This window comes from Cupriavidus pauculus (assembly GCF_008801835.1).
GTDB classification, from domain to species: domain Bacteria; phylum Pseudomonadota; class Gammaproteobacteria; order Burkholderiales; family Burkholderiaceae; genus Cupriavidus; species Cupriavidus pauculus.
Genome location: NZ_VZOW01000001.1, coordinates 288,358 through 519,043, shown reverse-complemented (window position 1 = coordinate 519,043; position 230,686 = coordinate 288,358). Strand labels below are relative to the sequence as shown.

The window sequence follows — 230,686 nt, the reverse complement described above, 5'->3', positions numbered from 1 at the left end:
AGCACCAGATAGGCCGCTTCGTCGTAGGCATTGGCGCTGCCGTGGCCAAACGACAGCTTGGCGGCGATAAAGCGCGACACCGCCAGGCGAAGCAGGTCGCGGACGGTTCGCAGAGGGGATGGGGTAGGCATGGCGGGTGTCGCTCCAACGATCAGGCGATCAGGCGTTCGAGCACGCCACGATAGACATTCTTAAGCGGCTCGATGAAACGCACTTCCACGTGTTCGTCGATCTTGTGGATGCTGGCGTTGGGCGGGCCGAACTCGATCACCTGCGGGCAGATCCTGGCAATGAAACGGCCGTCGGACGTGCCGCCCGTGGTCGACAGCTCGGTGGTGACGCCGGTTTCCGCCGCGATGGCAGCGGCCATCGCTTCGGAGAGATCGCCGCGCGGCGTCAGGAACGGTTCTCCGCCGAGCGTCCAGTCCAGCGTGTACTGCAGGCCGTGCTGGTCGAGAATCGCATGCACGCGTGACTTCAGGCCGTCGGGCGTGCTGGCCGTCGAGAAGCGGAAATTGAAATCGATCGTGACGTGGCCCGGGATCACGTTGGTGGCGCCGGTGCCGGCGTGGATGTTCGACATCTGCCAGGTGGTCGGCGGGAAATACTCGTTGCCCTGGTCCCAGGTTTCGTTCACGAGCGCGGTCAGCGCGGGCGCGGCCAGATGGATCGGGTTGCGCGCCAGGTGCGGGTAGGCAATGTGGCCTTGCACGCCCTGGATCGTCAGCTTGCCCGACAGCGAGCCGCGCCGACCGTTCTTGACCATGTCGCCCAGCGTGTCGACCGACGTGGGCTCGCCCACCACGCAGTAGTCGAGACGTTCTCCGCGCGCCTGCAGCGCCTCCACCACCTTGACCGTGCCGTCATGCGCAGGACCTTCCTCGTCGCTGGTGATCAGGAAAGCGATCGAGCCGGCGTGGTCGGGATGGCTGGCGATGAACTCCTCGCACGCCACCACGAAGCCGGCAATCGACGTCTTCATGTCGGCGGCGCCGCGGCCGTAGAGCTTGCCGTCGCGGTGCGTCGGCTCGAACGGATCGGACGACCATTGCTCGATCGGGCCGGTGGGCACCACGTCGGTGTGTCCGGCGAACGCCAGCAGCTTGCCGGCGGCGCCTTGCGTGCCGCGCTTGACCGCCCAAAGGTTGGTCACACGGAAGCTGTCAGGGCCGCTGACGATGTTTTCGCAGGTAAAGCCAAGCGCGGACAGGCGCGCCTGCAGCACGGCCTGGCAGCCTTCGTCGGCGGGGGTGACCGAGCGGCGGCGCATCAGGTCTTCGGTCAGGGCAAGGGTCGGATTCATGGGGCAGGGTGGAGCAAGAAACGTCAGAACAGCGCGGCGTAGGCGTCGGCGGAGAACCCGACGCTGACCTGGCCGTCGTGGTCCAGCACGGGACGCTTGATCAGCGAAGGGCTGGCCTGCATCAGCGCGATCGCGCCGGCCTCGCTTTCGGCCTTTGCCTTGTCGGCATCGGACAGCGCGCGATAGGTGGTGCCCTTCCTGTTGAGCAGCATGGCCAGCGGTACGTGCCTGAGCCACGCGCGCAGCATCTTTTCGTCGACGCCTTGCTTCTTGAAATCGTGGAACGTGAATGCCACGCCGTTCGCATCCAGCCACGTGCGGGCCTTCTTGACGGTGTCGCAATTGGGAATGCCGTAAAGCAGGACGGTCATGATGGTGGTGCGGGTCGGCGGCCTGGCGAGGGGCCGGGTTAGCGGAAAAGCAGGTTGAGGGCGATCACCAGCCCGCCCAGGCCGAGCGCCACGCCAGCCATGGCCACGGCGGTCATCAGCCGCAGGCGCCGGTCCAGGCGCGCGGCCTCGCGGCGCAGCGCCTCGATCGTGATGGCATGCTGTTCGGCCAGCATCTTGACCGACTCGGCCTGCTGCACGGCCGCCGCCTCCAGCTCCGCGATGCGGACGGCCGGGTCGCGCGGCTCCGTTGCGTCAGGCTGCGCGCCATCGTCCCGGCGCTTGCCTTTCTTGAGCTTCTCGATGGTCTTGTTGGCCTGTTCGAGAATGGTCGGCAGCAGGGAGAGCACGGTACTGACAGTGGCGGGATCGAGGGCCATGAGTCGCTTGCGAAGGGATGGCATCGGCGGGACTTCCAGCCGCCGGGAATGGCCCGGCGGCGATTGCGTCAACCGGCTGGCGGGATCAGTCGCCGCGCAGCAGGTCGTTCAGGCTGGTCTTGGCGCGGGTTTGCGCGTCGACCTTCTTCACGATCACGGCGCAGTACAGGCTGTACTTGCCATCCTTGGACGGCAGGTTGCCCGCCACCACCACCGAGCCAGCCGGCACGCGGCCATAGTGGATCTCGCCGGTTTCGCGGTCGTAGATCTTGGTCGACTGGCCAAGGTACACGCCCATCGAGATCACCGAGTTTTCTTCGATGATCACGCCTTCCACCACCTCCGAACGCGCGCCGATGAAGCAGTTGTCCTCGATGATGACCGGGTTGGCCTGCAGCGGCTCCAGCACGCCGCCGATGCCGACGCCGCCGGACAGGTGCACGTTCTTGCCGATCTGCGCGCACGAACCGACCGTGGCCCAGGTGTCGACCATGGTGCCTTCATCGACATAGGCGCCGATGTTCACGTACGACGGCATCAGCACCGCATTGCGCGCGATGAACGAACCGCGGCGCGCCACGGCGGGCGGCACCACGCGGAAGCCCGCGCGTGCAAAGTCTTCCTGGCTCCAGTTGGCAAACTTGGTCGGCACCTTGTCGTAGAACTGGGCGAAACCGCCGGCGCTCATCGGCGCGTTGTCTTCCAGGCGGAACGACAGCAGCACGGCCTTCTTGACCCACTGGTTGACGATCCAGTCGGCGCCTTGCTTCTCGGCCACGCGCAGCGTGCCGGCATCCAGCTGCGAAATCACGTTGGCGACGGCTTCGCGGATATCGTTCGGGGCGGACTTCGGCGACAGGCTGGTGCGGTCTTCCCAGGCCTGGTCGATCAGGGCTTGCAGAGCTTGCGTCATGGCGAGTTTCTCAGTGTTGATTTGTGTAGGAGATGCGGCGTCGAGACATGCGCCCCGGCGCCTGGGCGTTCAGTAAAGCAATCGGTGCGCGGGCGAAAGATCAGCCCAGCGACTTGCAGAATTCGACAATCCGGCGCGCGCCTTCCAGGCATTCGTCGGGCGTGGCCACCAGCGCCATGCGTACGCGCTGTGTGCCGGGATTCACGCCGTGCGCGTCGCGTGCCAGGTAGCTGCCCGGCAGCACCGCGACGTTCTGTTCGGCCAGCAGCCGCACCGCGAACTCGGTGTCGCTCAGGCCGGTACGCGAGACGTCGGCCCAGAGATAGAAGGCGGCATCGGGCATTTGCACGTCGAGCACTTCGGCCAGCATCGGCGTGACCTGGGCGAACTTGCGCACGTACGCCGCGCGGTTTTCGCGCACATGCGCCTCGTCGTTCCACGCCGCCACGCTAGCCGCCTGCACCGCGGGATTGAGCGCCGCGCCGTGATAGGTACGGTATAGCAGGAATTTCTTGAGGATCGCCGCGTCGCCGGCGACAAAGCCGGAGCGCAGGCCCGGCACGTTCGAGCGCTTGGACAGGCTCGAGAACATCACCAGTCGCTCGAACCCGCGGCCCAGACGGTGGGCGGCTTCGAGCGCGCCCAGCGGCGGCGTGGCCTCGTCGAAATAGATTTCCGAATAGCACTCGTCGGAGGCGATCACGAAACCATAGCGGTCCGACAGCTCGAACAGTTGCTTCCAGTCTTCGAGCGACAGCACTGCGCCGGTCGGATTGCCCGGCGAGCACACATAGAGCAATTGCACGTTGGGCCAGACATCGGCGCCGATCTGGTCGAACGCCGGCGCGAAATTGCGCGCCGGATCGCTGTTGGCGAACACCGGGCGTGCGCCAGCCAGCAGGGCCGCGCCTTCGTAGATCTGGTAGAACGGATTGGGGCAAAGCACCAGCGGATCGGGCTTGCTGGCGTCGATCACGGTCTGGGCGAATGCGAACAGCGCTTCGCGCGAGCCGCTGACCGGCAGTACCTCGGTGGCCGCATCGACTTTCGGCAGGCGATAGCGGCGCTCCAGCCAGCCCGCGATGGTCTGGCGCAGCGCATCGGTGCCGGCGGTGGCCGGATACACGGCCAGGCCCGACAGCGACGCGGTCATGGCGTCCTTGATGAACTGGGGCGTCGGATGCTTGGGCTCGCCGATGCCAAAGCTGATCGCAGGCTTGTCGGCGGGTTTCACGTCGGCCACCAGCACGCGCAGTTTCTCGAAGGGATAGGTCTGGAGCAGGTCGAGGCGCGGATTCACGGTGGCTGGCGGCGGGGCGGTTGAAACGCAGCATTATAAAGGAATGCCGCGTATCGCCCCCACCTGCGGAATCGGCGCAAATAGGCACGCCCCGTGCGGGGCGCGGCGGATGTCAATACAACATCACGCGCGACACCATGGCGACGATCGGCCGCCGTACAAAACTTTCGAATCGGGCGTGCAGGTGCAGCGGCCGCAGCAGCATCTTGACCGTCATTTCGAGCGGAAGATGGCGGCGCACCACGGCGCTGCAGCGCGAATTGAGCGCGCGGACCTCGTGCTCGGATACGTCCTCGCGGTCCTGCTCGATGCGCAGCACGTTGCGCAACGCAATCTCGGCGTCTTCGTTCTTGATTTCCAGCAGGCGCCGCGCCAGCGCCGCCAGCACCCGCGTGCGCCCCAGCCGCTCGCGGTCGGCGAGCGTATTGAAATGGCGGAAGAAATGCTTGTAGTGGCGGACTTCGTCATTGGCGATGCGGCGTGTCAGGTCGCGCAGCACCGGCTCGTCGGTGGCCTGCTCGAGTGCGCGGTAATACGTCGCGGTGCCGGTTTCCACCACGCAGCGCGCCGCCATTTCCAACGCCTGCGAGCGCTCGAAATTGTCGATCGAACAGGTCTTGCTGTATTCCTCGAAGAAGCGCTGGTAGCCGCGCTCCCAATCGAATTCGGGCCAGACGTGCGCGACGTAGTGGCGCAGGGCGCGTCCGTGCTGCAGTTCCTCGCTTTCCCAATGGTCAGACAGCCATTCGGCGGCGTCGGGCACATCGGCGTAGTACTGGGCGAGATTGCCTGCGTAGGTGTCGGAGCCGCTTTCGATGAACGACGCCGCGGTCAGCAGGTAGAACAGGGTGCGATCGTCCCGCACCTTGGCGATATCAATGGACGAGTAGTCGATGTCCGAAATCGACCACGGGAGATCAGCGGAAACTGGCGCCGATGATGGTGCGGTCATGCTGGGTCCTCCAGGCTGCTGTACCGATTGCAATCAGGCTTCAGACTGGCCGCTCGGGTTGGCGGACAGTGTTTGTCGAGGCCGAGCGGCGGGGAGAGCGCTTCCCGTAGAGGGCCTCCGGGATCACGCAGGCATTTGCAGAGACTAGCACTAACCCTAGGAAGTTTCCGTTGGATTTAGTGCGATGACGTTTTCATGAAACAGTTTTACGGACTAGAAAATACTTGCAGCAACTCATGCAAGTTGCGAATGTAAAAAGGTTTTTCGTAGCGCCAGGCAGCGTGTTCATGATGCGCGCAACGGTCGAGAAAGCGTCCGGAGGGGCGATTGGCGATGGTATGATTACCGCCAATCTCACGGGCTCCGGGAGTGATTTGCGGCGCTGGCGTCACGTCCGGCCGCGGACTCTGGCATCGGCCCGGCCTTTCCATTTCTCGTATCGCCCAAACCACACGACAACCGTGCGACTGTCCTCGATCAAGCTGGCGGGCTTCAAGTCCTTCGTCGATCCCACCAATTTTCAAGTGCCCGGCCAATTGGTCGGCATCGTAGGTCCCAACGGCTGCGGTAAATCCAACATTATCGATGCGGTGCGTTGGGTGCTTGGTGAGTCACGCGCGTCTGAGTTGCGTGGCGAATCCATGCAGGATGTGATTTTCAACGGCTCCACCGCGCGCAAGCCCGCGGGGCGCGCCAGCGTGGAGCTGGTGTTCGACAACGCCGAAGGCCGCGCGGCTGGCCAGTGGAGCCAGTACGCCGAAGTGGCCGTCAAGCGCGTGCTCACGCGCGACGGCACGTCCTCGTACTACATCAACAATCAGGCGGTGCGACGCAAGGACATCCAGGACATCTTCCTGGGCACGGGCCTTGGGCCACGCGCCTACGCGATCATCGGGCAGGGCATGATCTCGCGGATCATCGAGGCCAAGCCCGACGACATGCGGATCTTCCTCGAAGAAGCCGCCGGCGTGTCGAAGTACAAGGAACGCCGCCGCGAAACCGAAAACCGTCTCGGCGACACGCGCGAAAACCTGACCCGCGTGGAAGACATCCTGCGCGAACTGGGCAACAACCTCGAAAAGCTCGAAGGCCAGGCCGAAGTGGCGCAGCGCTTCAAGCAGTTGCAAGCCGAAGGCGAAGAAAAGCAGCACCTGCTGTGGCTGTTGCGCAAGCGCGAGGCGCAGGCCGAGCAGGAACGCCATGCACGCGCCATCGAGCAGGCCCAGATCGACCTCGAAGCCCAGACCGCGCAGCTGCGCCATGTCGAAGCGGAGCTCGAAACGATGCGCGCGGCGCACTACGCGGCGTCCGATGGCATGCACGCGGCGCAGGGCGCGCTGTACGAGGCCAACGCCGAAGTCAGCAAGCTCGAGGCCGAAATCCGCTACGTGGTGGAGTCGCGCAACCGTCTGCAGGCGCAGATCGCGGCCCTGAGCGCGCAGCGCGAACAGTGGCAGGGCAAGGCCGACCAGGCCAGCGAAGAGCTGGCGCAGGCCGAGGAAAACCTGGCGCTGGCCGAGGCCCGCACCATCGAGGCGCAGGAAACCGTGGCACAGAAGAGCGATGAGCTGCCGACGCTGGAAGCGCAGTGGCGCGATGCGCAGACCATGCTCAACGACCAGCGCGGCGGCATCATGCAGGCCGAGCAGGCGCTCAAGCTGGAAGCCGCGCAGCAACGCAACGCCAATCAGCTGCTGCAGCAGCTGGAGCAGCGCAAGGAACGTCTGCAGGGCGAGGAAAAGAGCCTGGACCGCCCGGACGAAGTGCGCCTGGAAGAATTGCGCGTCGACCTGGCCGAGCAGGAGGCCATGCTCGAGGAAGCGCAGGCCGTGCTGATGGATTGCGAGGAAGCGGTGCCGCGCCTGGACGCCGAGCGCCGCGCCGCGCAGGAGCGCGTGCAAAGCGAAGCCGGCGCGATCGCAGCGCTGGACGCACGCCTCGCCGCGCTGCGTCAGCTTCAGGAAAACGTGCAGACCGATGGCAAGGTGCAGCCGTGGCTCGAGCGCCATGGTCTGGCCGAACTGCCGCGGCTCTGGAAAAAGGTACACATCGAACCGGGCTGGGAAAACGCGCTCGAATCGGTGCTGCGCGAAAAACTCGCCGCGCTGGAAGTTTCCAACCTGGACTGGGTCAAGGCGTTCCTGTCGGATGCGCCGCCGGCCAAGCTCGCTTTCTACACGCCGCCGGCCGCCGCGCGTCCGATGGAGGTCCCGGCGGGCTTGCGTCCGCTGATGTCGCTGCTGCAGATCACCGAGCCCGGCATCCGCGCCGTCATGCAGGACTGGCTGGCCGATGTCTACACGGCCACCGACATGGCGCAGGCGCTGGCCGCGCGCCAGTCGCTGCCCGAAGGCGCGCAGTTCGTGGTCGCCGAGGGCCATCTGATCGGCCGCAATGCGATCCAGATCTATGCCGCCGATTCCGAGCAGGCCGGCATGCTGGCGCGCGAGCAGGAGATCGAGAACCTGCAGAAGCAGTCGCGCGCGCAGACCCTGCTGGCCGATGAGGCCAAGTCGGCATCGGTGCGCGCCGAAGCGGCGTACACGCATGCGGCCACGGCGCTGATCGATGCGCGTGCGCGCGCCGAACAGGCGACGCGCCGCGTGCATGCGCTGCAGATGGATGTGCTCAAGCTGTCGCAGGCGATGGAGCGTTTTTCCGCGCGCAGCGGACAGATCCGCGAGGAACTGGCCGAAATCGATGCGCAGATCGATGAGCAGCGCGCCATCCGCGCCGAGTCCGAGGCCGCGTTCGAGCAGCACGACGCGCAACTGGCCGAGCTGCAGGCGTCGCATGAAGACCAGCAGATGGCCTTCGATGCGATGGATGCCAAGCTGGCCGGCGCCCGTCAGCAATTGCGCGATCTGGAGCGCGCCGCGCAGGAAGCGCTGTTTGCCGAGCGCAACCTGGCCGGACGCATCGACGAATTGCGCCGCAATATCCAGATGGCCGGCGATCAGAGCGAACGCATCGCGGAATCGCTCGAAAACGCGCGCGCGGAACTCGAGACCATCAACGAGCAGACCGCCAATACCGGGCTGCAGGAAGCGCTCGAGATCCGCGCCGAAAAGGAGCAGAAGCTGTCCGCCGCGCGCATCGAACTCGATGCGCTGTCCGCGCAACTGCGCCAGTTCGATGAGCAGCGCCTGGCCGCCGAGCGAAGCCTGCAGCCGCTGCGCGATCGCATCACCGAATGCCAGCTCAAGGAACAGGCGGCGCGCCTGAACCAGGAGCAATTCACCGAGCAACTGGCCACGGCCGAAGTGGACGAGGCCGCGCTGGCCGAAAAACTGACGGCGGACCTCAAGCCGTCGTACCTGCAGGGCGAAGTCACGCGCCTGAACAACGCCATCAACGCCTTGGGACCGGTCAACATGGCCGCGCTGGACGAACTCGCCGCCGCGCGCGAGCGCAAGACTTTCCTCGACGCGCAGTCGGCCGACCTGACGGACGCCATCAATACGCTGGAAGACGCCATCGCCAAGATCGACCAGGAAACGCGCGCGCTGCTGCAAGGCACGTTCGATCAGGTCAATCATCACTTTGGCGAGTTGTTCCCATCGCTGTTCGGCGGCGGGCAGGCGCGCCTGATCATGACTGGCGAGGAAATTCTCGATGCCGGCGTGCAGGTCATGGCGCAGCCGCCGGGCAAGAAGAATTCGACGATCCACCTGCTGTCCGGCGGCGAAAAGGCGCTGACGGCAATTGCACTGGTGTTTGCGATGTTCCAGCTCAATCCGGCGCCGTTCTGCTTGCTCGACGAGGTCGATGCGCCGCTGGACGACGCCAATACCGAGCGCTACGCCAATATGGTGGCGCGCATGTCGGACAAGACCCAGTTCGTATTTATTTCCCATAACAAGATTGCGATGGAGATGGCCCATCAACTGATTGGCGTGACGATGCAGGAACAGGGTGTTTCGCGCATCGTGGCGGTGGACATGGATGCAGCCGTATCGATGGCGGAGGCCGCTTAAGATGGAACTGCAAAACGCACTGATCATCGCGGGGGTTGTATTGCTGCTGTTGCTGGTGGCCTATAACCGCTGGCAGATTCACAAGGCGCGCCGCGTGCGCCCGCTGATGCCCGAGGATGACCTGCCGCCGATGCGCGAGCCGGTGGTCGGCAAGACCACGCAGCCCGAGACGCAGGCCAGGCTCAAGGAAGCGCCGCCCGAACACGTATCGCGCCGCGAGCCCACGCTGGGTCAGGCCGGCAAGGGTTTGCAGCCGGAACGCGACGATCCGGCCGATGTCGCCACGGCGACCGTGGCCGCGCACGCCGCCGCTGGTTCGGCCGATGCCGACGAGATCGTGGCCGACGAGGTGGCGGTAGCCGCCGGGCACGCCGAAGCCGGTGCAGCCGCGCAATCGGATGCGCATGCGGACACACGTCAGGACGCCCATTCCGAGGCCCATTCGGAAACTCACGCGGACAGCCGCACCGAAGCGCACGCGCACGCCAGCGCACAGCCAACCGCCAAGGCCGAGCCCGCGGTGCCGGACGGCCAGCCCACGCCCGCCTTGATCGATCCGCTGATCGACTGCATCGTGCCGATGCACCTCGAACGCAAGGCCTCGGGGGACCGGATCCTGCCGTTGACGGGCCGCCTGCGCCGCGCCGGAACCAAGCAGGTGCACATCGAAGGCCTGCGCGCGGAAACCAACGCCTGGGAAGCCGTGACGGCCGGCCATCAATATGAAGACCTGCAAGTGGCGGTGCAACTGGCCAATCGCAGCGGTCCGCTCAACGCGCTGGAATTCTCCGAGTTCGTCAACGCCGTGGAGGCGCTCGCCGAATCGCTTGATGCGTCGGCCGATCTGCCCGACATGACCGAAACCGTGGCCAACGCGCGCGAGCTGGACGGCTTTGCCGCAGGGGCCGATGTGCAGCTTGGCGTCAATGTCATCTCGGACGGCGCGCCGTGGTCCGCCGCCTATGTGCAGACTGTGGCCACGCAGGACGGCCTGGTGCTGTCGCGCGACGGCACGCGCTTCATCCGCTACGAACCCGATGCCGACGGCGTGCAGAAGCCGCTGTTTACGCTGCAGTTCGGCGACACCAATTTCCTGCGCGATGACCTGACGCTCAACGCGGGCCGCCAGATCACGCTGTTGCTGGACGTGCCGCAGGCGCCGCAGGAAATCAAGCCGTTCAAGACGGTTTGCGAATACGGCTACAGCCTCGCGCAACGCATGGGCGCGCAACTGGTCGACGACAATATGCGTCCGCTCACCGAGGCGTCGTTCGTGGCGATCTTCACCCAGCTCGAAAAGCTCTACGACAAGCTGGAAGCCCGTGGCATGCCGGCCGGATCCCCGGTGGCCGTTCGCCTGTTCAGCCTGTAGCAGGAGTCCGTCCCATGACTGCCAAGACCCCAGGCGCGCCGGCTCCGGCCGTGGCGCCCGCCGGCGCTTTGCCCGCCGATGCGACGCCGGCGCAGCGCGTGCAATGGCTGCGCGCTGAAATCGAGCGCCATAGCCATCAGTATTACGTGCTCGATGCGCCGACGATTCCCGATGCCGAATACGACGCGATGTTCAGCGAGCTGCAGGCACTGGAGACCGAACACCCCGATCTGCTGACCGACGATTCACCTACGCAACGGGTGGGCGGGGCGCCGTTGTCGGCATTCGACACCGTGCGTCACCGTGTGCCGATGCTGTCGCTGAACAACGGCTTCGAAGACGAGGACGTAATCAATTTCGACCGGCGCTGTGCGCAGGGGCTGGGCCGCGCGCCCGCCGCCGCAGCACCCGCGGACGATCTGTTCGGCGCGGCCGATGCCGCCGACAACGCGGTCGAGTATTCGTGCGAACTGAAGTTCGACGGCCTGGCGATGTCGTTGCGCTACGAGGACGGCAAGCTGGTGCAGGCCGCGACGCGCGGCGATGGCGAGACCGGCGAGGACGTGACCGCCAATGTGCGCACGATCAAGGCCATTCCGCTGAAGCTGCGCGGCAAGGCGCCAGCGGTGCTGGAAGTCCGCGGCGAAGTGTTCATGTATCGCGCCGAATTCGACAAGCTCAACGCGCGCCAGGCCGACGCGGACGAGAAAACGTTCGTCAACCCACGCAATGCCGCGGCGGGCAGTCTGCGCCAGCTCGATCCGCGCATCACGGCCAAGCGTCCGCTGTCGTTCTTTGCCTATGGGCTCGGTGAACTGCAGGGCGCCGACCGGCCGCCGACGCACAGCGTAATGCTCGACGGGTTTGCCGCAATGGGTCTACCCGTTTGCGACGAGCGCCGCGTGGTGCGGGGCGCGCAAGGATTGTTGTCGTTTTACCGCGATATCGGTCAGCGGCGCGATCAGTTGCCCTACGACATCGACGGCGTGGTCTACAAGGTCAACGCGATTTCGGAGCAGGAGCAACTGGGCTTTGTCTCGCGCGCGCCGCGGTTTGCGCTGGCGCACAAGTTTCCAGCCCAGGAAATGACCACCACAGTCGAGGATATCGAGGTGCAGGTGGGCCGCACCGGCGCAATCACGCCGGTCGCGCGGCTGGCGCCGGTGTTTGTCGGCGGCGTGACGGTGACCAACGCCACGCTGCACAACGAAGACGAAATCCGCCGCAAGGGCGTGCATATCGGCGATACCGTCATCGTTCGTCGCGCGGGCGATGTGATCCCCGAAGTTGTGGCGGTGGTGCTGGAGCGGCGTCCCGCCGACGCGCGGGCGTTTGTCATGCCCACGGCGTGCCCGGTATGCGGATCGCATGTCGAAAAGCTCGAAGGCGAGGCCGTGGCGCGCTGCACGGGCGGACTGATCTGCGCGGCGCAACGCAAGCAGGCGCTGCTGCATTTTGCGCAGCGCCGCGCCATGGATATCGAAGGCCTGGGCGACAAGGTGGTGGAACAACTGGTTGACCAGGGCATCGTGCGCACGCCGGCCGACCTATACAAACTCGGCGTGGCCAAGCTGGCGGCGCTCGATCGTATGGCCGACAAGTCGGCCGCCAACCTCGTGCAGGCGATCGACGCTTCGCGCGAAACCACGCTGAATCGCTTTATTTTTGCGCTCGGCATCCGACACGTGGGCGAAGCCACGGCGAAGGATCTGGCCAAGCATTTCGGCAAGCTCGACAACCTGCTGGCCGCCGACGAAGCCGCCTTGCTGGAAGTCAACGATGTGGGGCCCGTGGTGGCGCAGTCGATCGCGAACTTCCTGGCCGAGGCCCACAACGTCGAGGTGATCGAACAGCTGCGCGCCGCCGGCGTACACTGGCCGGAATCCGAGCCCGCCGCGCGCGCGCCGCTGCCATTGGCGGGTAAGACAATCGTCCTGACCGGCACCTTGCCGACGATGTCGCGCGAGGACGCCAAGGAAAAGCTCGAAGCGGCCGGCGCCAAGGTGGCCGGATCGGTCTCGAAGAAAACCGACTATGTCGTGGCAGGCGCCGAGGCCGGCAGCAAGCTCGAGCGGGCGCAGGCGCTTGGCGTGCCGGTACTCGACGAGGACGGCATGTTGAAACTGCTGGCCGATTCCGCTGCAGTGCAAACCGGAGACGCGCAATGATTCGCGAGATTCTCAAGATGGGCGATCCGCGGCTGCTGCAGAAGGCGCGGCCCGTGACGCACTTCAATACGCCCGAGCTGCGGGTGCTGATCGACGACATGTTCGACACGATGGAACATGCCAACGGCGCCGGGCTTGCCGCGCCGCAGATCGGTGTGGACCTGCAGGTGGTGATTTTCGGCTTCGACCGCAATCCGCGTTATCCGGACGCGCCCACCGTGCCGAAGACGGTACTGATCAACCCGGTGCTCGAACCGCTGTCCGACGACATGGAGGAGGGCTGGGAAGGGTGCCTGTCGGTGCCCGGCATGCGCGGCGTGGTGCCGCGCCATGCCAGCCTGCGCTATTCGGGATTCGACCTGCTGGGCAATCCGATCGACCGCGTGGCCGAGGGGTTCCACGCGCGCGTGGTACAGCACGAGTGCGACCATTTGATCGGCGTGCTGTATCCGATGCGGATCCAGGACTTCACGCGCTTTGGCTTTACGGAAGTGCTGTTCCCGGAGTTGCCGGCCAACTACGACGACTGAGCCGGGGCGGCGGCGCAGCGCGCCTGCACCGGTTGGCCGTGGCGCGTGTGATAAACCAGCGCCGCGGCCACCAGGATCGTCATCACGCACAGTTCCGCGCCCAGGCTGGCCAACGTGGCGTCGAGATAGCCGCCGCCATGATGGAGCGACTGGGCGAATACCGAGCCCAACAGCGCGGAGCCCAATCCCAGCGCAGCCTGCTGCACCGTTGCCAGTGCGGCACTGCCCGCACCGGCGTGTTCGGGCGGAATATCCGCCAGACCGATGCGGTAGAAGCAGCCCACCACCATCGCATTGCCCACGCCAATCAGCATGGTCGGCGCCGCCAGGTTCAGCAGGTCCGGATGCGGCCAGACATGGCGCAGTGTCCAGGCCAGCGCCGCCATGCCGGCCATCTGGATCAGGCAACCGCACACCAGCACGCGCGTGCGGCCCAGCCAATTCACGATGCGCGGACTCTGCAAGGCGGTGACCGAAAACGCCAAGCCCAGCGGAATGAACGCGTTGCCAGCCATGGTCGGCGTCATGCCGCCGCCGCCCTGCAACGCCAGTGCCAGCACGAACATAAAGCCGCTCCAGCACGCATAGAACAGGATCGCCACGATAAAGCCGAAGCGCACACTCGGCAGCCGTACCAGCGAAGGCGGCATCAGGGGCCGGGCGCCGCGCCGCTCCTGGCGCAGTTCAACGCGCCACAGCCATAGCGTAAGCGGTGCGGCGGACATCAGCACCGTCAGCAACGGCCACGACCAGTGGAACATCGGCCCCATCGAAATGGGCAGCAGGATCGCCAGGATGATGATGGCCAGCAGCGTCGTGCCGGGAACGTCGACGCCGGCTGCATTGTCGCGGCGCGTTTCCGGAATGACGCGCGGCGAAAGCGCAAGGATCGCCGCGCAGACGGGCAGGTTGATCAGGAAGGCGTTGCGCCAGCCGAGCCCGCCAATGTCGGCGTCGACCAGGAAACCGCCCAGCACCTGTCCGATGATGAACGCGATGCCGCCCACCGACGCAAACAGAGCAAGCGCACGCGCGTGCGACGCACCACGCAGGCCGACGTGGATCGTCGCCAGGATTTGTGGCACCAACAGCGCGGCCGCCGCGCCTTGCAGCAGCCGCGCACCGAGCAGCATCGGCATCGATCCGGCCACGCCGCATAGCAGCGAGGCGATGCCAAACAGCAGCACGCCCAGATTGAAGATCCGTCGCCTGCCGAAGTTGTCGCCAAGCCGACCGCCCATCGCCAGACAGACGGCGAAGGCCACGCCATAGACGGCCACCAGCAGTTCCAGCTCGGTCGCACTGGCATGCAGGCCGTGCTCGATGGGATGCAGTGCGACGTTGACGATGGAGAAATCGATCTGCGGCAGCAATTGCCCGGCCAGCAGCACGTAGAGACCGCCGGGGCCAAGCGTCGGCGTGGCGGCAGTCGATGCTGGCGTGGCAGCCGGCGTTGCAGTGGAAACGGTAGCGGGTGGGGTGCGCATGGAGGACCTCGACAAAGCTTGAGGTCCGGAGTATGGTCACCCATCCAGACTGGTACAAGAGTCCAGTTAGACTGGTATAAAAAGTGTCAGGCTATGCAGGAGTGAAGCATCGTGAACGCCCGCCAGGACCCTTCATCGTTATTGGATTCGGATCTCGACTCACACGAGGCCATTGCGGCGACGGGCCGTGAGGCTGAACTTGGCGCGTTCCTGCGCGCACGCCGCGAAAGCCTCGATCCGGCGCGGCTTGGCTTGTCGCGGATCGGACGCCGCCGCACGCCGGGCTTGCGGCGAGAGGAAGTGGCAGCGATGGCCGACATCGGCATCACCTGGTACACCAAGCTCGAACAGGGTCGCCCCATTCGCGTTTCGCCAAAGGTGCTGAACGCGGTGGCGGCGGCGCTGCAGTGCTCGGCATCGGAAACCGATCATCTGTTCACGTTGGCTGGTCTGCAACGTCCGTCGGCCCTGGCGGGCACGGCTGCTTGCGAAACGGTATCGATCACCGTGCAGCGTCTGCTCGACCAGCTCGATCCGATTCCGGCGCTGGTGCAGAACGCGCGATTCGACATCGTGGCGCACAACGACGCGTATTGCCGGCTGCTGGGCGTCGATATTCCGCGCCTGCCGCCCGAAGACCGCAATTGCATTTACCTGGCGCTGACGCACCCGGGCTGGCGCAGCGCGGTGATCGATTGGGAAGGCATGATCTGCCATATGGTCGCGCTGTATCGCGCGGCGATGGCCGAGCACGTGCAGGATCCGCTGTGGGAGGCACAGCTTGCGCGCTACATGGCGGCGTCGGATCGTTTTCGCGGGTTATGGCAGCGCTATCAGGTGCGGGGCATTCAGAACCACGTAAAAGGCTTTACGCATCCCGCGACTGGGCCGTTCAACCTGACCCAGACGAATTTCTGGACCGCGCCGCGTAATGGAGCACGGCTGCTGGTCTATGTGCCGGCCAACGAGCACGCCGAGGCGGCGTTGCGCAAGCTGCCGGCGCTGCGCGACATCGCACAGCCGGCCTGAGCATTCGAAGCGTCGCGCCGTGCGCCGCGGGCGGCGGTGCACGGCGGTCGGCAAGGCGTCAGAATTTTTCGAACGCGCCCAGGAAGCGCCATTGGCCCGGCGGCAGATCGCCCAGCACGATGCGGCCCATGCGCACACGCTTCAAGCCGACTACCTTCAGTCCCACCTGTTCGCACATGCGGCGGATTTGGCGTTTACGTCCTTCGCGCAGCACAAAACGCAGCTGTTCCTCGTTCTGCCAGCTCACCTTGGCCGGCTTCAACGGCACGCCATCGAGCGACAGGCCAAAACGCAGCCGTTCGAGCAGGTCCTCAGGAAATACCGCGCTGATATTGCGCTCGACCGGGCCCTGCGGCGATTCCCACTCCACGCGCACCAAGTATTCCTTTTCGACATTGGAATCGTCGCCGATCAGGGCGCGCGCGATGCGGCCGTCCTGCGTCAGCACGAGCAGGCCCGTGGAGTCGATATCGAGCCGGCCTGCCGGGGCCAGATTCTTGCGCTGCCACGGCGCAAAGCGCTTGCGCGTGGGATCGTTTTCCCACTGGTTTTCAGGCGCGAACAGCACGGCGGCGGGCTCGTAGCCGTCCTCGGCCTGGCCCGACACGTAGCCGATCGGCTTGTTCAGCAGCACGGTCACGCGCTCGCCTTGTTCCGAACGCGCTTCCTGCAGGATTTCGATTTCCGCATCGGGGCGCACGCGCGTGCCGAGCTCGGTGATCGGCTTGCCATCGACGAGCACCCAGCCGCGCGGAATCCACTCGTCGGCTTCGCGCCGCGAGCACAGGCCCATTTCGGACATGCGCTTGGAAAGACGGACGAGACCGTCGTCGCGCGGCTCTGCTGGCGCCTGCGCAGCGGCGGGACGCGGCGCCGGGCGATCGTCGCGCTCGGTGCGCACCGGGCGGGCGCGGTCTGCGGTGTCGCTGAAGCGACGCGCCGGCGCAGCACCACGGCGCGGGCCGTTGTCATCGCGACGCGGACGGTCGGTCTGATTCTGGTCGTCGAAGCGACGCGGACGCTCGGCGCGATTGTCATCGCCATAACGGCGCGGGCGATCGGTTGCGCCTTCGTTGCCGGCAAATCGGCGCGGCCGGTCGGCCTGGTTCTGGTCGTCGAAGCGACGCGGACGTTCGGCGCGATTGTCATCGCCGTAACGACGCGGGCGATCGGTTGCGCCTTCGTTGCCGGCAAATCGGCGCGGACGGTCGGTCTGGTTCTGGTCGTCGAAGCGACGCGGACGTTCGGCGCGATTGTCATCGCCGTAACGGCGCGGGCGATCGGTTGCGCCTTCGTTGCCTGCGAATCGGCGCGGACGCTCCGCGTGATTGTCATCGCCGTAACGACGCGGGCGATCGGTTGCGCCTTCGCTGCCTGCGAAGCGGCGCGGACGATCGGTTGCGCCTTCGTTGCCTGCGAATCGGCGCGGCCGGTCGGACTGGTTCTGGTCGTCGAAGCGACGCGGACGTTCGGCGCGATTGTCATCGCCGTAGCGGCGCGGACGATCGGTTGCGCCTTCGTTGCCGGCAAATCGGCGCGGCCGGTCGGCCTGATTCTGGTCGTCGAAGCGGCGCGGACGTTCGGCGCGATTGTCATCGCCGTAACGACGCGGGCGATCGGTTGCGCCTTCGTTGCCTGCGAAGCGGCGTGGACGGTCGGTCTGATTCTGGTCGTCGAAGCGACGCGGACGTTCGGCGCGATTTTCATCGCTGTAACGACGTGGCGCGCGTTCCCCTTCGGCCGGACGTGGGCGCGCTGGGCGGGCCTGGCGTTCCGGGCGCGGCGCGCCTTCCGCGGGCTTGCGCTTTTCCTTTTCGGATGCGCGCTCCTTGGCTTGCTTGATGCCCGTGACCACGTCCTGGACGCGCTTGCGGTTCAAGTCCGATACGCGTACAGGCCGCTTCGCCTTGCGCGGTGCGTCGGAGGTGGAGGTGGTCTTGATGCCCAGCGTCTTGCGGCCGGGAGGGGTGCTATCGGTCATATCGTTCCAAGCGCTCATGCGCTGGCCATCGGAAGAGTCAGATGGCCAGCGCGTCGAGCAAATCCTGTTCAAGCTGAATCTGCAATCGGTTGTCGGCGGTCAGGCGCGAGCCGTCGACCAGGAACACGTCTTCCACGCGTTCACCGAGCGTATTGATGCGCGCCGAATGCACGGACACGCGATGTTTGGCCAGCACCCGCGCGATGGCGTAGAGCAGGCCGGTGCGGTCGTTGGCGGACACCGACAGCAGGTAATACTGGCCACGTTCGTCGGGACGCAAGTCCACGCGCGGCTTGATGGGGAAGCTGCGCGACTGGCGCGACAGCCGGCCCTGGGTGGGGTCGGGCAGTGGGCTTTCCTGGCGCACGTGCTGGGCCAGTTCGTGCTCGACCAGCGCGAGGATGTCGCGATAGTCGCCGTCCAGGCCGGGATCGGTGATCTGGAAGGTGTCGAGCGCGTAACCATCGCGCGTGGTCTCGATCTTGGCGTCCTGGATCGAAAAGGCCTTGCGTTCGAAATATCCGCAGATCCGCGCGAACAGGTCGGGCTGGTCCTTGACGTAGACCACGACTTGCAGCCCTTCGCCGGCCGGCGAGATGCGCGCCTTGACCACCGGCTCGACCGCATCGACCTGGTTGAAAAGGTGCCGCGTCAGCCAGGCGATGTCGCGCGCATCGTGGCGCATGAAGAACGACATGTCGAGCTTGTTCCACAGCGGCTTGGCCAGTTCGGGGTCGAACGCCTTCAGGCGCAACTGCGCGATCGTGTCATCGCGCTTCTGCGCCCACAACGAATGCGGATCGAGCTGCGCGCCGCCCAGCACGCGCAGCGTGATGCGGTACAGGTCTTCCAGCAGTTTGCCTTTCCACGCATTCCAGACCTTCGGGCTGGTGCCGCGGATATCGGCGACCGTGAGCAGGTACAAGGCCGTCAGGTAGCGCTCGTTGCCGACCACCTGCGCAAACGCCTTGACCACCTCGGGATCGGTCATGTCCTGCTTTTGCGCCACGTGGCTCATCGTCAGATGATTTTCCACCAGCCACGCAATGAGGTCGGTGTCCTGGCGCGAAATGCCATGCTGCTTGCAGAAGCGCCGCGCATCGACGGTGCCGAGCTTGGAGTGATCGCCGCCGCGGCCCTTGGCGATGTCATGGAACAGCGCCGCCACCCAGAGCACCCACGGCCGGTCGAAGCTGGCCATCAACTGGCTGCAGAACGGAAATTCGTGCGTGTGCTCGACGATGGCAAAGCGGCGCATGTTGCGCACCACCATCAGGATGTGCTGATCCACGGTGTAGACGTGGAACAGATCGTGCTGCATCTGGCCGACGATGCGGCGGAAGTTGATCAGATAGCGGCCCAGCACGCTGGTCTGGTTCATCAGGCGCAGCGCATGCGTGATGCCTTGCGGTTCCTGCACGATGGCCAGAAAAAGCTTGCGGTTGACCGGGTCGTTGCGCCAACTGGCGTCCATCACCGTGCGCGCGTTGTACAGCCCGCGCAGGGTGCGCGGCGACAGCCCCTTCACGCCCGGCGTGCGCTCGTACAGCAGGAACGTTTCCAGGATCGCGTGCGGATTCTGTTCGTACAGATCGTCGCTGGTGATTTCCAGCATGCCCTGGCGTTCGACGAAGCGTTCGTTGATGACGCGCGTCACCTTCGATTCGCTCGGGAACAGCATCGCCTCGATGTTCAGCAGCAGCACGCTGTTGAGCTGCGTCACCGCCTTGGCGGCCCAGTAATAGCGCCGCATCAACTGTTCGCTGGCGCGCTTGTGCGTGGTCTGACGATAGCCGAACGCTTCGGCCAGCGCAGTCTGCAAGTCGAACACGAGCACGTCCTGGCGCCGCCCGGCCAGCAGGTGCAGGCGCGCGCGGATCGTGCGCAACAGACGTTCGTTGCGCGCCAGTTCCTGCGATTCGCGCTCGGTCAGCAGGCCGCGCTCGAAAAGCTCTTTCCAGCTGTCGCCGAGGCCCGCTGCCTTGGTCATCCACAGGATGACCTGGAGATCGCGCAATCCGCCCGGGCTTTCCTTGCAGTTCGGTTCCAGCGCGTAGGGCGTGTCCTGATACTTGGCGTGGCGCTGCCGCAGTTCCAACAGCTTGGCCTGGAAGAAATCGGCGGCGTCCATATCGGCCAGGTAGCGCGTCTGCATGGCCTGGAACAGCGGCTTGTTGCCGGTCAGCAGCCGGGCTTCGAGCAAGGACGTGCGGATGGTGATGTCCGCCGCCGACTCGCGGATGCAGTCGTCGACCGTACGCACCGACGAGCCGATTTCCAGGCCCAGATCCCAGCACAGGCCGATGAAGCGCTCGAGCCGGGCGGCCGTGTCGGCGTCAGGCTCGGCTTGCAGCAACAGCAGCACATCGACGTCAGAATACGGGAACAGCTCGCCGCGGCCATAGCCACCCACGGCCACCAGCGCGGCGCTGGCCGGCAATTCCAGGCTCGTCCACGCTTCCACCAGTGCGGCGTCGACGGCGCGGCGCAGCCTGGTCACCAGCGGCGTGACCTGATTGGTGACGTCGAAATCAGCGAACAGGGCCTGCTTGTCGGCCTTGAGCTTGTCGCGAATGCGCTGGCAGAGCAGCAATTCCGGCGTGGTGTCCATGGGGTAGGCGGGCGAGTTCGTGGGCACGGCTGGAAGAAGAAAGGGCGCCTTGGTGGGCGCCCTGGCGTGGATGCGGGATCAGGCCGCGACGGTGTCTGTGATAAAGGCCGGCGGCACGGGCGAGCCCGCCGACAGCGTGAGCACCTCGTAGCCGGTTTCGGTCACCAGCACCGTGTGTTCCCACTGCGCCGACAGGCTGCGGTCGCGCGTTTTTACCGTCCATTGGTCCGGCATCGTGCGGATGTCGCGCTTGCCGGCGTTGATCATCGGCTCGACCGTGAAGATCATGCCGGTCTTGATTTCCATGCCGGTGTTGGGACGGCCATAGTGCAGGATCTGCGGATCGGAATGGAATACCTTGCCGATGCCGTGGCCGCAGTACTCGCGCACCACACTGTAGCCCGCGCCTTCCGCGTGAACCTGGATGGCATGCCCGATATCGCCCAGGCGCGCGCCGTTGCGCACCTGCTGGATACCCTTCCACATGCATTCATAGGTGATCTGCGACAGGCGCTTGGCCAGGATCGAGGCTTCGCCGACCACGAACATACGGCTGGTGTCGCCGTAGTAGCCTTCCTTGGTGATTACCGTGATGTCCAGGTTCACCACGTCGCCGCTCTTGAGCACGCGGTCGCCTGGGATGCCGTGGCAGATCACGTCGTTGACGGAAGTGCAGATGGCGCCCGGGAAGGGCGGGTATCCGGGCGGCGCGTAGTTCAGCGGCGCCGGCACGGTGCCCTGTACGTCACGCATATAGGCGTGGCAGAGCTTGTCGAGTTCGCCGGTGGTGACACCGGGCTTCACGTGGGGCGTGATGTAGTCGAGGACTTCGGAGGCAAGGCGGCAAGCCACGCGCATTTGGGCGATGTCTTCGGCGGTGTTGATATGGATACTCATGCTGCGTTGCCTGGAAATGTGATGGCGCAGCCACAAGCTGTGCCGAAATCTGTTCGCAAAGCGGGATTATCTCACCTTCGTGACGACAAAGCAGGGAAATACGGGGATTCGTCGATTGACTAAAGCTCGCAGGGTGTTCTTCGGGTTGCAAGCAGGGCTTGAGCAGACCATGGCTTTGTTGCTACAATCGTCGGCTTGCTTGGTGGCGGTCCCGAATTGATTGGGCAGTTCGCCGGCAAATGTTGTTGATTGGTCGTTTTTTGTAAATCGCTGGTCCGCCCATCCGGGGTGTTCCTTTTCAGGAATGTCGGGGCGGACTTCAGACACAACCCTATTGGAGTCCCTCACATGTCCGTCACTATGCGCGAAATGCTGGAAGCCGGTTGCCACTTTGGCCACCAAACCCGCTTCTGGAACCCGAAGATGGCCCCTTACATCTTCGGTCATCGCAACAAGATCCACATTATCAACCTCGAAAAGACCCTGCCGATGTTCCAGGACGCGCTGAAGTACGTGCGTCAACTGGCTGCAAACCGCGGCACCGTGCTTTTCGTGGGCACCAAGCGTCAATCGCGCGAAATCCTGGCTGAGGAAGCTGGCCGCGCCGGCATGCCTTACGTCGACGCCCGCTGGCTCGGCGGCATGCTGACGAACTTCAAGACCGTCAAGATCTCGATCAAGCGCCTGAAGGACATGGAAGCCGCCAAGGAAGCCGGCGCGCTGGAAACCATGAGCAAGAAGGAAGCGCTGATGTTCGAGCGCGAAATGGACAAGCTGCAAAAGTCCATCGGCGGCATCAAGGACATGGGCGGCGTTCCGGACGCCATCTTCGTGGTTGACGTCGGCTACCACAAGATTGCCGTGACCGAAGCCAACAAGCTGGGCATTCCCGTGATCGGCGTGGTCGATACGAACCACACCCCGGAAGGCATCGACTACGTGATCCCGGGCAACGACGACTCGAGCAAGGCTGTGGCCCTGTACGTGCGCGGCGTGGCTGACGCCATCCTGGAAGGCCGTGCCAACGCGGTGCAGGAAGTGGTGGAAGCCGTGCGCGGCGACGACGAATTCGTCGAAGTTCAGGAAGGCTGATTGCCCGCCTGCGCCTGAGGCCGGGGCACACCGGTCACGGGCGCTCGCCTTGCGGCATCCAAGAAAGGGGGCACTTCTGGCGCCCCCTTTTTGCAAACAGATTCAGTGTCATCCGTGGCGGATAAGCTTTGCCGCGGATGAGGCCAACCACACAAGGAGTGACAAATGGCGGCAATTACCGCAAGCATGGTTGCAGAACTGCGCGCGAAGACCGACGCGCCGATGATGGAATGCAAGAAGGCCCTGACCGAAGCCGATGGCGATCTGGGCAAGGCTGAAGAGCTGCTGCGCGTCAAGCTGGGCAACAAGGCCAGCAAGGCCGCTTCGCGCGTGACCGCCGAAGGCATTGTCGTCACCTACATCGACGGCACCACCGGCGCGCTGGTCGAGCTGAACTGCGAAACCGACTTCGTTTCGAAGAACGACGACTTCCTGGGCTTCGGCGCCAAGGTTGCCGAACTGGTCGCCAAGCAGGCCCCGGCCGACGTGGCCGCGCTGTCGGCGCTGGAAATGGACGGTTCGACTGTCGATGCAGTGCGTTCGGCGCTGATCGGCAAGATCGGCGAAAACATGACGATCCGCCGCTTCGTGCGTTATGCCAACGGCGGCAAGCTGGCGTCGTACCTGCACGGCACCCGCATCGGCGTAATGGTCGAGTTCGAAGGCGATGACGTGGCCGCCAAGGATGTGGCGATGCACGTCGCCGCCATGAAGCCGGTGTCGCTGTCGTCGGACCAGGTGCCGGCCGAGCTGATCGCCAAGGAGCGCAGCATCGCCGAGCAAAAGGCTGCTGAATCGGGCAAGCCGGCCGAGATCGCCGCCAAGATGGTGGAAGGTTCGGTTCAGAAGTATCTGAAGGAAGTGTCGCTGCTGAACCAGCCGTTCGTGAAGAACGACAAGCAGACCGTCGAGCAGATGCTCAAGGCCGCCAACACCGTCGTGAAGGGCTTCACGCTGTACGTGGTGGGTGAAGGCATCGAGAAGAAGCAGGACGACTTCGCCGCCGAAGTGGCCGCCCAAGTGGCAGCCGCCCAGAAGGCCTGATGTCCGGGTGGCGGGCCAGTTTGCCGAGGAGCACTGATCCCGCCACCGTATAATGCCGAGGGGCGCCGCGAGGTGCCCCTCTGCACAAGTACGGCACGCGCCTGGCGCGATGCCAGTCAGTTTTCGCAGTCACCGGCAGTTTGCGGGATTTTAGTCGCGCGATACCTGCAGATGACGGCGAAAACCGGCTAATCAGCTGTCAAGCATTCCATATTCATGCGCGGCCGGTGCGCAGATGCTTCGTGCCGCCCGCGCCCATCCATCCGTTCAAACGAACGATCAAGAACCAGCCCGAGGGTGAACATGCCAGCCTACAAGCGCGTCCTTCTGAAACTGTCCGGTGAAGCCCTGATGGGTGACGATGCCTTCGGCATCAACCGGGCCACTATCGAAGGCATGGTCAATGACATTGCCGAAATCGTGAAGCTGGGCGTCCAGGTTGCCGTCGTGATCGGCGGCGGCAATATTTTCCGCGGCGTGGCCGGCGGTGCGGCCGGCATGGACCGCGCCACTGCCGATTACATGGGCATGCTGGCCACCATGATGAACGCGCTGGCGCTTCAGGATGCCATGCGTCACGCCAACATCGAGGGCCGCGTCCAGTCCGCGCTGCGCATGGACCAGGTGGTGGAGCCGTACATCCGTCCTCGCGCCATCCGTCAACTGGAAGAGGGCAAGGTGGTGATCTTTGCGGCCGGCACCGGCAATCCGTTCTTCACGACCGATACGGCCGCCGCGCTGCGCGGCTCGGAAATCGGTGCCGAAATCGTCCTCAAGGCCACCAAGGTGGACGGCGTCTACACGGCCGATCCCAAGAAGGACCCCAGCGCAACGCGCTACACCACGATTTCCTTCGACGAAGCCATTTCGCGCAACCTTCAGGTCATGGACGCCACCGCGTTCGCGCTGTGCCGCGACCAGAAGCTGCCGATCAAGGTGTTTTCGATCGTCAAGCCCGGCGCGCTCAAGCGCGTGATCCTGGGTGAGGACGAAGGTACGCTGGTGCACGTTTAAGTGCTTTTGGCCGCGGCAGAATGAAGATTCTGTCCGGCCTGAGGGTAGAATGTTCCATTTTCGATCCCGCCCGGCGGGATCCTGTCAGGCAGTTTTCCGGAGGTAAACATGACCGTCGCCGACACAAAGAAGAGCGCCGAGCAGAAGATGCAGAAGTCGATCGAAGCCTTCAGGGCCGATCTGGCGAAAATCCGTACCGGCCGTGCGCACACCGGCTTGCTCGACCATGTGCAAGTGGATTATTACGGTTCGCCTGTGCCGATCAGCCAGGTGGCCAACGTTGGCCTGGGCGATGCGCGCACGATCACCGTGCAGCCGTGGGAAAAGAAGATGGTGCAGGCCGTGGAAAAGGCCATCCGTGATGCGGACCTGGGTCTGAATCCCGCCACCATGGGCGACGTGATCCGCGTGCCGATGCCCGCGCTGACCGAAGAGCGCCGCAAGGAACTGATCAAGGTGGTCAAGAGCGAGGCGGAAGGTGCGAAGGTCGCCGTCCGCAACCTGCGTCGCGACGCCAACGAACAGTTCAAGAAGCTGGTCAAGGACAAGACCATTTCCGAGGACGACGAGCGTCGCGGTGTCGATGACGTTCAGAAGCTGACGGACAAATACGTGGCCGAGATCGACAGGCTGGTCGGCGAGAAAGAGAAGGAGATCATGACGGTGTAAGGCCGTCCCGGCGGCTTGCCGCCGGGTTGCCCGATACCGTCCGCACATCCATGCAGCACATCAGTTCGACGCTCGGCGTTCCAGATACCACTTATGTGCCCAGACACGTCGCCATCATCATGGATGGCAACGGTCGCTGGGCGACGCAGCGTCACTTGCCGCGCGTGGCCGGTCATACGCGCGGCCTCGACACAGTGCGCGAGATCGTGCAGGCATGCGCCGCGCGCGGCGTGCAGTATTTGACGTTATTTGCGTTCAGTTCCGAAAACTGGCGCCGCCCGGTGGACGAAGTGTCCTTTCTGATGCGGCTGTTCATGACCGCGTTGCGTCGCGAAGTGGTCAAGATGCACGCAAATAACATCCGCTTGCGAGTGGTGGGCGATCTCAGCCGCTTCAGCCCGCGCATCCAGCAACTGATCAAGGATGCGGAGGCTCGCACTGCGGCCAACACCGGACTGACCGTGACCATCGCCGCCAATTACGGCGGGCGTTGGGATCTGCTGCAGGCCATGCGCAAGATGCTGGCCCGGTCGCCCATGCTCGACAGCGAGTCGATCGACGAATCGGTGCTGGCGCCGCATCTGGCGATGGCCTATGCGCCGGAGCCAGACCTGTTCATTCGCACCGGTGGCGAGCAGCGCATCAGCAATTTCCTGCTCTGGCAGCTCGCCTATACCGAGTTGTATTTCACGGAGACGTTCTGGCCAGATTTCGACGCTGCCGAACTGGACAAGGCGTTTGCGTCGTACCGTCAGCGCGAACGCCGCTTTGGACGGACCAGCGCGCAACTGGTGGCTCCCGGCCTGTCCGGAACGGCCTGAGCCATCGTCGCCGTACCCTTCACACCATCACGGGACCCGCAGCCGCATGCTACTTACCCGCGTCATCACCGCCGTATGCCTGTTGCTGTTGATCCTGCCCATTCTGTTTCTGGCGCCGCCCACCGCGCTTGCCGTGCTGGTGGCAGTCATCGTGTTGCTGGCCGGCTGGGAATTCGGGCGCCTGATCAAGCTGCCGCATCCATGGCCCTACGTCTATGCGGTGCTTTGCCTGCTGGCGATGATCGGCTGGCATCTGGCTCCCGCCGGCGATGCCATCAACTGGCTGCTTGAACTGTCGCTGGTGGCGTGGGGTGTGGCAGTCATGCTGCTGGCGCGCGGCGTGCGCCAGCCGACGCCCGCTTTCACGGTGCTGGGCGCCGTGCTCGGCCTCATCATGCTCCCCGCGTTCGGCCATGCCGTCATGGCGTTGCGCGTGGCCGGCATCGGCGTGCTGCTGACGGCCGCCGTGCTGGTCTGGGCGGCTGATATCGGCGCATATTTCGTTGGCAAGGCGATCGGCCGCCGCAAGCTGGCGCCGACCATCAGCCCGGGCAAATCATGGGAAGGCGCGATTGGCGGCTGGCTGCTGGCAACGTCGCTCGCGCTGGGGCTTGCCGCCACTCATGCGTTTGCACCGACCTGGTATTCGCTCATGGCGGACCACGGGGGACTGCTCTTCCTGGTTGCGCTCACCACCCTGCTGGTGGCTGCCAGCGTTGTTGGCGACCTGTTCGAATCGCTGCTCAAGCGGCAGGCCGGCATGAAGGACAGCAGCCGGCTGCTGCCCGGTCATGGCGGGGTTCTGGATCGCATCGACGCGCTGATTCCGGTATTTCCCCTGGCCGCATTGCTGCTGGCCTGGGTCTGATCACAACTGAATTCATCTGGTTCTATGCAACGTATTACGATCCTGGGCGCCACGGGCTCCATCGGCGAAAGCACGCTCGACGTCGTTCGGCGCCACCCGGACCGCTATACCGTGCACGCGCTCAGCGCGCACCGGCAGGTTGAAAAGCTGGCCGCCGCTTGCGTCGAGTTCCGTCCGGCCCGCGCCGTGGTCGGATCGGCCGATGCCGCGGCCGACCTCGCGTCCAGACTGCGCGCCGCTGGCCTCGACACGCAAGTCGAATACGGCCCCGAGGCGCTCGAATCGATTTCCGCGGATCCGCAAACCGATGCCGTGATGGCCGCCATCGTCGGCGCCGCCGGCCTGCGTTCCTCGCTGGCCGCCGCACGCGCGGGCAAACGGGTGCTGCTGGCCAACAAGGAATCGTTGGTGATGTCGGGTGCCATCTTCATGGATGCGGTGCGTGAACATGGTGCGACACTGCTGCCCATCGACAGCGAACACAACGCGATTTTCCAGTGCTTGCCGACCTCCGACCCGCGTTACGGTGCCGGCGTGTCGAAAGTGCTGCTGACCGCGTCCGGAGGGCCGTTCCGCACGCGCGACCCGTCCACGCTGCACGACATCACGCCCGATCAGGCGTGCGCGCATCCCAAGTGGGTGATGGGACGCAAGATTTCGGTCGATTCGGCCACCATGATGAACAAAGGGCTGGAAGTGATCGAGGCTCACTGGTTGTTCGGCGCGCCGGCCGACCGGATCGAGGTGCTGATCCATCCGCAGAGCATCGTCCACTCCATGGTTGCCTATGCGGACGGTTCGGTGCTGGCGCAGTTGGGTAACCCGGATATGCGTACGCCGATCGCGTATGGCATGGCGTACCCTGAGCGCATCGATTCGGGCGTGACTCCGCTGGATCTGACGGTGGCCGGCGGTCTTCATTTTGAGATTCCTGACCTTGAACGCTTCCCGTGTCTCGGATTAGCCTTTGATGCACTGCGCGCAGGCGGTCTGGCGCCGGCGGTGCTGAACGCGGCCAACGAGATCGCGGTGGACGCTTTTCTGGCGGGACGGATTCGTTTCACCGATATCGCGCGCGTGGTGGCCGATGTACTGGAGGAGCCCGTGCAAGGCTCGGCAGATTCGCTCGAAGGCGTCCTGGCGGCAGATGGTGAAGCACGCCGCTCCGCGCAGGCCATGCTGCAACAATTGGCTGGCCGTTGACCGCTGCGCGGCGCGGCCGGATCTGGAAAGGGTGAATTGCCATGCAAACCGTTATCGCGTTCGTCGTCGCCCTCTGCATCCTGATCTTCGTGCACGAGATGGGGCACTACCTGGCCGCGCGCGCGTGCGGCGTCAAGGTGCTCCGCTTTTCGATCGGTTTTGGCCGGCCCCTGGCGCGCTGGGTCAGCAAGGGGCGTGACCGCACGGAATGGACGCTGGCCGCGATTCCGCTCGGCGGCTACGTCAAGATGCTCGACGAGCGCGAGCGGGACCCCGAAACCGATCCGCCCATCGACGCCGCTGAGCTGCCACGCGCGTTCAACCGGCAACCGGTCGGCAAGCGTTTTGCGATCGTGGCGGCCGGCCCGCTGGCGAATTTCGCGCTGGCCATCGCGCTGTATATGGTGTTGTTCGCCGGTGGGGTGCGGGAGCCCGTGCCCGTGCTTGCCGCGCCGGCGGCGGGCACCGTGGCCGCCGCCGGCGGCGTGCGCGACGGCGACACCGTGCTGTCCTTGGCAGCCAATGGCCAGGAAGAAGCCGTGCGGTCCTGGAATGACCTGCGCATGGCGATTTTTTCGCGCGGATTCGGCGATACCAGCGCCACCTTGCGCGTGCGCGGCAATGATGGTGGAGAGCGCGATGTCGCTCTGGGCCGCCTGCCGGACACGGGAAGCAATCCGGAGATCGATCCGCTCGCCACGCTGGGCCTGGCGCTCAAGGGCGGCCCGGTCACCATTACCGAAATCGTGCCCGATTCCGCGGCCCAGCGGGCCGGGCTGAAAGCCGGCGATACGATCGTCGCCTGGCAGGGCCAGCCCTTGACCCAGGCAGGTGAACTGATTCGCGGCGTGCGCGCCCGGCCAGGCCAGGACGTCGTACTGGGCATCGAGCGCGCGGGGCAACGGTTGAATGTCACGGTTAAGCTGGACGCCTCCGCCGGCGGCAAGCCTGACCAGAGCGGCGCGCCGGCAGCCACGGTGGGCAAGCTCGGCGCCGCGCTGAATCAGGCCGTGCGGACCGAGATCGTGCGATATCCGCTGGTACAGGCACTGGCGCGCGCGACGGACCAGGTCTGGAGCACCAGCGTGCTGTCGTTGAAACTGCTCGGCAAGATGCTGGTGGGGCAGGCGTCCCTGCAGAATCTCAGCGGTCCGCTGACCGTCGCCGACTACGCTGGACGCGCCGCCCATATGGGCTGGCAGCCTTTCATCAGCTTTCTTGCGCTGGTCAGTGTCAGCCTCGGTGTACTGAATTTGTTACCCATTCCGGTGCTGGATGGGGGGCATTTGCTGTATTATTGCGTGGAATTTTTGACTGGCAGGCCTGTACCAGACCACTGGCAAGCGATGCTGCAGAAGGTCGGCATCGCGTGCATCTTGCTCCTGACTTCACTCGCTTTGTTCAATGACGTCAGCCGACTGTTTCTTGCGCGCGGCTAGTTTCGCGCAGCCAGAAGCGTAAGTCGGCCGGGGGCAGTCGTATTCCGATGGGCATGTATCCATCGGAGCAGATCGGTACTGCCGGCATTATCAGGCGTAGCTGCAAATGGCATTGGAGCCATTACCCTGCATGAAATCGATGAGGAAGAGGGGATCGACTTTGATCAGAAATAAGCGCATCTCGCTGGGCTTGCTGACGAGTGCCATTATCGCGGCGTGGAGCCCGGCGGGCTGGGCCGCGGATCCGTTTGTGGTCAAGGACATTCGCGTTGAAGGCCTGCAGCGCGTGGAACCGGGTACCGTGTTCGGTTATCTCCCGGTTCGCGTCGGCGAAACCTTCACCGACGACAAGGGCGCCGACGCGATTCGCGCCCTCTACAATACCGGCTTCTTCAAGGACGTGCAGATCCGCGCAGAGGACGGCGTGCTGGTGGTGCAGGTGGAGGAACGCCCGGGCATCTCGCAGCTCGAGTTCGTCGGCATCAAGGAATTCGACAAGGACACGCTGCGCCGTTCCCTGCGGGCCGTCGGCGTGGCCGAGGCGCGTTACTACGACAAGGCGCTGATCGACAAGGCCGAGCAAGAGCTGAAGCGCCAGTATGTGGCGCGCGGCTACTATGCCGCCGAAGTGCAGACCACGGTGACGCCGGTCGACCGCAATCGCGTCTCGGTCGTCTTCAATGTGGAAGAGGGTCCGGTCGCCAAGATCCGCCAGATCAATATCGTCGGCAACAAGGCTTTCAAGGAAAGCACGCTGCGCGACGAAATGCAGCTGTCCACGCCCAACTGGCTGTCGTGGTACACCAAGAACGATCTTTACTCAAAGCAGAAGCTCACGGCCGACCTGGAAGCGCTGCGTTCGTACTACCTCAATCGCGGTTATCTGGAATTCCAGATCGAGTCGACTCAAGTCTCGATCACGCCGGACAAGAAGGATATCTACCTGACGTTGAATATCAACGAAGGCGAGCAGTTCAAGGTATCCGACATCCGTCTGGCGGGCGAACTGCTGGGCAAGCAGGAGGAAATGGAGAAACTGCTGCAGTTGAAGAAGGGCGATATTTTCTCGTCCGAGAAACTCACTGCCAGCACGAAATCGATCACCGACCTGCTTGGCACCTACGGCTACGCTTTCACGACGATCAACCCGCAGCCGCAAATCGACAAGGAAAAGCGCGAGGTTGCGCTAACGCTGATGGTCGATCCGGGACGCCGCGTGTATGTGCGCCGCGTAAACGTGGTCGGCAACAGCAAGACGCGCGACGAGGTGGTGCGTCGGGAAATGCGCCAGATGGAAAGCTCCTGGTTCGATAGCGAGAAGCTCACGCAATCGCAGGCGCGTATCAATCGTACCGGCTATTTCACGGACACCAACATCACGACCGAGGACGTGCCCGGCGCGCCCGATCAGGTCGACGTGAACGTGAACGTTACCGAAAAGCCGACCGGCCAGATCAGCTTGGGTCTCGGTTTTTCGTCGACCGACAAGCTCGTGCTGCAGGCGGGTCTGCGTCAGGACAACGTGTTCGGTTCGGGCACGAGCCTGGGCCTCGATGTCAACACGGCCAAGTCGTTCCGTACGATTGCGCTAACCCAGTACGATCCGTATTTCACCGTGGATGGCATTAGCCGTTCGACGGATATCTACTACCGTACGTCGCGCCCGTTGTATTACACCGGCGACGAAGACTACAAGATCGTTTCGGCCGGCGGCGGCTTCAAGTTTGGTGTGCCGTTCTCTGAAAACGACACGGTGTTCTTCGGCATCGGTTACGAGCGTACGCAGGTGTACACCTCGACCAATACGCCGAGCCAGTACACGGCGTGGCTGCAGAAGGTGGGCAAGGCCAGCGGCGATCCGATCAACAACTTCCCGTTCACGATCGGCTGGGCGCGTGACCGTCGCGACAGCGCACTGATCCCGACCAAGGGCCCCTACACCCAGGCCAACCTGGAAATCGGCGTGCCCGGCGGCGATACGCAGTACTATCGCGCCAGCTTCCAGCAGCAGTATTTCTATCCGCTCTCGAAAGCCTTCACGCTGGCGTTCAACGGCGAAGTGGCCTACGGTCATGGCTACGGCAACACGCCGTTCCCGGTGTTCAAGTACTTCTACGCCGGCGGTATCGGGTCGGTGCGCGGTTACCAGACCAGCACGCTGGGACCGAAGGACCAGAATGGCAACCCGGTGGGCGGTGCCTCGAAGATGATCGGTAACGTGGAATTCGTGTTCCCGCTGCCGGGCTCGGGTGTCGATCGCACGCTGCGCCTCTTTACATTCTTCGATTTCGGTAACGTCTATCAGGAAGGTGCGCCGCTTTCGTTCAGCGATTTGAAGTACTCGACTGGTTTCGGTATGTCGTGGCTGTCGCCAATCGGCCCGCTCAAGGTCAGCATGGGTTTCCCGCTGAAGAAGGACGAGAACGACAAGGTTCAACGCTTCCAGTTCCAGATCGGTACCGCGTTCTGATCCCCAAAAAGGATTTGTTTGATGAAACTCCATACTCCATTGATGAAATCCCTGAGCGCGGCCGCGCTGGCCGCTGCGGCCTTTTGCGTGGCAGCCCCGGCGATGGCGCAGGAGGCTCGTATTGCCGCGGTGAACTCGGAACGTATTCTGCGTGACTCGCAACCCGCCAAGGCGGCACAGGTCAAGCTTGAGCAGGAGTTTTCCAAGCGTGACCGCGAGTTGCAGGACATGGCGCAGAAGATCAAGGCCATGGCGGACAAGCTGGACAAGGACACTGCCGTACTGGCGGATTCCGATCGGCAGCGCCGTCAGCGCGAGGTGGCCGATCTCGACCGCGAATTCCAGCGCAAGCAGCGCGAATTCCGCGAGGACCTGAACCAGCGCCGCAACGAAGAACTGGCGCAGGTTCTGGAACGCGCCAACCGCGTGATCCGCCAACTGGCCGAGCAGCGCAAGTACGACCTGATTGTGCAGGAAGCCGTTTATGTGAACCCTCGCATCGACATCACGGACGACGTGATGAAGGCGCTCAATAGCGGCTCGGGCAAGTAAGCGGCGACGCACTGGTCTCTCGCTTACGTTTTTCAAGGAAGTACTGCCATGAAGACACCCACACTGGGTCAGCTCGCCACCGAGAACGGCGCGCAGGTTGTGGGTGATCCCGACCTGGCTGTGAGCGGCCTGGCGCCGCTCGACCAGGCTGGTCCGGGCGATCTTTCGTTTCTTTCGAATCCCCTGTACCTGACACAGGCGCTGGCATCGAAGGCTGGCGCTATTATCGTGTCGCCTTCGGATCTCGACCGCATTCGTGCCGAAGGGACGTCCGACGGCCGCAACTGGCTGATCGCGCGTAATCCGTACGTGTGTTTCGCGCGTGTCGCGCAGCGTTTCGATCGTGAGGCGAATACCGACCCGCGTGTGGGCATCGACCCGCGCGCCAGCGTAGCCGCCGATGCATTGGTGCCCGCATCCTGCTTTGTCGGCCCCAATGTCGTCATTGAAGCCGGCGCCAAGCTGGGCGAACGTGTGCGGATCCTGGCAAATGCCTTTATCGGCGCAGGCGCGGAGATCGGCGACGATACGCTCATCTACGCAAACGTTTCTGTTTATCATCGTTGCGTGGTCGGTGCGCGCAACATCCTGCACAGCGGGGCGGTGATCGGTGCGGACGGCTTTGGTTTTGCGCCCGATATCGGTCCGACTGGAGTCGAGTACGTCAAGATCCCGCAAGTCGGCCGGGCCGTGCTGGGCAACGACGTCGAAATCGGGGCGAACACCTGCGTGGACCGTGGGGCGATGGCAGACACCGTGATCGAGGACGGGTGCAAGATCGATAACCAGGTGCAGATTGCGCACAACGTGCACGTCGGCGCGCATACGGTCATCGCGGGTACGGCGGCAGTTTCGGGCAGCACGAAGATCGGCAAGTTCTGTGTGATCGGCGGCGCCGCCAATTTTTCCGGCCATTTGAATATCGCCGACCGAACCACGGTTTCGGGCGGCACGTCGATTACCAAATCGATTACAAAGCCCGGTGGGCATTTCACAAGCGTCTTTCCATTCACGTCTCACGGCGAATGGGAGCGCAATGCCGCCATCGTGCGCGGCTTGTCGAAGTTACGCGAGCGAGTCGTTCAACTGGAGCGTCGGCTACGCGGCGCATCCACCGGGGCCAATAGCAAACAAGACGAAGAGAAATCATCATGACAGCCTCCGACATCGACATCCGCAAGATCCTTAAGCTGCTACCGCATCGGTATCCGATCCTGCTGGTTGACCGCGTGCTGGAATTTGAACCGCAGAAGCGGATCAAGACCCTGAAGAACGTGACGATCAACGAGCCGTACTTCATGGGGCATTTTCCGGAACAACCGGTAATGCCCGGCGTCATGATTCTGGAAGCGCTGGCCCAGTCGGCAGGACTGCTGACGTTCGGTGCCGACATGGAGCGCAAGGAAGGCGCGCTGTATTACTTCGTCGGTATCGACGGCGCGCGTTTCAAGCGTGTCGTTTATCCCGGCGATCAGCTGCATTTGAACGTGACCGTCGAGCGCTATATTCGCGGCATCTGGAAATTCAAGGCCAGCGCCACCGTGGACGGCGAGGTGGCGTGCGAAGCCGAACTGATGTGCACGGTCAAGCAAGCCGAAGCCTGATGCGCTGCATCGAGCAGAACCGAGACACCACAGGACACGACGTATGACGCAAATCCATCCCACCGCACTGGTCGATCCGAAGGCTGAACTCGCTTCCGATGTGGAAGTCGGTCCGTTTTCGATCGTCGGCCCCAATGTGCGGATTGGCAGCGGCACGCGAATCGGCTCGCACTCCACGATCGAAGGCCACACCACGATTGGGGAAGGGAACCGCATCGGCCCGTACGCGTCGGTGGGCGGCGTTCCGCAGGACATGAAATACGCCAACGAGCCCACCCGGCTCGAGATTGGCGATCGCAATACGATCCGGGAATTCACGACCATTCATACCGGCACGGTCCAGGACCGCGGCGTCACCAGCCTGGGCCATGACAACTGGATCATGGCCTACGTGCATATTGCGCACGACTGCCGCGTGGGAAATCACACGGTCTTTTCGAGCAATGCGCAGATTGCCGGTCACGTCGAGGTTGGCGACTGGGCGATCCTTGGTGGCATGAGCGGCGTGCATCAGTTTGTGCGGATCGGCGCGCACGCCATGCTGGGCGGCGCGTCGGCGCTGGTCCAGGATGTGCCGCCGTTCGTGATCGCGGCGAGCGACAAGAGCGGTAACAAGGCCACGCCCCATGGCATCAATGTCGAAGGTCTGCGTCGGCGCGGTTTCGATGCGGCGCAGATCGCCGCGCTGCGGCAGGCTTACAAGCTGCTGTACAAATCGGATTTGAGCTTCGACGATGCGCGCCAGGAAATTTCGGCGCTGCTGGGCCAGTCGGACGCCGTCACCGCTGCGCCGCTGCAGTCGTTCGTGGAATTCCTGTCCGCGACGCAGCGCGGCATCGTTCGCTGATCCGCGCCGGACATGATTGACGCCGCCGTCCAGGCCGCGCTTCCCGCGGAAGTGGAAGCCAACGTGAACAAGCGCGGCACGATTGCCATGGTGGCCGGCGAGGCCTCCGGCGATCTGCTGGCTTCGCTACTTTTGGAAGGGCTGCACGCGCGACTCGGCGATTCGGTGGAGTTCGCCGGTATTGGCGGACGTCGCATGCAGGCGCAGGGCTTTGTCTCGCATTGGCCGATGGAAACGCTGTCGGTCAATGGTTATGTCGAAGTGCTCGGGTCGCTGCGCGAAATTCTTGCCACGCGCCGCGCGATTCGAGAGCAATTGCTGGCGCAGCCGCCATTGTGTTTCATCGGTGTCGACGCGCCCGATTTCAATTTCGGGCTGGAAGTGCCGCTGCGGCGCGCGGGGATCCCGGTCGTGCATTTTGTCAGCCCTTCGATTTGGGCTTGGCGGGCCGGTCGTATTCGCACCATTGCGCGCGCCGTCGACCATATTCTTTGTCTGTTTCCGTTTGAGCCGGAAATCTATGCCAAGGCTGGAATTCCGGCTACTTATGTCGGTCATCCGCTGGCTGACGTAATTCCAATGGTGCCCGACGTGGCCGGCGCCCGTGCAAAACTGGGATTGCCGGAAGGCAAGCGAATCGTCGCGGTATTACCCGGTAGCCGCCAGTCCGAAGTCCGCAATCTTGGCGCCACGTTTTTCGATGCCATGGCGCGCATGCAGCGCATGGACGGCAATCTGGCATTCGTGTTGCCCGCTGCCAATGCTGCATTGCGCGAAATCGTGCAAGAGCTGCACGCGCGCTATCCCGAGATCGCGCTGACGATTGTGGATGGACAGTCGCACCTGGCGATGGAATCTTCGGATGTCGTGCTGCTCGCAAGCGGCACCGCAACGCTGGAAGCCGCGCTGTACAAAAAGCCCATGGTCATTTCGTACAAGGTGCCCTGGCTGACTGCGCAGATCATGAAGCGGCAGGGTTACCTTCCTTACGTCGGACTGCCTAATATCCTTTCAGGGCGTTTTGTCGTCCCGGAGCTGTTGCAGGATGACGCAACGCCGGAGGCACTGGCGCGCGAAACGCTTTTGCAACTGAATGACGAAGGGAATATCGCCTTTCTGCGCGAACATTTCACCGCGATGCATGAAACGCTGAAACGGGACACCGCTAATCTGGCTGCGGGCGTGGTCGTCGATCTAATGCGTGCCCGGGGAGTGCGCTGATGCCGCGTGCAAAATCCGATGAATCGCCACAAATGGGGTTGGAACTGACGCAGACGGTCGCCGTCATTCAACACCTGTGCGGCGTGGACGAAGCGGGGCGCGGACCGCTTGCCGGTCCCGTTTATGCGGCAGCGGTCGTATTGAATCCCAAACGGCAGATTCGCGGTCTGGCCGATTCGAAAATCCTGACGGCGGCCAAGCGCGAGAGCCTGTTCGATCGGATTTGCGAACATGCGCTCGGGTGGCATATTGCCTTCGCCACGGTCGAGGAAATCGATTCGATCAATATTCTTCACGCCTCGATGCTGGCCATGCAGCGTGCGGTGCAGGGTCTTGCCGCCAGCGGTGTTATTCCCGATCTGGTACAGGTGGATGGCAATCGCTGCCCGCAAGTGGCATATCCGGTCGAGGCAATTGTCAAAGGCGACGCCAAGGTGCGGGCGATTTCCGCGGCGTCGATCCTGGCCAAGGTGGCGCGGGACCGTAATCTGCTCGCGCTGCACGAGGAATATCCGCAGTACGGATTCGATTCCCATTTTGGTTATCCCACGCCGCAGCATTTTGCCGCGCTCGAGGAGCACGGCGCGACCCCGCATCACCGCCGCTCGTTTGCACCGGTGCGCATGGCGCTCGAAAGGGAACGCCTGTCGGGCATTCCGCAAGAAGCGCCGCCTTTTTGAGCACGTCCTTGAAGCACGTCACGTCGCGCGATAACGCGCTATTCAAGCATCTGAAGGCCCTGACGGGCTCCACGCATCAACGCCGCAAGGCGGGGCAGTCTGTGCTCGACGGCGTGCATCTTGCGCAGGCCTACATCACGGCGCTGGGCCAGCCGGTGAGCTGTATCGTTGGCGAACGTCACTATGATCATGCCGAGGTGCGCCCGCTGCTGGACCGGATCGATCCGGACAAGGTGGTCGTACTGGCCGATGCCCTGTTCGCGCAGATCAGCCCCGTCGCCAATGGTGTGGAGCTGATGCTTGTCATCGATACGCCCAGCGGGCACCTGCCGGCAACGATCGACACGGATTGCATCATCCTTGATGGCGTTCAGGATGCGGGCAACGTCGGGTCGATTTTGCGCAGCGCGGCCGCGGCTGGGATACCGCACGCATTCCTGACCACGGGCTGCGCTTTCGCCTGGTCTGTCAAGACGCTGCGCGCTGGCATGGGTGCAAATTTCCATTTGAACATCGTCGAGCACTGCACGCTGGACATGCTGGAAAGCCGCCTGCGCGTGCCGCTTCTGGCCACGTCGTCACATGCCGACGCAGCTGTCTTCGATACCGACCTGCGCCAACCGCTGGGCTGGGTGGTCGGCAACGAAGGGTCCGGTGTGAGCGAGGAATGGATGGCCCGCGTTGCGCGCACCGTCGGCATTCCTCAGCCAGGCGGCCTGGAATCGCTGAACGTTGCCGCCGCAACGGCGGTGTGCCTGTTCGAAACAGTGCGCCAGCGCCGGGCAGGATAATCGCGCGCTTTTGGCGCAGGCGCGCTGCCGGCCTCCGTCGCAATCATCTGTCGGTGCCACCGTAAGACGATTCGGATAATACGGTGGACAGGCCGGTCAGTAATTGTCGCGGTCGACCTTGATTTCCTGGAGGATCGTGGTGGCGATCTCCTCGATCGACTTATGTGTCGAGGATAACCATTTGATGCCCTCGCGACGCATCATTGCCTCGGCTTCATTCACTTCGTAGCGGCAGTTTTCCAGCGCAGCATATTTGCTGCCGGGACGCCGCTCGTTACGGATTTCCGTCAGCCGTTGCGGATCGATCGACAAGCCGAAAATCTTGGGCTTGAACGCATAGAGCGCCGAGGGCAGGCGGCCGCGTTCGAAATCGTCGGGAATCAGCGGATAGTTGGCTGCCTTGAGGCCGTATTGCATGGCCAGATACAAACTCGTCGGCGTCTTGCCGCTGCGCGACACGCCTACCAAAATGACATCGGCTTCCTGCAGGTTCTTGTGCGATTGCCCGTCGTCGTGCGCCAGCGAGAAATTGATCGCTTCGATCCGGTTCTTGTAGGCCTCGGTATCCGCATTTTGGTGGAAGCGGCCAATCGCGTGGGTCGACTTCAGCCCCAGTTCCTTTTCGAGCGGTTCGATAAAGGTCTGGAACATGTCGAGAATCATGCCTTTGGCGCGCCGCATCGCCTTGTTCGATTCGGCATTGACCAGCGTGGTGAACACGATGGGCGGCACGCCTTCGTTATAGAACGCCTCGTTGATCTTGCCGACCGCCACATGTGCCTTATCCGGGGTGTCCACAAACGGCATGCGGACCTTGCGAAAGCGCATTTCGAACTGCGCCAGGATCGAATGGCTAAATGTCTCGGCGGTAATGCCCGTGCCATCGGAAACGATAAAGACCGTACGCACAGCAGGGCGATCGGCGCTCGCAATGGCCGGCGCAGGCGCGGCCGCTGGATTGCCGCTCACGTCCGGCGCAGTCTGGGATGGCGGGGTGGAAGCCGGTGGCAGTGCGTCGGGCGCGTCGGGCAGGGACATGTCTTAACAATAATTTGGAGCCGCCGCTGCGCGAAAGTGCGATGCGGCACGGTAGAATAGCGGCGATCTTTTGGCTAAGCAATTCCGCCAACGCCGGCCAGCCAACGATTTTCGGCCGGATTGTCGACAATGTGCATTGCAGCATCGGAGCTTTCCGATGGCAGTCGGAATTGCTCAGCCAAGCGATCCGCCGGGGGCAGAACTCCAACAACATACCGGTCGGTGCAAAAGATTTCTTACTTTGCTTTGAGGCTTTTATGACCAACCAGGTAGACAACGGCGCTTATGTGCTTCCGTTCGAAGAATTGCGCATGCAGGACGTGGAAACCGTCGGCGGCAAGAATTCTTCGCTGGGTGAAATGATCTCGCAACTGGCCGGCGCCGGCGTACGCGTGCCCGGCGGCTTTGCTACCACCGCGCTCGCTTTCCGCGATTTTCTTGCGCACAACAACCTGACCGCACGCATTTCGGATCGCCTCAAGGCGCTCGACGTGGACGACGTGAAGGCGCTTGCCGAAGCCGGTGCGGAAATCCGCCGCTGGGTCGTCGAGGCTCCGCTGCAGCCGCGTCTGGATGCGGAAATCCGCGAACACTACGCCCGGGTTTCGGCACGCGAGGGCGCCGAGGCGTCGTTCGCGGTGCGCTCGTCGGCCACTGCCGAGGACCTGCCCGATGCGTCGTTTGCGGGCCAGCAGGAGTCGTACCTGAATGTGAGCGGTATCGATGACGTGCTGGACAAGATCAAGCACGTATTCGCCTCGCTCTACAACGATCGTGCCATTTCGTACCGCGTGCACAAGGGTTTTGCCCACGACGTGGTGGCGCTGTCTGCCGGTGTGCAGCGCATGGTCCGTTCGGACCTGGCCGCCTCGGGCGTGATGTTCACGATCGACACCGAGTCGGGCTTCCCGGACGTGGTCTTCATCACCTCCAGCTACGGCCTCGGTGAAACGGTGGTGCAGGGCGCGGTCAATCCGGACGAGTTTTACGTCTTCAAGCCGACGCTGGAAGCCGGCAAGTATCCGGTTATCCGCCGCTCGATCGGCTCCAAGCTGATCAAGATGGAATTCACCAAGCCTGGCGAAGCCGGCCGCGTGAAGACCGTCGACGTGCCGCCCGAACTGCGCAACCGTTATTCGATTTCCGATGACGATGTCAGCGAGCTGGCGCGCTACGCGATGATCATCGAGAAGCATTATGGCCGCCCGATGGATATCGAATGGGGCAAGGACGGCAAGGACGGCAAGATCTACATCCTGCAGGCCCGTCCCGAGACCGTGAAGAGTCAGGCGGCCGGCAAGGCCGAGCAGCGCTTCAAGCTCAAGGGCACGTCCGCGGTGCTGACCAGCGGCCGCGCCATCGGCCAGAAGATCGGTACGGGCCCGGTGCGCGTCATCAACGACCCGTCGGAAATGGAACGCGTGCAGCCGGGCGATGTCCTGGTGGCCGACATGACCGATCCGAACTGGGAGCCGGTGATGAAGCGCGCGGCGGCGATCGTCACCAATCGCGGCGGCCGTACCTGTCACGCGGCGATCATTGCGCGCGAACTGGGCGTGCCTGCCGTGGTGGGCTGCGGCGACGCGACCGATCTGCTCAAGGACGGCACGCTGGTGACCGTGTCCTGCGCGGAAGGCGACGAAGGTCGGATTTACGACGGTCTGCTCGAGACCGAAGTGACGGAAGTCCAGCGCGGCGAGATGCCGGCGATTTCCACCAAGATCATGATGAACGTCGGCAATCCACAGCTCGCTTTCGATTTTGCGCAGATTCCCAACGACGGCGTCGGCCTCGCGCGTCTCGAATTCATTATCAACAACAACATTGGCGTCCACCCGAAGGCCATTCTCGATTATCCGCAGGTCGACGCCGACCTGAAGAAGGCGGTCGAATCGGTGGCGCGCGGCCACGCCAGCCCGCGTGCGTTCTATGTCGACAAGCTCGCCGAAGGGATCGCCACGATCGGTGCGGCGTTCTATCCGAAGCCGGTGATCGTGCGCCTGTCGGACTTCAAGTCGAACGAGTACAAGAAGCTGATCGGCGGTTCGCGCTATGAGCCGGACGAAGAAAACCCGATGCTGGGTTTCCGCGGCGCGTCGCGTTATATCGCTGACGATTTCGCCGAGGCCTTCGAAATGGAATGCAAGGCCATGAAGCGCGTGCGCGACGAAATGGGCCTGACCAACGTCGAAATCATGGTGCCGTTCGTGCGCACGCTTGGCCAGGCCGAGCGCGTGATCGAACTGCTGGCGAAGCACGGCCTGAAGCGTGGCGAAAACGGCCTGCGCATCATCATGATGTGCGAAGTGCCCTCCAACGCGATTCTGGCCGAGGAATTCCTGCAGTTCTTCGATGGTTTCTCGATCGGCTCTAACGACCTGACGCAGCTCACGCTGGGTCTGGATCGCGATTCGGGCATGGAACTGCTGGCAAAGGACTTCGACGAGCGCGATCCTGCGGTTCGCTTCATGCTGCAGCGCGCCATTTCCACGGCGCTGCGCCTGGACAAGTATGTCGGCATCTGCGGCCAGGGTCCTTCGGACCACCCCGACTTTGCCGCCTGGCTTGCCAAGGAGGGCATCAAGTCGATCTCGCTGAATCCCGATTCCGTGGTGGAAACCTGGCAGCAGCTGGCTTCCTAAGGCATTCCGCGTCACAATAGCAAGACACCACACCTGAGCGGCGCGCGGTCGAAAGACCAGCGCGCCGGCTGGCACCGGCCTCGTGGCAGGTGTTACCACTGCCCCCGCAGCGCCGTCGGCGTTACGCGGGGGTTTTTGTTTTTGCTGCTTGTTTCCAGGAAGGAAGCGAGATGACGTCGTACTATCTTTGGTTCGCTGCTGCAGTCGTGTTGGTCATCGCCGAGATGGCCACCGGAACCTTCTATTTACTGATGATCGCCTGCGGCGTCGTGGCAGGAGGCTTGGCCGCGATCCTGGGGCTCGATGTCCCGCTGCAGACCGTTGTGGCGGCGCTGGTTGCGGTGATTGCCATCGTTGCGCTGCGCCGCACGCGCTTCGGTAAGGTACGCCGGCGCGATGCGGCCACCGACCCTGGTGTCAACCTCAATATCGGTCAGGAAGTCGATGTTTCGGATTGGGATGACTATCGTCGTGCCCGCGTTCCTTACCGTGGGGCAGAATGGACGGTCGAGTTGGCACCCGATGCTGATCCGGCCGCCGGGCGCTACCGGATCGTCGAGGTTCGTGGCGCTACGTTGATCGTTTCGCCGCTCTAGTGTGCATTCTCAACCCGCTGCTTTGGGCAGCGGGTTTTCAATTGCCATGCATGGCCGTTTGGGCCATTTTTCGACGGAGTCCCACATGCTTGCCTTTCAGCTCGGTCTGTTTCCGCTGATTCTGCTTATCGCCGCGATCGTGCTGATCGCCAAGTCGATCAAGATCGTTCCGCAACAGCATGCCTGGGTGCTCGAACGTCTCGGTCGCTACCACGCGACGCTGACGCCCGGACTTTCCATTGTCGTGCCATTTATCGACCGGGTGGCATACAAGCATATTCTCAAGGAAATTCCGCTCGATGTGCCCAGCCAGGTATGTATCACGAAAGACAACACGCAATTGCAGGTCGATGGCGTGCTGTATTTCCAGGTAACCGATCCGATGAAGGCGTCGTATGGATCGAGCAATTTTGTGGTGGCCATCACGCAGCTCTCGCAAACCACGCTGCGCTCGGTGATCGGCAAGCTCGAGTTGGACAAGACTTTCGAGGAGCGCGAATTCATCAATCACAGCGTAGTGAACGCGCTCGACGAAGCAGCGGCAAATTGGGGCGTAAAAGTCCTGCGCTATGAGATTAAGGACCTGACGCCGCCGAAGGAAATCCTGCACGCGATGCAGGCGCAAATCACCGCAGAACGTGAAAAGCGCGCCTTGATTGCCGCATCGGAGGGCAAGCGCCAGGAGCAGATCAACCTCGCTTCGGGTGCGCGTGAAGCGGCCATTCAGAAATCCGAGGGCGAACGGCAGGCGGCGATCAACAAGGCGCAGGGCGAGGCGTCGGCTATTCTCGCAGTGGCCGAGGCAAATGCCCAGGCGATCGCAAAAATCGGTCACGCCATCCGCGGCGAAGGCGGTGCGGAAGCCGTCAACCTCAAGGTGGCCGAGGAATATGTGGCAGCCTTCGGCAATCTTGCCAAGCAGGGCAACACATTGATTGTGCCCGGCAATCTCGGGGAAATGAGTTCGATGATTGCGTCGGCCCTGCAGATTGCAAAGGGTCAGAAAGCGGACAAGGTGCTGTAGTCCCTTATCGTGTTTGCCAGAGCGCCCCGGCACTCAATGTATTGATCATGACAAGTCGCCCCCTTCATTGCAGGACATTTGAAGTTGAGACGTTTTCTTGATAGGTGCAGCGGTCGTACGTTGACGCTGCATGTAGAACCGGAAATGGTATATGGCAAGAATCGGATGGGCAGCTTTATGCTGGTCGACGAGCAGCGCGACGAAGCCATAGGGGAGGTCAGTTTTAGAATCTGTCAGGCCGATTCGGAATTGTCCATCCAAAGAATCGACGTGTTTGGCCATAGCAATGCGGCTGACGCCCACAATCCTTTTCCCGGTGTGGGCCGATTACTGATGTACCTGGCTTGTCGCCACGCGTCGACGATGGGGCTTTCCACGCTCCGTCTGGTGGCCAAGGATTCGGCGATCGGTTTTTACACGCGCATGGGATTGCGAGCCGATGTTCATCGCCCGCCGCCGCGTATGCCGGCAATTCAATTTGTGGGTAACAAGCTAAATCGCGCTTGGCTGGACGCGTTCGACGATCATTTCAGTATGTCGAGGGATATCGACGAAATGACCAGCGAGATTTTCGCAGTGCTGTCGAATATTGAGGGGCTCGTCGCCGCGCAGTGGCAGGAAATCACGGCCTAGGCACCACGGCCAACCGGCGGCCGCGCTGCCAGCTTTACACCAGGCGGCCCACCTTATTCCTTCTCGCCGCCTTTCATGATCCGCGCCTTTTCCCGCTGCCAGTCTCGATTCTTCTCCGTTTCGCGCTTGTCGAATTGCTTCTTGCCCTTGCCCAGGCCGATCTCACATTTGACGCGTCCGCGCGTGTAATGCAGGTTCAGCGGCACCAGGGTGTAGCCGCGCTGTTCCACTTTCCCAATGAGTTTCTTGATCTCATCGGCCTTCAGCAGAAGCTTGCGGGTCCGAACGGGGTCCGGTTTTACGTGCGTCGATGCGCTTTGCAACGGGCTGATGTGGGCGCCGATCAGGTACATCTCGGCATTTCGCACGACGACGTAGCCTTCCTTGATCTGCACGCGGCCGGCGCGGATTGCCTTGACTTCCCAGCCCTCCAGAACGATCCCGGCCTCGTAGCGTTCTTCGATGAAGTAGTCGAAAAAGGCCTTCTTGTTGTCAGCGATCGTCATGCGGGAGGTGAGTTCCTAGGCAAGGTTGCCGCTCGTGGTCGAGCGGCCGGTGGTTCAGTGGCGTGATGCCGTGGTTGCCGCCCAGCGTGCCGCATCGGCCGCCGTCGGCTAAAATCATGATTTTAGCAAACCGCTCCGCCTCGGCCCAGACCGGACGGGGCCAGTTTCCCGAATACATGGCAGACGTCCATAAATCCGTCCTGCTCGGTTTCTCGGCCGAACAGATGTACGACCTGGTCACGCGCGTTGAAGACTATCCCAAGTTCCTGCCCTGGTGTGGCGGGGTGGAGATCTTCGAGCAGACCGACACGCTGCTCGACGCCAAGATTCACATTCATTTCAACGGCATCAAGCAGTATTTCCACACGCGCAACACGCAGGAACGGCCAACCCGTATCGATATGACGTTTGCTGACGGCCCTTTCAAGGCCTTCAACGGGACGTGGCGTTTCACGCCGCTGCGCGCGGATGCGTGCAAGATCGAATTCCACCTGCACTACGAGTTTTCCAGCGTCATTCTGGAGAAGATCATTGGCCCCGTGTTCAGCATGATCGCCAATACCTTTGTCGACGCCTTCGTGAAGCGAGCCGAGGTGGTCTATGCCAGCCAGTCCTGAAAGCGCCGACATTCGGCTATCGGTCTGCTACGCGCTGCCGGATGCGGTGTTCCTGCGCGAGATCGCGGTCGCGGCCGGTACGACGATCCTTGATGCCATCCAACTGAGCGGCTTGACGACAGCGCATCCGGAAGTCGATCCCACGACGGCGCGGGTCGGCATATACGGCAAGCTCAAGACGCTCGACACCATCGTGCGTGAGGGCGACCGGGTGGAGGTCTACCGGGCGCTCACTGCGGACCCAAAAACCGCGCGCCGCAAGCGTGTGCAGAAGGTGCGGCAGTCCGGTGTGCGCGAAGGCCAGAAGTGGCTGCGCCGCCGGGACGGAACCGGCGGACAGGGCGCCTGACACGCTTTTCCTGACGCCATTCCTGTTGGCACGATCCAGTTGAAAAGTTGCGTCAGCCGCTGCAGGCCTGGTTCAGCGATTCATTGGCGCGGGCAAGTTCCGCTTCGCGTTCGGCGCCATCGAGACGTACCGGCGAACCATCCGGAGCGACACGCGACACCCGCAGGCCCTGGCTCAGACCCGTGGCGTAGTTGCGCATTTCCTCGCACTTTTGCTGCCGTGCCAATTGTTCGCGTTCCTTGGTTGCCGCTTCAAGATCGGCCTTGATACGCGCGTCGCGGCGTTCCCGGAACGCTTCGTCGGGATCGCTCGATTTCTCGGATTTTGGCTTTGCGCTGACGGGCTGCATGCGCGGCGCGTTGCCGGTCATCCTTGCGTCCGGTTTTGCGTTGGCATCCGCTTTGGCGTCGGTCCTGCCCGCTTCGTCCTCCAGCGGACGATATGCGCCCGCAAGCCGGCCCGGTGCGGAAATCACGGCGCGCTCGGGCACCGATGGCGGCGGCGGGACGTCACTGTAGACCGTCCGGCCGTTGGCGTCTTTCCATTGCCATTGCGCGAACGCGGCGGCCGGTGTGGCCAGGCTTGCGGCGATCAGCAGGTACAGCGCGGACGATCGTGTCATGGCGGGTGCAGGTGCAGTCGAGCGGGTTGTATGGTCCATCTGGCGCCAGTGGGGGGGTGGACTTCGATGTGATCCCGCCAGCATCGCCTGCCAGTCTACTGAGACTTGTCGGTGGCGTGCAAGCGGACCGACCATGCCACGCCGACCATCAGCAACACAATGGCGGCGAGTTCCAGCGGCCGGGGCCAGCGGTGGTCGAACACAAAGCCGTATGCCAGCGCGAATAGCGTCTCGAACACGATCATCTGGCCGGAAAGCGTCAGGGGAAGGCGACGGCTCGAGATGTTCCAGAGATTGTTGCCAATAAGCGACGCTCCGAGCGCAACGGCCGCGTTGACCATCCAGAACCAGCGCCAGTCGCGCCCGCTGTCAGCCGCGGTCAGCGCGTCGCCAAATAAGGCCCAGCCGATTGCGGCCAGCACCAGCGACACCAGTCCCGTCGACAGCCCGTACAGCGCGGACCATTCGTTGCCGCTGAAGTGCGGGTTGCGCTGCAGATATCGTGCGTTGTCCACCGCGTAGAGCGTCCAGCAAATCAGCGCGCCGACCGCGCACAGCACGCCCGCAATCTTCTGCCACACTGGGCGCGCGATTTCGCCGGCCGCGGCGCCGTGCGCAGCGCCTGCGCCGCCGAACAGGTCGATGTTGATGCAGGCGATGCCCGCGCCCACCACGAGCAGTGGTAGCGCAAGTCGTTGCAGCGGCACCGCGCCGTGGTCGCGCCGTCCCATCAGCGTTACGGAAATCGGCAGGATGCCGATGATCAGCGATGTCGGCCCCACACCCGCCAGCTGCACGCCGAATGCCAGCAGCACGTAGTAAAGCAGGTTGCCGGTAAAGGCCTGGCGCAGCAGGGCAGCGCAATCGGCGCGCGTCAGCTTGCGCGCGATCCGGCGCATCAGCGGCAGCGCCGCGACGAACGCCACCACCCCGTACGCCAGGTAGCGGCCGATCGCCAGTTCCCACGGCGAAAACACCGGCAGCAGCTTCGGTGCGATAAACACCATGCCCCAGAACGCGCCGGCCAGCAGGCCGCACAACACGCCAATTCCCATGCTCCGCCGATCCCGTTTGAAAAGGTGGCCGAGAATAGCAAAGGCCTTGCAGGAACGCATCAGCAAATCCTGCATTCCTGTATAATCTGCTTTTGCGCCTAGAGGATTCGCTATGCGTCTTGTCCAGAAAGCACTCACGTTTGATGATGTGCTGCTCGTCCCGGCCTATTCGGCCGTCCTGCCTCGGGATGTTTCCCTCCGCACCCGCCTGACCCGTTCGATCGAACTCAACATTCCGCTGCTGTCCGCCGCCATGGATACGGTGACGGAAGCGCGCCTGGCGATTGCCATGGCGCAGGCCGGCGGTATCGGTATCGTCCACAAGAACCTCAAGCCCGCCGATCAGGCCCGCGAAGTCGCGCGCGTAAAGCGTTACGAATCCGGCGTCCTGCGTGATCCGATCACCATTTCGCCCGACATGAAAGTGCGCGATGTGATCGCACTGTCGCAGCAGCATGGCATTTCGGGCTTTCCGGTGCTGGAAGGCAAGACCGTCGTCGGCATTATCACCAACCGCGATCTGCGCTTCGAAGAAGAACTGGATGCGCCAGTGCGCGCCAAGATGACGCCGCGCGAAAAGCTCGTGACCGTGGCCGAAGGCGCGCCGCTGGACGAGGCCAAGCGGCTGATGAACCGCCACCGCCTGGAGCGCGTGCTGGTCGTCAACAGCGCGTTCGAACTGCGCGGCCTGATCACCGTGAAGGACATCCAGAAAGCCGTGGACAACCCGCTGGCCAGCAAGGATGCGCATGGTCAGTTGCGCGTGGGCGCCGCGGTCGGTGTGGGCCCGGACAACGACGAACGCGTCGAATTGCTGGTCAAGGCCGGCGTGGACGTGATCGTGGTCGACACGGCGCACGGACATAGCCAGGGCGTGCTGGACCGCGTGCGCTGGGTCAAGCAGAACTTCCCGCAGGTCGAGGTGGTCGGCGGCAATATCGCCACCGGCGCCGCGGCACTGGCCCTGGTCGAGCATGGCGCCGACGGCGTCAAGGTCGGCATCGGCCCGGGCTCGATCTGCACCACGCGTATCGTGGCAGGCGTCGGCGTGCCCCAGATCACCGCGGTGTCAAACGTTGCCGAGGCGCTGAAGGGCACGGGCGTGCCGCTGATCGCCGATGGCGGTATCCGCTATTCGGGCGACGTGGCGAAGGCACTGGCGGCAGGCGCCCACACGGTGATGATGGGCGGCATGTTCTCGGGCACCGAGGAAGCGCCGGGCGAAGTGTTCCTGTTCCAGGGCCGTTCGTTCAAGAGCTACCGCGGCATGGGTTCGGTCGGCGCGATGAAGGACGGCGCAGCGGACCGCTACTTCCAGGAAGACAACACTGCCAACGTCGACAAGCTGGTGCCGGAAGGCATCGAAGGCCGCGTGGCCTACAAGGGTCCGGTGCAGGCGATCATCCACCAGCTGACCGGCGGCATTCGCGCGTCGATGGGCTACTGCGGCGCAAGCTCGATTCCGCAATGGCACGAAACTTCCGAGTTCGTGCAGATCACTGCGGCCGGCATGCGCGAATCGCACGTGCATGACGTGCAGATCACCAAGGAAGCGCCGAACTACCATATCGATTGATTCGATCTGGCCCCGCCCGACAGGGCATCACGGCCGCGCTGGTTTCGTTGAAGTCGACGGGGCCGCGCGGCCGCGCCGCAATAAGGAGCGCCCATGAAGGTATTGCTGCGAGCCGTGCTGTTTTTCGATGCGCTGCTTCACTTGCTGCTCGGCATCCTGCTGCTGATGTCGCCTTTTTCCACGCTGTACGCCGCGCTGCAATTGCCCCCGGCCCAACCGGCCCTGTTCGGGCAGTTGCTGGGCGTGGCAACGATCGGCCTGTCATGGCTGCTGTTCCTGGCCACCATCAATGGGCAGTTGACGGTGCCCGTGGCCCGCACGGTGGGCTATACCAATCTGGTCAGCGCCATCATGATCGCTGTCTGGACGCTGTTCCTCGATATGCCCGTGCAGGGCGCCGGCAAGGTCTGGCTGCTCACGCTGGCCGCGATGATGCTGTTCTTCGCCATCGTGCAGATTCCATCTGCCAAGAAGGTGCGGCTGCGCGAGCGCGTGCTGGCCGACCAGGCCAAGGCCGAGCGCGACGCACGCGCAACTGCTGTCTACCATCCGAACGATGTCCGTGACGTCACCGACGTCGCCGATGTTGGCGCGGCCCGTCCGGCGCGCGCCAACGCATCCACCGTATCTCCCGAATACCGGCGCGAGCCGGTCATCACGCCGCCGCCCGGCTATGGTCCGGGCACCGAGGTGATGCCCGAACCCGATCCGGACGCACTGCCAACGGCTCATCATGCACGACAAAATCCTCATTCTTGATTTCGGCTCGCAAGTCACGCAGCTGATCGCGCGCCGCGTTCGCGAAGCACACGTCTACTGCGAGATCCACCCCAACGACGTCAGCGACGAGTTCGTCCGCGAGTTCGCGCCCAAGGGCGTGATCCTGTCCGGCAGCCACGCCAGCACGTACGAAGACCATCAGCTGCGCGCGCCGCAGGCGGTGTGGGATCTCGGCGTGCCCGTCCTGGGCATCTGCTATGGCATGCAGACCATGGCCGTGCAGTTGGGCGGCAAGGTGGAATGGAGCGATTCGCGCGAGTTCGGCTACGCGGAAGTGCGCGCCCATGGCCATACCAATCTGCTCAAGGGCATCGAGGATTTCAGCACGCCGGAAGGTCACGGCATGCTCAAGGTCTGGATGAGCCACGGCGACAAGGTCACGGCGCTGCCCGATGGCTTCAAGCTGATGGCATCGACGCCGAGCTGCCCGATCGCCGGCATGGCCGACGAGGCGCGCGGTTATTATGCGGTGCAGTTCCACCCCGAAGTCACGCACACGTCGAAGGGCCGCGAGATGCTCGAGCGCTTCGTACTGCAGATCGCCGGTGCGAAGGCCGACTGGGTGATGCGCGACCACATCACCGAAGCCGTGCAAAAGATCCGCGAGCAGGTGGGCGATGAGGAAGTGATCCTGGGCCTGTCCGGCGGCGTCGATTCGTCGGTGGCGGCGGCGCTGATCCACCGCGCGATCGGCGACCAACTGACCTGCGTGTTCGTCGACCACGGCTTGCTGCGGCTCGACGAGGGCAAGATGGTGATGGACATGTTCGCGGGCCGCCTGCACGCGAAGGTCGTCCACATCGATGCTTCGGAACAGTTCCTGGGCCATCTGGCCGGCGTGACCGACCCCGAGCAGAAGCGCAAGATCATCGGCCGCGAATTCGTGGAAGTGTTCCAGGCCGAAGCCAAAAAGCTCAGCAATGCCAAATGGCTGGCGCAGGGCACGATCTACCCGGACGTGGTGGAATCGGGCGGCACCAAGACCAAGAAAGCCACCACCATCAAGAGCCACCACAACGTGGGCGGCCTGCCGGAGACCCTCGGCCTGAAGCTGCTGGAGCCGCTGCGCGACCTGTTCAAGGACGAAGTGCGCGAACTCGGCGTGGCGCTGGGCCTGCCGCCCGAGATGGTCTACCGCCATCCGTTCCCGGGCCCGGGCCTTGGCGTGCGGATCCTGGGCGAGGTCAAGCGCGATTACGCGGAACTGCTGCGCCGCGCGGACGCCATCTTCATCGAGGAACTGCGCAAGACCATCGCGACCGAGCAGGATGCAGCCGCTGGTCTGTGCGAGCCGCATCAGGTAGGCAAGAGCTGGTATGACCTGACCAGCCAGGCATTCGCCGTGTTCCTGCCGGTCAAGTCGGTAGGCGTGATGGGCGATGGCCGCACGTACGATTACGTCGTGGCACTGCGCGCCGTGCAGACCACCGATTTCATGACCGCACACTGGGCGCACCTGCCGTATGCGCTGCTCGGCCGCTGCTCGAACCGCATCATCAACGAAGTCCGCGGCCTGAACCGCGTCGTCTACGACGTATCGGGCAAGCCGCCTGCGACAATCGAGTGGGAGTGAAATCAGGTACTTCCGGGGCTATCGCCGGCTAGCGAAACAAGTCGGCGAGAAAGCCTGCCGTAAGAACCGGAGGCTGGGCTCAAAGAATTCCCGTCCACCGATTCCGAAGCGATTGCGGCACCGGCCGGAGGTTTGCCATTCCAAAAAAGGTCACTGTTTAGTGATCTTTTTTGTTTTCAAAGAAACCGGACGTCGTCACTGCGACCGTGGCCAATCACCGCTGGCCACGCGCGGCACCAGGCCGTGCAGACGTGACAGCACCAAACGGGCCGCTCGCGACAGCGGATGATGCTGGGTCAGCGCCAAGCTGATCGAGCGTGTCAGCCGCGGCTCGACGATTTCGGCCGCAGCCAGCTGTCCGGTGCCGATTTCACGATCCACGGCCAGTTCGGGCAGGATGGTCAGGGCGTGACCCGATAGCGCCACCTCCTTCATCGTATTGAGCGATTCCACTTCCAGTGCCACGTCCAGCGTCACGCCTTGCTGCCGGGCATGCTGGTCCAGGATCGAGCGCAAGCCATTGGGGGCGGGCGGCAATACCAGCGGCACGCCATCGAGCTGTCTGAAATCGACGGTGCGCCGGCTTGCCAGCGGATGGTCGGGTTTGCCGATCAGATAGGTGGTCACGTTGGCGAGCACGTCTTCGTTCTGGCGCGGACTGGGTCCGTAGCGGTTGATGACGGCCAGGTCGAGATGGCCGGAATCGAGCTGTTCGTCGAGCTGGCCGCTAAATCCCTCACTGACGCGCAGCCGCACACCCGGCGCGGTGATCGTCAGATCCTCAAATAGCGCCGGAATCAGCCGTCGGGTCATCGAAGGCAACACCCCGATCCGTACGATGCCAGTCGGCACGCCGGCCGCATTGCGCACCTCGTCATGCAAGCGTGCCGACTGCACCAGCAGCAGCTCGATTTCCGGCAAGACGCGCTTGCCGAACTCGGACAGGACCACGCCCCGTCCGGTCCGCTCGAACAGTCGGTCGCCCCATTCGGACTCGATCTGCGCAATCGCGCGGCTGACCAGCGATTGGGCGGTCCCCATCGCCCGCGCCGCGCGCGAGAGCGACCCAAGTTCCGCCACCAGCGCCACGGTTTCCAGCTGTTTTAGATTCATTTTCTGCAGCCATCCAAAAAATGGATATCAGGTATCGCAGACTATACGCTTTTGCGTCGGCTGAAGTCTCCCTACACTGCGGTCATCCCTCCATGCAGAGAGGGGCGACCAACGATATGGAGACAAGATGCGAACCTTTCCGAAGATATGGGGGGCGCTGCGCCGGCCGTTATGCGCGTTGGCGCTGGCCATGGCGCCGCTGGCGTTCGGCGCCATGGCGCACGCGGCCGCCGGCTATCCCACCAAGCCGGTCCGACTGATTGTGCCGTTTCCGGCGGGCGGCCCAACCGACGCCATGGCACGGCTGATCGGGCAGCATCTTTCGCAGCAGCTTGGCCAGCCGGTGATCGTCGACAACCGCGGCGGCGCGGGCGGCACGATCGCCACCGAAGCGGCGGCTGGCGCAGCGCCCGATGGCTATACGCTGTTCTTCGCCACCACAGGCACCATGGCCATCAACCCGTCGCTCTATCGGTCGATGAAGGTCGACCCGGTCAAAGCGTTCGATGCGGTGGGCTCGGTGGCGTCTACGGTGAACGTGCTGGTGGTGCCCAACAGCCTGCCGGTCGCCAGCGTCAAGGAACTCGTGGCGCTGGCAAAACAGAAGCCGGGCTCCCTGACCTTTGGCTCCGCCGGCAACGGCAGCTCCAATCACCTGTCTGGCGAACTGTTCAAGTCGATGGCTGGCATCGATATCGTCCACGTGCCTTACAAGGGCTCGGCCGCTGCATTTACAGACCTGCTGGGCGGGCGTATCTCGATGATGTTCGATACGGTCTCGAGCCAGGTGCAGTACATCGGCAGCGGCAAGGTCAAGGCACTGGGCGTGAGCGGCCCGACGCGCTCGGAAACGCTGCCCAAGGTGCCGACGATCGCCGAGTCCGGGCTGCCGGGGTTTGACGTCACCATTTGGTTCGGACTCTCAGCGCCCAAAGGCACGCCGCCGGAAGTGATCCACCAACTCAACGGCGAGCTGCAGAAAGTACTGGCGCAAGCCGACGTGCAGCGCCAACTGGCCGCCCTGGGAGCGCGGCCACTGCCGGGCACGCCTGCCGATTTCGCAAAGCTGGTCCAGCATGACGCAGCCAAGTGGTCGCCCGTGGTCAAGGCATCGGGAGCGACCCTTGACTGAGACCTTCAACGCGCTGTTTGCGCCGGCCTCGGTGGCCGTCATCGGCGCCTCGGACAATCCCAACAAGGTGGGCGGCCGGCCGATCCACTACCTACGCCAGTTCGGCTACCAGGGTGAGGTGTTTCCGGTAAATCCAGGGCGCGACACGATCCAGGGCTATCGCGCGTATCCCACGCTCGACGCCATCGGAAAAACGCCAGACGCGGTGGTCATCGCGGTATCGGGTGATGCCACCTTGGAGCAGGTACGGGTCTGCGCCGAGGCCGGGGTCAAGGCGGCGGTCATCATGGCGTCGGGGTTTGCCGAAACCGGCGAGGCCGGGCGGCAGCGCCAGCAACAACTGGTGGACGTGGCGAATGCGGGCGGCATGCGGCTGGTGGGCCCGAATGCGCAGGGCACGGCCAATTTCGCGAGCGGCGCCGTGCTGAATTTCTCGACGATGTTCATGGAGGTGGCGCCCCAGGATGGACCCATCGCCATCATCAGCCAGAGCGGCGCGGCCAGCGTCATGCCCTATGCGTTGCTGCGTCAGGCCGGATTTGGCGTGCGCTATCTGGTTGCGACCGGCAACGACGCAGACCTGGACGCCTGTGCCATGACCTGTGCCGTCGCCGAAGACCCGGAGGTGCGGTTGATCCTGGTCTACCTGGAATCGATCTCGGACCCGGCTGCACTGGCCCGTGCCGCCGCGCTGGCGCGTAGCCGTGGCGTCAGTATCGTGGCGATCAAGGCCGGCAACAGCCAGCGCGGCGCGCGCGCGGCGGCATCGCATACCGGCGCGCTGGTTGGCAACGATGCGGCCATCGACGCCTTTCTGGCGCGTCACGGTATCTGGCGGGCCGGCGACATCGGCGAACTGGTGCGTGCCGTGCCGCTCTACCTGCAAAACCGCACACCGGGGCAAGGCCGCACCGTGGTGATGAGCCATAGCGGCGCCGTCGGCGTGATGGCGGCGGACTTGGCGGAGCGCCACGACTTGCCGCTGACGGAGTTGCAGCCGGAAACGCTGGACCGGCTTGGCGCCATCCTGCCTGAATTCGGTACCGCGAATAATCCGCTGGACATGACGGCGGCACTGATGGGCCACGGTGACATGTTCCCGCGTGTGCTCGATGCGCTGGGCGCTGATCCGCAGGCCGATATGGTCATGGTCGGCATCCCCGTGGCGGGCCCGGGCTACGACGTGGAGGCGCTGGCCCGCGATGCGGCCGCTTTTAGCGAGCGGCTGGGCAAGCCGCTGGTGGCCAGCGCGCCGCAAGGGTCGGTGCGCGAGGTCTTCGTGCGCCATGGCGTGCCCACCTTTGTGACCGAGGCCGATGCGATTGCCGCGTTGGCCCAGTACGCCGCCCATGCACGGCTGGAGGCCGCTGCCGAGGATTGCGTGCCTCCGGCCGCGCAGCCACTGCCGGGCCACGGCCTGCAGGATGAGGCTCGCAGCCTGTCGCTGTTGGCCGAAGCCGGCGTCCCGGTAGTGCCGTATCGCTTCTGCGCAAGCGCCAGCGAAGCGGTGGCCGCGTTTGCTGCGCTCGGTGGCGGGCCGGTCGTGGTCAAGGGCTGCGCTGCCGAGGTCCCGCATAAGAGCGAGCACGGACTGGTGCGCCTGCGGCTGTCCGATGTACCCGCCGTGGCGCAGGCCGCCGAAGACTGCCTGGCCACGCTGGGTGTCCTGGGCGTGGACGCCCCGCGCGTGGTGGTGGCGCCGATGGTCAAGGGGCGCCATGAGTTTGCGCTGGGGGTATCGGTCGATCCCGTGTTCGGGCCGCTCGTGATGATCGGCGAGGGCGGCACGCTGCTCGAGTTGCGCAAGGACATTGTCACGTTGCTGGCGCCGTTCAACGTGGCGCAGGCGAAGGCGGCTTGCGCGCGGCTGCGGCTGGCGCCGCTGTTCGATGGCTACCGCGACATCCCCGCGCTGGACCTCGATGCGCTGGCCTCGGCAGCCGTGGCGCTCGGCAACTGGGCGCTGCGCCATCGCGGCGCGCTGAAGTCGGTCGACATCAATCCCATGATGGTGATGGCCGCGGGCGAGGGCGTCCTGGCCGTCGACGCCGTGGTGGAACTTCATGGAGCCTGATATGGAACCTGTGCTTGTGGAGCGCGATGGCAGCCTGGCCGTCGTCACACTAAACCGGCCGGCGCGCATGAATGCCGTCAACGATGCGCTGCGCGGCGAATTGATCGCCGCGCTGGGCCGCCTCAATGCCGATACGTCCGTGCGGGCGGTGGTGCTGACCGGGGCGGGTGGGCGCGCGTTCTGCGCTGGCCAGGACCTGGACGAAGCCGCCGCGGTGACATGGCAGCAGATCGTGCCGTGGCTCAATCGCCAGCGGGCGATGTACCAGGCCGTGCGCGATCTCGACAAGCCTTGCGTAGCTGCAGTGCAGGGCGTGGCCGCAGGCGCCGGGTTCCAGCTGGCGCTGTGCGCGGACTGGCGGCTGACCACGCCGGACAGCCGCTGGGGACAGCCCGAGGTAAAGGCGGGCTTGGCCAGCATCGTCGGCTCGTACCTGATGACGTTGCACGTGGGACACACGCATAACGTGCAGATGTCGCTGTCTGGCGAACTGGTGTCCGGGCAGCGTGCCTACGAAATCGGCCTGGTAACGGCATTGCATGCCGAGGCCGAATTGATGGATGCCGCGCTGGCGCGCGCGCGTTCGCTCGCGTCGTTGCCTCCGACGTCGGTACGCTTGTCGAAGCAGCGCTTGCGCGCCATGACCCAGCCAGGCTTTGACGACGCCTGCGTGGCGGGCATCCGCGCGCAGCTTGAATGCTATGCCGATGGCGAACCACAGCGCGTAATGGCCGAATTTCTCAGCCAACGCAATGCGAAGGAAAAACAATGATCGAGTGGAACCAACACTTCATCGATGGCCAGCGATGTGCGGTTTCCGATGGCAGGACCGTGCGCATTCATGACGCCGCGACAGAAGCCCCATTGGGCGACGTGCATCTTGGCAACGCCCGCGACGTCGACCAGGCAGTCAAGGCCGCCGCGCGCGCGCTGGCCGCATGGCAACGGCTAGGCGTGCATGCCCGTGCGGCGGTGCTGCGCGCCGTTGCCGATGCGCTGGAGCTTACCGGCCAGGCGCTGGCACAACAGATCTCGCGGGAAGTTGGCATGCCGCTGAAGCTGGCACAGCGCATCCAGGTGGATGCACCTGTCGCCGCCTGGCGTGCCACGGCGGCTCTGGCGGGCACCTTCGCCTTCGTGCGCGAAGTCGGTCACTCGCGGGTCACGATGATGCCCGTGGGCGTGGTGGCCGCCATCACACCCTGGAACTATCCGCTGCACCAGATCACCGGCAAGCTCGCGCCCGCCCTGCTGGCGGGGTGCACGGTGGTGCTGAAACCCTCGGAACTGGCGCCGGCAGCCGCGGCGCACCTGATGTCGGCGTGCGAGCAGGCTGGCATGCCGCCGGGCGTGTTGAACATCGTCTGGGGCGACGGCGAAGTGGGCGAGGCACTGGTGACGCATCCCGGTGTGCAGATGGTGTCGTTCACCGGCTCGACGCAGGTCGGCCGCAAGGTGGCAGCGCTGGCAGCGGGCGACATGAAGCGCGTGTCGATGGAACTGGGCGGCAAGTCGCCAGCCATCGTGCTGCCCGGCGCCGACCTCGCCCGCGCGGTCAAGGCAACTGTCGCTTCGTGCTTTCTCAATGCCGGACAGACCTGCAGCGCGACCACGCGCCTGATCGTTCCCCGGGCCGACTATCCGCAATGCCGCACGTTATTGGCGGACGCCGTCGCCGGCATGGTGTTGGGCGATCCGGCTGATGGCGCGACTCGCGTGGGCCCGCTGCTGTCCGCCTTGCAGCGCCAGCGCGTGCTGGCCCATATCGCCGAGGCGGAGCGGGCCGGCTTCGAGCGCATCGCCGGTGGCCCCGATGCCGCCGTCCCGGGGCGCGGCTACTTCGTGGCCCCGACCGTCTACGGCAACGTATCGCCGGACAGCCGCCTGGCCACCGAGGAGATCTTTGGCCCGGTGCTGGCCGTGCTCTGCTATGACACCGTCAACGAAGCGATTGCGCAGGCAAACGGCACTCGCTACGGGCTGGCCGCCACCGTCTGGGCAGCCGATGACGCGAGCGCCGAGGCGGTGGCCGATCAACTGCGCGCGGGGCAGGTGGATATCAACGGTGCGCGGTTCAACGCCGCCGCGCCATTCGGTGGATTCGGCATGTCCGGCGTCGGGCGTGAAGGCGGCGTCTACGGACTCGAAGAGTTCCTGGAGCCACGCGCGGTCCAGTTTCCACAGTAAGCCAATTCCAGGAATTCCAGCATGTACCAGGAAATCACGGTGACCCGTTCCGAGCGGAACGATCATGTCGCCATCATCACCATGAACCGGCCGGACAAGCTCAATGCCTTGACCAAGGTGATGGAGGCCGAACTGCGCGACGCCATGGAAGCGGCGGACCGCGACGACACCATCCGCGTGGTGGTGTTGACCGGCGCCGGCAAGGGCTTTTGCGCGGGCATGGACATCAACGAACTTGAGATACTGCCGCCAGGCGATATCCGCGCGGCGCAATGGATGCGGCCGTACGACATGAACCGGCGCGCCGACTACCAGTCCCGCTACGGATACTTTCCGGCGATGCGAAAACCGGTGATCGCGGCGATCAATGGCGCGGCGGCGGGGCTGGGACTCGTCTTCGCGCTGTACAGCGACATGCGCTTCGCCAGTAGCCGGGCGGCATTCAACACAGCCTTCGCACGGCGTGGCCTGATTGCCGAGCACGGCATCGCGTGGCTGCTGCCGCGCGTGGTGGGGCCAGGCCATGCGGCGGACCTGCTGTACTCCGCTCGCAAAGTCACCGCGCAGGAGGCGCTGCAGATGGGGCTGGTGGACCGCCTATACGAGTCCGACAGCCTGATGGCCAGTACGCTGGCCTATGCGGACGATCTGGCCGAAAACGTTTCGCCACGCTCGATCGGCGTAATGAAGCGCCAACTCTGGGAGCAACCGTTCCAGACGCTGGCGGAAGCCACGCAACTGGCCAACGCCGAAATGTTCGAGAGCATCCAGAGCGAGGATTTCACGGAAGGTGTGTCGCACTTCATCGAACGGCGTCCGGCGAGGTTTACCGGAAGGTGAGGCGACTATTTACGTGGCCGTATCGGCAAAGGCGGCAATCGTGACTGCCTCGGTCTCAGCAATCTCGTGCGGCGTTGCGATTTGGAACTGGAAGATCATGGGCTTGGCGTCGTTCCAGAAAATATGGAACAGCCTGGACCTGTCGTCGCGCCACGCGGCCGGGCATTCGGCGACGGATGTGGTGCCGGTTGCCGGGGCAGCCGGCAACCGATCGCTGAGGCCGGCAGTTATGCCGATCGTTACTCCGAGGCAGGCGGCTCGCTCGCCGGCGCTGCGGCGGCGGCTTCGGGCGCGGGTTTGGGGCGTCGGTTCTGCAGATACTGAGCGCGTCGCGCGTCGGCCTGCGTGACGCTGCCTTGCGGCTGCCCCGTCAGATCCAGGCGCGGGGCGCCTTCCACAAGAGCGATCCAGTAGCGGGCGCCGCGGCACCACGTGCGGATCGCATCGCGTAATTCGGCCTCGCTCAGGCCCAGTTCCTGCGCGTGTTGCAGGATGTCCTCGAGGATGCCGATCTTGAGCGGCACCTTGGGCGCCGGCTTTTTCGGAAATGCCTGAGGGAATCGCTTCTGCAGCCGGCCGATGGTCTGGACCACTGGATCGACAGGTTTGGTCGGGCCGGCTTTTGCTGCGCCAGCCTTTGCAGCGCCGTCCTTCGCTCCGCCGGCCTTGGCCGCACCGGCCCCTGGCTTGCGTTGCGGGCGTGCCGGCTTGGCCGTCGATTCGCGCGACGGCTGCGCTTCGCGTTTGGCTTGCGCCGCCTGCTTTGCCTTTGCTGCCAGTTCTTTCTTCAGTGCTGCAAGTTGTTCGAAACCCATCGCCTTAAGCCAAATAAAAGTTTGCGCCGATTATAGCCGCGCGCGCTTCGCCGTGGATTGTGCGTGTACCCGACTCGCGGCAGCAACCCAGCAGGCGCCGCGCAGGCAACCGGGGCGGTCGCCGATCGGCGGACGCTGCCGATGCCATCGATGTCGCTATCGGGGCGCCGCGGCCGGGCGCTGCGCCTTCACGCGGCTGCGGGCGCCGAAACCCCGGCGGGGACCTTGAACCGGTTGTATCCCCACAAATATTGCAGAGGGAATCGTCTGATCATCTCTTCCAGCTCCGCATTGATCCATGCGGCTTGCGCCTCGACCGTCTCGGGCAGCGGCCCGGTCAGCCGCTTCACGTGCATGCGCCATCCCTTTCCATCCGGCAGACGTTCGCCCGCGGCCACGATCAGTGGCGCGCCGGTCTGCGCAGCGAGCTTGCCGGGCAGCGTGATCGTGTAGGCCATGCGGCCGAAGAAGGGCGCCCAGACGCCATCCCCCTTGGGCGCCTGATCCGGCAGCAATCCAATCGCTTCGCCGTGCCGCAAGGCGCGCACGAATGAACGAACCCCCTGGGCCGTGGCGGGCACCGCCTTCAGCTTTGACGTATCGCGCACGAATTGCAGCAGCCCGCGCAGTTTTGCCTTGCGATGCGGACGGAACATGATCGTCAGCGAGATCCTTTCTGCGGCATAGCGCGCGGCCAGTTCGAAACAGCCAAGGTGCGGGGTCAGCATGATCAGCCCGCGGCCTTCGGCCAGCGCCTCTTCGATCACGGCCCAGTCGTCGCAGATCACCTGGTCCAGACTGACCTTGCTGCGGAACCATACGCGCGACAGTTCGGTCATCATCGCGCCTGTTTCGCCAGCGGCCTGCCGGGCAAAATCCGGATCGCTGAATCCGGCCTGGGAAGCATTGCTGCGCAGATGCCGCCGATAACCGCCCGGCAGCGCGTACACCAGACGCCCCAGCAAGCGGCCGGCGATATGCACTGCCGATAACGGCAACGCCGAAAACAGGCGCAGCGACGTGCAGAGCACATCATTCGAAGACTGAGGACGAGGATCCATAAGCAGCACGCGCATGAGAAAGGTGAAAAACCCACGCGGTGCTCGATGTGGGGGCGGGCGACAAGAAGCGAGCGATCGGCGGCGGCAAGCGGATTCCCGATCCATCAGCCGGGCTCGATTAGTCGTCGATATAAATTCAAGCCCAGGCACGTCGAATTCGGGGCGGTTTGCGCCACGCGGCATGCCAGCCGTAGACGTAAGGGCGCTAACTGTAGCACGCGTGTTGGATTTACCCGGTTTTTGTCGCTTTGCCCGAATCTGCTATCGCCGGATATCGGCAAAGCCGCCCGTCGCCCAGCGCGTGGCGCTTTCCCGAGTCAGGCGGAAATCCGGCGGCACGGTCGCGGTTGCAAGGACGTCACCGAAGGCGCCGACGGCCGTCAGGGTCGCAAACGGTTCGAACTCGTCGGGCGTGATCGCCAGCTTTACCGTCACCGTGTCCGATTCGATCTCGATGGTCACCTGCTTGTTGAGCTGCGCATGCAGTTGCTGCTCGTGGCGGCGGATGACCTCCGAGGCGGTCTTCACCAGCGTCTGGTGCGCCGTCGTATCGAGCGGCTTGGGATCGACCTTGTTGCGACCCATGGTCCACGGACCGACCAACGCGGGTTCCGCACTGCCATCGCGGATCATTTCGACGGCCCAGCCTTCGCCATCTTCGTTCTTGATGACGCGCGCGGTCCAGCCGCGGTCGCGCCATAGCCTGGGTTCATGGATCGGCGGAGATTCGGTCTCCGGCGCGCTGTCGTGGTTTTGATTCATAACGGCGGGTGTTCAATGAGTGAGGGACGACACAGCGCGCTGCATGCACAGGCATGAGGCGACGGGCCGATTGCCGGACGCGCGGCCGGGCCGTCCGGGCATTGGATCAAGCGACCCAGTTGACCTTGGGAAAACGCGCGGCAAAGCCTTGCGGCATCGGTACGACGCGCTTGCTGGCGTAGTCGAAGAACACAAAGCCGGATTTGGCCATGGCGATCAGGGCGCCATCCTGCGGCCGCGTGATGCGGAAGATGATGTCGCCGCCGTACTTGTTGAAGTCCATCACGCCGACTTCGAACAACAGCTGGTCGCGCGCGTGGGCCTCGTTGCGGTACATCGTCGCCAGATCGGTGACGATGATGCCGGCGCCTTCCACCCGGTCGCCTTCGCTGCCGTACTCAAACAGGAAGCGGGCCCGCGCCTCCGAAATCATGGAAATCATCGAATCGTTGGCCAGATGATTGGCCGCGTTGATATCGGTGACACGTACCGTGAGATGGGTGGAAAAGCACAACTGGTCGGCGGGCAGATCGAGTTTGAGGCGGGCCATGGCAAGCGTTGCGGGAACAGCGGAAATCGAAAAGGGCATACATCTTAGTCGATACGCGCCACGATTCCCGGGTTGCTGACCGAATGGCGGCCCATTGGCAGACTCCCGGCAAAGAGCCGATAACACATGGCTGGCTCGTGGTTGAGGCGGAAAGTGCGTCCCCGAGCCGCGCGAGACTTTGGATTGTTCGTGACATGGGGATGAAGCGACGGACGAAACAGGAGCGGCTCGGCGCGGCGGCAATGCAGGGGCTACCAGTACATCTGCCACACGAGAGGCGATTTTTACCTGCCCGACGTCGGCATGGGCCACGGCTATGGCCCGGCGTGGCGCATGCCGCGGGATGGATACCCATGGCACGTATCCTGCACGTGGATGCGATGTCGAGCCGTCGGGCTCATCGCCATGGAGATACAACATGCTTCACAACGATGTGCAGGATCGCAACCAGAAAATGCAGCAGTTGCGCGGCACGCGCCGCTACACCTGGACGCATCCGATCTTCCTGATCGGCATCGCGCTGATCGTGGTCGGCTTTGTCGCCACGCTCTGGTAAGCATGACGAGATTGCCGATCAGGCGCATCTGATTGCCTGCAGACGACGCCTGCGATGGCGCAATGCCACGCAGGCCGTACCGGGCAACGCGGAGGACGTCGAAGTGGCGGTACTCGTGGGATTCATCGCGCCGCACCCCCTGAACCGCATCGCACGCCATCACGCCGGCGCATCCAGCGCGCCGGCGTGATGCCGCCAATCAGACCGGAATCTTTTCGGCGTCGGGACGTTGCCACCAGCGATGCTGCCCGACGGCGTCCAGGAAGGCTTGATGCTGCTTGGCATTGTCGGCTTTCGCCACGATCAGCCCTGGGCCCGCAAAACCGCCGTCGATGCCCGTGCGCCGCGCAGCCTCTGCCACCAGCATCGCGCCGCTGCCGCCCGCGCCAACCGCCTTGTAGTGCTTGTACGACTCGCTGATGAACAACAGCGCTGCGGGATCGGGATCGGCCGGCGGCGCCTTGCCGTCGGGCACATAGACGGCGTCGAACAGCACGGACCCCACCGACGACAGCGCATGGTCGACCGGCAGCGACGCGCCGCTTGCGGTGGTGACGCTGTTGGCGCGCGGACCGACGATGCGGATATTGGCGCGGGCCGCGCTGGCCAGCTTCTGCAGCGAGGCGATCGCGCCATCATCGACGCCATCATTGACCAGCACGGCGATATTGCGGCCCGTGATATCCCCCTTGGGCTGCGCGTCGAGACTCAGTGCCGGCGAAGCGTCGATGCCGTAATCGTTGATCTGGATGTCGGCGCCGACAGGTTCCACTTCGATGCCAAGGTTTTGCGCTACGCCTTCCGCCAGTTCCGGCGCGATATGGACGATTTGCCCGACCACGCGCGCCCGGATCGCCGGGTCTGACACTTTGGACAGCTCGAAGGTATAGGCGGCGATGATCTGCTGGCGTTCGACATCGGACTGGCTGCGCCAGAACAGGTTGGCCTGCGAGAAGTGATCGGCAAAGGTTTGGCTGCGGATTCGCGCCTTGATCGCGCCATCCTCGGCGGGTGCGGGGAAATGCCGGTAGGCGTCGGCGTCGCCAGCCAGGAAAGGACAGCCGCCGCTGACCGAATTGGGCTGGTAGCTTTCCTTGCCCTGCACGATGGTTTGACGCATAAAGCCGTCGCGCTGGTTGTTGTGCACCGGGCACAGCGGCCGGTTGATCGGCAGTTCGTGGAAGTTGGGGCCGCCAAGCCGCGTGATCTGCGTGTCGATATACGAGAACAGCCGCGCATGCAGCAGCGGATCGTTGGTGAAATCCATGCCGGGCAGGATGTGGCCCGGATGGAAGGCCACCTGTTCGGTCTCGGCGAAGAAATTGTCGGGGTTGCGATCGAGCACCATCCGGCCGATGCGGCGCACCGGCACCAGTTCCTCGGGAATCAGCTTGGTGGGATCCTGGAGGTCGAAGCCGAGCTTGAGCATGTCGGTTTCGGGCACCAGTTGCACGCCCAGTTCGTACTCGGGATACTGGCCCGCCTCGATCGAATCCCACAGGTCGCGCCGATGAAAATCGGGGTCCTTGCCGTTGATCTTGAGCGCCTCGTCCCAGATCAGCGAATGCGCGCCGCCCACCGGCTTCCAGTGATATTTGACCAGCGTGGCTTCGCCTTTCGCGTTGATCAGCCGGAACGTATGCACGCCAAAACCTTCCATGGTGCGGAAGCTGCGGGGAATCGCGCGCCCGGACATGGTCCAGAGGACCATATGCATCGATTCCGGCTGCAGCGAGACGAAATCCCAGAACGTATCGTGCGCCGAGGCGGCCTGCGGAATTTCATTGTGCGGTTCCGGCTTCACCGAATGCACGAAGTCCGGAAACTTGATGCCGTCCTGGATGAAGAACACCGGGATGTTGTTGCCCACCAGATCGAAATTGCCTTGCCGCGTGTAGAACTTGGTGGCAAAACCGCGCACGTCGCGCGCCAGATCGGCCGACCCGCGCGAGCCGGCAACGGTCGAAAAGCGGACGAAGACCGGCGTCTTCTCATTGACGCGCGTGAATAGGTCAGCGGTTGTGTAGTCTTCGAGCGATTCGGTCAACTCGAAGTAACCATGCGCCGCAGCACCGCGCGCATGCACCACGCGCTCGGGAATGCGCTCGTGGTCGAAGTGCGTAATCTTTTCACGAAGATGGAAATCTTCCAGCAGGGTCGGGCCGCGCAATCCCAGCTTGAGCGAATCGTCGTCCTGCGGAATCTGCAGCCCCTGGTTGGTGGTCAGCGTCCTGCCGGCGTTCGACACCAGGTTGCCGACACTTGGCGACCCGAGCCGTGCGGGCCGCTTGGCGAGCCGATCCGCCACCGCGCTTTCGTAGGAGCCGTCGTTGTTGTTGCCGGCGGCGGTGTTCTGGCTGGGATTCGGATCGTGCTGCGCGATTCCCTGCTGCGTTGCGGCATCGCCTTGCGAGGCGGATTTCCGTGGCGTCTGCTTGTTCGGCGGTTGCTTCGGCATGGCGTTATCTCCGTTGTCGTGCGTGAAAAAGGACCGTTCTGGCCGCTCGCGCGTCCAGCGCAAACGCGTACCTCCGCAGAATGCGTGCCATGCCTGCATCGACGACCAACAGGTCGCGCACCACACTTGGAAAATCCCGTGGATTTGTCAGACCGCCACCGATAGCGTTATGGCTCGCGTGCGCGTAACACTGCTGTCATCGAAGGATTCGAGGGAGAACCAAAATGGCGTCCAACATCCATGTCGTGCCGGCGGGCGAGGGCTGGGCCGTAGAAGCTGCCGGCAGCGGCCACAGAACGCTCTACGCGACGCAGGACGAGGCGATCGAGGCCGGCACGGCCCGAGCGCAGCGCGACAACGTGGAATTGCTGATCCATGGTCGCGACGGGCAAGTGCGCGCGCGCAGCTCGTTTGAGCACGATCCACGGCGCTACGTCGGCTAGAGCGCCACGTACGCACGCAGGTCATCGGCGTATGTCGAGCGCGCTGATGCAGTTCTCCGACTGGTTTGGCCGCGGCAACGACCTGACGTGGTATCAGATGGCGCTGCGCGCGGCGGTGATCTTTTTCGCCGCATGGGTCATGCTGCGCGGCGCGGGGCGGCGCGCGTTTTCGCAGCAGACCGCATTCGATCTCTGCATCATCCTGTTGCTCGGCGCGGTGCTGTCGCGCGCGATTGTTGGCGCGAGCCCGATGGGTGCCACGCTGGCCGCCGCGCTGATGCTGGTCTCGCTGCATCGTCTGCTTGGATGGCTGGCCAGCCGCCATCCCTGGCTCGATCGCGCGATGGGCGGCACGGCCATCGATCTGCTCAAGCACGGCAACCTCGACCGGAGCGCGATGCAGCGGTCCATGCTCAGCGAGGAGGATCTCGCCGCGAACATCCGTGCGTCGCTGCAATCGGATTCGCTTGCCGATGTCGAGCGCATCGTGGTCGAGCGCAATGGCAAGGTCACGTTCGTGAAACGAGGCAAGGAGAAGTCGGAGGACAAAGCGGCTTGAGTCGGGCGCGCAATGAAGCGGGCGTCGCAAGTCGCCTCGCCCGGTTCAATCCGTCGGCATCGCCTCGGCCGATAGGGCGGCCAGCATCGCCAGATGATCGGCAAAGCCGCCGCGCGCGCGGCCCTGCGCACGTGCGCTGGTGATGACGCGCGGCTGCGTGCTCCAGGCAATCTGTGCGTCGATGGCGATCAGGCGCTGAACCAGTGCCACGTCCTCGCTAGTCGCATGCGGCGGAAAGCCGCCCGCGCGACGATAGGCGTGCGAACACACGCCCAGGTTGGCGCCGTGAACATGGCGGTGGTTGTCTTCCGGGCGATAGCGCGCCGCAAAGCGCGCCGGCACGTGTGCGGGCTGTTCGCTCCAGTCGTCCACGGTGACCAGCCCGCATACGGCGTCTGCACGCAACGCCAGCTGCGCAACCAGCCAGTCCGGCGCCACGCGGCTGTCCGCATCGGTAAACGCCAACCAGCGCGCATCGCGCGCCAGCAAATATTCGGCGCCAGTGTGGCGCGCCATGCCGACGTTGCGCGCCGAGATCGACAGGCAGATAAGCGGCGTAGTGGCGTGGCGTTGGGCGATCGCATGCGAATCGTCATCGCATTCGTCCAGCACCACCACCACCAGCACCGGTTCGCTGTTGAGATCGGGATGCAGCGCGGCCGCGCTCAGCGCCATCAGGCAGCCTTCGAGGCAAGCCTCCTCGTTATGCACGGGCACCACGACGCCGATCATCGCGCGGCCTCCCGCTGGCGCAGAGGCGTGGCGTTGCGCGACCACACCTCCAGCAGAAAGTCGGGCTCAAGATGGCGCACATGGCGATGCAATCCCGGCTGCCGCGCGATCTCCGCATGGATCTGGCGGGTCGGCATGCGGCGCTCCGCGAACGGACGCAACCAGTGGCAGGCCACGATGGTGCCGTTTTCAGCCAGCGCCGCTGCGGCGCGTTGCACAGTGTCGGCCCAGTCCTGCGGCGAGAAGAAGTAGCCGAGTTCGCTCAGTACGATCAGATCGAACCGGCCTGCCGGAAAGTCGCGCGGCAACTCGGCAACGCGCACGTCGACGTGAGGCTGGTCAGCAAGTCGCGCCCGCGTGCGTTCGATGGCACGTGGTGCCACGTCGACTGCCAGCAGCGCATCGCAGCGCGCCGCCAACCGCTCGGTCTGCATGCCCGTGGCGCACCCGGCTTCGAACGCGCGCGCATAGCGCTGTTCGGGCAGGCACGCGATCAGCACATCGCGTTTGCGGGCTTCGTACCAGAGTGACTCGAATCCCCATGGATCCGCTTGCGCGAGGATCGCGTCGAAATCGGACGTGGGCGTCGTCGTCGCGGGCGTCATAACGTGATGTCCGTATCGATTTCGCGCAGCGCCATGCCGAGCGCAGCAAGGTCCCGCTCGGCATGGCTCTGGCGCAGGAAAACCGGCAGGTCGGCGAACAGCGCGGCCAGGCGCGCATCGCGACAAAGCGGGCCGGCGCCGAGCACGCTGCCGGCGCGGTGCAGCACGCGCTGCACTACGGCCTCTACCGTGGTGCGCGCCCGCATAGCTGGAACGAATGCATCGGCGTCGGGATGGGCGTCGATCCACGCGGCGGTTTCACGCAGCAATGCCGCGGCCGCATGCAGATCGCCGTGGATAGCGCCGAGGTGGGCGGCCGCATGCGCATCGCCACGCCGCTGCACGGCCTGTCGCACGGCGTGCGCCATCGGCAGCACCGCGCCATACCAGCACGCGGCGATGCCCGCGCCACCGTGCCAGAAGCCCGGGCGCTCCACATAGCCACGCGGCGGCCCGATCAGCAGCGCCGGACAGTTGTCGAGCAGGACGTCGCCGCTGCCGGTATCGGCCATGCCGACGGCATGCCAGCCTTCGTCGGTAATCGTGACGCCCGCGCCGTTCAGGTCTATCGCGGCCAGCCACGCGCCGTGGTCGCGATCCTCGCAAGTGATCAAGGCGTGCGATACCCCGCGCGCGCCGGAACACCATGCCTTGCGGCCATCGAGCACGACGGGACGGACGTCCGTGACCCCAATGGCGGCGGCGAGTTCGTGCGCGGCGGCGCGTGCTGCGGCTGTGTCCGCGCAGGCGCTTGCGCGCACACGCGCGTCGGGCGGCTCGGCCGCCCACACTGCCCATCGCGTGTCGCGCGGCGGGGTCGCATCGGCCAGCTCCGCGAGAATCGCCAGCGCATCGGCATGGGCCTCGAACAGCTTGATGGCGACCGCGCCATGCTCGGCGGCGATCCGCGCGAACAGCGACCAGCGCTGCGCCGTACTGCCGCGGCCGGGCAGGGGAACATCCTCGCGCCCCATATGGGCGCCGATCAGCGCGGCAAGGGTTTCGCGAACGTCCATGGAACCGGTGAGAAGTTTCAATGGAACGGGAAATCGCAAGATCCCTGCCAGCCAGATGTGCAGACCCTGCCGCAGAGGTTGCGGCGTGGCGGGCGAGTCGTGAAACAAGGGAAATGGGCCGTTGCCGCCGTCTGGCGATCACGATCGGCGCCTCGTTGTGCGCCGCGCTACGGCCCTGCTTGAAAGACGTGCCTGTAAGCTCGTCGTCGATGGTAGAACTGCCCGCGCGGACGCGGTATTTCATGCGATCAAAGCGGGCCGCCCGGTTCCGTCCAATACGGGGTGCGTTCGTAGTAGCTGTAGAGATCGGTGGCCCACTGCGGGTCAGCCATTCTGGGCCAGCTGTCCTTGTTGAAGCCCGGGGCGTCCTTGATGCGCTCGGCGGTCAGTCCAAGCCGGAAGCATTTGGCATCGGTGTCCATCACCAGCGCGCTCCACGGGATGGCGTGAAGCGTATCGCCGATGCCGAGAAATCCGCCGGTAGTGAGCACGGCGTACGCAACCCGTCCGCCCTGCACATCGATCATGATTTCCTTGATCTCGCCGACATGCTCGTTGTCGGACGAATAGACCTTCGTGCCATCGAGACTCGACGCGGCCATCACTTCCGGACCCGGGCCGGCGCCCACGCCGGCGCCGACGATTGTTGCGCCCGAATGCGATCCGAGATTGGGATTGGTAGGTTCCATCGCTGTCTCCTTTGAGGTTGCGTTTTGGAGCCCGTACCTGTGCAACAAGCATGCCGGAGAACCGGCGGCGCGGTGGGGTGCTGCCCGACTGTTATTCGAGCTCCACGCCGTTCAGTTCGGGGATCAGGAAGAACGTGGCCAGCATGTCCAGCACATAGAGGCTTGCCAGCAGCGCAATGGCAATCTGGAATGACCATGTGGCGGCAATGGCGCCCACCACGATCGGCCCGAGTCCGCCCACGGCGCGGCCGATATTGAACAGCACGTTCTGCGCGGTGGCGCGCGCCGCGGTGGGATACGCCTCAGAGATCAGCGCGCCGTAGCCGCCGATCATGCCGTTGACGAACATGCCCATCAGCGCACCGGCCCACAGCATCGTGAACGGGTCGGACAGCCGCGAATAGGTCAGCACCATCGCCACCGCGCCAGCCTGGAACAACAGGAAGGTGGGCTTGCGGCCGATGCGGTCAGCGAGAAACCGAGCGTCTTCGACAGGTAGGTCGGCAACCAGATCATGATGCCGTAGTAGCCGAAGTTCTGGACCGCGCACAGAATGACGATGCCGATGCTGGTACGCGTGGTACGCGCGTCGGCCACCAGCAAGCGGAAGGCGTTAGCGTGGCTTGCGGTCTGCGCGCTGCGCACGAACACTTCGGGCTCGTGCAACCGATTGCGGACATACCACGCCACGAATGCCGGAATCACGCCGACCAGGAACATGCCGCGCCAGCCGATCAGCGGCAGCAGCAGCGGCGTGAGCAGGGCGGCCATCAGTACGCCGCTTTGCCAGCCCAGCGCCACGTAGGACGACACGCGGCCGCGCTTGCTGGCGGGCCAGGCCTCGGCGGCCAGTGCCATGCCGATGCCGAATTCGCCGCCCAACCCGATCCCGGCGATGGTGCGATAGACCAGCAAATCCCAGAAGCCCTGTGCAAACGCGCAGAGACCGGTAAACACCGCGAACAGCACGATGGTCCACGTCAGCACGCGCACGCGCCCGTAGCGGTCGCTCAGCGCGCCGAAAATGATGCCGCCGGCCACCGCGCCCACCAGCGTCCACGTCACCAGCGCGCCGGACTGGCCAGTCGATAGCGCCAGACCGGCCGTGATCGCGGGCAGCATGAAGCCCAGGATCAGCAGGTCGAAGCCATCCATGGCATAGCCGAGCGTGGAGCCGGCCAGCGCCTTCCAGGCGTAGGACGAAGTGGGGGCCTTGGTGGCAGGAACGGAATCGAGGGCCGGTTGACTGTGCATGCGGGGCGAACTTGGAAAATGGGGGATGGCGGCGCAGCGGCGCGGGCCGAAGTGTAGCGCATCGATCGCGCCGCGATGGCCGGGATCCGTATGCGCTGCGGCGCGTCCCGTGCAGCGCCAGCATGCCGCGCCAATCCGGTCTATGCTCTGGCCTGCGGCCGGACGCGTTCCCTCAAGCCCCCGCTGGCGGGTTCCCAGACGCGGCCGGAAAACACGCACACCAGACACATCCCACGACCCATCCAAGGAGCGCCCATGGCCCTCTCGATGTACGAAGTATCGATACCGGTATTTATCCGCGCACTTACCAACCTGTCTGCAATCCTCGACAAGGGCGCCGCCCACGCCCAGGCGCAGGGCATGGACGCCGCCGATTTGATCCAGACCCGGCTGGTGGCCGACATGGATCCGCTGCCCGCCCAGGTGCAGCGCGCCAGTGACGCGGCCAAGGGCTGCGCGGCGCGTCTGGCCGGGATCGAGGTGCCGTCGTATGCCGACGACGAGAGCACCTTTCCCGCGTTGCAGGAGCGTATCGCCAAGACGATCGGCTTCCTGAAATCGAGCCGCCCGGAACAGCTCGACGGTAGCGAGACGCGCGTGATCGAACTGAAGCTGCGCGCCAACGCTGTGACGTTCGATGGCAAGAGCTATCTGCTCGGTTTCGTCCTGCCGAATTTCTTTTTCCACGTGACGACCGCCTACGACATCCTGCGTCACAAGGGCGTGCAGATCGGCAAGATGGACTATCTGGGCCCACGCTGAAGCGATCTGCCGTGCGCAGCATGACAAACGGGCCCGCAGGCCCGTTTTTTTCTGGTTGATGTCAGCGCGCTGCGGTCAATCCCACTTTGGCGCAAAGCCCGGATTTGCCAGCCGTTCGCCGCGATCGAGTCCGCCGATCGCGGCCATTTCCGCGTCCGTGAGCGTCACCTGTCTGGCGGCTAGATTGCTTTGCAGATTGGCCCGCTTCGTCGACGAGGGAATCGCCGCGTAACCCTGCTGCATCAGCCACGCCAGCGCGATCTGCGCGGGCGAGACGTCGTGCGTGGCGGCGATATCGCGCAGCACCGGATCGTCCATGACCTTGCCATAGGCCAGCGGCATGTAGGCGGTCACGGCGATGCCGTGTTCGGCCATGAATGCGGTGACCTTGCGATTCTGCAGAAACGGATGCACTTCGATCTGATTGGTGGCGATCGTCCCGGCACCCACCACGTCGATGGCCTGCTTGAGGTGCGCGATCGTGAAATTCGATACGCCGATGGCCGTTGTGAGTCCGTCTGCCTGGGTTTGCGCCAGCGCTTGCAGGGATTCGTGCAGGGGCACGGCGTCCTTTGGAGACGGCCAGTGGATCAAGGTCAGATCCACGCGATCGAGCTTCAGTTTCTGCAGGCTGGTTTCGAGGCTGGCGCGCAGCGCGTCGCGGCCCAGGTTCTCGGTCCAGATCTTGGTCGTGACGAACAACTCGTCGCGCGGCACGCCGCTGGCGGCGATGGCCTGGCCGACCTCGGCTTCATTGCCGTAGATCTGCGCGGTGTCGATATGCCGATAGCCAAGTTCGAGGCCCATCGTCACGGAATCGATGACCTGCTGATCCTTGAGTCGGAAGGTTCCAAGGCCGAGTTGAGGCATTTGCATGAGAGGCTCCAGCGAAAAAGGTCGAAATGAATGAATGCGATGGCAGCCATCAGTGCTGCACGGCGCCGGCGGGCAAGCCGCCGGACCGCACGTCGATGCCCGCGGCGCGGTCCAGACGGCCGCTCAGTTCGGTCAGGCCCAACGCCACCAGCACCACCAGCGCGCCGACCCAGGGCGTGTGCATCAGCCCCAGGTGTTCCACGATCAATCCGCCAGCCCATGCCGCGCCGGCAATGCCCAGGTTGAACGCCGCGATATTCAGACCCGAGGCCACGTCGACGGCCTGCGGCGTGTGGTGCTCCGCCTGCTTGACGACATAGACCTGCAGTCCCGGCACATTGCCGAAGGCGACGGCGCCCCAAGCCAGCACGGTGGCCACCACCAGCCAGCGATGCGGCGCGGTGAATGTCAGCACGAAAAGCACCGCGGCCAGCAGCACGAACACGATACGCAATGCGGCGATGGGCCCGTGACGGTCCGCCAGGCGTCCGCCCCAGATATTGCCAAAGGCCACCGACACACCATAGACCAGCATCACAAGTCCGACCGCGCTCGCGCTGAATCCGGACACGTCTTGAAGGATCGGCGCGAGGAACGTGAACGGAATGAACGAGCCACCGTAACCGATCGCGGTTTTGGCATAGACCAGCAGCAAACGCGGTTCGGCGAGCACGCGCGCCTGCTGCAGCAGCGACGCGGGCGGCGTATGCCGGATCGACGACGGCACGAACAGCAGACTGCCGACAAACGCGATCACGCCCAGCGCCGAAACGGCCAGGAAGGTCTCGCGCCAGCCGAAATGCTGACCGATGAAGGTGCCGAGCGGCACACCGGTGACCAGCGCCACGGTCAGGCCCGTAAACATGATGGCGATGGCGCCGGCCGCCTTCTCGCGCGGAACCAGGCTCGTGGCGATGGTCGATCCGATCGAAAAGAATACGCCATGCGCCAGCCCGGTAAGGATGCGGGCCATCACCAGCGATTCGTAGCTGGGCGCGCGCCACGCCAGCAGGTTGCCGGCCGTGAACAGCGCCATCAACGACAGCAGCAGTGCCTTGCGCGGCAGCCGGCCAGTCAGCGCGGTCAGCACGGGCGCGCCCACGGCCACGCCCAGCGCATAGAGACTGACCAGCAGCCCCGCCGACGGCACGCTGATGTGCAGATCGGCGGCAATCGTCGGGATCAGTCCGACGATTACGAATTCGGTGGTTCCGATGGCGAAGGCGCTGATGGTCAGCGCCAATAAGGCAATAGGCATGATGCGCTCCGGTTTTTCAGGTTGGAGCGCAGTGTGCCGGCGACTTTCTTGCAGAAAAAGCCGGTGATCGACAGAACATATTTGACTAGAATTCAAGAATGACGCTGACACTTGAAGAACTCCTGGCCTTTGTCACCGTGGTCGACAGTGGGTCGATCACCGCCGCCGCCGAGCAGCTAGACCTTACCGTGTCGGGTATCAGCCGCGCGCTGTCGCGGCTTGAAGACAAGCTCGACACCACGCTGCTGCGGCGGACCACGCGCCGGCTGGAATTGACCGAGGAGGGCGCGGTGATGCTGGCGCATGCGCGGCAGATCCTGGCCGCCGCCGACCAGGCCGAAGAGCAGATGCGGCTGCGGCGGCAAAAGCCGTCGGGACGCCTGCGCGTCAATGCCGCGTCGCCATTCATGTTTCATGTGGTGGTGCCGCTGGTCGGCGCGTTTCGGCAGGCGTATCCCGAAATCACGCTCGAACTCAACACCAACGACCAGATCATCGATCTGCTGGAACACCGTACCGATGTCGCGATCCGCATCGGCCCGCTGCGCGATTCCACGCTGCACGCGCGACCGCTGGGCACCAGCCGGATCCGCGTGGTGGCCAGCCCCGCGTATCTGAAGGCCAATGGCCGGCCCCAGACGACGCAGGATCTGGACAATCACACGCTGATTGGCTTTACTCAGCCCGAAACCCTGAACCGCTGGCCGCTGCGGGACGCCGCCGGCAACGAACTGCAGATCCGCCCCGCGCTGACGGCTTCGAGCGGCGAAACGCTGCGGCAACTGGCGCTGGCCGGGCAGGGCATCGCGTGTCTTGCCGATTACATGACCGACGCCGACCGTCGGGCCGGCGATCTGGTGCAGGTACTGACGCAGGAAACCATCGAGGTGCGGCAGCCCATCCACGCCGTGTACTACCTGAATACGCAGTTGTCGGCGCGGATCGCCGTATTTCTCGATTTCCTGTCGGAGCGGTTGCGGGCGCTGCCATAGCCGCGGCCCCGATCGGCCGAACGCTGCCGCGGCGGCCGAGGGCGGTCGAGGGCGGTCGAGGGCGGTCGAGGGCGGTCGAGGGCGGTCGAGGGCGGCTGTCTGCGGCAGGCTTGATGCGGATCACGTCGAACTTAGCGGAAACCCTAGGTTCTTGATACAATTACCGGTTACCCGCGTCGCGGCCTTTGCCTAGTTTTTAAGCAATCCGCGCGGATCCGTCCCGCCAGGGCGAGGCGCAGCAGAACAGCGCAAATCGCAAACTCAGCCACCATCACCGCCATAACTACCGCATCCCGCAATCGCATGACCTACGCCGTCAAGGAAATCTTCTACACGCTGCAAGGCGAGGGCGCCAACGCCGGCCGCGCCGCGGTGTTCTGCCGTTTTGCCGGATGCAACCTGTGGACCGGCCGCGAGGAAGATCGGGCGCGCGCGGTGTGTCAGTTCTGCGATACCGATTTCGTCGGCACCGACGGCACGCGCGGCGGCAAGTACCGCAGCGCCGAAGAACTGGCCGCGGTAGTCGCGTCGGAATGGCCGGCGAGCGCGGGCGGCAGCCCGCTGGTGGTGTGCACCGGCGGCGAGCCGCTGCTGCAGCTTGACGCGCCGCTGATCGACGCGTTGCATGCGCAGGGCTTCGAGATCGCGATCGAGACCAATGGCACGATCGCCGTGCCCGACGGCATCGACTGGGTTTGCGTGAGTCCCAAAATGGGCGCGGAATTGGTGGTGAAGAAGGGCGACGAACTCAAGGTCGTGATTCCGCAGGACGGCCAGGACTTCGCGGCATACGAGCAACTGGATTTCCGCTATTTCATGGTGCAGGCCATGGACGGCCCGCTGGCGCGGCAAAATACGGCCGCTGCCGTCGATTTCTGCCAGCGTCATCCGCGCTGGCGCCTGTCGCTGCAGACCCACAAGCTGCTGGGCATTCGCTGACACATGAGCAAACAAGTTTCCATCACGCGCCGGCTCGAATTCGATGCCGGCCACCGCATTCCGAGCCACGGCGGCCAGTGCCGCAACATCCACGGCCATCGATATCGACTGGACTTGACGCTGTCCGGCGAAGTCCTGCATCAGGAAGGCGCGCCCGACGACGGCATGATCCTCGATTTCGGCGATATCAAGACGCTGGCCAACGAACACCTGGTATCGAAGTGGGATCACGCGTTCCTGATCTATCGCGGCGACACCGCGCTGCTGAATTTCCTGCAATCGATGGATAACCACAAGACCGTGGTGATCGATAGCATCCCGACGGTCGAGAATCTGGCTCAGGCGGCGTTCGACATCCTCGCGCCGGTGTTCAAGGACTGCTTCAACCATCATCTGCAACTGACCCGGCTGGTACTGTTCGAAACGCCGAACTGCTGGGCCGAAGTCAGCGCGCCGCTGCGCTTGCCGGCGCAGGACTGAAAGCCCGATAACGCCATGCCCGACGCGCCCGTATTTGCCGACGAAGCCGCGCGCGACCGCTTCTATATGGCGGCGGCGCTGGAAGAGGCGCGGCTGGCGGAAGCCGCCGGCGAAGTTCCGGTGGGCGCGGTAGTGGTGTGGAACGATCAGATCATCGCGCGCGGGCATAACCTGCCGATCCGCTCGGTCGATCCTTCGGCGCACGCCGAGATGCAGGCGCTGCGCGCCGCCGCCAAGGTGCTGGACAACTACCGGCTGCCCGAGTGCGAGCTCTATGTCACGCTGGAACCGTGCCCGATGTGCAGCGGCGCGATCCTGCATGCGCGGCTGCGGCATGTCGTGTTCGGCGCCACCGATCCTAAGACCGGCGCGGCAGGCAGCGTGGTGGACCTGTTCGCGCAGGCCACGCTCAATCATCAGACCACGCTTGCGCGCGGCGTGATGGCCGACGAATGCGGCCAGTTGCTGCGCGATTTCTTCGGCGCCCGCCGCCGCGCGCAGAAGGCTGCCCAACAGGCCACGCGCGCCGCGGCACTGCCCGCCTTGGATGACGCGCTGGACGCGTCGCCCTCGCAATCGCCGGCCGATTCGGACAGAATTCATGCTTCCGATCCAGAATCCGAAGCATGAGCCACAGCACCGAAGTCCGACTGATCGCCTCGTCCGGCTATCCGCATGACGTTGCCATTGCCGCGCGCGGCTGCGCCTGGCTCAGGCATCACGGCTACCACGTCAGCAATCCCGATGTACTGGCGCGCCGCTACCTGCGGTTTGGCGGCACCGACGCGGAGCGGCTGGCCGACCTGCACGCGATCGGCACCGGCCCCACGCGCGAACTGACGCTTGCCGTGCGCGGCGGCTACGGGCTGGGGCGCCTGCTCGGCCAGATCGACTTCGCCCGCATTGCCGACCAGGCGCGCGCCAGCGGCACGCCGATCGTCGGTCATAGCGATTTCACCGCGTTCCAACTGGCCTATCTGGCGGCCACCGGCGGCGTGACGTTTGCCGGCCCGATGCTGCTGGCCGATTTCGGCGAAGAGCACGTCGATCCGTTCATGTGGGAGCATTTCGAGGCGATCCTGCGCAACCGGACGCATCACATCGAAATCGAGGCGCCGCAGGCCATCCGCGCGCCGGCTACCGTGCAAGGCACGCTGTGGGGCGGCAATCTGGCGATGCTGTGCACGCTGCTGGGCACGCCATTCATGCCGCGCATCGACGGCGGCATCCTGTTTCTCGAAGACGTCAACGAACCGCCTTACCGCATCGAACGCATGCTGCTGCAGTTGCTGCAGGCCGGCGTGCTGGCGTCGCAGCAGGCCATCGTGCTGGGCGATTTCTCAAATTACCGCACCGCCGACTACGACAACGGCTACAACATGGACGCCGTCTTCGATTATCTACGTGCGCAGTTGGGCATCCCGCTGCTGACCGGCCTGCCGTTCGGCCATTGCCCGCGCAAGTTGACACTGCCGGTGGGCGGCCAGGCGCGGTTGGTGGTCCGGGCCGACGGCTTTGCGCTGTCGCTGTCCGAATATCCGACGCTGTAGGCGCCGCGCGCCGCGTGTCTTACGGGATGCGCGCGCGAGTGGTAAAATTCCGGGTTCCGCATTTTCGCTGCGCCGGGCCCGCCAATCGGGGCGAGCCAGGGTCGACCGACCGGCAGCAGCAGCCATATCCGGCGTGCCCAGGCGGCGCGCCCACATTCCAGACAAGGTTCAGACGTGCTTTCTACCGCAAACATCACCATGCAGTTCGGCCCCAAGCCGTTGTTCGAGAACATCTCGGTCAAGTTCGGCGAGGGCAACCGCTACGGCCTGATCGGCGCGAACGGCTGCGGCAAGTCCACCTTCATGAAGATCCTCGGCGGCGATCTCGAACAGTCGGCCGGCACCGTCATGCTGGAGCCGGGCGTGCGCCTGGGCAAGCTGCGCCAGGACCAGTTCGCCTATGAAGACAACCGCGTGCTCGACGTGGTGATGATGGGCCACACGGAAATGTGGGCCGCCGCCAGCGAACGCGACGCGATCTACGCCAACCCCGAGGCGACCGACGAAGACTACATGCGCGCGGCCGAACTCGAGGCCAAGTACGCCGAGTACGACGGCTATACCGCCGAGGCGCGCGCCGGCGAGCTGCTGCTTGGCGTGGGCATCCCCACCGACCAGCACCAGGGCCCGATGAGCGACATCGCACCGGGCTGGAAGCTGCGCGTGCTGCTGGCGCAGGCGCTGTTCTCGAACCCGGACGTCCTGCTGCTGGACGAGCCGACCAACAACCTGGACATCAACACGATCCGCTGGCTGGAAGACGTGCTCAACGAGCGCAATTCCACCATGATCATCATCTCCCACGATCGCCACTTCCTCAATTCGGTGTGCACGCACATGGCCGACATGGATTACGGCACGCTGAAGGTCTATCCGGGCAATTACGACGACTACATGCAGGCGTCGATGCAGGCGCGCGAGCGCCAGGTGGCCGCCAACGCGCGCGCCAAGGAACGTATCACCGAACTGCAGGATTTCGTGCGCCGCTTCTCGGCCAACAAGTCCAAGGCGCGCCAGGCCACGTCGCGTCTGAAACAGATCGACAAGATCAAGGTCGAGGACATCAAGCCGTCGTCGCGCCAGAACCCGTTCGTGCGCTTCGAATTCGAGAAGAAGCTGCATAACCTGGCCGTGGAAGTCGAGGGCATTACCAAGACCTACGACCGCAAGATCATCAACAACCTGTCGATGGCCATCCAGGCAGGCGAGCGCGTGGCGATCGTCGGCGAAAACGGCGCGGGCAAGACCACGCTGCTGCGCAGCCTGCTGAACAACATCGTTCAGACCGGCGTGCAGCGCGGCGTCGAAGTCGACCGCGGCACGGTCAAGTGGGCTGAAAACGCCAACGTCGGCTATATGCCGCAGGACACGTACGAGGAATTCCCCAACGACGTGAACGTGATGGACTGGATGAGCCAGTGGACGCAGGCCGGCGACGACGACCAGTCGCTGCGCGGCACGCTGGGTCGCCTGCTGTTCTCGGCCGACGACATCAAGAAGAACGTCAAGGTGCTGTCCGGTGGCGAAAAGGGCCGCATGATCTGGGGCAAGCTGATGCTGGGCCGCCATAACGTGCTGGCGATGGACGAGCCGACCAACCACATGGACATGGAGTCGATCGAATCGCTGCAGATCGCGCTGGACAAGTATCCCGGCACGCTGATCTTCGTCTCGCATGACCGGGAGCTGATCAACGGCCTGGCCACGCGCGTGATCGAAGTGCGCACCGACGGCACCATCACCGACTATCTGGGCACGTACGACGAGTATCTGCAGTCGCAGGGCATCGAGGCGTAACCGTCAACGACTGCCGCCCGGCCGGGCTCGCGCACGGCCTGACGCGCGGCGTCGCATGACAAAGAAATCCGGCCCGCCGTCACAGGCGTGCCGGTTTTTTTACGCCTGGCGCGCGGGCGCGACGCCCATTTCCGCCAGCAGCGCGTCCAGTTCGCCGATGATCGCGTGCGCGGTGATCTCGCCTTTCGATTTCTGCAGCGCGGTCCCCAGCGCATCGCGCAGGGCGGCTAGTTCCACCACGGTCGCGGCCTTTTCCACCTTGACCTGCAGGACGTAGCCGCGCAAGCCAAGATGATGGCCGATCACATCGGTAAAGAAGTGGTAGAGCCGCTTGTACCCGTCGGCGCCACTGGACACCGGGGCCAGCGGGCCGGCCGTGACGGGCGTGGAAGGGGCCAGCGCCGGGGCGATCGTGGTGTCTGCCAGTACGTCTACGCGGTCGTCGATGCCTTTGCCAGCCGCCGAATTGAAGCCCGAATAGGCCGCGAACAGGTTGGTCTCGCCGCGCGCCTGGCGCGCGCCGCTCTGGGCGGACGCCGCCGCCGGCTGCGCCGAGGCCGCCGAAGTCGCTGACACTGAGGTCGGCGCGGCCTTGCCGGGATCGCGTACCGCCTCGATCAGCCCCAGCGCCAGCAGCGTGTCCATGGCGTCGGGCGTCACACCCATGCCGCTGACCTGCGCCAACAGCTCGGATCTGGCGCGTTCCCCGTTGACCATCAGCAGCAACGCCCGCAGTTTCTGGTCCAGCTTGCGCGCGCGCGTGCGGATTTCCTCCTGACCAGCCTCCGTCTTGTGATAGATCGGGTCGACCATGTCTCGCTCCTTTTGTTATCGATCGGCCGCCCGCGGAGTGAGTCCCTTCGGAAAGATACTGCGCGGCCGATTATCGCCATCTTGTTGTCAGAGCCGGTTGCCAGGGAAAGAAAAGTGAATCGGCAAACCGCTCTACAATGTGGTGCACCATAAAAGTAACAAAAAAATTGCAATCGCCGATCCACTAATGAGGGCTTGTGGCCATGCAACAACGAGACAAACTTTTTATTAACGGCAAATGGGTGGCGCCCCACGGCTCGGGCAGCATCGATGTCGTGCATTCCGCCACCGAGGCGATCATGGGCAAGATCCCCGAGGGGCACGCCCGTGACGCCGAGGATGCCATCGCGGCCGCGCGCGCGGCCTTTGATGGCTGGGCCAGTACGCCGCCGGCCGAGCGCGCCCGGTATATCCGCAAGATCGCCGAAGGGCTGAAGGACCGCGCCGAGGAACTGGCGCAACTGATCGCGGGCGAGGTCGGCATGCCGATCAAGCTGGCGCGCGCGATCCAGGTGGGCGGACCGGTGTACAACTGGGGCCAGGCCGCCACGCTGCTCGAGTCATTCGAATTCGAGGAGCAGGTGGGCAATTCGCTGGTCGTGCGCGAGCCGGTGGGCGTTGTGGCCGCCATCACGCCGTGGAACTATCCGCTCAACCAGATCACGCTGAAGGTCGCGCCTGCGCTTGCGGCGGGCTGCACGGTCGTGCTCAAGCCGTCCGAGGTGGCGCCGCTGAACTCGTTCGTGCTGGCGGAGGTGATCGAGGCCGCTGGCCTGCCGCCGGGCGTGTTCAATCTGGTGACCGGCTATGGCCCGGTGGTCGGCGAGGTGCTGGCCAGCCATCCCGAAGTCGACATGGTGTCGTTTACCGGATCGACGCGTGCGGGCAAGCGCGTGTCCGAGCTGGCCGCGCAGTCGGTCAAGCGCGTGGCGCTGGAGTTGGGCGGCAAATCGGCATCGGTGATCCTCGACGACGCCGACCTGCCGGCCGCGGTCAAGGGCACCATCAGCGCGTGTTTCCTGAATTCCGGCCAGACCTGCTCGGCGCACACGCGCATGCTGGTGCCGCGCAGCCGTTACGACGAAGTGAAGGCGATTGCCGCCAAGGTGGTGGAAGGCTTCACCGTCGGCGATCCGCATTCGGACGCCACGCGCCTCGGGCCGCTGATCTCGGCGGTGCAGAAGGACCGCGTGACCGGCTACATCCGGCGCGGGCTGGAAGAGGGCGCCGAACTGGTGGCTGGCGGCCCGGACAGCCCGGCCGGCTTCGACCGCGGCTTCTTCGTCAAGCCCACGGTGCTCGGCAATGTCGATCCGAAGGCCACCGTGGCCCAGGAGGAGATCTTCGGCCCGGTATTGTCGGTGATTTGCTACGACACCGAAGACGACGCGATCCGCATTGCCAATGACAGCATCTACGGCCTGGGCGGCGGCGTCTGGTCCGGTGACGAGGCGCGCGCCATCCGCGTGGCGCGCCGCATCCGCACCGGCCAGGTCGACATCAATGGCGGCCCGTTCAATATGAACGCGCCGTTCGGCGGCTTCAAGCAGTCCGGTAACGGGCGCGAAGGCGGCAAGTTCGGCCTCGAGGAATTCCTCGAATACAAGTCGCTGCAATTGAAGAAGCCGGCCTGACCGGCGGATTTTGTCGCTTTCATCGATGCCCGGCCAGTCCGGGCATTTTTGTTCGCGCGGAAATCTGCGATGCTTGCGTCTTTCCATCGGGAGGAAATGCGATGCGCTGGTTCAAACGGCTGGGGTGGATCCTGCTGGGCACGCTGCTGCTGTCCGTGACCGGCGCGATCGGCGGCTATATCTGGTATCGGCAGGCCTCGCAGCCCGATACGGCCGGCACGATGCGCTTGCCCGGGCTGCGCGATCGCGTGGTGGTGGTGCGCGATCGCAACGCCGTGCCGCATATCCAGGCCGCCAATGCGCTCGACGCCTATTACGCGCTCGGATACGTGCACGCGCAGGATCGGCTTTGGCAGATGCAGATGAACAAGCGCATCGTGGCGGGCCGGCTCGCGGAAATCCTCGGCCCCAGCGCGCTCGATACGGACCGTTTCCTGCGTACGCTCGGGGTACGGCGCAATGCCGAGGCGATCCTCGCGCAGTCCTCGCCCGAGACCCGCGCGGTGCTGCAGGCCTATGCCGACGGCGTCAATGCGTTCATCGACACGCGCAAGGCCGCGCTGCCGCCCGAATTCCTGATCCTCGGCACCCGGCCGGAACACTGGGAGCCGGCCGATACGCTGGGCTGGCAAACCATGATGGCGTGGGATCTCGGTGCGAACTGGACGCAGGAGGTGCTGCGGATGGGGCTGTCGCAGCAATTGCCGACCTCGCGCATCGCCGAAATCCTGGCGCCCTATCCAGGCGACAAGCCGATGCGCACGATGGACTACGCAAGCTTCTACCGCCAACTGGCGGCGGTGGCCACCGCCATGGCGCGCGTGGCGGACGCGGCGCCGGGCGGCTACGTGGAGGGCATGGGCTCGAACAACTGGGTCGTCTCCGGCGCGCACACGCGCAGCGGCAAGCCGTTGCTGGCCAACGATCCCCACCTGGGATTGCAGGCACCCGCGCTGTGGTATTTCGCGCATCTGCAGGCGCCTGGCCTGGATATCACCGGCGCCACCCTGCCTGGGGCGCCGCTGGTGGTGCTGGGCCACAACAAGCGCATCGCGTGGGGCTTCACCAATACCGCGCCCGATGTGCAGGACCTTTACATCGAGCGGATCGATCCGGCCAATCCCGATCGCTATCAGACGCCGGACGGCTGGGCCAATTTCGATACGCGCACCGAGACCATCCGCGTCAAGGGCGCGGACGACGTGACGCTCAAGGTGCGCGCCACGCGCCACGGGCCGGTGATGTCGGATGTGGCCGAGCCGATCGGCGCCGCCGCCAAGCCGCTGGGCGCCCAGTACGTGATGGCTTTCCAGTGGACCGCGCTGCGGCCGGACGACCGCACCTTCCAGGCCGGCCTGAAGATCGGCACCGCGGGCGACTGGCAGGGCTTTGTCGCGGCGCTGCGGGATTTCCATGCGCCGCAGCAGAACATCGTCTATGCCGACGTGGACGGCAATATCGGCTACATCGCGCCGGGCCGCGTGCCGATCCGGCGCGCGGACAATGACCTGATGGGCCTCGCGCCAGCGCCGGGCTGGGACGCGCGCTACGACTGGCAGGGTTTCATTCCGTTCGAGCAGTTGCCGCAGCGTTTCAATCCGCCCACCGGCATGATCGTGACGGCCAACCAGAAGATTGTCGACGACCAGTACCCGTTCTTCATCACCAGCGAATGGAGCGTGCCGTACCGCGCGCAGCGCATCCAGACCCTGCTTGAAGCGGAGCCGCATCACACGCCCGACAGTTTCGGCGCGATTCAGAAGGACGTGGTGTCGCTGGCCGTGCGCGACGCACTGCCGCTGCTGCTGGCCGCGCCGGTGGCCAGCGACGCCGCGCGCGCAGCGCGCGAGCGCGCGTTGTTCGACGCCTTGCGCAAATGGGATGGCACGATGGCGGCCGATCGCGCCGAGCCGCTGGTGGTCACCGCATGGCTGCGCGAACTGTCACGCCTGCTGTTCGAGGACAAGGTCGGCGATCCGATGTTTGCGAAGTTATGGGAGCAACGCAACGTACAGCTGCCGATGCTTAACGCGATCCGCGATCCGCAAGGCGTCGGCGCGTTCTGGTGCGACAACTCGCGCACGACCGCGCGCGAAAGCTGCGCGCAGACCATCGGGCTGGCGTGGCAGCGCGCCATCGCGGACCTCGACCAGCGCTATGGCGACGATCCGGCCAAATGGCGCTGGGGCAAGGCCCACACCGCGCGCTCGGAGCAAAAGCCGTTCGGCAAGGTGCCGTATCTGGCGGGGCTGTTCAACGTGCGCGTGCGCACCGGCGGCGATACCTATACAGTCGACGTGGGACGTCACAATCTCCGCGACGAGAAGGCGCCGTTTGAAAGCGTGCACGCGGCCAGCCTGCGCGCCATCTACGATCTTTCAGATCTGTCTGATTCCCGATTCATGTCCTCGACCGGACAATCCGGCAATGCCCTGTCGCCGCACTATCGCGACTGGACGGACAAGTGGGCCGGCGTGCAGTACATCACCATCGGGTCCCACCGACGCAATCCCGGCGGAGACAGTTTCGAGACGCTGGTGTTGCGCCCCGATTCCGAAGCGCGCGACGGCCAGCGCTGATTCGCTGATTAGCTAATTGTTCGTGCAACCTTTTGAAGCTGTGGTGCCATCGAGTTCGACGTGCAGTGCGATCTTTCCTGTTCGCCCCAATTGATCCAAGACCGACCGACGTAATTGATGCAGGAGTTATCTGATGAGTGAACACCGTCAACGGCGTACCGACGTGATCCAGCATGTCGCATTCGAGCATGCCGGCGTCATCGCCGATGTGGTGCGCGACCGCGGCCACGAGATCCGCCTGTTCCAGGCCGGGGTCGACGACCTGACACTCGTGGCGAGCGATCCCGCCGACCTGCTGGTCGTGCTGGGCGGGCCGATCGGCGTCTACGAAACTGAGGCCTATCCGTGGCTGGAAGTCGAGATCAACGTGATTCGCCAGCGGCTGGAGGCCGAACTGCCGATGCTCGGCGCGTGCCTGGGTGCGCAGTTGATCGCCGCCGCGGCCGGCGCGCGGGTCTACCCCGGCACGCGCGAAATTGGCTGGGCGCCCATCACGCCGACGCCGGCCGGCCTGGGCTCACCGCTTGCGGCGCTGGCCAGCGCCGATTGGGAGGTGCTGCACTGGCACGGCGACACCTTCGACCTGCCGGCTGGCGCCGAACTGCTGGCGTCCACCGACGCCACGCCGCATCAGGCCTACGCCATCGGCAAACAGGTGCTGGCGCTGCAATTCCATCCCGAGGTCAAGCCCGGTGACATCGAGACCTGGCTGATCGGCCATACGGTGGAGCTGTCCAAGGCGGGCATCGATCCGCGTACGATCCGCCGCCGTACCGCCGAGATCGGCGCAACGGTGGCCAGCGCCGGCGAACTGATGTTCGCGCGATGGATGGAGGAAGCCGGGCTGTGAGCATGGTCGAGATCGACATTCCGATCGATACGGTATTGGCCGGCGCGATCCGGCCGTTCGGTCCGAAGGGCGTGCCGAGCGCCATCGACAAGAAGCCGGTGGACGGCCCTGTGCGCGTGATGCGCACGGGCCTGGCAATCGACGAACAGGGCGATCCGAAACACCACGGCGGCCAGGAGAAGGCGCTCCATCATTACCCGCGCGATCACTACGCCGCGTGGCGCGACAATCTTGCCGCGCATGGCGCGAACCTCGCCATGCTTGATCGCGCGGGCGCGTTCGGTGAAAACTTCAGCACGTCGGGTCTGATCGAGGCCCACGTGTGTGTGGGAGACCGTTTCCGGCTTGGGTCGGCGCTGGTCGAGGTATCGCAGGCGCGCCAGCCGTGCTGGAAACTCAATCACCGTTTCGGGTTTGCGGGCATGTCGCGCGCGGTGCAGGGCAGCGGGCGGACGGGCTGGTATTACCGCGTACTCGAAGACGGCGAGGTTGCGGCCGGCAGCCGGCTGGTGCCGCTCGATCGGCCTTTTTCGCAATGGACCCTGCAGCGCCTGCTTCGCGTGCTGTACGTGGACCGGCTTGACTACGCGGCGCTTGAAGAGATGGCGCAGTTAGCGCCGCTGGCGGAAAGCTGGCGCAAGCTGGCGCGCCAACGCGTGGCAAATCGCGAGGTCGAGAATATGGAAAGGCGCCTGGCCGGAGGATGATGCGCCGGTGGGCCGCTTCCCGGCTTGGTGACTAGCCGCGCTGGAAGCGGCGCGCCGTACCTTCACGAGTGATGCGCTCCCAGATCACCTGCTTTTCGGCGTCGCTATAAAACACCCAGTTGCTGACTTCGGCCGCCGTTCGGCCGCATCCCTGGCATACGTCGTCGAACAACGTGGAACAGATGCCGACGCACGGGCTGTCCGGCCGGTCGTCCAGGCCCTGGTCCGGGCGATGCTCCAGCCGCGTCTGCGCCGGGTCGGGGTCGACAGAGTCGACAGCGGCGGTGGGGACGGGCATTTCGGAAGGATCGGCGGGCATCAAGAGGGACGGGGGCAGCAATTAGCCGCACATTATAAACGGGCCGGGTGGTCGCCCCCGACGGTGGGGGATTACCCCGGAAGTCATTGTGGTCGGCGTGCATGGCGACTAGGCTGAACCGTGCCTTCGATTTCGTTTTTCCCCTTTTTCCCTTTTTCCATTTTTCCCGTTTGCCATCACCGGAGCCCGCTGATGTCCAACCCTGAATCCGTCCCGACCGTCGATCCCCGCAACGCCGCGATGCTGGAAGCCGTGCTGATGGGCTCGCCGGTGGCGCGCATGCTCGGTATGCGATTCGATGTGGTGGCGCTCGATCACGTCGAGGTGCTGCTGCCGTTCAGCATGCAACACATCACGGTGGGCGATATGGTCCACGGTGGCGTGATCGCGACGCTAATCGACGTGGCCGGCGCGGCCGCGGCATTTACCGGCGTCGACCTGGAAGTGGTGAAGGGCGGTGCAACTGGGTCTTTGTCGATCCAGTACCTTGCGGCGGCACGGTCCGCAACGCTGCGCGGCGTGGCCGATGTGGTGCGGCGCGGCAAGCGCCAGGTGGTGACGGAGGTGTCGGTCTACGCGCAGCGCGATGCCGAGGCGGCCGTGCTCGCGGCCAAGGCGCTGACGAGCACGGCCCTGCTGTAGCGGCGGGCGGAGGCGTTCTGCGCGTGGTGTTGCCCTATGGCACTTTTCCGGGCGCGGTAGGCCGCATCGGCGGCCCGCGGTGTCGATCGTCGGGCCGCCTCGCCAGCTATCGCGTCAGTACTTCCAGAAGATTTCCTGCAGCGCCTTCGGGTCGTTGGTCTTGGTCAGCGCCAGTGCGGTCAGGATACGGGCCTTCTGCGGCAACTGGTCATCGGTGACCACCCAGCCGTACTTGTCGTCGGGCTGTTCCGCGTTGCGCACCACCACGCCGCTGCCGGTGCGCGATGCCCGCACGATCTGCACGCCCTTGGCCTGCGCGGCCTTGAGCGGCTCGACCATGTAATCGCCCACGCTGCCGTTGCCGGTGGCTGCATAAACGATCGCCTTCGCGCCGTTCTTCACCGCGGCATCGATGCTGGCCGGATTGACGTTGCCGTAGGCGTACACCACTGCAACTTCCGGCAGCTTGTCGATCTTGTCGATGTCCCATTCGGTCTGCAGCGTGTGCGGACGCGCCGGAATGCGGTAGAACAGCGTGCGGCCTTCCACCACGTAGCCCAGCGGGCCAAACGGCGAACGGAACGTCTCGGTCTTGAACGTGTTGGTCTTGGTGACGTCGCGGCCGGTGTGGATTTCATCGTTGAGCACCACCAGCGTGCCCTTGCCCTTGGACACCGGGTTCGACGCCACCAGCACGGCGTCATACAGGTTCAGCGCACCGTCCGCGCCCAGCGCGGTACCCGGCCGCATCGAGCCGACCACCACCACGGGCTTGTCGCTCTTGAGCGTCAGGTTCAGGAAATACGCGGTCTCCTCGATGGTGTCGGTGCCGTGCGTAATGACGATGCCGTCCACATCGGGCTGCTTGAGCAGTTCCGATACGCGCTTGCCCAGTTTGAGCAGTCGCTCGTTGTTGAAGCTCTCCGAGCCGATCTGGAAGATCTGTTCGCCCTTGACGTTGGCAACCTTCGAGATTTCCGGGACGGACGCGATGATCTTGTCGACCGGCACCACGGCGGACTGGTAGGCCGCGGTGTTGGTGGCCGATGCACCGGCGCCGGCGATGGTGCCGCCGGTGCCGATGATCACGATGTTGGCCTTGCGCGCTTCGGCCGGGGCGCTCGCGGGCGCCCCGGGGCTCGCGGCCGGTGCCGGGGAAAGCTGGGCGTGGGCGGCGCCGGACAGCAGGCTGGCGGCGAGCAGCAGGGCGGCCAAAGGCTTGAGATGGGCAGTGCGTTGCATGGTTCTCCTCTTGTCGGCGTGGCGCGGGTCTTGTGGATACGCGCGGGCCGCTTGTCATCGTTTCACGGATTTTCGCCGGCACGGCATGCCTGGGTTCTGCCTGGCATGTCTTGCCAACGGAGCGGCAACTATACCGACGCATGTGCGTTGCGTCGACAACCTGGCGCAATGCGCGCCCTCGCAAACGTATGCCCGTTAAGACAAAGCGGCATCTACCCTCCCGGGCAGATGCCGCCGCCAACCGTGCGCGAAGACTTGCGAGGATGGATTAGAACGCGTCCGCCGGCACGCGCACCCAGCCTTCCATCAGCACGCGGGCGCTGCGGCTCATGATGGCTTTCGTCACGGTCCATTGGCCGTCGGCGAAGGTGGCCTGCGCACCCACGCGCAGCGTGCCCGACGGATGGCCGAAGCGCACGGCCTGACGCTCGCCGCCGCCGGCCGCAAGATTGACCAGCGTGCCGGGGATCGCGGCGGCGGTGCCGATGGCGACGGCCGCGGTGCCCATCATCGCGTGGTGCAGCTTGCCCATCGACAGCGCGCGGACCAGCAGGTCCACGTCTTCTGCCTTGACCGTCTTGCCGCTGGACGCGGTGTAGGCGGCCGGCTTAGCGACAAACGCCACCTTGGGGGTGTGCTGACGCCGCGCGGCTTCGTCGATGTTCCGGATCAGACCCATGCGCAACGCACCGTGGGCACGAATGGTCTCGAACATCGCCAGCGCCTTGGGATCGCCGTTGATGGCGTCCTGCAGTTCGGTGCCGGTGTAGCCGATGGATTCGGCGTTGACGAAGATCGTCGGAATCCCGGCGTTGATCATCGTCGCCTTGAGCGTGCCGACGCCGGGCACTTCGAGGTCGTCGACCACGTTGCCGGTCGGGAACATCGCGCCGCCGCCGTCATCGCCTTCCTCGGCGGCCGGATCCATGAATTCGAGCTGGACTTCCGCGGCCGGGAACGTGACGCCATCGAGTTCGAAGTCGCCGGTTTCCTGCACCGCGCCGTCGGTGATCGGCACATGCGCGACGATGGTCTTGCCGATGTTGGCCTGCCAGATTTTCACGACCACGGTGCCGTTGCGCGGAATGCGTGAAGCATCGAGAAAGCCGTTGCTGACCGCGAACGGGCCGACAGCCGCCGACAGATTGCCGCAGTTGCCGCTCCAGTCGACAAACGGCTGGTCGATCGACACCTGGCCGAACAAGTAATCGACATCGTGATCAGGGTGCGTGCTCTTCGAGATGATCACCGCCTTGCTGGTGCTCGACGTGGCCGCGCCCATGCCGTCGATCTGCTTGCCGTACGGATCGGGGCTGCCGATCACGCGCAACAGCAGTTTGTCGCGCGCCGGTCCGGGCCTCTGCGCCGCTTCGGGCAGGTCCTGCAGGCGGAAGAACACGCCCTTGCTGGTGCCGCCACGCAGATACGTGGCGGGGATCTTGATTTGAGGTGCGTGAGACATGGTGATGTTTCCCGTTCGTTCCCGTTCAGGCCGCCGCGCGCGACGATTCGAGGAAGTCTTGCGCAAAGCGCTGCAGCACGCCGCCGGCTTCGTAGATCGACACTTCCTCGTCGCTGTCGAGACGGCACAGCACCGGCACTTCCACTTTTTCGCCGGTACGGCGATGGATGACCAGCGTCAGTTCCGCACGCGGCCTGCGCGCGCCGACGATATCGAAGGTTTCGGTGCCGTCGATGCCTAGCGTGATGCGGTTGGTGCCCGGGAAGAACTCCACCGGCAGCACGCCCATGCCGATCAGGTTGGTGCGGTGGATGCGCTCGAAGCCTTCGGCCACGATGGCTTCCACGCCCGCTAGCCGCACGCCCTTGGCAGCCCAGTCGCGCGACGATCCCTGGCCGTAGTCCGCGCCGGCCACCACGATCAGCGGCTGCTTGCGCGCCATGTAGGTCTCGATCGCCTCCCACATGCGCACGACCTTGCCTTCGGGTTCGATACGCGCCAGCGATCCCTTCTTCACGGCGCCATCCACCACGGCCATCTCGTTGGTCAGGGTCGGGTTGGCAAAGGTCGCGCGCTGCGCGGTCAGGTGATCGCCGCGGTGCGTGGCGTACGAATTGAAATCCTCTTCGGGCAGGCCCATCTTGGCCAGGTATTCGCCGGCCGCGCTGTCCGGCAGGATGGCATTCGACGGCGACAGGTGGTCGGTCGTGATGTTGTCGCCCAGCACCGCCAGCGCGCGCATGCCGCGCAGCGTGCGCTCGCCAGCCAGCGCGCCTTCCCAGTACGGCGGACGGCGGATGTACGTGCTCTGCGGACGCCAGTCATAGAGCGGGTCCACGCGCTCGCCGCTGTCGGCGTGAATCGCGAACATCGGTTCGTAGACCTTGCGGAACTGCTCGGGCTTCACGCTCTGCTTGACGATGGCGTCGATTTCCTCGTCGCTGGGCCACAGGTCCTTCAGGTATACCGGCTGGCCGCTCGCGTCCGTGCCCAGCGCATCGCGTTCGATATCGAAGCGGATCGTGCCGGCAATCGCGTAGGCCACCACCAGCGGCGGCGACGCCAGGAACGCCTGCTTCGCGTAGGGATGGATACGCCCGTCGAAATTGCGGTTGCCCGACAGCACGGCGGTGGCATAGAGGTCGCGGTCGATGATCTCCTGCTGGATCTTTGGGTCCAGCGCGCCCGACATGCCGTTGCAGGTGGTGCAGGCAAATGCCACGATGCCGAAGCCGAGCTTTTCCAGATCGGGCAGCAGTCCCGATTCTTGCAGATAGAGTTCGACCGCCTTCGATCCCGGCGCCAGCGACGACTTGACCCACGGCTTGCGCGTCAGGCCGCGCGCATTGGCGTTGCGCGCCAGCAGTGCGGCGGCAATCACGTTGCGCGGGTTACTGGTATTGGTGCAACTGGTGATGGCGGCGATGATGACCGCGCCGTCGGGCATCAGGCCCGGCGTTTCTTCCCACTTGCCCGCGATGCCGCGCGCTGCCAGATCGGAGGTCGGCAGGCGCTTGTGCGGGTTGGACGGGCCGGCCATGTTGCGCACCACGCTGGACAGGTCGAAATGCAATACGCGCTCGTATTCGGCGGTCGCCAGGGCATCGGCCCAGAGACCCGCGGTGCGGGCATAGGTTTCCACCAGTTGCACCTGCGCGTCGTCGCGGCCGGTCAGGCGCAGGTATTCGGTGGTCTGCGCATCGATGAAGAACATCGCCGCCGTGGCGCCGTACTCGGGCGCCATGTTCGAAATGGTGGCGCGGTCGCCCAGCGTCAGGCTGGCAGCGCCTTCGCCGCGGAACTCCAGATAGGCGCCGACCACTTTTTCCTTGCGCAGGAACTCGGTCAGCGCCAGCACGATGTCGGTGGCGGTGATGCCGGGCTGGCGGCGGCCGGTCAGCTCCACGCCGACGATATCGGGCAGGCGCATCCACGACGCGCGGCCCAGCATCACGTTTTCGGCTTCCAGGCCGCCCACGCCGATAGCGATCACGCCCAGCGCATCGACGTGCGGCGTGTGGCTGTCGGTGCCGACGCAGGTATCGGGATAGGCAACGCCCTGGTCGGCGTGGATCACCGGCGACATCTTTTCCAGGTTGATCTGGTGCATGATGCCGTTGCCCGGCGGGATCACGTCGACATTGCGGAACGCCTTCTTGGTCCAGTTGATGAAGTCGAAGCGGTCCTCGTTGCGGCGATCCTCGATGGCGCGATTCTTCGCGAACGCATCGGGATCGAAACCGCCGCATTCCACCGCCAGCGAGTGGTCGACGATCAACTGCACCGGCACCACCGGGTTGACCTTGGCCGGATCGCCGCCCTGATCGGCAATCGCGTCGCGCAGGCCGGCCAGGTCGACCAGCGCGGTCTGGCCCAGGATGTCATGGCACACCACGCGCGCCGGATACCACGGAAAGTCCAGGTCGCGCTTGCGTTCGATCAGTTGCTTGAGCGACGCGGTCAGCGTGGCGGGGTCGCAGCGGCGCACCAGATTCTCGGCCAGTACGCGCGATGTGTACGGCAGCTTGTCCCAGGCGCCCGGGGAAATGTCGTTGACTGCGGCACGGGCGTCGAAGTAATCGAGCGCGGTGCCGGGCAGCGGTTTGCGGTATGCAGTGTTCATGGCGTCGTGGAGACTGTCGTGCCGGCCGCCCGGCAGGTGCGCGGGCGCGGGCGGCGGCACTGTTCTTGTTGCGGGTGACGATCAGGCGCGCTTGTCGATCGGCAGGAACTTCAGGTTCTCGGGGCCGGTGTAGTTGGCCGTCGGGCGGATGATCTTGTTGTCGATGCGCTGCTCGATCACGTGCGCGGCCCAGCCAGAGGTGCGGGCGATCACGAACAGCGGCGTGAACATCGCGGTCGGCACGCTCATCATGTGATAGCTCACGGCGCTGAACCAGTCCAGGTTCGGGAACATCTTCTTGGCGTCGGCCATCACGGTTTCCAGGCGCTCGGCGATATCGAACATCTTCATCGAACCGGCGTCCTTCGACAGCTTGCGCGCCACTTCCTTGATCACCACGTTGCGCGGATCGCTGATCGTGTAGACCGGGTGGCCGAAGCCGATCACCACTTCCTTGTTTTCCACGCGGCGGCGGATATCGGCCTCGGCCTCGTCCGGCGTGTCGTAGCGCTTCTGGATCTCGAACGCCACCTCGTTGGCGCCGCCATGCTTGGGACCGCGCAGCGCGCCGATGCCGCCGCAGATCGCCGAATACATGTCGGAGCCGGTGCCGGCCACCACGCGGCAGGCAAACGTCGAGGCGTTGAACTCGTGCTCCGCGTACAGGATCAGCGACGTCTGCATCGCGCGTTCCCAAAGCTTGGACGGCGCCTCGCCGTGCAGCAGGTGCAGGAAGTGCGCGGCGATCGAATCGTCGTCGGTTTCCACCTCGATGCGGCGGCCGTTATGGCTGTAGTGGTACCAGTACAGCAGCATCGAGCCCAGGCTTGCCATCAGGCGGTCGGCAATATCGCGCGCGCCCGGCGTGTTGTGGTCGTCCTTTTCCGGCAGCACGGTGCCCAGCACGGACACGCCGGTGCGCATCACATCCATCGGATGCGCGCTGGCCGGCACCCATTCGAGTGCCGCCTTGACGTTGGCGGGCAGGCCGCGCAGCGATTTCAGCTTGGTCTTGTAGGCCGCCAGTTCAGAGCGGGTGGGCAGTTTGCCGTGCACCAGCAGGTGGGCGATTTCCTCGAATTCGCAGGTATCGGCGATGTCCAGGATGTCGTAGCCGCGATAGTGGAGATCGTTGCCGCTGCGGCCAACGGTGCACAGCGCGGTATTGCCGGCGGCAATCCCGGACAGGGCAACGGACTTCTTGGGTTTTGGCGTGGCCAGCGGTTGGGCTTCGGACATTGGGGTCTCCTTGCTTCTTGTGGATGGTTTGCGAGCTGCCATGGTGTGTGGCGCGACTTGCGTCTCGTCTCGGTTGTCTTCTGGATGATTGGAGGCCGCTTACTTGGCCTTGCCTTGGGCGAACAGCGCGTCCAGCTTCTGCTCGTAGGCATGGTAGTCGATGCGCTCGTAAAGTTCGGCGCGGGTTTGCATCGTGTCGACCACGTTGCGCTGGGTGCCGTCGCGGCGGATCGCCGTATAGACGTTCTCGGCGGCCTTGTTGGCGGCGCGGAAGGCGGACAGCGGATAAAGTGCCATGGCGACGCCCACGCCGCGCAGGTCGTCCAGCGTGAAATACGGCGTGGCCCCAAATTCGGTCAGATTGGCCAGCACCGGCACCTTCACCGCATCGACAAACCGCGCGTACATGTCCAGGTCGGTCATGGCTTCCGGGAAGATGGCGTCGGCGCCGGCTTCCGCGCAGGCCACGGCGCGCTCGATGGCGCGGTCCAGGCCTTCCACGGCCAGCGCGTCGGTGCGCGCCATGATCACGAAGTTCTCGTCCGTGCGCGCATCGACTGCCGCTTTGATGCGGTCGACCATCTCATCCTGGCCGACGATTTCCTTGTTGGGACGATGCCCGCAGCGCTTGGCGCCGACCTGATCCTCGATGTGCATGGCTGCCGCGCCAAACTTGATCAGCGACCGCGTGGTGCGCGCCACATTGAAGGCCGACGAACCGAATCCGGTGTCGACGTCGACCAGCAGCGGGGTGTCGCAGACGTCGGTGATGCGGCGGATATCGGTCAGCACGTCGTCGAGGTTCGAGATGCCCAGGTCGGGCAGGCCCAGCGATCCAGCCGCCACGCCGCCGCCCGACAGATAGATTGCGCGGTAGCCGGCGCGCTTGGCCAGCAGCGCGTGATTGGCATTGATCGCGCCAGGAATCTGCAGCGGTGTTTCGTCGATCAGGGCTTGGCGGAAGCGTGCGCCGGCAGAGCGCGCGAGGTCGTTGGCGGAAAAAGTCATGGGTGTGGATCTGTGAGTCTGATGTTCGTGAGCCTGTCGAAACAGGGGCGGCGCAGGTAAGCGCAAGGGGTGTGCCAGCGGCGGTGTGCGTTTCCAAAAGGTGGGCCATACGCCATTTTTCGGCTAAAAAGTGCTTACGAATCAGCGGCTTGGCGGGATGTCTCGGGGCGCCGCGCAGTGTGCTTCATGCGGCGTAAAGTTGAGTTGAATTTCATTTGTGAAATTCATGGATTTCAAAGTTGAAAATCGGCGCGCGTGGGAAGACAATGGCAGGACTTTCGCGCTCCCGGCAGACCTCGGCGTGGGCTTGCGCGATTTACCGCAGGATTGCCATGTCATCGCTTCCATCCCCCATCCCCCTCAATCCCGCCCCCGCGCTGGCGGCCGGCGCCCGGCCACGCATCTGGGCGATGGGCATCAGCCGCCTGTCGCGCGCCTTTGCCGACCTGATCCCGGCCTATGCCGCGCGGGCCGAATTCCGCATCGTCGGACGCGCATTCGAAGCCGCTGCAAGCGCGATCAACCGTGAGGCACGCGAGAACCGCGTCGATGTGGTGGTGGCCGGCGGATCCAACGGCGCCTATCTGCGCCAGCATGTCGATGTGCCGGTGGTGCTGGTCAAGGTGACGGGCTTCGACGTGATGAATGCGCTGGCGACCGCCCGGCGCATTTCGCCGAAGGTCGCGCTGGTCACGCACGCATCGACCTACGCGGAAGTCGACGAATTCGTGCGCGCCTTCGGGCTCGATATTCCGCGCTACACCTATCTGACCGAAGACGACGCCACGGCGCGCGTGCGAGCCTTGAAGGAAGAGGGCATCCGTGTGGTGGTCGGGCCTGGCATGGTCACTGATCTGGCCGACAAGTACGGTCTGGTTGGCGTGTTCCTGTACTCCGGAAACGCCGTGCGGCTGGCGCTGGAAGACGCGATCGAGGCCGCGCGCCTGCGGCGCATCGAATCGACGCGCCGCGACTATGTCAACGCCATCCTGGCCCATCTGAACGAGGGCGTGGCGGCAGTCGACGCGGAAGGCCGCGTGCAGGCGTTCAATCCGGCCATGGAGCGCTTTCTGGGCACGCCGGCTGGCGTTGCCGTCGGCCGCAAGCTGGCGACGCTGGCGCCGGGTTTGTCGCTCGACGGCGTGATGCACAGCGGCACGCGCGAGCTCGAGGCGATTCATCGGCTCGGCGACAAAATGGTGGTGGTCAACCGGATTCCCATCGTCGGCGATACAGGCACGTCGGGCGCGGTGCTCACGATCCAGGACGCCAACGCGATCCATCGCGCCGACCGCAATCTGCGCTCGCGCACGCGCACCCGCGCGGCCGGCGTGCGCTACAGCCTCGACGATCTGGCCGGCGATTCCGCGGCGATGCGCGATCTGCGCGGACTGGCGCGGCGTTACGCGATGGTCGATTCGACCGTGCTGGTGAGCGGCGAAAGCGGCACCGGCAAGGAAGTGCTGGCGCAGGGCATGCACGATGCCAGCCCGCGCCGCGCGTTTCCGTTCGTCGCCGTCAACTGCGCGGCGTTTCCGGAGACGCTGCTCGAATCGGAGCTGTTTGGCTACGAGGAGGGGGCCTTCACAGGGGCTCGGCGCGGCGGCAAGGCCGGCCTGTTCGAATCGGCGCACAACGGCACGCTGTTCCTGGACGAGGTGGGCGACATGCCGCCGGCGCTGCAAACGCGGCTACTGCGCGTGCTGCAGGAAAAGCAGGTGTTGCCGATCGGTGGCATCGAAGCCGTGCCCGTCAACGTGCGCGTGATCGCCGCCACGCATCGGGATCTGAGCGCGCTGGTGCGCGAAGGATCGTTCCGGCAAGACTTGTATTACCGGCTCAATATCCTGCGCATCGAAATGCCGCCGCTGCGGGAGCGCTCCGCCGATCTGCCGGCGCTGGCGGCGCTACTGTATCGCCGCGCGCAGGAGCGGCTCGGGCTCGACGCGCCGCAGCCGTTGCCGGAACTGGTGCGGGCGAGGCTGGCGCACTACGCATGGCCGGGCAATATCCGCGAACTGGAAAACGTGACCGAGCGCGTGGCCGTGCTGGTGGCCGGCGCGCAGCTCGATGCCGCGGCGTTGCGGCGCGAAGTGCAGGCCGCCGTTCCGGAATTGTTCGCCGGTATGCCGGCCGTCGCGCCAGCGGACACCGCCCATGCCACCGGCGACGCCCCACGCTCATTGGCGGGAGTGGGGCGCGCCACCGAGGCAGAGCATGTCAGGCGTGTGCTGGCCGAATGCGACGGCAACCGTGCCGCGGCCTGCGCGCAACTTGGCATCAGCGCGACGACGCTGTGGCGTCGCCTGCGCGACGGCTGATTTTCCGCTGTGCTTGCGTAGCTACTGTCGCGCACCCACATCCCAATCCTTTTTTTTGATTCTTTGGTTTGCAATTAACTGCCATACGAGGCGATCGAAAGACTTGAGCCTCTTCCGCCTGCGGAAGAGGCTCAAAATGCCTGGCTTTCAGAGAGAGAAAGGATTTGTCCGGGGAATTTGGGAATCCGGGACTCGCAGCGCAGCCGGCTTGCTGTTGCCGCGTCACGCGTCGTCGGCCAATCTGAGGCCGGTGAACTGCCAGCGCTGATGGGGATAGAAGAAATTGCGATAGCTGGCGCGGATGTGCGATTCGGGCGTCACGCAGGAGCCGCCGCGCAATACCATCTGGCTGCTCATGAACTTGCCGTTGTATTCGCCCACGGCGCCGGCGCTGGGTCGAAATCCGGGATACGGCAGGTAGGCGCTGCCCGTCCATTCCCATACGTCGCCGAACATCTGGCGCAGGACGCCCGATGTGTTCTGGCGATCGGGCAGCGGTCGCAGTGCGCGCCCTTCGATGAAATTGCCGGTGGCCGACAGATCCTGCGCCGCGTGCTCCCATTCGGCCTCGCTCGGCAGGCGCCGTTCGGCCCAACGCGCGAACGCATCGGCTTCATAGAAGCTGATGTGCGTCACAGGGCTGTCCGGGTCCACCGGATGCATGCCGCGCAGGCTCATCTGCCACCACGTTCCGTCGCGCGCTTCCCAGTAGAGCGGCGCATCGATCTGGTTGTCGCACACCCATCGCCAGCCGTCGGAAAGCCAGAGCCCGGCCGACTGATAGCCGCCATCTTCGATAAATTCAAACCATTGCCGGTTGCTGACCGGATGCGTGCACAGCGTGTACGGCCGCAACAGCACCTGGTGGCGCGGGCCTTCGCAGTCGAAGGCAAAACCGTCGCCGTCGTGCCCGATGGCGACGATGCCGCCCGCAAACGACACCCACTCGGGCGCCGGGCGTGGGTCGGCAACTACCGGCACGGTCAGCGCCGGGGCGTAGGCGGGCCGCAGCGGATTCTGGGCGAACAGGTGGAGGATGTCGGTCAGCAGCAATTCCTGATGCTGCTGCTCGTGATGCAGGCCCAGCGTGATCAGGGCGGCTTCGTCGTCGGTCTGGGCAGTCATCAGCAATGACAGCATGCTGTCGTCCACGGCCTCGCGATAGGCCAGGATTTCGTCGAGCGACGGGCGCGTCAGCAGACCCCGCCGCGGCCGCGGATGTCGCGCGCCGACCGCCTCGTAATACGAATTGAACAGATAGCGGTATTGCGGATCGACAGGCTCGTAATCGGGCAGTCGGGCGCCGAGCACGAATTCCTCGAAAAACCACGTCGTATGGGCCAGATGCCATTTGGCGGGGCTCGCGTCGTCCATCGACTGCACGGTTGCGTCGGCATCGGACAAGTCCGTCACCAGCGCTTCCGTCGCCGCACGCACGTGCCGATACTGGCTTAGCAGCGCGGGCTCGTGGGGTGGATGGCTGACGGCGGCAGGCAACAGTGCTGAGGCTGTGGTCATGCAGGCTCCCGGAAGACGGATGGAGATTTGGCGGGTAGGCGCGGGCCCGTCGGCCCCGACGGGCGATCGGTCGAACCATCATAGACCCATACGCCGGACGCGGCGAGCGGGGTGCAGTCCGGCGCGCTTGTAGGCGGTCCCCTACAGCTTGACCGCGGGCCGCCAACCCGTCGCTGGCCATGGTGCGGTTTCCGGCTGTGGTCGAAAAAAAAACAGGCACCCCGTAACGGGATGCCTGTCTGGAACAGCACCGGCGCCGAAGGGGCAGCGCCGGGTACTTCACGGAGACGGGCGCGCCTGCGCGGTGGCAGGCGCGGGGGACTGCATAGGACGGCGCTTAGGCGGCGGCGCGGCCGGCGTCATTGAGCGCGGCGATCTGAGTGCGGGCCGTGGTCAGACCGGCGTCGCGCGCTTCGGGACCCATCGCCAGGCCATGGGCGCGCACGAAGGTGATGTCCGTGATGCCGAGGAAGCGCAGCACCGTGTCGATGGTGATCTCATGCAGATCCAGCGCGTTGGCGTCCTGGCGCACGCCGCCGCGCGACGACACCACGATCGCGCGCTTGCCGGTGGCCAGACCTTCCGGGCCGTTGGCGGTGTAGCGGAACGTACGGCCGGCCTGCGCGATACGGTCGATCCAGGCCTTCAGTTGGCTGGGGATGCCGAAGTTGTATTGCGGCGCGCCAATTACCAGCACGTCGGCGGCCAGAAACTCGGCCAGGAACTGCTCGGTACGTTCCAGTTCGGCCTGCTGCACATCGTTCAGGCCGTCCTTCGGGCCGCCCAGCACGGGCAGCAGATGGTTGACCAGGTGAGCGGGGGCTTCGCGGTCCAGGTCTCGCACGGTGACCTTGGCGTCGGGATTCTTCGCGACGATATCGGCCACGATGCTGGCGGTCAGGTTGCGCGATACGGAGTTGTCGCCCAGTACGCTCGAATCGATCTGCAGGATGTTCATGTTTGGCTCCACGGGGGTTCGGTTGGGATGAGTGAAAGATAGAGATTCCCCATTGATGCCGGTAGTGAGGCAAAATGCAAATGATTGTTCTATCGGTGCAACGAGACTCCAAGGAGCGGGCCCATGCAGGATCTCAACGATTTATCGCTGTTCGCGCAGGTGGTGCAGCACGGCAGTTTTTCCGCCGCCAGCCGCGCTACGGGCGTGCCCAAGTCGCGCCTGTCGCGTCGCATTGCACAGCTGGAGCGCGATCTGGGCGTGCAGCTGCTGCGTCGGACCACGCGCCAAGTGCGCGTTACACCGCTTGGCGAGGCCTATTACGCGCGCTGTCGCGACATGCTGCAGGCCGCGGAAGCCGCCCGCGAAGTAATCGACAACGCGCGCGAGCAACCAGGCGGCATCCTCAAGATCAGTTGTCCGGTGGCGATCGTTCAGGTGCTGCTGGCGCCCAACATCGGCAGTTTCATGCGCGCCAATCCGGGCATCCAGCTGGAAGTCGATGCGACCAACCGGCGCGTCGACGTGATTGGCGAAGGCTATGACCTTGCGCTGCGCGTGCGCAACGTGCTCGACGATTCCAGCCTGGCGGTTCGTACATTCGGCAAGAGCGACCTCAAGCTGGTGGCCAGCCCGGCGCTGCTGGACAGCATCGGCCGGCCGCGAACGCCGCAGGCGCTGGAGGGCATGCCGGGGCTTGCCCAGAAGCCGCATGAAGGCCGGCATATCTGGACGCTGTTCGACAAGGCCGGCGATCCGGTCCACATCGGCTACGACCCGCGCCTGATTTCGGATGAATTCGCGCTGCTGCGCGAGGCCGCGGTGGCGGGCGTGGGCGTGGCGATGTTGCCGCGCATGTATTGCCGCGACGAAATCGAGCGTGGCGAGCTCGAAGTGCTGCTGCCGCAGTGGGATTTGCCGTTGGGCGTGTTGCATGCGGTGTTTCCCTCGCGGCATGGCGTCACGCCCGCGTTGCGGCGCTTCCTCGATTTCCTGGCCGAGGTGTTGCCCGAGCACGGGCGCAAGGTCGGGATGATGACCGCCACCACGCCGATGCATGCCGCGCCGCCGATGGCGCCGATGGCGCCGGCGCTGGACCACAACGATTCGGAAGCGCCGCGCTAGGCAGACCCGCGCCGCATCGACGTTTGCCGATGCGCGGGCGCCACGCGGGCCGGACGCTGCGCCTTTACCTTCACGCCAGCACGATCTAAGGTAGTTGTGCAGGTCACATGCTGCGCACGCAAACAACCGCAAGGAGCCAACGCAATGAGCCGCACGCAAGGAACGCAGGATCTGGGCAAAGCCATTCTCCGCATCGTACTGGGCGTGCTGATCCTGTTGCACGGCATCGCCAAGGTGATGGCCGGTCCCGGCTTCGTCGTCCAGGTGGTCACGCAGGCCGGGCTTCCCGCGCCGGTGGCCTATCTGGTCTATATCGGCGAAGTGGTCGCGCCGATCCTGCTGATCATCGGACTCTGGACGCGCCTCGGCGCAGTGATCATCGCGGTCAACATGCTGTTTGCCTTCGCATTGGTCCATGCCAAGCAGATTGGCGAGATGGCGCCAACGGGCGGCTGGGCGCTGGAGTTGCAGGGGATGTACCTGGGCGCCGCCCTCGCCGTGGCGCTGCTTGGCGCGGGGCGCCTCAGCGTGGGCGGGTACGACGGCAAATGGAATTGACCGAGCCGGCCATGCGCCACCGATCCTTCCCGGGCGCCTCGTGGCAGCCCGCGGCGCTGGCGCTTGTGGCGATGATGCTGGCAGGCTGCGCCATCGGCCCCGAGATTCGTACGGACTACAACCGGGCCAACGACTTTTCGCATTACCGTACGTTCGCATTCGTGCCGCGCGTCGGCACCGACCGCCAGGGCTACGAGAGCCTGACCACGCAATACCTGAAAGCCGCCGCGCAGCGCGAGATGACCGCGCGCGGCTACACCTACGCGCCGCGCAACCCCGATCTGCTGCTCAATTTCAACATGCAACTGCAGCAGAAAATCGTCAGCAGCCCCGCGCCGCTGCCGCCGCCCGGCTACATGGGCTACTACGCCTATCGCGGCGGCATGTACGCGCCGTGGCCCGGCTATGGCTTGTACAGCGATACCTATACGTATACCGAGGGCACGCTGAACATCGACATCGTCGATGCCGCAAAGAACCAGCTGGTCTGGGAGGGCGTGGCCCAGGGCGAAGCGGGCCAGACCGATCCGCAGAACAATCAGGCGGCGATCGACAAGGTGGTTGGCCTGATCTTCGCGAAGTATCCGTTTCGCGCCGGGCAATAAAGCGTAAGTTTCCGTGCATGCTTGGCGTTGCGCGCAGCCAGACCCGCTACAATCGCTGCCCGTGGTTTTCATCGTGTCATATCAAAAATGGGTCTGGGCTGGTTCGGATTGTCGACCTTGTGGCTGCTGCCGCTCGTCTGGCGAACGGTAGGCCGCGCGCTTGCCGGCGATCGCCGTGTATTTGGCCGCGGCTCGCTGCGCGTGTGGATGGGGACGGTGCTGGTGCTGGGCGCCAGCGCCACGCTGGAGGCGCTGACCGGCGGCGAGGGCGGCACGGCCGGCGGCGCTGCCGGGCATGCATTGGCAGGCGTGGCATCCGGCCTGCTCGGCTGGACCGGCGCGCTGCTGATGATGCTGGCGCTGCTTGGGCTGGCGGCGCCAATGGTATTTGGAGAGACGTGGCGCAGCCTGTTCCTGCTGCGTCGTCCGCGCGCCGTGTCCGACGACGAGCCCATCGCGCCGCGTGCCGAGCCGCGCACCGACATCCGCACCGACCGCACCGACCGCACGGACTTTGGGCCGCAAGCGTCTGCCGCCCGCGAGGCGCCGCAACGCTGGGAAACCACGTCGCTGCCTGCGCAGTCGGCTGCCGCGCGGCAGCCGGCGCGCCACAAGGGCATCGAAGCCGTATCGGCACGGCGTCAACCGGCATGGCAGCCGCCGCCGCGCACGCGCCAGTCGCCTCCGCAACCCGGTGAGATCTGGCTCCATCATGCTCCCGCGCCGGGCGCGACCCGGCGCGATCCGGCCACCGCCACAGCCACCGCATCGACTTCTGCGGCAGCCATCAAGCCCGCGCCAGCACAGCCGGCCGGCAGGGCTGAAACCGTCGCGCAGAAGCCGCAGCCCAGGACGGCGGCCAGGCCCGAAGCGCGTCCCGCTGCGCGCGCGGAGACCCGCGCCGAGCCAAAGGCCGCCCCGCAGGCCACCATCGTGAGCAGCCCGTTCCGCAATCCGCAGCTCGGTTTGCGCTCGGCCATCACGACGCTGCCCGAAGCGATGAGGAAGCCGGCACCGGCTGGGGACGCCTCAGCGGCCACGGCAGTCGTGGCGGAAGTGGCAGTGGAAAGCAGCGCCGTCGTGGCGACCTCGGCGAGCCCGTCGCCGTCCGCCGAAGTTGCGACGGCAGCGGCGGGGGCGTCCCAGGTTGCTCCCGCATCGGTCGATCCTCATACCGCAACCATTTCGGACGTTGGTGCGACAGCCACGCCTGCACCCACATCGCCTGAAGCGGACACGTCCGCGTCGCCGCCGGTCACATTCGATGCGCTCCGTGACGAGGCGCTGGCGCTGCTGGCCGAACTGCGCGAGCTGGCCGGTCGGCCGATGGGCATGGCGACGCCCGCAGCGATGACTGCCCTCAGCGCGCCGGAAATCTCTCAAATGGCGGCGCAGGCCGACACGCCCTCGCAAGACCAAACGTTATTGGTGGCCAAGCCGATTGCCGCAGCCGTCGAGGAACACATGACCGCGCCGGCACCCGAAAGCGATGCGCCGTTCGACATCGGCCCGCTCGAACCGACGGTCGACGACTTGCCGGCCGAGCCGACGGTCGTGCAGGCCATTGAGCAGGCCGTCGCGGCGTCGATCTCGGAAGCCGAGGCAGAAGAGGCCGCTGCCGACGCCAGGGCACGCGCTGAAGCCGTTGTTTCAGGCGAAGCCGGATCGATGGCTGCCGCCGGCGTGAGCCCGAGCGTGGCATTCGACGAGGCTGAGACGGCCGATGCATCGTCGCCCGCGGATGACACGGAAAGCGGGGATGCGTCATCGGCCGACGATGCTGCGGCGGTCGAGGATGCCAACGCGTTCGTGCAGCCGGCGCCGAAACCCCGCATCGTGTTGCCGGCCGTGGTCGGCCGGACCGTGCCGCTGTCGTCGATTGCGCCGGCCGTCGCCGCGTCGCCGACGCCCGCCGTGGCAGCAGCTCCGGTGATTCCGCCCGCGCCGCCCGCGCCGCGCATGGTGGTCGACTATCGCCTGCCGGGCGCCGATCTGCTGGAGCCGGCCGACGAACATGCCGAACAGGTCTCGGAAGAACGGCTGCAGCAAACCGGCGAACTGATTTCCCAGCGACTGGCCGAGTTCAAGGTGCCCGTGTCGGTGGTTGGTGCCAGCGCCGGTCCTGTTATTACACGATTTGAAGTCGATCCCGCGGTTGGCGTGCGCGGCGCGCAGGTGGTCGGCCTGGTGAAGGACCTGGCGCGCGCGCTGGGCGTGACTTCGATTCGCGTGGTCGAGACCATTCCGGGCAAGACCTGCATGGGGTTGGAACTGCCCAACCCGAAGCGCCAGATGATCCGCCTGTCCGAGATCGTCAGCGGCAGCGCCTTCCACGCGCATGCATCGAAGCTGGTGCTGGCGATGGGCAAGGACATTACCGGCAATCCGGTGGTGACCGACCTGGCGCGCGCGCCGCACTTGCTGGTGGCCGGCACCACTGGCTCGGGCAAGTCCGTGGCGGTCAACGCCATGATTCTGTCGATGCTCTACAAGGCGACGCCGGAAGACGTGCGCCTGATCATGATCGACCCGAAGATGCTGGAGCTGTCCGTCTACGAAGGCATCCCGCACCTGCTGGCGCCGGTCGTGACCGATATGAAGCTGGCCGCGCACGCGCTGAACTGGTGCGTGGGCGAGATGGAAAAGCGCTACCGCCTGATGTCCGCGCTGGGGGTGCGCAATCTGGCTGGCTACAACCAGAAGATCCGCGCGGCGCAGGCGGCCGGGCAGAAGGTGCCGAATCCGTTCTCGCTGACGCCCGATGCGCCCGAGCCGCTTTCCACGCTGCCGCTGATCGTGGTGGTGATCGATGAACTGGCCGACCTGATGATGGTGGCTGGCAAGAAGATCGAAGAATTGATTGCGCGGCTGGCGCAAAAAGCGCGTGCGGCTGGCATTCACCTGATCCTGGCGACGCAGCGTCCATCGGTCGACGTGATCACCGGGCTGATCAAGGCCAATATCCCGACGCGCGTGGCGTTTCAGGTGTCATCGAAGATCGATTCACGCACGATTCTGGACCAGATGGGCGCGGAAAGCCTGCTGGGGCAGGGCGACATGCTGTTCCTGCCGCCGGGCACCGGTTATCCGCAGCGCGTGCACGGTGCGTTCGTCGCCGACGAGGAAGTGCACCGCGTGGTGGAGCACTGGAAGCAGTTTGGCGAGCCCGACTATGAAGAAGCGATCCTGGCCGGCGACGTGCCCGAAGGCGCTGCCGGCGACCTGCTGGGCGACAGCGGCGAGGGCGAAGCGGATCCGCTCTATGATGAAGCCGCGCAGATTGTGCTGACATCGCGCCGGGCCTCGATTTCCGCGGTTCAGCGGCAATTGCGCATCGGCTACAACCGCGCCGCGCGACTGATCGAACAGATGGAGGCGGCGGGACTGGTCTCGCCGATGGGCCGCAACGGCACGCGCGAAGTCCTCGCGCCCGGCGGGCCCGACTAGATCTGCACGCCAGCACGGCTGGCGGACCGGACAACGCAAGATCGCATCCACAGGAGCATTCGGCGATGGCATCCGTTCAGGGCAATCTGCTGCACGACGTACCTGTGCATGCCGAAGGCGAGGTCTTTACCGATCTGCTGACGTGGCAGGCCACGGGCCGCGTGCGCATCGAACGGATCGTGTCGAACGGCCAGGCGAGCCCGCCCGGCTTCTGGTATGACAGCGCCGACGACGAGTGGGTGCTGGTCATCAGCGGCAGCGCCGAGGTGGAAATCGACGACGGCACCATGCATACGCTGGGCGCTGGCGACTGGCTGCAACTTCCGGCGCACTGCAGGCATCGCGTGGCGCGCACCGACGCCGCGCAGCCGACGATCTGGCTCGCCGTTCATGTGACGCCAACCGCCTGACACCTGACACCTGAGGCCTGACGCCGGACACGCCGCGCTTGTATGGCCGTCGTATGGCTTTATGATGACGGGACGATCCCTCCGGAGGTTCCGGCTTGCCCCATATCGCCCGGTCGCACCGCGCCTGGCCGTCGCCTTTCTGGCCAGTGCCCGCTCGGATACTGCATTGGCCTCGCATGTACCGCCAGGCCCGCTCCCGGTCGCACCGCGCCTGGCTTAACGCGGCGCTGGCCGTGCTGTGCCTGCTGCTTGCGCCGAGCCTGGCCGCGCAGGCCGACACCCTGCGCATCGGCTCGAAACGCTTCACCGAGTCATACATCCTTGGCGAAATCCTGACGCAGACCGCGGCGCGCCATGTCGACACGCGCCATCTGCCGGGGCTGGGCAATACCGCCATCGTCTTCGAGGCCCTCAAGGCGGGCAGCATCGACGCTTATCCCGACTACACCGGCACGCTGGCCAGCGAGATACTGAAGCTGCCGGGCAAGGTGTCGCTCGAACAGATCAACAGCGCGTTGGCGCCGATGGGGCTGGGCGCCGCGGTGCCGCTGGGCTTCGAGAACACCTATGCGATTGCCGTGTCCGATGCGCGCGCCGGCAATCTGCGCACACTCGACGATCTGGCGCGCCAGCCGACGCTGCGGCTGGGCCTGTCGCACGAATTCATCGGCCGCGCCGATGGCTGGCCAGCGCTGGCGCAACGCTACGGCCTGCCGCAACGGCCGGTCGGGATCGACCACGGCATCGCCTATGACGCGCTGGCCAGCGGGCAGATCGACGCGATCGACATCTATTCCACCGATGCCAAGATCCGCCGGTTCCAGCTGCGCGTGCTCGAAGACACGCGCCATGTATTTCCGCGCTACGACGCGGTGATCGTCTACCGGCTAGACGTGCCGCAGCGCTTTCCTGCCGCGTGGCAAGCGCTGCAACAGTTGTCCGGGCGCATCGGCGTGGCGGCCATGATCGACATGAATGCGTCGGCCGAGATCGACGGTGCGTCGTTCGCGGATATTGCGAGCCGTTTTCTCGCGGGCCACGACGCCGCGCCGGGCCAGGACGCGCATCGTCAAGGCCTGTTGCGCGTGCTGACGGGCGCCGAGACATGGCGGTTGACCGCGCGGCATCTGGCGCTGGTCGGCGGCGCGGTCGGGGCTGCCACGCTACTCGGCGTGCCGCTGGGAATCGTGGCGGCCCGCCGCCGACGTATCGGACAGATGATGCTGGCGGCCGTGGGCGTGCTGCAGACCGTGCCGTCGCTGGCGTTGCTGGCGATGCTGATCCCGCTGCTAGGCCGGATCGGCGTGTGGCCGGCGATGATCGCGCTGTTTCTCTATGCGCTGCTGCCGATCGTGCGCAATGCCTGCACGGGCCTGCAGGGAATTTCCCAGGGCATGCGCGACGCGGGGCGGGCGCTGGGGTTGCGCCCGATGCAGGTGCTGCGGTACGTGGAGATGCCTCTGGCGATGCCCGTGGTGCTGGCCGGCATCAAGACCGCGGCCATCATCAGTGTCGGCACCGCGACCATTGCCGCATTCGTCGGCGCAGGCGGCTACGGTGAGCGCATCGTCGCCGGCCTGGCGCTCAACGATTCCACCCAACTGCTGGCCGGAGCCATTCCGGCAGCGGTGCTGGCGCTGGCGGTGCAGGGCGCATTTGGCGCGATGGAATGGTGGAGCCAGCGCAATCGTGCACAGTAACTTCGGACCGACCACGCCCATGCGACACGTCATTGCTATTCGCCTGCTTGCGCCGCTGACCATCTGCATCGCGATGTCGGCCGGCATGGCCCGGGCTGCGCCCCCTTCGGCACCTGCTTCGGTGCTCCCGGCCGCTTCCCCCGCATCGGCCGAGCAGATCGAACGCGGCCGCTACCTGGCGCGCATCGCCAACTGCGCGGCGTGCCACACCGCCGAGGGCGGCGCGCCGATGGCGGGCGGCCTGGCCTTGCGGACCGATGTCGGCGACGTTTATTCCACCAACATCACGCCCGATCCGGACAGTGGCATCGGACGATATACGTTCGGCGATTTCGATCGCGCGGTCAGGCGCGGCGTGGCGCGCGATGGCAAGCGGCTGTATCCGGCCATGCCCTACGTGTCGTACGCCAGGATGACCCGCGACGATGTCGCCGCCATTTATGCCTGGATGCGCAGCGAAGTGAAGCCGGTGCGGCAAGCCAATCGCGAAACCGTGTTGCGCTGGCCGTATCGCATGCGCTGGCTGCTGGTGCCGTGGAACTGGCTGAACCTCGATGAAGGCGCGATGCGCACCGATGCAGCGCGTGACCCCGTGTGGAACCGCGGCGCTTATCTGGTGAAGGCCGTGGCGCATTGCGGCGCGTGCCATACGCCGCGGGGCATGCTCTATGGCGAAAAGGCCGGCGACGAACGCAGCCGGCATTTCCTGTCCGGCGCGACCGTGGAGGGATGGTCCGCCACCAACCTGACCGGCGACGTGCTGACCGGCCTTGGCGCGTGGTCGCAGGCCGATATCGTCGAATACCTGCACACGGGCCGCAATGCCCACGCCACCTCGTTCGGACCGATGTCGACCGTGATTGCCGCGTCGACGCAATATCTGAGCGCGGGCGACCTCGTCGCCGTGGCCACCTACCTGAAGTCGATCCCGGGCGCACGCGGCGAGACGCAACCGTATCGGCACGACCCTGCGACCGCCATGCGGCTCGCGCAGGGCCGCTTCGACACGCCCGGTGCACGCCAGTACGCCACCTATTGCATGCCGTGCCACAACGCCGACGGCAAGGGCTTCGCGCGGGTATTCCCGCCGCTGGCGGGCAATCCTACCGTGGTAGATCCCAATCCCGCCTCGCTGATCAACCTGCTGCTCGATGGCGCGGTGACCGCACGTGTGAATACCGCGCCTAGCGACTACCACATGCCCGGCTATGGCTGGACCATGGAAGACCAGGAACTGGCCAATCTGCTGACCTTTATCCGTGGCGGCTGGGGCAATCGCGCGGGACCGGTGTCGCCCGAGGCCGTCGCCGCACGCCGGCAGGCGCTTGGACCGCGCGCCCGCATTTCGGACACACCATGACGATCACCCGCAGAGATTTTCTGAACGGTACTGCGCTGACGATTGCTGCCGGCATTGCGCCCGCCGGGCTGGCGCGCGCGGCGGCATCGCAAGCGGCAATGGCTGCGGCGGCGTCATCGGCAGCTTATCCGCCGGCGCTGACGGGCCTGCGCGGCAATCACGCCGGCACCTTCACGCTGGCGCACAGCCTGGCGCGCGAGGGCGCCACCTATCCTGGCGTACTGGCGCGTGAATCGTACGATCTGGTAGTAGTGGGCGGCGGTATTAGCGGACTGGCCGCCGCGTGGTTTTATCAGCAGAAATTCGGCATGAATCGGCGCATTCTGATACTCGATAATCATGACGATTTCGGCGGCCACGCCAAACGCAATGAATTTACCGTGCGCGGGCGCACATTGCTGACTTATGGCGGCAGCGCCGAAATGCCGCCCTCGGTGAACGATAATGCCGCTGTGCGTACGCTGCTGGCAGACCTTGGGATCGATCCGGCAGCCCGCACCCGGCCAATGCCCGGCGACGAGTACGAAAAACGTGGACTTGGCCGCGCCGTATTTTTCAATGCCGAGCATTTCGGCCGCGATCAATGGCTGACCGGCGATCCCTTCGCGGCATGGGTCGATGCGCGCAATCGCCGCACCACGTCGAATATCGAGCCGCTGCGTGATTTTCTCGGCAAGGCGCCAGTCTCTGCGGCGGATCGCCAGGCATTGCTACGCCTGCTGCAGGGCGAAACGGATTACCTCGCGGGCACGACGGCGGAGAATCGCGCGCGCTTTATCGAAACCACGCGGTATGCCGTGTTCCTGCGCGACAAGGCGGGGCTGGGCCTGTCGGCCTTGCGTTTCCTGCGCAGTCGCAGCCTTGACGCATTCGCGCTCGATGCCGACGGCATTTCCGTGGCGCAGGCCATCTCGATTGGATTGCCCGCGGGTGCGGGAATGCCGGCTCCGGCCATCGATCCGCGGCTCGGTAAATCGCCTGCATCCAGACTTTGGTTTCCGGACGGTAATGCGACGCTGGCCCGCGCCCTGGTTCAGCGGCTGGTGCCCGATATTGCGTCGCCCGGTCCTGGAGGACTGAGCGGGGCAAGGTTTGATTATGGGAAGCTCGATCGGGACGGCAGGCCGGTGAGAATCCGGCTCAACAGTACGGCTATCGCCATCGAACCCGATGTCCGGATTACTCGCGTCACGTATGGCTGGCAAGGCAATCTGCAGCGCGTGGAGGCGCAACACGTGATCGTGGCCGGTTACAACATGATGGTGCCGTTTCTGCTGCCGTCCTTACCGGCGGCGACAAAAACGGCGTTGCGGGGATGCGTCAAGGCGCCGCTGATTTATAGCAAAGTGGCATTGGACAACTGGCGCGCATTCGAAGCGCTGAAAGCCTGGCGCATTCATGCGCCGACCATGCCGTATGCCGATTTCTGGCTGGAGTCGCCCAGCGGCGGCAGCGGCGACCCGGTTGTACTGCATATGCTTTATGTGCCCGTCGTGCCCGATAGCGGCATGCCGGCGCGCGACCGGTTTCGCGCGGGAAGGGCATTCCTGCTGGGCACGCCGTTCGATGTGCTCGAGCGCGATATTCGTACGCAACTCGATCGGGTGCTGGGTGCGGGCGGATTCCGCTCGGCGCGCGATATCAAGGCCATTACGGTGAATCGCTGGGCGCACGGTTATAGCTATATGGGATCGACGCTGTCGTCCGATGATGGCCAGTGGCAGGCTGCGCTGCAAATGGCGGAGCACGGCGTCGGCAATATTCGCATTGCCGGCGCCGATACAGCGGGAAGCCCGTCAGTCACTGCCGCTATCGACCAGGCGCAGCGCGCCGTCGCGTCGCTGGACGCAGCGAATTGAATGACCACGCGGCAGTATTGAGGGGAATCTGGGCAGTGCGATGGACGCGCCGGAATCGACACGGGCCTGCCCATTGCGGCATCAGCTGCCAGTGACGAATTTCTGCAACAGCCGGCGAAATTCTTCGAATTCCTCGACTGAAAATTCCCTCAGCCGGTGATTCAGTACTTCCGGCGCAATGGTCGGGAGTTCCTCGGAAACGTGTTTGCCCTTGGGCGTCAGGGTCAGATTCACTACGCGACGGTCATCAATACTGCGACTGCGCTCAAGCAGGCCTTTCTCTTCCAGTTTGTCCAGCATGCGCGTCATCAGGCCGCTGTCGATGCCGAGCAGCTTGCTGATTTCAAATGGCGTGCTGGCCATGCCGCGCGTCAGGGAAAGCAGAATACCCATCTGCTGGGCATTGATATCCAACGATCGTAATGCGGCGTCCATATCCATCAACAAACTATTGCGCGCCTTGTTCAAATGAAAGGCAATGCTTTGGGTTAGTTGAAAATTTTCCGGCGTGTAGTGCTTCACGGTCGCTCCTCTGGTCTTGCAGCTAGGGGAATATACCCATTCGGGTGATCGATTTCAGCAATGATGAATGCACCGGCTGGGGCATTCAGTGGGTCCTAGTCTGGCAAATGACGATCCCGATGGGAATTCAATTTTGTGATTTTTCGATATAGAAGAAATGAATCTCGCGAGACCTGTTCAATAGCTAACTGATAATGCAAACAAGGTACTGAGATAATCACCCGTATGGGTTAATCAAATAAGCAGACATTTAAATGTCAAGGCGCCAAGCGGCGCCAATACAGGGCGGCGCGGCATCCGACCTGTCTGGGTGATATAGGAAAATACTTAACGAGTGGCGCAAGAAAGTTCATGACGTCAAGGCACGCCATGGCCGGCGCGCTCCAGTACATTGCTCCAGACCTGCTGGCCCACCATTCCATGGCGGCGTCATCGTGCTTCAGCCCGGGAGTCGAGCAATGCCGTTGGATCTTGCTGTCAGAGTCATGCGCAATCTGGCCGTTTTGTGCGCCGTCTGTCTGTTTGCGCACGCGCACGCCCAGGGGAGCGCCGATGCCGCCAACAAGACCAATAATCCGTTGAATCCGGCGCCGTCCTTCAATATCCATAGCTATTATTCGCCGCGCCTGTCCGACAGCAACGCGCACACCGCGGACTTTCTGTTGCGTCCGACCCTTCCGCTGGCGCCCGGCAAATGGATCGGCGTACCGCAGATCGTTCGCGGCACGCTGCCGGTCAGCATTCGGCCCACATTGGACGGCTCTTATCAGAGCGGCATTGGCGATATCAGCCTGTTCGATATATTCCTGTTGCGCAGCCGTGGCGTACAGATTGGCGCCGGGCCGTTATTGACCATTCCCACCGCAACCGATCGCAGTCTCGGCACCGGTAAATGGCAGGCCGGCGCAGCCGCCGTAGTGGTCGACGCCAAGCAGGCGCGGCTGTTGGGCATGCTGCTGCAGTGGCAGCATTCATTTGCCGGACAAAGCAGCCGGCCAGATGTTCAGACACTTACCGCGCAGCCCTTTGTTATTTTCAATCTGCCGCAGGGCTGGTACTTGCGATCGACCGGCGTGTGGACATTCGACCTGCAGCACGGCAATTACTATGTGCCGGTCGGATTCGGCGCCGGCAAGGCATGGAAGGACGGCAAGACCATTTTCAACGCGTTTATCGAGCCCCAGTATTCCGTGTTGCACGCGGGATCGGGGGTTCCGCAGTGGACGATTTTTGCAGGATTGAATATGAACTTCGGACGATGACATTGACACGCCCCATATTGATTTGCACGACGCTGACGCTGCTTGCAGCCGCAGCGTCGTTGTCGTTGGCGCACGCACAATCGGTGCCGCCGCCCACCAGCCCGCCTTCGCCCGCCAGCGCCGGCGCACCGCCAGTCGCCAGCCCGGCCGCTGCCGACGCTCCGGCCGCTTCTGGATCCCCACCGTCGGCCGCAATCTCGCCATCCGCCGCGCCAAAAAAGCTGTCTTTCTTCGATCCGGAAGACGGCATGCTCGATCTGAGCGATTTTCTGTTGCATCACAAAGGTGCATTGCCGGTACCGACGATCATTACCGAACCGGCCGTGGGATACGGATTCGGATTGGGTCTGATGTTCTTTTCGGAATCCATGGCGGAAGCCGCGCAGCGCGCAAAGGAAAGCGGCAAGGGACCGGCGCCGCCAAATATCACCGTGATCGGCGGCGCGTATACGGAAAACGGTACGTGGGCCGCGGGCGCCGCGCATTTCCACAGCTGGGACGGCGATCGCTATCGCTATCTCGGTGCGGTCGGCAAGGTCGACGCCAATCTCGAATACTTCGGCGTGGCAAACCAGGCGCGTTCGTATGAACTGCAAGGTTTCGCGTTGGTGCAGCAACTGCTGGTGCGCGTCGGTGATTCGCGTTGGTATATCGGTCCGCGTTATGTTTTTGCCGATACCACCGCGACCTTCAAGTTCGGCAATACGGTCAATGAACTCGCATCGATCGACAAGTCTCAGCGTATCGGCAAGGGCGGTTTCGTGATCGACTATGATTCGCGCGACAATATCTTCTATCCGCGCAAGGGCATCTACGCCGAACTGGAGGCGCAATTCGCACGGGGCGGTTTTGGCAGTACGCAGACGTTCAATATGTATAACGCACGGGGCTTCACCTGGCTGCCGCTTTCCAACAAATGGATTCTCGGATTACGTGCCGATACCAAATTCTCGTCGGGCGATGTGCCGTTCTACGCGCAGCCCTATGTCGATTTGCGCGGCGTCCAGCGCGGCCGTTTTCAGGACCGTAATGCGCTGGCCGTGGAAGCGGAAGTGCGTTACGACCTGACGCCACGCTGGTCGCTGCTGGCGTTTTCGGGCGCGGGCAGGGCGTATGGGCGCTGGCACGATTTTTCCGATGCCAGCAACGTGGTCAGCGTCGGCGGCGGATTCCGCTACATGATTGCGCGCAAGCTGGGGCTGTCGATGGGTATCGACGTCGCCCACAGCAAGGATCAGAACGCGTTCTATATCCAGGTGGGAAGCGCCTGGCACTGACCACGTGCGGCCCCGCACATCCTGCGTGCCGGGGCCGGACCGCGCGTCATGCCACGGCGGGAAAATCGAGCGTGGTGTCGTTGACCCGATTGATCATGTTGGTGAAAAGGATCGCGCTGATTGCCTGGATCGCCTCGACGATTTGCGCGTCGGTATATCCTGCCGCGCGCACCGCTTCCACAGCGCTTGCCGGCACCGTTCCGCTGGTGCTCACCAGTTCCACGGCGAAGCGTGTCAACGAGTCGATCTTTGCATCCTCCGGGAAGCTGCCGCGACGCAATTGTTGCGTCTGTTCGATGCTGTAGCCAGCCTGCTTGGTCGCGGACAACGTATGTGCGGCCAGACAGTAGTCACATCCGCTGTGCTCGCTCACGGCCAGGTTGATGGCTTCCAGTTCCTTGGCCGACAGGCTCCCTTGCTTGAGCACCGCGTTGGTCTGCAGCGCCTGCGCCAGGACCGCAGGCGAGTTGCTGCCGATCGTGGCATAGGCGTTCGGCACCTTGCCGACGGCCTTGCGGATGGCGCCGAACAGTTCAGCGGTTTGTCCCGTGGCGTCTTGTGTGGCGATGGTATGCAGGCGCGTGGTCATGACGTTTCTCCTTCGAGTCTGAGTGGGCCGCTAGGTCGGCCAGTGGTTGCGTTTCGATCGTTGCGTTCGGGCGTTGCTTGGTACAGCGCTGCCTTGGACTCAATGGTAGGTGCGCCAGCGATCCGTATCGATTAGAATCGGCTCAAATTTTTGCTCGATCGTCTCAAGCCGATATGGATAGTCTTAGCGAACTGGTGCGCCTGCTGGCGCCTTCGGGCACCGTGGACTTGCATTGCCGGGTGGCCGGGGCGTGGTCCGCCCATCACGAGCAGGCGCCGCCGGGGCATGTGCCGTATCACGTGATCCTCGACGGGCAGGCCGACCTGGCGGTCGGCGAGCAGCGCCTGCAGGTCAAGGCCGGCGATGTGCTGCTGTTTCCGCACGGCGCGGCGCATACGTTGTCGGCGCAATCGATGCAGTCACGCCAATCGCCCCAGGCGGGGCAGCCGGACGGCAGGCGCAGGTTCACCGAATCGCGTCATTTCAACGGCGTGGTGACCGAAGTGTCGGTGCCGGGCGCGCTGGCGCCGCTCGATATCCTGTGCGGCACGTTCGTGCTGGGCAGCTCGGCGGCGATCCTGCTGCGGGCCATGCCGGAAATGCTGTGCGTCGGCACGGATAGCGGCGATGCCTCGCGCGGCGACGATGCGGGCTGGCTGCGCGGGCTGATCGGCATGATGCATACCGAAGCCAGCGCCGCGGGGCCGGGCAGTGCAGCGATCATCGCCAATCTTTCGACCGCGCTGTTCACGGTGCTGTTGCGCACGCTGCTGGTCCAGGGCGCTGTGTCGCACGGCGTGATGGCGTTGCTGGCCGACGCGCGTATGGCGCGGGCCGTCGACGCCGTGGTGCGTCATCCGGAAAAACCGTGGACCATCGATGCCTTGGCCTCGGTGTGCAACGTGTCGCGCGCCACGCTGGCGCGGCGCTTTGCGCAGCTTGGCATGACGCCGCTGGAACTGGTGACGACGTTGCGCATGGAACGCGCCGCGCGTCTGCTCCGTCAGGACGGAATGTCCGCGACGGCCGTTGCCGAGCAATGCGGATACGCATCCCAGGCCGCTTTCGGCCGGGTTTTCACACAGCATTTCGGCGTCGGTCCCGGCGCGTATCGCCGGGCGCATCGCGATCGGCGCCATGCGTCGACGGCCAGCGTTTAACGGGATCGTTTCCTATGGTTGCCAAACAAACCGCCAGCCCTGGCGTCAATCGCGGTGCGGCGCGCACCCAGGACAACTGGGACGATTATCGATATTTCCTGGCGGTGGCGCGTGGCGGCACGTTATCGGCCGCGGCCCAGCAGTTGGACACCGAGCACACCACGGTGGCGCGACACATTCACGCGCTGGAACGCGCGCTCAACACGCGGCTGTTCCATAAGAGCCACGTCGGCTACGCGCTGACGGCGGCGGGCGAGCGCCTGCTGGCTACTGCCGAAACCATCGAAAGCGCGCTGCTGGCATCGAAGGCCGCCGCTGCTGGCGAGCAGGACATCGCCGGGATCGTGCGTGTCGGCGCGCCTGATGGGTTCGGCAGCATGTTTCTGGCGCCGCGCATCCATGCGTTGACGGCGCAGCATCCTCGGCTCGAAGTGGAAATCTTTGCGGCGGCCCGCCTGTTCAGCCTGACCCGGCGCGAAGCCGATATCGCGATCGGCCTGTCCGGCACCGAGCATCTGCGCGTGGCGTCGCGCCGGCTGACTGACTACCGGATGTTCGTGTACGGCACCAAGTCATATCTGAAGCAGGCGGAGCGGATTCGCACCAAGGAGGATCTGGCCCGGCATCCGTTCGTCGGCTACGTCGAGGAACATCTGTTCTCGCCGGAACTGAGCTTTCCCAGCGCCATCGGTGTCAACTATCACGCGCGCGTGCGCAGCACCAACCTGCTGACGCAGGTGCATTCGACCTTGTCGGGTCAGTGCCTGTGCATTATTCCGGCGTATGTTGCGGCGGCATTTCCGACGCTAATGCCAGTGCTGCCCGATCAGGTGGAAGTCACGCGCACGTTCCATATGCATGTGCATGAAGACCACTGGAAGGCCGCGCACGTGCGCGCCGTGGCCAATTTCATCGCCGAACAGGTGGATGCCAGTACGTCGTTGTTCATGAACGGATAAAGCCAGCCGGCACGATAGCCTGGACGGCGCCAGGTTGTGCATCGATGCACAACCGATGCGGATTTTCGGGCTGTCGCTGTGCGTAAATCGGGCGAATAATTATCGGCATCGTCGTTTCCTGACGCCGCGCCCCACGCGGCGCATCGTGCCGTGACTGCCCCCGCCGCTTCCGCTCGCTCACCATTCCTTCTCCGTTACCACGCATGGCGCCAGTTGGCCCGGACCGTCGCACAAGTGGGCGCACTGCTGGGCGTCTGGTTCTGCGCCGACTGGCTGACCCGCAGTCTGGGCTGGTCGATTTCCCCCGGCGTGCTTGGCATGCTGGCGGTGCTCGGCCTGTTGTTGTCGGGCAAGGCTGACATCGGCTGGGTCAAGTCGGGATCGGACTGGCTGCTCGGTGAACTGGTGCTGTTCTTCATCCCCTGTGTGGTGGCGGTGGTCAACTATCTGCCGCTGTTTCGCGCCGAAGGCGTGCAACTGACCATCGCCGTTGGCGTGGGCACGATTCTCGTCATGGCCGCCACCGCGTTGGCCGTGCATGCGGGCTGCCGCCTGGAGCGCCGCATCACGCAATGGCGGGACGCCGCAGACGAGCAGGGGCAGTCATGATCGCGCATCCAGGAACGCCGCTGGCGTCGCTCTTCTGTCTGGCCTGGACGGTCGCGCTGTATTTCGCGATCAAGCCGTTCTATCTGCGCCGGCCGCGCATCTGGCTTTCGCCCGCCATCGTCGTGCCGGCGCTGACGATAGCCTTGCTGCTGGCGGCCGATATTCCCTATGCGGCCTATGTGGCCGATACGCGCTGGATGGTCTGGCTGCTGGGGCCTGCCACTATCGCGTTTGCGGTACCGATCTACGAGCATCGCGCGATCGTGCGCCGGCACTGGCTGGCGCTGGCGCTTGGCGTGGTGGCTGGCACGCTGGTGGCGATGGTCAGCGCGCGACTGCTGGCGCAAGCGTTTCATTTCAATACCGAGATCACGCGCAGCCTGATGGCGCGTTCGGTCTCCACGCCGTTTGCCGTGGCCGTGGTCTCCCGCACTGGCGGATCGGCCGATCTGGTCTCGTTGTTTACGGTGATGACGGGTCTGGTCGGCATGATCGTGGGCGACACAGTGCTGGCACTGCTAAGGCTGCGCTCGCCGGTGGCGCAGGGCGCATCGCTCGGCGCCGCGGCGCACGGCTTCGGCACGGCCCGCGCGCGCCAGCGCCACACCGAGGAGGGCGTCGTGGCCAGCCTCACGATGGTGCTGGCCGGCATCCTGATGGTCATCGCGGGCCCGGCGCTGACCAACTGGATCACGGCGCTGATCGGTTGAGCACGCGCGCCACGCCTGGCGTGGCGGCCCCGGCACAGGACGTGGCGTGGGGTGTCGCGTGCGGCGCATTCCCTCGACTTTGCTGGCGGAGGACGCGTCTCGCGGACTAGACTTTTCTGACATCGACCGTCGCCTTTGCGGAGGATGCCGTCATGGTCGCACGTTCCATTGCCTCGCTATCGATCAGTTTCGGGCTCGTATCGATCCCGGTGAAGGTGTTTTCCGCCACGGAAAGCAAGTCTTCGATCAGCTTCAACCTGCTGCACAAAGGCTGCGGGTCGCGGCTGCGCCAGCAGTACGTGTGTCTGAAGGAAGACGTGGTGGTGGAGCGCGCCGACATGGTCAAGGGCTACGAGTTCGAGAAAGACCGCTACGTGACCTTCACGCCCGAAGAACTGAAGGCGCTGGAAGACGCCGCCGCGCAGACCATCGACATCCTGTCGTTCATGCCGGTGGGCGCGATCGATCCGATCTACTTCGACAAGGCTTATTACCTGGGCCCGGACAAGCGCGGCGCCAAGCCCTACAACCTGCTGGCCGAGGCGATGCGGGAAACGGGCACGTGCGCGCTGGCTAAGTGGGCATGGAAGGGCAAGCAGTACATGGTGCAGATCCGCGTCGGCGACGATGGCCTGATCCTGCAGCAATTGCTCTATGCCGATGAGGTGCGGGACATGGCCGATCTTCACGTCGAACGCACCGACGTGCAGCCCGCCGAATTGAAGCTGGCCCAGCAACTGATCGAGCAGAACTCGGTGGACGGCTACGATGCATCGGCCTACACCGATGAGGAAAAGCAACGCATTCTCGAGCAGATCGACAAGAAGATCGCCGGCAAGAAGATCACGGTGGCCGCCGAAGCGCCACCCGCGACCGGCGGTGAGGTGATCGACCTGATGGAGGCGTTGCGCAAGAGCATCGGCGCCAACAAGCGGCAGCCCGCGGCCAAGAGCGCGGGCAAGGCGACACCGAAGGTGGCCGCGGAAGCCCCGGCGCGCAAGACCGCGCGACGCGCCGCGTCGGCGCCCACCGAAGCCCCGAAGCGCGCGGCGCGCAAGTAGGAGGCCGGCGCGACAATGCAAGCCTATTCGATGCGGGAAGTCCAGGCGCTGCTGGGCATCTCGCGTACGGTGATCACCGCCCTGATTGCGGCGGGCGTGATTTCGCCGCGCCGTGGCGCGCGGCGCGAATATCGTTTCAGTTTCCAGGATGTGGTGCTGTTGCGCACCGCGCAGTCGCTGCGCGAGGCGCGCATTCCCACGCGCCATATCACGCGCTCGCTACGCCGCCTGCAAGGCCTGGGCGACGGGCGTCCGCCGACCGGCATGCGCGTCACGGCAGTAGGCGGCGACGTCGCGGTGCAGGACCGGCACGGTCGCTGGCAGATCGATTCCGGGCAGTTCATGCTCGATCTGGACGACGCCGCGCCGGCCCGCGCACCGGGCGACGTGGTGACGCTGCGCCACGCGGGCAGACCCAATGCTTCAGTCGATGCCGGCGAGTGGTTCACGCGCGGCGTTGCGCTGGAGCACGATCGGCCCGATCACGCGGAAGCTGCCTATCGCCATGCGGTGTCGCAGGCGCCGGATTTTCTCGACGCATGGCTCAACCTGGGCTGCCTGCTGTGCGACCACGGCAGAATCGCCGAGGCCATCGACGCGTATCGGGCCGCGCTCAGCTATCTGCCCGCGCAGCCGCTGCTCCATTTCAACCTCGGTGTTGCGCTGGAAGACGCCGGAGCCGACCGCGAGGCGCTCGATAGCTATCACGCCTGCATCGCGCTGGCGCCGGATTTTGCCGATGCGCACTACAACGCCGCACGTCTGCACGAAGCGCTTGGCGATCCGCATCGGGCCATCCGGCATTACAACCAGTACCGCAAGCTCGAACCGGTGATCTGACACGCGACATGGCCGTCGTTTGGCGCCAGTTGATCCTGCGCGATCGCACGACGCCCCGCGAGAGCCCCGGACATCACCCAGCCGCGAGCTGCCACAGCAGTGCGCCGTTCAACAGGATGATGATCACGGCGGACGCGCCCGCCAGCAGCAACGGCGCGCCGCGCACCCGCCAGACGCCCATCAACTTGCGATCGGCGCCAAACATGATCAGCGGTACCACGGCCAGCGGCAGCGTGAGGCTGAGTACCACCTGACTGGCAACGAGCAGGCTGGCCGATCCATGTTCGCCAAAGGCCCACACGGCGGCCAACGCTGGCACGATGGCGACGGCGCGCGTCAGCAGGGCGCGCCGCATGCGCGAGATACGCAGGGCAAGAAATCCCTCCATGACTGCCTGCCCGGCCAGCGTGCCGGTCAGCGTCGAATTGAGTCCGCACGCCAGCAGCGCCACGGCAAACAGCACGCTTGCCAGATCGGAATGCAGCAGCGGCGCCAGCAGCCGATGCGCGTCGGCCAGATCTTCCACGTCGGTGAATCCGTTGGCGTGAAACGCGGAAGCCGCGAGGATCAGCAGCGCGGCGTTGATGAGGAAGGCAAAGCCGAGCGAGCCGAAAGTGTCCAGGTTCATGCCGCGCAGCGTCTCGCCGAGCGAATGGCGGCGTGCCACGCGGCTGCCCGGAGGCGGTGTGAAGCGGCGCACCAGCGACGAATGCAGGTACAGGTTGTGCGGCATGACCGTGGCGCCGACGATACCGGCCGCCAGCCACAGCATGCCGGCGTTGCGCACCAGTTCCGGCGAGGGCGCGAAGCCGCCCACCACATCGGACCATTGCGGCTGGGCCATCGCCAACTGGGCGACAAAGCACAGCGCCACCAGCAGGATCAATCCGGCAACCATCGCTTCCATCTTGCGCTGGCCGTAGCGCTGCACCGCCAGCATCACGATAGTCACCACTGCCGCAATCAGCACGCCAACCCACAGCTTGACGTGGAACAGCAACTGCAAAGCCACGGCGCTGCCGACGATTTCCGCGACGTCGCACGCAATGATCGCGATTTCGCTGGCGATCCAGAGCGCCAACGCCGTGCGCCGGGAAAAGCGCTCGCGGCAAAGCTGCGCCAGATCGCGCCCGGTGACCACGCCGACGCGCGCCGCGATCCATTGCAGCAGCATCGCCACCAGGCTGGACAGGGCAATCACGCTCAGCAAGCTGTAGCCAAATTTGGCCCCGCCAGCGATTGCCGTCGCCCAGTTGCCGGGATCCATGTAGCCCACGGCGACCAGCGCCCCCGCTCCAAGAAAGGCGAGACGCGATCGACGCGCGGGCGGCGCGGCGGGGAGGGTGGCTGATTCGATCGGCGGCGGCATGGTTGGCGGGTCGGTGGATGAGGCAAGGCAGCCTGTCTGCTGGATTCTAGATCGTTGTTGAGAATAATTCCCAATTAGATTTATTTACCGCCTCCATTTGCCGTCATCGTACTCGGGCGCCGACTATTTCGCATTCGGACACAAAAGTTATGAAATTAGGCACAGATGGAATCACTTTATGGACCGTTATGCACATAGACTGGATGGCCCGTTGCGACCTGCCGAGGTCGCAACTACACCAAACCACCTCAGTCCCTTTTCAAAGGGTACGTAACGAACGTACACTATGCATGCCGTGTTTATTGAGCTGCCGCCGTTCGAGCGGCATCGGGAAACGTTTCTGGATGACGACGCATTTCGGCGTCTGCAGGCGATGCTGGTGATGCATCCGGAGGCGGGTGACGTGATACCGGGCGCCGGCGGGCTGCGCAAACTGCGCTACGTCGATGAGCGGCGGCACAAGGGAAAGCGTGGCGGGCTGCGCGTGATCTATTACTACTGGCTGGGCGGCGCCCAGTTCTGGCTCTTCACGCTCTATGACAAGGACAAGCAGGATGACCTCACTGGCGCGCAGCGGCGGCAGCTGGGGCAACTCCTGGCGTTCGAATTGAAAGCGAGGCAATCAAATGACGCGGGATGTATTCGGTGAACTGGTAGAAGGATTCGAGGCGCTTGCAGACGAGCGCCAGCGCAAGGTCACGCTGCGGTCGCACAAGGTGAAGGTGGCCGATCTGGAAGCGGTGGCCGCCCAGGAACTGGTGGATTTGCGGGACAAACTCAACATGTCGCGGCCGGTGTTTGCGATGTACCTGCGCATCAATCCGAGGACGCTGGAGAACTGGGAGCAGGGCAGGGCAAAACCGAATGCGCAGGCGACCCTGCTGATACGGCTGGTGCAGAAATATCCGGAGACGATTCAGCGCCTGGCTTCGCTGGCATGATCGGGCCGTTGGGCGCTTTGGTCGCGGCGGGTCGTGCTGGAAAGGCGGCTTCAGCGATTGCCCCAGCCGGGGCTGCTGGCGCGGCCGGCCAGTTTGACCGGGCCGCAGCAGGCGCAGGCCGAGCCATGGCTGGCGGTGTCGCCGGCGGCGCTTGTGCCCGCAAGCCCAGGGGCCGCCACCAGCGCACGCGCGGCCGTGCCGCCACAGGTCGGGCAGGCAGCCGGCTCGTCGCGTCGGGCCATCGGTCGCAATTCAGAAAAGTCGCCGCAGCTAGCGCAGCGATAGTCGTAGGTCGGCATCGCCGCTCCAGAGACAAATCGATGTTGCCGGCAAGCTTAGCTCAATCCATCGCGGCGTGCGCCAGCGTATCGTCACCGTCGTGCCGCGGCGCCGGCCGGATCAGCAGGATCAGCGGCACCACCACCAGCGTGGCGATGAACATCGCCTTGAAGTCGTTCAGGTACGCGATCATTGCCGCCTGCTGGTCAATGGTGCGTCCGAGCAGCGCAAGGTCGAGGCGCGATCCCTGCGCGAGCATCGATTGCAGTGCATGATTGTAGGGATTGACGTGGGTGACCAGATCGCTGTGCGCCACTTGCGTGTTGCGCGTCATCATGGTCTGGATCAGCGAAATGCCGATGCTGCTGCCGATATTGCGCATCAGGCTGTAGGTGGCGGTGCCATCGGCGCGCAACGCCGGTTGCAGCGTGGAAAACGTCAGCGCCGAAAGCGGCACGAACACCAGCCCCAGCCCAAAGCCCTGGATCACGCCGGGCCAGACGATGTCCGAGACCGACAGCACGATCGTGTAACCCATCATCTGCCACAGCGCGAAGGCCGATATCAGAAATCCTGACAACAGCAGCAACCGGGCGTCCACGTGCCGCAGCAGCCGGCCGGCCAGCATCATCGAGATCATGGTGCCGATGCCGCTGGGCGCGGTCACGAGCCCGGTGGTGGCGACGGGATAGCCCATCAGGTTCTGCAGCATCGGCGGCAGCAGCGCGCGCGTGGCGTACATCACCGCGCCGATCACGAAAATAAAGCACGCACCGGTGACGAAATTGCGGTCCTTCAGCAACGCCGAGCGAAAGAACGAACGTTCGCCGGCCGTGGCCGTATGCACGACAAAATAAGCGAACGCGATCACGCAAAGCAGCGCTTCGATGCGGATTTCGAGCGACCCGAACCAGTCGAGTTGCTCGCCGCGATCGAGCATGGCCTGCAGCGCGCCGATCGCCAGGCTCAGCGTGGCAAAGCCGAAAGCGTCGAACTTCATGCTCCGTGCCGGGGCGCGGTTGGGCAGCGTCGCCAGCACCCCAAACAATGCAAACGCGCCGATCGGCACGTTGATGAAAAAGACCCAGCGCCAGTTGTAGCTGTCAGTCAGCCACCCGCCGAGCGTCGGCCCCAGGATCGGCCCGACCATCACGCCCATGCCCCAGACGGCCATCGCCTGCCCCTGTCGCGAAGGCGGATTGATATCGAGCAGGATCGATTGCGACAACGGCACCAGCGCCGCGCCGAAAATCCCCTGCAACAGCCGCGCGGCCACGATCTGCGTCAGCGAGTCCGCCATGCCGCACAACGCCGATGCAATCGTGAAGCCGCCAATCGAGATCGCCAGCAGCTTCTTCACGCCCAACTGGTCCGACAGCCAGCCGGTGAGCGGCGTGGCAATGGCCGCGGCGACGATATATGAGGTCAGGACCCAGGTGATTTCATCCTGCGAGGCCGACAGCGCGCCTTGCATATGCGGCAACGCCACATTGGCGATGGTGCTGTCGAGCGTCTGGATCAAGGTGGCCAGCATGATCGAAAGCGTGATCATCGGGCGATTGAGCGGCTTGCCAGCGGTCTGGGCGGGCGCGGGGACCACGGAGGACATGGAGCGGTTCGGACGAATTGCCGACTAATTGATAAGCGTGCTTATTATATGCGCGACAGGCGATGTGCGGTGTTTCGATAATTTCCGGGGATCCGAAGGTATGCGAACGCCGCCAATCCCTATAATCGCGCGCATGGAAAAGGATCTTGAAAAGCGATTTGGCTTTCTGGTGGCGGACGTTGGACGCCTGTCAGGCAAGCGTTTCGACGAACTCTCGCGTGCAAAGCTGGACCTGACCCGGGCGCAGTACCGGGCGCTCGCCTATTTGTCGTATCACGGCGAGATGAATCAGGTTTGCCTGGCCGATCTGATGGAAGTAGCGCCGATTTCCGCAGGCCGGCTGCTGGACCGCATGGAAGAGGGCGGATGGATCGCCCGTCGCCCCAATCCGCTGGATCGGCGCGAACGGATGGTGCGCATGACCGACAAGGCCGACCAGGCGCTGGACGCCGCGCGCGAGGTTGGCGACGAAGTCACGCTCCAGGCGCTCAACGGCTTCGGCGCCGCGGAGACCGATCAGTTCCTGGATTTCCTGCAGCGCGCCCGCGCCAACCTGTCGAAGGGCGCCGGCAGTTGAACGTCGCCCGAAGCCCGGTGCGGTCTCGGGCTGCCCCGCGCCGAGGCATGCGGCAGCGTCCGATATCAGGCTTGTATCAGCCGACCGCGTCCCGCTTCGAGTCAAAGTCGATCTCGACCGTCAGCCCGCCGCCGCGCGTCTCGTGTAGCGACACCGCGGCCCCATGCAGCCGCGCGATCTCGCGCACAATCGACAGGCCCAGTCCGCTGCCGGCGCGATTGGCGCTGGCAGCGCCGCGATAGAAGCGTTTGAAAACCGATTCGCGTTCGGAGGCCGCCACGCCAGGGCCATTGTCTTCAACCAGCAGGCGATGACCGTCGACGCGCACGGTGACGACGGCGCCGCGGCCGGCATAGCGGATGGCGTTGTCGATCAGGTTGCCGAGCATTTCCTGCAGCAATTCGGCCTGACCGTCGATCTCAAGCGGCGCACCGCCTTCGAAACCCAGGTCGACGCCATCGCGCCGCGCAAGCGGCGCCCAATCGAGCGTGATCGACGACGCAAGCTGGTCGATCCGCAGTGGCCTCATGGCGGGCGCGTAGCCGCTGTCCGGCTCCAGCCGCGACAGCGACAACAACTGCGCCACTTCCCGGGCGGCAAGCTGAACCGAATCGTGCAGCCTGTGCAGATGGACGCGAACGCCGGGCAGATCCTTCTCACGCAGCGCCAGTTCCGACTCGGCCTGGATGATCGCCAGCGGCGTTTTCAACTGGTGCGCGGCGTCGGCAAAGAATCGCTTGCGGCCTTGCACCATCCGATGCAGCCGCCCGACGTACTGGTTCACCGCCGATACCAGCGGCTTGGTTTCCACGGGCAACGTCATGTCTTCCAGCGGATCGAGATCGTCGGGGCCGCGCGCGGCTACTGCGTCGGACAACTTGTGCAGCGGCCGCAGGCCGCGCCGCACGCCAAACCAGACGATTGCCAGCGCCAGGGTCACCAGTATCAGCTCCTGCTGCAGCGAGCCAATCAGAATCTCATACGCGAGACGCTCGCGCGGCTCGGTCGATTCGGCAATCAGCACCCATACCATTTGCGTGCGCGCGGATCGCACATCGTGCAGCGGCAGCGCCATCGACGCCATGCGCACGGGCATGCCCTGGTAGTCGGCGTCGTAGAACTGCGTGCGGTACAGCGCGCGCACTTGCCGCGGCGGCATCGGCAGATTTTCGTAGCCGGTGATGGTCGCGCCATGCTCGTCGCGAATCTGGTAGAAGATGCGCGAGCCGGCTTCGGCATCGAAGACTTCCAACGCCAGATAGGGCACTTCCACTTCAACCCGCCCATCGCGCAGGCTGATGCCCTCGCGCATGGCTTTGAGCGACGCGGCCAGCGTGCGGTCGAATGCCTGGTGCGCGGCGGCCATCGCACGGCGGTCGGTCAACCAAGCGTCCAGCGCCAGCAGCCCCAGCAGCGGCAGCAGCAACCATAGCGTCAGTTGCAGCCGCAGGCTGCCGGACTTCATGGATGCGGATCCACCGTGGCCGCGTCGCGTGCTTCGAGCAGATAGCCAAGGCCGCGCAGCGTGACGATGCCCACGCCGCTGCCTTCCAGCTTCTTGCGCAGCCGATACACATAGATTTCGATGGCATCCGCGTTGACCGATTCGTCGATGCCGAAGATCTTTTCCGACAGGGCCGCCTTGTTCACCGCGCGGCCGTCGCGCAGCAGCAGTACCTCCAGCACGGCGCGCTCGCGGCCGGTGAGCTGCAGCAATTCCCCATGCAACGTGAAAGCGCGACTCACCGTGTCGTAGTGCAGCGGGCCGCAGTGCAGGCCCGTGCGATCGTGGCCGTGGCTGCGGCGAATCAACGCCCGCGCGCGCGCTTCGAGCTCGCTCAGCGCGAAAGGCTTGGCCAGATAGTCGTCAGCGCCCAGGTCGAGTCCCCGCACGCGGTCTTCGACCGATCCATGCGCGGTCAGGATCAACACCGGCAACGGATTGCGACGCTGGCGCAGTCTGCGCAGCACTTCCAGCCCGTCCAGGCGCGGCATGCCGATGTCGAGGATCGCCAGCGCATAGTCCTGCGTGGTCAGTAGGTGGTCGGCACTGGCGCCGTCGTGCATGCAATCGACCGTGAAGCCGCTCTGGCTCAGCGATTCCTTGAGGGATTCGGCCAGTCTGAGATTGTCTTCGGCAAGGAGGATACGCATGGGGGCTACTGCAAGGCAGGTCTGCAAATGTCGCGCGAGGAGTGATACCTGCAACGGGCAGGGCGTGCCTAGCTAGGGAAACTCCCAATCGTGGTGCATGCCCCACGCCCGAAATGAAGGACGCTTCGAAAGCGAACTGAAAGTGCGCGCCCCATACCATCCGCCCCATTCACAACTAGAACCAATCAAGGAGACTGGGATGAATCGCAAGGCAGTGGCTGTGGCGGTGTTGGGATGCGCGGTATCTGGCGGCGCGGCGGCGCAATCGAGCGTGACGCTGTACGGCCTGGTGGACGCGGGTGTCGAATATGTGAGCCATGCCGGCCCGAACGGCAACTCGCAGGTCAAGATGACCTCGGGCGGCAAGAACACTTCGCGCTGGGGCCTGCGCGGCACGGAAGACCTCGGCGGCGGCCGGCAGGCGATCTTCGCGCTCGAATCGGGCATCGCCATCGACACCGGCAAGCTCGATACCGACAACACGTTGTTCGACCGCCGCGCCTGGGTGGGCCTGCAGGACAAGACGCTGGGCAGCATCCGCATGGGCCGCGATTTCACCACCACCTATGACTTCATGCTGCCTTTCGATCCGATGGGCTATGCGCCGAATTATTCGTGGGCGACGTCTGCCACCGCCACGGGCGGTCGCAAGGACGGCATGTTCTCGCGCTCGGCCAATGTCGTGCGATACGACGGCCAGTTCGGACCGGTCAAGCTGGGCGGCACGATGTCGTTCGGCGAAGTGCCGGGCAGCTTCAAGAGTTCTTCCAAGTACGACCTGGGCCTGGGCTACAACGCCGGCAAATTTGCCGCGGCGCTGACGTGGGATCGCCAGATGGGCGCGGGCACCAGCACCACCCCGGCTGATTCGGTCGATTACGTGCAGGGCATCCACGCTGGCGCAAGCTACGATTTCGGCGCGCTGTCGGTCTACGCTGGCTACCGCAACTATCGCAAGACGTTCACCACGGCAGCGGCCAAGCAATTGAGCGATCTGTACTGGGTGGGCGCAGCGTACGACTTTACGCCCGCCTTCACGTTGTATGGCGCGGTCTACAAGCAGAACATCAAGGGCGACACCGATGCGGATCCGATCCTGTTCTCGGTGCGCGCTCAATACAATCTTTCCAAACGCTCCATGGCCTATCTGTCCGCAGGTTACGCCAAGGCGCGCAATGGTCAGAACGTGAGTGTCTCGCGGGATTTCGTTGGCTATGCCAACAATCAGGTCGGCGTGACGGCAGGCTTGCAGCACCGCTTCTGACCATTGTTTCGGGCCGCCGTGGTGGGCGGTCTTGCGGCGGCGCGAGGGGCTCGCGCCGCCGCTTTTTGCTTTCGACGCCCCATCGGTATCCGTCCTGGATCGCCGTCGCGCTCGATGCCGATTCAGTTGGCGCCCGTGACGCGCCAGACCATATTGCCGACATCGTCGGCCACCAGCAGGCCGCCGCGCTTGTCGACGGCCACGCCGACGGGACGACCCTGCGCGTTGCCCTCGTCATCGAGAAATCCGTCAAGCACGTCGAACGGCGCGCCCTTGGGCTTGCCTTGGTCGAACGGCACGAATATCACCTTGTAGCCCGCGCGTGGCTTGCGATTCCACGAGCCATGCTGGCTCACGAACATGCCGTCGTGAAAGCGCGCGGGCAGGCTGTTGCCGGACGCACCGGTCATGCCGATCGAGGCGGTGTGCGATCCCACCGCGTAGTCGGGCACGATGGCCTTGGCAACCATGTCGGGCGCGGGCGGTTTCACGCGCTCGTCGACGTGTTGCCCGTAGTAACTGAAAGGCCAGCCGTAGAAGCCGCCGTCCCGCACCGACGTGATGTAGTCGGGCACCAGATCGCTGCCGATCTCGTCGCGCTCGTTCACCGACGTCCACAGCATGCGCGTGGTCGGCTCCCAGGCCATGCCGTTTGGATTACGCAGGCCGCTGGCATACACGCGGTGCTGCCCGGTCTGCCTGTCTACTTCCCATATCGCGGCCCGGCCCGCTTCCTTGTCGAGGCCGTTTTCGCCAGCGTTGCTGTTCGATCCGACCGTCACGTACAGCTTGCTGCCGTCTGGGCTGGCGATGATGTTCTTGGTCCAGTGATGATTCAGCGGCCCGGCCGGCAGATCCACAAGTTTCTGGCCGGGCTCGGTGATGCTGGCCTGTCCCGGTGTGTAGCGGTAGCGCACCACTGCGTCGGTATTCGCCACGTAGAAATCGTTGTCGACCAGCACCATGCCGAATGGCGAGTTCAGGTCTTTCAGGAACACCGAGCGCTGATCTGCGACGCCGTCGCCGTCGGTATCGCGCAGCAGCGTGATGCGGTTGGCGCTGGGCGTACCCGCGCCAGCGCGGCTCATCACCTTCTTCATGACCCAGCCTCGAATGCCCTTGCTGTCCTCGGGCTTGGGCGGGGCGTTGGTTTCCGCCACCAGCACGTCGCCGTTGGGCAGCACGTAGAGCCAGCGCGGATGATCGAGCTTGTCGGCGAAAGCGGCCACCCGCATGCCTTCGCCAGCCACCGGCGTCTTGCCGTTGTCCCAACCCTTGGCCGGCGCAATATGCACGGTGGGAATCATTGTTTTGTTGGGCGCCGGCAACTGGGGCGTCGGGCCGAAACCAGCCGTCTCGGGCAGTTTCGCGGAGTCGCCGCAACCGACCAGCAGCGTCACCGCCGCGATCGAAAACAGCGTTGCCAGGGGATAGATCAGGTATTGGCGCATCGCGGGCTCCAGATGCCGGTTCGAGTGGTTCGAGTTGTGTGACTGGAGCATAGAAATCCGCACGTGCCCTGTCTGTCGGCGCGCAGGCAAGGCGATGTCGGCGGCTGTCCGACGATGTCTGTCACGACAGCAGGCCGTGACGTTCATGCCATTCGTGCAGCGACTCCTCGGGCCACGTATCGGTATGGACGTGCCCTTTGCCGCGCGGCACGTCGACCCAGGGCGCGACCCAGTTCAGCGCCGCTTCCACTACCTCCGGCGGCTTGGGCAGCGGTGTATCGATGGCGCTCGCATTGGGATGCACCAGCTCGGGCCAGCGCGCGTCCCACAGCCACAGCGGGCTGCCGCATTGCCGGCAGAAATGCCGCAGCGCCTTCGATCGCACCGGCCGCTTTCCGGGCTCGCGGATCACGGCGTGGAACTGCGCGACGTGCTTCTGGCCTCTGACGCGCAACGTCTTGGCGTCGCCGCCCAGATTGATGCCATAGCCGCCGCTGCCCCCGGTCTTGCGGCAGATCGAGCAATGACAGTGCATGTACGGGTAGGGCGAATCGGATTCCAGACTGAAATGCACCGCACCGCATTGGCACGAACCTTCGAGATGCATAACGACTCCTGAATCGGGTTGTCGATGCGATCCAGTGTGGGCGACGCAATGGGCGCAATCAAGCGCGTTGTGGCTTCATGGGCGGCCAAAACTGTGGCGTTGTCAGGCGTTGTCTGTCAGCGCGCGCGAGTTTTTGTAAGGAGATGTGTGAATGCGGCACGCGGGGCCCGACAACGCTACTAAACTCGGGAACACGGTGTGCGGATGACGCATGCGATGCTTTGTTTCCTGGCCGTTGAACGCCAGTGCATCGCGCGGCTGGGGCCGACGACACGGCCGAGCCCACCCGCACCGGTTCTCTCCATAACAACAGCTGAGAGGTCTCATATGTCCACAAATCGAATCATTCGCACCACTTCGCTGATCGGCGCGCTGACCGCTGGCCTGATCTCCGCCACGGCCTTTGCGCAGACGCCGGCCACCGCGCCGGCCGATTCGACCGCGGTGCCGCCGGGCACCACGCAGATCCAGCCGCCGAAGGATCCGCTGGTGGAACGTCGCGAGGCACGCAAGGCCGCCAGCGACCAGTACAAGGCCGAGAAGGCCGCCGCAAAGGGCCAGTACAAGCAGGAAGTGGGCGCCGCAAAGCAGGAGCGCAAGGACGCCAACAAGGCAGCCAACGAGGCGGCAAAGGTCGAATTGCAGCAAGGCACGACCAAGCAGTAACCAGTAATCGGCATCGACACGGCCGATTACGGTCCGCCGTCGCCTCTCTGGCATCACGCCGGGAGGGCGTCGACGTATCGCTTAAGGTCGGCCGGGTAGACCAGGCCCGCATGAAGCCTGGTCGCGCTGAAACGGGCGCGCCGCGCATCTCGATGCGGCGCGCCCGTTTCGTTTGCGTGGGATGTCAGACCAGACGCGCACCGGGCCACGCGCCAGACATCACCGTGTTGCGCACCGACTGCCGCACCGTTTGCATGATGTCCCACAGCTCCGGCACCACGGGCCGGTTGCGCGCCGTGGTGAGCGCCACCTGTCGCGTGACCACGGGTTCGACCACACGCGCCGATAACAGCCGTCCCTGCGCAACGCGGTCGGCCACCGCGGCAAACGGCAGCAGCGTCGCGCCGCAACCGTCTTCCACCAGCCGCATCGCCACCGTATTCGACGCATCGCATTCCATCGCCATGTTGAGCGTGATGCCGACGCGCGCGGCCAGCGATTCAGTCAGCACGCGCAGCCCGTTGGACGTGCTCGGCAGGATCAGCGGCACTTCGCCGAGCCGGCGCGCGGGGAAGGTCGGACCCAGATGGGTCCACGACGTGGGTGCGACGAGCGTGAGATCTTCTTCGAGCAGCACGTCCACCTTGAGCGCGCCTTGTTGCTCGGGCAGATAGAGCAGCGCCACATCGATGTCGCCAGCCGCCAGCCACGCCAGCACCGGGCTGGCCAGGCCCTCGACAAAGCGCAGTTTGGTCGCCGGAAAGCGCTGCTTGAGCGCCGTGCCGATGGCGGCGAACGCGGTATTGGCGATGGTCGGCTGCGCGGCGATCACCAGTTGCGCAGGGCCCTGCGCGGTCGATGCCCGCACCGCGGCGCGCGCCTCCGACAGCGTGGCGGCTACCTGACGCGCGTAGCCGAGCAGCGTGGTGCCAGCTTCCGTCAGCACCACACCGCGTCCACTGCGATGAAACAGCCGCGTATCGAGCGCCGCCTCCAGCCGGGCGATTTGCCTGCTGACGGTGGACTGGTCGGCGCCTAGTTCGAGCGCCGCGCGCGAAATGCTCTGCGTACTGGCGACGCAGACAAAGCACGCGAGATCGTCGGAATTCAGCGCGGACATCAGGCCTTCGGCGTATCGCCGATGGCAAAGGCCGACATATGCTCGATGGCCTTGACCAGCCCGGAATGATCCCAACCAGCGCCGCCCTGCGCGACGCACACGTTGAACAGCTGCTGCGTGGATGCGGTATTCGGCAAACCCAGACCGAGCGACTTCGCGGTGGACAACGCCAGGTTCAGGTCCTTCTGGTGCAGTTCGATGCGGAATCCCGGATTGAAGGTGCGCTTGATCATCCGTTCGCCGTGCACTTCAAGGATCTTCGAACTGGCAAAGCCACCCATCAGCGCCTGGCGCACGCGCGCGGGGTCGGCGCCGGCCTTGGCGGCCAGCACCAGCGCCTCGCTGACGGCTTCGATGTTCAGGGCCACGATGATCTGGTTGGCCACCTTCGCCACCTGTCCGTCGCCCACGTTGCCCACCAGCGTGATGTTCTTGCCCATCAGTTGCAGCAGCGGCAGCACCTTGTCGAACACGTCCTGCTTGCCGCCGGCCATGATCGACAGCGTCGCGGCCTTGGCGCCCACTTCGCCGCCCGACACGGGCGCATCGACATAGTCGCAGCCGAGCTGCTCGATCTTGACGGCAAACTCGCGCGTGTCGATCGGCGAGATCGAACTCATGTCGACCACGATCTTGCCCGGGCTCAGGCCCGCCGCCACACCGTCGTCACCGAAAAGCACGCGCGCCACGTCGGGCGTATCGGGCAGCATCAGGAACACCACGTCCGCTTGCCTGGCCACTTCCGTGGCGCTGCTGCACGACTGCATGCCGGCGTCGAGCAGGTCCTGCGGCACGCCGCTGCGCGTATGGGCGAACACGGTATGACCGCCGGCCTGAAGATGTTGCGCCATGGGCTTGCCCATCACGCCCAGTCCGATAAATCCGATTTTGCTCATGGTTGTTTCCGGTTACTGCGGGGTTCAGGATGCGAAGCGCTCGCGCAACGCGCGCGCGGCATCGCGCAATAGCAACTGGTCGATGCCGACCGCCACGAAGTGCGCGCCCATGTCGAGGTAGCGCCGGGCGTCGGCCTCGACGGGCGTCAGCGTGCCGATGGCCTTGCCGGCGCGATTAGCGGCGTCGTAGATCTGCCGGACCGCGGCCTGCACATCGGGATGATTGGGATTGCCGAGATGGCCATATGCCGCGGCCAGATCGTTCGGCCCGATGAACACGCCATCGACGCCGGGCTCGGCGCAGATCTCGTCCGCCGCTTCCACGCCCTTGCGGCTTTCGATCTGCACCAGCACGCAGATGTTGTCGTTGATCGTCTTGAAGAAATCGGGCAGCGTGCCAAAGCGGTTTTGCCGCTGCGCACCTGATACGCCGCGCGTGCCGTCGGGCGGATAGCGGGTGGCCCGCACCGCGCGGCGCGCTTCTTCGGCCGATTCCACAAACGGAATCAGGAAGTTGTAGAAGCCGATGTCGAGCAGGCGCTTGAGCATCACCGCGTCGTTCCACGGCGGACGCACTACCGGCGCGCTGGTGCTGTCCTTCAGCGCCATCAGCTGCGGCGCGAACGTCAGCACGTCGTTGGGCGAATGTTCGCCATCGAGCAGCAGCCAGTCGAAACCGGCCAGCCCGACGATCTCGCTGGTCACCGGCTGGCCGAGTGAACTCCACAGGCCGATCAGGCGTTTGCGCGCCAGTACGTCGGCGCGAAACTTGTTGGGCAGCGGCGTGATCTGCGGCAGGTGAGGGGTAGGGGAGATGGTCATGTAAGCGTTCCTTTTCAATCGACGGCCAGCGCGGACAGCGGCCCCGGCGATGCGCCGCGCGATTGCAGCACGCGCGCGGCGGCATCGTCGAGCTGCGCCAGCGTGCCGCTGTCGACCGGGATGAATTCCGCGCGGGCGCGGCGCCACGCGCGTTCGGGATCGCCCGGCAGGCGGATGGCGTCGTTGCCCGGCTGCAGGCGCGACGCCTTCATCCATTCGACAAACGCCTCGACCTCGTGGCCGAACGTGGTGCTGGTGCCCATCCGGGCCGGATCGAAAATGATCGCCAGCATGTTGTTCCACACGGCGTGCTCGTGCGTAAGCGTTTCCGGGCGGATCGTGTGGCCGCCGGTGACGGCCGCGCCCAGCAGTTCGCACATGACGGCCAGCACATAACCCTTGTGTTCGCCGAACGTGCGCAGCGCGCCTTGCGGCGTGCCCGGATGCGGGAACATCACGGACGGGTCGTCAGTCGGGTGTCCGTGCGGGTCCATCAGGCAACCGGGCGGCACATCGACGCCCTTGTTGTGGGCCACCCGTACCTTGCCCAGCGCGATCGCACTGGTGGCAAAGTCGAGCACCAGCGGCGGCTGGTCCGCCAGCGGCACGGCGATCGTGAACGGATTGGTGCCGAAGCGCGGATCGTAGCCGCCGTGCGGCGCGACGATCGGTTTTGACAGCACGTTGACGAAGTGGATCGAGATCATGCCCGCCGCGGCCGCCTGCTCGGCCCAATGGCCGACCCGCCCCAGATGGTGCGAGCGGCGCAGCCCCAGCACGCACACGCCGTGTTCGCGTGCCCGTTCGATACCGATGCGCATGGCCTGCTCGGTCACCGCCTGGCCCATGCCGCGGTTGCCGTCGAGACTGACGATGCCGCCCGATTCATGCACTACGCTGACCTGCTGGTTGAGCTGCAACTGGTCGGCCTGCCACGACAGCACGTATTTCGGGATCATCCCCACACCATGCGAATCGTGGCCGGACAGGTTGGCGCCCACCAGATGGTCGGCGGTCAGCCCGGCCTCGCGCGCGTCGGAGCCCGCGGCCAGCCAGAGATCGACCACCCAGCGATGCAGCGCGGCGGTCGGAATACGATGTTCACTCATGCTCACTCCAGATGAATATTGGCCACCTTGATCAGGTTTGCCCATTTGGCCACTTCGCTTTTCTGGAAACTGGCCAGTTCGGCCGGCCCGATGCCCGACGGCTCGACTCCCATCGACGCCAACTTGGCGCGCACGTCGGGCTGGCGGATGATCTTGCCGATTTCGGTGGAGAGCCGGTTGACGATCGGCGCGGGCGTGCCGGCCGGCGCGAAGATGGCCTGCCAAGACACGATCTCGTAACCGTTCAGGCCCGATTCCGCCATGGTGGGCACGTCGGGCAATTCGGCGGCGCGCTTGGCGCCCGTGGTGGCCAGCGCGCGGAACTTGCCGGACTGAATCATCGGCATGGCCGCCACGCTGTTTTCGAACACCAGATCCACCTGATTGCCCAGCAGCGCCTGCACGGCCTGGCTGCTGCCCTTGTACGGCACATGGGTCATGCGCAGGCCGGCCATGTTGGCAAACAGTTCGGCGGCCAGATGCTGCGACGTGCCATTGCCCGACGATCCGAAGTTGATGGACCCAGGCTTGGCCTTGGCGGCGGCAATCACGTCCTGCACGCTTTTCCACGGACTGCTGGCGTTGACTACCAGCACGTTGGGCAGCGTGCCGATCAGCGCGATCGGCTGGAAATTCTTGATCGGGTCATACGGCATCTTGGGATACAGGCTCACATTGATGGCATGCGAGCTGATGGTGCCGCCCAGGATCGTGTAGCCGTCCGGGGCAGCCTTGGCCACGTAGTCGGATCCGATATTGCCGCCGGCCCCGGCACGGTTTTCCACCACCACCGACTGTCCCAGCGTTTGCGACAGGCGCTGTCCGATCAGGCGGCCGAGCAGGTCGGTGGTGCCCCCCGCGGCGAATGGCACCACATAGGTAATCGGCTTGCTTGGATAGGAATCGCCCTGGGCCTGCGCGTGCGGCGCGAGCGCCATGCATCCAGTACAAAGCACGGCCAGCATTGGCCGCATCAGGCGTTGGTGAACAAGCATGCAATGTCTCCGGTTGCGCAGACGCGCCGCTGGTTGCCGGGATGGCGCCAGCACGCGGCGTTGCGCTTGGGTTATGGTTCTGCCTGTCGGGCTCGTGCGCGATCTGCGGCAGACTCGGGGCGTCTTTTGTCGCGCCCTGGCGTGCAAATCTACACGGACAGCCGCCGCGCCGACTTGCGGAAATTGCATAACAGAAATGCACGATAGACCGCGCAGCCATGCGCGTCAAACGGAACAATCGCAGACATTGCTTGCCGACCCGCCGCATCCAACTTCCCGGACATCGCCATGACTGACCCTGTTGCATCTTCTGCCCGCACTGGCGGGCGCGTGCTTGTCGACCAACTGCGCATCCATGGCGCCGAGCGCATCTTCTGCGTGCCGGGCGAAAGCTTTCTCGATGTCCTGGACGCGCTGCACGATCAGCCCGCCATCGACCTCGTCGTCTGCAAACACGAAGGCGCAGCGGCCAACATGGCCGAGGCCGACGGCAAGCTTACCGGCCGCCCGGGCATCTGCTTCGTCACGCGCGGACCGGGCGCCACGCACGGCAGCATCGGCGTGCATATCGCGCAGCAGGACTCCACGCCAATGATCCTGTTCGTGGGACAGATCGCACGCGGCCACAAGGGCCGGGAGGCGTTCCAGGAAGTCGATTACGCCGCGGTGTTCGGATCGATGGCCAAATGGGCGGCCGAGATCGACGATCCTGCGCGCATCCCGGAGATGGTCGCGCGCGCGTTCCAGGTCGCCACGTCGGGCCGGCCCGGGCCGGTGGTGCTCTCGCTGCCCGAGGATGTGCTCGACGGCCTCGTCGCGTGCGCAGATGCCGCGCCGTATCGCGCCGTAGCCGCCGCGCCGCGCGCCGAAGATGCGCAGTCGCTGGCCGACGCGCTGGCTGCTGCGCAGCGCCCACTGGTGATCGCCGGTGGCGCCAACTGGACCGACCAGGCGGTCCGCGATTTCGCCGCGTTCGTGAAGGCCTGGGATTTGCCCGTGGCTTGCGCCTTCCGTCGCCAGGACGTGATCGACAACCGCGATCCGCATTACGTCGGCCATCTGAGTCTGGGCGTCAGCCCCAAGCTGGCGGCGCGGGTCAAGGGGGCGGATCTGATCGTGGCCTTCGGCACGCGGCTGGGCGACATCGCCACCGATGGCTACACGCTGCTGGATGCGCCGTTGCCGCAGCAGAAGCTCGTGCATATTCATGCGGACAGCGCGGAACTAGGGCGCGTCTACCAGGCCGCATTGCCGATTCACGCCGGGATTGCGCCGGGTGCGGCGATGCTGGCGTCGCTGCCCGCGCCCGCGTCGTTGCCATGGCGCGAATGGACTGCCGGCGCGCGCGCCGAGCACGAGGCGTTTGTGACGCCGCCGAAGCCGCATGCGGAACTGACCGGCGTCGACATGGCGGCTGCCATGGCGCATCTGAACCAGACGCTGCCCGACGACGCGATGCTGACCAATGGCGCGGGTAACTACACGGTCTGGCTGCATCGTTTCTACGCGTACCGTCGGCCGCGCACGGAACTGGCGCCCACCTGCGGCGCAATGGGGTACGGCCTGCCGGCGGCCATCGCCGCCAAGCTGCGTCATCCCGAGAAGACCGTGGTGTGTTTTGCGGGCGATGGTTGCTTCCTGATGTACCCGCAGGAAATCGCCACGGCCGCCGCGCATGGCGCCAACCTGATCGTGATCCTGGTGAACAATCGCATGTACGGCACGATCCGCATGCATCAGGAGCGCCGTTATCCAGGGCGCCAGAGCGGCACGGCGATCGTCAACCCGGATTTCGTCGCGATGGCACAGTCGTGCGGTGCATGGGCGGAACGGGTCGAGAAAACCGACGATTTCGCCGCAGCGTTCGAGCGCGCCCAGCGCGCAGGCAAGCCCGCCGTACTCGAATTGATGACCGATCCGCTACAAATCACGCCCGCAATGCGTGTGACGGATCTGCCGCATTGAATGGTCGTCGGCCGGGTTTAGGGCGAATTATGGAATTTCAATAATTCGCCCTAAACCCGACGAGGAGCCCCGTCGGCGGCAGCAGACGGCCCACCAGCGGCGGGATGTGGCCACTAGTGGTCAGCCTGGAATAACGATCCCTGCCTCAGGGTGTCTTGAGGCGTGGTCCGGCGCGCCGCATCGGGCGGATTCAGGATCTGGCGGATCTGGGCCAGATAGCGCTCGCCCACCGCGCGATGGGTCTTGCGCGCTTCCTCGGCAAACATCCGGCGCGTTGGCGGTCGGATCTTCAGTAGCCGGCAAATCGTTGACAGATAAGGCTTTTTTCCTTCGGCGGCGGCCCGGCGCGCGGCCGATGCCAGCGCGGCGTCGCCAATGCGGCCGCGCAGCCAGACCAGGATCTGGCGGTCATATTCGTTTTGCACACGGATCAGGTGTTCCATCAGAAAACTCCCAATACTGTTCATGCATACAGTACCTGTAAATATATACAGTAATCGGGATTTTTCAAGGGCGAAAGACGGGCAAGCCGCGCGCGTCGGTGCCACAATGCCAGCCGTTTCCGATCCACGACGCCGTGCCATGCCTGCCAGTACGACCGATTCGCGCCACATATTCGACCCGCTTCGCCCGCGCACTGAACGTACTGAATTGCGCTGATTTATGCGACTCCCCAGTCTGATAGCCCTCCAGATGCTGGAATGCGCCGCGCGCCTTGGCAGCTTCACGCGCGCCGCGGCCGAACTCAATGTCACCGAGAGCGCCATTTCGCGCCAGATCCAGGCGTTGGAAGCGCGCCTTGGCGTGCGATTTTTCGAGCGCGTCCGGCAGCGCGTCGTGCTGACATCGGAAGGCGACCGTTATGTGCGCGAAATTCGCGCCGAACTGAAGGCCATCGAACGCGCCACCAAGGATCTGGCGTCGCGCGCGGGCGGCATGGAAGTGATCGAGCTGGCCGTGGTGCCCACCTTTGCCACGCAATGGCTGATCCCGCGGCTGGCCGGCTTCCGCATCGACAGCCCGCGTATCGTGGTCAATATCCACGCGCGGCCCGAGCCATTCCACTTTGGCGATTCCGTCTACGATGCGGCGATCTATTTCGGGGATCGACCTTGGGATGGCCATCCGAGCGCCGCGTTGATCGACGAAGGCCCGTCGATTCCGGTGTGCAGTCCCACGCTGCTGGCCAACGCCAAGCTGCGCCGCCGCGAGGATTTGCTGCGCCTGCCGTTGTTGCACCTCGCCAGCCGGCCCGACGCCTGGCCCGACTGGTTCAGCGGCGACGACGAAGCCGTGCGTCGGCGCGCGCGGCTGGGCCCGCGCTACGACCTGTTCACGATGGTGACGCGCGGCGCCATTGCCGGACTCGGTGTGGCAGTGCTGCCGGAAATGATGGTTCGTTCCGAAATGGAAAGTGGGCAGTTGGTGACGCTGCCATTTCCCGCCGCGCACGATGCCGGGCGCAGCGGTTCGTATTTCCTCAGCTATCGACAGGAAAAGCCCGGTGAAACCAAGCTCGCACGATTTGCTGCGTGGCTGGTCGGGCAATGTCGGGACGTTGCGCCGGCATCCTGATGAGATGACGACAATCCCGGCTTGATGCCAGAACTGCATCAAGTCGGGAAAAAATATCAATTGCGCACCCGAGCGGGCAAGGCGAAACTTGGCGCCGTTCGTTTTTGCCGCTGTCCGCGATCGCGGCGCGCCGATTCCCTGCAGTCAGTCAACACAATGTCTTCGACCCATACGCCCCAAAGCCAGATCCGCGCGCAGTTTTCACGCGCCATGTCCGACATGTATCGCGCCGAAGTGCCGCAGTACGGCACGCTGATGTCGCTCGTTGCCGACGTCAATGCTGACGTGATTGCCCGCGTAGGCGCGGCGGCCGCGGGAGCGGCGGGGCAGGAAGCGCGCCTTGAAGTGGAACGGCACGGCGCCATCCGCGTCGGCACGCCGGCCGAGCTGTCCACCATCCGCCGCCTGTTCGCCGTGATGGGCATGTTTCCGGTCGGCTACTACGATTTGTCCGTCGCGGGCGTGCCGGTGCATTCCACCGCGTTCCGACCGCGTGACACCGCCGGGCTTGCCGACAACCCGTTCCGCGTCTTTACATCGCTGCTGCGCCTCGATCTGATTCAAGACGTGGCATTGCGCGAAGCCGCCGCGCAGGTGCTGAGCCAGCGCTCGATCTTCACGCCCGGCTGCATCGCGCTGATCGAACGTGCGGAACAGCAGGGCGGGCTCGATCAGGCGGACGCGGCGCAATTCGTCGCCGAAGCGTTGGAAACCTTCCGCTGGCACGGCAAGTCGACGGTCACCGCCGATCTCTACTGGAAACTGCGCAAGACCCATCCGCTGATTGCCGACATCGTTTGCTTTCCGGGGCCGCATATCAACCACCTCACGCCGCGCACGCTCGATATCGACCTGGTGCAGGCGCAGATGCCCGCGCGCGGTATCCGGCCAAAGGCTGTGGTGGAAGGGCCGCCCACGCGCAAGTGCCCGATTCTGCTGCGCCAGACCAGCTTCCTGGCGCTCAGCGAGCCGGTCAGTTTTGTCGACGGCGGCGAAGCCGGCACGCACACCGCGCGCTTTGGCGAGATCGAGCAGCGCGGCGTGGCGCTGACGCCAAAGGGCCGGCAACTGTACGACAGCCTGCTGGCCGAGGTGCGCAAGCGGATCGAGCCGGCCGGTGACGGGTCCAATGCCGATGCCTACCGCCAGGTGCTGGGCGACGTGTTCCGCGATTTCCCCGACACTCATGACGCGCTGCGGCAGCAGGGGCTGGCGTATTACCGCTACACGGCAGGCAATGCCGCCGCGCCGGGCGAGCACGATGTCGAGGCGCTGATCGCCGCCGGCGCACTGGTGGCCGAGCCGATCACGTACGAGGATTTCCTGCCGGTCAGCGCGGCAGGTATTTTCCAGTCGAACCTGGGCAATGAACGGCGCGACGACCTGCAGGCGTCGCCAAATCGCGCCGCGTTTGAAAGCGCACTGGGCGCCACCGTCAGCGACGAACTCGCGCTGTACGCCGCCGCGCAACAGGCATCGCTCGACGCCGCGCTGCAGGCGCTTGGGATTACCGCACGCGCCTGATTGGCGCCGCCCGCCGCCCGCCGCGCATCTCGCGCAGAACATGCGCAGGAAAAGAAAGAGGCCCGCCGGGAAAGACTCCCGCGCGGGCCCATGAAAAGACGAAGGGAAAGTCTTCGTCGTGGAGCCGTGCGGCGGCGTTCGATACGCCGCGCTGCGCGCACGATCACCGGTCGCCGTGGCGCCGCTGTGCGACGCCGTTGAAAACCGTCAGACGCGCTTAGAAACGATGGCGCACGCCGATGATCGCGCCAAACTGGCTTTGACCCGCGCCCACCTGTTCGGAGGTAGCCGTCAGCGTGCTGGCGCTGCGGTTCAACGACGGGCCAAAGCCGGACAGGCCCATCGCCGAGCCGTTGCGATTCTGCGCGTAGGCGGCAATCGCATAGACATCGGTGCGCTTCGAGAAGGCATAGGTGCCCGACAACACGAAGCTGTACGGATCGCCGTTGCTGTTGCGCACATCGGTGTAGTAGGCCGCGCCGGTGACGGCGATGGCCGGCGTCACCTGGTAGGTCGCGCCGACCCAGTACAGGTTGGTGCGCAGCGAACTGCTGGCGAAGTCGCCGTAATACCAGCGATAGCCCGCGAAGGCGCGGCCCCGGCCAAAGTCGTAGCTCGCGCCCAGCGTGGCGCGGCGCTCGCGGTTGTCATCGGTGGCGATGGTGCTGCCGCGCACTTCGTCATACACCACGCGCGCCGACAGCGGGCCCGAGTCGTAACCGCCAGCGACCGACCAGTTGCGGCCGGCCTTGTAGTCGCCCGGCACTTCGCCACCGGCGCTGCTGTCGTAGCCGGTGCTGTAGAACAGGCCGTAATAGAACGCGCCGGTGCGGCCGGTGAGTTTTAGCGAGTTATCGGCGCGGCCCGACATCCACTTGTCGTGCATCAGCACCGAATAGCGCGTGGCGATCGCCATCGGATCATAGGTCACCGAGAAGTCATACAGCACGGTCTGGTGGCGGCCCAGCGACAGCGTGCCGTACTGGTTCTGCAGGCCGACAAACGCCTGGCGGCCGAACAGGCGGCCACCCTGGTTCAGGCTGCCGGTATCGAGATCGAAACCGCTTTCCAGCGTGAAGACCGCCTTCAGCCCTTGGCCAAGGTCTTCCGCGCCGCGCAGGCCCCAGCGCGAGGTGGACAGATTACCTGCCGACATGCGCACGACGTTGTTGCTGCCGCCAGTAGCGGTGTTCGGCGCGTGGGTCAGGAATTCCACACCGGCGTCCACCACGCCATAGAGCGTGATGTTGCTTTGGGCCTGCGCCACTGCGGGCAGGGCAGGCAATACAAAGGTGGCGGCGGTGGTAGCCAGGCAGGCGAGACGGGTCTTCATGCTTCGTTATCCTTATGTTGAGACGCGCGCACGCGCGCCTCCAACGGGCTCGGGCGCAGTGCGGCGCCTGAAATGTAACGACTGGCCTCGAAGCAAAGAAGAGCGATTCGCCTGACAGTTTGTTTGTCGGTGTGGACAATGTCCTAGCTTGCAACCTCCATCAACGCATCGACCACCACCGCGCCCGATTCGCCGAGCATGACCGGGTTGAGATCGACCGAGCGGATCTTGCCGTGCGCGTGGTGCACCAGGTCGCCGACACGGGCGGCCAGCGCGCAGAGTGCAGGCACGTCGAGCGGCGCTTCGCCGCGCACGCCGTCGAGCAGCGGCGCCATGCGCAGGCGTCGCACCGCGCGTTCGATGGCGGCGGGCGTGGCGGGCGCCAGCAGCACTGCCGTGTCACGCACGGTTTCCACATACTTGCCGCCATCGCCCACCAGCAGCACCGCGCCGAACACAGGGTCCCAGTGCGCGCCGACCATGCATTCGCGCCGCCCGCGCGTCATGCGCGCGACGATCACGCCTTCGCATGGCGCATGCATCGACTGCAGCGTTTGCGTCTGTCGCGCAAAGGCCTCGACGATGGTTGCGCGATCGTCGCAGTGCAACGCCACGAGCCCGAATTCGCTCTTGTGCGGCACCGCCGCAGAACTGGCTTTGACGGCCACTGGGGCGCCGATACGCTGCCAGGCGGCCACTGCTTCGTCGGCGGTCTTGCAAAGATAATGTTCGACAACCGGCACGCCGGCCTCTGCCAGATGCGCCAGGCTGGCCGCTTCGCTGAGCGTGAGCGCGGCCGCCGGCAACGAGGGAGACGAAGCCGACGATGCGGGCCGCGCAGGCATCGCAGGCTCGCTGGCGTTATCGCGTAGCAACTGCTGGTGTGCGGTCAACTGGTCGAATGCTGCCAGTGCATCGGCGGCGTGGAAGAACGTCGGCACATTGGCGGCGCGAAGCACGCTGGCCACCGATTCCTGCCACGCGGCCACCGCAACCGGCTTGCCAGCCTGATCGGCAAACTGCGCGGCGTCGCGCGCAAAGCGGGGCACGTCATAGCCCATGCCCGCCACGGGAATATCGAGCAGCACCAGATCGGCCGAGTCGTCGGCGCCCACCACCGGCAGCACGTCGCCAAACAAGCCGCTGTTGGTCAGCAGCGCGGCGGTGACGTCCACCGGATTGGCCGTGGCGGCAAAGCCGGGCAGGCGCTCGGCCAGCGCCGATTGCGTGGCGGCCGATAGCGGCGCCATGGCGATGCCTAGCGTGTCGGCGGTGTCGGTCGCCATCACGCAACTTGCGCCCGAATTGCTGACCACCACCAGCCGCCGCCCGGATGGCTGCCAGCCGCGCAGGTAAAGCGGCGCGCAGCGCGCGAGCGCATGCGCGTCTTCCACGCGCCAGATGCCATGACGCGCCAGAAAGGCGTCCACCGCGCGATCCTCGTTGGCCATGGCGCCCGTGTGGGACGCGGCGGCGCGTGCGCCGGCCTGCGAGCGTCCCGACTTGACGGCGACCACCGGCACGCCGCGCGCACGCGCCACGGCGGCGGCTTCGGCCAGCACGTCGGGATCGTTCAATGTTTCCAGATAGAGCAGCAGCAATCGCACATCGGGATCATGTGCGACGGCCAGCGCCAGTTCACTGACGGTGACATCGGCCTGGTTGCCGGTGGCGTGCACGTGGCGCACGCCAATGCCCTGGTGTCGCAGCAGCCCATATACCAGCGCCGCGGTGCCGCCACTCTGGCTGACCACCGCGACCGGGCCGTCCTGCGGCGCAATCTCGATAAACATGGTCGAGAAGCTCGCGATGGCACCATTGCCGAAGTTGGCCAGCCCCTGGCTGTTCGGCCCGACGATGCGCAGGTTTGCGTCGCGCGCAATGCGCACCATCTCGTCCTGCTGACGCTTGCCGGCTTCGCCGGCCTCGCCGAATCCGGACGCAATCACGATCGCCGCATTCACGCCAAGTCGCGCGCAATCGGCCACCGCCTGCACCGCCGCGTCGCCGGCCACGACAATCACCGCCAGATCGGGCGCCTCGGGCAGTGCGTCCAGCGATGGATACGAGCGCAGGCCCTGCAGCGTGTCGCGCTGCGGATTCACGGGATAGATCGTGCCGGCGTAGCCCATCTGCTGCATGTAGTGGATCGGCCGGCCGCCGATCTTGTGGATATTGTCGGAAGCGCCGACGATGGCGACGGAACGCGGCGAGAGCAGGGCGGAGAGCGTGGAAGTCATTGCGTCAGGTTGGAAAGTGGGGATGTGTCAGGAGCGCGTGAACCGCAGCAGCATTTGTCCGTCGACATCGAAAAATCCGGCGCGTACGCGCTGGCCGATGACGATGCCGGGCTCGGCATGGCCCATCACGCGCGGGCCTTCATCGAGCGTGGCCAGCACCAGCGTGTATGGCGCCAGCGCCTGGAATGCCTCGGTAGGCGCGCGGAACACTTCGGTCACGGCATAGACAGTGGCCATGCCTGCGGCATCGCGCCAGATCAGCCGCGTGTTGCCGCATGCCCGGCAGGCATGGCGCTGCAGGGGCTGCCACGCGCCGCACGACTCGCAGCACTGGAAACGCAGCGCGCCTGCGGCAAGTCCTTCGGAAAATGGGCAGCTCATGGCGTCTCCAGTACCAGGCTGACGTGCGACGACAGCACGCCGCCATCTGCGTGAAACAGTGCGCGCCGACGCGCCGCGATCTGGCGCGAGCCGGCCCGTCCAGCCAGTTGGCGCGCCGCTTCGGCCAGATGCATAAGCCCGCCGGCTACGCCGGAATGGCCGAATGCCAACAGGCCGCCGTGTGTGTTCAGCGGCAGCAGTCCATCGGCCGCAAAGTCGCCCTTGCGCAGCCGTGCCACCGCTTGACCGCGCGGCGCCACGCCAAGTTCTTCGAGCAGCATCACCAGCGTGATCGTGAATGAGTCGTAGATCGCCAGATAGTCGATATCGTCGAGCGTGCGCCGTGCCTCGGACAGCGCGCGCGCGGCGGCATCTGCCGCGCCGCTGCGCATCACATCGTCGATCGCACCGAGATGCTGATGGCGATGCGCCTGTCCGGCGCCGGCGATGCGCACCGGCACGCCCGGGCCCGCTTCGGCGGACACCACCATCGCCACGGCGCCGTCGGAAATCGGGCAGCAATCGGACAGGCGCAGCGGGCTGGCGATGGGCCGCGCGGCGCGCGCCGCGTCAATGTCGAGCGGCTCGCGCAGGTGCGCATCGGGATGCCCGGCCGCATGCGCACGCATCAACACCGCAAAGTCGGAAAGATCGTCGGCCGCCATGCCCGCTTCGTGCAGATAGCGCGACGCCAGCAGCGCGTAATAGGCCGGCACGGAAGCGCCGTTCGGCACCTCGATCTCGGGCTCGCCGACTTGCGCCAGCGTCTGCATCGACTGGTCGCGGCTTTGGCCGCTCAGCCGGTTTTCGCCGGCCACGACCAGCACATGGCGGCAGCGTCCCGCGCGCACCAGATCGTGCGCGAGCATCGCCATCAGCCCGCCCGTGGCGCCGCCGCCCGCCATGCCGTGCGCATATGCCGGCTGCAGCGACGCGAACTCGCAGAAGCGGTCGGCCAGCATCAGGTGCGGCAACGTGGTTGCGTAGCCGCACAGCACGCCGTCGATGTCGCGGCGGCCCAGTTGCGCGTCATCGAGCGCCGCATCACTGGCCTGCGCCATCAGCGTGAGCGGAGTGCTGCCCGGCAGCCGGCCAAAGCGCGTGTTGCCGACGCCGCGCACGTAGCTGACGCCGTCGCTCATTTCTTCAGCAGCGGGCATTGCGATTTGGCCGCGGGCATGAAGGCCTGATCGCCGGGCACGGTGGCCAGCAGCTTGTAGTAGTCCCACGGATACTTCGATTCTTCGGGCTTTTTCACTTCGAACAGGTACATGTCGTGCACCATCCGCCCGTCTTCGCGGATGCGGCCATTCTTGGCGAAGAAATCGTTGATCGGCATCGACTTCATCTGCTTCATTACGGCCGCGGTGTCGTCGGTGCCGGCCGCCTGTACGGCCTTCAGGTAATGCGTGACCGACGAATAGACGCCCGCCTGGCTCATGTTGGGCATCTTCTTGACCTTGTCGAAGTACTTGCGCGACCACGCACGCGTGGCGTCGTTCATGTCCCAGTAGAACGCTTCGGTCAGTACCAGCCCCTGCGCGGTTTTCAGGCCGATGGCGTGGATATCGTTGATGTACAGCAGCAGGCCCGCCAGCTTTTGCGTGCCGTTGCGGGTCAGGCCGAATTCGGAAGCGGCCTTGATGGCGTTGACCGTATCGCCACCGGCGTTGGCCAGTCCCACCACTTGCGCGCGGCTGGCCTGCGCCTGCAGCAGATAGGACGCGAAATCGCTGGTGTTGATCGGATGGCGCGCGGCCCCGAGCACCTGGCCGCCCGCCTCGGTCACGACCGTCGTGGCGGATTGCTGCAGCGTGTGGCCGAACGCATAGTCGGCGGTCAGGAAGAACCAGCTCTTGCCGCCGCGCTGCACCATCGCCTTGGCCGTGGTGTTGGCCAGCGCGTAGGTGTCGTAGGCGTAGTGAACCGATACCGGCGTGCACAGGTCGTTGGTGATGCGCTCGGTGCCGGGGCCCGAGAACACCACGATCTTGTTCTTCTGTTTTGCCACGTCCAGCACGGCCAGCGCGGGCGCCGACGCGGCCACGTCGAGGATCGCGTCGACCTTGTCCTGATCGAACCATTCGCGCGCCTTGTTTGCGGCGATATCGGCCTTGTTCTGGTGATCGACGACCACCAGTTCGATTTTCTTGCCCAGCACCTTGCCGCCGAAATCATCGATCGCCATCTGGGCGGCGGCTGCGCTGCCGCGGCCCGTGACATCGGCGTAGAGTCCGCTCATGTCGAGCAGCAGGCCGATCTTGACGATATCGTCGGAGATGCCGCCCTTCGGCTGCGCGCTGGCCGGTGCCGCTGCGCAGAGCGACGCCGCAACCGCGATGGCGCCCAAAACGTGCTGGATGACGCTGTTTTTCATGGTGTCTCCTCCATGGTGGCTCGAATGTGTGGCCCGTTTCGATCCGCCGTGCATGCCGCGGCGGCGACGGGCCTCGGTATGGTCAAACGGTGGCGATCGGCGTGGTCGGAGACCCCACCGCGCCCGGCAGACGCAGCGGCGGGGCGGTCAGCATGAAGCGCGTGCGGCCGTGCGCGCGCAGCCAGTCAGCCAGTTCGCGCAGATACCAGAGCTCGCCCAGCGGCAGCCCCAGCTTGAACAGGCAGTGATGGTGCAGCGGCAGCAGCGGATGCGTTTTCGCATCGTCGGCGGGCGGCAGCGCCGGATAACGCTCGACGGCATAGTTGTCGGCGATCAGCGCGGCGATTCCCGCGTCGGTGATCCAGTTCAGCAGCCGGTCATCGCGTCCGTTCAGCGCGCAGCAGCTGTGATGCAGCACGTGTTCGTCGGGATTGCGCTGCATCGACAGCACCACCTCGGCAAAGCCGGTGCGCAGCAGCAGCATGTCGCCGCGCTCGACTTCCACGCGATGCGTTTGCATCGCGCGCATCAGGTCGTCGTAGCCGACGTTGCGGAAATCGTTGCCGTAAACATCGGCCAGATCCACCAGCACGCCGCGGCCCTGCATGCCTTTCACGGCGAAATTCTCGATGCCGAGTGCATCGGCGTGGCTGGCATGGCCATGGCCGCAGTCGTGCGCCTCGAAGTGATCGTCCTCGGCGTAGTCCACCGGGCCCACCACATCGGTATTGGCGCGAAAGCCGTTGTAATAGACGCGCTCGGCGCGCCCATCGCCATCGGCATCGAACAGCGCGCCCACATGCGCCAGCGAATCCCATTGCGTCGAATACTGCAGGCACAGCAACACCTGATCGTCGCTGATCACGTCGGTGGCGGCTGGATTGACCTTGGCCAGCGGGAAGTTCAGGTAGGGGATGTCGTCGCGAAAGGTGGGGCGGAGCTGCGGCGGATGCCGGCGCGGATTGAGCTTGTTGCCGCCGGGGTAGTCGAGCGGCATCGACAGGCAGAAGCTGATGCCGGCCTGAATTTCTCGCGCGCCCTTGACCACCTGTTCCGGGCCGATCAGGTTGACGCGCCCGAGTTGATCGTCAGGGCCGAAATCGCCCCAGTTGGAGCCTTCCGGACGTTGCTTCCAGCGCATGCTTCATGCCTCCTCGGGTGGTTGGGAATGTCTTTGGGGCCGGCCGGGCGCGGCTGCAGGCGTGCGCCATGCCGCGCTGACCGCGTCGGCCTCGCGGCGCAGGGCGCGCGCCAGCGCCGGCTCGCGCTCGGCAATGCGCTCGTTGAGTGCGGCGATGCTGATGGCGCCCAGCGGATAGCCATCGGGGCCGGGCAGCGCGATGCCGATGCCGCCCATGCGCTCGACCACCACGTCGAGCAGCACCGCATAGCCACGTTCGCGCGTGGCGTCGACATGGCGGCGCAGCATCGCCACGTCGATCAGCGGATAGCGCTTCAGCGACGGCTCGATGCACGCCAGCACCGCGTCGATCTCGTCGTCGGGGAGCGCCGCCAGCAGCGCGAGGCTGCCGGCGCCTACGCCGAGCGGGCGTCGGCTGCCGATATCGAGATAGTTGGCGCGGATCGGGAAGCTGCCGAGCCGCAGCTCCAGGCATACCGATTCCCATCCGCTCGGCACCGACAGAATCGCCGTGTCCTCGAAGGTATTGGCCAGACGGATCAGGGCGGGGCGCACCAGCGGGCGCATGTCCAGCCGTCGCTGCGATGCGGCCTGCAGCGTGAGCCATTCGCGTCCGGGAGAAAACGCCTTGGTTTCGGGGTCGCGTTCGACCATGCCTTCGGCCATCAGCGTGTCGAGCAGACGCAGCGCCGAAGCCTTGTCCACGCGCGCGGCGGCGGCCAGATCGGTGAGCCGCGCGTGGCGCGTATCGGACAGCGCACGCAGCAGCCGGCAGGCTTTCTGCAGCGATGTGCTCTGGACGGTCACGGATACGTCTCCCCCTGTTCGAATTTCATCGCATGAAATACTTGGGTGCGCGGCAACGGTTGGTTTATAGGCGATATGCCGCGCGCGGTCATTCTGCGATGCATCAAAGTTTTGCGGGATGAAATCCGTGCGGCCGGTTTGACACGCACGCGCGTATGGCACACGCGGAAGTCAGGCGCGCGGCCTGTTCGGCGCGATGAGGAGGAGAGGACGGGAAGGGTGAATGAGGTGGCGCCGCCGGTCGACGCCTATTGCGGCGATTACTCGCCAAGAAATTCTGCGAGCACTTCCAGACCTTCGACGTGGTCTGCCACCACTTTGATGATGACCGCCAGCGGGATGGCCAGCAGCATTCCCGCCACCCCCCATAGCCATGTGAACACCAGCAGCGCAACAAAGACGGCGACTGCATTCATGCGGGCCATGCGGCCCGTCATCCAGGTCGTCATGCCATTGCCGATCAGCGTGGCAACTAGCAGCGATCCACCGGCCGCGGCCGCGGCAATCGCCAGCGTGCCGAATTGCATGAACGCGGCAACGCCCAGGCAGATGGCAATCAGCACCGCGCCGAAATACGGCACCAGGTGCAGCGCTCCAGCGGCCAGAGCCCACGCGCCGGCGTTGTCGATGGACAGGAATTTGAGCAGCACATAGGTGCAGATGGCCAACGCGCTGTTGGTGATCAGGAGCATCAGCATGTAGCGCTGGATCGACCGGTTGATCTCCTCAAGCATATGCACGTTGATCTTCTTCTGGCTGATCGTCTTGCCCGCCATCTTGATGAACTTGCGCTTGAAGATGTCGCCCGCCAGCAGCAGGAACCATGTCAGGAACAGCACTACCACGGCCTGCGCCATCATCGCGAATACGCCGATCGATCCGGCCCACAGCATCGTGTTGAGGCTGTCGGCCGGGCGCTCGACCACAATCGGGCCGCCACGCACGGGCGCCTGCCCGGTGCCGCCAAGGATTGTTGCGGCCCGCCGCACTTTCTGCAGCATCGAGTCGTCGCCGCTGAGCAGCGCGCCCACTGAACGCGACAGCTTGCTGGCGATCTCGGGAAGGCGGTCGACTATCGACGCAACCTGACCTTGCAGCAGATAGATGGCGCACAGCATCAGCGCCAGTCCGCCCAACATGACCACTGTTGCGCCCACCGCGCGCGGCACGTGCTGGCGCTGCAACAGGTTCACCATCGGCGACAACAGATAGGCGATGACGACGGACAGCACGATCGGCACGATGACGGGACGCGCCAGATGCAGCATGAAGACGGTGCCGAGTGTGGCCAGTATCACCAACGCGATGCTGGCGCGGCGCATCGACCCGGTCCAGGCGGGCGGTGTGTAGTCGGGCATGGTGACCGGCGCGGCGGCCGAGGCGATCGATCGTTCCGCAGGCGCCGCGCTGGTTTCGAGAGCTGCTTTTACCGCTGCGCCTGAAATGCCGGCGGGATTGTCCTGTGCCGCCAATGGCGGTTCAGCGCTGGGCATGCCGCCCGGAGATGGCGTTGCAGGGTGCGGCGCGGCGGAAGAGGGTGGGACGATCGACATGGCTCGCGGCGCAGTTAACAACGCTGGTTTGGGGGCTCGATGAAGGGATAGACCTGCTCCGAGCATAGCGGGCAGCGGCGGCGCCAAGTGTCGGCGCGCAACGGGTCGGCGTGTAGGACAGACGCGCAACGCGCGCAGCCTGCGGCGTGGCGGGCGCTTGAATGCAAAACGCCGGTCTTGTGAACCGGCGTTTTGGGAAAGCTGAAAAAACCTGAGCTGGCGGGTGATTCAACGCGTCAGCGTGGGCGGATCGTCCGCGCATGGGCCTGAAGACGCATCGAGCAGCTGGTGCTGTTTGAGCAGGGGGTCGTTCTTGAGCATCCACCGTGCACCGAAAGCCAGTGCCACGATGCAGGCCAGCATATACGCAACGATCGCAGTGAGAGTCAGCATGGTTCTGTCACAGGAGAGGGTTGCGACCGCAGGGACCGACGTTTGCAAAAAATCGAAGCAAGAACCACAAACGCGGTGGGCCGGATGGGATCGGATTGTATGTGACAGCAGACGTTGATCCCAACCTATCGCGCCTGAAATTTTCTGTATGCCGATCTAAGCGTCACTAATATCGGCAGGATCTGCGATATGCCGGTGGCCAATATCGGGCCAGTGCTGGGGATGACTGGATGCGGCGGCCGAGCCGTTGATACGTATCAAGCGGCAGGCCGGCAAGGTGGGAGTATGGTCTTGCCTCTTTCAACTTGCCGAAGACAAGAGGACCTGCCCATGTATCCGAACCTGATCGTCCGCTGCGGATCGGGCCCGCAACGGTTTCTGCCGCTTCCGCGTAATCACCTCGAACTGATCCTGGAATGTCCGTCATCGGCCGCACAGGCGCCAGCGACCGCCAACCTTGGCGACAATCTCGCGCTGTTTGTCCGCAGCCCATTCCAGGAGATCTACTTCGAGAACCTTCCCTCCATCACCTGGCGGACAGCCTACGACGTGCGCGAATTGCTGGCGCCGGACGGATCGGTGTTCTACGTGGGGGACTTCACCAACGTCAGCGTCGCCATCTCGACGCTGACCGGTACTTACCAACGATTTGGCCAACAAGCTGTGTCGGCCGATATCGCGGTCCAGGACCGCGTCGAGCGACAGCTCAAGTCGCGCTTGTTGCTGATCGATGCTGCAGCGCACTGGCGTGTGCTCACGCTGCGCGACGTCGACCGGTGGCGCACGTGACCGCCGCAGGCATCGGCATCGGCATGGCATGGGCATCGGCATCGGCATCAGGCGTCCCGACGGCCGGGGCCGGTCTGCGCCCTCAGTCTCAGTAGAAGCAGCCAAGTTCGTACTGTTCCGCACGCAACGCGCGCACATTGTCGCGATAGCGGTCGGCGCGGCTCCAGTATTCGGTCTGCTGCATCGCACGTTCCGACGCCCGCGCCTGATACTCGAGTGCCCGGCACTGGTTCCAGAAGGCGTTCTGCGCGCGCCATGCCACTTCCTCGTCGCGCGTGTCCCAGTTCTGGATCTGTCGGGACATCTGCGCGCGGTTTTCCAGATACGCCTGTTCGTCCTTCTTTACCCTGGCCGATTTGGTGACTGTGGTGACGTTGCCGCGCATAGTAGACGTCACGTCCCGATAGCCGGCCGGGCAGGACGCCGCCGTATAGAGCGTGTCGCCCGCGCCCTGGCATTTGGTGACGGCGTGCGCGGCGCCGGCGGCGGTCAGCATCAGCAGCAACAGCGGGGCGACGAGCGGTCGGCACATGATGGCGCTCCGGGGAGTCGGGATGCCATCACTGTAGGCAGCCGCGCGCGTCGTTGCCAGCGGATCAAGGTATCCAGATATTTCCGCGCGCATGGCGGCATTGGCGGCATGTCGGCCAGTCGATAGCACTCAGGGCGCACGCCGGATTCCCTTCCCTTCGATCATCCGGCGCCGGTGTCCGTCCGCACCGTCAGACCAGCGCCCAGATTCCGTCGACGTCCCGCGCCGCGCCATCGGCTTCCAGCTTGCGCAGATGCGCCAGCAGCGAGCGCTGCGCCACGGGATGCATGCGCGGCGGCACATCGTCATAGACGCTGGCCAGCAGCGTGGCGATATCGGCGGGGGCCAGCGCGCGCAGCGCGTTCATGACCTTGGCCTCGCGTTGCTGGCGATGACGGATCAACAGCCGGATCGCATCGTGAGGCCGCGGCATCAGGAAGCCATGCCCGGGCGCGATCCACTCCAGATCTTCCGACAGCAGCGCCTGCAGCGAGGCCAGATAGGCGCGCATGTCGCCATCGGGCGGATTGATGACGACGGTCGAGCCCTGCATGACGTGGTCGCCGGTGAACAGCGTTTTCTCTTCTTCGAGCAGGTAGCACAGATGGTTGGACGCATGCCCGGGCGTGTGGATCACGCGCAGCGTGGTGTGCGGACCGAGCGCGATGCGATCGCCATGTGCGGGCATGTGATCGGGCCGGAACGTCTGGTCCTGCCGATCGAGGACTGCGGTGGTGCGGCCCCATACCGGCGCCGCAGTGGCCTCGCGCAGGCGGACCGATCCGGGCGAATGATCGAGATGGGTATGCGTGACCAGGATCCATTTCACCGGCCCCGGCGCAGCAGCCATCACGGCGTCGAAATGCGCGGTGTCGTCGGGGCCGGGGTCGATCACGGCCCACTGGTTGTCCGCGCCCGCTACGAAATACGTGTTGGTTCCTGGGCCGGTCATGGCATTGCCATTGTTGGCCGTAACGCGCCAGACGCGCTCAGAAAGCCGGACCGCCAACCCAGGTTCCAGCGTGTAGCGCGCATGGCCGGCACCATCGGGATCGATGCGAGCGATCTCGGCGTAGGGCGCTTCCTCGGGCATCACCGGCCGCTGTCCCTGGGGGCCGTCGGCAAGCCGCGGCATCACCAGCGGGATATGGCGCTGCTGGCGCGCGTAGTCGATACAGGCCTGCGCCGTTTCGAAATGCGCAATCGACTGCAGGATCTTGCGCGTGGCGTTGACCAGAGTGAGACGATTGGCCGGATCGATCGCGTCCACCGGACGCATCCAGCGGTGTTCCACGGCTTCCACGCCGTCATGGATCGCCGTCTGCCCGGCGGGCAGCAACGCCATGAAGAAGCGCGTATCAAAGCGCTTGGCCAGCCCCGGCGGCGTCAGCCAGTAAGCGCAGTAGGCAAGCTGGTCCGCCGCCACTTTCAAGCCGAGCATCTCGCACACATGGGCCAGCCCCTTGCCGCCGTAGCCCGCCGCCTCGCGCAGTTGCTCGCGCACCTGCGCATCGAGTTCGTCGAGCCGGACGATGCGCCCGTCAGCATCGTACGCAAATAACAGATTGGCTTCCTCGAACGCTTCGCGGACCGCGCATAGGTAGTAATCGAGCCCATTCGACGCCACGCCGAGCCGGGCGCTGGCCTGCGCGTCGTCGAGTCCCGCGCACAGCGGATGCAGTGCCGTGTCCTGCGGATCGAGCACGCCGCCGGGAAACACGAAGGCGCCCGCGCTGCGATCGTCCTCGCGCTGCGGCCGGCGCATCATGAGGATTTCCATGCCTTGCGGGCCGTCGCGCAGCACCAGCATGCTGGCGGCGTGACGCATCGCTTTGGAGCGGACCGGAGCGGCGAAACTGTCGGACGGCGCGGCGGACGGGGTGGTGGAGGAAGCAGAAGCGGCAGATGACATGGGGCGGGACGAAGTCTCTTCGGATTCTTTATCGGCGAATGTCGGCGATTGTAGCGGGTTGCCGCATTGCCGCATCGCAGCAAAAATCCGCCAGACCGTCCTATTGCGGAAACAGCGCCATCTGCCCGGTCAGCAAGGTCTCGAAATCGTCGTCCAGGAACGGCAGGATCGCGTCGGCGATGGGCTGCAATTGGCGTGTGACGTAGTGTTCATAGTCGATCGGCGCGGCGCGTGTTTCCAGTGGCTGCGGGCCGGCTACGGTCATCAGGTAGCTGATCCAGCCGCCGTTCTGGTACTGGCGCGGACGCCCCTGGCTGTCGTTGAAGGCATCGGCGATGCGGGCGGCGCGCACATGGGGCGGCACGTTGCGCTGATACTCGTCGAGCTGGCGTCGCAGACGCTTGCGGTACACCAGCAGGTCGTCCAACTCGCCGGCCAGCGTGCGGCGCACCGTGTCGCGCACGTAATCGCGATACGGTTCGCGATTGAAGATCTTTTCGTACAGCGTCTGCTGGAACTGCTGCGCCAGGGGCGACCAGTCCGTGCGCACGGTTTCCAGCCCCTTGAAGACCATGTCCACGGTGCCGTCGGCGCGCATCACCTGGCCCGCATAGCGCTTTTTGCTGCCGAGTTCGGCGCCGCGAATGGTCGGCATCAGGAAGCGCCGGAAGTGCGTTTCGAACTGCAACTCCAGCGCGCTCTCCAGCCCGTACGTCTGCCACAAATGATCGCGCCACCAGTCGTTGACATACGCCACCAGGCTGCGACCGATGCTGGCGGCGTCGCCTTCGTCGCGCGCCCGGCGCAGCCAGACGAAGGTGGAATCGGTGTCGCCGTAGATCACTTCATAGCCGCGCGCTTCGATCAGTTGGCGCGTCTGGCGCATGATTTCGTGTCCACGCATGGTGATCGACGAGGCCAGCCTTGCGTCGAAGAAGCGGCATCCGCTTGACCCGAGCACGCCGTAGAAGGCGTTCATGATGATCTTGAGGGCCTGCGACAGCGGCTTGTTGCCGTCGCGTTTGGCGGACTCGCGGCCCTGCCATACGCGCGCCACGATCGACGGCAGGCAATGTTTGGTGCGCGAGAAGCGGGCGCCGCGAAACCCCGGCACCGAATCGGCGTCGTCGGGATGCGCGAGCCCTTCCACCAGACCGATCGGGTCGATCAGGAAGGTGCGAATGATCGACGGATACAGGCTCTTGTAGTCGAGCACCAGCACCGATTCGTACAGCCCGGGGCGCGAGTCCATCACGAAGCCGCCCGGGCTGGCCTCGGGTGTCTTGTCGCCAAGATTGGGCGCCACATAGCCCTGCCGATGCATCAGCGGCATGTACAGGTGCGTAAATGCGGCCACCGATCCGCCGTTGCGGTCGGCCGGCAAGCCCGTCACGGTGGCGCGTTCCAGCAGGAACGGCAGCAGCTCGGTTTTCTCGAAGATGCGCGTCACCAGTTCGCAGTCGCGCAGGTTATAGCGCGCCAGCGCGGGCTTGTCTTCGGCAAACATGCGATCGATCTCGTCCATGCGGTCATAGGGGTTGTCGATCGCCTTGCCTTCGCCCAGCAGCGTACGCGCCACCGATTCCAGGCTGAAGGACGGAAAGCTCCAGGTCGCCGAGCGCAACGCTTCGATGCCGTCGATGATCCAGCGGCCCGGCGCCCCAGCGAAGTAGTGCTGCTGGCGATTGTGCTCGCGCCATTCCATCTCCGCGCCGCCGCGGCCAAGCTTCAGCGGGATTTGATATTGACGCGCATGCTCGCGCAGCACACGCAGGTCGAACTGGATCAGATTCCAGCCGATTACCGCGTCCGGATCGTGCAACGCCATCCAGTCATTGAGTCGCTCGATCAGTTCCTGGCGCGATGCGCAGTATGCGAGCGCGAAATCGGTGTCGGACGCGGCCGCAGCCGGATCCCGCTGTGGGGCAGGGCCGAGCATATAGACCTGACGCTGCCCACAGCCTTCCAGCGCAATCGAATACAGGTCGCCGAATGCGTTTGTCTCGATGTCGAGCGACGCCAGACGCAGCGGTGGCCGATAGTCCGCCGCCGGTTTCAGTTGCGCGTTGCGCAGCACGCCGTCCGCACCGGCATCGCCGTCGAACCAGACCGGCGCGGTAATGAAGCGCTCCATCAGATAGCGCTCGGGTGGGCGGATGTCGGCCTCGTAGACATCCACGCCCGCCTCGCGCAGCGTCTTTTCCAACTGGATCAGTTGCCGATGCTGCTGACAGTAGAGGCCGAGCACGGGACGGCGCTGGAAATCCTGCAGTTGCAGCGGCCGAAGCGCCGCATTGCGTTCGCCGCGCAACAGCGCCTCCGCCACTTCGCGCTGGCTTTCGGGAATGAAGGCGGTCGACGTCTGGGCCGGCAGGCGCACCCGGCGCGAGCCATCATCGGTAGCGAGCCAGAACTCGACCTCCGTGCCGGCGGGCGTATCGCGCCAATGTCGGGTCAGGATAAAACCCTGCTGAAGTGCCACGCTGCAAGACCTCGGGATGTGTTTCTGGCGTGGATTCTAGCGGATCGGCCATGGCGCGGCCGGTTAGGCGCGCGCCGCTACCGGCAGCCGTGCCAAAGTCGCCGAGGGCTGATTTGGATACCGACAGACACGTGTGATCGTCAGTATTTCGCCGCGCATAGTTTGATGTTTCTCTATCTAATTTCCGAAAATATCGCATATGCGCGACACATCAAAGCAAGGCGAAATCCATGGATAATCAAACTCAACATTCCGTCGATCGCGTGCCAATTGCAGAATTCTTGATGTAGACGGACAGGGGCGGCATTTGACAATGCTAACTTCTGACTTTGCCACGTTCCGAATGCTGGACGTACCACGCCACACGCGCCACCACCTTCCTCACAGCCCAATCGGTGAAATCCATGAACGAAACGCAAGCCGCTATTTCCATTCAAAAAGCCTGGCGCTCATTTGCGAGCGATCGAAGAAATGTTGTCAGCGAAAGTCGCGGCATTGCGCTGCGGATCGGCCATCGCATCCGTGGCTGGCATGATTTCTACCGCTATCAGAGGCAAAACAGAATCGTTTTGGTCTTCAATGGAAATGCCGAGAATCCAATGGTCGGTCATTCCTACTTTGCGCTTCAGAACGTCTTGTGGAGCCTTGTTTTGGGGCCCCGGCGCGATATTGCCGCGCGGGTTGCCGGCGCTTTTTCGCGTTATCCGGTCGGCGCCGACCGCCCGCATGCGGGAGAATTTGCGGGTATCGTATCCGGCCGCGAAGGCGTGCCTGACATGACCATTTTCAGGGAAAAGATCGAATACCTGGGAACGAAAGGCAATCTCTTCGTGCTCGATGCGATCTACACGCGATTCTTTCGGCAAGCATTCTATGCTGAGGTCGGGCAATTCACCGCAATGCCTTATTCGTATGGCCTGCACTACAACTGCAATACGCTCGTTAGAAACGTGCTCAGGCGGCTGGTGCAACTTGCCGCCGAAAGCCCCGCGCCCCGAGCTCAGCAGCCGCGCGTATATACCGATGCGGACGCGCTGTCCGTACTGATGGGGTGAGATGGCGCGGGCCAACCATGGTCAGTTAGGCGCGCCGATTCGTTGCTGACTTGAACCATCTCAATGCGGGAATACAGCAAAGGCATGCAGAGTAACGCTTTTATTCTTTTGCTACGACATAATGATTCCATCGGAAGCCGCAATGCGCATCCAGCGGGCCTGGCGCGTCTTTGCAAGAGAAAGCCGCCATGTGGTTGAAGAATGCATGGCAATTGCCGGGCGACTAGGAACTCCGGTGCATGATTGGGATGACTTCCAAAGGTATCAGGCAAATGGACGCATCGTCGTGCAGATCAATGGCGATGCCGCCAGCCCCTTCCTTGGCCACTCCCGCTTTATCGTCAACGGCATGTTCTGGGAGCTTCTGCTGAACACGCGGTCGATTCTGGAACCTCTGGTCGGCGACAATTTCGCTCGTTATGAAAGTAGGCGGGACACAAATTCAGTCACATACGCAGGCATTTCCTGTGGCCGGGAGCACATGCTTCGCTGCGTCAACTTCAAACGCAAGATTGCGCGTCTCATGGCTGCCGATCGGGTTCTGGTTCTCGACGACGCACACACGCCGTATTTCAAGCCGTTTTTTCTCGCAGAAGTGACGCGTTTTACCTCGGGACCATATTCTTACGGACTGCACTACAACTGCCATACCCTCATCCGCAACGTGCTGTTGCGCATGGAAAAGGTGGCAATGTCGAATCTGTAAAAATGGCCCGCCATTTTTAACCTCACGGTCGATTTTCCTATCTCTTGATGAATCCCTCGATAGACATCGTCCGGACGGAATCGGCCAGACGCATCCAGCGATGTTGGCACGCGTTTGCAACCGGTCGGCGATATGCGCCAGATGATGCCAGGGCACTTGCCCGGCGTCTTGGCAATCCGGTTGTCGACGAAAGCGATTACTACGCGTCGCTGTCGAAGAAACGCGTTCTCTTTTACATCAATGGCGCATCTGGAGACCCAACTAATGGGCATTCGGCCTTTATATTCGACGATGCGTTCTGGCATCTCGTGATTGGTGTCAGGTCGTTGATGACGGCTCGCGGGCAGTCCAACTTTTCGCGATACCCAATCGCTCATCGACCGCGCAATGACCTGTACTCGGTGATTTGCTGCCATGACACCTGGTCGGTGGATACCGATCCCCATTACGCGGCGAAGGTCAGGTACCTGGTCGGCAAAGGCGTCTTCTTCACGCTGCGGGAACAATATGCGCCGCTTTTTCTTCCCGCGTTTCATGCCGAGCGTGAACAATTCATCGCCTCACCGTTTTCGTACGGTTTTCATTACAACTGCAATACCCTCGTTCGAAATGTTCTCATGCGGATTCTCCAAATGGCCATTCGCAAGCCGGTGTAATGCATCGATGTAAGGGAAAAGGGGCTCAGAGAAATCGGTTGGCCATTTGTTGATGCATGTGGTCATCGCTGGCAGGGAAGTCTGCTCGGGTGTGAGGCCGCAGGCGGCTTCAGATGGCTCCCATTGGAACTCGACCGATATTTGCGACCCGGGCGCATTCTGGTCCAGCGCTTATCACGTCGGACTATCCCACGCATATAGAAAATATCCGAATCAATCGAATTGACGATCTTTGAGATTCATTAACCCTTGATCGATACCTTCTCGGTTAACGTGCGCCACCCAGTCCCCTGCACCTGACCGAGACTATGAATCGCTGTTGCTATCGAGTCGTTTTCAACCGGCGCCGCCGCATGTTCATGGCGGTCCAGGAGTCGGCGACTCGCCAGGGCAAGGGCCGCGACGGCGGCAGCCCGGCCGCGACGACCACCGGCGAAGCGCACACCGTGCGCTTCGCGCGGCCGGCGATGGGGCTTGCGGTCTGGATGGCTTTGGGCCTGCCAACAAGTGGCTGGGCGCAGGTGGTGGCGGACCCCAACGCGGGCGCAAATCGGCCCACGATTGGCCAAACGGGAAACGGCCTGCCGCAGGTCGATATCACGCGGCCGTCGGCCGCCGGCGTATCGACCAACGCCTACACGCAGTTCGACGTGCCCAGGGCGGGCGTTATCCTCAATAACTCGCCGACCGTCACCGCGACGCAACAGGCTGGGTACATCAACGGCAATCCGAACCTGCTGCCCGGCGGCTCCGCACGGATCATCGTCAACCAGGTGACGAGCACGCTGCCGAGTCAGTTGCGGGGATATCTGGAGGTGGCGGGGCCACGCAGCGAAGTGATCGTGGCCAACCCCAACGGGATTCTGGTGGACGGCGCTGGCTTCATCAACACCAGCCGCGCCACGCTTACCACCGGTGTGCCCGCATTTGGGGGCAGCGGCAGCCTGGACGCGTTTCGCGTCACCGGTGGCCAGATCACGGTCCAGGGCGACGGCCTGAATGCCGCGCGCGTCGATCAGGTCGATCTGATTGCGCGGGCGGTGCAGGCGAATGGCGCACTGTATGCGGACCAGCTCAATGTCATTGCGGGCGCCAACCAGGTCAGCCATGACAGCTTGAGCGCGACGCCGATTGCGGGCGCGGCTGCCACGCCCACTGTGGGGATCGATGTCGCGCAGCTTGGCGGGATGTATGCCAACAAGATCCTGCTGGCCTCGACCGAGCATGGCGTGGGCGTCGCGCTGCGTGGCGTCGCTGCGGCACAGGCCGGAGACCTGACGCTCACCACCCAAGGCAAGCTGGTGCTGGCCGGGCAGGCCAACGCGAGCGGCCAACTGGCCGCCTACGCGCGCGGCGGGATCGACAACACGGGCACGACGTACGGCACGCAGGGCGTTTCGGTCAGCACCGATGGCGCACTGTCGAACAGCGGCACGCTAGCCGCGCAGCAGTGGCTCAACGTCATGGGCGACAGTGTGTTCTCGACCGGGACGATTGCGGCCGGCGTGAACGCGGATGGCACCATTGCCACGGGCGCGCAGGACGGCGTGATGAGTGGCGTCAACGGTGGTGTCACCGGCGGCGACGGCGATGTGCGGCTCGCGGCCGGAACAGTGACAAATCACGGGCAGGTCATCGCATTGGGCGATGCCACGATCGATGCGACGTCGCTCGACAACGCCGCAGGCACCATCGTCGCCGGCGGTCAGCTCGATGTGGCGACATCCGGCGCGATCAGCAACCGCCAGGGCAATCTGTACGGCCAGTCCGGCCTGTCGATCAGCAGTAGCTGGCTGGACAACAACGGCGGGTCGGCACAGACCCATGGCGACCTGACCGTCAGCGCAACCGGCGCCGTCACGAATACCGATGGGATGTTGGCGGCAAACGGCGATCACGGCAGCCTATCGGTTGCCGGCGCCAGCGTGGATAACACGCGCGGCGTGATCGGCAATTCGGGCGACGGCGCGACCACGGTCACGGCTTCCGCCACGCTCACCAACACCGCCGGCAGGCTGGGTGGCAATGGCGACGTCAGTGTTCACGCCCAAACACTCGCGAACAATACCGACAGCACGACCGGCGCGCTGCTGGCCGCCGGCCGCGCGTTGCATCTCGACGTTGCGACCGCGGTGGACAACCGCAGCGGGTCGCTCTACGGCGGCAACGGCCTGACGCTGGACCAGGCCGGCGCGACGCTCGATAACACGGGCGGCCAGATCCTCGGCGGCACCGACGTAAAACTGAATGTCGCATCGCTGAACAACCTGAGCGGCGCGATCCGGGCCAACCAGGACGTCGCCGTGGCCGGTGCCATCTCAGGCAGCGGCGAGATGGCGGCCGGGCGTAATTTGTCGCTGGCCATCGTGGGCGACTACAGCAACGACGCCGCGAACAGGCTGCGCGCCGATGGCGACATGCTGGTGTCCGCGACTGGCACGCTGACCAACACCGGCACGCTCGCCGCCGTCGGCGGGGTGACCGTCCAGGCGGCCGATGTCGTCAACGCCGCCGGCGCGGATATGAACGGCACGACGACCACGGTCACCGCTGCGCACGCGCTCTCGAATGCGGGTCGCATCGAAGGCGATACGGTCTACACGAACAGTCCGTCGATCATCAACACCGGCACGATCCTTGGCAACAACGTCACCGTGCAAGGTACGGACGTCATGAACCATGGCGCCGCCGCCCTGATGGCCGCTGTCCAGAACCTGAACGTCTACGCCAGCGATTCGGTACAGAATCTGGATGGCGCCACGCTCTACAGTGCCGGCAACCTGCAAATCGCCCGCGATGGCAGGCGAGACCCCGATACCGGCCTGCTGGTAGATCAGACGAAAGCCCTGACGAACAGGTCGGCCACCATCGAGGCCGAAGGCGATATCGACATCGCGGCCACGCAGGTCAGCAATACGCGCACGAGCATCGTGACCGCGCCCGGGACGCCCACATCGACCAGCCAGACGCTGACGATCTGGCAGGCCGGACTCTCGGACGGGGAACTCAGCCACCACACCAGTATCACCTTCCCCGGTTGGACCTGGAATGCCAGCAACGCACAGGTCAGCACGCCCCAGACGGAAGCCTTGCGCGCACCGATCACGGTGACGGTGGACAAGTCGACCGTCACGGGGTTGGACATCGGCAAGCAGACGCTGACATTCACTGAGTCGCCGATCGAGCAGTATGTGGGGTACGCCGCGGCGCCCAACTGCGATGTCGGCACGGGCATCTGCTCGCGCCCGATTGCTACCCATCCGACCCAGTACTACCAGTCCATCACCGACAACGGCAGCACCTACAGCATTACTTTCTGGCCGGATTGGGACCCGAACCAGCACATCCGGCCGGATCAGGTGCGTCAGGAGAACTTCGGGCACGACTACAACGAGATCGCCCGAACCACCGTCACCACCACGGCCACCGATCAACTGATCAGCGCCTCGGACCCGGCCAGGATCCAGGCCGGCGGCAGCATCCGCATCCACAGCAGCGGCGGCGACATTCTGAACCAGTCGTCGATCATGGCCGCGGGCGAAGACCTGATCCGGGTTGCCGCAGACGGCGCCGTTCAGGATATCGGCACCGCATTGCAGCAGACGGTAAGTACCGCGGAAACCTCCACGTTCTACTGGCATCAGCGCACCGGCGGCAGCCAGGACTGGCAGGACGTGGCGTATCCGTCGACGCCACAGGCGCCGACCACGGTCATGGCGCTGCCGGCCATTGCGTCGGCCAACCAGACGGTGCAAACCAGCGCGCAAACGATCGACGTCACGACGGTGAACCGCTCGGGCGAGATCGTCACCGGTAGCGGCGTATCGGGTGGCAGCGCGCAAGACGTCATCGCGAACCTGCGGCTGCCCACCAACGACCTGTATCACTACCAGAGCGCACCGGACGCGACGTACCTGATCGCCACCGATCCGCGCTTCACGCAATACGGAACCTTCCTCTCCAGCGACTACATGCTCGGCCAACTGGGGCTGGACCCCATGAAGACGCAGAAGCGGCTGGGCGATGGCTTCTACGAGGAGAAGTTGATTCGTGATCAGGTCACGCAACTGACCGGCCGCACCTTCCTGGCGGGCTACAGCGACAACCTGACCGAGTACCAGGCGTTGATGGACAACGGCGTGGCCTATGCCAGCGCTTTCAATCTGACACCCGGAATCGGCCTGACGGCCGATCAGATGGCACAGCTCAGCACCGACATGGTGTGGCTGGTCAGCCAGGAAGTGACGCTGCCCGATGGCTCGCAGCAGACCGTGCTGATACCGAAGCTCTATCTCGCGACATCGCACACCGTCGACCTGCAAAGCTCCGGGGCGCTGGTGACCGGCAGCCAGGTCAGCCTGAATGCGTCGGGCGACGTCACCAACAGCGGCAAGCTGGTGGGGGATCTGACCACCCAAGTGCTGGGCCACAACATCGTCAACCATGGCCAGATCGGCGGCACCGGAACGACCGTGGTGCAAGCCCAGCAGGACGTGCGCAACGTCGGCGGGCGCATCGCCGGAACGGATACGCTCGTCACGGCTGGGCGGGACGTGATCAACGCCTCGCAGACGATCACCAATACGACCACACTGTCCAACGGCAACAGCGCCAGCGCCACCGGCGTGGGGGCAGTGGGTACGATCTCGGCCACCAACAATATCGATGTGCTGGCCGGGCGCGATATCAGCATGGCCGGCGGCAATGTGAGTGCCGGCAAGGACGCGCTGCTCGGCGCCGGCCGCGACCTGAACCTCGGTACGGTGGCAACCGGTACCACCCAAGGCGCCTCCGCGCACGGCGGGCAGGATTATCTGCACGACGAGACCACGTCAGGCGCGGGCAGCCTGGTGCAGGCCGGCGGCAATGTCACGGCCGTCGCAGGCCGCGATGCCACGCTGAGTGGATCGGCGATCCTGGCCGGCGAAGACGCAACGCTGTTGGCTGGGCGCAACACGACGGTCACGGCGTCCCTGGACACGCACACACGCGACGCGGGCGCGTTCAGCAACAAGCAGTCTCAGTTCACGGAGTTGTCTTACGACGAGACCGCGCGTGGCAGTTCGATAAACGCGGGGAACAATGCCACGTTGGGGGCCGGGCAAACCGTGGCTGGCGCGATCCTGCAAGCCAATGGCATCACGCCTGCGGCCACCGACGTCGGCGGTACAGCCGGCGGCAAGGTCGGCGACCTCGCCATCCTCGGCTCATCGGTCACCACGGGCAGCGCAAACGGTGATGGCGGCGCGGCCACGCTCGCCGCAGCGGGCGACGTCACCGTCGGCACCGTCACCGAACAGCACACTTCCGAGGGATGGTCCCAGACGCGGCGCTCGGGCTTTCTGTCCAAGGAGCAGACGACCACGCAGACAAGCCAGCAGCAATCCGTCGCGGTGGGCTCTCTCGTATCGGCGGACAGCATCGCCGCCAGCGCTGGTCGGGATCTGACCGTGATGGGTTCCAGCATCGCGGGCAGTGGCGACGTTTCCCTGCACGCCGACCGCAATCTCGTGATTGGCGCGGCAGAGAATTTGACTTCGAGCACCACGTCGCAGGACACCCGCAAGTCGGGCATGTTCTCGAGTGGCGGCGCTTCCGTGACGTTCGGCAAACAGCAGGTCAACCAGACACAGTCTGAGCAGTCCATCACCCATACGGGCTCCATGGTCGGCAGCGTCGACGGAAATGTCAGCCTGAGTGCGGGCGAAGGCTATGCACAGACCGGCAGCGCCGTGACGGCACTACAAGGAGACGTGGACATCCGCGCCAAGACAGTCGATATCACGGCTGCCACGGATTCCTGGCGTTCCGACCAGGAATCCCACTTCAAGCAAAGCGGCCTGACGATTGCCGTGTCCAATCCGGTGCTTGCCGCGGCGCAGACCGCCACCCAGATGGCGCAGGCCCAAAGCCAGACCAGCGATCCGCGCATGAAGGCACTCGCCGGGGCGGCCACCGGGCTGGCAGGCAAGAACGCCTTCGATGCGGTGAGCAAAGATCCGCAGGCCGCCGGCGGCATCAGCCTGAGCATCACGGCGGGCAGCGCGAAGCGCGATAGCACGCAAACGCAGACCAGTACGACGGCCCGTGGCAGCCAGGTCAACGCTGGCGGCAACGTGAGCATCCAGGCGACGGGCGCCGGTCAAGGTAGCAACCTCAACATCATCGGCAGCGACATCAACGCTGGCAACGACCTGCGTCTCAAAGCCGACAATCAGGTCAATCTCCAGGCCGCAGTCAACACGGCCGAGCAGCACAGCACCAGCAAGAGCGTGTCCGGTGGCGTGGGCGTGGCCGTCGGCTACGGCTCCAACGGCGCGGCCTTCGGCGTGACGGCCAATGCCGCCGCTGCGCGAGGGAATGCCGATGGCAACGACGTGTCGTGGACCAACGCCCACGCCACGGCAGGTAACACCCTCACCATCGAATCGGGCGGGGACACCAACCTCAAAGGCGCGGTGGCGTCCGGCAATCAGGTCGTCGCCAACGTGGGTGGCAACCTGAATATGGAGAGCCTGCAGGACACCAGCACGTATTCCAGCAAGGACCGGTCGAGCAGTGGCAGCGTGACGATCGGTAATGGCTTCTCGGGCAGCGCCAGCGTCAGCCAGCAGAAGATGGACAGCGACTTCGCAAGCGTTGGCGAACAGACCGCGATCCGGGCCGGCAGCGATGGCTATCAGATCGACGTCAAGGGCCATACCGATCTCGCGGGCGCGGTGATTGCGGGCGGGACAGCGGACAAGAACCGCTTGTCCACCGACACCCTGACCGTCAACGACATCCAGAATCACGCCGATTACAGCGCCAGCAGCATCGGGATGGGTGGCGGCTATTCGTCGGGCGGCAGCAGCGGCAAGTCGGGCGTCGGCGTCAATCAAAGCGGCGAGGCTTCGACGGCTGGGTCCGGCGCCGTGCCGGGCACCGATCTGCCGACCACAGGCGGCGCTGGCCAGGGCTTCTCGTTCGCGCCCCCGATGGTGGCCGCGGCGTCGGGCGACGCCAGCAGCACCACGCAAAGCGGCATCAGCGCCGGCAACATCACGATCCGCGACGATGCGAGGCAGCAGGAGCTGACCGGCAAGAGCGCCGAGGACACCGTAGCCGGCGTGAACCGCGACACGACGAACATCGAGAATGCCTTGAGCCCGATCTTCAATGCAACCGAGATCAAGGCGGACTTCGAGATCGTGGGTGCGCTGCAGCGCGAATCGGGAATCTTCCTGAACAACCGGGCGACCGAAGCGGAGTCGGCCAAGAAGGCGGTCGAAGCCGCGGCCAAGGATCCGAACGCGTCCCCCGAGCAGATCGCCGCCCTGCAACAGCAGGCCGATGACCTCGCAAAGTGGGGGCAAGGCGGGACGTACCGTCAGGTGATGACGGCACTGACGGCGGCGGCCAGTGGCAACGTGACGGGATCGACAGCCCAGTTCGCGCAGAACGCAGCGGTGGGGTACCTGCAAGGGCTGGCGGCAAATGAGGTCAAGGGACTGGCGGATTCGCTAGGCAAGGGCACGCCGGAGGCTGAGACCGCGCGTGCGGCGCTACATGCGATCGTCGGTTGCGCGGGCGCCGCCGCGGCCAGCCAGAGTTGCGGAGCCGGCGCGATGGGTGCGGCCAGCGCATCGGTGCTGGGTTCGCTGCTGAGCCCGACCGATGGCATGACCGCGGAGCAGAAGCAGGCGCGGGAGAATGCGATTCAGAGTCTGGTAGCGGGGGTGGTGGGTGCAACGGGCGGGAACGCGGCCACGGCGATGAACGGGGCGACGTTCGAGATCGAGAACAATCAACTTGCGCTGCCGCCGCCTACACCGATTTGGATACCCGGAGAGCAGCAGAAGCCTTTCCAGACCCCTGGCATGCCCGTGGATCCGAGCGAGGCCACGCTGACTGGTGCGCCAAATAAGGCAAAGGACAATGTAACCAAGCCGTTCATGCAGCCCACGCAGGATTATGTCGATGCAGTGGTAACCGCAACAAAGAAGCCGATCTCCATCCCGTTGCAGATCGTGCAGGGGCTAGGGGCAATTTTCAACAGTGCTGAGAAGGGTTCAAGCCAACTTGGTGGTAGGTCCCTGGAAGACCTCTCGAATGCTGGTCGGCAAGTAGACCCGGCCGATCGTGGCGGCGAGATAACTACGGCAGGACGGGCTCTCCAGAAACACGGAAGCAGGCCAGATAGCGCTTTCCCTTCAGCGAAGGGCAATCCGTCACAGATGAATGACCAAGGCCAGGAAGTACTTGATGGGATATTGAAGTCGCCAGGTGCTACTGTTAAGGACAACAACCGATTTGGTGGTATAGACGTGATCGCACCAGACGGCCGCGGTGCTAGATTTGATGCAGATGGCCGTTTCCGTGGATTCTTGGAGCCCCCTATAAAATGAAGCAAGACCCTAAGCTGGAAATTGTGATCGCTAGCGATGTTGACTACGCAGAGCTGATTGCCGAAATTTATAGCGATGGCAAGTTTGTTGCGCTCGTGAGCCAAGATGATGGCATCAAGCATCTGAAGGTTGTATTCCCTGGCTGCGATGGAAACGAGGTAGCAATCGTGCGAAACGTGGGGCTTGAATGGCTCAAACAAGCACTGGTACAGGCCGAAATAGCACTAGTCGATGGCCGTAGATAGAAAGAGCAACGGGAGTGCCTTATTGCGGTTGAAATCCCGCCTTGCACCCTGCGACGCTATTTATCTCTAACGATCGAGGATGGCAAGAAAGCGAAATGAAGATTGATCCACAACGTCGTTACGCATCACCCGAATCCTTTTTTGATTTGGACGGAAGCGTCGTTATGAAGCTGTCTGCGGATTCAGCGACAGCTATTTGTCGCGCTGCGGGAGCTCGTGGGCTTGTCATCACTCGCGTTGAAGGTGGCATCTGGCACCATCCTGGCTTCGAGGCCAGAGTCGATTGTATTTGGGATGGCGTAGATCCACCCGTGAGTCGTGACGTGGCGATGGTCAATAACAAAGCTGCCCGAGATTTCATCAATGACGAAAAATCAGAACACGATACCTTCGTCATCACGGCGCTGCGTTTTGAAGGTTAGACGGGACAAATTCCGGAAACGGTGGCGCTCTGTTGCGTCAACAATTCTCGGCATGATGTTGCTGCCGCCTACCGATCACCCCAGCGAGAGCCAAAGATTTCGTCCCGCGTTGGCCGCAGGACCATGCTACCGTTGATCCGTACAGAAGACCGGTGTATTAAATCGTGACTACCAAAACACTCGCACAGTTATTCCAACAAGCAAGGGGACAGGCAATTGTTTGGGGAGACGATATGGTAAAGCAAATCTTTCTCCTTCCGCTGCATGCAGGAAATCTCCCCTGTGAGATTCAGTTCCTCGCCATAAAAAAAGTGCCCACTCAGGGTCTCCGCTTAAGGATCGAGAAGGCGTCAATCGAAGTGGAGAATCAGCACTTGACGGATCTTGTGTTGTGGACAGACACAGCACCTGACACGGTTACTTTCGAAGTAAGCGGGAAGGCCGAGCACACGCTGAAAATCTGGAATGTATGGCGAATCGACGGAATCATGCAAGCATGGGTTGGTAATGCCGGCATGGTTATTTCCAACAATGACGGCGGTACAACGTTAAGGTGCAGTGACGGTACGCAAAACGTTTCATTCGATGACTTGGTTGCGCATCTCAAATTTCGTCAATGTTAGCGCCAATTATTTCGTGGACAGGACAGATGAGCGCCAACATTTTTTATAAAATTGGCCTTGAGGTGTAGATGAGCCCTATGAAATCCTCAACGTGCTGGAATTGTCGACTGCGTGGACGAGGACCTGACCGGGTTCTCCATGTTTCCGCGCTGGACCGAAGACGACGGCCAGCCAGATAAAGTGGGCGACTATCGCATCAACACCCTGCGCATCGTTCCTACTAAAGCCGCAGGGCACGAACTATTTAGAGTCAAAGGCTGGTCGGTCGGGCTAGTCTGCTCCGAGCGCATCCGTGACTTGTTGATTTCGCAGGGCGTAACGGGGATACGGTTCACCCTGGTGAGCTAACGCGTCCGCATCCTCCGGCTTCCGCGCCGGGGTGAATCGCCATTTCACACGACAAATGAAAAATAATTCGCCGGCCACACGGTTGTGGCCGCTTTTTGCCAGTCTTTTGCTTGCAAGTCGCGCAGCATTCGCACAAACAGCGCCAGTCTCGGCTCTAACCACCCGCATCGAACAAGACCAACGCACCCGTCAGCAGCAGGAAGCCCGCGAGCGCCAGCAGTCGGTTCAATCCCCGGGGCTGCGTGCGCAGGAGGTCGGGCCAGTCGAATACCCGTCGCTGCCCACTGAAACGCCGTGTTTCCGCATCGATCGGTTCGTCGTCGAAGTCCCTGACAACCTGCCCGCGGCGTCTCGTGCGCAGGGCGCATCGGCTTTGCCACAGGATCCGTTCGCCTTTTTGCGCCAATGGCTGGACCGCTATCAAGCGGCGTGCGTCGGCAAGCAAGGGCTGGATATCCTTCTCAAAGGTGCGTCGCAGGCCATCCTCGGTCGTGGCTATGTGACGACGCGCTTGCTGCTCCCGCAGCAGGACCTGAGTACCGGCACGTTGCAACTGACGCTGATCCCTGGCGTGATCGGCGAACTGCGTTTCACCAACCCGGACTCCCGCGGCACGTGGAAAACAGCGTTTCCGGCCCGACCGGGCGACTTGCTGAATCTGCGCGATCTGGAGCAGGGGCTCGAGCAGATGAAGCGTGTGGCCAGCCAGGATGTGGACATGCAGATTGTCCCCACATCGACGCCTGGTCAGAGCGACGTGGTGATTGCCGTGCGTCGCAACAAGCCCTGGACGCTCGTTGCGTCGATCGACAATTCGGGCTCTCGCTCCACGGGAAAATGGCAAGGCAACGTGAGCGTCGGGGTCGACAATCCGCTCGGCCTGAATGACATCCTCAATATCGGGTACAACCAGGACCTGATGTTCAGCAACAAGGCGCACGGCACGCAGGGGTGGAATGGCTTCTACTCGGTGCCGTGGGGCTACTGGACGGCGACGCTTTCGGCCTATAGCAGCAACTATTTCCAGCAGATTGCCGGCGTTAACACAACGTTCGTCTCGAGCGGCAAGTCAGAGAACGTCGACCTGAAGCTCCATCGCGTACTGCGTCGCAGCCAGAATGATGTGTTCGGCGTGCAGATGCGCCTGACGCGCCGATTCGGCAAGAGTTTTATCGAAGATACCGAAATTCCGCAGCAGCGCCGCAATAACACGATGCTGGAATTCGGCGTAACCGATCGCCACTATTTCGGTCAGTCCCAACTCGACGCCACGCTGGCATTCCGGCAGGGCACGGGTGGATTTGGCGCACAGGATGACGTGCTGGCGGCCGACGGCGGTCCCACATGGCGATATCGGATGATGGTGCTCGATGCCAACCTCTCGGTGCCCTTCAAGGTTGCCGATCAGGCCCTTCGCTACGTCATGACGGTGCGCGGCCAGTTCACCAACGATCGCCTGTACTTTGTCGACGACCTGAGCATTGGCAGCCGATACACGGTGCGCGGCTTCGATGGCGAGAATTCCCTGGCGGGCGAGCGGGGCTTCTACTGGCGCAATGAGTTGCAGGCACCGTTAGGTGCCAGCGGGCATGCGCTGTATGTCGGACTGGACTACGGCCGCGTGTACGGACCCTCCACCACGGGGCAGGTTGGTACGCAACTGGCGGGTGCCGTGGTGGGGTTGCGCGGTGGCGTCGGTGCATCGCAACTGGGCAGTCTGTCCTACGACGTTTTCCTCGGTATGCCCGTCTACAAGCCCGAGCCGTTCGACACCGCCAGTGTCACGGCGGGGCTGCAGATCGTCTACCAGTACTGATCATCACGCGAGGCGTTGATCGCGGGCCATTGTGGCTTCATTGTTTGGTTTTACGATTCTCCACGGCATGCGACGCACCGGTCCCGCCCGCACCCAAGGCGCCGCCCTTATCTTTGGACAGATCCCACAAAGGGCGTGGCCAATCGACTAATTTATGCACACTCACAATGACACCCACTGAAGCCGCGACCCTCATTCAGAAAAACTGGCGCGCCTTTGTCAAGGATCGACGGTACGTGGCGAACGATTCCCGCGAGATTGCCGGGCGTATCGGGCATCTCGTGGCCACCGAAGGGGATTTTTGGGAATACGTGCGGCGCGGCAGGGTGATCGTGCAGATCAATGGCGCGCCAGACGGCCTGCGGCGCGGACACTCGTGCTTTTTCTTTGAAGGAAAGATCTGGCACTACCTGGTCGGGGAACCCGTCACGTTTCCCGATGGCACCGTGCTATCGCGCTACCCGACGCGCGTCGAGCCGTTCTTCGGCGATTACGGCGGCATCCGGCGCGACTGGATCCAGCGTGACCACGCCTATAACGCCAAAATCAACTACCTGATCTGCAATCGCCGGATTTCCGTCCTGCATGACGCATATACCCGGCATTTCACCGCGGCCTTTAACGCGGAGAGCCAACGTTTTGCTCTTATGCCGTTTTCATACGGGCTGCACTACAACTGCAACGTGCTGGTGCGCAACGTGCTCCGGCGCATCGAACGGATGGCCTTGGGCGGCGCTTCGGCGCCGGCCGCGTCGGTCAGTTCCTGAAAACGGTGGTCGACGCGGCAGGCCGGCGATTCCATCAGTTTGCCGGTCGCGATTGGGCCACGGAAGGCCCGGAAGCCGGTGCAGCGGCAGGGGCAGGAGCAGAGGGTGGGGGAGCCGCTGGCACCTGCGCCACGGTCTGCTGCGACCAGCCGCCGCCCAGTGCCTTGTAGAGCTGCGCGCGGCTGGTCAGCCGGGCAAGCTGAATCGTCACCAGCTTCTTCTGCGCATCGTACAGCTGGCGTTGTGCATCGAACACCGGAAAGTAATCGTCGACGCCATTCTTGAAGCGGATCTGCGCCAGCCGCTGCGTTTCGCTGACGTCCTTCTGCAGTGCTTCCTGCGCGGCGGTCTGCCGGTCATAGGTGCCCCGGGCCGCCAGGCCGTCGGCCACATCGCGAAAGGCGGCCTGAATGGTGCGCTCGTACTGTGCCACGTTGATGTCCTTGCGCACCTTGGAAATATCGAGTTGCGCCTGATTGGCGCCGGCATTGAAGATCGGCAGCGTGATCTGGGGCGCAAACGCCCATGCCGCCCCACCGGAAAACAGCCCGGCCAGCGTCGTGCTGGCAAGTCCAATGCCGGCAGTCAGCGAGATCTGCGGAAAGAACGCCGCGCGCGCCGCGCCGATGTTGGCGTTGGCGGCTTTCAGGCGGTGTTCGGCCGCCATGATGTCCGGGCGCTGCTCCAGCAGCGCCGAGGGCAGGCCAGCCGGCAGTTCGGCAACATACGAAGTATTGGCAAACGGCTGCGGCTCGGGCAGATCGGCCGGCAGCGGACCGCCGATCAGCAGCGCCAGCGCGTTTTCGTCCTGCGCCACCTGGCGCGTGTATTGCTCGACGTCGACTCGCGCGGTTTCCACCTGTGTCTGCGTGCGGTGCATGTCGATTTCGGCCATGCCGCCCGCCTTCTTGCTGCGGCTCACCATCTCGGCGGCGTCTTGCTGCAGCTTCAGCGTGTCCTGCGAAAGCTGCAGCAGTTGCCGGTCGGCCTGCCACGTCAGGTAGGCGTTGGCGATCTCGCCGACAAGGCTGATCTGGGTGCTGCGTCGGACTTCCTCGATCGCCAAGTATTGCTCCAGCGCCTCGTGCTTGAGGCTGCGCACGCGGCCGAAGACGTCGATCTCGAACGCGCTGAAGCCAACGCCCGCGTTCCACGCATTGATGACCGGATCCTGCCCCGGCGCGCGCAGTTCGCTACTCTGGCGCGAACTGCTGAAGCCGGCGTTGGCGTTGATCGACGGAAACTGGGCGGCGCGCTGGATGCGATATTGCGCGCGCGCCTGTTCGATCGACAGTGTTGCGACGCGCAGGTCGCGATTGTTGGCCAGACCAAGTTCAATCAGCTTGCGCAGCCGTGCGTCGGTAAAAAAATCCTGCCAGCCGAGGTTGGCGGCCGACACCTCCGGCTGCGCCGCGCGATTGTCGGCTGGCTGGCCTTCGCCGCTGGTCGTCTTGCCGTCGCCGCTGCGATAGGCGTCGCCGCTAGGCCATGCATTGGGCACGGGCGAGACGGGGCGTTCGTAGGTCGGTTCCAGTGTGCACGCGGCCAGCGCGAGCGGCAGCAGCGCCGCGGCGCTCCATCGGAAGGCTGGGTGGCGGGGCGGGGCGCGCCGTGTCGTGGTGGTCTTCATATCGTCCTCGGACATTGCTTGATCAGCCAGTGAAGGCGCGTCGCAGCAGCTGGGCCAGCGCCGTGCCCGGAAGCCCGCGATGCGCGATGTTGTGGGGCGGCTCGCTGAAGAGAAGGCGGATCAACCGGTGTCGCACAGCGGTATCCGGCATCAGCGCGATGCCGATCAGATGTTTGTCGATCCGGGCCACACGGCAAGGCACCCAGCCCAGTTGCGCCATCCAGAACGCGCCGACCGCGCCGGGAGCTACTGCGGGCGCCGCCTGGGCTTCGAATCCGGCGCCATTGCAGGACAAGTCTCGCGTCGTGCCGTCGATCTCGCGCGACACGCCGTCGTCGCCGTAGCACTGAAGCCGCGCGGCTGCCCGCAGCGGAAAGCGTTCTTCCTTGCGCGGCCGCGGCAGTTCGAAACACACCAGCAACGACGCCAGATAGAGCACCATCGACATCACCGTCCAGCCAATATTGAACGCGATGCCAGGCGCGGCGCCATCGGCCGCTACGGCACGCGCCAGGCCAAGCGCGGACAACACGAACAGCGCCCCGTACAGCGCGGCAAACTTGCCGTGCACGGTCAGCTTCGATCGGTCCAGCCCCTTGTTGGTCACCTTGAACGGCCGGCCGAACGGTTTGAACATCGCGCTTGCCAGCGTAGCCGTCACCGCCATCGCTGCCACAATCTGCGTGACCTCGGTAAACACTGGCATGGCGCGCGAATCGGTGATCCAGATGCTGTAGGCCCAGTACAGCAACAGCGCCGGCACGCCATAGGCCAGGAATTGCAGGGGCTCACCATAAAGCGTTGGCACATTGAAGAACCAGTAGAGCAGCGGCCCGGCCAGCAGCATCAGCGTGAACGGCCGGCTCAGCCAATGCAGCAGGCCGTGCACATAGTGCAGGCGCTGGCGCAGCGTGTAGCCGCGACCGCGCAGCGGGCCGTCAGCGGTCAGCGCCACCTGGATCGTGCCCAGGCCCCAGCGGCTGCGCTGACTGATGTATTCAGGCAGACCTTCCGCGGACAGCCCCACGCTGAGGCGCTCGTTAAGCCAGCGCGTGACATAGCCGTGCGGCATCAGCTTGTAGGTCAGGTGGATGTCCTCGGTGACCGTGCCGGTGGGAAATCCGCCGATCCGGCCTAGCGCGTCGCGCCGCACCACAAACGACGTGCCGATGCAGAACGCGGTGCCCCACGCATCCTTGGCCGGCTGCATCACGTCGAAGAACGCGCGCTGTTCGTCGACCCAGCATTTTGTCGAGCGCAGGTTGTACTGGATGGGATCGGCGTTGTAGTAGAACTGGGGCGTTTGCACCACGCCCACCGACGGATCGTCGAACAGGCCGATCACGCGCAGCAGGATATTCCGGTTGGGCGCGAAATCCGCGTCGAGCACCATGATGTATGGCGCGCCGCCATCGAGTTGCGCGCTGCGCTGCAAACCGTTGTTCAGGTTGCCGGCCTTGGCATGCGTGTTGTCGGGTCGCGTGACGTAGTTCACGCCCACCTGTTCGCAATACTGCTTGAGCCAGCCGCGCCGCGTGTCGTCCAGCACCCAGACGCGGAAGTTCGGATAGTCGATCGCCGTGGCCGAGACGATGGTTTTTTCGAGCACATCGAGCCCTTCGTTGTAGGTGGCGATGAAGATGTCCACGGCAGGCGCGTGGCGGTCGCCGCGCAGGCGCGCCTCGCCCGCGTCGGCCTGCGCGCTGTGGTCGCTGCGGCGCGTCAGCGTGACGATCGAAATCAGCGTGTACGCGATCGTCATCGATTCGAAACCGAAGAACACATACGACCAGAGGCTTGGGAAGTCCATGCGCCATTGGGGCAGCGTCTGCGACATGCGCCACAGGTAGTACACGATCAGCAGCACGCCGGCCGCCAAGCCGAACAGCCAGCGGTCCGCCGTGCGCCCGCGGTCGCCGCGCAAACAGAGTAGGGCGATCACAAACGCGCCGACGTTGATTTGCACGACCATATGGCTATCCAGGAAATCGGCGAACATCGTTCAGTCCTTGCTAGGGTTGTCGGGCCGCGGGGCGGTGGCGGCGGCATCGCACCGGCGGCCCAGGCAGCCGCCGGGCTGGAACGGATTCCAGCCGACTGCCGCCAGCACGGCCCACGCGGTGGCGCCCAGGTGCGGCAGATGGAAGTAATAGAAGTCGTCGGTCTTCGAGTCGGGGCCGATCTGCAGACCAGTGCGGATGCGCGCCTCCGGCGTGGCGAACAGCAGACCCGACGGCGCGCGTTGGGCCATCAGCACGGGCCATAGCGATGCGGCGTCGCGCTCGCTGGCGCGCAGCACCAGCGCCGCCTGGCCAGTGCCTTCGGTCCAGATGCCGTCGGGGTTCGCGTTGAATCCATAGCCGCCCTGAACGCCGTGCCGGCTGCGCGCCCAGTCGAGCGCGCGTTGCCAGTTGCCGGCGGCGTCGGGAATGGCGATCAACGGCCAGAGCGATGCATCGAGCGCCGAGGGCGCTGCGTTGAGCGTGCGGCCATCGTCGCGCGTGCCGATGGCAAAGCGGCCTTCATTGGGCTGCCACATGGATTCGACAAAGCGCCGTGCGCGGTCAGCGCCGGTGCGCCAGCGCGGGTCGGGGTCATAGTGAGAAAGCCAGCGAAAGGCCGCATAGGCGTCGACGTTATGCTCGGTCGATTTCCAGCCCTGCCGCTGCGGCGACGGCTCGTGGCCGAAATACCCGCCGACAAATGCGGCTGGCGCATCGGCGTTGTAGGTTTCCTTGTCGATCCACGCCATCATCGTGCGCGCCGTATCGAGATACCGTTGCGCGTGCGTGCCCTCGTAGGCGGCGAGCAACAGCAGGGCGGCCCACGCAACATTGCCGGTGGCGGTGCCTACCTGATAGCGGTCCTCGTACCAGCGTTTGGCCTTGTCGTCCCACCATCCCGGCAATGGCACCGGTCCTTGCGGCACGGCGCCCGCGCGATAGGCGTTGCGGATGCGGCCGTCGCGATAGTGGCGGTCGCGCGTGACGCCGGCGACCACGCCGTCGGCCACGCGACGCGCGGCATCACGCTGGCCACAGGCGATCAGCGCGATGCCGGCCAGCGCGTTGTCGTAGACGAACGCCGATTGCTGCAGCGGCCCGGGCAGCGGCTGCCCGCCCGGCGCGGCCTCATAGCTCGCGAGCATGACCGGTCCATCGCCGGGAATCGCCGCCACACGGGCGGTCAGCGCCTGGCAGCCGCTCTCGCGCAGCGCCTCGCGCGGATCGACAGCGGATGCCGGCGAGGCGCACAGCGCCAGGGGCGTGGCCAGCATGGCCGTCATTAATGCGTCGATCAGCCGCTTGCGCGCGGCCCGGGATCGTTTTCCTGCGGTAGTACGCTGCACGGTAGTCTCCTTCCTGCGGGCGTTGAATACATGACCAAACGATCGGCTCCGATCAGATCAGCCGGCGAAACCACGGGCGGTCGAGACTGACCTTGGCCCAGTGGCCGAGTGCGCAACGGTCCGTCTTGCCTGCGCCGGGCAGATCGGGCAGCGGCTTGTCGAGCTTGGCAATCAGATAGATTTCGTTTTTCTCGATGGGCGGGAACGGCACGAAATAGCGCGCCTGGTCGCCGTCTGGCGCGCGCGGCAGGATTTCTGCGACCTTGCCGGGCTGCGGCGTGGCGACGCCATCGACGAGCACGGTGACCTTGGCGCCAGGCAACAGGTCCTTGCTGAGGCTGCGCGGGAACACCGCCACCACACTCGGCGCCGCGCAGTTGGTGGCGCGCATCAGCGTGGCGCCGGCCGACACGCGCGTGCCCGGCGGCGCCAGCACGTCTTCGACAATGCCGTCCGCATACGCCTTGATATCGAGATTGGAAACGCGGTCCAGCCGCTGCTGCTCGGCGGCAACCAGCTTGTCGACCTGTGCGCCGTAGTCTTCCAGCTGTTTGACCTCGGCTTCGAGCTGGATGATTTCGGCCTTGAGTTCGTCGGTACGTTGCGTCAGCGCCCCGACGGCGCCATCGGTGCTGGAGCTGTAGACCTTGCTGCGGGCGGCCTCGCTGCTGTTGCGCGCGGTGTCGAGCTCCGCCTGGATCGCATCGCGCGCGCCGGCTAGCACCGTCAGCTGGTTGCGCGAGGCGTCGGTGTAGGCCTGGCTGACCGCGCCTGCCCACTGCATCGCCTGATTGCGGTTGACCACATCCTGCTGCGCGTCGATCTGTTGTTTGGCGACGGCCAGTCGCGCCTCGATGCCGCGGATCTTCGAGGCATGCTCGCGCTGCGCGGCGGACTGGTAACGCTTGACGTCGTCGCTGGTGGATGCGAGTCGCGCACGGTCGCCGTCCAGCTTGCTGCGGGCAGCCTCCAGCCGCTTCTGGTTATCGAGCTGCTTGCCGGTCAGCTCCATCAGCAACGCGCGATCCAGGTTCGGATTCTGTAGTCCCATCAGGGCCTGGCCCGCCTTGAATGCTGCGCCAACCGGCACGGCCTGTTTGGTGACGATGCCTTCGACAGGTGTGGTGATCAGCGTCACCGGACTATTGACGATGGCCCGCTCCGAAGATCGCGTGAACACGTACGGGAACATCACCGACAGGATGACCCAGATGATGAAGGCGACCATGCCATAGCTGGCAAGCCGCGGCACCACCTGCCAGACGGGGCGCAGGCTCAGCGAGCCGGCACGGCGCGGCGCCAGGGATTCGCCCTGCGGCTGCGGCCGCTGCGACGGCGGCAGGCGCGTTGGCACAGTCGGCTTGCGGTCGGAATTGTTGTCCATGCGAACTCCCGGGTAAAAGGTGGTCTTCCGCGATCGCCGATACGATTGCGGTTGTGTTTTCGCAGACAGCACTTCCCTGCCGCCCGAGCGGATGGCTCGTTCGGTGCAGAGGTGCCCACGTCCCCCAAGCAGCTGTTATGTGCCGTTGTCCCGGGCCGTTGCTACGTCGCCGGAACAGGCATGAGGATCGTGTTGACCGATCCGTTGATTCGATCGTGCGCGAGCCGCATCGGCAGGCACGAACGAGTACTTCATTGAAGGCGCGAACGCCATGGAAACTACCGTCCAGCGCTGCGCGATTGGTGCATCGCAACGCTGAGTCGCTTCAAAGTTAGACAAGTTGGCGGTGGCTTGCTGTAAGAATGTGTAAGGCCTGTGTATCACCATACTTATATCGCTGCGCGAGTGGACGTCGCGCGCCTTTGCCACGTAAGCAAGCTGCTGATTTCTAAGCGCTTACGTTAATCGGAACTTAATTTTTCAGCGCACGGATCCACCAATTTTGGTTGAACCGGGCGCGTTTTTCTTTTGCGCGCCGCATCGCCTGCTCGCATTGTCAGCCCATCGGCAGGGCCGGGATGGCGACAGTTTTTGCGGCGATGCAGCGACGGGCCTGCCGGTGTTCCGTAGGAGCCCCGCGGAACCGACCCGGTCTACCGACGAGGCCGCGCGCCCGGTTGGGCGAGGCGATATGGGATAATCGCGACTTTTCGCCCAGAGCACAGCTCAAGAGGTTGTTCGCACGGGCGCGCGGCCGTCACCCCGTGGTCCGCAACTCAATCGCGAAATCACTCAGTTCCCACAATGCCCGCATACCGTTCCAAAACATCCACCGCCGGCCGCAACATGGCGGGCGCCCGCTCGCTGTGGCGCGCCACCGGCATGAAAGACGAAGATTTTTCCAAGCCGATCATCGCGGTGGCCAATTCGTTCACCCAGTTCGTGCCCGGACACGTCCATTTGAAGGATCTCGGCCAACTGGTCGCGCGCGAGATCGAGGCCGCCGGTGGCGTTGCCAAGGAATTCAACACCATCGCCGTGGACGACGGCATCGCCATGGGCCATGACGGCATGCTGTATTCGTTGCCGAGCCGCGAAATCATTGCCGATTCCGTCGAATACATGGTCAATGCGCACTGCGCCGACGCGCTGGTGTGCATTTCCAATTGCGACAAGATCACGCCGGGCATGCTGATGGCCGCCATGCGCCTGAACATCCCCGTGATCTTCGTGTCCGGCGGTCCGATGGAAGCAGGCAAGACGCAGCTGGCCAACCCCGTCACCAAGAAGCTCGAATTCAAGAAGCTCGATTTGGTGGACGCCATGGTGATCGCGGCCGACACGTCGTATTCCGACGCCGATGTGGCCGAAGTGGAACGCTCGGCGTGCCCGACCTGCGGTTCGTGCTCGGGCATGTTCACCGCCAATTCGATGAACTGCCTGACCGAAGCGCTCGGTCTGTCGCTGCCCGGCAACGGCACGGTGGTGGCCACGCACGCGGATCGCGAGCAACTGTTCCGCCGCGCTGGCCGCCGCATCGTCGAACTGGCGCGCCAGTACTACGAAGCCGAAGATGAACGCGTACTGCCGCGCTCGGTCGGATTCAAGGCGTTTGAAAACGCCATGACGCTCGATATCGCCATGGGCGGATCCACCAACACCATCCTGCACTTGCTGGCCATCGCGCAGGAGGCCGGTATCGACTTCACGATGACCGATATCGACCGCCTGTCGCGCGTCGTGCCGCAGTTGTGCAAGGTGGCGCCCAACACCAACAAGTACCACATCGAGGACGTGCACCGCGCCGGCGGCATCATGGCCATCCTGGGCGAGCTGGAGCGCGCCGGAAAGCTGCACACCGACGTGCCGACGGTCCACGCACCGACGCTCGGGGACGCGCTGGAACAATGGGACATCACGCGCACGCAGGACGACGCCGTCAGGACGTTCTACATGGCGGGTCCGGCCGGCATCCCGACGCAGGTGGCGTTCAGCCAGAGCACGCGTTGGCCGAGCCTGGATACCGATCGCGCCGAGGGGTGCATCCGGTCCTACGAACATGCGTTCTCGAAGGAAGGCGGCCTGGCCGTGCTGACCGGGAATATCGCGCTGGACGGCTGCGTCGTGAAGACCGCGGGCGTGGACGAGAGCATCCTCGTGTTCGAAGGCACCGCGCATGTCACCGAATCGCAAGATGAAGCCGTTGAGAACATTCTCAACGGCAAGGTGAAGGCCGGCGACGTGGTGATCGTCCGCTACGAGGGCCCGAAGGGCGGCCCCGGCATGCAGGAAATGCTGTACCCGACCAGCTACATCAAGTCCAAGGGGCTGGGCAAGGCGTGCGCATTGCTGACCGACGGCCGCTTCTCGGGCGGCACGTCGGGCCTGTCGATCGGCCACTGCTCGCCCGAGGCCGCCGCGGGTGGCGCCATCGGGCTGGTGCGCGACGGCGACCGCATCCGCATCGACATCCCGAATCGCACCATCAACGTGCTGCTGTCGGACGACGAACTGGCGCGCCGCCGTGCCGAGCAGGACGCCAAGGGCTGGAAGCCGGCAAAAGCGCGCCCGCGCAACGTATCCGGCGCCCTCAAGGCCTACGCCAAGCTCGTCACATCGGCCGACAAGGGCGCTGTGCGCGATCTGTCGCTGCTGGACGACTGAGGCGACATGCCCTGACGCCAACGTAGAACGCGCCCGTTGCATGGAGAACGCAATGGGCGCGAGCGGTTGGCCGATGCGAGATCCGATGAGGTGCACCGGCTGCAAGCCGCGCGTCATTCACGCCCATCGCTGCTTTCTCCCCCAGTCGTTACCCCCATTTTCTTGCCCCATACTGCGCACCCTCGTCACCAGAGGGGCATCGCCCTGAATCGCCAGCCCCCTGTATAAATGTGCGGTTTTAGACCTACAGCGATCCGGTCGACGGTTGCTTGCTGCGGCGTACAAAGTTCCGTACAATGTTTGCGCTAGGTGAGCAATCGTAAAACCGATTCGTCGGTCTACGAGGGTTTAGTCCCGACCCCCATACCTTGTTGCGGGACCAAGGCAAGCACAACTGCTTGGGCTGGCGCAAACGACGCCGCTTGGGTGCAGAGAGGTAAGTGTATGAACGTCATGACTTTTAGCGAGGCGCGGGCCTGCTTCAAGCAGGCGTTGGATTCGGTCTGCAAGGACCATGAGCCCACTGTCATTACGCGACAGCGCGGCGAGCATGTCGTGCTGATGTCTCTCGAGGACTACAACAGCATGCAGGAAACACTGCATCTGCTGGGTTCCGAGAAGAACGCCGCACGGCTGCGCGAATCCATCGCCGAGTTTCGAGCTGGCAAGACCTCCATCAAGGAACTGCCACTAAATGTCTCAAAAGCAAAAGTCGAAGAACAAGGCAGTCGCTGAAAATAGCTGCAAAGTAGGTTTCTCCACACACGCATGGGCTGATTATCTGTACTGGCAGCAGCATGACATGCGGATCGTGGAGGAGATCAACGGGCTCCTCGAGGAGATTGCCCGTGACCCATTCAAGGGCACCGGCAAGCCGGAACCTCTGAAAGGCGACTTGACCGGGTTCTGGTCGCGGCGGATCACAAAGTCTGACCGTCTGGTCTACATCGTCCAGGATGGTACGACTTACGTATTGCAGTGCCGTCAGCACTATTGACCCAAGGGGCGCTTCGGCGCCCCTTTTTCATTGGATCTTTCGCGCGACGATAGGCGACGTCAATAACGTGTGGTTGCGATCCCGCTCAATGCTATTGCGATAAGTTTTCTTATCGCAATGGTGTCTTAACAAACCGAAAGCTGCACGGCCAAAAACTGCGGTGGACGGGGCAGGGGTTCGCGCCAGCGTCGGGGCTTTAGCGCGGCCCGGTTATTCCTTGACGGCGCCGGTCATTCCGGACACGTAGTACTCAACGAAAAACGAGTACACCACGGCCACCGGCAGCGATCCGAGCAGGGCGCCTGCCATGAGCGCGCCCCAGTGGTAGACATCGCCTTCGACCAGTTCGGTGACGATGCCGACCGGCACGGTTTTCACCTCCGAGGACGAAATAAAGGTCAGCGCGTAGATGAATTCATTCCAGGACAGCGTGAAGGCGAAAATCCCGGCCGAGATCAGGCCAGGCACGGCCAGCGGCAGGATGATTTTCACCAGGATTTCCCAGCGCGTGGCGCCGTCGATCAGCGCGCATTCCTCGAGTTCGTAAGGGATCGAGCGGAAATAGCCCATCAGCAGCCAGGTGCAGAACGGAATCAGGAAAGTCGGATAGGTCAGGATCAGCGCCCAGCGCGTATCGAACAAACCAAGCTGGAACACGATCGATGCCAACGGAATAAACAAGATCGAAGGTGGAATCAGATAGGCCAGGAAAATCGCCAGACCCACCTGCTTGGCGCCTTGAAAGCGCAATCGCTCGATCGCGTAGGCGGCCAGCACGCTTGCCGCCAGCGACGCAAATGTCGAGACCGTCGAAACCAGCACGGTGTTGAGCAGCCAGGCCGGGTAGGGCGTGTCGAACAGCAGCTTCTTGAAATGCGCCAGCGTGGGCGCCACCACCAGGAACGGATTGGCGCTTTGCATCAGCAGTTCGCCATCGGGCTTGAATGCCGTAATCGCCATCCAGTAAAACGGAAACAGCAGGACAAACACGAACACCCCAAGCGGGATATAAAGCGTGACCCAGCGGCGCGGCACGGACTGCAAATAATCCATGCCTTGCTGTTCATTGGCCGATGCCGGATCGCGCTTCATTTGTCGCCTCCCTGTTGCCAGCCGCGCCGTTGCAGTCCGAAGTAGGAAAACATGATGGCCGCCAGCAGAAACGGCACCATCATCGTCGCTAGCGCCGCGCCTTCGCCAAGCGATCCGCCCGGAATCGCACGCTGGAAGGAAAGCGTGGCCATCAGGTGTGTGGCATTGAGCGGGCCGCCGCGCGTCAGCACATAGATCAGCTGGAAATCGGTAAAGGTGAACAGCACCGAAAACGTCATGACGACCGCGATAATCGGCGTCAGCAACGGCAAAGTGACATAGCGGAATTGCTGCCACGGCGTCACGCCATCGATCGACGCCGCTTCATACAGCGTTGGAGAAATGGTCTGCAAACCGGCCAGCAGCGAAATGGCGACAAAGGGAATGCCGCGCCAGACATTGGCCGCGATGGTGGAAAAGCGCGCCAGCCACGGATCGCCAAGAAAATCGATATAGCGGTCAATCCATCCCAGTTTCACCAGCGTCCAGCTGATAATCGAGAACTGTGCGTCGTAGATCCACCAGAAGGCCAGCGCCGACAGCGCCGTCGGCACGATCCAAGGCAGCAACACCACAGCACGGAAAAACGATTTGAACGGCAGGTTCCTGTTCAGAATCAGCGCCAGCCACAGCCCGAGTACAAACTTGAGTACGCTCGCGATCAGCGTGTAGAAAATGGTGTTGAACAGCGCCAGTTGCGTTAACGAATCGCCGGCCAGATAGGTGTAATTGGCCATGCCGATCCACTCGCCGATCCGTCCGATCTTGGTATCGGTAAAACCGAGCCAGACGCCCAGCCCAAGCGGATACGTCAGAAAGACCAGCAGTAGCAATGCGGTGGGCAGCATAAACAGCAGGCCCAATGCGTGACGATTGTTTGCCAGGCGCGACAGCATGGTGTTTCTCTCCGACCGCCGCGATGCGCGCACCGCGGCGGATATCTGCACGACGTTTTCGGCCTATCGGGATGGAGCCGCCAGGGTGTCACGCCTTGTAATAGCGCTCCGCCCGCTGCGCCGCGCGTGCCGCCGCTTCCTTAGGCGTCTTGGCGCCGCTGGCGGCTTCGGCCACCATGTCCAGCACGATGTAGTCGGCCATCGACGCCGCCGACGCCGTGCCCAGCGGGCCGGCGTGGCCGTTGTCGAGCATCAGCGATGCGGCATCGCGATAGACGGTGTGCTTCGGGTCGGCCGTCCAGATCGGATTCGCTTCGTACTCCTTGAGCGGCTGGCTGACATAACCGATGGCCGCTTCCATCCACGGGTTGTATTGCTCCGGCTCCATCATGAATTGCAGGTAGGCCTTGGCCGCGTTCGGATATTTGCAGTATTTGAAAATCATCATCTGGGTGATCTGCATGAGCTCCGTAGGCTTGCCGCTCTTGCCGATCGGAAAGTGCGCGTGCTGGATATCGCGCGCCATTTCCTGCAGTTTCGGTTCTTTAGAATTCTTGGCCGCGTAGTAGACCGATATGCCGTTTGCGGTCAGGCTCACCTGTCCATCGAGAAACGCCTTGTTGTTGGAGGGGTCCTGCCACGACAGCGTGCCGGGCACGAAAGTCGCGTAGAGCTGCTTCGCATATTCCAGCGCCGCCCAGGTTTCGGGCGAGTTCACCACTACCTTGCCCTTGGTGTCGACCAGCATGCCGCCGTGCGACCACAGCAGCCAGTGCGCCCAGTTGTTGCCATCGCCTACGGCCTTGCCGAGCGCAAAGCCGCACGGCGTGTTCTTGGCCTTAAGTGCCTGGCACAGTTTCAGAAAACCGGCGGTGTCCTTCGGAATGCTGTCGAAGCCGGCGGCTTTCACATGGCTTTCGCGGTAGACCAGCGCATTGCCGACCACGCCCAGCGGCAGGGCGATCCACTTGCCGTCGTACATGCCGTATTTCTTGCAGACGTCGTACCAGCCGCCGTGCTTGCCGCCCAAATAGTTGGCCACATCGGATACATCGACGAGCTTTGACGGATATTGCTGTGGATCGTCGAACCACCCGAGCACGATGTCAGGGCCGGTGCCAACGCTGGCCGCGACGGCTGCCTTCGGTCGCACGTCTTCCCAACCTTCATTGTCGACGCGGACCTCCACGCCGGTGAGCTCGGAGAATTTCTTCGTGTTCGCATTCCAGAGGTCTTCGTCGCCCTGAACGAACCGCTTCCAGCGCAGCACGCGCAGCTTGGCGCCGGCCTCTGGCTTGTATTGCAGCGCGGTGGCAGCCTGAGCATTGCCGCCCAGCGCCGTGGTGGCGGCGGCCGCCGCCGTGGATACCAGGAAATCGCGTCTCGTGAAGTGTCCGGATTGGCTCATCGCATTGTCTCCTCGTGGTCAGCGTGGCGCGCTGTGTAGGTGCTGCCATTGATGCTGTGCTGCCTGAAACCTGTGCCGTGTCGTCGGCATGCCGCGCGGCGTGGCGATTCACTGACGCGGCAGCGCCTGTCCCGTTTCCGCATCGAACAGGTGGGAATGGAGATGATCGGGCACCAGATGTAGCGCATCGCCAGCCACAAAATCATGCCGTTCCCGGAATATCGAAATGAACTCGGTGTCGCCAAAGCGCGAGTACACCTCGGTATTGGCCCCGGTAGGCTCCACCACCGCGACGCGCGTGGGAAATCCTTCGCCCGCACTGCCGCGCCGCAGATGCTCCGGCCTGGCGCCATAGATCACGCGCTGGCCATCGACGCCCGCGCCGGGCGCGAGGCGGGCCGGGGGATGCAGCCGCGTGCCGTCGGCAAATTCGACCATCGCCTCGCCGTTTTGCCGCCGCAGTACGCCTGGCACGAAATTCATCGCCGGCGATCCAATAAAGCCCGCCACGAAGAGATTATCGGGATCGTCATACAGCGCCAGCGGCTTGCCGCGCTGTTCGACGCGCCCATCGCGCATGACGACGATCTGGTCGGCCATCGTCATCGCCTCGATCTGGTCGTGCGTGACATACACCGATGTGGTGCGCAGGCGCTGGTGCAGTTCCTTGATCTCCGCGCGCATCTGCACGCGCAGCTTGGCATCGAGATTGGACAGCGGCTCGTCGAACAGGAACACCTGCGGATCGCGCACGATGGCGCGTCCCATCGCCACACGCTGGCGCTGGCCGCCGGACAACTGGCGCGGATAGCGATCGAGCAACTGACCGAGCCCCAGGATGCCCGATGCCTTGTCGACCTTCTGCTTGATGACGTCCTTGGCCATGCCAGCCAGCTTCAGCGAGAACGCCATGTTGTCGTACACGGTCATATGCGGATAGAGCGCATAGTTCTGGAACACCATCGCGATGTCGCGCTCCTTGGGCGGCAACTGGTTGACCACGCGGTCGCCGATGGAAATCTCGCCGGCGCTTATCTCCTCCAGTCCCGCCAGCATGCGCAGCAGCGTCGATTTTCCGCAGCCCGACGGCCCCACCAGCACCGTGAACTGGCCGTCCGCGATGTCGATGCTCACGCCACGAATGACCTGGGCGCCGGCGAAATATTTCTGCACATCCCGAATCTGTACAGATGCCATGCGTCGCGTCTCCTTGTGTGTCGCGCTGCGCTGCAGCCGGTTGACCGGCGGTGAGTGTCGTCGCGCCGCACGACGGCGGCGCCAAACCATGGAATCAGTGGTTGTCCTTGGGCACGCCGGCGCCGCTCTTGCCGACGAGAAAATCGAGATCGGCGCCGCGATTGGCCTGCTGCACATGCTCGACGTATAGCCGCGTCCAGCCACGCGACATCGGCAATTCCGGTGCCTGCCACGCCGCACGGCGGCGCGCCAGTTCCTCGTCGGAAACATGCAGATGGAGCTTGCGCGCCTGCACGTCGAGTTCGATCTGGTCGCCGTCTTGCACCAGCGCCAGTGGGCCGCCCGCCGCCGCCTCGGGCGCCACGTGCAGCACGACGGTGCCGTAGGCCGTACCGCTCATGCGCGCGTCCGAGATGCGCACCATGTCGGTAATGCCCTTGCGCAGCAGTTTGGGCGGCAGCGGCATGTTGCCCGCCTCGGCCATGCCGGGATAGCCGCGCGGCCCGCAATTCTTGAGCACCAGCACGCAGGTTTCATCGACATCGAGCGATTCGTCGTCGAGCCGCGCATGCATGTGGTCGCTGTTCTCGAATACCACCGCGCGGCCGGTATGCTTGAGCAGCGCCGGCGTGGCGGCCGATGGCTTGATCACCGCGCCGTCCGGGCACAGGTTGCCGTACAGCACCGCGATGCCCGCGCCCGCCTTGAACGGCGCATCAAACGCGTGAATCACCTCGCGATTCCAGTTCGGGGCGTCCTTGCAGTTGTCCCACAGCGACTTGCCGTTGACGGTCAGCGCATCGCGCGCCAGCACGTCGCGCAGTTCGCGGATCACCGCCGGCAGGCCGCCCGCATAGTAGAAGTCCTCCATCAGATGCCGCCCGGAGGGTTGCAGATCGAGCAGGCAGGGCAGGGTATGGCCAAGCTTGTCCCAATCGTCGAGGTGCAGTTCCACGCCCATGCGTCCGGCGATCGCCAGCAGGTGGATGACCGCATTGGTGGAGCCGCCAATCGCTGCGTTAACCTTGATCGCATTTTCGAAAGCCTGCCGCGTCAGGATTTTCGACATCACGAGATTGTCGTTGACCATCTGCACGATGCGTCGTCCGGATGCGCGCGCAAGGATGTTGCGGCGGCCGTCCACGGCGGGAATCGCGGCGTTGCCGGGCAGGCTCATGCCAAGCGCTTCGACCATGCAGGCCATGGTGGACGCCGTGCCCATCGTCATGCAATGGCCGTGCGAGCGATGCATGCAACTTTCGGCCTCGAAGAATTCTTCCTGCGACATATGGCCGGCGCGGACTTCCTCCGACATCTTCCAAACATCGGTGCCCGAGCCAAGCTCCTGGCCGCGGTATTTGCCGCTCAGCATCGGCCCGCCGGAAACGCCAATGGTCGGCAAGTCGCACGACGCAGCGCCCATCATCGACGCCGGCGTAGTCTTGTCGCAGCCCATCAGCAACACCACGCCATCGATCGGATTGCCGCGAATCGACTCTTCGACATCCATGCTGGCCAGATTGCGGAACAGCATGGCGGTGGGACGCAGCAGCGTTTCCCCGAGCGACATCACGGGAAATTCGAGCGGAAATCCTCCGGCTTCCCATACTCCGGTCTTGACCTGATCGGCCAGCGTGCGGAAATGGGAATTACAGGGGGTGAGTTCCGAATAGGTATTGCAGATGCCGATGACCGGGCGGCCATCGAACTGGTCGTGCGGAATGCCGCGATTCTTCAGCCAGGACCGATAAATAAAGCCATCGCGATCCAGCCGTCCAAACCATGCCTGACTGCGGCGCTTCGGTGGCGCCGGCGGATTATCTTCGTCGTGCACTCGGGTCTCCTGCGTTCTGCTTTTTTGGGGATGCAGATCCGGATGCCCGCGACCACACTGCCGCGCCGCACGCATGCCGAGTGAAGGCAGTCTAGGTCAGGCCCTCGGACAGGTAAACTGGTATTACCAATATCCAGTATTTACCCCGATGCAGCCTTGCATGCTTCTGCGCCGCCGTGCTGCGCACGACGGCGGCGCGGGCATGCCGCAGGGCCACTCAAAACGGTTTGGAAACCGCTACATAGAAGCTTCGACGCGGCGCATACTGCGGCGCACCAACGCCGATTCCCGTGCCATCGCGCAACTGGTAGGAACGATCGAACAGGTTGATCACCGTGAAGCGCGTCTTGAGTTTGCCGATAGTGGGCAGATCAAAGGTGTGCGCGATGCCCACATTTACCTGGAAGTAAGCCGGCAAGTGCGACGTATTGGCAAAGCCATTGCGCAACCCGCTGCCATACAGCGCATCGGCAGTCAGCAGAGTGCCCTGCCACAGGTAAGGAGCGCCAAGCGAGCCCGCCACGGTCTGGTCGTGATCGAGGTGCACCCAATTGTTGGCAATGTAGGCCAGTTCGTCCGGACCGAAGTTGAACTGGCCGGTCTCGATTCCCTTGCCCATCGCACGCGATACGCCGACGTTCAGATAGGCGCCGAAGTTGCCCTGGCGATAATTGGCCGTGCCCTCCACACCGTAGATCTTGCCCTGATCGTAGTTGAACGTGGAGAAGATCAGCGCATTGCCGAACTGGCCTTCGTCCTGGAGATGGCGCACCTTCCGATAGTAGGCATCGAGACCCAGCGTCAGGTTCGCGGTCGCCTGGTGCGAAACGCCGACATCGAAGTAGTCGGAACGTTCCGAGCGCACGGCCGTATTGGCGTCGGAAGGTAATGCATTCGTGGTACCGCTGAATTTGTCCACCGTGGTGGTATCGATTTTCTCCGTTGCAGGCGGCGTGAAATACCGTGCGTAGCCGGCATGCAGCCGGGTCGAGTTGGTCACGTCATAGGTCAGTCCCAGGCGGGGACTGAGCTGCTGCTCGCTGACCACCGTATTGACGTGGTCATACCGGGCACCGAAGTTGACCGTCAGCTTGTCGGTGGCCTTCCACTCGTCCTGCAGGTAAAAGCCAAGCGTGGTGCCTGAGCGACTGTTGTTGTCGACGATGGTGAACGGCACGCCGCTGGTCTGGTTGCCGTCGGCATCGGCAGGAAATACGCTCGAGGTGTTATCCACCCCAAAGTGTTCGCGCTGCACGAAGACCCCGGTGCGCAGCGTGTGGCGTGGATTCAGGATGTAGCTGGCATCGGCCTGCAGGCCGGTGGCTTCGTTGCGCCGGGTGATGTTGGAAGCGACGCCGTTGTAGACGAGGTCGCCAATCGGATCGGGCGAGTAGTCGATCCGGCTGGTTCGGTGGAACAGCGAGACCTGGTAGTCAAGCGCGGACGAGACCTTGCTCTGATACGACAAGATCTGGAAGTCGTTCTTTTCACGCTGGTTGGCGTTCAGGTTTTCCGACGCGGGCGGCGTGACGCCGTCGAGGGTGAACTGCGGTGCCAGCCCCGGCCGGTTCGGGATCTCGAAGCGGTTGTTGGCCGTCCCGAACATGAAACTGACGCGATTATCGGCATTCAGCAGATAAGACAGCATGCCGAAACCCTTGCTCTGATCGGTGTGATCATGAATCGCGTTCCTGCTGCTGGTGGGATTCTCGATGCCGAGGTTGTTCTCGACGAACGATCCACTGAGGTAGTAGCTGAACGGGCCCTTGGCGCCCTGGATCTGCGCGTTGACCTCATGATCAGCGTGGCTGCCGATCACCGTGCCGATCTCCCCGCCGAACGTCTTCGGTTTGCCGCTTTCGTCGGTTGCCGCGCCCTTGGTGGTGATATCGATCACGCCTGCGGTGCGGTAGCCGTACTGCGCCGGCAGGGCCCCGGTGACAAGCTTGATCTCATCGGCGAAGCGCGTGTCGAGCATCTGCCCGAAGCCGCTGATCGGCTCTGGCACGAAGACGCCGTTGATGCGGTACTGGAGATTGGCATGATCGCCACGGACGTGCAGTTGCCCGAATGAGTCCTGCACAACGCCGGGCGCCTGCAACAGAACCTGGTTCAGGCTAGTGTTCTCCCCCAGCGGTAGCGCTTCGATATCCGTACTGTCGAAGCTGTAGACGGAACTGCCGGTCTGTGGCGATAGCGCGTTGCGCGCCGCATCCAGTCGCTTGACGGAGACGACGACGGCGTTCAGCGTCTTTTCGCTGCCGGCCGCGGCAGGCTGCTGCGTGGCGGCATTGGGCGACGGCTGAGTGGCGGGAGTGGATTCGGCCGATTGCGCGTGCGCGTTGAGTGCGAACGCCGACGCGGCGCCGGCCGCGATGGCTCGAAGCGGAATATTGGGCATGGTTGACCTCTGCGAAACAGGACGGACCGGGCGGCAGAGCTTTAGCCCGGCGCCCGTGAACTAGCGGAAGAATCCGTCTGGCAGAGGGGGGCCGCGACTACGGGCAGAAGGCGTGAATACCGGCGCCAGAGGGCGCCTGGAGCTTTCGGGATAGTGCCAGCGGCGTCCGCATTCGGCGATCAGCCAGCCGGCAACGGCCGGAACGGCGGCCGCAAGCGCGGCAAGCGCGTGGCAGGTGGGACAAACATCATGCGCGGGGCCGCATCGGTCGACATCGGTCGGTGCCGCGCACGGATTCGCTTGCTGGTGCGCCTGCAAGTGACCGACCGCATGGACGACCGCCGCCGACTGCCCGAACAGCAGGAACAGAACCAGCAGGATCGACAACCAGCGCTGCGGCATGGCGTGCAATGGAATGAACGGGCACCTGATGCCAAGTGGCGAATCTTCTTTGCAACTTCGTTGCAAGTCTGCCACCAGCGAATCAGGCGAGCAATCACCCGATTGCGTAGCCCTGTTGCGTGGCACCGACGGGCCGTCAGTTGTGCCTTGTGAGGCATGCCGAAGGCGCTGACCCATCGATCAAGTGTCAGGGCGGGCAAGCGCTTCGGTTGCCGGCGAACCGCGTTGTCGCGCATGCGAAGGAAGGTCCGTGGAAATCCGTTTTCAAATATTTTTACGGGATTTTTATCGGCCGCATGCCAGCCTTGACGCCGGTTCTAGCTGCCGTTGCCTAGCATCCAGTCATGGAGAGTCGACGTGCGATTGCGTTGGCTGGCGGAACAGGAAACGGCTCGATATGATCAAGATACTTGTGCCGGTCGACGGCACCGAATGCGCGTTGAATGCGCTCCGGCACGCTGCCTTTCTCGCTCGGGAAGGGGGGCGTTCGGAGGTTGTGCTGCTGAATGTCCAGGCCCCACTCGAGCGCGGCCGGGCCAGTGCATTTCATTCGCTGGCGGCGCTCAGGGAGCAAGAGCGCCGCGATGGCGAATCTGCGCTAGCGACGGCTTGCGAACTGCTCGACGAAGCCGGCGTACGGTATTCGACGCTGATCGGCCTTGGCCATACCGCCAGGACGATTGTGTCTGCGGCAGAGGACAATTCTTGCGACAGCATTGTGATGGGCGCGAGCCTTTGGTCGCAGATAAAGGCCGCCGTTGGAGGCGGGTTACCTGCGCAGGTCATACGGCGGGCCTCAGTGCCGGTGACGGTCGTCAAGGCTGGCCGCACCGCTGGAAAGGCGATTGCAGCGCAAGGTCCGTTGCCTCGGCCTGATCATCCCCACCATGCTCGGGTTGTCGACTATCTGTCGACATACCGTTCGTGATTTCAAGGGAGTCCAGCATGTGGTTACGCCTTGTCTGGGCAGGACTGGCCCTGCTGGCGCTAATTGCGCTGTTCGGTTTTCAGTACAGGTTGACCGACAATCTCAGGCAAAAAGAGGAGGAGGCCGACCATCACCTCGACGAAAGAAAATAAAAGCGCCGGCTGCGATGGCGATGCCTTTTTGCTACTTTGTCGCGCTCGTTCATTGAGGATGTTGCCGCCACGTGCATGGACGACTTGCTCGACTATGCAGGCGTGTCGCCCGTCAGACTAGCCGTCGCCATCCGACGACGATGCCGCTGACCGATATCGCCCGTAAGTTCTCGTTATTTCGATGTCAGGTTTTCCATTGATTAAGCGATGGGAAACCTGCCATGACCCGGACAAAAGTGGGGTATGTCGTGGCCGCGCAACATTGATCCCCTCGATAGTCGAATCAGGTAGATTTGTCGGCCAACAGAACAATAAACACGGGTTGGTCATGAGGGCGAGCATGTTGGTCCGCGGCACGCGGACGCTGAATGTCATTCTTCTGGTGGTAGCGGTTATCGGCTTGGTGGCCACGCTTGGGGAATGGCGGGCAGGTGGGGGCGCATTCCCCTTGCTGGCGTCCCTGGTATGGCTGGCGCCGCTGTTCCAGACTTGGCGCGCGCTTGGGGAATCGGCGACGGCGCGGTCTGTCAAAGCGGCGACCATCGCCAATTTCGTGCTGCTCGCATTTTTCGCGGTGGGCGTACTTCGCCTTCTGGTGCGTGACGAGTCCGGGATGTCGATGGTGGTGCCAGCGGTGGTAGTCGCCGCGATCATCGCGCTGAACCTGCGCGCGCTGTCGAGACGCGTGGAAGAATTGACCGCGAGCCCATCGATCTCGCCAATCGCGCGCCGGGACGCGGTCTTCACCATCGGCGAGGATGTCCAGGAAAACGACGGCGCAACGCCTGCTTCGGCAGATGCGCCGTACGTCGAGACGGAGGTCAAGGGCCTCTACGTGATGCGCCACTGGCGCGGCCAGCTTTCACTGCCGGTGTCTTACTGGATCAACGGCACCTTGCTTGGCATGCTGCTGGGTGCCGCGCTGCCGGCGCTCAAAGGATTGTTGGGCATTAGCGATTCGCTGCGCCAAGTGGCCCTGTTTTTCGTCGCCACGATCTGCATCGTCTATCTGTCTTGGTTATGGTCGTTCGTCGGCATCTGGCGCTCCGCTGGCCGGCACGCGCAGCGCGGAGGCAGTGCGTTCTGGGGATACGCCGCACGTGGCAGCGTGATGCTCGGAGTGTTCGGGGCCGTCGTGCAGATGGTGACGATCTACGGTCCCCAACTGCGCGAATTCACCATGCTCGCGATGGGGAAGGACACCATGGGCGAGATCCAGGCAACGCCATCGCCCAATGGCGACGCGGTGATGGTCTGGGGCACGCTGCGCGAAGGCTCGGCCAAGCAGGTGCTGCGCGTGCTCGACAACACTCCGGGTGCGCGGACCGTGATCCTGAACTCGAATGGCGGGCGCCTGCTCGAGGGCCGTGTGCTAGCCGATGGCGTGCGGCAACGCAAGCTGAATACTTATGTGGAAGGGGAGTGCAGCAGCGCCTGCACGTACGTGCTGATGGCGGGTGTCGAGCGGGTTGCCACGCCCAACGCAAAGATCGGCTTCCATCGCGCCAGTTTTGGCGGCGGCATGGACTCGGCGGTAGAGAGTGCGGCGGTGACGTCAATGCTGAATTACTATCGCAACGCCGGCCTCCCAGATAATTTCGTACAGCGCGTGGGCGCGACACCCGCGAGCGCGGTCTGGTATCCGAGCCGCGAGGAGCTGTTGCAGGCACGTGTTCTCACTCGAATTGCCCTGCGCAGCGAATCGCCCGGCATGTTGCAGGTGGAATCGCGCGACGTACTCGCGGAGCGCCTCAAGGAGTCTGCGCTTTATCGCGCGTTCGACCAACGGTTCCCCGGCGCAATCAGCCGGGCCGCGGAACGCGGCTGGGCCGTCAAGACACGCGGAGGCAGTGATGCAGAGATCTTTGCCGCGCTACGTAGCGAGATGAAGCAGGCGTTGCCGGGCGTGCTCAAGAACGCAAGCGACGAGGCGCTCGCAGAGTTCGTCAAGCTGCTGGCAGCCGAGACCAACGCGGCGCGCAATATCAGCGTGGATGCTTGCTCGCAATTTCTCGACGGCACGCTGGACACTTCCAGTGCATTGCCGCCGGTACTTGTCGAGGAAGAGCGCAAGACCATCGTCCAGTTACTAAAGTCCCCGCCTCACAAGGGTCGGCAACCAGACCCATATATGGCCGACGCCATGATGCGCGTGGCCTTTCAGAACCTGTCGCAAGACCAGGCGCGCGCGCTGACCGACAAGACCTTCGGCACGCGCCAACCTGCGGTGCGATGCGATGCCACGCTGAAGTTCTACCAGAACGTGGCGTCGATGCAGCAATCGGCGCAGAGCGCGGTGTTGTGGTCGATGTACCGGCGCTGATCCGGAGCGGGCAAACCAGTTTGTCCCCCGGGGTCAGAGGGCGGCGAACGCGATGACATGGCGGGCTTCGCGAAATTTGTAATTGCTACATCGGGCTTCACATCGCTGTCTCCCCAGCCAGCCGCGACATATCGCGCACTTTTTCGGGAATCCTCCTCTTCGAGACGTATTGGCACGCTTACTGCGTGCTGAGGACCCGTCAGCGCGCCGCCTCCTTTGTGGCGACGCACGCGCGGAAGAGCGCGGAATAAGCGGCTGACGGCGCCATGGCTGCCGGCGACCGAGTAAGCTTCAAGCACGTAGATTCCGCCGGGAATATTTGCAAGATCGACGGTCCCGAACCAGCGTAGCGAATATGCCCCCAATCGATACGAGCCCATCGCATGAACGATGAAGACCCCCAGCGCGCATTGATACCCGACGACACGTTGCCCGCCCCGGCGAGCGGCTGGGCAGACAACTTCGTCCGCGTGCGGGGCGCGCGCGTGCACAATCTCAAGAACGTGGATGTCGATATCCCACGCAATGCGTTGGTGGTATTTACCGGCGTGTCGGGTTCCGGCAAGTCGTCCCTGGCATTCGGCACGCTCTACGCGGAAGCCCAGCGGCGTTACTTCGAATCGGTTGCCCCCTATGCCAGAAGGTTGATCGAGCAGGTTGGCGTGCCAGAGGTGGATGCGATCGAAGGGCTGCCGCCTGCAGTGGCGCTGCAGCAGCAGCGCGGCACGCCGAATGCACGCTCCACCGTGGCTAGCGTCGCCACGCTGGGAAGTCTCGTCCGCATGCTCTATTCGCGTGCGGGCACCTATCCGCCCCGGCAGCCGATGCTGTACGCGGAGGACTTTTCGCCTAACACGGTCGAGGGCGCCTGCCCCACGTGTCATGGTCTGGGGCGCATCTATGACGTCACCGAGCAGTCGATGGTGCCCGACGATTCCTTGTCGATACGCGAGCGCGCGATTGCTGCTTGGCCGCCCGCATGGCACGGGCAGAACTTGCGCGACATCCTGGTCACGCTCGGCTACGACGTGGACAAGCCGTGGCGCGAGCTGCCGAAGAAAGATCGTGACTGGATCCTGTTTACCGACGAGCAACCCACGGTGCCGGTGTATGCAGGATTTACGCCCAAGGAGGTACGCGCGGCGCTCAAGCGCAATCTGGAGCCCAGCTACCAGGGCACGTTCACGGGTGCCCGTCGCTACGTCTTGCAGACCTTTGCCACGACGCAGAGCGCGCTGATGAAGAAGCGGGTTGCACAGTACATGATCGGGCGCGAATGCCCGACATGTCACGGCAAGCGCCTCAAGAAGGAAGCGTTGTCAGTGACGTTTGCGGGCATGGACATCGGCGAGTTCGCGAAACTGCCTCTTGGCCGCGTGGCGGAGATCATGCGCCCGATTGCGCACGGAAAATGGGCCAGCCCCGAGACGGCAACCGGTGCGGTGCTGAGCACGAAGGCGATGCGCGCCGCCACGGCGCGGCGTGTCGCGGCGGGCGGATCCGCGCACAAGGCGGCGCCCGACGTGCGACGCACGCCTAACCTTTCCGACGAAAAGCGGCTGGCTGCGCAGCGCATTGGGGAAGAGCTTGTGGAACGGCTTTCCACGCTCATCGATCTCGGCCTGGGCTATCTTTCGCTGGACCGCAGCACGCCGACGCTCTCATCGGGCGAATTGCAACGGTTGCGGCTGGCCACGCAGTTGTCTTCCCAACTGTTCGGCGTGGTCTATGTGCTCGACGAGCCATCGGCGGGGCTGCATCCTGCCGATGGCGAAGCGCTGCTGGTGGCATTGCGACGATTGAAGGCGGCTGGCAACTCGCTGTTCGTGGTCGAACACGACACGCAGACCATGCGTCACGCGGACTGGATCGTAGACGTAGGACCGGCCGCGGGCGAAGGCGGCGGGCACCTGCTCTACAGCGGGCCGCTTGACGGACTTGCCGCGGTGGATAGATCGCTTACCGCGGCCTATCTGTTTGGCGAGCAGCACGTATCGCCACGAAAGCCCCGCGACCCAGCAGGCTGGCTCAAGCTCGTGAATGTTTCTCGCAACAATCTCCATAAGATCGACGGGGCGATACCTTTGGGCTGTTTCGTGGCAGTGACGGGCGTCTCGGGGTCCGGGAAATCGAGCCTGATCAGCCAGGCCCTGCCGGAGCTGGTGAACCGGCATCTCGGCCGCACAAACGACAGCGATGCCGACGAGGAACGCGATCCGCTGTTCGCCGTCACGGACGCGCCAATTACGGGGCGTGTCGCGGGTGACACGGAGACGGTGCGCCGTCTGGTGCGCGTCGATCAGAAGCCGATTGGGCGCACGCCTCGATCGAATCTGGCCACCTATACCGGCCTGTTCGATCATGTACGCAAGCTATTTGCCGACACCCCCGCTGCGCGCAAACGACGCTATACGCCGGGACGCTTCTCCTTCAACGTGGCCCAGGGCCGTTGCCCGACATGCGAAGGCGAGGGCTTTGTCAGCGTTGAGCTGCTGTTTCTGCCCAGCGTGTATGCACCGTGTACCGTTTGCCACGGCACGCGCTACCAGGCGCAGACGCTGGAAATTACCTGGCAGGGGAGGAATATCGCCGAGATCCTCGACCTGACCGTCGATGCGGCATGCGAAGTCTTTGCGAACGAACCGCCGGTGATGCGATCGCTCAAGGCGTTGCGCGACATCGGACTGGGATACCTGCGATTGGGGCAGCCTGCCACCGAACTGTCGGGTGGCGAGGCACAACGGATCAAGCTGGCCACCGAGCTGCAACGCGCCCAGCGCGGCGACACGCTCTACGTGCTGGACGAACCGACCAACGGCCTGCATCCGGCTGATGTGGACCGCCTGCTCGTGCAACTTCAGGAACTGGTGGATGCGGGCAACACCGTAGTCGTTGTCGAGCACGACATGCGCGTCGTAGCCCAGGCGGACTGGGTGATCGACATGGGTCCCGGCGCCGGGGAAGAGGGCGGCCGCATCGTGGCTTGCGGCCGTCCTACCGAGATCACAGGCGCGGCGTCGAGTCGCACTGGGGAATATCTGGCAAAGGCTTTGGGTCGATCGGGGCCGTGACGCGAGCACCCTTGCTTAAGGAACGGCAATTTTTCATCCAGATTTTTGCCTGGATGGCACAGATATTATTCCCATCGCTCATTTCATGACGTCGGCGGAAGGGTTAGTCTTCCGACCCTACGCCACGCTGTCGCCGGCCTGACCGAATTGTCATTCAGCGCCTATCAGATTTCTGTTAGAAACGATGTCCGGAACTGCGATTCCTATTGAAGAGACATCAAATGAAAATTCTGATTGTCGAAGACGAAATCAAGACAGCGGACTACTTGCGCAAAGGTTTGACAGAGAGCGGCTGCGTCGTCGATGTGGCAAACAATGGCATCGATGGCAGGCATCTGGCGGTGCAGAACGAATACGATGCGATTGTGCTTGATGTCATGCTTCCCGGTATCGATGGATTCGCCGTGCTGGAAGCGCTCAAGGCCTGCCGACAGACACCGGTGATCATGCTGACCGCGCGTGACAGGATCGAAGACCGCGTGAAAGGGCTGCAAGCGGGCGCCGATGACTACTTGATCAAGCCCTTTTCATTCCTGGAACTGCAGGCACGATTGCATGTGCTGGTCCGACGTGGCAGGCCGCAGGAAATGGTGCAGCTTCAAATCGCGGACCTCCATGTGGATCTGTTGGCGCGCAAGGCTTATCGCGGCAACGTCCGGCTCGATTTGACCGCCAAGGAATTCAATTTGCTCACCACGCTGGGCAGGCGCAAGGGAAAAATCCTGTCGAAGACAGAGATTGCGGAACTGGTGTGGGATATGAACTTTGACAGTCATACCAACGTGGTCGAGGTTGCGATCAAGCGGCTGCGGGACAAGATCGACGGACCGTATGACAACAAGCTGCTACATACCATTCGTGGCATGGGATACGTTCTGGAATCTCGGATCAACGATGTGACGCAATGATCCGCTCGATTGCATTCCGGCTCTCATTGCTGTTCGGTCTGGTCGGCCTTTTAGTGTTTGCGCTTTCCGGCATCGCCCTGTATCAAGGACTCCGTCATACGCTGGACCGGCAATTGGAAAGCGACCTGCGCGCGAAGCTGGAGGTGGTCCAGAATCTCGTCGAGAAAGTGCAGTCAGTCGAGCAGTGGGGCGAGTTGCGCGAAACGCTGACGATGTTGACCACCACGGATGGAAACACCCGATTCTGGATTTCCTGCAAGGATCCGTCCCTGAATTATGGGAAGAACTTTCCATCCGCGCTTCATACGCCAGGCGACAGCCGCATCAAGCAATGGGTGCTGGATGATCCGCGGCACCCGCTCAGAACCCTCGGGAAAATGCTGAAACCCCTGGTGGACCATCCCGAGATCCATCTGGTGGTAGGGGTCAGCACGACGCCGATAGCAGAGACGATGCACGCTTTCGCCGTGGGGCTGACGATCATCTGTTTATGCGGCATCATACTGGTCAGCGGACTCGGCTACTGGGTGGCGCGCGTTGGACTGCATCCGGTAGCGCAACTATCTGCTTCCGCGCAGGCACTCAGCGCGAGCAATCGGTCTCAACGTTTGCACCTCGTTCCGGCAGTCAGTGAGCTGACGCCGTTGGTCGCATCGTTCAATGGTGCGCTAGGCCGGCTTGAATCAGCCTACGCGCAGCTGGAAGGCTTCAGCGCCGATGTGGCACACGAGTTGCGCACACCGATAGGAAACATGCTCGGCGCCACGCAGGTCATGCTCACGCGCGAACGCAGCGCGGCAGATCTGCGCGATGTATTGCAGTCAAATCTCGAAGAGCTCGAACGTCTGCGTGCCATCGTCAATGACATGCTTTTTTTGGCCCGAGCGGACCAGGGAGAGGCGGCACAAACATTGAGGCAGACCAGGCTGTCCGACGAAGTGAAAAAGACGGTTGAATTCCTGGCGCCATTGATCGACGAGAAGGCGTTAACGGTTCAAACAGACGGAGACGTTGAAGCACTGGTGGACCAAGCGCTGTTCCGGCGAGCGATGACCAACCTGCTGCACAACGCGATCCAGTACTCGTCCCCCGGGTCCGATGTGCGTGTAACGATGCGGGCCGGCGGCGAGGGCGCTGAAATTGCGGTGTCGAACGTGGGTACCCAAATCGCAGCGGAACACCTGAATCGTTTGTTCGACCGCTTCTACCGCATCGACTCATCGCGAGCGAGCGGTGCAGACAGCCATGGCCTCGGCCTCGCGATCGTGAAGGCGATAGCACACATGCATGGCGGCACCGTTTTCGCCAGCAGTAGCGAAGGCATCAACACCTTTGGTATGAGAATTTGAGCCAGTATGTTTGCTCCTCGTGCCTTGCCGTCGCACTATTCCGTGGCAATTGATGTCTGCTGCGATGGCACGGGTTTCCGACGGTAGCGCGATAGCCTGTCAAGTCCCAGGTAGACCACTGGCGTGGTGAAGAGCGTCAGCATCTGGCTCAACAACAAGCCCCCGACCACGGCCACGCCGAGCGGCTGGCGCAGCTCGGCGCCGGTGCCGACGCCGAGCATTAGCGGTACGGCGCCGAGCAACGCTGCCAGCGTGGTCATCATGATGGGACGAAAGCGTGTGAGCGCGGCCTCATAGATGGCCTGTCCAGGACTGATACTGCGCGCGCGCCGCGCTTCGAGCGCGAAATCGATAAGCAGGATGCCGTTCTTCTTGACGATGCCGATCAGCAGGATCACGCCGATCAGCGCCATGATCGAGAAGTCAAAGCCGCCGAGCCACAGGAAGGCGAGCGCGCCAATGGCGGCCGACGGCAACGTGGACAGGATGGTCAGCGGATGGACCAGGCTCTCGTACAGGACCCCGAGGATCAGGTACACGGCGAGCAGCGCGGCCAGGATCAGTCCCGCCTGACCAGCCAGCGCTTCCTGGAATGCCTGCGCAGAACCGAGGAATGTGCCCTGGATTGAGGCGGGCATGCCGATGCGCCGACGTATCTCATCGATCCGCGTCACGGCGTCGCCGAGCGGCGCTCCCGGCGCCAGGTTGAACGATATGTTCACGGCGGGCAACAAGCCGTGGTGCAGGATCGAAACCGGCCCGGCCCTTGGCGCGGCGATGGTGACGATGGCCGACAGCGGCACCATTTCGCCGGAAACAGGCGAGCGCAGGCGCAGCGATTGAAGCGTCTCGATGTTGCCTCGGCCGTCGCCGTCCACTTCCAGCACCACCTGGTACTGGTTGGTATCGGTCTGGAATTCATTGATCTGGCGCTGGCCGAATGCGTTGTATAGCGCATCGTCGACATCGCTTGCGGTAAGACCTAGACGCGCGGCAGCTGCGCGATCAATTTGCAGATGAATGACGTTGGCGCCAAGCTGGAGATCGCTGGACAAGTCTCGGTAAAGAGGCTCCTTCTGTAGTGCAGCGACCAGGCGCTGCGACCATGTGTACAGGTCGCCCGTATCGTTCGCCTTCAACACATATTGATACTGGGCGCGCGGCTGGCCCGCGCCGATGTTGATGTCCTGCGCGGCGCGCAGGAAAAGCTGGATGCCGGGAATGGCGGCCAGCTTGGGCCGCAGCCGATCGATCAGCGCACTAGCGGAAACGTCGCGGTCCGAGCGGTCCTTGAGCACGATCCAGAAGCGCCCGTTGGCCAGTGTCTGACTGCCACCGGTCATGCCCACTGACTGGGTGACTGTGAGCACGGCAGGATCGGCACGGATAATGTCGGTCAGCGCACGGTGCTTCTCAAGCATGGCTGTGTATGGCACATCGGCGGCTGCCTGGGAGATGCCTACGATAAACGCCGTGTCCTGCAGCGGAAAAAAGCCCTTTGGCATCAGCACGAAGCCGGCTGCACTGAGGCATACGGTGATGCCGAACACGCCCAGCATCAGGCCTTGTCGGCGCAGGCACCAGCGCAGTCCAGTGGCGTATCGCTGCACCAGCCATGCGGACAGCCGGGACTCCTTGAACTCAACGCCGTGCGCACTCCGACGCATGGCTACCGCAGCCAGCGATGGTGCCAGCGTCAGTGAAATGACCACCGAGATCAGGATGGCCACGGCAGAGGTCAGCGCGAACTCGCGGAACAGTCTGCCGACCACGCCGGACATGAACAGGAGCGGAATGAACACCGCTACCAGTGACAGGCTGATTGTTGAAATGGTCGAGCCGACTTCTTCTACACCGCGCAGCGCGGCTTGTCGTATGCTCAGGCCGGCTTCCTGGTAGCGATGAATGTTCTCGATCACGACAATGGCGTCATCGACGATAAATCCCACCGCCACCACCACAGCGACGAGCGTCAGATTGTTCAGGCTGAAACCCATCACGTACATGGCCGCAAAGGTGCCCGCCAGGGACACGACCAGCACCGCCGCGACGACCAGTGTGGCAGCCAACTGGCGCAGGAACAGCGCCATCACGCCGACTACCAACGCGATGGTGATCAGCAGTGTCAACTCGACCTCGTGCAGGGACGCGCGAATGGTGCGGGTGCGGTCGTTGGTGATCTCGACTTGAATGGCCGCGGGCAGCGCTGCGCGCAGGGCAGGGAGCGCGCGTGAGATGCGGTCATATGTGGCGACGATGTTGGCGCCCGGTTGGCGCATGATCGACAAGGCGACACCTGGCCGGCCGTTGGGAAACGCGTTCACGTAGGCATCCTCCGGGCCCAGCGTGACCTGTGCCACATCCTTCAGGAATACCGGGCTGCCTCCGCGCCAGGCCACCACGAGGTCGCCGTAGGCGCCCGGGTCGAGCAACTGACCGTTGGTGTGGAGCGTGCTCACGCGCGTGTTGCCATACAGCGCGCCTTTCGGCGCATTGCGGCTGGCGGCGCGTACGGCGGCGCGGATGTCCGCCAGCGTCAGGCCAATGCCCGCGAGCGCCACGGGCGACGCCTGCACGCGAATCGCCGGTCTGCGCAGGCCGGTGGTCGTGATCATTCCCACGCCGGGCAATTGGCCGAGTTCGCGCACCAGAACACGTTCGGCATAGTCGCTGACCTCGGTCAGCGACAGCGAATCGGAATGCACGCCAATGATCGCGACCGGGCTGTCGGCTGGGTTGACCTTGCGCCAGGTCGGCATGGACGGCATGTCAGGCGGCAACCTGCTGCTAGCGCGGTTGATCGCCGCCTGTACGTCCTGCACGGCGCTGTCGAGCCGTGTATCCAGCGTGAATTGGAGGACGATGCTGGCCGAGCCCAACGCGCTGGTTGACGTCATCTCCGCAATGCCAGGTATCGCACTGAACTGGACCTCAAGCGGGGTGGCGACTGACGACGCTATGGTGTCGGGACTGGCTCCGGGCAGTAGCGCGTTGACCTGGATGGTTGGCACTTCCACCTCGGGAAGCGGTGCGACGGGCAACTGGAAGTAGCTAACGACGCCCAGCAAAACCAGCGCTATGGCGAGCAAGACGGTGCCGATCGGATGATCGACGAACCAGCGATAAAGGGTGGCGCGTTCTGTCACGTCAGATTCTCGCCTTCGTGGTGGCAATTGGAACGGTCACGCGCGCGCCAGGGCGCAGACGCGACTGTCCGTCCGATACCAGTTGGTCGCCGGCGGTCACGCCCTCGATCACGACTTGCTGCCGGTCCTGGTAGAGGACGTTGACCGGTACGATTTCCACTGTGCTGTCTTGCTTCACGCGGAACACATACGGTTTGTCCTGCTCGCCGTAGCGGAGCACCGCAGGCGTGGCAACCAGCGCGTCGCGCAGAATTCCCGTCTGCAGATGCACGGTCACGAACTGGCCAGGCCAGAGCTGACCAGCACTGTTATCGAACTCAGCCTTGACGCGTACCGCGCCATTGCCTGCTCCCACGCGGCTGTCGATCACCAGCAGTCGACCGTGCGCCACGGGCGCCCCGGCTTGGCGAGATATCGCTTGCACAGCGGCCGGCTTGTCTGCGTGAATCAGACTCTGTAGGACAGGAAGCGCCGACTGTGGCATGGCGAACTCCACCGTTATCGGTGTGATCTGCGTGACTGAGAACAGCCCCTCAGTGTCATTCATCCGGACCAGATTCCCTTCATCGACATTGCGCAAACCGACCCGTCCAGAAATCGGCGAGCGTATCCGCGTGTAAGACAGCCGCACTTCCTCGGCGGCTATCGCGGCGCGATTGCCTTGCGCAGTCGCCCGAAGCTGTTCCACCAAGGCGAGTTGCCGTTCGAGTGTCTGGCGCGGGATAGCGTCGTCGCCGATCAAAGTCTGGTAGCGCTTCAGATCCAGTTCTGCTATCCGCAGTTGTGCCTGGGTCATCTCCAGCGTGGCACGGGCTTGCTTGAGTGCCGCCTGGATAGGGCGGTCGTCCAGGGACGCCAGCAACTCTCCCTTTGTGACCTGCTGACCCTCGACCACATGGAGGCCTGTGAGATGGCCATCGATTTGCGCCCGTACCACGACGTCGCGCAGCGAACGTACCGTGCCGACACTCTCCGCCTGGCGCGGCACATCTCGAACCTCCACGCGAGACAGCAGTACGGGAACGGGTGGCGGCAACGCAGCGGGCGCGGGCGACCGGCTCGATTGGCTGCGCTTGGCGAGGCCCAGCGTGCCGAGCAGGATCAGTGCGAGGGCGGAAAACGCCAGCGCCGCGCGGCGCGAGCGGATGGGGATCGGGATGGTCGACAATTGCATTCTGGGCAGGCCATTGCGGGCATGAGTCGTTAGCCAGCAACTTATAACGGAAGCCCGCTGACGCTACGCTGACGTCACGTTGACAGTTGTGATGGGCGGCGGCCAGCGCGTGGCGATGTGAACGATGTGGGCGGATATCGCGGGATCGCCACGCGGGATATGCGTCGGATTCCTACCGCAAAAACTGCGATACAGAGCTACCAAACCGAGTCTTGCGGAAAGCGCGGAAACGCGGAAAGCGCGGAAACCAAGGAGGAATGTCGTCGCGCCCGACCCAGACGGCACGATATTTCTACCGCAAAAGCTCGACTATCACGACATCGGTGTCATCTCGCGCAACGATCGTAAGCTGCGCTTCATCGCTGACGACGACGCCATCGCGCGGCGCGAGCCGGACCGGCCCTACGTCAACCCGACCATGATCGGCAACCAGATACGCCGAACCTGACGTTGACAACCTGTGATGCACCACCGTGCCTTCGCGTAGCGTGGCGATGCGCACACGCGCGTCGGCATTGACAGGAAGCGCCCCCGCGCACACATCTTTTGGGTCGCCACTCGCCAGTGTGACGAAGCGACCTTCGCGACAACCGCGCGAACAGATGCGTGCCCCCCAACGCGGCGTGCCACCCGGCGTACGCGGATGCAGCCAGATCTGGAATAGCAGCGCCGGCACATCCCCCTCGTTGCGCTCGGTATGATGGATCGCGGCGCCCGCACTGATCGTCTGCACGGAATCGGCAACGAGCCGCGCGCGATTGCCCGCGTCGTCTTCATACGTGATCGCACCCGAACGCACCCACGTCACGATCTCCACGCCGCGGTGAGCATGGAGGTCGAAGCCCGAGTGCGGCGCGAACGCATCGTCGTTCCACACGTAGAGCGCGCCGAGCGGCGTATGGTCGGCGCGTCCGCATTCGCCGAAGCGGAAATGCAGTCGCGTATCGAGCCAGTCGCGTTTCACTGCGCCAAGCGAAAGGTACGGACGATGTTCGAACATGACGTGTATCCGCTCAAGACGCGCGTACGCGCGTCGGGCGTGGATGCGATCGGCGAAGACCGCATCCACGCACCTGGGCTGCGCTTAGATCTGCTGCTGCCCGCCATCGACAAACAACTCGATGCCGTTCACAAAGCTCGCGTCGTCGGACGCAAGGAACAGCGCAGCGCTCGCGATCTCGCCGGGCTCGCCGAGGCGCCCCATGGGGATCTGGGCAGCCAGGTAATCGGCAAGACCCTGGCGTTGGGCTGCATCGTCACCGGCGAGGTCGAGCAGGCCGGGCGTGCGCGTCGCACCCGGGCTGATTGTATTCACGCGGATGCGGCGATCCTTCAGATCGAGAATCCAGCTGCGTACGAAGGCGCGCACCGCAGCTTTCGAAGCCGAATACACGCTGAATGCAGCCGTGCCCGCGCTGCCTGCCGTTGAACCGGTAAGAATCACCGACGCTCCTTCGGCGAGCAGCGGCAACGCTTTTTGCACCGTAAAGAGCACGCCCTTCACATTGCGATCAAAGGTGTCGTCGTAGTGTTCTTCGGTGATGCTGCCAAGCGGCAGCATCGTACCGCCGCCAGCGTTCGCGAACAGCACGTGCAGATGCCCCTGTTCTTCCTTGATTTGCGCGTAGAGCGCGTCGAGTTCACCCAGCTTTGTGGAATCAACACGTACCCCCGTCGCATTTCCGCCTGCTTCGCGGATGCTCTTCACCGCGGCATCCAGTTCGGCCTGACGGCGGCCGGTGAGGTAGACGTGTGCGCCTTCTGCCGCGAAACGCTGCGCGGTGGCAAGGCCGATGCCGCTGGTTGCGCCGGTAACGAGTGCAATTTTGTTGTCGAGCTTGCGTGCCATGGTGCTTCTCCTTTCGTTTGGTAAATGGATGACTGCGTTCGGTGTTGCGTGCTGCGATGTAAGGAGAATATCGACGCCCAGAGCTTTTCGAAATAGAATTGATTGCAATCCAACGTTGCAAAAATGAAAAGATGAGAGAGGGAAATGGCGAAGCTGCCTGATTTCGAAGGACTTGCCATGTTCGCGAAGGTCGCCGAGGAAGGATCGTTCGCGGCAGCGGCGCGCGCGATGGGCGTGTCGGTGGCGACGGTCTCGCGCGGCGTGGCCCGTCTCGAAGACCGGCTGGGCGCGCGGCTCTTCAACCGTACGTCGCGCCAGCTCTCGCTCACCGAGTTCGGCCGGACGATCTGCGAGAAGGCAGGGGAGATCTATCGTCAGGCCGAAGAAGCAGAAAGCGCCGCGCGTGAGATGTCGGTGCAGCCGCGCGGACTGGTGCGGCTGGCTGTACCGATGTCGTTCGGGCTGCGCTGGGTCGCGCCCCTGTTGCCCGAGTTCTTTCGCGCGTACCCGGAGGTGTCGATCGACCTGCATCTTTCGGATGCGTCGGTCGATCTGGTTGCCGATGGATTTGACGCCGCACTGCGCATTGCCGCGCTGCCTGATTCGTCGCTGGTGGCGCGTCGCCTGTGCGCGGTGACACAATTCGTGGTGGCGTCGCCCGCGTACCTGAAGCGCGAAGGGCGGCCCGCGCATCCGCGTGAACTGGCGGACCGGCCATGCCTTTCATACGCGTATCGCGCGCGCAGCGATGTGTGGCGCTTCACGAACGCTGCGGGCGAGGAAGAGCCGGTCATGCCGACCGGTCCGTTGCGCGTAACCAATTCCGATGCGCTGCTTCCCACGCTGCTCGACGGCCTGGCGATCGCCGAGCTGCCCGAATTCATCGCCGGCGAATATCTGGCCGATGGCCGCCTGGAAGCGATCCTTACCGACTGGTCGCTGACGAAGGGCGGTCTTTACTTCGTCACGCCATCGGCGCGCGCACGTCCTGCGAAGGTGGCCGCGCTGTCCGATTATTTTGCGGAGCATCTCTCGGAGCCGTCATGGCGATGGCCAAAGTAACGCGTTGGCGAGGTTGAGCCCACTGTCTGGACGGCGGAGCATCATTGCGGTTTTGCAGTGATGGGCTCAGGCTAATCCGCTGCCGGGGTGTGACAACAAACGCAAATCTTATTTCCGTCGGGGTCCCGAAAGTACGCGCCATAGTAGTGTGCGTGGTACTGGGGCCGCGGGCCAGGTGCTCCTTCGCAGGACCCGCCATTTGCCAGCGCGCTGGCATGCACCTTGTCGACAGTGCGGCGATCGGGAGCAAGCAACGCGACCATCTGGCCATTTCCACAACGTGCAGGATTTCCATCATATGGCTTGCCGATCAGGAATAGCGGGCGTGGCGCGTCTGCCGCCATCCAGCCTGCCATAGCGGTATCTCTCTCGCAGAACTTCAACGTCAGGCCCATTTCTTCCATCACGGCCAAATAGAAATTGAAGGCACGGTCAAAGTCGGTAATGCCAACGAAAACGTGTGAAATCATCTCGATCTTCCCGGAAGGTGAACAGTACTATTAAGCATCATAACGGCGTCCGTCATTTCGGAGTTTCAGTCGCGTCGCTCGCGCATTGCGCCCGATATCGGTGAATTCCAAGGGCTGCTCAGGGTCGCAAGGCCACGCCCGGCGCTTCAAGTTGTCCCTGCAGGCGATGAATCCGGTCGACTACCGGCACCGCTTGGGAATCGGAAACTGAATCAGTCCAAGAAATCGTCCGCACCCCGGAACCGGACATTACAACTTTGCCGCTACACCACGTATGTGCATAATCTTCGCAGAGTTAAGCCAAGCTTTAGACTGCTGTCAGCACGCCGGAACCCAGTCCCGGCGCGGCTTGACGAGTGACAGCAGCGCATTAAAACCCTCGGAAATTTTTTCCAAAACTCCCTTCTTTTTCGCGTCTTCTTCGACCAGCGCCATGAACATTTCGCGCGGGTCCACGCCCGCTTCCTTAGCCAGCATGAAAGCAGTCAGGTAATCGGGCATGCGCTTGCCCGAGCAGTAGTTGTGCAGCGTCGACTGAGGGAGACCAAGCTCCTTTGCTGCCTGTAGCACGCTGCGACCATGCAGCGCGCGTTGAATAAGTTCCGTATAGCTCATTACCCCTCCTTCGTAGGGTGTCCCGTTTCCACGAACGTGGTAATTTTCGCTTCCACAAACGTGGTAATCACGTTCGTGGAATGCAAGCCGGAGCATAGCCGGTAAACGGGAAGGGGTAAACGATGGTCGTTGTGGTCACGACACTGGCAGCGCTCGCTGCCGCACGGCTCGGCTGGCATGCCGCTCGCTGGCTCGCCGCTGAAATCCTCGGCCCGGTGTGGGGTGCTTGATGTCGGCCGATATCGCTGTGCTGTTTGCACGAGCTGACAGCAACTACAAGGATCTGCCCGGTTGCGACGTGTGGGACTTCGAGCGCAACGCGCTGAACTGGCCGGGCGGCACGCCGGTCATTGCCCATCCGCCGTGCCGTGGCTGGGGCCGCATGCGGCAGTTTGCACAGCCGCGCGAGGGCGAGAAGGAACTGGCCCTGTGGGCCGTCGACCAGGTGCGCAGCTTCGGCGGCGTGCTTGAGCATCCGGAACGCTCGACCCTCTGGGGCGCGGCCGGCTTGCCTGATGTCGGCAAGCGCGATGCGTTCGGCGGCTGGACGCTGGGTATTCATCAGCATGAATTCGGCCACCGGGCCGAGAAGGCCACGTTCCTCTACATCGTCGGCTGCGAGCCGGCGAACCTGCCCGACATGCCATTGCGCCTGGACGAACCGACGCACTGCATCCGTCCCACGAGATCGTATCCCCGCAAGCCTTCGGTGACGAAGGCCGAGCGCGAGCATACGCCGCCCGCTCTTGCCGCCTGGCTGTGTGAAGTCGCGCGCCGCGCCGGCGTATCGAAAGGAATTCTGTGATGGCACTCAGGCACGTCAACCCAAAGACCGGCGAAATCATCTGTGCACCTGGCGCGCTGCGCACGCTCGGTGAGGTTGTGCTGGACGTTCTTCAGCCTTCGCGTCTCGATGGCTCGTCCCCCCGTCCTGTAACACGGGGGGAATTGGAACTTGCCGATGGTCTCGACGGTGTTAAGACGAAAATCGACTGGCTGCACGCTTCTTGGCAGGTCAAAGGCACCGATGGCGATCCGGTCTGGGTGCGCGACATGATCTTCACCGAGGGGTTCAAGTTCATCCGTCGGGAGGGCAAAGGCCTTTTCGGCTTCGCAGAGTCGGAAGACGTGATGTTCTCGGTCGGCGGCGAATTGCAGCGCGTCGCTGTGCTGGCATGGGGCGGGCAGGGCAAGCAGGCGGACATGGCTTTCCTGCAGATTACTGGCACTGGCTGCAATGCGCTGCACCTGAATGAGGATCGTCTCGACCGCGAGAACCTGCGGACGGTCTTGCAGTCCGTGGACGCCACGATCACGCGCCTGGACATCTGCTTCGACACCGAATCTCTGGGCGTGCTGGATTGCTGGTCGGCGTATCAGGCCGGCCGCTTCAACGCCTATGGTGGGCGCGGCACGCAGCCGTCGTACGACCAGGCCGGCGACTGGCTGGAGCATCAGGGCAGGGGCCGCACGCTCTATATCGGCAAGGCGAAGAACGGCAAGCTGATCCGCTGCTATGAGAAGGGCAAGCAGTTGGGTGACCCGGATTCGCCCTGGCTGCGGCTTGAGGTGCAGTGGGGCAATCGGGATCGTGTGATTCCGTTCGATGCTCTGGTCGATACAGACGCCTATTTTGTCGGTGCCGCCGATTTTTTCTCGACTGTCTTGGCTTCCGTCCCGCGCATGGTCAAGACGATTTCTAAGGGCGCGGCCATCGTGGCGGAAAAGCTCGTGCACCACGGGCGAGAGGCTTACGGCCGGCTGATCCATCAGCTTGTGCAGGCCAAGCTTTCTGCCGATCAAATCGTTTCCATGTTGCGCCGAGAGGGCGCACCTAAGCGCATGGTGCCGTTCGTCCTGAACGATCAGGCCGGCACCTTCTTTCCAAGTGGGTATTTCGAGAGGGTCATGTCATGAGTGAAGCTGCACAGCAACCGAAGATGGGTGTCAACCAAGCGTTGATCTCGGGGCGTATCGAGGAGTCGACCGCGCTGGATAACGGTGGCTTTGATACGGCCATCGCCATGCCGGCGCAAGACGAGTTTTCGTCGCCGTCGTTCATCCACGTGTATTCGGACAAGCGCATCGGCCAGAAGGGCGAATTGGTTCGGGTGATGGTCGATGTGCGCGGCTTCCGGCAGCGCATCAACGGCAAGCAGGGCGTGTGGGTGAAATACACGAACACGCTGCGCGCTGTGCAGTAACGCCATGGCCGAAACCTGCTGCACGGCCGAGCAGCTTGCCCTCATCGGCATCAATGCCCAGGACATTGCGTACGCCTATGCCTGGGGTTTCGGGGCCGTCCTTACCGCCTGGTTTTTCGGGTTCTGCGTCGGCGTTGCAGTGGACGTGATTCGCAAGGCTTAGGGCATTTGCCCAACCGGCGCCAGGGCGGTTTCCCTGGCATTTTCGGGAGATCCCAAATGGCAGAAATCTTTGCAGCTGTTGACCTGTCGGCCGTCGCCACTTTCGTTGGTGGTGCCGGCGTTCTGATCGTCGGTATTGCCCTGGCTTACAAGGGCATCAGCCTGGCGAAGCGCGCCGTTTCGAAGGCTTAAACGGGGCTGTCATGACAGGGGCACTGGTGGCGCTGTTCTATGTCCTGGTGGCGATGCTCGGCGGCATCAGTGCCCTCTGTTTCCTTTTGGCGTTCAGGGGGCGCGCAACGTGAATAAACGTCACATGGGATGGTTAATAACAGGGCTTGCGATGGCCCTGTTTTTCATTGGACAGGCGCACGCTGTCGATACGTGGATCACGTTCGATGAGAACGGCAACATCATCGGGTCATCGAGTGCAGCGCAACGCAGTCAGTTGTTGCGTGATCTCAGTGCTTACAACAGCGGCCGGGCCCCGATGCCTGCGAACGCCATGATTAATGGCGGGATGGTCACGATGGAGCGTGCCGCGACGATGCAGCTTGGTGCCGGATCTGGCCTCGGGTCTGCCGTGCGTGTCGCGCTCAAGGATATTGTCACGTCGCCTGTCGCATCGATTGGCAAGGGTGTCGCCAGTGTTGCTAGGGCCACGCCTGCCGGTATTGCTGGGACCGTTGCGGCCTCTATCTTGCTCGATGCCGGTATCAGTTGGGTCAACGGTCAGTGGACCAAGGCCGGAGTTCCTGAGCAAGCACCCAATGGCACGCCCTATCCGTCGTCTATGGGTTACTGGGAGGTGGCTGGCAATTACAGGAGCGGTTCATATGAGCAGTCTTGCTCTATGTACGCGGCGGGGATCACTGGTGGTCAGTTCACTTACAGCTATTCCGGGTTTCGATCTGTCGCCCTCAATACCGGCTACTGTCAGCTTCGCCGCGTTCATGTGCCAAGCGGTGAGGTCGCAACCGTAGAACAGCAGGCTGTCCAGCGTCCTGGTTGCGCTTCTGGTCATACGTTGTCGAATGGCACTTGTTATCCCCCTGGCTATGTCCCGCCCAAGGATTCCGCGCCGGCGACGGATGCACAGATCCAACAGGCTGTTACTGATGGTCTTTCCAGGAATCCTTCACAGGCCATGGACGTGCTCAAGAACATCTACGACAACGGTGGATGGGTGCCCTTGGACGTCGCTGACTCGGCCGGTTGGACCCTTCCGACTACGCCGGTCAAGGGGCAACCGTCTACCACCACCAGCAATAGCACTGCACCTAATGGTGATTCGCTCACTACCACCAGGACGACGACACCCACGCTCAACCTGGGCACGACTGGCAACACGGCCGGCAACAACGGTATTACCTACAACGTCACGAACAACACGACCACGACTACGACCAACAACACCACTGGTCAGACGTCTACCGAGACCGAAACTCAGGACGCTCCTATCACCTTCACTGATGCGGCGATGCCGGATCTTCCCAAGCTCTATACGCAGAAGTATCCCGAGGGTCTGGCTGGCGTTTGGCGGTCCAGTGCGCCGGACGTGCAGAACACCCAATTCTTCCAGGGCGTGAAGTCGATGTTTCCGAGCTTTGGCGCGGGGCAGTGCCCGGTCTGGCGGATGAACTTCGCCATTGGGAAGATGGGCAATTTTGGCACTGGCGATCTCACTGTGCCGTGCTGGATCTTCCAGGCGCTTGGGCTCGTCGTCCTTGCTACAGCGGCCTTCACGGCCCGGAAAATCATTTTCTGAGGGGGTATCTCATGGGCGCGTTTTTCACCGCGATCCTGGCGAAGTTTGCCGCTCTGGCTTCCTGGCTTGGATCGCTCGTTGTCGCCGCCTTTGCAGCGTTCTGGCTGCTCGGCACCGACCTGGTCTGTTGGGTATTTGAAAGTGTTCTTAAGTTGACCGGCACCTTGCTAAACGGCTTGCCTGGCACTGACGCATTTCAGGCTCTCAATCCTGCGCAGTACATCAGTGCCGCGCCGGCCGAGCTGGTCAACATCATTGGTTTGCTGAGGGTCGGTGAGGCCCTGGCGATCATCCTGGGCGCGATATCGATCAAGTTGCTCTTGCAGCTCGTGCCCTTCACACGTCTCGGGAGTTAGTCATGGATCTGTTCGGTTTTAAGCGACGCGCCTTGATCTCTAAGCTCATGGATTTGGCTGCGGATTACCAGGCTGAATACGACGAGTCACGGGATGCTTTTAACGACCTGGCGGCTGAGATCACCAGTCGCGAGGATTACCACTTCGAGAACGAATTTGGCGACAACGATTGGGACCAGCAGCTTGAGGAATTTGCCGCGCGCTCATATGCCGCGATGATTAAGCTTGAGCTCATCCAGGAACGCATTGAAGCCTTGGAGGCGTGAAATGATCAATCTCCTCTTGGGCGCGCCTGGTGGCGGCAAGAGTTATGAGGCTGTCGCGTTTCATGTGTTGCCTGCTCTCAATGCTGGCAGGCGCGTTATCACGAATCTGCCGCTTGTCCTGGATGAGTTTCCACCGGAACAGCGTGCGTTGCTTGAGCTCCGTTCCCATGCAAAAGGTAAGGCGGAGCGTCGCTCTGGCCTGGCCAGCGTCCTGGGCGACTCTGCAGACGACGAGATCTTCACCAGGCCGTTTTCGACGGTTGAGTGCTATGGCGACCCATGGCGGCACCCTGATAGCGGCTCTGGGCCGCTCTACGTCATCGATGAGGCGCACATGTGCCTTCCCAGGGAAGGTACCGGCCGTAAGGTGCGTGAGTGGTACGCGATGCATCGTCACGAGCTGGCCGACGTCCTCTTGATCACGCAGAGCCATGGCAAGGTTTCCAAGGACATCGTTGACCTGGTGCAGGTTTGTTACCGCGTTCGTAAGGCGACTGCCTTCGGCTCCAACAGTGGTTATGTCCGCAAGGTTTTGGATGGCGTCAGGGGCGAGGTGGTCAATACCTCGGTCCGGAAATACGACAAGCGTTACTTCAAGTTCTACAAGTCGCACACCAAGAGTAGCCAGGCCGGCGCAGAGCTAGCTGCTAATGACATCGTTCCCCTCTGGAAGCGGTGGCCATTTCTCGGCCTGGGCATCTGTGTTTGTTTGTTCCTGGTCTTGTTGGGGAGTGGTAAGCAAATGAACCCGCTCAAGCCTCCACAGCACCAGGCCAAGGCGATTCGTTCCAGCTCCGCTACACCTGGTCAGCCTGTCGCTCCGGCCGCGGCTCCGCATAGCCCCGCAGCCGCGCGCACGGAGGAGCACGGCGATAGGGGCGGCGCGGTGCCCGTGCCTGATCGCAAGGCTCCCCAGGTGGCCGGTCCCTTTGCTGGGCTCGGCGTTCACCTGATGGGGCGCGTTAGGCTTGCGTCGGGCCGCGAAGTGTATTCCCTGGTGATGTCTCAGAACGGCCAGCGGATCTTTTCCACGAACTCCGATGAGCTGGTGGAGGCAGGCTACAAGGTCAAACGTGTCAGCGACTGCGCCATGGCGTACAGCTATCACGATGTTGATATGGTGGCTGTTTGTGACGCACCGCAGGTCGGCGTTACACCAGGGGAGGGCGTTATTGCCGACCGTCCACGGCCGCAGGTAGCCGAGGTAAGTTCGTCGTCTTGAAAGGCTCGATGAGGGCGTCTAGCGTCAGGAGTGTCTGCGCGCTTGTCCGCACGATAGAGCGCGACTGCAACGGTCCTGTGCTCGTATCCGTTCCGGCCTCTAAGGCCACTCCGCAGACCGAGTAGCGGGCGGTGCGATGCGGCTCCGATCGGAGTCGTGTCGCTCGCCCGGCTACCCCTCATTGCAAGCCAGCTACTGCGGATACACACCGAATATCTCCCTGTGAATCCGCATCGCCTCAACCTCCCGCAACCGCAGTGTGTCAATGGTCCACGCCGGTATCGGGCGTCTTCCGGACTGCCAATCCCTGATTGTCCTGTCGCATCTACGCAATAGACGGCACAGATATTTTCGTGGTAACCCCGCTGCGTGCTTTTCGAATTCGTTCGCACTGACCCAGCGCCTGGACGGGTTTTTCATCTCGTCTCCGGCAACAAAAAAGCCAGCACCTTATGCGCTGGCTTCTGGTTTTTGAACCCCCGGTTTGGGGGCTGGCATTTGACGTAATGACTTCCTTTTTGACCCCCAAGCTGGCTCAACTCTATGCGTATAATCTTCGTTATGTTAAATAATAAATCCACCCCCAAAATCCCCCATGAACACACCCCAGCCCCCCCTCATCACGGCCTTTGAACGATCGCCCGATGGCGGTCGGGGGCTTGCGCGGGATACGCGGGTGCGTTGGGCGCTCGAGGAAGTTGGCGTGGCTTATGGCGTCCGGCATGTCTCGTTCGGGGCGATGAAACAGCCTGCGCATCTGGCGCTGCATCCGTTTGGGCAGATTCCTACCTTTGAGGAAGGCGATCTGGTTCTGTTCGAGACCGGCGCGATCGTGCTCCATATTGCCCAGCGCTATCCGGGGTTGTTGCCCGACGATGGCAATGCCCGCGCCCGTGCGATTGCGTGGATGTTTGCCGCGCTCAACACTATGGAGCCGCCGATTCTGGAGCTTGGGGTCGCCAAGTTTCTGGAGGGCGACCGGCCGTGGGCGGCGGAGCGGCTGCGCTGGTCATGGGTCGGATCCGCGATCGGCTGGTGCAACTGTCCGCGCACCTTGGCAAGTCGGACTGGCTCGACGGTGAGTTCAGCGCGGGCGATCTGATGATGGTGTCGGTGCTGCTGCGGCTACGGCCGTCGGGGCTGCTGGACGAATTTCCAAATCTCGCGGCCTACGTCGGCCGGGGCGAAGCGCGGCCCGCGTACCAGCGGGCCTTCGACGCGCAACTGGCGGATTTCAATGCCGCCAATCCGGCAGGCTGAGAAGAACCAGGACCAATAGCGCCGCCGAGTCGTTTCAGACTCCGCAGCGCCCTGCCCTCAGGCGCCTACTGGCTTGCCTTCGCGATGCCGCACCACCACCGTCGACGAGCGCGACGGGAGGTTGGCGTCGGGCCAGTTTCCGCCAGCCGAGCCGGTGCCGGTCGGGTGCTGGATGTTGATGAAGAACGTGGTCAGATCCGGCGTATAGGCCAGGCCGGTGATCTCGCATCCCACCGGGCCGACCAGCAGACGCCGCACCTCCTTCGTTACCTGATCGACGTAATGCATCGAGTTGGCGCCGAAGATGTTCGTGACGGAAGATCCCGTGCCGGCGTCGGTTTGCACCCAGAGGCGTCCCTTCGGATCGACACGGATGCCATCGGGGCTGCTGAAAGTCGCGCCGACCATGTTCCCCTTGAGATTGGCGGCGGCAATCGACGGATCGCCGGCCAGCAGCAGGATTTCCCACTTGAACTTGGTGGCCAGCGGGCTATCGCCGTCCTCGCGCCAACGGATGATATGGCCGTGCGAGTTGTTCGGGCGCGGGTTGGCGGCATCGGTCTGGACGCGGCTGCCGTTGTTGGTCAGCGTGCAGTACACCGTCCGATCCTGACCGACCGTGATCCACTCCGGGCGGTCCATCAGCGTGGCGCCGGCAACGCGGGCCGCGGCTTTGGTGTTGACCAGCACATCGGCCTGGGTATTGAAATCGACGTTCACCGGCGTGACGACGCCCGGCGCGGCCTGGGTCCAGTTGCCGGGGTCCGACGCGCCGGCGACGAGACCGTTCTTGCCCTGGGTCAGTTCGACCCATTCGCCCGTGCCGTCGCCGTTGAACTTGGCCGCGTAGAGCGTGCCGGTGTCGAGCAGGCTGGCGTTGTTCAGGCGATTGGTGGCGTCGAACGCGGCGCTCGGGATGAACTTGTAGATGCAGCCCGGCGTGCCGTCGTCGCCCATGTAGAAGGCCACGCGGTTATCGGCCGTGGTCATGAACGCGGTGTTCTCATGATCGAAGCGGCCCATAGAAGTGCGCTTCACCGGCAGGCCACTCAATTGCTGGAGCGGATCGATCTCGACCACCCAGCCGTAGCCCTGCTCTGCCTGGGTCGGATCCAGATAGTTGTCGGTGGTTTCGTCAGGTAGGTGCCCCACGGCGTATGGCCGCTGGAACAATTGTTGAGCGTGCCGATGACCACCGGTCCCACCGTCGTGGCGGCCGGGCCGGAGACGCGATACGCGGTATTGCCCGAGTAACGCTTGTTGTACAGCGAGTTGCGCTTGACGCCCCACTTGCCGGCAACGAGTTCGATCTCGATCACGGACACACCGACCGACGACAGCACGAGACGCTTCTGTTCGGGCGTCGCCGTGGCGGCGTTGTACGAGCCGGACATCAGGATTGCGGCATCCGGCGCTTCGTGATTGATCACCAGCAGGCCGCCCTTTTGCGGATCGACGCCCGGGATTTCGAAAAAGTGCATGCCGTCGTGATTGCCACCGGCCTGCTGTTCGGTTTCCATCGACGTCTGAAATGCGCCCTTGTACCCGACCGCGCCCGGCGCAACCGGATCGCCGGCGGAGAACAGCACATAGGTTTCGTAGGTCGCGGGCACGGTCACCTGGTTGGCCGTGATCTTCGCATCGAGCCCCTTGAAGGTGACGCTGTAATCGAGCGGCTGCTGCGGCGTGGGGCCAGGTGTCGGGGCCGGTGCGGGACCCGGCGCAGGAGCGGGCGCGGAATTGTCGTCGCCGCCGCAGGCCGCGAGCAGCGAGCCGCCGCCGAATGCCGACAAGAGCGACATACCAAGGCTGCCGCGCAGCACGCGGCGGCGGGCCGGGTTGGCTGCCACCAGTTCTTCGAGCGTCTGGCCCGGAACCGTCTTGATGCCTTCGGCTTCGCGACGCGGTGCGCGCAGTTCGTCAGTGATATACGACATGCTTCCTCCAGTCTTTGCGGGGCAGGCGCTCGTTGCATGCAGAGCACCCGGTTTCGGGATCAGCCGCAGATACTAGGGAAGTGATGTGTCGGTTTCGTTACTGAATGACTGGACAATCAGTCAGATAGTCAGATGCCCGGACGGGACGGTGAGATTCGGGCCGCTCAATCCAAGCCCTTCGATCCTCGGCGATACACGCCAGGCGTTTGGGATGGCAGGCGCCGATTCGCCGACGATCGCTGCATCGGCGCCCTTCCCTGCGCTCGTTCCGACTTTGGCCCAACGCCATTACGGATCGCCCGCCGCGAGATAGTCGTCCACCGCACTGCCCACGGTCGGATGGAAGCGGTCATCGCCGAACACATCGGTCAGTTCGAAGCGCCGGAGCTTGTCGCGCACCGGGTCCTTCATCTCGGCGAAATGTAGTGCGATACCGTCTTCGGCCAGCGCTTGCGCAAGTTCGCGCAGCATGTCGGCCGACGTCACGTCGACGCTGGTCACGGGTTCGGCGGCAACTACCACGCGGCGCACCGGCGTAGGCGCCGCCGCGACGGCTTCCAGCAGCCGCTGCTGGAACAGCTCGGCATTGGCGAAGAACAGCGGCGCATCCCAGCGGAACAGCACCAGCCCGGCAATCTGCTCGCCATGCGGATATCGCTGCAGGTCGTGGTAGCCGCGCAGGCCCGGCACGCGGCCCAGCACGGCAAAATGCGGCCGCCATCCATCCCACAGGAATTCGATGATCGCCAGCGCCACCGCGATGCAGATGCCGGGGATGGCGCCGAACGCCGCCACCGCGACGAAACACAGCATCGATAGCCAGAACTCCCATTGCTGGATGCGGAAGATGCGCTTGAGATCCTTGAACTCGAACAGGCCGAGGGCCGCGGCGATCACCACGGCAGCCAGCGCGCTGTGCGGCAGATCGCGCAGCAGTTTGGGCGCGAACATCAGCAGCACGGCCACCGCGACCGCGCCGACCACCCCGGTCAGCTGCGTGCGCGCGCCGGCGGCTTCCGCCACGGGCGTGCGCGACGCACTACTGCTGACCGGAATCCCCTGGAAGAACCCCGCCGCCAGGTTGGCAACGCCCAGCCCGACCATTTCCTGGTTGGGATCCACATGCACGCGTGCGCGCGCGGCGAACGTGCGCGAGAGCACGCTGGTGTCGGCAAAGGCAATCAGTGCCACCGTACAGCCGCCCAGCACGATCTTGACCAGATCCGCCCCCTCGAACCATGGCACCACAAACACCGGCAAGCCTTGCGGAATCTCGCCCAGCACCTTCACGCCGAATGCGTCCAGATCGAAAACGATGACCGCCAGCGTGGCCAGCACCACCGCGATCAGCAGCCCGGGAATGCGCAGGAAGCGCTTGAGCAGCAGGATCACCGCCAGGCTGCCCGCTCCTACCGCAAAGCTGTACCAGTTGGCCTTGCCGGCGAAGATCGACTGGGCCAACTGCCATAGTTCGGCAAGCGGTCCTGCGTCGTCGACCTTGATGGCAAACAGCTTGGGAAGCTGACTGACCAGCACGGTCAGCGCGATGCCGTTGGTGTAGCCATAGCGAATCGGCTTCGATAGCAGTTCCGTGATGAATCCCAATCGCAGCAGCCCCAGCGTGATGCAGAACACGCCCGCGACGATTGCCATCAGGCTGGCCGTGGCGATCGCGCGAGCCGGGTCTCCGGCCGATGCGCTGAGCACCACGGCAAGGATCGGTGCGGCCAGCGCGGAGTCCGGGCCGAGCACAAGGATGCGGCTCGGGCCAAACAGCGCATAGGCCAGCAGCGGGACAATCGTCGCGTACAAGCCGTAGACGCCCCCCACGCCCGACGCCTCCGCGTAGGCGATCCCGACCGGCACCAGCATCGAGGTCAGCACCAGCCCGGCCGCCAGATCGCGCGGCAACCAGGCAGCCTGATACCCCTTCAGTATCGCGATGCCGGGAAGCCAGCGCAGTGCGCCGTCCAGCGATGCGGGTGGATGCAATGCCATGGCCGTGTGCGATCCGTTTTGCCTCGATCAGGTTTCGATGATAGTCATCCACTACCTTTGCATCGCGGGCCCCGATTTGCCATTGGACTTTGGACTCACGACGCCGCGCGCGCCGCGGGCGCGGGGAATTGCGGTATCCCTTTGGGCCAATTGAGCGTCACGCCTTCGCGCACTACGTTGACTATCGAGAACGAGTACGACGCGATCTTCGCGTCGGCTTACGTCATGCCACCGGAGACGCGCAATGAGCAAACGGGATACGTCCAGCCTGGCGAGCTTGTCGCCATTCGAACTGAAAGACGAGCTGATCAAGCTTGCGGGCAGCACCAGTAACCGGCTGATGCTCAATGCCGGGCGCGGCAACCCGAACTTCCTTGCGACCGTTCCGAGACACGGATTCTGGCAACTGGGGCTGTTCGCGATGACCGAATCGGAGCGCTCGTTTTCGTATCTGAGCCCGGGCGTGGGCGGATTCCCGCGCCGCGCGGGCATCGAGGAGCGCTTTGACCTGTTTGCGCGCCACTACCGCGATGTGCCCGGTGTGCACTTCCTGGCGGGCGCGGTCTCCTATGTGCGCGATCAGTTGGGGCTCGACGGCGGCGATTTTCTATACGAAATGTGCGAGGGCATCCTGGCCTGCAACTACCCGGTGCCCGACCGCATGCTCAGGTTGAGCGAAAAGATCGTCAAGCAGTACATCCGCAGGGAAATGATCGGCAAGCATCCGTTCACCGGTGACTTCGATCTCTATGCCGTGGAAGGCGGCACGGCAGCGATGACCTACCTGTTCAACTCGATGCGCGTGAATCATCTGCTGAAGGCGGGCGATACGATCGCGCTGGGCATGCCGATCTTCACCCCGTACATCGAGATCCCGGAGCTGGCTGAATACCACCTGACCGAACTGTCGATCGACGCCGATCCCGCCGCCGGCTGGCAGTATCCGAAGCAGGAACTGGACAAGCTGCGCAACCCCAAGGTGAAGGCGTTCTTCCTGGTCAATCCCAGCAACCCGCCCTCCGTGCGCGTCAGCGACGAAAGCCTGGAATATCTGGCCGAGATCGTCAAGGAGCGTCCGGACCTGATCATTCTGACCGACGATGTGTACGGCACGTTTGCCGACAACTTTGTCTCCCTGTTCGCAATGTGTCCGCACAACACGATCCTCGTGTACTCGTACTCGAAGTACTTCGGTGCCACCGGCTGGCGGCTCGGCGTGATCGCCACGCACAAGTCGAACCTGCTCGACGCCAAGATCGCTGACCTGCCCAAGGACGAGCGCCACGGCCTCAATCAGCGCTATGCGTCGATCACCACCAAGCCGGAAAAATTGCTGTTCATCGACCGCGTGGTGGCCGACAGCCGCACCGTGGCACTGAACCACACCGCCGGCCTGTCCACGCCGCAGCAGGTGCAGATGGTGTTGTTTTCGCTGTTCTCGCTCATGGATACGGCCGAAACGTACAAGCAAACGATGAAGCAGCTGATCCGCAGCCGCAAGGCCGCGCTGTACCGCGGCATGGGCACGCCGCCGGCGCCGGTCGACGCTAACGTGGTCGATTACTACACGCTGCTCGACGTGGAGCAGATGAGCCGAGAAGTCGGTCCCGATTTCGTCGCGTGGCTGCTCGATTCGATCGAGCCGCACGAACTGCTGTTCCGCCTGGCCGAAGAAGCCGGCGTGGTGCTGCTGCCGGGCGGAGGTTTCGGCACGCGGCATCCGTCAGGCCGCGTCTCGCTGGCCAACCTGAACGAGGAGGATTACGTCAAGATCGGTCGATCCGTGCGCAAGCTGCGCGACGAATACCTGGAACGCTACCGCGCCGCGGGCAAAGAGGGCAAGGCCAAGAAAAAATAGGCGCACCCCGGGCAACGCCAGCACGCAGTTCGGACGCCGATAACAAGAGGGAAACATCATGACCTGGTTCGTTGACACGCTGAAGGCCTATCCGGAGATCGCCATATTCCTTGCGCTGGGCATCGGGTACTGGGTCGGCGGCAAGAGCTTCAAGGGCTTCAGCCTTGGCGCTGTGACGTCGACCCTGCTGGTGGCCATTGTCATCGGCATCCTGGGCGTCAAGATCTCGGCCAACGTGAAGTCGGTGTTCTTCCTGATGTTCCTGTTTGCCGTGGGCTACGGCGTGGGGCCGCAGTTCGTGCGCGGCATTGCCAAGGACGGGCTGCCGCAGGCGATCTTCGCGGCAATCATGGCGGTCTTCTCGCTGGCAGCGGCGGCCGTGGCGGCGAAGATCGCCGGCTACGATCTCGGTTCGGCGGCGGGCCTGTTCGCGGGGTCGCAGACCATCTCCGCATCGATGGGCCTGGCCACCGACGCCATCAATCGGCTGGGGCGCTCGCCCGAGGAAACCAAGGTCCTGCTGGACGGCATGCCCATCGCCTATGCGGTGACCTATATCTTCGGCACCGTGGGCTCGGCCATCATCCTGGCGCAGCTGGGGCCCAAACTGCTCAATATCGATCTGGTGGCGGCATGCAAGGAATACGAGACGATGCTGGGCGCCGGCTCGGCCAGCGCCGATGGGGCGACCGAATGGCATGACTTCGAGATGCGCGCGTATTCCGTGGCGCAGGACAGCCCGTTCATCGGCCGCACGGTCGGCGAGATCGAGGCCGGCACGCGCGAAGGCGTGCGCGCATTTGTGGAGCGGATCCGGCGCAACGGCAAGATCATCGAGATCGACCGCACCACCGTGATCGAAGCGCAGGACGTGGTGGCGATCGGCGGCAAGCGCGACCAGATGATTCTGCGGCTGGGACCGAGCGGACGCGAGGTGGAAGATGCGGAATTGCTGAACATCCCGACCGAAGGCGTCGACATCTACATCACCAACAAGAAGGTCGACGACAAGACGCTGCAGGAGCTCGCGCGCTGGCCCGGCGCGCGCGGCGTGTTCCTGAAAAAGATCAAGCGCGGCCCGACCGAGACAGTGATCCCGGTGCTGCCCAAGACGCGCCTATATCGCGGCGACGTGATCACCGTGGTCGGGCGCACGCAGGACATCAACGCCGCCGCGCGCGAGATCGGCTACGTCGATCGCCCCACCACCGTGACTGACGTGGCGTTCGTGTCGCTGGCCATTACCGTCGGCGCGCTGATCGGCGCCGTCGTGATCAACGTGGCCGGCATCCCGCTGACGATTTCGACGGCAGGCGGATCGCTGATTGCCGGCATCGTGTTCGGCTGGTTCCGCGCCATTCATCCAACCTTTGGACGGATCCCCGAACCGACGTTGTGGTTCATGAACTCGGTGGGCCTGAACGTGTTCATCGCCGTGGTCGGCATTTCCGCCGGGCCCGGCTTTGTCGCCGGGCTGCAGAAGCTCGGCATCAGCCTGTTCCTGTGGGGCATTTTCGCCACCACCGTGCCGCTGCTTCTCGGCATGCTGCTGGCAAAGTTCGTGTTCAAGTTTCACCCCGCGCTGATCCTCGGCATCTGCGCCGGCGCGCGCACCACAACGGCCGCGCTCGGCATGGTGTGCGAAGCGGCCAAGAGCCAGGTGCCCGGGCTTGGCTACACGGTTACGTATGCCGTGGGCAACACGCTGCTGACGATCTGGGGCATGGTGATCATCATCATCCTGTCCTGACGCCGGACCGCGCGCATACGCCGCCTGTCTGCGGTTATCGCCCCAGGGCCTTGGGGGCGCAGCAAGCGCCGCCTGACGTCCAACGGGTTTTCCCGCACTGTCCCAAAATGCAAAACCGTTGTCACGGATAATCAAATCGTCGCCTCCCAATACGGGATACTTCGCTCGTCGCGGCCAGCCCGGCGCGCGTAGCCGCAAGCAGGTTTTCACCTGCTGTGGCGCAAGTATTCGAGGAGACGGTTTTCATGTTCCCACGCAACCGCAACCGCACCTATGCGGACGCTCCGGCCCGTAACGGCCGCCCACCGCGTTCGCGCCATTACCCCTGGCTGGTCTTTGCATTGAGCTTTTGCCTGCTGTTGTCCGACTACATGTCGCGCCAGGTGCTCAACGCGCTGTTTCCGCTGCTCAAGGCGGAATGGCTGCTGAGCGACGCCAGCCTCGGCGCGCTCGGCGGCGTGGTGGCGCTGATGGTGGGCGTGCTGACCGTGCCGCTGTCGATGCTCGCCGACCGTTGGGGACACGTGCGCAGCCTCACGCTGATGGCGTTGCTGTGGAGTCTGGCCACGCTCGGATGCGCGCTGGCCAATTCGTTCGGCGCGATGTTCGTCGCCAGGCTATGCGTGGGCGTTGGCGAAGCGGCCTACGGCAGCGTCGGCATCGCGCTGGTGCTCTCGGTGTTTCCGCGCGACATGCGCTCCACGCTCAGCGCGGCGTTCATCGCCGGCGGCGCTTTCGGATCGGTGTTGGGCATGGCGCTCGGCGGCGTGATCTCGGCTCATTTCGGCTGGCGCTTTGCGTTTGCCGGCATGGCGCTGTTCGGGCTGGTGCTGGTTGTGTTGTACCGCATGGTCGTGACCGAACGCCGACTGCAGCAGCAGCGCGTAACAGTCGAGCCTTCGCACCCCGCCGCCGCGCCAGGCTGCGCCATGTCGATCCGCGCCCTGCCCGCGGCGCTGTTCTCGTCGCGCTCGATCCTGTGCGCGTACGTGGGCAGCGCCTTGCAGTTGCTGGTGATGGGGTCGCTGCTGGCGTGGATGCCGAGCTATCTTGGCCGCTACTACGGCATGGCCACGGCGCCCGCGGGCCTGGCATCGGCCGGCTTCGTGCTGGCCGGCGGCGCCGGCATGATCATGTGCGGCGTGCTGACCGACCGCGTAGCGCGCCGCACGCCCGCGCTGAAGTGGCGCATGGCCATGCTCTACAGCGTGGGTTGCTTCGCCCTGCTCTTCACTGGATTTCATATGGCGCCCGGCGCGGCGCAACTGGCGCTGATGGCGGGCGGCATGCTGCTGGCCGGCGGCAGCGCCGGACCGGCCAGCGCGGCGGTGGCCAACCTCACCGACCCGAGCATCCACGCCACGGCATTCGCCACGCTGACGCTCGCCAACAACCTGATCGGCCTGGCGCCAGGGCCATATCTGGCCGGCGTACTGGCCGACCACATCGGCCTGTCGCTCGCGTTGCAGTGGCTCACGCTCGGTGCGTTGCTGGCCGCGCTGTGCTTCGTGATCGGACGCCGCACCTATTCGGCCGACCTGTTGCGCCTGGCGCAGCGCGGCCGGTACGCCTGATTTCTTCCACGACACCGACTGACGATGACGATGACGATGCACCTGCCATCCGACACCACGATCCTGATCGTCCCCGGTCTGCGCGACCACGTTGCCGAGCACTGGCAAACGCTGTTGCAGGCCGAACTGCCAAACGCGCGCAGCGTGCCGCCGCTGGAGATCGACAAGCTTAGCCGCGCAGCGCGTGTCGCCGCACTGGACGCGGCCATGGCCGCCATCGACGGCCCCGTGATGCTGGTCGCGCACAGCGCCGGCGTGATGATCACCGCGCATTGGGTCCACAGCGGCTCGGCTCATCTGGGCCGCGTGCGCGGTGCGCTGCTGGCAACGCCGGCCGATCTCGAGCGCCCGATGCCGCCCGGCTATCCGGACATGGCGACGCTGGACGAGCACGGCTGGCTGCCGGTGCCACGCCGCCCGTTGCCCTTCCCCGCGCTGCTGGCCGCGAGCCGCAACGACCCGCTTGCGGCGTTCGAGCGTGCCGCCGATCTGGCCGGCGATTGGGGTTGCTGGATCGAGGACCTGGGCGAAGTCGGTCATCTGAATCCCGCTGCCGGCTTCGGGCCATGGCCGCAAGCCAAGGCGCTGATCGGGAGGCTGGCGGCACTGACGTCGCACCCGGCACCGAGCGCACCCAACGGTTCAGCGCAATAGGTTTTCGCAGTCATCCGCAGTACCCCACGTTGTAATTTCCGACGGAAAAACCGCAGCAATTCAGCACAAAAAACACAAGAGGAGACTTGTCACATGAAGCTCAAGGGCATGGCCATGGCCGCATTGCTTGCGTGCACCGGCAGCGCTTTCGCGCAATCGAACGTCATTCTGTATGGCGTGGCCGACATCAACATGGAATACGTGAACCACGTGGGCGCCGTGCCTACCGCGGCGAACGGCTTCAATCCCGGCCCGTCGCACGACGTGTACCGCATGAGTTCCGGCGGTCTGGCGGGCTCGCGCTGGGGCTTGCGCGGCACCGAGGACCTGGGCGGCGGCCTCAGTGGCGTGTTCGTGCTGGAGAGCGGTTTCAGCCTCGACAACGGCACGCTGCAGCAAAGCGGCCGGCTGTTTGGCCGCCAGGCTTTCCTGGGATTATCCGATGCACGTTTCGGGCAAATCAGCCTGGGCCGCCAATACACCTCGATGTTCGAGGCGCTGGCCAACTTTTCGCCGACCGCGTATGCCACGCAGTACGAGCCCGTGGTGCTGCAATCGGGCGCCAACTTCCGCGAGGACAACACCGTCAAGTACACCGGCAAGTTCGGGCCGGTGACCGCGTTGGCGCACTATTCGTTCGGCACCGGCCTGGCGCTGCCGGCCTCGGTGGGCTTGCCGATCCCGATCGGCGGCAATGGCGAGGTGCCGGGATCGTTCCGCCGTGACACCGCCTACGGTGCGGCGCTGGCCTGGCAGAGCGGCCCGTTCGGCGCGACGGTCGGCTATGACCAGTGGAATCCCACCATCGGCACCAGCAGCGGCACCCTCAAGAAGCTCGCGGTGGGCGCCAGTTATACCTTCGGCAACGTTGCCAAGATCATGGGCGGTTATCGCTGGGGCCAGAACAAGAACGCCGCGGGCGACACCCTCCAGCGCGACGACTTCTACTGGATCGGCGCCAACTACCAGCTGACGCCAGCCGTCGGCCTGACGCTCGAATACAACTATGACGACGTCAAGAACCTGTACGGCGCCAACGCCCCCAATCCGTGGCAGATTGCCTTCGTCGCCAACTATGCGTTCTCGAAGCGCACCGATGTCTACCTCACGACCGCCTACGCCAAGAACGCGGGCCTGATGATGGAATCGCTGGCCACGGTCTACGCCAACAGCCTGTCGCTGGGCAACAGCTACGCGCTCGCCAACGGCCAGAGCAACATGATCGGTGTGGCAATCGGCGTGCGCCACAAGTTCTGATGCCTGCCATCGACTGAAGCGTCCAGTATCTCGCGTGCGGCAGTCGGTTGGTATCGGGATCTCTTACCCCGCCCGGCACGAACCGAACCGCTTGGGCCACCCGGCACGATGCCGGCGTGGCCATTTTTCATGGTGCGGACGAGTCATGGGCTGCGCCGTGTGTGGCGCGCCACTTCGATACGCTGCAGCCAAACTGCGTGCCAAACCAGCGCGAGAACGCGCTCAGCGATGAGAAGCCGAGCAAGGTGGCCACTTCCGACAGCGGCCGTGCGCGATTCTCGATATAACGCGTGACCAGCGTCTTGCGCGCGTCGTTGACCACATCCGAATAGGTGGTGCCTTCCTGCTGCAGCCAGCGATGCACGGTGCGGCGGTCGACGCCAAGCTGCAGCGCCACGCGATCCACGGAACACGTGCCGCCCGCCAGCAGTGCGTGCACCAGCCTGCGCACCTTGTCGGCCATGCTGGCGTTGGACTGCGCCAGTAACGCGTGCAGATAGCGTCGCACCTGCTGCGCCATGACCGGATCGTACGAAGGCAGCGGTGCGTTCAGGTCCGACGCCACACACACGATGCCATCGAAATCCTGGTTGAACAGCGCCTGCATGCCGAACACGCGCAAATATGCTGCGTGGCTTTCGGGCGGCGCATGCGAAAAGCAGATGCTGCGCGGCCGCCACGACGGCCCCAGGAACAGGCTCAGCATGCGATACACCACGCCTGCGGCTAGCTCGGTAGCCTGGCGCAGCGATCCGGGCGCATCGCTGAGGATGTGCAGGCGGATCACGACCAGGCCGTCGACATTTTCCACGCGCATCGCCAGCGCCTCGTTCTGCAGGCCCATATACCGCACCATCGATTCCAGCGCGCCGCGCAGCGTCGGTTCCTCGCGCACTACAAAGGCGAGCGGGCCCAGATTAGAGAACTGGCGCAGCTCGGCCATGCGCAGCGCAAAATCGGGCGCGTTTGCCAGCAGCGCCGACGCTTCCAGCAGCCTGCCCACCGACGCGGCGGGAATGCGTGTATCGGGATCGAGCAGCGCGTTGCGCCCGATCCGTGCATTGCGCAGCATCTGGTGGGGATCGAGCCCCACCGCACGCGCCACTTCCACGTAGTTGGTAAGGCTTGCGCTGCGAAGGTAATAGGACATCGTGTTTTCCCTGACTGTCCCGAAATGTAAATGGACTGTCCCGCAGCGTCAAATTGCCGCGCGCCGTTGATCGATACTTCCAGCACCGAAACGCACCTTCAATGGAGCCAGCACATGCAATTTCTCGACGATTCGCTGCACCCGGAAAACATGGAAAAAGTGGTCATCACGGTGGCCCCGTATGGGCCGGAATGGATGCCCGAGGATTTCCCCGAAGACATCCCGGTGACGATGGAAGCGCAGATTCACAAGGCAGTGGACTGCTACGAGGCCGGCGCCACGGTGCTGCACCTGCACGTGCGCGAACTCGACGGCAAGGGCTCCAAGCGCCTGTCGAAGTTCAACGAGCTGATTGCCGGCGTGCGCGCGGCCGTGCCCGACATGATCATCCAGGTGGGCGGCTCGATCTCCTTCGCGCCGGAAGACGAAGGTCAGGCCGCGGTGTGGCTGTCCGACGATACGCGCCACATGCTGGCGGACCTGGACCCGAAGCCCGACCAGGTGACCGTGGCAATCAACACCACGCAGATGAACATCATGGAACTGCTCTACCCCGAATATCTCGAGGGTACGTCGCTGTCCAATCCGGCCTTTATCGAGGCCTATCGCGAAATGACCGTGCCGGCCGGTCCCGGTTGGGTCGAAGAGCATCTGCGCCGCCTGTCCGCGTCGGGCATCCAGCCGCATTTCCAGCTGACCGGCATCCACGCCCTGGAAACGCTCGAACGCATGGTGCGCGCCGGCGCGTACAAGGGCCCGCTGAACCTGACGTGGATCGGCATCGGCGGCGGCTTCGACGGTCCCAACCCGTTCAACTTCTTCAACTTCGTTCATCGCGCGCCAGACGGCTGCACGCTGACGGCCGAATCGCTGCTCAAGAACGTGCTGCCGTTCAACATGATGGCGATGGCGATGGGCATGCATCCGCGCTGCGGCATCGAGGACACCATCATCGACCAGCACGGCAGGCGCATGACGTCGGTGCAGCAAATCCAGCAGTGCGTGCGCGTGGCGCATGAACTGGGCCGCGAGATTGCCAGCGGCAAGGAAGCGCGCGAAATCTATCGCATCGGTACGTGGTACGACAGCGTCGATGAAACGCTCGCCGCACACGGCATGCTGCCCAACCGCCAGCCGGGCCAGAAGCGCGCGCCGCTGCGTGCCGCTGCCTGACTGCCACGCCATACGCTCTACGCAATAGGCCATGTCGACGCCCGACGCATGCACGCCAGTGCCCAATCCCTGCATCAACATCTGCCGGCTCGACGCCGCGCGCAAGTATTGCCAGGGATGCTGGCGCACCTCGGTCGAGATCGGCCTGTGGAGCGGCATGAGCGATGCCCAGCGGGCGTTCGTGATGGAAGCGTTGCCGTCGCGGCGCCAGCGCGGCAACGCGGCGCCGCCGGGAGGCCAGCCCTGAGCGGCCATCGCGCCGCTACGCGCACGGCGCATGTCCCCTGCTTTTCCCGGATCTGCTGAGATTCCGACACTTTCCTGTTCAGCCCACGCGGGGCAGGTCCGGCTCTTTACACACCTACAATATCCACACGATGGAGGAGACAACCATGCCGAAGAGAAACGCCTTGCTCTTCATCCGCCGCGCCGCGGTGCTTGCCGCAGCGGCCCTGCTAATGCCCGCGGCCCACGCATGGACCAACAAGCCGGTCCGCATGCTGGTGCCCGCGCCGGCCGGCGGCACCATGGACGTAATGGCGCGGCTGCTGGCCGAGCAGCTTACCGCTGACCTGGGCCAGCCGGTGGTGGTCGACAACAAGCCCGGCGGCGGCGGCGCGATCGCCATCGCCACCCTGCTGGCCGCCCCGGCCGACGGACAGACCGTGATGGTGACGGCCACCAATGTGCTGACCGAAGTGCCGCAGGTGCAAAAAACGCCCTACGACACGATGAAAGACATCCGCCCACTAGCCGCTGTGGGCCGCTCGCGCATGGTGCTGGTGGGCGCGCCGGGACTGCCGCCCAAGGATCTGAAGAGCCTGATCGCGTACGTCAAGGCCAATCCGGGCAAGCTGAGCTTTGCGTCGTACAGCGCGGGCACGGCATCGCACTATGCGGGGGCCATCATGAACCAGGAAGCCGGCATGGACCTGCAGCACGTGCCGTTTGCGGGTTCCGGCCCGGCGCTGTCACAGGTCATGGGCGGACAGATTCCCCTGATGTACGACGGCATGGTGACATCGCTGCCAATGATTCGCGCTGGCAAGGTGCAGCCGTATGCGGTGGCGTCGAAGACGCGCTCGCCGCTGCTGCCGCAGGTGCCGACCTTTGCCGAACAGGGCTTCCCCGATATCGATTTCAGCAACTGGGTGGGCGTGATCGGCTCATCGCATCTGCCGATGGATCTGTCCGTGAAAATCCAGAACGCCGTGTACAAGGCCGCGAACCAGCCCAAGGTGCGCGAACGCCTCGAAGCGCTCGGCTATGAACCGATGCCTCCGCAGACGCTGCAGGAACTGGAGCGCTCGCTGCACGCCGAATACGATCGCAACGCCACCATCGTCAAGAACTTCCGGATCCAGCCCTGACGCGCGCAACGCCGGCGCAACCACGGGCCGCCACCACACCCACCATCCAGCCGCCTGCCACCGCAGGCGGTTTTTTTTTCGTCCCGGCTCCGCCACGTTGCACCTTACCAGTCCGCCTGCTGTCGATTGTTGTCGTTCAGACAACACGATGAGCGCCCGCGCGACGCTACTGGCGCGCGCTTCGGCTACCTACAATCCGTTCCGACGATCGACGCACAAGCTGTTGCAGCGGTCGAACGGTCGACGAGGATGGCCGCGCAACGACGCGCGCCGAACCACATCCCCACAGTCGGTCAAGACGCGGTCCAGACCACCAGGTCCGCAAATATGGCAGCACCGCCGCACCGCGCGGCGTATCTCAACCCTACAGACAGGACTAACGAAGATGAGCGCAACCACCCGCAATGTGCAGCCGGTTACCGCCAGCCTTGGCAAGCAAGGCTCCGGCGAACTCGTATCGTCCCGCTACGCGGTACGCGTCGGCGACGTCGACGTCGTGATGATCAGCGATGGCGTTTTGCCGCTGCCGACGTCCACCATGTCCACCAACGTGAGCGAAGGCGACCGCAACGACTGGTTCGACAGCCGCTTCCTGCAGCGCGACATGTTCGACTGGGCGCTGAACATCGCGCTGATTCGCAGCGGCGACCGCCTGATCCTGGTTGACTCGGGCGTGGGCGACGGCTTCGAGTATTTCTCGCGCGCCGGTCGTTCGGTGATGCGCCTGGAGACCGCCGGCATCGACCTCGCCGCAATCACCGACATAGTGATCACGCATATGCACATGGATCACGTTGGCGGCCTGAACATCGATGGCGTCAAGGCCAAGCTGCGCCCCGACGTGCGCATCCACGTGGCGGCGGCCGAGGTGGAATTCTGGAAGAACCCGGACTTCAGCAAGACCGTGATGCCCGAGGCGGTTCCCCCCGCACTGCGCAAGGCGGCAGCCAAGTTTGTGCAGCTCTACGGCGAGAACATCGTGCAGTTCGACCAGATCGTGCAGGTGGCGCCGGGCGTCTCGGCGCGCGTGACCGGCGGTCACACGCCCGGCCACTGCGTGGTGGATGTCGCATCGAAGGGCGAGAAGCTGACCTTCGTCGGCGATGCGCTGTTCGAAGTCGGCTTCGACAACCCGGCGTGGCAAAACGGCTTCGAGCACGAGCCCGAAGTGGCGGTCGACGTGCGGATCGCGCTGCTGAACGAAGCTGCCGAAACGGGATCGATGCTGGCCGCCGCGCACGTGGCGTTCCCGTCGATCGGTCACGTTGCACGGCAAGGCGACCGCTACCGCTTCGTGCCGGTGCAGTGGGACTACTGAAATCGGCCGATCGGCGATCGTCATGAAGATGGCGCCGCCGCACCAAGTCTGCTGCCAACGGCAAGCGCCGCGGGATTCAGGCCCCGCGGCGCTTGGTTCATTCGAAATCAAAACCGCCCGCACATCGGGGCGGCTGCCGTTCAGAACGGCACGCTGCCGATGATGCCCGCGCGTTCCATCTTGCGATGGCACGGGGCATAGTCCATCACCGCGTAGTGCTGCGTGGCCGTGTTGTCCCAGATCGCCACGCTGTCTGGCTGCCAGCGCCACCGTACCTGGAATTCCGGGATATACGCCTGCGACACCAGATAGCGCAGCAGGTCCGCCGCGCCGGGATTGGCATCCTGGCCAAAGCGCACGCGCCCCGGCGTGTGGAAGTTGGTGAAGTGCGTCGTGAAGCCGTTCACGTAGAGGATCTTCTCGCCGGTTTCGGGGTGGGTGCGCACCACCGGGTGTTCGGCGTCCGGATACTGCGCCTTGAGCGCCAGACGCTTTTCGATCGGCATCGCGGCGCCGAAACTGGCCTCGATACTGTGGCGCGCGCGCAGGTCGGCGATCTGGGTCTTGACCTGATCGGGCAGCCGTTCGTAGGCCAGCGCCATGTTGGCCCACATCGTGTCACCGCCCACCGGCGGGCATGCCACGCAGCGTAGCACGGCACCGAACTGCGGTGCCTCGCGCCATGTGGTATCCGAATGCCAGCAGTTCTCGTAACGATCGTTCGGCTGATCGGGCGATTTGTAGATCCGCACCAGACCCGGATGCTCGGGATCGCTGCCCGCCACCGGATGATCCTCCAGTTCGCCGAACCGGCGCGCGAAGGCTACGTGCTCGGCGCGGCTGATCTGCTGACCGCGCAGGAACAGCACGCGGTGCTTGAGCAACTGTTCGCGGATCGCCCCGAACAGGTCGTCATTGCGCACGGCTTCGCCAAGATTCACGCCGATCAGTTCCGCGCCGAGGGCGCAGGTCAGTGGTTGCACTTGCATGATGGGTTCCTCAGATGACGAAGATCGACGATCCGGTGGTCTTGCGCGATTCCAGGTCGCGATGCGCCTGCACTGCGTCTTCCAGCGCGTAACGCTGATTGATCTCGATGCGGATGCGGCCCGCTGCCACGTGGTCGAACAACTCGCGTGC

Annotated in this window: 198 protein-coding genes and 4 pseudogenes (2 of these 202 running past the window's edge); 116 read left to right on the top strand and 86 right to left on the bottom strand. The window is 64.1% G+C overall.

Annotated features, from left to right (window positions below):
* The 7 genes from prmB to F7R19_RS02205 form a co-directional block, all read right to left on the bottom strand.
* Positions 1–131, bottom strand: the 5' end (the start) of a protein-coding gene (gene prmB, locus F7R19_RS02235; protein WP_150979223.1) for a 50S ribosomal protein L3 N(5)-glutamine methyltransferase. The gene continues 763 nt to the left of window position 1, outside the view; only the first 131 of its 894 coding nucleotides appear in the window; its start codon is at positions 129–131; its stop codon lies beyond the left edge, outside the window.
* A gap of 20 nt (positions 132–151) precedes the next feature.
* Positions 152–1,303 carry a succinyl-diaminopimelate desuccinylase gene (gene dapE, locus F7R19_RS02230; protein ID WP_061959432.1) on the bottom strand — a complete coding sequence of 384 codons (1,152 nt, stop codon included), beginning with the start codon at positions 1,301–1,303 and terminating at the stop codon, positions 152–154.
* Between the two features lie 23 nt (positions 1,304–1,326).
* Complete coding sequence (locus tag F7R19_RS02225; protein ID WP_150979222.1) at positions 1,327–1,674, bottom strand: arsenate reductase; 348 nt, start codon at positions 1,672–1,674, stop codon at positions 1,327–1,329.
* A 38-nt stretch (positions 1,675–1,712) separates the two neighbouring features.
* A complete protein-coding gene (locus F7R19_RS02220) occupies positions 1,713–2,072 on the bottom strand; it encodes a hypothetical protein (protein ID WP_223505753.1) in 360 nt (119 codons plus the stop codon).
* A gap of 85 nt (positions 2,073–2,157) precedes the next feature.
* Complete coding sequence (gene dapD / locus F7R19_RS02215; RefSeq protein ID WP_061959429.1) at positions 2,158–2,985, bottom strand: 2,3,4,5-tetrahydropyridine-2,6-dicarboxylate N-succinyltransferase; 828 nt, start codon at positions 2,983–2,985, stop codon at positions 2,158–2,160.
* Between the two features lie 100 nt (positions 2,986–3,085).
* Positions 3,086–4,285, bottom strand: coding sequence for a succinyldiaminopimelate transaminase (dapC, locus tag F7R19_RS02210; protein ID WP_150979221.1), 1,200 nt, complete (start codon positions 4,283–4,285; stop codon positions 3,086–3,088).
* 112 nt (positions 4,286–4,397) lie between these two features.
* Positions 4,398–5,237 (bottom strand): ferritin family protein, encoded by an 840-nt coding sequence (locus tag F7R19_RS02205; protein WP_061959427.1) that lies wholly within the window; start codon positions 5,235–5,237, stop codon positions 4,398–4,400.
* A gap of 461 nt (positions 5,238–5,698) precedes the next feature.
* Here F7R19_RS02205 and smc point away from each other — a divergent pair, with 461 nt between their 5' ends.
* The 4 genes from smc to def are packed head-to-tail and all read left to right on the top strand — an operon-like array spanning position 5,699 to position 13,284.
* Complete coding sequence (smc, locus tag F7R19_RS02200) at positions 5,699–9,214, top strand: chromosome segregation protein SMC (protein WP_150979220.1); 3,516 nt, start codon at positions 5,699–5,701, stop codon at positions 9,212–9,214.
* A 1-nt stretch (position 9,215) separates the two neighbouring features.
* Positions 9,216–10,586 (top strand): cell division protein ZipA C-terminal FtsZ-binding domain-containing protein, encoded by a 1,371-nt coding sequence (locus tag F7R19_RS02195; protein ID WP_150979219.1) that lies wholly within the window; start codon positions 9,216–9,218, stop codon positions 10,584–10,586.
* A 14-nt stretch (positions 10,587–10,600) separates the two neighbouring features.
* Positions 10,601–12,754: an NAD-dependent DNA ligase LigA gene (gene ligA / locus F7R19_RS02190; protein ID WP_150979218.1), complete on the top strand. Its 2,154-nt coding sequence runs from the start codon at positions 10,601–10,603 to the stop codon at positions 12,752–12,754.
* Positions 12,751–13,284 carry a peptide deformylase gene (gene def, locus F7R19_RS02185; protein WP_061959423.1) on the top strand — a complete coding sequence of 178 codons (534 nt, stop codon included), beginning with the start codon at positions 12,751–12,753 and terminating at the stop codon, positions 13,282–13,284. The genes ligA and def overlap by 4 nt, the downstream gene beginning before the upstream one ends.
* Here def and F7R19_RS02180 read toward each other — a convergent pair.
* Positions 13,272–14,771, bottom strand: a complete 1,500-nt coding sequence (locus tag F7R19_RS02180) for an MFS transporter (RefSeq protein WP_150979217.1) — start codon at positions 14,769–14,771, stop codon at positions 13,272–13,274. The two genes, def and F7R19_RS02180, sit on opposite strands and share 13 nt — an antisense overlap.
* A 111-nt stretch (positions 14,772–14,882) precedes the next feature.
* On the opposite strand from F7R19_RS02180, the gene F7R19_RS02175 reads away from it, so the two are divergent.
* Positions 14,883–15,800, top strand: coding sequence for a helix-turn-helix transcriptional regulator (locus F7R19_RS02175; RefSeq protein WP_150979216.1), 918 nt, complete (start codon positions 14,883–14,885; stop codon positions 15,798–15,800).
* A 58-nt stretch (positions 15,801–15,858) separates the two neighbouring features.
* On the opposite strand, the gene F7R19_RS02170 is transcribed toward F7R19_RS02175, so the two are convergent.
* From F7R19_RS02170 to map, 3 genes are all read right to left on the bottom strand, one after another.
* Positions 15,859–17,781, bottom strand: a complete 1,923-nt coding sequence (locus F7R19_RS02170) for a pseudouridine synthase (RefSeq protein WP_150979215.1) — start codon at positions 17,779–17,781, stop codon at positions 15,859–15,861.
* A gap of 37 nt (positions 17,782–17,818) precedes the next feature.
* Positions 17,819–20,392 (bottom strand): [protein-PII] uridylyltransferase, encoded by a 2,574-nt coding sequence (locus tag F7R19_RS02165; protein WP_150979214.1) that lies wholly within the window; start codon positions 20,390–20,392, stop codon positions 17,819–17,821.
* 78 nt (positions 20,393–20,470) lie between these two features.
* Positions 20,471–21,289, bottom strand: a complete 819-nt coding sequence (map, locus tag F7R19_RS02160) for a type I methionyl aminopeptidase (RefSeq protein ID WP_061958360.1) — start codon at positions 21,287–21,289, stop codon at positions 20,471–20,473.
* 348 nt (positions 21,290–21,637) lie between these two features.
* Between map and rpsB the strand changes: the two genes are divergently transcribed.
* The 16 genes and pseudogenes from rpsB to F7R19_RS02080 all read left to right on the top strand — a co-directional run bounded on the left by rpsB (position 21,638) and on the right by F7R19_RS02080 (position 37,604).
* Positions 21,638–22,381: a 30S ribosomal protein S2 gene (rpsB, locus tag F7R19_RS02155; RefSeq protein WP_061958361.1), complete on the top strand. Its 744-nt coding sequence runs from the start codon at positions 21,638–21,640 to the stop codon at positions 22,379–22,381.
* Positions 22,382–22,546: 165 nt separating this feature from the next.
* Positions 22,547–23,425, top strand: coding sequence for a translation elongation factor Ts (gene tsf, locus F7R19_RS02150; RefSeq protein WP_061958362.1), 879 nt, complete (start codon positions 22,547–22,549; stop codon positions 23,423–23,425).
* A gap of 303 nt (positions 23,426–23,728) precedes the next feature.
* Positions 23,729–24,439 (top strand): UMP kinase, encoded by a 711-nt coding sequence (gene pyrH, locus F7R19_RS02145; RefSeq protein ID WP_061958363.1) that lies wholly within the window; start codon positions 23,729–23,731, stop codon positions 24,437–24,439.
* A 108-nt stretch (positions 24,440–24,547) separates the two neighbouring features.
* On the top strand, positions 24,548–25,108 hold the full coding sequence (gene frr / locus F7R19_RS02140; RefSeq protein WP_061958364.1) for a ribosome recycling factor: 561 nt from the start codon (positions 24,548–24,550) through the stop codon (positions 25,106–25,108).
* 50 nt (positions 25,109–25,158) lie between these two features.
* Entirely contained in the window at positions 25,159–25,929 is a 771-nt protein-coding gene (locus F7R19_RS02135) for an isoprenyl transferase (RefSeq protein WP_061958365.1), read from the top strand.
* Positions 25,930–25,975: 46 nt separating this feature from the next.
* Positions 25,976–26,797: a phosphatidate cytidylyltransferase gene (locus F7R19_RS02130; RefSeq protein ID WP_061958366.1), complete on the top strand. Its 822-nt coding sequence runs from the start codon at positions 25,976–25,978 to the stop codon at positions 26,795–26,797.
* 24 nt (positions 26,798–26,821) lie between these two features.
* On the top strand, positions 26,822–28,000 hold the full coding sequence (ispC, locus tag F7R19_RS02125; RefSeq protein WP_150979213.1) for a 1-deoxy-D-xylulose-5-phosphate reductoisomerase: 1,179 nt from the start codon (positions 26,822–26,824) through the stop codon (positions 27,998–28,000).
* Positions 28,001–28,041: 41 nt separating this feature from the next.
* On the top strand, positions 28,042–29,439 hold the full coding sequence (gene rseP, locus F7R19_RS02120; RefSeq protein WP_150979212.1) for an RIP metalloprotease RseP: 1,398 nt from the start codon (positions 28,042–28,044) through the stop codon (positions 29,437–29,439).
* Between the two features lie 160 nt (positions 29,440–29,599).
* Positions 29,600–31,909, top strand: a complete 2,310-nt coding sequence (bamA, locus tag F7R19_RS02115) for an outer membrane protein assembly factor BamA (RefSeq protein WP_061958369.1) — start codon at positions 29,600–29,602, stop codon at positions 31,907–31,909.
* Between the two features lie 21 nt (positions 31,910–31,930).
* Complete coding sequence (locus F7R19_RS02110; RefSeq protein WP_061958370.1) at positions 31,931–32,461, top strand: OmpH/Skp family outer membrane protein; 531 nt, start codon at positions 31,931–31,933, stop codon at positions 32,459–32,461.
* Positions 32,462–32,509: 48 nt separating this feature from the next.
* Positions 32,510–33,616 (top strand): UDP-3-O-(3-hydroxymyristoyl)glucosamine N-acyltransferase, encoded by a 1,107-nt coding sequence (gene lpxD / locus F7R19_RS02105; RefSeq protein ID WP_150979211.1) that lies wholly within the window; start codon positions 32,510–32,512, stop codon positions 33,614–33,616.
* Positions 33,613–34,065 carry a 3-hydroxyacyl-ACP dehydratase FabZ gene (gene fabZ, locus F7R19_RS02100; RefSeq protein WP_061958372.1) on the top strand — a complete coding sequence of 151 codons (453 nt, stop codon included), beginning with the start codon at positions 33,613–33,615 and terminating at the stop codon, positions 34,063–34,065. Before lpxD ends, fabZ begins: the two co-directional genes overlap by 4 nt.
* Before the next feature lie 43 nt (positions 34,066–34,108).
* On the top strand, positions 34,109–34,912 hold the full coding sequence (gene lpxA / locus F7R19_RS02095) for an acyl-ACP--UDP-N-acetylglucosamine O-acyltransferase (RefSeq protein WP_061958373.1): 804 nt from the start codon (positions 34,109–34,111) through the stop codon (positions 34,910–34,912).
* A 12-nt stretch (positions 34,913–34,924) separates the two neighbouring features.
* The gene (gene lpxB, locus F7R19_RS02090; RefSeq protein ID WP_150979210.1) at positions 34,925–36,133 is read left to right on the top strand and encodes a lipid-A-disaccharide synthase; all 1,209 of its coding nucleotides are present in this window, start codon (positions 34,925–34,927) and stop codon (positions 36,131–36,133) included.
* Positions 36,133–36,708 (top strand): annotated as a pseudogene (locus tag F7R19_RS02085) (ribonuclease HII); the annotation flags it as partial. The gene lpxB and the pseudogene F7R19_RS02085, both read left to right, overlap by 1 nt.
* Positions 36,709–36,821: 113 nt before the next feature.
* Positions 36,822–37,604 carry a TrmH family RNA methyltransferase gene (locus F7R19_RS02080; RefSeq protein ID WP_150979208.1) on the top strand — a complete coding sequence of 261 codons (783 nt, stop codon included), beginning with the start codon at positions 36,822–36,824 and terminating at the stop codon, positions 37,602–37,604.
* 96 nt (positions 37,605–37,700) lie between these two features.
* Here F7R19_RS02080 and ppsR read toward each other — a convergent pair whose 3' ends face one another.
* Entirely contained in the window at positions 37,701–38,642 is a 942-nt protein-coding gene (gene ppsR / locus F7R19_RS02075) for a posphoenolpyruvate synthetase regulatory kinase/phosphorylase PpsR (protein ID WP_223505749.1), read from the bottom strand.
* Between the two features lie 257 nt (positions 38,643–38,899).
* Here ppsR and ppsA point away from each other — a divergent pair, with 257 nt between their 5' ends.
* The 4 genes from ppsA to F7R19_RS02055 all read left to right on the top strand — a co-directional run bounded on the left by ppsA (position 38,900) and on the right by F7R19_RS02055 (position 43,537).
* The gene (ppsA, locus tag F7R19_RS02070; protein ID WP_150979207.1) at positions 38,900–41,284 is read left to right on the top strand and encodes a phosphoenolpyruvate synthase; all 2,385 of its coding nucleotides are present in this window, start codon (positions 38,900–38,902) and stop codon (positions 41,282–41,284) included.
* Between the two features lie 170 nt (positions 41,285–41,454).
* Positions 41,455–41,880, top strand: a complete 426-nt coding sequence (locus F7R19_RS02065; protein ID WP_150979206.1) for an NfeD family protein — start codon at positions 41,455–41,457, stop codon at positions 41,878–41,880.
* 85 nt (positions 41,881–41,965) lie between these two features.
* Positions 41,966–42,904, top strand: coding sequence for an SPFH domain-containing protein (locus tag F7R19_RS02060; protein ID WP_150979205.1), 939 nt, complete (start codon positions 41,966–41,968; stop codon positions 42,902–42,904).
* A 120-nt stretch (positions 42,905–43,024) separates the two neighbouring features.
* Positions 43,025–43,537 (top strand): GNAT family N-acetyltransferase, encoded by a 513-nt coding sequence (locus F7R19_RS02055; RefSeq protein ID WP_150979204.1) that lies wholly within the window; start codon positions 43,025–43,027, stop codon positions 43,535–43,537.
* Between the two features lie 53 nt (positions 43,538–43,590).
* Here the strand turns inward: F7R19_RS02055 and smpB are convergent, their stop codons facing one another.
* Positions 43,591–44,043: an SsrA-binding protein SmpB gene (gene smpB, locus F7R19_RS02050; RefSeq protein ID WP_061958380.1), complete on the bottom strand. Its 453-nt coding sequence runs from the start codon at positions 44,041–44,043 to the stop codon at positions 43,591–43,593.
* 176 nt (positions 44,044–44,219) lie between these two features.
* Between smpB and F7R19_RS02045 the strand changes: the two genes are divergently transcribed.
* Entirely contained in the window at positions 44,220–44,660 is a 441-nt protein-coding gene (locus tag F7R19_RS02045) for a type II toxin-antitoxin system RatA family toxin (protein ID WP_061958409.1), read from the top strand.
* Positions 44,644–45,009 (top strand): RnfH family protein, encoded by a 366-nt coding sequence (locus tag F7R19_RS02040; protein WP_061958381.1) that lies wholly within the window; start codon positions 44,644–44,646, stop codon positions 45,007–45,009. The genes F7R19_RS02045 and F7R19_RS02040 overlap by 17 nt, the downstream gene beginning before the upstream one ends.
* Positions 45,010–45,061: 52 nt before the next feature.
* Here the strand turns inward: F7R19_RS02040 and F7R19_RS02035 are convergent, their stop codons facing one another.
* Positions 45,062–45,631: a DUF4124 domain-containing protein gene (locus tag F7R19_RS02035; protein ID WP_150979203.1), complete on the bottom strand. Its 570-nt coding sequence runs from the start codon at positions 45,629–45,631 to the stop codon at positions 45,062–45,064.
* 95 nt (positions 45,632–45,726) lie between these two features.
* Positions 45,727–46,686 (bottom strand): DMT family transporter, encoded by a 960-nt coding sequence (locus tag F7R19_RS02030; RefSeq protein ID WP_150979202.1) that lies wholly within the window; start codon positions 46,684–46,686, stop codon positions 45,727–45,729.
* A 112-nt stretch (positions 46,687–46,798) separates the two neighbouring features.
* Between F7R19_RS02030 and guaB the strand changes: the two genes are divergently transcribed.
* The 3 genes from guaB to guaA all read left to right on the top strand — a co-directional run bounded on the left by guaB (position 46,799) and on the right by guaA (position 50,615).
* Positions 46,799–48,262 (top strand): IMP dehydrogenase, encoded by a 1,464-nt coding sequence (guaB, locus tag F7R19_RS02025; RefSeq protein ID WP_061958383.1) that lies wholly within the window; start codon positions 46,799–46,801, stop codon positions 48,260–48,262.
* Positions 48,263–48,355: 93 nt separating this feature from the next.
* Positions 48,356–49,021 carry a hypothetical protein gene (locus F7R19_RS02020; protein ID WP_150979201.1) on the top strand — a complete coding sequence of 222 codons (666 nt, stop codon included), beginning with the start codon at positions 48,356–48,358 and terminating at the stop codon, positions 49,019–49,021.
* Complete coding sequence (gene guaA, locus F7R19_RS02015) at positions 48,996–50,615, top strand: glutamine-hydrolyzing GMP synthase (RefSeq protein WP_150979200.1); 1,620 nt, start codon at positions 48,996–48,998, stop codon at positions 50,613–50,615. The genes F7R19_RS02020 and guaA overlap by 26 nt, the downstream gene beginning before the upstream one ends.
* A 195-nt stretch (positions 50,616–50,810) precedes the next feature.
* On the opposite strand, the gene F7R19_RS02010 is transcribed toward guaA, so the two are convergent.
* On the bottom strand, positions 50,811–51,728 hold the full coding sequence (locus F7R19_RS02010; RefSeq protein ID WP_150979199.1) for a LysR family transcriptional regulator: 918 nt from the start codon (positions 51,726–51,728) through the stop codon (positions 50,811–50,813).
* Between the two features lie 127 nt (positions 51,729–51,855).
* Here F7R19_RS02010 and F7R19_RS02005 point away from each other — a divergent pair, with 127 nt between their 5' ends.
* The 5 genes from F7R19_RS02005 to F7R19_RS01985 are packed head-to-tail and all read left to right on the top strand — an operon-like array spanning position 51,856 to position 57,961.
* Positions 51,856–52,860 carry a Bug family tripartite tricarboxylate transporter substrate binding protein gene (locus F7R19_RS02005; RefSeq protein WP_150979198.1) on the top strand — a complete coding sequence of 335 codons (1,005 nt, stop codon included), beginning with the start codon at positions 51,856–51,858 and terminating at the stop codon, positions 52,858–52,860.
* The gene (locus F7R19_RS02000; RefSeq protein WP_211922700.1) at positions 52,853–54,934 is read left to right on the top strand and encodes an acetate--CoA ligase family protein; all 2,082 of its coding nucleotides are present in this window, start codon (positions 52,853–52,855) and stop codon (positions 54,932–54,934) included. The genes F7R19_RS02005 and F7R19_RS02000 overlap by 8 nt, the downstream gene beginning before the upstream one ends.
* A gap of 1 nt (position 54,935) precedes the next feature.
* Positions 54,936–55,706, top strand: a complete 771-nt coding sequence (locus F7R19_RS01995; protein ID WP_061958388.1) for an enoyl-CoA hydratase/isomerase family protein — start codon at positions 54,936–54,938, stop codon at positions 55,704–55,706.
* The gene (locus F7R19_RS01990) at positions 55,703–57,121 is read left to right on the top strand and encodes an aldehyde dehydrogenase family protein (protein ID WP_150979196.1); all 1,419 of its coding nucleotides are present in this window, start codon (positions 55,703–55,705) and stop codon (positions 57,119–57,121) included. The genes F7R19_RS01995 and F7R19_RS01990 overlap by 4 nt, the downstream gene beginning before the upstream one ends.
* 21 nt (positions 57,122–57,142) lie before the next feature.
* On the top strand, positions 57,143–57,961 hold the full coding sequence (locus F7R19_RS01985) for an enoyl-CoA hydratase (protein WP_150979195.1): 819 nt from the start codon (positions 57,143–57,145) through the stop codon (positions 57,959–57,961).
* A gap of 239 nt (positions 57,962–58,200) precedes the next feature.
* Here the strand turns inward: F7R19_RS01985 and F7R19_RS01980 are convergent, their stop codons facing one another.
* From F7R19_RS01980 to F7R19_RS01965, 4 genes are all read right to left on the bottom strand, one after another.
* Complete coding sequence (locus tag F7R19_RS01980) at positions 58,201–58,776, bottom strand: ProQ/FinO family protein (protein ID WP_061958392.1); 576 nt, start codon at positions 58,774–58,776, stop codon at positions 58,201–58,203.
* A gap of 188 nt (positions 58,777–58,964) precedes the next feature.
* Positions 58,965–59,807: a lysophospholipid acyltransferase family protein gene (locus tag F7R19_RS01975; RefSeq protein ID WP_061958411.1), complete on the bottom strand. Its 843-nt coding sequence runs from the start codon at positions 59,805–59,807 to the stop codon at positions 58,965–58,967.
* Positions 59,808–60,098: 291 nt separating this feature from the next.
* Complete coding sequence (locus F7R19_RS01970; protein WP_150979194.1) at positions 60,099–60,599, bottom strand: hypothetical protein; 501 nt, start codon at positions 60,597–60,599, stop codon at positions 60,099–60,101.
* Between the two features lie 106 nt (positions 60,600–60,705).
* Complete coding sequence (locus F7R19_RS01965; RefSeq protein ID WP_061958394.1) at positions 60,706–61,149, bottom strand: thioesterase family protein; 444 nt, start codon at positions 61,147–61,149, stop codon at positions 60,706–60,708.
* A 418-nt stretch (positions 61,150–61,567) separates the two neighbouring features.
* Between F7R19_RS01965 and F7R19_RS29640 the strand changes: the two genes are divergently transcribed.
* Complete coding sequence (locus tag F7R19_RS29640) at positions 61,568–61,705, top strand: hypothetical protein (RefSeq protein WP_157779551.1); 138 nt, start codon at positions 61,568–61,570, stop codon at positions 61,703–61,705.
* On the top strand, positions 61,686–61,895 hold the full coding sequence (locus F7R19_RS01960; protein WP_150979193.1) for a hypothetical protein: 210 nt from the start codon (positions 61,686–61,688) through the stop codon (positions 61,893–61,895). Before F7R19_RS29640 ends, F7R19_RS01960 begins: the two co-directional genes overlap by 20 nt.
* A 9-nt stretch (positions 61,896–61,904) precedes the next feature.
* Here F7R19_RS01960 and F7R19_RS01955 read toward each other — a convergent pair whose 3' ends face one another.
* The gene (locus tag F7R19_RS01955; RefSeq protein WP_150979192.1) at positions 61,905–64,163 is read right to left on the bottom strand and encodes a catalase; all 2,259 of its coding nucleotides are present in this window, start codon (positions 64,161–64,163) and stop codon (positions 61,905–61,907) included.
* 224 nt (positions 64,164–64,387) lie between these two features.
* Between F7R19_RS01955 and F7R19_RS01950 the strand changes: the two genes are divergently transcribed.
* Positions 64,388–64,606: a DUF2188 domain-containing protein gene (locus F7R19_RS01950; RefSeq protein WP_061958397.1), complete on the top strand. Its 219-nt coding sequence runs from the start codon at positions 64,388–64,390 to the stop codon at positions 64,604–64,606.
* Positions 64,607–64,637: 31 nt separating this feature from the next.
* On the top strand, positions 64,638–65,165 hold the full coding sequence (locus F7R19_RS01945; protein WP_150979191.1) for a DUF421 domain-containing protein: 528 nt from the start codon (positions 64,638–64,640) through the stop codon (positions 65,163–65,165).
* Positions 65,166–65,210: 45 nt separating this feature from the next.
* Here F7R19_RS01945 and F7R19_RS01940 read toward each other — a convergent pair whose 3' ends face one another.
* The 5 genes and pseudogenes from F7R19_RS01940 to F7R19_RS01920 all read right to left on the bottom strand — a co-directional run bounded on the left by F7R19_RS01940 (position 65,211) and on the right by F7R19_RS01920 (position 69,461).
* A complete protein-coding gene (locus F7R19_RS01940) occupies positions 65,211–65,897 on the bottom strand; it encodes a glycosyltransferase family 2 protein (protein WP_150979190.1) in 687 nt (228 codons plus the stop codon).
* Complete coding sequence (locus F7R19_RS01935) at positions 65,894–66,502, bottom strand: class I SAM-dependent DNA methyltransferase (RefSeq protein WP_150979189.1); 609 nt, start codon at positions 66,500–66,502, stop codon at positions 65,894–65,896. Before F7R19_RS01935 ends, F7R19_RS01940 begins: the two co-directional genes overlap by 4 nt.
* Positions 66,499–67,518, bottom strand: a complete 1,020-nt coding sequence (locus F7R19_RS01930; RefSeq protein WP_150979188.1) for an acyl-CoA dehydrogenase — start codon at positions 67,516–67,518, stop codon at positions 66,499–66,501. The genes F7R19_RS01935 and F7R19_RS01930 overlap by 4 nt, the downstream gene beginning before the upstream one ends.
* A gap of 248 nt (positions 67,519–67,766) precedes the next feature.
* Entirely contained in the window at positions 67,767–68,207 is a 441-nt protein-coding gene (locus F7R19_RS01925; protein ID WP_061958402.1) for a PRC-barrel domain-containing protein, read from the bottom strand.
* Positions 68,208–68,298: 91 nt separating this feature from the next.
* Positions 68,299–69,461: pseudogene (locus tag F7R19_RS01920) on the bottom strand (MFS transporter).
* A gap of 255 nt (positions 69,462–69,716) precedes the next feature.
* Here F7R19_RS01920 and F7R19_RS01915 point away from each other — a divergent pair.
* Positions 69,717–70,223 carry a DUF1993 domain-containing protein gene (locus F7R19_RS01915; RefSeq protein WP_150979187.1) on the top strand — a complete coding sequence of 169 codons (507 nt, stop codon included), beginning with the start codon at positions 69,717–69,719 and terminating at the stop codon, positions 70,221–70,223.
* A 75-nt stretch (positions 70,224–70,298) separates the two neighbouring features.
* Here F7R19_RS01915 and dkgB read toward each other — a convergent pair whose 3' ends face one another.
* Both dkgB and F7R19_RS01905 read right to left on the bottom strand, forming a co-directional pair.
* The gene (dkgB, locus tag F7R19_RS01910) at positions 70,299–71,099 is read right to left on the bottom strand and encodes a 2,5-didehydrogluconate reductase DkgB (protein WP_150979186.1); all 801 of its coding nucleotides are present in this window, start codon (positions 71,097–71,099) and stop codon (positions 70,299–70,301) included.
* A 49-nt stretch (positions 71,100–71,148) separates the two neighbouring features.
* Positions 71,149–72,357 carry an MFS transporter gene (locus tag F7R19_RS01905; protein WP_150979185.1) on the bottom strand — a complete coding sequence of 403 codons (1,209 nt, stop codon included), beginning with the start codon at positions 72,355–72,357 and terminating at the stop codon, positions 71,149–71,151.
* A gap of 98 nt (positions 72,358–72,455) precedes the next feature.
* On the opposite strand from F7R19_RS01905, the gene F7R19_RS01900 reads away from it, so the two are divergent.
* The 6 genes from F7R19_RS01900 to F7R19_RS01875 all read left to right on the top strand — a co-directional run bounded on the left by F7R19_RS01900 (position 72,456) and on the right by F7R19_RS01875 (position 78,115).
* Positions 72,456–73,349: a LysR substrate-binding domain-containing protein gene (locus F7R19_RS01900; protein WP_150979184.1), complete on the top strand. Its 894-nt coding sequence runs from the start codon at positions 72,456–72,458 to the stop codon at positions 73,347–73,349.
* A 303-nt stretch (positions 73,350–73,652) separates the two neighbouring features.
* A complete protein-coding gene (queE, locus tag F7R19_RS01895) occupies positions 73,653–74,288 on the top strand; it encodes a 7-carboxy-7-deazaguanine synthase (RefSeq protein WP_061960258.1) in 636 nt (211 codons plus the stop codon).
* Between the two features lie 3 nt (positions 74,289–74,291).
* On the top strand, positions 74,292–74,768 hold the full coding sequence (locus F7R19_RS01890) for a 6-pyruvoyl trahydropterin synthase family protein (RefSeq protein WP_061960257.1): 477 nt from the start codon (positions 74,292–74,294) through the stop codon (positions 74,766–74,768).
* A gap of 15 nt (positions 74,769–74,783) precedes the next feature.
* Positions 74,784–75,398, top strand: coding sequence for a tRNA adenosine(34) deaminase TadA (tadA, locus tag F7R19_RS01885; protein WP_150979183.1), 615 nt, complete (start codon positions 74,784–74,786; stop codon positions 75,396–75,398).
* Entirely contained in the window at positions 75,395–76,318 is a 924-nt protein-coding gene (gene ldcA / locus F7R19_RS01880; protein WP_150979182.1) for a muramoyltetrapeptide carboxypeptidase, read from the top strand. Before tadA ends, ldcA begins: the two co-directional genes overlap by 4 nt.
* A gap of 174 nt (positions 76,319–76,492) precedes the next feature.
* Complete coding sequence (locus tag F7R19_RS01875; protein WP_061957730.1) at positions 76,493–78,115, top strand: ABC-F family ATPase; 1,623 nt, start codon at positions 76,493–76,495, stop codon at positions 78,113–78,115.
* Between the two features lie 99 nt (positions 78,116–78,214).
* Here the strand turns inward: F7R19_RS01875 and F7R19_RS01870 are convergent, their stop codons facing one another.
* Complete coding sequence (locus F7R19_RS01870) at positions 78,215–78,928, bottom strand: hypothetical protein (RefSeq protein ID WP_150979181.1); 714 nt, start codon at positions 78,926–78,928, stop codon at positions 78,215–78,217.
* 203 nt (positions 78,929–79,131) lie between these two features.
* Here F7R19_RS01870 and F7R19_RS01865 point away from each other — a divergent pair, with 203 nt between their 5' ends.
* The 4 genes from F7R19_RS01865 to F7R19_RS01850 all read left to right on the top strand — a co-directional run bounded on the left by F7R19_RS01865 (position 79,132) and on the right by F7R19_RS01850 (position 84,698).
* Positions 79,132–80,562: an aldehyde dehydrogenase family protein gene (locus F7R19_RS01865; RefSeq protein WP_150979180.1), complete on the top strand. Its 1,431-nt coding sequence runs from the start codon at positions 79,132–79,134 to the stop codon at positions 80,560–80,562.
* 101 nt (positions 80,563–80,663) lie between these two features.
* Entirely contained in the window at positions 80,664–83,141 is a 2,478-nt protein-coding gene (locus F7R19_RS01860; RefSeq protein WP_150979179.1) for a penicillin acylase family protein, read from the top strand.
* A gap of 133 nt (positions 83,142–83,274) precedes the next feature.
* Positions 83,275–83,991: a glutamine amidotransferase gene (locus tag F7R19_RS01855; protein ID WP_150979178.1), complete on the top strand. Its 717-nt coding sequence runs from the start codon at positions 83,275–83,277 to the stop codon at positions 83,989–83,991.
* A gap of 2 nt (positions 83,992–83,993) precedes the next feature.
* The gene (locus F7R19_RS01850) at positions 83,994–84,698 is read left to right on the top strand and encodes an MOSC domain-containing protein (RefSeq protein WP_150979295.1); all 705 of its coding nucleotides are present in this window, start codon (positions 83,994–83,996) and stop codon (positions 84,696–84,698) included.
* 31 nt (positions 84,699–84,729) lie between these two features.
* On the opposite strand, the gene F7R19_RS01845 is transcribed toward F7R19_RS01850, so the two are convergent.
* Complete coding sequence (locus tag F7R19_RS01845) at positions 84,730–85,017, bottom strand: DUF1289 domain-containing protein (protein WP_150979177.1); 288 nt, start codon at positions 85,015–85,017, stop codon at positions 84,730–84,732.
* A gap of 192 nt (positions 85,018–85,209) precedes the next feature.
* Here F7R19_RS01845 and F7R19_RS01840 point away from each other — a divergent pair, with 192 nt between their 5' ends.
* Entirely contained in the window at positions 85,210–85,659 is a 450-nt protein-coding gene (locus tag F7R19_RS01840; protein ID WP_150979176.1) for a PaaI family thioesterase, read from the top strand.
* Between the two features lie 114 nt (positions 85,660–85,773).
* On the opposite strand, the gene F7R19_RS01835 is transcribed toward F7R19_RS01840, so the two are convergent.
* The 5 genes from F7R19_RS01835 to prpB all read right to left on the bottom strand — a co-directional run bounded on the left by F7R19_RS01835 (position 85,774) and on the right by prpB (position 93,233).
* Positions 85,774–86,901 (bottom strand): asparaginase, encoded by a 1,128-nt coding sequence (locus tag F7R19_RS01835; RefSeq protein ID WP_150979175.1) that lies wholly within the window; start codon positions 86,899–86,901, stop codon positions 85,774–85,776.
* 268 nt (positions 86,902–87,169) lie between these two features.
* On the bottom strand, positions 87,170–88,363 hold the full coding sequence (gene prpF, locus F7R19_RS01830) for a 2-methylaconitate cis-trans isomerase PrpF (RefSeq protein ID WP_150979174.1): 1,194 nt from the start codon (positions 88,361–88,363) through the stop codon (positions 87,170–87,172).
* A gap of 25 nt (positions 88,364–88,388) precedes the next feature.
* Positions 88,389–90,986 carry a Fe/S-dependent 2-methylisocitrate dehydratase AcnD gene (gene acnD / locus F7R19_RS01825; RefSeq protein ID WP_150979173.1) on the bottom strand — a complete coding sequence of 866 codons (2,598 nt, stop codon included), beginning with the start codon at positions 90,984–90,986 and terminating at the stop codon, positions 88,389–88,391.
* Between the two features lie 81 nt (positions 90,987–91,067).
* Positions 91,068–92,225, bottom strand: a complete 1,158-nt coding sequence (gene prpC, locus F7R19_RS01820) for a bifunctional 2-methylcitrate synthase/citrate synthase (protein WP_150979172.1) — start codon at positions 92,223–92,225, stop codon at positions 91,068–91,070.
* A gap of 99 nt (positions 92,226–92,324) precedes the next feature.
* On the bottom strand, positions 92,325–93,233 hold the full coding sequence (gene prpB, locus F7R19_RS01815; protein ID WP_061957719.1) for a methylisocitrate lyase: 909 nt from the start codon (positions 93,231–93,233) through the stop codon (positions 92,325–92,327).
* A 332-nt stretch (positions 93,234–93,565) separates the two neighbouring features.
* Here prpB and prpR point away from each other — a divergent pair, with 332 nt between their 5' ends.
* Positions 93,566–95,554 carry a propionate catabolism operon regulatory protein PrpR gene (gene prpR / locus F7R19_RS01810; protein ID WP_150979171.1) on the top strand — a complete coding sequence of 663 codons (1,989 nt, stop codon included), beginning with the start codon at positions 93,566–93,568 and terminating at the stop codon, positions 95,552–95,554.
* A 222-nt stretch (positions 95,555–95,776) separates the two neighbouring features.
* Here the strand turns inward: prpR and egtB are convergent, their stop codons facing one another.
* Both egtB and F7R19_RS01800 read right to left on the bottom strand, forming a co-directional pair.
* On the bottom strand, positions 95,777–97,072 hold the full coding sequence (gene egtB, locus F7R19_RS01805) for an ergothioneine biosynthesis protein EgtB (protein ID WP_150979170.1): 1,296 nt from the start codon (positions 97,070–97,072) through the stop codon (positions 95,777–95,779).
* 337 nt (positions 97,073–97,409) lie between these two features.
* Positions 97,410–98,030 carry an FMN-dependent NADH-azoreductase gene (locus F7R19_RS01800; RefSeq protein WP_061957716.1) on the bottom strand — a complete coding sequence of 207 codons (621 nt, stop codon included), beginning with the start codon at positions 98,028–98,030 and terminating at the stop codon, positions 97,410–97,412.
* Positions 98,031–98,153: 123 nt separating this feature from the next.
* Between F7R19_RS01800 and F7R19_RS01795 the strand changes: the two genes are divergently transcribed.
* From F7R19_RS01795 to F7R19_RS01760, 8 genes are all read left to right on the top strand, one after another.
* Positions 98,154–99,152, top strand: coding sequence for a LysR substrate-binding domain-containing protein (locus F7R19_RS01795; protein WP_150979169.1), 999 nt, complete (start codon positions 98,154–98,156; stop codon positions 99,150–99,152).
* A 144-nt stretch (positions 99,153–99,296) separates the two neighbouring features.
* Positions 99,297–99,710 carry a DoxX family protein gene (locus F7R19_RS01790; protein ID WP_150979168.1) on the top strand — a complete coding sequence of 138 codons (414 nt, stop codon included), beginning with the start codon at positions 99,297–99,299 and terminating at the stop codon, positions 99,708–99,710.
* Between the two features lie 11 nt (positions 99,711–99,721).
* Positions 99,722–100,315 carry a DUF4136 domain-containing protein gene (locus tag F7R19_RS01785; protein ID WP_150979167.1) on the top strand — a complete coding sequence of 198 codons (594 nt, stop codon included), beginning with the start codon at positions 99,722–99,724 and terminating at the stop codon, positions 100,313–100,315.
* An 87-nt stretch (positions 100,316–100,402) separates the two neighbouring features.
* Complete coding sequence (locus F7R19_RS01780; RefSeq protein ID WP_150979166.1) at positions 100,403–103,762, top strand: DNA translocase FtsK; 3,360 nt, start codon at positions 100,403–100,405, stop codon at positions 103,760–103,762.
* Between the two features lie 65 nt (positions 103,763–103,827).
* Complete coding sequence (locus F7R19_RS01775) at positions 103,828–104,172, top strand: cupin domain-containing protein (RefSeq protein ID WP_061957711.1); 345 nt, start codon at positions 103,828–103,830, stop codon at positions 104,170–104,172.
* 176 nt (positions 104,173–104,348) lie between these two features.
* Positions 104,349–105,872: an ABC transporter permease/substrate-binding protein gene (locus tag F7R19_RS01770; protein WP_150979165.1), complete on the top strand. Its 1,524-nt coding sequence runs from the start codon at positions 104,349–104,351 to the stop codon at positions 105,870–105,872.
* Between the two features lie 19 nt (positions 105,873–105,891).
* Positions 105,892–107,232 (top strand): cytochrome c, encoded by a 1,341-nt coding sequence (locus F7R19_RS01765; protein WP_211922699.1) that lies wholly within the window; start codon positions 105,892–105,894, stop codon positions 107,230–107,232.
* Positions 107,229–109,091, top strand: coding sequence for an NAD(P)-binding protein (locus F7R19_RS01760; protein WP_150979164.1), 1,863 nt, complete (start codon positions 107,229–107,231; stop codon positions 109,089–109,091). The genes F7R19_RS01765 and F7R19_RS01760 overlap by 4 nt, the downstream gene beginning before the upstream one ends.
* 81 nt (positions 109,092–109,172) lie before the next feature.
* On the opposite strand, the gene F7R19_RS01755 is transcribed toward F7R19_RS01760, so the two are convergent.
* The gene (locus F7R19_RS01755; RefSeq protein WP_061957708.1) at positions 109,173–109,613 is read right to left on the bottom strand and encodes a MarR family winged helix-turn-helix transcriptional regulator; all 441 of its coding nucleotides are present in this window, start codon (positions 109,611–109,613) and stop codon (positions 109,173–109,175) included.
* Between the two features lie 485 nt (positions 109,614–110,098).
* Between F7R19_RS01755 and F7R19_RS01750 the strand changes: the two genes are divergently transcribed.
* A complete protein-coding gene (locus F7R19_RS01750; protein WP_084004047.1) occupies positions 110,099–110,875 on the top strand; it encodes a hypothetical protein in 777 nt (258 codons plus the stop codon).
* The gene (locus tag F7R19_RS01745; protein WP_223505747.1) at positions 110,872–112,152 is read left to right on the top strand and encodes a BamA/TamA family outer membrane protein; all 1,281 of its coding nucleotides are present in this window, start codon (positions 110,872–110,874) and stop codon (positions 112,150–112,152) included. Before F7R19_RS01750 ends, F7R19_RS01745 begins: the two co-directional genes overlap by 4 nt.
* A gap of 46 nt (positions 112,153–112,198) precedes the next feature.
* Here the strand turns inward: F7R19_RS01745 and F7R19_RS01740 are convergent, their stop codons facing one another.
* Positions 112,199–112,741, bottom strand: a complete 543-nt coding sequence (locus F7R19_RS01740) for a carboxymuconolactone decarboxylase family protein (RefSeq protein ID WP_061957705.1) — start codon at positions 112,739–112,741, stop codon at positions 112,199–112,201.
* A gap of 173 nt (positions 112,742–112,914) precedes the next feature.
* Between F7R19_RS01740 and F7R19_RS01735 the strand changes: the two genes are divergently transcribed.
* The 6 genes from F7R19_RS01735 (at position 112,915) to F7R19_RS01710 (ending at position 118,080) form a co-directional block, all read left to right on the top strand.
* A complete protein-coding gene (locus tag F7R19_RS01735) occupies positions 112,915–113,901 on the top strand; it encodes an AraC family transcriptional regulator (protein ID WP_150979163.1) in 987 nt (328 codons plus the stop codon).
* A gap of 14 nt (positions 113,902–113,915) precedes the next feature.
* Positions 113,916–114,860, top strand: a complete 945-nt coding sequence (locus F7R19_RS01730; protein WP_150979162.1) for a LysR family transcriptional regulator — start codon at positions 113,916–113,918, stop codon at positions 114,858–114,860.
* 150 nt (positions 114,861–115,010) lie between these two features.
* Positions 115,011–115,469: a CidA/LrgA family protein gene (locus F7R19_RS01725; RefSeq protein ID WP_170292548.1), complete on the top strand. Its 459-nt coding sequence runs from the start codon at positions 115,011–115,013 to the stop codon at positions 115,467–115,469.
* Positions 115,466–116,179, top strand: coding sequence for an LrgB family protein (locus F7R19_RS01720; RefSeq protein WP_150979161.1), 714 nt, complete (start codon positions 115,466–115,468; stop codon positions 116,177–116,179). Before F7R19_RS01725 ends, F7R19_RS01720 begins: the two co-directional genes overlap by 4 nt.
* Positions 116,180–116,331: 152 nt before the next feature.
* A complete protein-coding gene (gene ku, locus F7R19_RS01715) occupies positions 116,332–117,240 on the top strand; it encodes a non-homologous end joining protein Ku (protein WP_150979160.1) in 909 nt (302 codons plus the stop codon).
* A gap of 15 nt (positions 117,241–117,255) precedes the next feature.
* On the top strand, positions 117,256–118,080 hold the full coding sequence (locus F7R19_RS01710) for a helix-turn-helix domain-containing protein (RefSeq protein WP_150979159.1): 825 nt from the start codon (positions 117,256–117,258) through the stop codon (positions 118,078–118,080).
* Positions 118,081–118,153: 73 nt separating this feature from the next.
* Here the strand turns inward: F7R19_RS01710 and F7R19_RS01705 are convergent, their stop codons facing one another.
* Positions 118,154–119,449 carry an Nramp family divalent metal transporter gene (locus F7R19_RS01705; RefSeq protein WP_150979158.1) on the bottom strand — a complete coding sequence of 432 codons (1,296 nt, stop codon included), beginning with the start codon at positions 119,447–119,449 and terminating at the stop codon, positions 118,154–118,156.
* 286 nt (positions 119,450–119,735) lie between these two features.
* On the opposite strand from F7R19_RS01705, the gene F7R19_RS01700 reads away from it, so the two are divergent.
* Together F7R19_RS01700 and F7R19_RS01695 are read left to right on the top strand one after the other, a co-directional pair.
* The gene (locus tag F7R19_RS01700) at positions 119,736–120,098 is read left to right on the top strand and encodes a toxin (protein WP_150979157.1); all 363 of its coding nucleotides are present in this window, start codon (positions 119,736–119,738) and stop codon (positions 120,096–120,098) included.
* Positions 120,076–120,390: a helix-turn-helix domain-containing protein gene (locus F7R19_RS01695; RefSeq protein WP_061957696.1), complete on the top strand. Its 315-nt coding sequence runs from the start codon at positions 120,076–120,078 to the stop codon at positions 120,388–120,390. The genes F7R19_RS01700 and F7R19_RS01695 overlap by 23 nt, the downstream gene beginning before the upstream one ends.
* Positions 120,391–120,440: 50 nt before the next feature.
* Here F7R19_RS01695 and F7R19_RS01690 read toward each other — a convergent pair whose 3' ends face one another.
* Together F7R19_RS01690 and F7R19_RS01685 are read right to left on the bottom strand one after the other, a co-directional pair.
* Positions 120,441–120,689, bottom strand: coding sequence for an FmdB family zinc ribbon protein (locus F7R19_RS01690; protein WP_150979156.1), 249 nt, complete (start codon positions 120,687–120,689; stop codon positions 120,441–120,443).
* 41 nt (positions 120,690–120,730) lie between these two features.
* Positions 120,731–122,278: a DHA2 family efflux MFS transporter permease subunit gene (locus F7R19_RS01685; RefSeq protein ID WP_150979155.1), complete on the bottom strand. Its 1,548-nt coding sequence runs from the start codon at positions 122,276–122,278 to the stop codon at positions 120,731–120,733.
* Positions 122,279–122,411: 133 nt separating this feature from the next.
* Here F7R19_RS01685 and F7R19_RS01680 point away from each other — a divergent pair, with 133 nt between their 5' ends.
* Entirely contained in the window at positions 122,412–122,855 is a 444-nt protein-coding gene (locus F7R19_RS01680) for a MarR family winged helix-turn-helix transcriptional regulator (protein ID WP_150979154.1), read from the top strand.
* Positions 122,856–122,931: 76 nt separating this feature from the next.
* Here F7R19_RS01680 and F7R19_RS01675 read toward each other — a convergent pair whose 3' ends face one another.
* Entirely contained in the window at positions 122,932–124,320 is a 1,389-nt protein-coding gene (locus F7R19_RS01675; RefSeq protein WP_150979153.1) for a sensor histidine kinase, read from the bottom strand.
* Positions 124,317–125,009, bottom strand: a complete 693-nt coding sequence (locus tag F7R19_RS01670; protein ID WP_061957691.1) for a response regulator — start codon at positions 125,007–125,009, stop codon at positions 124,317–124,319. The genes F7R19_RS01675 and F7R19_RS01670 overlap by 4 nt, the downstream gene beginning before the upstream one ends.
* 199 nt (positions 125,010–125,208) lie before the next feature.
* Here F7R19_RS01670 and F7R19_RS01665 point away from each other — a divergent pair, with 199 nt between their 5' ends.
* The gene (locus F7R19_RS01665) at positions 125,209–126,273 is read left to right on the top strand and encodes a porin (RefSeq protein WP_150979152.1); all 1,065 of its coding nucleotides are present in this window, start codon (positions 125,209–125,211) and stop codon (positions 126,271–126,273) included.
* A 122-nt stretch (positions 126,274–126,395) separates the two neighbouring features.
* Here F7R19_RS01665 and F7R19_RS01660 read toward each other — a convergent pair whose 3' ends face one another.
* Together F7R19_RS01660 and F7R19_RS01655 are read right to left on the bottom strand one after the other, a co-directional pair.
* Positions 126,396–127,724, bottom strand: coding sequence for a PQQ-dependent sugar dehydrogenase (locus F7R19_RS01660; protein WP_150979291.1), 1,329 nt, complete (start codon positions 127,722–127,724; stop codon positions 126,396–126,398).
* 121 nt (positions 127,725–127,845) lie between these two features.
* Positions 127,846–128,331 carry a GFA family protein gene (locus tag F7R19_RS01655; RefSeq protein WP_061957688.1) on the bottom strand — a complete coding sequence of 162 codons (486 nt, stop codon included), beginning with the start codon at positions 128,329–128,331 and terminating at the stop codon, positions 127,846–127,848.
* Positions 128,332–128,658: 327 nt separating this feature from the next.
* Between F7R19_RS01655 and F7R19_RS01650 the strand changes: the two genes are divergently transcribed.
* On the top strand, positions 128,659–128,997 hold the full coding sequence (locus tag F7R19_RS01650; RefSeq protein WP_061957687.1) for a hypothetical protein: 339 nt from the start codon (positions 128,659–128,661) through the stop codon (positions 128,995–128,997).
* A gap of 184 nt (positions 128,998–129,181) precedes the next feature.
* Here F7R19_RS01650 and F7R19_RS01645 read toward each other — a convergent pair whose 3' ends face one another.
* From F7R19_RS01645 to F7R19_RS01625, 5 genes are read right to left on the bottom strand one after another with little or no spacing between them, the layout of a single operon-like run.
* Positions 129,182–130,117 carry a LysR family transcriptional regulator gene (locus F7R19_RS01645; protein WP_061957686.1) on the bottom strand — a complete coding sequence of 312 codons (936 nt, stop codon included), beginning with the start codon at positions 130,115–130,117 and terminating at the stop codon, positions 129,182–129,184.
* Positions 130,117–131,013, bottom strand: a complete 897-nt coding sequence (locus F7R19_RS01640; protein ID WP_150979151.1) for a 2-hydroxy-3-oxopropionate reductase — start codon at positions 131,011–131,013, stop codon at positions 130,117–130,119. Before F7R19_RS01640 ends, F7R19_RS01645 begins: the two co-directional genes overlap by 1 nt.
* A gap of 24 nt (positions 131,014–131,037) precedes the next feature.
* Positions 131,038–131,835: a 2-dehydro-3-deoxyglucarate aldolase gene (gene garL, locus F7R19_RS01635; RefSeq protein ID WP_150979150.1), complete on the bottom strand. Its 798-nt coding sequence runs from the start codon at positions 131,833–131,835 to the stop codon at positions 131,038–131,040.
* 14 nt (positions 131,836–131,849) lie between these two features.
* Positions 131,850–132,944 (bottom strand): malate/lactate/ureidoglycolate dehydrogenase, encoded by a 1,095-nt coding sequence (locus F7R19_RS01630; RefSeq protein ID WP_150979149.1) that lies wholly within the window; start codon positions 132,942–132,944, stop codon positions 131,850–131,852.
* A gap of 2 nt (positions 132,945–132,946) precedes the next feature.
* On the bottom strand, positions 132,947–133,939 hold the full coding sequence (locus F7R19_RS01625) for a Bug family tripartite tricarboxylate transporter substrate binding protein (RefSeq protein ID WP_150979148.1): 993 nt from the start codon (positions 133,937–133,939) through the stop codon (positions 132,947–132,949).
* A gap of 288 nt (positions 133,940–134,227) precedes the next feature.
* Between F7R19_RS01625 and F7R19_RS01620 the strand changes: the two genes are divergently transcribed.
* The gene (locus F7R19_RS01620; RefSeq protein ID WP_150979147.1) at positions 134,228–135,904 is read left to right on the top strand and encodes a thiamine pyrophosphate-binding protein; all 1,677 of its coding nucleotides are present in this window, start codon (positions 134,228–134,230) and stop codon (positions 135,902–135,904) included.
* Between the two features lie 113 nt (positions 135,905–136,017).
* Here the strand turns inward: F7R19_RS01620 and F7R19_RS01615 are convergent, their stop codons facing one another.
* On the bottom strand, positions 136,018–136,347 hold the full coding sequence (locus F7R19_RS01615) for a hypothetical protein (protein WP_061957680.1): 330 nt from the start codon (positions 136,345–136,347) through the stop codon (positions 136,018–136,020).
* A gap of 220 nt (positions 136,348–136,567) precedes the next feature.
* On the opposite strand from F7R19_RS01615, the gene F7R19_RS01610 reads away from it, so the two are divergent.
* Both F7R19_RS01610 and hglS read left to right on the top strand, forming a co-directional pair.
* Positions 136,568–137,479, top strand: a complete 912-nt coding sequence (locus tag F7R19_RS01610) for a LysR substrate-binding domain-containing protein (RefSeq protein WP_150979146.1) — start codon at positions 136,568–136,570, stop codon at positions 137,477–137,479.
* Positions 137,480–137,635: 156 nt separating this feature from the next.
* A complete protein-coding gene (hglS, locus tag F7R19_RS01605) occupies positions 137,636–139,003 on the top strand; it encodes a 2-oxoadipate dioxygenase/decarboxylase HglS (protein ID WP_150979145.1) in 1,368 nt (455 codons plus the stop codon).
* A gap of 217 nt (positions 139,004–139,220) precedes the next feature.
* Here the strand turns inward: hglS and F7R19_RS01600 are convergent, their stop codons facing one another.
* From F7R19_RS01600 to F7R19_RS29635, 9 genes are all read right to left on the bottom strand, one after another.
* Positions 139,221–140,336, bottom strand: coding sequence for a porin (locus F7R19_RS01600; protein ID WP_150979144.1), 1,116 nt, complete (start codon positions 140,334–140,336; stop codon positions 139,221–139,223).
* A gap of 143 nt (positions 140,337–140,479) precedes the next feature.
* Positions 140,480–142,576 carry an acetate--CoA ligase family protein gene (locus F7R19_RS01595; protein ID WP_150979143.1) on the bottom strand — a complete coding sequence of 699 codons (2,097 nt, stop codon included), beginning with the start codon at positions 142,574–142,576 and terminating at the stop codon, positions 140,480–140,482.
* A gap of 27 nt (positions 142,577–142,603) precedes the next feature.
* Entirely contained in the window at positions 142,604–142,957 is a 354-nt protein-coding gene (locus F7R19_RS01590; RefSeq protein ID WP_150979142.1) for a Zn-ribbon domain-containing OB-fold protein, read from the bottom strand.
* Positions 142,954–144,117 carry a thiolase family protein gene (locus F7R19_RS01585; RefSeq protein WP_223505739.1) on the bottom strand — a complete coding sequence of 388 codons (1,164 nt, stop codon included), beginning with the start codon at positions 144,115–144,117 and terminating at the stop codon, positions 142,954–142,956. The genes F7R19_RS01590 and F7R19_RS01585 overlap by 4 nt, the downstream gene beginning before the upstream one ends.
* Complete coding sequence (locus F7R19_RS01580) at positions 144,096–145,334, bottom strand: ABC transporter substrate-binding protein (protein ID WP_150979141.1); 1,239 nt, start codon at positions 145,332–145,334, stop codon at positions 144,096–144,098. Before F7R19_RS01580 ends, F7R19_RS01585 begins: the two co-directional genes overlap by 22 nt.
* Before the next feature lie 82 nt (positions 145,335–145,416).
* Positions 145,417–146,475 carry a cyclase family protein gene (locus F7R19_RS01575; RefSeq protein WP_150979140.1) on the bottom strand — a complete coding sequence of 353 codons (1,059 nt, stop codon included), beginning with the start codon at positions 146,473–146,475 and terminating at the stop codon, positions 145,417–145,419.
* 3 nt (positions 146,476–146,478) lie between these two features.
* Positions 146,479–147,282: an IclR family transcriptional regulator gene (locus tag F7R19_RS01570; RefSeq protein WP_150979139.1), complete on the bottom strand. Its 804-nt coding sequence runs from the start codon at positions 147,280–147,282 to the stop codon at positions 146,479–146,481.
* A 260-nt stretch (positions 147,283–147,542) separates the two neighbouring features.
* Positions 147,543–148,835 carry an AI-2E family transporter gene (locus F7R19_RS01565; RefSeq protein WP_223505737.1) on the bottom strand — a complete coding sequence of 431 codons (1,293 nt, stop codon included), beginning with the start codon at positions 148,833–148,835 and terminating at the stop codon, positions 147,543–147,545.
* Positions 148,836–149,063: 228 nt separating this feature from the next.
* Positions 149,064–149,228, bottom strand: a complete 165-nt coding sequence (locus F7R19_RS29635) for a hypothetical protein (protein WP_167585507.1) — start codon at positions 149,226–149,228, stop codon at positions 149,064–149,066.
* Between the two features lie 330 nt (positions 149,229–149,558).
* Between F7R19_RS29635 and F7R19_RS01560 the strand changes: the two genes are divergently transcribed.
* A complete protein-coding gene (locus F7R19_RS01560) occupies positions 149,559–150,017 on the top strand; it encodes a hypothetical protein (RefSeq protein WP_150979138.1) in 459 nt (152 codons plus the stop codon).
* 88 nt (positions 150,018–150,105) lie between these two features.
* On the opposite strand, the gene F7R19_RS01555 is transcribed toward F7R19_RS01560, so the two are convergent.
* The 3 genes from F7R19_RS01555 to F7R19_RS01545 all read right to left on the bottom strand — a co-directional run bounded on the left by F7R19_RS01555 (position 150,106) and on the right by F7R19_RS01545 (position 154,943).
* A complete protein-coding gene (locus F7R19_RS01555) occupies positions 150,106–150,549 on the bottom strand; it encodes a hypothetical protein (protein WP_061960196.1) in 444 nt (147 codons plus the stop codon).
* A gap of 190 nt (positions 150,550–150,739) precedes the next feature.
* Positions 150,740–152,377, bottom strand: coding sequence for an MBL fold metallo-hydrolase (locus F7R19_RS01550; RefSeq protein ID WP_150979288.1), 1,638 nt, complete (start codon positions 152,375–152,377; stop codon positions 150,740–150,742).
* A gap of 184 nt (positions 152,378–152,561) precedes the next feature.
* Positions 152,562–154,943: a DNA polymerase II gene (locus tag F7R19_RS01545; RefSeq protein WP_150979137.1), complete on the bottom strand. Its 2,382-nt coding sequence runs from the start codon at positions 154,941–154,943 to the stop codon at positions 152,562–152,564.
* A 404-nt stretch (positions 154,944–155,347) separates the two neighbouring features.
* Here F7R19_RS01545 and F7R19_RS01540 point away from each other — a divergent pair, with 404 nt between their 5' ends.
* The 10 genes from F7R19_RS01540 (at position 155,348) to F7R19_RS01495 (ending at position 169,968) form a co-directional block, all read left to right on the top strand.
* Positions 155,348–155,998, top strand: coding sequence for a hypothetical protein (locus tag F7R19_RS01540; protein WP_150979136.1), 651 nt, complete (start codon positions 155,348–155,350; stop codon positions 155,996–155,998).
* A gap of 121 nt (positions 155,999–156,119) precedes the next feature.
* The gene (locus F7R19_RS01535) at positions 156,120–156,704 is read left to right on the top strand and encodes a hypothetical protein (RefSeq protein WP_150979135.1); all 585 of its coding nucleotides are present in this window, start codon (positions 156,120–156,122) and stop codon (positions 156,702–156,704) included.
* A gap of 44 nt (positions 156,705–156,748) precedes the next feature.
* Complete coding sequence (locus tag F7R19_RS01530) at positions 156,749–157,360, top strand: hypothetical protein (protein ID WP_211922698.1); 612 nt, start codon at positions 156,749–156,751, stop codon at positions 157,358–157,360.
* A gap of 308 nt (positions 157,361–157,668) precedes the next feature.
* Positions 157,669–165,747: a hemagglutinin repeat-containing protein gene (locus F7R19_RS01525; protein WP_150979133.1), complete on the top strand. Its 8,079-nt coding sequence runs from the start codon at positions 157,669–157,671 to the stop codon at positions 165,745–165,747.
* On the top strand, positions 165,744–165,992 hold the full coding sequence (locus tag F7R19_RS01520) for a hypothetical protein (RefSeq protein WP_061960118.1): 249 nt from the start codon (positions 165,744–165,746) through the stop codon (positions 165,990–165,992). Before F7R19_RS01525 ends, F7R19_RS01520 begins: the two co-directional genes overlap by 4 nt.
* 95 nt (positions 165,993–166,087) lie before the next feature.
* Positions 166,088–166,414 (top strand): colicin immunity protein, encoded by a 327-nt coding sequence (locus F7R19_RS01515; RefSeq protein WP_084004321.1) that lies wholly within the window; start codon positions 166,088–166,090, stop codon positions 166,412–166,414.
* Positions 166,415–166,578: 164 nt separating this feature from the next.
* Positions 166,579–167,037 (top strand): hypothetical protein, encoded by a 459-nt coding sequence (locus F7R19_RS01510; protein WP_150979132.1) that lies wholly within the window; start codon positions 166,579–166,581, stop codon positions 167,035–167,037.
* A 111-nt stretch (positions 167,038–167,148) separates the two neighbouring features.
* Positions 167,149–167,385 (top strand): hypothetical protein, encoded by a 237-nt coding sequence (locus tag F7R19_RS01505; protein WP_150979131.1) that lies wholly within the window; start codon positions 167,149–167,151, stop codon positions 167,383–167,385.
* A 55-nt stretch (positions 167,386–167,440) separates the two neighbouring features.
* Entirely contained in the window at positions 167,441–169,201 is a 1,761-nt protein-coding gene (locus F7R19_RS01500) for a ShlB/FhaC/HecB family hemolysin secretion/activation protein (protein ID WP_150979130.1), read from the top strand.
* A 113-nt stretch (positions 169,202–169,314) separates the two neighbouring features.
* Positions 169,315–169,968 (top strand): hypothetical protein, encoded by a 654-nt coding sequence (locus tag F7R19_RS01495; RefSeq protein ID WP_150979129.1) that lies wholly within the window; start codon positions 169,315–169,317, stop codon positions 169,966–169,968.
* Between the two features lie 34 nt (positions 169,969–170,002).
* Here F7R19_RS01495 and F7R19_RS01490 read toward each other — a convergent pair whose 3' ends face one another.
* From F7R19_RS01490 to F7R19_RS01475, 4 genes are all read right to left on the bottom strand, one after another.
* The gene (locus F7R19_RS01490; protein WP_150979287.1) at positions 170,003–171,598 is read right to left on the bottom strand and encodes an efflux transporter outer membrane subunit; all 1,596 of its coding nucleotides are present in this window, start codon (positions 171,596–171,598) and stop codon (positions 170,003–170,005) included.
* 22 nt (positions 171,599–171,620) lie between these two features.
* On the bottom strand, positions 171,621–173,597 hold the full coding sequence (locus F7R19_RS01485) for a glycosyltransferase (protein WP_150979128.1): 1,977 nt from the start codon (positions 173,595–173,597) through the stop codon (positions 171,621–171,623).
* Between the two features lie 3 nt (positions 173,598–173,600).
* A complete protein-coding gene (locus tag F7R19_RS01480; RefSeq protein ID WP_150979286.1) occupies positions 173,601–174,875 on the bottom strand; it encodes a hypothetical protein in 1,275 nt (424 codons plus the stop codon).
* Between the two features lie 124 nt (positions 174,876–174,999).
* Positions 175,000–176,331, bottom strand: coding sequence for an HlyD family secretion protein (locus tag F7R19_RS01475; protein WP_150979127.1), 1,332 nt, complete (start codon positions 176,329–176,331; stop codon positions 175,000–175,002).
* A gap of 804 nt (positions 176,332–177,135) precedes the next feature.
* Here F7R19_RS01475 and ilvD point away from each other — a divergent pair.
* The 3 genes from ilvD (at position 177,136) to F7R19_RS01460 (ending at position 179,992) form a co-directional block, all read left to right on the top strand.
* A complete protein-coding gene (gene ilvD / locus F7R19_RS01470; RefSeq protein ID WP_150979126.1) occupies positions 177,136–178,995 on the top strand; it encodes a dihydroxy-acid dehydratase in 1,860 nt (619 codons plus the stop codon).
* A gap of 444 nt (positions 178,996–179,439) precedes the next feature.
* Entirely contained in the window at positions 179,440–179,730 is a 291-nt protein-coding gene (locus F7R19_RS01465) for a type II toxin-antitoxin system Phd/YefM family antitoxin (RefSeq protein ID WP_150979125.1), read from the top strand.
* The gene (locus tag F7R19_RS01460) at positions 179,690–179,992 is read left to right on the top strand and encodes a Txe/YoeB family addiction module toxin (protein ID WP_150979124.1); all 303 of its coding nucleotides are present in this window, start codon (positions 179,690–179,692) and stop codon (positions 179,990–179,992) included. The genes F7R19_RS01465 and F7R19_RS01460 overlap by 41 nt, the downstream gene beginning before the upstream one ends.
* Positions 179,993–180,202: 210 nt before the next feature.
* On the opposite strand, the gene F7R19_RS01455 is transcribed toward F7R19_RS01460, so the two are convergent.
* The 7 genes from F7R19_RS01455 to F7R19_RS01425 all read right to left on the bottom strand — a co-directional run bounded on the left by F7R19_RS01455 (position 180,203) and on the right by F7R19_RS01425 (position 189,207).
* Entirely contained in the window at positions 180,203–181,084 is an 882-nt protein-coding gene (locus tag F7R19_RS01455; RefSeq protein WP_150979123.1) for a carbohydrate ABC transporter permease, read from the bottom strand.
* On the bottom strand, positions 181,081–181,980 hold the full coding sequence (locus F7R19_RS01450; RefSeq protein WP_150979122.1) for a carbohydrate ABC transporter permease: 900 nt from the start codon (positions 181,978–181,980) through the stop codon (positions 181,081–181,083). Before F7R19_RS01450 ends, F7R19_RS01455 begins: the two co-directional genes overlap by 4 nt.
* Positions 181,981–182,068: 88 nt before the next feature.
* Positions 182,069–183,388, bottom strand: a complete 1,320-nt coding sequence (locus tag F7R19_RS01445; protein WP_150979121.1) for an ABC transporter substrate-binding protein — start codon at positions 183,386–183,388, stop codon at positions 182,069–182,071.
* A gap of 108 nt (positions 183,389–183,496) precedes the next feature.
* Positions 183,497–184,585 (bottom strand): ABC transporter ATP-binding protein, encoded by a 1,089-nt coding sequence (locus tag F7R19_RS01440; RefSeq protein WP_150979120.1) that lies wholly within the window; start codon positions 184,583–184,585, stop codon positions 183,497–183,499.
* 94 nt (positions 184,586–184,679) lie between these two features.
* A complete protein-coding gene (locus F7R19_RS01435) occupies positions 184,680–186,419 on the bottom strand; it encodes an IlvD/Edd family dehydratase (RefSeq protein ID WP_223505735.1) in 1,740 nt (579 codons plus the stop codon).
* Between the two features lie 217 nt (positions 186,420–186,636).
* Complete coding sequence (locus F7R19_RS01430; protein ID WP_150979118.1) at positions 186,637–188,820, bottom strand: TonB-dependent receptor; 2,184 nt, start codon at positions 188,818–188,820, stop codon at positions 186,637–186,639.
* A 60-nt stretch (positions 188,821–188,880) separates the two neighbouring features.
* Positions 188,881–189,207, bottom strand: coding sequence for a hypothetical protein (locus F7R19_RS01425; protein WP_223505733.1), 327 nt, complete (start codon positions 189,205–189,207; stop codon positions 188,881–188,883).
* 412 nt (positions 189,208–189,619) lie between these two features.
* Here F7R19_RS01425 and F7R19_RS01420 point away from each other — a divergent pair, with 412 nt between their 5' ends.
* The 6 genes from F7R19_RS01420 (at position 189,620) to F7R19_RS01400 (ending at position 197,953) form a co-directional block, all read left to right on the top strand.
* Positions 189,620–190,150 (top strand): universal stress protein, encoded by a 531-nt coding sequence (locus F7R19_RS01420; protein ID WP_061955184.1) that lies wholly within the window; start codon positions 189,620–189,622, stop codon positions 190,148–190,150.
* Positions 190,151–190,167: 17 nt separating this feature from the next.
* On the top strand, positions 190,168–190,302 hold the full coding sequence (locus tag F7R19_RS30450) for a hypothetical protein (RefSeq protein WP_263289493.1): 135 nt from the start codon (positions 190,168–190,170) through the stop codon (positions 190,300–190,302).
* Positions 190,303–190,642: 340 nt separating this feature from the next.
* Complete coding sequence (locus F7R19_RS01415; RefSeq protein ID WP_150979117.1) at positions 190,643–192,625, top strand: COG3904 family protein; 1,983 nt, start codon at positions 190,643–190,645, stop codon at positions 192,623–192,625.
* 383 nt (positions 192,626–193,008) lie between these two features.
* Positions 193,009–195,696, top strand: coding sequence for an excinuclease ABC subunit UvrA (locus F7R19_RS01410; RefSeq protein WP_150979116.1), 2,688 nt, complete (start codon positions 193,009–193,011; stop codon positions 195,694–195,696).
* 221 nt (positions 195,697–195,917) lie between these two features.
* Complete coding sequence (locus F7R19_RS01405; protein WP_061955179.1) at positions 195,918–196,604, top strand: heavy metal response regulator transcription factor; 687 nt, start codon at positions 195,918–195,920, stop codon at positions 196,602–196,604.
* On the top strand, positions 196,601–197,953 hold the full coding sequence (locus F7R19_RS01400; protein WP_150979115.1) for a heavy metal sensor histidine kinase: 1,353 nt from the start codon (positions 196,601–196,603) through the stop codon (positions 197,951–197,953). Before F7R19_RS01405 ends, F7R19_RS01400 begins: the two co-directional genes overlap by 4 nt.
* 35 nt (positions 197,954–197,988) lie before the next feature.
* Here the strand turns inward: F7R19_RS01400 and F7R19_RS01395 are convergent, their stop codons facing one another.
* The 4 genes from F7R19_RS01395 to F7R19_RS01380 form a co-directional block, all read right to left on the bottom strand.
* Positions 197,989–201,099, bottom strand: coding sequence for an efflux RND transporter permease subunit (locus F7R19_RS01395; protein ID WP_150979114.1), 3,111 nt, complete (start codon positions 201,097–201,099; stop codon positions 197,989–197,991).
* Between the two features lies 1 nt (position 201,100).
* Positions 201,101–202,273: an efflux RND transporter periplasmic adaptor subunit gene (locus tag F7R19_RS01390; RefSeq protein WP_150979113.1), complete on the bottom strand. Its 1,173-nt coding sequence runs from the start codon at positions 202,271–202,273 to the stop codon at positions 201,101–201,103.
* A gap of 292 nt (positions 202,274–202,565) precedes the next feature.
* On the bottom strand, positions 202,566–203,273 hold the full coding sequence (locus F7R19_RS01385; RefSeq protein ID WP_061955171.1) for a pirin family protein: 708 nt from the start codon (positions 203,271–203,273) through the stop codon (positions 202,566–202,568).
* 84 nt (positions 203,274–203,357) lie between these two features.
* Positions 203,358–204,122 carry an SDR family NAD(P)-dependent oxidoreductase gene (locus F7R19_RS01380; protein ID WP_061955169.1) on the bottom strand — a complete coding sequence of 255 codons (765 nt, stop codon included), beginning with the start codon at positions 204,120–204,122 and terminating at the stop codon, positions 203,358–203,360.
* A 144-nt stretch (positions 204,123–204,266) separates the two neighbouring features.
* Between F7R19_RS01380 and F7R19_RS01375 the strand changes: the two genes are divergently transcribed.
* Positions 204,267–205,184, top strand: a complete 918-nt coding sequence (locus F7R19_RS01375) for a LysR family transcriptional regulator (RefSeq protein WP_061955167.1) — start codon at positions 204,267–204,269, stop codon at positions 205,182–205,184.
* Positions 205,185–205,255: 71 nt separating this feature from the next.
* Here F7R19_RS01375 and F7R19_RS01370 read toward each other — a convergent pair whose 3' ends face one another.
* Both F7R19_RS01370 and F7R19_RS01365 read right to left on the bottom strand, forming a co-directional pair.
* Positions 205,256–205,654, bottom strand: coding sequence for a VOC family protein (locus F7R19_RS01370; protein WP_150979112.1), 399 nt, complete (start codon positions 205,652–205,654; stop codon positions 205,256–205,258).
* Between the two features lie 318 nt (positions 205,655–205,972).
* Positions 205,973–206,269 carry a helix-turn-helix domain-containing protein gene (locus F7R19_RS01365; RefSeq protein WP_170292547.1) on the bottom strand — a complete coding sequence of 99 codons (297 nt, stop codon included), beginning with the start codon at positions 206,267–206,269 and terminating at the stop codon, positions 205,973–205,975.
* 229 nt (positions 206,270–206,498) lie between these two features.
* Between F7R19_RS01365 and F7R19_RS01360 the strand changes: the two genes are divergently transcribed.
* The 10 genes and pseudogenes from F7R19_RS01360 (at position 206,499) to F7R19_RS01325 (ending at position 213,507) form a co-directional block, all read left to right on the top strand.
* Positions 206,499–207,074 (top strand): hypothetical protein, encoded by a 576-nt coding sequence (locus F7R19_RS01360; RefSeq protein ID WP_211922697.1) that lies wholly within the window; start codon positions 206,499–206,501, stop codon positions 207,072–207,074.
* Entirely contained in the window at positions 207,074–208,186 is a 1,113-nt protein-coding gene (locus tag F7R19_RS01355) for a replication initiation factor domain-containing protein (RefSeq protein WP_150979110.1), read from the top strand. Before F7R19_RS01360 ends, F7R19_RS01355 begins: the two co-directional genes overlap by 1 nt.
* Positions 208,183–208,473: a hypothetical protein gene (locus tag F7R19_RS01350; RefSeq protein WP_150979109.1), complete on the top strand. Its 291-nt coding sequence runs from the start codon at positions 208,183–208,185 to the stop codon at positions 208,471–208,473. Before F7R19_RS01355 ends, F7R19_RS01350 begins: the two co-directional genes overlap by 4 nt.
* A gap of 4 nt (positions 208,474–208,477) precedes the next feature.
* Entirely contained in the window at positions 208,478–208,636 is a 159-nt protein-coding gene (locus F7R19_RS29630; RefSeq protein WP_170292546.1) for a hypothetical protein, read from the top strand.
* 56 nt (positions 208,637–208,692) lie between these two features.
* Entirely contained in the window at positions 208,693–208,827 is a 135-nt protein-coding gene (locus F7R19_RS30445; protein WP_263289490.1) for a hypothetical protein, read from the top strand.
* Between the two features lie 151 nt (positions 208,828–208,978).
* A complete protein-coding gene (locus tag F7R19_RS01345) occupies positions 208,979–210,403 on the top strand; it encodes a hypothetical protein (protein WP_150979108.1) in 1,425 nt (474 codons plus the stop codon).
* 11 nt (positions 210,404–210,414) lie between these two features.
* Positions 210,415–210,759: a DUF2523 family protein gene (locus F7R19_RS01340; RefSeq protein ID WP_150979107.1), complete on the top strand. Its 345-nt coding sequence runs from the start codon at positions 210,415–210,417 to the stop codon at positions 210,757–210,759.
* Between the two features lie 2 nt (positions 210,760–210,761).
* On the top strand, positions 210,762–211,025 hold the full coding sequence (locus F7R19_RS01335) for a hypothetical protein (RefSeq protein ID WP_150979106.1): 264 nt from the start codon (positions 210,762–210,764) through the stop codon (positions 211,023–211,025).
* A 1-nt stretch (position 211,026) separates the two neighbouring features.
* Positions 211,027–212,247, top strand: a complete 1,221-nt coding sequence (locus F7R19_RS01330) for a zonular occludens toxin domain-containing protein (RefSeq protein WP_150979105.1) — start codon at positions 211,027–211,029, stop codon at positions 212,245–212,247.
* Positions 212,248–212,842: 595 nt separating this feature from the next.
* Positions 212,843–213,507: pseudogene (locus tag F7R19_RS01325) on the top strand (glutathione S-transferase family protein).
* Positions 213,508–213,564: 57 nt separating this feature from the next.
* Here F7R19_RS01325 and F7R19_RS01320 read toward each other — a convergent pair.
* Both F7R19_RS01320 and F7R19_RS01315 read right to left on the bottom strand, forming a co-directional pair.
* Positions 213,565–215,444 (bottom strand): annotated as a pseudogene (locus tag F7R19_RS01320) (PhoX family protein).
* A gap of 288 nt (positions 215,445–215,732) precedes the next feature.
* On the bottom strand, positions 215,733–217,442 hold the full coding sequence (locus tag F7R19_RS01315) for a SulP family inorganic anion transporter (RefSeq protein WP_150979104.1): 1,710 nt from the start codon (positions 217,440–217,442) through the stop codon (positions 215,733–215,735).
* A gap of 244 nt (positions 217,443–217,686) precedes the next feature.
* Between F7R19_RS01315 and F7R19_RS01310 the strand changes: the two genes are divergently transcribed.
* The 5 genes from F7R19_RS01310 (at position 217,687) to F7R19_RS01290 (ending at position 224,535) form a co-directional block, all read left to right on the top strand.
* A complete protein-coding gene (locus tag F7R19_RS01310) occupies positions 217,687–219,300 on the top strand; it encodes a bifunctional aspartate transaminase/aspartate 4-decarboxylase (RefSeq protein WP_061955151.1) in 1,614 nt (537 codons plus the stop codon).
* Between the two features lie 58 nt (positions 219,301–219,358).
* Entirely contained in the window at positions 219,359–221,050 is a 1,692-nt protein-coding gene (gene aspT / locus F7R19_RS01305; protein ID WP_061955149.1) for an aspartate-alanine antiporter, read from the top strand.
* Positions 221,051–221,295: 245 nt separating this feature from the next.
* Positions 221,296–222,624, top strand: a complete 1,329-nt coding sequence (locus F7R19_RS01300; RefSeq protein WP_150979103.1) for an MFS transporter — start codon at positions 221,296–221,298, stop codon at positions 222,622–222,624.
* Between the two features lie 36 nt (positions 222,625–222,660).
* The gene (locus F7R19_RS01295; RefSeq protein WP_150979284.1) at positions 222,661–223,278 is read left to right on the top strand and encodes an RBBP9/YdeN family alpha/beta hydrolase; all 618 of its coding nucleotides are present in this window, start codon (positions 222,661–222,663) and stop codon (positions 223,276–223,278) included.
* Between the two features lie 93 nt (positions 223,279–223,371).
* Positions 223,372–224,535 (top strand): porin, encoded by a 1,164-nt coding sequence (locus tag F7R19_RS01290; protein ID WP_061955147.1) that lies wholly within the window; start codon positions 223,372–223,374, stop codon positions 224,533–224,535.
* 127 nt (positions 224,536–224,662) lie between these two features.
* Here F7R19_RS01290 and F7R19_RS01285 read toward each other — a convergent pair whose 3' ends face one another.
* Positions 224,663–225,685 carry an AraC family transcriptional regulator gene (locus F7R19_RS01285; RefSeq protein ID WP_150979102.1) on the bottom strand — a complete coding sequence of 341 codons (1,023 nt, stop codon included), beginning with the start codon at positions 225,683–225,685 and terminating at the stop codon, positions 224,663–224,665.
* Between the two features lie 114 nt (positions 225,686–225,799).
* Between F7R19_RS01285 and F7R19_RS01280 the strand changes: the two genes are divergently transcribed.
* The 4 genes from F7R19_RS01280 to F7R19_RS01265 all read left to right on the top strand — a co-directional run bounded on the left by F7R19_RS01280 (position 225,800) and on the right by F7R19_RS01265 (position 229,546).
* On the top strand, positions 225,800–226,858 hold the full coding sequence (locus F7R19_RS01280) for a beta-keto acid cleavage family enzyme (protein ID WP_150979101.1): 1,059 nt from the start codon (positions 225,800–225,802) through the stop codon (positions 226,856–226,858).
* A 31-nt stretch (positions 226,859–226,889) separates the two neighbouring features.
* Entirely contained in the window at positions 226,890–227,105 is a 216-nt protein-coding gene (locus F7R19_RS01275) for a DUF1289 domain-containing protein (RefSeq protein ID WP_061955143.1), read from the top strand.
* Between the two features lie 145 nt (positions 227,106–227,250).
* Positions 227,251–228,228 (top strand): tripartite tricarboxylate transporter substrate binding protein, encoded by a 978-nt coding sequence (locus tag F7R19_RS01270; protein ID WP_150979100.1) that lies wholly within the window; start codon positions 227,251–227,253, stop codon positions 228,226–228,228.
* Between the two features lie 385 nt (positions 228,229–228,613).
* Positions 228,614–229,546 carry an MBL fold metallo-hydrolase gene (locus F7R19_RS01265; protein ID WP_061955141.1) on the top strand — a complete coding sequence of 311 codons (933 nt, stop codon included), beginning with the start codon at positions 228,614–228,616 and terminating at the stop codon, positions 229,544–229,546.
* A gap of 140 nt (positions 229,547–229,686) precedes the next feature.
* Here the strand turns inward: F7R19_RS01265 and F7R19_RS01260 are convergent, their stop codons facing one another.
* Together F7R19_RS01260 and F7R19_RS01255 are read right to left on the bottom strand one after the other, a co-directional pair.
* Entirely contained in the window at positions 229,687–230,535 is an 849-nt protein-coding gene (locus F7R19_RS01260) for a TauD/TfdA dioxygenase family protein (RefSeq protein WP_150979099.1), read from the bottom strand.
* 10 nt (positions 230,536–230,545) lie between these two features.
* Positions 230,546–230,686, bottom strand: the end of a protein-coding gene (locus tag F7R19_RS01255; RefSeq protein WP_150979098.1) for a quinone oxidoreductase family protein. The gene runs 840 nt beyond the window's last position; 141 of the gene's 981 nt are visible here — the last part of the coding sequence; its start codon lies beyond the right edge, outside the window; the stop codon is at positions 230,546–230,548.

Excerpts from the sequence above, each read along its gene's own strand:
- F7R19_RS01560 (WP_150979138.1), top strand. The coding sequence starts at position 149,559 with ATGTATCCGAACCTGATCGTCCGCTGCGGATCGGGCCCGCAACGGTTT.
- F7R19_RS01620 (WP_150979147.1), top strand. The coding sequence starts at position 134,228 with ATGACTGACCCTGTTGCATCTTCTGCCCGCACTGGCGGGCGCGTGCTT.
- F7R19_RS01595 (WP_150979143.1), bottom strand. The coding sequence starts at position 142,576 with ATGACTTCCACGCTCTCCGCCCTGCTCTCGCCGCGTTCCGTCGCCATC.
- F7R19_RS29640 (WP_157779551.1), top strand. The coding sequence starts at position 61,568 with ATGCTTCACAACGATGTGCAGGATCGCAACCAGAAAATGCAGCAGTTG.
- F7R19_RS02005 (WP_150979198.1), top strand. The coding sequence starts at position 51,856 with ATGCGAACCTTTCCGAAGATATGGGGGGCGCTGCGCCGGCCGTTATGC.
- egtB (WP_150979170.1), bottom strand. The coding sequence starts at position 97,072 with ATGACCACAGCCTCAGCACTGTTGCCTGCCGCCGTCAGCCATCCACCC.
- tsf (WP_061958362.1), top strand. The coding sequence starts at position 22,547 with ATGGCGGCAATTACCGCAAGCATGGTTGCAGAACTGCGCGCGAAGACC.
- F7R19_RS02060 (WP_150979205.1), top strand. The coding sequence starts at position 41,966 with ATGCTTGCCTTTCAGCTCGGTCTGTTTCCGCTGATTCTGCTTATCGCC.
- F7R19_RS01360 (WP_211922697.1), top strand. The coding sequence starts at position 206,499 with ATGTCGGCCGATATCGCTGTGCTGTTTGCACGAGCTGACAGCAACTAC.
- F7R19_RS01400 (WP_150979115.1), top strand. The coding sequence starts at position 196,601 with ATGATCCGCTCGATTGCATTCCGGCTCTCATTGCTGTTCGGTCTGGTC.
- F7R19_RS01275 (WP_061955143.1), top strand. The coding sequence starts at position 226,890 with ATGTCGACGCCCGACGCATGCACGCCAGTGCCCAATCCCTGCATCAAC.
- F7R19_RS02130 (WP_061958366.1), top strand. The coding sequence starts at position 25,976 with ATGCTACTTACCCGCGTCATCACCGCCGTATGCCTGTTGCTGTTGATC.
- def (WP_061959423.1), top strand. The coding sequence starts at position 12,751 with ATGATTCGCGAGATTCTCAAGATGGGCGATCCGCGGCTGCTGCAGAAG.
- lpxB (WP_150979210.1), top strand. The coding sequence starts at position 34,925 with ATGATTGACGCCGCCGTCCAGGCCGCGCTTCCCGCGGAAGTGGAAGCC.
- F7R19_RS29635 (WP_167585507.1), bottom strand. The coding sequence starts at position 149,228 with ATGCTGACTCTCACTGCGATCGTTGCGTATATGCTGGCCTGCATCGTG.
- F7R19_RS01550 (WP_150979288.1), bottom strand. The coding sequence starts at position 152,377 with ATGCGTCACGCCGCCAGCATGCTGGTGCTGCGCGACGGCCCGCAAGGC.
- F7R19_RS01900 (WP_150979184.1), top strand. The coding sequence starts at position 72,456 with ATGACGCTGACACTTGAAGAACTCCTGGCCTTTGTCACCGTGGTCGAC.
- F7R19_RS01575 (WP_150979140.1), bottom strand. The coding sequence starts at position 146,475 with ATGCGCTGGAAGCAACGTCCGGAAGGCTCCAACTGGGGCGATTTCGGC.
- F7R19_RS01860 (WP_150979179.1), top strand. The coding sequence starts at position 80,664 with ATGCGCTGGTTCAAACGGCTGGGGTGGATCCTGCTGGGCACGCTGCTG.
- F7R19_RS01845 (WP_150979177.1), bottom strand. The coding sequence starts at position 85,017 with ATGCCCGCCGATCCTTCCGAAATGCCCGTCCCCACCGCCGCTGTCGAC.
- F7R19_RS01355 (WP_150979110.1), top strand. The coding sequence starts at position 207,074 with ATGGCACTCAGGCACGTCAACCCAAAGACCGGCGAAATCATCTGTGCA.
- F7R19_RS01650 (WP_061957687.1), top strand. The coding sequence starts at position 128,659 with ATGTCCACAAATCGAATCATTCGCACCACTTCGCTGATCGGCGCGCTG.
- ldcA (WP_150979182.1), top strand. The coding sequence starts at position 75,395 with ATGAGCCACAGCACCGAAGTCCGACTGATCGCCTCGTCCGGCTATCCG.
- F7R19_RS01405 (WP_061955179.1), top strand. The coding sequence starts at position 195,918 with ATGAAAATTCTGATTGTCGAAGACGAAATCAAGACAGCGGACTACTTG.
- F7R19_RS01335 (WP_150979106.1), top strand. The coding sequence starts at position 210,762 with ATGGATCTGTTCGGTTTTAAGCGACGCGCCTTGATCTCTAAGCTCATG.
- F7R19_RS01450 (WP_150979122.1), bottom strand. The coding sequence starts at position 181,980 with ATGCTGTCGCGCCTGGCAAACAATCGTCACGCATTGGGCCTGCTGTTT.
- F7R19_RS01850 (WP_150979295.1), top strand. The coding sequence starts at position 83,994 with ATGGTCGAGATCGACATTCCGATCGATACGGTATTGGCCGGCGCGATC.
- F7R19_RS01555 (WP_061960196.1), bottom strand. The coding sequence starts at position 150,549 with ATGTGCCGACCGCTCGTCGCCCCGCTGTTGCTGCTGATGCTGACCGCC.
- F7R19_RS01950 (WP_061958397.1), top strand. The coding sequence starts at position 64,388 with ATGGCGTCCAACATCCATGTCGTGCCGGCGGGCGAGGGCTGGGCCGTA.
- acnD (WP_150979173.1), bottom strand. The coding sequence starts at position 90,986 with ATGAACACTGCATACCGCAAACCGCTGCCCGGCACCGCGCTCGATTAC.
- F7R19_RS01460 (WP_150979124.1), top strand. The coding sequence starts at position 179,690 with ATGTCTCAAAAGCAAAAGTCGAAGAACAAGGCAGTCGCTGAAAATAGC.
- F7R19_RS01485 (WP_150979128.1), bottom strand. The coding sequence starts at position 173,597 with ATGTTCGCCGATTTCCTGGATAGCCATATGGTCGTGCAAATCAACGTC.
- F7R19_RS29630 (WP_170292546.1), top strand. The coding sequence starts at position 208,478 with ATGGCCGAAACCTGCTGCACGGCCGAGCAGCTTGCCCTCATCGGCATC.
- F7R19_RS01525 (WP_150979133.1), top strand. The coding sequence starts at position 157,669 with ATGAATCGCTGTTGCTATCGAGTCGTTTTCAACCGGCGCCGCCGCATG.
- F7R19_RS01640 (WP_150979151.1), bottom strand. The coding sequence starts at position 131,013 with ATGAGCAAAATCGGATTTATCGGACTGGGCGTGATGGGCAAGCCCATG.
- F7R19_RS01615 (WP_061957680.1), bottom strand. The coding sequence starts at position 136,347 with ATGGAACACCTGATCCGTGTGCAAAACGAATATGACCGCCAGATCCTG.
- F7R19_RS01310 (WP_061955151.1), top strand. The coding sequence starts at position 217,687 with ATGAGCAAACGGGATACGTCCAGCCTGGCGAGCTTGTCGCCATTCGAA.
- F7R19_RS01590 (WP_150979142.1), bottom strand. The coding sequence starts at position 142,957 with ATGAGCTGCCCATTTTCCGAAGGACTTGCCGCAGGCGCGCTGCGTTTC.
- F7R19_RS01855 (WP_150979178.1), top strand. The coding sequence starts at position 83,275 with ATGAGTGAACACCGTCAACGGCGTACCGACGTGATCCAGCATGTCGCA.
- F7R19_RS01345 (WP_150979108.1), top strand. The coding sequence starts at position 208,979 with ATGGCCCTGTTTTTCATTGGACAGGCGCACGCTGTCGATACGTGGATC.
- prpB (WP_061957719.1), bottom strand. The coding sequence starts at position 93,233 with ATGACTTTTTCCGCCAACGACCTCGCGCGCTCTGCCGGCGCACGCTTC.
- F7R19_RS01680 (WP_150979154.1), top strand. The coding sequence starts at position 122,412 with ATGGAAAAGGATCTTGAAAAGCGATTTGGCTTTCTGGTGGCGGACGTT.
- F7R19_RS01295 (WP_150979284.1), top strand. The coding sequence starts at position 222,661 with ATGCACCTGCCATCCGACACCACGATCCTGATCGTCCCCGGTCTGCGC.
- F7R19_RS01515 (WP_084004321.1), top strand. The coding sequence starts at position 166,088 with ATGAAGATTGATCCACAACGTCGTTACGCATCACCCGAATCCTTTTTT.
- F7R19_RS02165 (WP_150979214.1), bottom strand. The coding sequence starts at position 20,392 with ATGGACACCACGCCGGAATTGCTGCTCTGCCAGCGCATTCGCGACAAG.
- F7R19_RS01430 (WP_150979118.1), bottom strand. The coding sequence starts at position 188,820 with ATGCCCAATATTCCGCTTCGAGCCATCGCGGCCGGCGCCGCGTCGGCG.
- F7R19_RS01490 (WP_150979287.1), bottom strand. The coding sequence starts at position 171,598 with ATGAAGACCACCACGACACGGCGCGCCCCGCCCCGCCACCCAGCCTTC.
- F7R19_RS01440 (WP_150979120.1), bottom strand. The coding sequence starts at position 184,585 with ATGGCATCTGTACAGATTCGGGATGTGCAGAAATATTTCGCCGGCGCC.
- F7R19_RS02040 (WP_061958381.1), top strand. The coding sequence starts at position 44,644 with ATGCCAGCCAGTCCTGAAAGCGCCGACATTCGGCTATCGGTCTGCTAC.
- F7R19_RS01670 (WP_061957691.1), bottom strand. The coding sequence starts at position 125,009 with ATGCGTATCCTCCTTGCCGAAGACAATCTCAGACTGGCCGAATCCCTC.
- F7R19_RS01995 (WP_061958388.1), top strand. The coding sequence starts at position 54,936 with ATGGAACCTGTGCTTGTGGAGCGCGATGGCAGCCTGGCCGTCGTCACA.
- F7R19_RS01365 (WP_170292547.1), bottom strand. The coding sequence starts at position 206,269 with ATGAGCTATACGGAACTTATTCAACGCGCGCTGCATGGTCGCAGCGTG.
- F7R19_RS01990 (WP_150979196.1), top strand. The coding sequence starts at position 55,703 with ATGATCGAGTGGAACCAACACTTCATCGATGGCCAGCGATGTGCGGTT.
- F7R19_RS30445 (WP_263289490.1), top strand. The coding sequence starts at position 208,693 with ATGGCAGAAATCTTTGCAGCTGTTGACCTGTCGGCCGTCGCCACTTTC.
- guaA (WP_150979200.1), top strand. The coding sequence starts at position 48,996 with ATGCACGACAAAATCCTCATTCTTGATTTCGGCTCGCAAGTCACGCAG.
- F7R19_RS01375 (WP_061955167.1), top strand. The coding sequence starts at position 204,267 with ATGGCGAAGCTGCCTGATTTCGAAGGACTTGCCATGTTCGCGAAGGTC.
- F7R19_RS01955 (WP_150979192.1), bottom strand. The coding sequence starts at position 64,163 with ATGCCGAAGCAACCGCCGAACAAGCAGACGCCACGGAAATCCGCCTCG.
- rpsB (WP_061958361.1), top strand. The coding sequence starts at position 21,638 with ATGTCCGTCACTATGCGCGAAATGCTGGAAGCCGGTTGCCACTTTGGC.
- F7R19_RS01890 (WP_061960257.1), top strand. The coding sequence starts at position 74,292 with ATGAGCAAACAAGTTTCCATCACGCGCCGGCTCGAATTCGATGCCGGC.
- ligA (WP_150979218.1), top strand. The coding sequence starts at position 10,601 with ATGACTGCCAAGACCCCAGGCGCGCCGGCTCCGGCCGTGGCGCCCGCC.
- F7R19_RS01780 (WP_150979166.1), top strand. The coding sequence starts at position 100,403 with ATGGGTCTGGGCTGGTTCGGATTGTCGACCTTGTGGCTGCTGCCGCTC.
- F7R19_RS01660 (WP_150979291.1), bottom strand. The coding sequence starts at position 127,724 with ATGCGCCAATACCTGATCTATCCCCTGGCAACGCTGTTTTCGATCGCG.
- smpB (WP_061958380.1), bottom strand. The coding sequence starts at position 44,043 with ATGACGATCGCTGACAACAAGAAGGCCTTTTTCGACTACTTCATCGAA.
- garL (WP_150979150.1), bottom strand. The coding sequence starts at position 131,835 with ATGACCATCTCCCCTACCCCTCACCTGCCGCAGATCACGCCGCTGCCC.
- F7R19_RS01340 (WP_150979107.1), top strand. The coding sequence starts at position 210,415 with ATGGGCGCGTTTTTCACCGCGATCCTGGCGAAGTTTGCCGCTCTGGCT.
- F7R19_RS01935 (WP_150979189.1), bottom strand. The coding sequence starts at position 66,502 with ATGACGCCCGCGACGACGACGCCCACGTCCGATTTCGACGCGATCCTC.
- F7R19_RS01740 (WP_061957705.1), bottom strand. The coding sequence starts at position 112,741 with ATGACCACGCGCCTGCATACCATCGCCACACAAGACGCCACGGGACAA.
- lpxA (WP_061958373.1), top strand. The coding sequence starts at position 34,109 with ATGACGCAAATCCATCCCACCGCACTGGTCGATCCGAAGGCTGAACTC.
- aspT (WP_061955149.1), top strand. The coding sequence starts at position 219,359 with ATGACCTGGTTCGTTGACACGCTGAAGGCCTATCCGGAGATCGCCATA.
- F7R19_RS01690 (WP_150979156.1), bottom strand. The coding sequence starts at position 120,689 with ATGCCGACCTACGACTATCGCTGCGCTAGCTGCGGCGACTTTTCTGAA.
- F7R19_RS01270 (WP_150979100.1), top strand. The coding sequence starts at position 227,251 with ATGCCGAAGAGAAACGCCTTGCTCTTCATCCGCCGCGCCGCGGTGCTT.
- F7R19_RS01985 (WP_150979195.1), top strand. The coding sequence starts at position 57,143 with ATGTACCAGGAAATCACGGTGACCCGTTCCGAGCGGAACGATCATGTC.
- F7R19_RS01600 (WP_150979144.1), bottom strand. The coding sequence starts at position 140,336 with ATGAAGACCCGTCTCGCCTGCCTGGCTACCACCGCCGCCACCTTTGTA.
- F7R19_RS01760 (WP_150979164.1), top strand. The coding sequence starts at position 107,229 with ATGACGATCACCCGCAGAGATTTTCTGAACGGTACTGCGCTGACGATT.
- F7R19_RS01800 (WP_061957716.1), bottom strand. The coding sequence starts at position 98,030 with ATGAACATCCTGCAGATCGATTCGAGCGTACTGGGCGACAACTCCGTA.
- F7R19_RS01720 (WP_150979161.1), top strand. The coding sequence starts at position 115,466 with ATGATCGCGCATCCAGGAACGCCGCTGGCGTCGCTCTTCTGTCTGGCC.
- F7R19_RS02220 (WP_223505753.1), bottom strand. The coding sequence starts at position 2,072 with ATGGCCCTCGATCCCGCCACTGTCAGTACCGTGCTCTCCCTGCTGCCG.
- F7R19_RS02180 (WP_150979217.1), bottom strand. The coding sequence starts at position 14,771 with ATGCGCACCCCACCCGCTACCGTTTCCACTGCAACGCCGGCTGCCACG.
- F7R19_RS01870 (WP_150979181.1), bottom strand. The coding sequence starts at position 78,928 with ATGGTCGACCCGATCTATCACAAGACGGAGGCTGGTCAGGAGGAAATC.
- F7R19_RS01535 (WP_150979135.1), top strand. The coding sequence starts at position 156,120 with ATGATTCCATCGGAAGCCGCAATGCGCATCCAGCGGGCCTGGCGCGTC.
- F7R19_RS01940 (WP_150979190.1), bottom strand. The coding sequence starts at position 65,897 with ATGATCGGCGTCGTGGTGCCCGTGCATAACGAGGAGGCTTGCCTCGAA.
- F7R19_RS01905 (WP_150979185.1), bottom strand. The coding sequence starts at position 72,357 with ATGCCTATTGCCTTATTGGCGCTGACCATCAGCGCCTTCGCCATCGGA.
- fabZ (WP_061958372.1), top strand. The coding sequence starts at position 33,613 with ATGACAGCCTCCGACATCGACATCCGCAAGATCCTTAAGCTGCTACCG.
- F7R19_RS02195 (WP_150979219.1), top strand. The coding sequence starts at position 9,216 with ATGGAACTGCAAAACGCACTGATCATCGCGGGGGTTGTATTGCTGCTG.
- frr (WP_061958364.1), top strand. The coding sequence starts at position 24,548 with ATGACCGTCGCCGACACAAAGAAGAGCGCCGAGCAGAAGATGCAGAAG.
- F7R19_RS01455 (WP_150979123.1), bottom strand. The coding sequence starts at position 181,084 with ATGAAGCGCGATCCGGCATCGGCCAATGAACAGCAAGGCATGGATTAT.
- F7R19_RS02010 (WP_150979199.1), bottom strand. The coding sequence starts at position 51,728 with ATGAATCTAAAACAGCTGGAAACCGTGGCGCTGGTGGCGGAACTTGGG.
- lpxD (WP_150979211.1), top strand. The coding sequence starts at position 32,510 with ATGAAGACACCCACACTGGGTCAGCTCGCCACCGAGAACGGCGCGCAG.
- dkgB (WP_150979186.1), bottom strand. The coding sequence starts at position 71,099 with ATGCAAATGCCTCAACTCGGCCTTGGAACCTTCCGACTCAAGGATCAG.
- ispC (WP_150979213.1), top strand. The coding sequence starts at position 26,822 with ATGCAACGTATTACGATCCTGGGCGCCACGGGCTCCATCGGCGAAAGC.
- F7R19_RS01520 (WP_061960118.1), top strand. The coding sequence starts at position 165,744 with ATGAAGCAAGACCCTAAGCTGGAAATTGTGATCGCTAGCGATGTTGAC.
- F7R19_RS01280 (WP_150979101.1), top strand. The coding sequence starts at position 225,800 with ATGCAATTTCTCGACGATTCGCTGCACCCGGAAAACATGGAAAAAGTG.
- F7R19_RS01970 (WP_150979194.1), bottom strand. The coding sequence starts at position 60,599 with ATGAATCAAAACCACGACAGCGCGCCGGAGACCGAATCTCCGCCGATC.
- ppsR (WP_223505749.1), bottom strand. The coding sequence starts at position 38,642 with ATGTCCCTGCCCGACGCGCCCGACGCACTGCCACCGGCTTCCACCCCG.
- dapE (WP_061959432.1), bottom strand. The coding sequence starts at position 1,303 with ATGAATCCGACCCTTGCCCTGACCGAAGACCTGATGCGCCGCCGCTCG.
- F7R19_RS01585 (WP_223505739.1), bottom strand. The coding sequence starts at position 144,117 with ATGCCCGCTGCTGAAGAAATGAGCGACGGCGTCAGCTACGTGCGCGGC.
- F7R19_RS01580 (WP_150979141.1), bottom strand. The coding sequence starts at position 145,334 with ATGAAAAACAGCGTCATCCAGCACGTTTTGGGCGCCATCGCGGTTGCG.
- F7R19_RS01630 (WP_150979149.1), bottom strand. The coding sequence starts at position 132,944 with ATGAGTGAACATCGTATTCCGACCGCCGCGCTGCATCGCTGGGTGGTC.
- guaB (WP_061958383.1), top strand. The coding sequence starts at position 46,799 with ATGCGTCTTGTCCAGAAAGCACTCACGTTTGATGATGTGCTGCTCGTC.
- F7R19_RS01770 (WP_150979165.1), top strand. The coding sequence starts at position 104,349 with ATGTACCGCCAGGCCCGCTCCCGGTCGCACCGCGCCTGGCTTAACGCG.
- F7R19_RS01415 (WP_150979117.1), top strand. The coding sequence starts at position 190,643 with ATGTTGGTCCGCGGCACGCGGACGCTGAATGTCATTCTTCTGGTGGTA.
- F7R19_RS01540 (WP_150979136.1), top strand. The coding sequence starts at position 155,348 with ATGAACGAAACGCAAGCCGCTATTTCCATTCAAAAAGCCTGGCGCTCA.
- F7R19_RS02035 (WP_150979203.1), bottom strand. The coding sequence starts at position 45,631 with ATGACACGATCGTCCGCGCTGTACCTGCTGATCGCCGCAAGCCTGGCC.
- F7R19_RS02205 (WP_061959427.1), bottom strand. The coding sequence starts at position 5,237 with ATGACCGCACCATCATCGGCGCCAGTTTCCGCTGATCTCCCGTGGTCG.
- F7R19_RS01655 (WP_061957688.1), bottom strand. The coding sequence starts at position 128,331 with ATGCATCTCGAAGGTTCGTGCCAATGCGGTGCGGTGCATTTCAGTCTG.
- F7R19_RS01750 (WP_084004047.1), top strand. The coding sequence starts at position 110,099 with ATGCGCAATCTGGCCGTTTTGTGCGCCGTCTGTCTGTTTGCGCACGCG.
- F7R19_RS01265 (WP_061955141.1), top strand. The coding sequence starts at position 228,614 with ATGAGCGCAACCACCCGCAATGTGCAGCCGGTTACCGCCAGCCTTGGC.
- F7R19_RS01790 (WP_150979168.1), top strand. The coding sequence starts at position 99,297 with ATGAGCCGCACGCAAGGAACGCAGGATCTGGGCAAAGCCATTCTCCGC.
- F7R19_RS01710 (WP_150979159.1), top strand. The coding sequence starts at position 117,256 with ATGCAAGCCTATTCGATGCGGGAAGTCCAGGCGCTGCTGGGCATCTCG.
- F7R19_RS02170 (WP_150979215.1), bottom strand. The coding sequence starts at position 17,781 with ATGACCGATAGCACCCCTCCCGGCCGCAAGACGCTGGGCATCAAGACC.
- F7R19_RS01290 (WP_061955147.1), top strand. The coding sequence starts at position 223,372 with ATGAAGCTCAAGGGCATGGCCATGGCCGCATTGCTTGCGTGCACCGGC.
- F7R19_RS01980 (WP_061958392.1), bottom strand. The coding sequence starts at position 58,776 with ATGGGTTTCGAACAACTTGCAGCACTGAAGAAAGAACTGGCAGCAAAG.
- F7R19_RS01475 (WP_150979127.1), bottom strand. The coding sequence starts at position 176,331 with ATGGACAACAATTCCGACCGCAAGCCGACTGTGCCAACGCGCCTGCCG.
- F7R19_RS01865 (WP_150979180.1), top strand. The coding sequence starts at position 79,132 with ATGCAACAACGAGACAAACTTTTTATTAACGGCAAATGGGTGGCGCCC.
- F7R19_RS01500 (WP_150979130.1), top strand. The coding sequence starts at position 167,441 with ATGAAAAATAATTCGCCGGCCACACGGTTGTGGCCGCTTTTTGCCAGT.
- F7R19_RS01730 (WP_150979162.1), top strand. The coding sequence starts at position 113,916 with ATGGTTGCCAAACAAACCGCCAGCCCTGGCGTCAATCGCGGTGCGGCG.
- ku (WP_150979160.1), top strand. The coding sequence starts at position 116,332 with ATGGTCGCACGTTCCATTGCCTCGCTATCGATCAGTTTCGGGCTCGTA.
- F7R19_RS01915 (WP_150979187.1), top strand. The coding sequence starts at position 69,717 with ATGGCCCTCTCGATGTACGAAGTATCGATACCGGTATTTATCCGCGCA.
- ppsA (WP_150979207.1), top strand. The coding sequence starts at position 38,900 with ATGACCAACCAGGTAGACAACGGCGCTTATGTGCTTCCGTTCGAAGAA.
- F7R19_RS01965 (WP_061958394.1), bottom strand. The coding sequence starts at position 61,149 with ATGGCCCGCCTCAAACTCGATCTGCCCGCCGACCAGTTGTGCTTTTCC.
- F7R19_RS01390 (WP_150979113.1), bottom strand. The coding sequence starts at position 202,273 with ATGCAATTGTCGACCATCCCGATCCCCATCCGCTCGCGCCGCGCGGCG.
- F7R19_RS01285 (WP_150979102.1), bottom strand. The coding sequence starts at position 225,685 with ATGTCCTATTACCTTCGCAGCGCAAGCCTTACCAACTACGTGGAAGTG.
- F7R19_RS01645 (WP_061957686.1), bottom strand. The coding sequence starts at position 130,117 with ATGTCCGCGCTGAATTCCGACGATCTCGCGTGCTTTGTCTGCGTCGCC.
- prpR (WP_150979171.1), top strand. The coding sequence starts at position 93,566 with ATGTCATCGCTTCCATCCCCCATCCCCCTCAATCCCGCCCCCGCGCTG.
- F7R19_RS01930 (WP_150979188.1), bottom strand. The coding sequence starts at position 67,518 with ATGGACGTTCGCGAAACCCTTGCCGCGCTGATCGGCGCCCATATGGGG.
- F7R19_RS01835 (WP_150979175.1), bottom strand. The coding sequence starts at position 86,901 with ATGCAACGCACTGCCCATCTCAAGCCTTTGGCCGCCCTGCTGCTCGCC.
- F7R19_RS01795 (WP_150979169.1), top strand. The coding sequence starts at position 98,154 with ATGCAGGATCTCAACGATTTATCGCTGTTCGCGCAGGTGGTGCAGCAC.
- ilvD (WP_150979126.1), top strand. The coding sequence starts at position 177,136 with ATGCCCGCATACCGTTCCAAAACATCCACCGCCGGCCGCAACATGGCG.
- F7R19_RS01735 (WP_150979163.1), top strand. The coding sequence starts at position 112,915 with ATGGATAGTCTTAGCGAACTGGTGCGCCTGCTGGCGCCTTCGGGCACC.
- F7R19_RS01840 (WP_150979176.1), top strand. The coding sequence starts at position 85,210 with ATGTCCAACCCTGAATCCGTCCCGACCGTCGATCCCCGCAACGCCGCG.
- F7R19_RS30450 (WP_263289493.1), top strand. The coding sequence starts at position 190,168 with ATGTGGTTACGCCTTGTCTGGGCAGGACTGGCCCTGCTGGCGCTAATT.
- F7R19_RS01445 (WP_150979121.1), bottom strand. The coding sequence starts at position 183,388 with ATGAGCCAATCCGGACACTTCACGAGACGCGATTTCCTGGTATCCACG.
- F7R19_RS01565 (WP_223505737.1), bottom strand. The coding sequence starts at position 148,835 with ATGTCGATCGTCCCACCCTCTTCCGCCGCGCCGCACCCTGCAACGCCA.
- F7R19_RS01625 (WP_150979148.1), bottom strand. The coding sequence starts at position 133,939 with ATGCTTGTTCACCAACGCCTGATGCGGCCAATGCTGGCCGTGCTTTGT.
- F7R19_RS02110 (WP_061958370.1), top strand. The coding sequence starts at position 31,931 with ATGAAACTCCATACTCCATTGATGAAATCCCTGAGCGCGGCCGCGCTG.
- tadA (WP_150979183.1), top strand. The coding sequence starts at position 74,784 with ATGCCCGACGCGCCCGTATTTGCCGACGAAGCCGCGCGCGACCGCTTC.
- F7R19_RS01695 (WP_061957696.1), top strand. The coding sequence starts at position 120,076 with ATGACGCGGGATGTATTCGGTGAACTGGTAGAAGGATTCGAGGCGCTT.
- queE (WP_061960258.1), top strand. The coding sequence starts at position 73,653 with ATGACCTACGCCGTCAAGGAAATCTTCTACACGCTGCAAGGCGAGGGC.
- F7R19_RS01260 (WP_150979099.1), bottom strand. The coding sequence starts at position 230,535 with ATGCAAGTGCAACCACTGACCTGCGCCCTCGGCGCGGAACTGATCGGC.
- F7R19_RS01465 (WP_150979125.1), top strand. The coding sequence starts at position 179,440 with ATGAACGTCATGACTTTTAGCGAGGCGCGGGCCTGCTTCAAGCAGGCG.
- F7R19_RS01705 (WP_150979158.1), bottom strand. The coding sequence starts at position 119,449 with ATGCCGCCGCCGATCGAATCAGCCACCCTCCCCGCCGCGCCGCCCGCG.
- prpC (WP_150979172.1), bottom strand. The coding sequence starts at position 92,225 with ATGTCCGAAGCCCAACCGCTGGCCACGCCAAAACCCAAGAAGTCCGTT.
- F7R19_RS01700 (WP_150979157.1), top strand. The coding sequence starts at position 119,736 with ATGCATGCCGTGTTTATTGAGCTGCCGCCGTTCGAGCGGCATCGGGAA.
- rseP (WP_150979212.1), top strand. The coding sequence starts at position 28,042 with ATGCAAACCGTTATCGCGTTCGTCGTCGCCCTCTGCATCCTGATCTTC.
- F7R19_RS01480 (WP_150979286.1), bottom strand. The coding sequence starts at position 174,875 with ATGCTGGCCACGCCCCTGGCGCTGTGCGCCTCGCCGGCATCCGCTGTC.
- F7R19_RS01610 (WP_150979146.1), top strand. The coding sequence starts at position 136,568 with ATGCGACTCCCCAGTCTGATAGCCCTCCAGATGCTGGAATGCGCCGCG.
- F7R19_RS01380 (WP_061955169.1), bottom strand. The coding sequence starts at position 204,122 with ATGGCACGCAAGCTCGACAACAAAATTGCACTCGTTACCGGCGCAACC.
- prpF (WP_150979174.1), bottom strand. The coding sequence starts at position 88,363 with ATGTCTCACGCACCTCAAATCAAGATCCCCGCCACGTATCTGCGTGGC.
- F7R19_RS01330 (WP_150979105.1), top strand. The coding sequence starts at position 211,027 with ATGATCAATCTCCTCTTGGGCGCGCCTGGTGGCGGCAAGAGTTATGAG.
- map (WP_061958360.1), bottom strand. The coding sequence starts at position 21,289 with ATGAGTATCCATATCAACACCGCCGAAGACATCGCCCAAATGCGCGTG.
- dapD (WP_061959429.1), bottom strand. The coding sequence starts at position 2,985 with ATGACGCAAGCTCTGCAAGCCCTGATCGACCAGGCCTGGGAAGACCGC.
- F7R19_RS02045 (WP_061958409.1), top strand. The coding sequence starts at position 44,220 with ATGGCAGACGTCCATAAATCCGTCCTGCTCGGTTTCTCGGCCGAACAG.
- F7R19_RS01370 (WP_150979112.1), bottom strand. The coding sequence starts at position 205,654 with ATGATTTCACACGTTTTCGTTGGCATTACCGACTTTGACCGTGCCTTC.
- F7R19_RS02030 (WP_150979202.1), bottom strand. The coding sequence starts at position 46,686 with ATGGGAATTGGCGTGTTGTGCGGCCTGCTGGCCGGCGCGTTCTGGGGC.
- F7R19_RS01665 (WP_150979152.1), top strand. The coding sequence starts at position 125,209 with ATGAATCGCAAGGCAGTGGCTGTGGCGGTGTTGGGATGCGCGGTATCT.
- F7R19_RS01675 (WP_150979153.1), bottom strand. The coding sequence starts at position 124,320 with ATGAAGTCCGGCAGCCTGCGGCTGCAACTGACGCTATGGTTGCTGCTG.
- F7R19_RS01685 (WP_150979155.1), bottom strand. The coding sequence starts at position 122,278 with ATGTCCTCCGTGGTCCCCGCGCCCGCCCAGACCGCTGGCAAGCCGCTC.
- F7R19_RS01745 (WP_223505747.1), top strand. The coding sequence starts at position 110,872 with ATGACATTGACACGCCCCATATTGATTTGCACGACGCTGACGCTGCTT.
- F7R19_RS01385 (WP_061955171.1), bottom strand. The coding sequence starts at position 203,273 with ATGTTCGAACATCGTCCGTACCTTTCGCTTGGCGCAGTGAAACGCGAC.
- F7R19_RS01775 (WP_061957711.1), top strand. The coding sequence starts at position 103,828 with ATGGCATCCGTTCAGGGCAATCTGCTGCACGACGTACCTGTGCATGCC.
- pyrH (WP_061958363.1), top strand. The coding sequence starts at position 23,729 with ATGCCAGCCTACAAGCGCGTCCTTCTGAAACTGTCCGGTGAAGCCCTG.
- F7R19_RS01350 (WP_150979109.1), top strand. The coding sequence starts at position 208,183 with ATGAGTGAAGCTGCACAGCAACCGAAGATGGGTGTCAACCAAGCGTTG.
- F7R19_RS01410 (WP_150979116.1), top strand. The coding sequence starts at position 193,009 with ATGAACGATGAAGACCCCCAGCGCGCATTGATACCCGACGACACGTTG.
- F7R19_RS01945 (WP_150979191.1), top strand. The coding sequence starts at position 64,638 with ATGTCGAGCGCGCTGATGCAGTTCTCCGACTGGTTTGGCCGCGGCAAC.
- F7R19_RS02135 (WP_061958365.1), top strand. The coding sequence starts at position 25,159 with ATGCAGCACATCAGTTCGACGCTCGGCGTTCCAGATACCACTTATGTG.
- F7R19_RS02225 (WP_150979222.1), bottom strand. The coding sequence starts at position 1,674 with ATGACCGTCCTGCTTTACGGCATTCCCAATTGCGACACCGTCAAGAAG.
- F7R19_RS02065 (WP_150979206.1), top strand. The coding sequence starts at position 41,455 with ATGACGTCGTACTATCTTTGGTTCGCTGCTGCAGTCGTGTTGGTCATC.
- F7R19_RS01420 (WP_061955184.1), top strand. The coding sequence starts at position 189,620 with ATGATCAAGATACTTGTGCCGGTCGACGGCACCGAATGCGCGTTGAAT.
- F7R19_RS01300 (WP_150979103.1), top strand. The coding sequence starts at position 221,296 with ATGTTCCCACGCAACCGCAACCGCACCTATGCGGACGCTCCGGCCCGT.
- hglS (WP_150979145.1), top strand. The coding sequence starts at position 137,636 with ATGTCTTCGACCCATACGCCCCAAAGCCAGATCCGCGCGCAGTTTTCA.
- F7R19_RS01765 (WP_211922699.1), top strand. The coding sequence starts at position 105,892 with ATGCGACACGTCATTGCTATTCGCCTGCTTGCGCCGCTGACCATCTGC.
- F7R19_RS01315 (WP_150979104.1), bottom strand. The coding sequence starts at position 217,442 with ATGGCATTGCATCCACCCGCATCGCTGGACGGCGCACTGCGCTGGCTT.
- F7R19_RS02020 (WP_150979201.1), top strand. The coding sequence starts at position 48,356 with ATGAAGGTATTGCTGCGAGCCGTGCTGTTTTTCGATGCGCTGCTTCAC.
- F7R19_RS01925 (WP_061958402.1), bottom strand. The coding sequence starts at position 68,207 with ATGGAACCTACCAATCCCAATCTCGGATCGCATTCGGGCGCAACAATC.
- F7R19_RS01785 (WP_150979167.1), top strand. The coding sequence starts at position 99,722 with ATGCGCCACCGATCCTTCCCGGGCGCCTCGTGGCAGCCCGCGGCGCTG.